Below are 230,686 nucleotides of genomic sequence, written 5' to 3'. Positions count from 1 at the left end.
TTTGCAAGTAAGATTGTTTGGCATCTCTCAATGACGAAAAAATAAAATTTATGGAAAGTAAACGTCAGCAGAAATTTGCAGGAGTACTACAAGAGGAGTTAGCACAGGTTTTTCAGCGTGAGGGTGGAGCATTTTTACCGAATACGCTGGTAACGATTACACGTGTTCGCGTATCGCCAGATTTGGCTGTAGCAAAGGTATATTTGAGTTTTTTTAATACTACCAATACTACTTTATCCATTAATACGGTAAATGCTCATGCTGGTGAAATTCGATATAAACTAGGCGCCAGAATCCGCCATCAGGTTAGAGTGGTGCCAGAGCTTACTTTTTTTGTAGATGATACAAATGAATATGTAGAGCGCATGGATCACTTGTTTGATAAAATTGCTAAAGAACCGAGACAAAAAGAAGAAGGCGAAGAATAGTTATCGTGAGAAAATTAAGAGAACCGGTAAACTTCTTTACACATTTTATACCCGCATTGGTAGCGATACCAGCGGGTTATTTTTTGCTCCAAAAATGCGAAACACCAATTCAATTCACCGCAGCCTGGATTTACAGCATTGCTACATTTATTTTGTTTGGCGTAAGTGCCACTTATCACGGTTTTCCTGCTAGTGATTATGGTATTCGCTTTTGGCAAAAATTTGATCATTGCTGCATTTATTTGATGATTGCAGGATCATATACCCCGACTGCCCTACTAGTTTTTGATGGATGGTTACGCTGGAGTTTATTTGCTATTGTATGGTTAATTGCAATAATTGGTTGCCTTTTAAAAATTTTTAACAAACTCAAAAGCACTGCTATATCCCTCGCCATTTATATTTTAATGGGCTGTTTAATTGTTCCACTGCTACAAAAAATGCTCGGCACATTGCCCTTGGGAGCCATTTTTTGGTTATTATTCGGTGGCATTTTCTACATCGGTGGCACGTATTATTACGCAAAGGATAAACAAATGTTTCGCTGGATGCATAGCCACGAGCTGTGGCATCTCTTTGTTATTGGAGGTGCATTGTCACATTACATTTATAATTACGTTTATATTTTTGATCAGCTTTAATGAAAACCTTTGAACAAATTATTAACGAAAATGCATCTGCCATTCAAAAAATTGTCGACTTTAATCTTAAACAAGATCAACTTTTACCCCTCGATTTTACTGACTCGAATTTAGAATTGACTGATGCAATTTTAAACGATACAGATGTTTTTTCTGAGTGGATTAACCAAAAACTCATCGCCGCTAAAGCTCGCTATGGTATCGGCGGTTACAATGAGCACCGTACGATTTATTCGCGAAGTGCTCATTTTAGTAGTGCAGAAGAACCCCGGCGGTTACATTTGGGGGTAGATATTTGGGGCGAAGCTGGAACTTCAATTTATAATTTTTACGATGCCGAGGTTCATAGTTTTGCCAACAACAATGCTTTTGGTGATTATGGTGCCACAATTATCTTAAGCTACAATATCGAGGGTTTCAAATTCCATGCGCTTTATGGTCACTTGAGTTTAGCATCAATTAACCATTTGAAAGTAGGCAAAATGATTTTAGCCGGAAAAAAAATTGCCGAACTCGGCATTAAAGAAGAAAATGGCAACTGGCCACCTCACCTTCATTTTCAACTGATAAAAAATATCGAAAACTACGAAGGCGACTATCCTGGCGTTTGTAAGTTTAGCGAAAGAAACCAATACCTGGGGAATTGCCCAGACCCGAACGTGATCTTAAAATTTACGTTTAACAGGCAACAATAAAATATTCGAAATAATCTGGCATAACTGATTTAAACATTATTAACCTTCCTGTTGTTATCTTTTTACAATTGTGACGTTTATATTCCACGAAAGCATATCTGCAGTGCGACTAAAACCGTAAATTAGTAATTATGAAAAGGCTAGTTACCATCTTTTTAATATTTTGCTGTTCGGCTGCGATGGCACAGTTGCAATTTAAAACAGGCAAGGATGGTTTTACGAATTTCTTAAGAGAAAAAACCATTTACCCCTCATTTTCAAAAAATAACTGTATCCAGGGTACCGTAAACATCAGTTTTAAATTAGATGAAAAAGGAAATGTTTATTCCTCACGAGTAACCAAAAGCATTTTAAGCGAATTGGACGAAGAAGCATTGCGGTTGGTGAGGCTAAGCAGTGGTAAATGGAAAGTTCCTGTCGGTTATGATACCACAACAGCAGTGATAGTACCCGTTAATTTTAAGCTTTCTGGTTTTAATTGCGAAGGTAAATCGAGTAGAGATATGCAAGATGCCATTCGTAGTTACCAGGCGGAAGAAGGTTTGACAAATTCTGTGATTAATTTTTATAAAAACATTGATCAGGCAAAACCAGGACAAGAAACACAGATTATTGCTATTAAAAACCAGTTGGGTATTGACGACGATTATTTAAATGAGCGAATTGATAACGGCTTAAAAAAAATTAAACAAGGTGATAAACAAGGTGCTTGCGAAGATTTTTTGTTTGTAAAAAATATGGGTAGTAGTTTAGCAGATCAGTATCTTGCCAAATACTGTAACTAAATGAGAACTGCCACTAAGTTTTTTGCCCTGTTAGATGTTATTAGCATTTTACTCCTTGCTAAACAATTTTGGGCAATTATTACCCATATTAATGAAATACCCGATCAACTTTTATCTCAAATTAGAGTTGTTTTAACACTTCCTATGTTTTTGTCGTTATTTCTATCGGCAGTTGGCTTATTTCTTTTCAAAAAATTTGGTTTTATTACCTACTTTATCCAATTCTCATTCAGGTTAATCGTTTGGATATTTTCCATTGGCTTTATAACCTTTTTGCCCGAGATTTTAAATTTAGGCGACCGCTGGTTCGATATACTATTTAAAATATGTTTTATTGCTGAGTTTTTCAGACTCTACTTTACCATTCAAATCTATCGGAATAATAGCCTATCATAAAATATGCTAATATGATGTTTTGAATAAATAAAACTATTAAATTTGATTATGACAGCAGTAGAAATCAAAAAAGAGATAAACAAGGCTTTGGATCAAGTTCCAGAAAAGCTTCTTGTTGATATTTTGGATTTAATTAAAGAAGTTCAACTAGAAAGAACTTCTAATTCAACTTTGACTTCAAACTTTAAAAAAATTCTATCCGAAGATAGTGAGGTACTTCATAAACTTGCTCAATGATTTCAATCAAGGAAACCGAAATTATACACAACATATTAATTGATAAGTTTGGAGGAAGTAAAGGAGTTCGCGATTTTGGTTTACTTGAATCTGCTTTAGCTAGACCCTTCGCTACATTCAACGATGAAGATTTATATCCAACACCAATAGAGAAAGCTTCAGCTATTTTAGAAAGTATTGTGATAAATCATCCTTTTGTAGATGGTAATAAAAGAACTGCATATACTTTGATGCGACTCATCTTATTAGAAAATGGATTAGATATTACAGCTGGTCAGCAGCAAAAATATGATCTGGTAATCTCTGCAAGTATGGGGGAATTTCGTTTTGATGATATCAGGAATTGGATCCAGAATAATTTAAAAAAATAAAAAACCGCAAAAATATTAATAAAATTTCTTAATCTATTTTACACGATAACCGTTATCGCAGCGGGTAAAATATGGGCTTCAACCGTATTTATTTTACCTATATATTCGCCATCAACCTGAAAATGAGCCTTGTGTTTGGAGGAAATTTTAATTGCCGATGTTTGGAAAATTTCTACTTTTTTAGGGTTAAATGGAAGGCGTGTAATCCAAACTTTCAATATCTCCAGGTATGAATAATCTTTAACCAAAACGATTTCAAAAAGTTCATCGTCCAACTTTCCATCAGGATTAATTTTTAAGCCCGAGCCATACATCGTCGCATTTGCAATGGCTACCATGGCTGCTTTCGATTTAATGGTCTCGCCCTTAATATTCAGTTCAACATCCATGCGTTTATGATTCCATAAGGCATGCCATGTCGCTTTAGCATATCCCCACATTCCACGCCCGGGCAAAGTATCAAACTTCTTTACCAAGTAAGCATTAAATCCCAGATCAGATAGATGAATGCATATTTCCTCATTTATTTTAACCACGTGGATCTTTTGGGCTTTCCCATTTTTCAGTAAATCAAGTGCTTCGGTAATTTCCTGAGGTATTCCCAGCTCCTTGGCCATCCCGTTTGCAGATCCTGCGGGGATAATCCCAATTGGAATTTCTTTATTTAACAAACACTCGGCCACCAGTTTCAACGTTCCGTCTCCGCCAACGGCAACCACACGGTCGGGTTGCGACTGTTCGATTTTAGCTTTTATTTTATCTAACGAACAATCATCTGGCAATTCAAAAAGTTCGATGCTCACATCTCCTCCTTTGAAGTGAGTAGAAATTACTTCTTTTAAATTAATATCGTGACTTCCAGAACCTGGATTAATGATAAATAGCAATTTCATGTTTTAGCCTTAAATGCGTTACTTCACAAACAACTTTTAATTCACTCTGTTTTAACTTCGATGAATAAATCTGTAAGCGTAAAAATTTACCATGGCTATGGCCACAAACATAACCTCGTAGTTTACGGCCATGTTTTTAAAAAAAGGGCTAAAACATCTCAAATTTACAGCAACAATATTTTCGTAAATATTATTCATCTACTGAAACTTTTCATCTTAAAACCCTATCCTTTAGTTAACATTAGGTTGCAGTTTTTCGATCAAACCATTTACAATAAAACTGAAAAAGATGGTTTCTTTAAATTTGAATGGGAAGCGCTACACGATGTAGAAGCGGGCTGGCATTTTTTAAAAGTTGAAGCTTTAGATGAAAATAACCAGGTTTTAGCTGCTAACGAGGGCAAAGTTTATGTACCGCACATTACACAGTATGCTTTCATTTCTGATATTGATGATACCGTTATGATTTCACACTCGGCTACTATCGGAAGAAGGTTGAGAGAACTTTTTATCAAAAATCCGCACACCAGAAAAACATTTCCAGATGCCTCCAGTCATTACCAGCAGCTAGCGTTATCCCATACCGAAAAGAACCAGCCTAATCCTTTTTTTTATGTAAGCAGCAGCGAATGGAACCTTTACGATTATTTGGTGGAAACATTTAAGTTTAACAAATTGCCAGATGGTGCTTTTTTACTGAACACTTTAAAACGCTGGAGCGATTTAATTAAAACCGGTAAAACTGGTCATGAAGGTAAATTGCTCCGGGTAATGCGTATTTTGGATGCCTTTCCGAACCAAAAGTTTATTTTTTTTGGCGATAATTCACAGCAGGATCCATTCATATATGCCTCCATTGTTGAAAAATATCCAAAAAATATCGAAGCGGTTTACATTCGAAATATTCGTCCTGAAAAAGAAAATGAAACCCGCGAACTACTTCAGAAAATAGAAGCGAAAAATGTTTGTGCCTGCTTATTTAAAAATAGTAATGAGGCCATTGCGCACTCTAAAAAAATTGGTTTAATACAATAGTTTTTGGAGCGCAATATCTTGTTTTCATTGGGTAATTTGTTCCCGCTTTTCATTTCATGCCTCGCTACGCTTCGGGCATTCCATTACAATCGGGGCTAGTAACCAAAACCTGCAGCCTTTTACGAAATTGACTTACCAAAGGGCGTGAAAGCCAAATTCATCAATTTAAAATGCTGCCTGCCAAAAGGAATCCCGATAATGGTAATGCAGAATAAAATGCCAAATAACAAATGCGTTAGCGCAATCCAAAAACCGCCACAAACCAGCCAAAGGATATTCATGATGGTAGATAGACAACCTGTGTTAGATGAAGTATCGGTGATTTTAACGCCAAACGGAGCTAACCCAACAATGGCAAACTTAAAACACTGGATGCCGAAAGGAATACCTACAATGGTTAAGCATAGGATTAAACCACCAATAATATATTCGAAAAATATAAAAATTCCGCCAAAAATAATCCAGATGATATTGCCTAAGAAGTTCATTCAATTTTTTAGGTTAAGATATATATTGGCCTAAAATGTTACACTGCGAAATTGATTTCTGTTTTTTCATTGATTGATTCTTATTAATTTACACTCACACACAAAAGAAACAAATCATGAAAAAATTATTAATTGCGTCGGCACTTGCCGCCTGCTTCGCAACCAGTATTGCAAAAGCCCAAACTGTAAGTGGACTCAGGTTGAGCGAATTAAAAACGGATTACATTCAGTTTAAACCTATTTCCAGAACATTCTCCGAGAAAGTATTTATCGCTGTAGATTATGGGCAAAATGTACAATATGTAGAAGACAGTTTTATTAAAGATGATGATGGAAAAAGGATGGAATTTAAATCTGCGATGGATTTTTTGAATAAAGTTAAATCTTATGGATACGAGCTTTTTCAAGTCTTTTCCGAACAAACTGGAGCCGACAGTAGCAGGCCCGTGTATGTACTTAAAAGAAAATAGCACACCAAAAATCTGAGGCTTTCTGGTCATTTAAAGTCTCCATAATTTAAGCAAAAAGAGCCAATCCAATTTTAATTAGCTCTTTTTGTTAACATGACCGAAATTTTTGCTGTGCTTATGAATTAGGTTTAAAAATTTCTTCTGAACTTTTTTAAATTTTAAATAAAATCTAAGGTGTTAAACTTCTTATTTAAAATATCTGCATTGTTTACATCCAGCCATTTATCTAAAATGGTGCCGTAAACCTGTCTAAAATCCAGCTGATATTTCAAATCGCCAGTATCTAAATCACTTAAATTCGGAGCGCTGTTAAATATCCCCTGTTTTTTCAATCTTCCGCCAAAAACGAACATATTATTTGCGGTACCGTGATCTGTCCCGTTACTTGCATTCTGCTCTACGCGACGGCCAAATTCCGAAAAAGTAACCACTAAAGTATCTTCCAGTTTATTGTTCGATTTTAAGTCTTTCAAAAACGCAGCCATGCCTTCGCTGTATTGTTTCAGCAAATTTCCCTGCTGGTTTATTTGGTTAACGTGTGTATCGAAACCGCTCAGAGAAACGTAATATACCCTGGTTTTCAATCCAGATGATATAAATTTGGATACCGTTTTCAATTGGTTTGCAAAACCACTTTGAGGATAGGTGGATTTCGATTGGTAAATTTTAGACGTATTTTGAATGTAACTTGCCGATGATTGTGTCTCAATCATAGTCTTGTACAAATAACCTAAATTATCTTCATCCAAATGCTCCTTATCGCTCTTCAGCATGGCCTTAAAAAAAGGATCGTTAGTATTGCGATATAAAGCCGCTGGATCTTTGAGCGCTATTCCTTTCTTGGTGTGTCCTTTCATCGCCAAAGAAAGTGAGTCATCAACCTCTATGGCAGTGTAAGGAAATTTACAGGTTTGGCAATTGCTATCGAGGTATCTTCCTATCCAACCGGTAGATAAAAACTGATTGCTATCACTTCCTGTTTGCCAAATATCCATCGAACGGAAATGTGAACGATCTGGGTTTGGATACCCAACATCGTTGATAATCGTCATCCAGCCTTGATCGTAAATTTCCTGCAGTGCCTGCATATTCGGATTCAAACCTTGCATATCATTCAGCTTAATCACCTCTTCTGGTTTAATAGCAATGCCCTTACGTTTCTGATAATAAATATCGTTTCCAAATGGAACAACGGTATTTAAGCCATCATTCCCACCAGAAAGCTGCACCACCACCAAATTTTTATATAAACTTAGCTCATCAAGCGCCATCGCCTCAAGTGGTTTCATAAATGCAGGCACAAACAACGAACCTGCTGCTACAAAACCTGTATTTCTTAAAAAGTTTCTTCTGTTCATCTTCTTATTTTTTAATTGATGATTTAGCAAAGTTGATATTCGGGCATGCTTGTAATTTCTACAGCTGTGCTTCGTAAACCCTTATTATCGGCAACCATTCTGGTTATTTTATCGTTCAATTTAGGTTGCAACAAGAATTCCGTAAGCTCCACAGGAGTTAATCCTTTGGGTAGAGTATCTAAAAATTTTGGCCAATCGGCCTGGGCATTTACGTACGATTTTGGCTTCTTGGTGTTGTTAGCCATGGTTGTAGCAGTTCTGCTCAATGCAATTACAGCTTCATCTTCCGGATCGGCTTTACCGCTAAAATCGATTTCGCCATCATTTAAAACCAACGAAGGGATCCGCATTCTGAGCATCAGCGATGAGCTATCAATCCAATTTTGCCCACCTGGCCAACCTGCCACGTTTGGTGGATTGAATAGGTATTGCCCCAAACTACTTTGGAGTTGAATGAGTACTTGCGGTTTATTGTAGGTAACAAAAAATTCGCGACTTAAACCAATCAAAAACTCGGCAGGCGATTTAATTTTAGTACCCACATTTTCCGGGCTGTAAAACCAATCGGCGGTAAACAATTTCCGCATCATTTCGGATATATCGTATTTAGCGTTATAAAAATGGTTTGCCAATTCTTTAACGTGTTCTTCATTAGGAGTATCATTTACAAAAAACCTATAAATTTTTCTGCTGATGAAAGTTGCCGTTTCAGGTTTATCCAAAATAATATCGATGATATTTTCGCCTTCAAAATTTCCAATTTTACCGAAAAAGGTTTTGGTACCATCATCATGCTGGTTCTTTCTAAAAAAGAAAGTTCCATCTTTATCGTAGGTCCAACCGGTAAAAGCCCTGGCCGACTCTTTAATATCATTTTCCGTGTAATTACCTCTTCCCAAAGTAAATAACTCCATCAATTCACGGGCAAAATTTTCGTTCGGTTTACCTTTTTTGTTCTGCTGGTTATTGAGATACTGCAACATCGCAGGTGATTTTGAAACTTCAATTAAAAGTGTTCTGAAGCTTCCTAAACCATGTTGACGCTGTATGTTGTTGAGTTGTTGTGCATACATCGGGTTATTGCTCCGGCAGGCAAAATGTCCATGCCAAAACAGTGTCATCTTCTCTCGCAATGGGCTATCAGTATTGATCATCTTACTCACCCAGGCAATATTCAAATCGCGACTGACCTCATTCTGCATCTGAACAATCTCCCTACGCATTTTCTTTTCATCATCAGTTAAATCTTTTTTCGCGTACAAGCCAGCTTGAACCAGCATTTGCCTTCTCGATTCGCCATCGTTTACCAAAGTGATGGCATCGTCTTTTTTAGGTTCTTCAAGTAACCCATCAACTACTTTGTTGATGTTCTTTTTGCTTAGCTTATTTAAATCAGGATATGAAATACCGAAGCCTGCACGGTTGTAAAGATGCTTTACTTTGATGAAATTATCTTTTGCGCTCATAATGGACAATTTAACAGTATGACATAAAATAAACGTAAGGGTTTAATGTTTGTTTTCTTTCTTATTTTCGCACATGTTTTTTCAACTCCTTGAAGATGACTATGGTTTCCCTGATCCTAAGTTAGCTGAACCCGATGGTTTACTGGCAATTGGTGGTGATTTAAGTGTAGATCGATTACTCAACGCGTATTCAAATGGGATATTTCCATGGTTTAGCGAGGGCGATCCTATTTTATGGTATGCCCCGCATGAACGATGTGTAATTTATCCCGATAAAATAAATATCAGTAAAAGCATGAGAAAAGTTTTAGCTGCTGAAACTTTTGCAATTACTGTTGATAAAGCATTTACTGATGTAATTTTAAATTGCGCCAATACACCACGTAAAGGCCAGGATGGCACATGGATTACTGATGAAATGCAAAAAGCTTACATCAATTTACACGAACAAGGTTTTGCCCACAGTATTGAAGTTTGGTTAAAAGATACTTTGGTAGGCGGATTATACGGCCTAAAAATTAATCATGTTTTTTGTGGCGAAAGTATGTTTAGCCATGTCAGTAACGCTTCGAAAGTTGCCTTAATTCATTTAAGCAAATTAAATGTTGAATTAATTGACTGTCAAATCCCTAATGATCATCTTTTGAGTTTGGGTGCAGAAATGATCGATATGGAAGATTATCTCGACATATTGCAGGAAAAAAGAAACCTTCCATCGAAATAGCAATTTTCGGCATGCTGAACTAATCATCCTCAAAACGAAGGCAATAAAAAAACCTGCAAGTTCACATTTGCAGGTTTCAATTTCTAGGTCTATAATTCTCTAACCCAAATATTTCTAAAGCTAATCGGCGGACTAGGATCGCCATGATCTTGCAACTTTATTGATGCTGGACCATGCTCTTTATATTCTGGCGCACCAATGTACCTGGTTTCTCCTTTAAGTACGAAGTTGTTTTGCAATAGTACACCATTTAGTAAAACAGTTACACTTGCAGGTTTTTTAACCGAACCATCTTCATTAAAACGAGGTGCATTCCAGATGATATCGTAGTACTGCCATTCTCCTGGTTTCTTGTTTGCATTGGCTAACGGAGTGCCTTGTTTGTAAACACTTCCAGTTTGGCCGTTTACATAGGTTTTGTTGTTATAAGCATCCATAATCTGAATTTCATAACCGTCATCACCACCTCCAGTCGACGCTAAAAACACTCCGCTATTGCCTCTCGCTTGTCCTTCACCAGTAATATTTGCAGGAATTTTCCATTCCATATGCAATTGATAATCGGTAAACTTTTTATTCGTTTCGATATTCCCCGTACCTTTTTTAACAGTAAAAAAACCATCGTCTATTGTCCAGGCGGCAGGTTTTGTAGGGTCTTTTACCGAATGCCATGCATCCAGGTTTCTACCATCAAATAATATAATGGCATCCGAAGGTGCATTTTGAGGGAGTTGACCTGGTGAAACAACTTTAGGAACGGGTTCCCAAACCTCGGTAGTTTTAGGGTCTTTGGCTGGATCTATCTTCTTTTCCTGTGCAATTGCTGACATGCCTAGTAAAGTTGGGATAATAAATAATGCGTACTTGCTCATAGTTATTGATTAACATTTAAAGTTAACCAGTTTATTAAGAAATGAAAGTTTCGTATTGAATTTATTACTACAACTCTGTAGAAATGATGGTTTCTTTAATCACGATATCATTTGATTCTAAATCCAAATCTTGCTGCTGTTCTGCCAAATCGCGGGCAGGGCAATAACCTGTAATGCCGCGGTATAATAATCCGGCACCAACTGCTGCGCCTGTAGCCCCAATTACCGGATGAGAAAAAATGCTGGTTAAACCTTTAAACAAAAGGTAGGAACCTACCACCCCAGATAATATGCGCTCAGAACGTGAGGTGTTTTGAAATAATTCTGGGTACTTCCAAGCCTCTTTAACATTATTCAAGGCTGTATTTAAATTTTCATTTGTCATGATCGTAGATTTTAAATTCTAGGATATAACAAATTGATTTTGATAGAGTTTTAGGATTACCTTAATAAATCTTTTATATCATCTTTACTAAGCGATTTAAAGAAGCTTTCTTCGGTGGTAATTAATGAATTGGCCAAAGACTTTTTGCGATTTTGCAACGCAAGAATCTTTTCCTCAACAGTATCTTTCGCAATAAATTTATAAATAAAAACCTTTTTATCTTGCCCAATCCGGTGTGTTCTATCAATGGCTTGCTGTTCTACCGCAGGATTCCACCATGGATCCAGGATGAAGACATAATCTGCCTGAGTAAGATTTAAACCTACCCCACCAGCTTTGATAGAAATCAAAAACACTTTTAAATTTTCATTCTGTTGAAATTCCGAAACAATCTCACCGCGATTTCGGGTTGCACCATCTAAATACGCAAAAGGAATGTGTTCTGCTTCGAAGTGCTTTTTAAATATATCCAGATGTTTTACAAACTGAGAAAACACCAACACTTTATGTCCTCCCTTTAACACATTATCAAGCGTATGGATTACGTTTTCGAACTTGCCTGAATCAGAATCGTAGGTTCCATCGATCATTACCGGATGGTTAGCCAGTTGGCGCAGTGCGGTTAAACCTTGCAGAAGCTGAACCTGTTTTTGTGCAAAAGTGCCATTATCCATACTCTCCAGTAAGTCATTGCGGTAGGCAGATTTGGTTTTTTCGTAATACGCAGCCTGATCTTCGCTCATATCGCAATAAATTACCTGCTCGGTTTTTGGAGGTAATTCTGCGGCCACCTGTTCCTTGGTTCTGCGAAGTACAAAAGGTTTTATTAGAGACTGGAGTTTTCGTGCTTTTTCTTCATCCTTCTTTTTTTCGATGGCCTGTACATATTCATCATAAAAAAAGGCTTGCGTACCCAATAAACCAGGGTTTAAAAAGGTAAGCTGCGACCATAAATCGCCTACTGAATTTTCTACTGGGGTACCGCTAAGAATCAGTCGGTGTTTAGATTTCAAGCTTCGAACGGATTTGAATGATTTAGAAGCCGGATTTTTAATATTCTGGCTTTCATCCAAAATAACATAATTGAAGTAAAAGTTTTTTAACTCTTCTATGTCTACCCTGGTCACACCGTAAGTGGTAATAATAATATCGTAGCTAGCAAACTTGGCTACATCTTTATTCCGATTACTACCCGTATGGGCATAAATTTTCAGCTTTGGGGTAAATTTTTTTGCCTCGGTAAGCCAGTTATAAATTAACGAAGTAGGCATAATAATCAAGGAAGTAGATTGTAATCCCGCAGCCTGATCATCTTCTTTTACTTTTTGCAACATAGCCAGCGTTTGGATGGTTTTACCCAAACCCATATCATCAGCCAAACAACCACCAAAGTTATATTCCCTTAAAAAGCTAAACCAATTGTAACCAGCTTTTTGGTAATCGCGTAAACTGCCCTTAAAATTAACTGGCATTTGTGTATCGGCGATATCCTCAAAATCTACCAATCGTTGTAGTTTGCGTTCTAAAGTTACATTCGCCAAACTGTCTTCAGCCAAATCATTTATTAAACCAATATGATGCTTTTTTAACTTTATCCCACCGGTAGTTTCGGCAAGGCTAAACAGGCTTCCGTATTGGGTAAACCATTTTTCTGGGATGATGGCTACCTCTCCATCGGGAAGCAAAAACTCTCTACGTTTGTGTAGAATATGTTGTTTTAATGAAAGGAAAGGAATCTGGTATTTACCGAACCAAACTACGGCGTTGATATCGAACCAATCGTTACCTTCCTTTACCTCTAAATCAATTTTATTGGCTCCGAAAACAAAACGCTTTTGTCCTGTGGCTTGTTCTATTTCGAAGCCTGCGGCAAGCAAAATTTCGATATGCTCGTTCACCCAATTTATGGCTGCATAACTCGGGTTTTCTTCTTCTATAGCAACCTCTAAATTACTAAAAAGCGAGCTTGTTTTTTTTAACCCTAGTGATAAAAGTAAGTTGTATTGTTTCTTCTCCCAATCTGCTGAACGTTTTATACGATGGAAAATATAGTTGTCATCAGTCTTCTCTAAACGAACGGTTACTCGGTGTGCATTTTCGACAGGAAAGGTATATTCGCCATACTTAAAATATAACTGAATTTGCGATAAGCCGCCATCTACATATAAAACCTTTATAATTGGAATTGCCTCAAACTGCTCTGTTCTGATCTCAAAACCCTCGGCGTAAACATGGTGCTTTTCGATAAGTGGAGCAACAAATTTTTCAAAATAAGTTGCCTCGGTAGCTTTCGGAATAGCAATGTATCGTTTTGCTAAAAATGGCTGTAGTTTTTTTCCTTCTATATCCTGATCAAAAAAGTAAAGTACATCATTTAATAATAACCAGGCAGGTTTGTTACTAATAATCTGCGCCTCCTTAAACATGAATTCGATGCGGAGGTTTTGATATTTTATGGTAGGGAAATACCTTGTTTCGGTTTCATTTCTACGGAAGTGAAAAAGGATTGAAGCAGGTTCGGCAGCCAATTCGATTTTACGCTCAACTGGCCACCCGTCTTTATCCATTACGTAAAGCTCATTTTTAACCTTTAATATCTCGAGTGCTTCGGCAAGTTTCTTTTCTATTTTAGGGCGAACACTATCATAGAATTTAACATCGAAGATTTTGGTGAAAAACTCGGTAGGTCTGATTAGCTTTTTATAGTATTTTTTGATTACAGAATCTTGCTCTATATCATCCAAAATCTTAATTAGCTTATAGTCGATTTCAGTTAAGCAAGCTGCAAATTCTTCTGCGGTATGGGTAAAAATTCGTTGATAGGTAAATGAGAAATCACCTTGTGGATTCAATTGAACAATATGAGGCTCAATTAAATAGCCTAAATACTCATGTTTGCACAAAGAGTACACCACTTTACAAGGTTTAGAACTATCGACGCGTAACATTGATGGGGATAAAATTTTTCTAAGCTACCTCGCTTAAAAAACTTTAAACTTACAATATTTTCAGGTTACATCAAAAGAAGTGTAACATTTTAGCGAAGAATTATTTCTTAATTTTTGGAAGCTTTTATTTTTATCTACTGGCTGATTAAAATATCATATTTAGTAAGAAGGCCCGCTAAGCCGGATTGAGAAAATTTAGCTTTTTTTATCCGATTATTATCCGGATCTATAGAATAATTATACGACGTTTTAAAATCGGCTTTTTCTAGAATCGTTTTATCAAAAGTTGCGCTCAATAAATCGCAATTATCGAAAATGGAATTAGATAAATCGCATTCAGAAAAATCAACTTCGTGGAGTTGTGAATTTATAAATTCGGTCTTTTTTATTTTGAGTTTATAAAAGGAAGAATGATCCATTTTACAATTATTAAAGCGGAAAGCTAAACCAAAATCATTGCAACTTTCGAAGCGCAAACCGAGCATTTTACAATCGTTAAAGCTTACTTCATTAAATGTTGTTTTGGTTAAGTTCGCTAAGCTTAGGTTACAAGAAATAAATTCGCAATCGAGGAATTTTACACCACTTAAATCGGAGCTAGAGAAATTACAACCAATGAATTTACAGTTTTCGTATTCTGCTTTTGATAATGAACGTAAAGTAAAATCTTCTTTATTGAAGATTTGTTCGGCGATGTAACTTTCTGACATTTGATTGCAAATTTTCTCAAAACAAAGATAAAAATTATAGCTGCTGGTAGGGAAATCAATGAAAGAAAATGCTCATTAAACTAAGGCAGATATTAGTCAAAAGATGAATATCGGCGTAATGCAGGTAATCATCTGTAACTAATCCTATCTACAATAGTTAAGTTCAATTAAGAAATAGCAATTTTTTTAATCCCCGTTTATCCCAACCTACAATCCATCACCAAACTTATAATTAGGCAAAATGCTTACTGGCAACTTCCCTTTTGGCACCAAACGGTTATTAATTACCGCAGCTGCCGAAACTTGCATATAGTCTTCTTTTTGGTAAGCCACTATTAAACCTTTGCTGTTTTCCAGGCCTGGTAAAGCAGATAAGTTATAGGGATTTGCAAAAAGAGAAAATATGGTATTCTTTGTTGAAAGTTCCTTAATGAAATTTTTTACACCTGCGTTTAATGGAATGTTATTTCCTGGTCTGGCTCTACTGTCGTGAATTCCTACAATTACCTGATCAAAAGCGCCAATTTCTCTAGCTACGTTAGATATTTGAGTTGACGTTGCATCCTTATCCAAAACGTAATAAACAGAGTTGTAAAATCCTTTTGAGATCTCTTTTTGGAATCTGGTAACCGATGGAACACCAATACTGATAATGGCTGTCCTTCTAATTGGCACCATATTTTTAATGTAGTCTTTTCCTTTAAGTAAAGTAACCGACGCATTGGCCAATTCCTGCACCAATGCAGTACTTGTGCCTCTATTTACACCCGCAACAATCCCTTGGGTAACCACCGAATCTCTGCTGCCCAAACCTGCCCAATATTTCGCAGTTAATATTTTCCTCACACTTTCATCAATGGCTTTCATGTCGATTCTACCTTGCCTTACCGCTTTACGTACTAAGGTTATGGCTCTGTCGCTGTTTTCAGAAAGCTCTAGAATGTCATTTCCTGCAATAATGCCCAACAAATCAGCCTCACCATTTTTGAAATATTTCACTACGCCTTTCATATCCATGGCATCAGAAATAATTAAGCCCTTAAAACCTAAACGTTGCTTCAAAATCCCCGTAACGATTGGTTTTGACAGTGTTGATGGTAGATTTGGGGTGTTATCTAAAGACGGAATATTCATGTGAGCAATCATCACACCTGATGCACCTTGCTTAATTAGTTCTCTGAAAGGATACATCTCCAAACTATCCAAGCGAGCCGCTGTAAAGGTAAGTTGAGGAAGATCGTAATGCGAATCTACATCCGTATCGCCATGGCCAGGGAAATGTTTTAAGGTGGTTAGTAAACCGCCATCTTGCATCCCTTTCATGTAAGCGCCGGTTTTAGTTGCTACATTATATTTATTCTCACCGAACGAGCGATAATTGATTACAGGATTTTTTGGATTATTATTGATATCAGCATCAGGAGCTAAGTTCATTTGCATGCCCATTCGCTTAAAATCTTTGGCCACTTCCTGCCCCATTCTATAAATCAAATCCTTGTTCTGGATAGCTCCAAGCGTCATTTGGTAGGGAAACGAAATAGTACTATCCAAACGCATACCCAAACCCCACTCGCCATCATTTGCCACGATTAAAGGAACACGACTTACTTTTTGGTAAGCATTTGTAGCACGGGCTTGCCTTACTGGTCCGCCCTGGAAAAATATTACTCCTCCCAACTGCTCTCTTTTTATTACCAAACCTACCGAATCGGTATATTTCTGACCTAGATTGGTATGCGCCCGAACGAAAAACATTTGGGCAATCTTTTCTCTACGATTAAGTTTTTTAAAAACAGAATCAACCCATTTGGGCTGATTGGCTAACATTTCTAGATAGGTAGGCTTTTGCGCATGAGCTGAATATGCAGCTATACATAATATTACAATTAGGAATATATTCTTTTTCACGTTGTTTTGTTGTGACGGCTAAATTAATAAGTAATAAGCGAATAAAACAAAAACCAAACCAAGTAATTAATTTAATACAATAGGTTGTAGCAAGCTATGCAGATGATTAATGCTTTTGAAATAAAAATTTAGAAGTGAGCATTATGTAACTCTTCTCTAAATGAGCCAGCCGCTAACGGCTATTTATAGAAAGAAGAAGGATTTTCGAAACCTCAAAAAACAAGTCATGTTTAAATTCCTACTATGTCTTTTTTCTTTTTTTGCTTCATTGTTTTTGGGATAATGGCTAAAATCTCTTCTTTCAAGGCATTCAACATTCTCATTTTAATGAAGTTTTTGTGTGTAACCAAACTAATTTCCCTTACAGGTTCTGGAGATTTGAAATGACGGATTTTATTAGTTTGTTTGGCATTTAATTCTGCAATGGCCAATTCGGGTAGCAATGTTGCACCACCGTTTAAATCTACCATCCGCACCAATGTTTCTACACTGCCAGTATTATATTCCAAACCCTGTAATCTATTGTTTTTTGTTGATCGGCAAATGTTCAACACCTGGTTTCTCATACAATGTCCTTCATTTAATAACCAAATGTTTTCATCGTTAAGGTCTTCAGCATCCACAGCTTTCTTTTTGTAAAGCTTACTGTTCTTGCTAATGTAACTTACAAAGTTTTCGTAATACAATGGCGATTCGATAATGTTAGCATCTGTTAAAGGAGTGGCCAAAATCCCACAATCCAGTACACCTGTTTTTAAGTGATGAATAATATCTTCGGTGGTATATTCCCAAATGAGGAGTTTTAGTTCAGGGTATTTTTCCAGCATTGCTGAAATTACCTGAGGCAATAAGTATGGGGCCACGGTAGGTATAACTCCGATTCGCAATTCGCCAAGTACATCTTGTTGCTGGCTATTGATGAGCTCTTTTACCTTTCCACTTTCCTGTAAAATGATTCTGGCTTGTGCAATTATTTGCGCACCGATTTCAGTTGGAGATACTGGCTGTTTGCTTCTATCGAAGATTTTAACGCTTAGCAATTCCTCCAATTTTTGCACTTGCATGCTTAATGTCGGTTGCGTTACAAAACATTTCTCTGCAGCAATAACAAAACTTCTGTAAGTATCTACCGCAACAATGTATTCAAGCTGAACTAAAGTCATTATAGTTAAAATTGATTAATTTCTTCAAATATATCAATTTTAACTATCAAAAAATATAGCTTGATTTAATACCTGCTTTGAAAATCCTGGTAGGCCAATTCAATCCCCTCTCTCAATTCGATTTTATGCTTCCATCCTAAATTGTGCAGTTTAGTTACATCCATTAATTTACGCGGGGTACCATCAGGTTTTGAAGAGTCAAATACAAGCTCACCTTCAAACTGCAACACCTCTTTGATCAGCAGCGCTAAATCTTTTATGGTAAGATCATGGCCTGTGCCAATGTTGATCAGGTTAGGCTCACTATAATTTTGCATCAGATAGAAACAGGCATCAGCTAAATCATCAGCAAATAAAAACTCCCTCATCGGGGTACCCGAACCCCAAACCGAAACGCTTTGATGGTCATTAATTTTCGCCTCATGGATTTTCCTGATTAGCGCAGGCAAAACATGTGAATTTTCAGGGTGGTAGTTGTCGTTATAGCCGTAGAGATTTGTTGGCATTACCGAGATAAAATTACATCCATATTGATCACGATACGCATCGCACATTTTAATCCCTGCAATTTTAGCAATGGCATATGGTTCATTGGTGTGCTCCAATGTGCCGGTTAAAAGGTAATCTTCCTTTAACGGCTGTGGCGCCAATTTTGGATAAATACAGCTTGAGCCTAGAAACATCAATTTCTTAACACCACTTAAATAAGCATTATGAATTACATTATTTTGGATGGCTAAGTTTTCATACAGGAAGTCTGCCCGGTAAGTATTATTGGCTACAATACCGCCTACTTTGGCCGCAGCAAGAAACACATAATCTGGTTTTTCTGCATCAAAAAACTCGGTTACGGCATGTTGATTTCTTAAATCTAATTCAGCAGAAGTTCTGGTGATCAAATTAGTGAAACCTTCTGCTTCCAGCTTACGGAGAATTGCCGAACCAACCATACCACGGTGGCCAGCAATGTATATTTTAGCGCTCTTTTCCAATGTATTGCTTTTAAATAATCTGCAAAAATACGATTGATAAACTGAAAAGGAATCATTATGGCAGGAAAAACAACTCTGGATAAATGTTTTAATTGTAAATTTGCCGAAAAAAAACTTTTGGGTAAAGATAAACTTAGACGTTTTGCAGAGATAGAAACTTTTGCAAACGTATATCAATTAGAGGAAGGGAAAGCGCTTAAAGGCCAATGGGCTGCTGAACATTTCAAAAATGAAAATCCCGTTGTACTGGAGCTGGCTTGTGGCAAAGGCGAATACACGGTAAATTTGGCAACATTATTTCCTGAGAAAAATTTTATCGGTGTAGATTATAAAGGCAACCGTATCTGGCGTGGGGCAAAAACCGCCATTGAAGAAGGAATTGACAACGTTGCGTTTTTAAGAATTCAAATCGAGAATTTGCTGGATTATTTTGCTGAGGGAGAAATCGACGAAATCTGGATTACTTTTCCCGACCCTCAACCACAAGACAGCAGAGAGAAAAAACGCTTAACTTTCCCCGTGTTTTTAAATCGCTACAAAACAGTTTTGAAACCAGGTGGTAAGGTAAATCTAAAAACGGATAACGACCAGCTTTATGCCTACACTTGTGAAAAAGTGGAGGAACTAAACCTGGTTGTACATAAAAATACTGATCATTTGTACACATCTGATTTAGCAGATAACGTGTTATCGATTAAAACTTATTACGAAAAGAAGTATTTGCTTCACGATAAAAATATTAATTACATTCAGTTTTCATTCGAATAATGGATACCAACTTTTACGAAATGGTGTATGAGATTGCCCGCTTAATTCCGAAAGGAAGAGTGACTTCTTATGGCGCTATTGCGAAGAGTTTAGGCGCCGCAAAATCATCTCGAATGGTTGGGCATGCCATGAGTTATGCTGGCACCGCACATCCGAAAGTACCTGCCCACCGGGTGGTAAACAGCAGTGGTTTGCTTACGGGGAAATTTCATTTCGACCCGCCAGAACTGATGGAGGAATTGCTGTTGAAAGAAGGTGTAGAAGTGAAAAATGATAAGGTAGTTAATTTTAAAAAGGTATTCTGGAATCCGATGGATTTGGAGGAATAGCCAGTTTCAGTTTTCAGTTTTCAATTCTCAGTTTCCAATTTGGAATTTCCAATTATCAAAATTTAATCATTCAAAAATTCAATCATTCAAAAATTATTATGGGAAAGTTAGTAGAAGAATTTAACGGCTATCGTGAAAAAATGAACGATAGAATAATGGAAACTGCCAATACAAACATCAAACGTTTCTTCGCTTTGGATACCACTTCTTATGCCGAAGGTGCCCTTGACGTCAAAACAAAAGAAATGTTAGGCCTGGTGGCTTCAATGGTTTTGCGCTGCGATGATTGCATTAAATATCACTTAGGGAAATGTTATGGTGCAGGCGTAAACAGTGATGAAATGAACGAAATCTTCATGATCGCTAATTTGGTAGGTGGCAGTATCGTTATTCCACATTATAGAAGAGCGGTAGAGTATTGGGATGAACTTTTAGGTAGTTGAGAGATGGGTGTTTAGAGTGATATTTCCTAGAACGATCACAATACACAAAGTCGTCATTTCGAGCGGAGTGCAACGCAGCCGAGAAATCTGCTTAGATAGATCTCTCCATTTCGCTGCGCTTCAGTCGAGATGACGATCGGTTTATAAATAAATCATTGGCAAATTATACTTTTATGCAAAACTCCCAACTACAAACTCAAAACTCACAAACACGCTGCTCCTGGGCAACTTCCGACCCACTTTACGTAAAATACCATGATGAAGAATGGGGAAAGCCTGTTTATGATGATAAAATATTATTTGAGTTTTTACTGTTGGAGGGAGCACAGGCCGGCTTAAGTTGGATTACCATTCTAAAAAGAAGAGAAAATTACAAGAATGCGTTCGCGAACTTTGAAGTAGGCAAAGTAGCAGCTTTTGATGATCAAGATGTAGAACGGCTATTGAACGATCCGGGCATCATCAGGAACAAGTTAAAGGTAAGTGGTGCGATTACGAATGCCAGATTATTTATCGAAATACAAAAGGAATTTGGGAGCTTCTCAAGCTACATCTGGGGATTTATTCCTGCTGGAAAACCTATCGAAAATAATATAGAAAAGATGAGTGACGTTCCTGCCAGAACAGAATTATCTGATGCCATTAGCAAAGACATGAAAAAGCGTGGCTTCAAATTTTTTGGAACCACCATATGTTATGCTTTTATGCAAGCCACCGGAATGGTCAATGATCATTTATTAAACTGTTGCGCCAGATAAGAGCAGCTATTTTTTCGTGGAGTTGTACGCTTTGATCAACTCAATTACTTCGCGACTATCAAACGATACACTATTCTCCACTTTAGCTTTTATACTCTCATTATCTCCGATTTTTTGAAGCAAAATTGTTTTCACGCTTGCTTTTTTATCTTCATCGGTAATGGCTTTCATGGGTACTTCCTGTAACGGACCAGCACCTGGCTTTTCAATAAAATAACGCACAGCAGGTGCTCCGGCTGGTCGCTCTGGCGCTGCACTTCTTCCTCCACCAATATTGATTCCTCCACCCATTCCCATGCCTCCAAATCCACCTGTTCCAGTTCCAATACCAACTGAAGGCCTAAACCTTACTTTTTTATCTTTTGTCGGTGGCATCAAAGTTCCTCCTCCGAAAGCATAAAGGTTAACGGCTCCCAATTCAATCACTTTCACAAAACGATATTCAAAATTACGGCCATTAGCAAAGCCCTTACTTAGGTAGCTATCGCCATTCCAGAAAAAATTCTTTACATCCTTCGCTGGAAGTATAACATCAGCTTCGTCATTTGCACTAATTAATACAGAGAAATAATCGGTACCTTTTATAGTACCACGGATCACATCATCATTATTTTTAAGAATGAAATCCTGAGCGAAGGAACCGGTACCAACAGAGAGAAATAAAAGAATACTTAATAAAATTTTCATCGTGACTGTGCTTCTCACAAATAACGCTACAAATTATTGAAATGTATTAATTCAAGTTAATTTTAATGTTACCAGCATTTATATCGCTGTGTTTTTGTTGGAAGTTTAAAAAAGCATCTTTCATTTTACCATAAGCATAACCTTTAGCATTCGATAGATTTTTACCTAGGGCATAAAATTTATTAAGCACGTAAATATTAAAGAGAAAATTTTTCAAATCATTATCTGCCTGCGTATCCGAAAATACTTTAATTAAATTCTCTCGGTCTACAAAAGAAGCAATTCCTACCTTCATATTGAGGTACTGCATTTCTTCATTTATCAACTGCTTGGCATCTACAAAAACATCAGCTGTTTTAGTTATTGCTTCAATTTTAAGTAAATGTGGTGCAATTTCCCGTGCCAACATCTCTTTCGATACCAATACCAATCCTTCAGGAATGTAGTAAAGGGAATCAGTATGGTAAGGATCAACATATAGCACAACCTGCTCTTTGGTAGAAGGATTAGTTAAGGTATAACGGTCTACAATTCCAGACTTACCAGCGGTGCTCGATCTACTTGTAAAATCAATTGCAGTACCGTTTGGCCACCTAAACGAACTTTCCAATTTGGCCATGCGCAATTTCAATAAAGATCTATCTGCAAGATTAGTAAATGCACCAGTGGCGATCGGTCTTTCTACCGACGTTCCATAGCCTTTGCTATAGCCTTTTAAATTTTCAAAAGTGATGTAAGTAATTAGCGAATCGGAAGGAAGCTGAGCCTTTGCAAAGCCAATAATCAGACAAAAAATCAGCGTAGGGAATGTTTTCATAAAGCGTTTTTTATTGATGATGTTGAAAATACATTAATTCAATAAAAGAATTTGTTTTTTGTTGAAAAACCTGTTTACGGTTATGGGGAACTTTGGTTACTTTTATCATATGAATAAAAAACTCTTTCTTTTAGATGGGATGGCGCTGATGTACCGGGCACATTTTGCGTTGAGTAAAAATCCCCGTTTTACCTCCACAGGAATAAATACATCGGCCGTTATGGGCTTTACCAATACTTTGCTGGATGTATTAAAGAAAGAAAAACCTACACATATTGCCGTGGTTTTCGACACCGAAGCCCCTACAGAAAGACACACCTCTTTCGAAGCATATAAGGCTCATCGGCAGGCTATGCCTGAAGATTTAGCAGCCGCCATGCCTTTTGTAATCAAACTAATTACCGGCTTTAATATCCCGGTAATTACTTCCGATGGTTATGAGGCCGATGATATTATCGGAACATTGGCCAAAAAAGCAGAACAAAAAGGTTATCAGGTTTTTTGTATGACGCCTGATAAGGACTTTGCACAACTGGTATCAGAAAATATTTTCATTTACAAACCAGCTCGTATGGGTAATGGAATGGAAATTTTGGGTGTGAAAGAGATTTTAACCAAATGGGAAATAGAAAACGTACTGCAGGTTATCGATATTTTAGGTTTATGGGGAGATGCCGTTGATAACATCCCAGGAATCCCTGGTATTGGTGAAAAAACTGCGAAAGCACTCATCAAGCAGTATGGTTCGATGGAGAATATTATTGCGCATTCACACGAACTCAAAGGTAAGCAGCGAGAAAATGTAGAGAATTTTGCGGAGCAAGGATTAATTTCAAAAAAATTAGCCACAATTCAGCTTGATGTACCTGTCGAGTTAGATGAAGCCAGCTTAGAACTTTGCGACCCTAGTCGCGATTTATTGGAACCATTGTTTACCGAACTGGAGTTTAGAACACTCGGCAGACGGGTTTTTGGAGATGAATTTTCAGTAACTACAGCGAGGTTTCAGGAAGGAACACAAACTGATCTTTTCGGAAATCAATCTGGCGAAGCGATTCAATATACCGATACCATTGAAGAAGAACCGGCGGAAAAACTTCCGGCCAAAACGATTGAAAATACCGAGCATGATTATGTTTTAGTAGAAACGGCAGCGCAAAGAGCAGATTTAATTAAGCTTTTGCTAGCTGAAAAAAGGATTTCTTTTGATACAGAAACGACTGGCACTGACGCTAACATGGCTGAGCTGGTTGGATTATCCTTCTCCATAAAACCAGGGTCTGGCTATTACATTCCCGTTTCGGCAATAAGAGAAGAAGCACAGGCGGTAGTTGATGAGTTTAGGGTGGTGCTTGAAAATGAGCAGATAGAAAAAATCGGACAGAACACAAAATATGACATATTAGTACTGAAATGGTACGGTGTGCAAGTAAAGGGAAAGTTGTTCGATACCATGCTTGCTCACTACCTTATCGATCCGGATACGCGTCATGGGATGGATGTACTTTCTGAGAACTATCTAGGTTATTCGCCAATTTCCATTACCAAATTGATTGGCGCAAAAGGTAAAAATCAATTAACCATGCGTGATGTTCCAGTGATTGATGTGGTAGATTATGCTGCCGAAGACGCCGATGTAACGCTGCAGCTGGCCCATATTTTTGAGCCGAAATTGAAAGAACTTAATGCTGCCAAATTAGCAGAGGAAATTGAAAATCCATTGGTTTATGTTCTTGCTGACATTGAAAAAGAAGGTGTAAGGATTGATATTGACACCCTTATCGCCTACTCAAAAGAGCTGGAAACCGATATCATTAAATTTGAACAAAATGTATATGATAAAGCAGGGATAAAATTCAATTTAGCCTCTCCAAAACAATTGGGAGAAGTTTTATTCGATAAACTTCAATTAGACCCTAAAGCAAAAAAAACTAAAACAGGTCAGTACCAAACCGGCGAAGATGTGCTTACCGCCTTAGCCAGTAAAAGCGACATCGTAAAAGATATCCTGGATTTTCGCCAGTTGCAAAAATTGAAATCGACTTATGTAGACGCTTTGCCTTTAATGGTAAATCCGAAAACGGGACGAGTGCACACATCCTATAATCAGGCTGTTGCCGCCACAGGGAGGTTGAGTTCTAACAATCCGAATTTACAAAACATCCCTATTCGCACTGAACGCGGTCGCGAAGTAAGGAAGGCTTTTATTGCCCGTGATGAAAACCACATTCTGCTTTCTGCGGATTATTCGCAGATTGAGTTGAGGATTATTGCTGAAATTAGCAAAGAGGAGAACATGCTCGATGCATTCAGCAAAAATATCGATATCCACACCGCTACCGCCGCAAAAGTATATGGAATTAGCATTGAAGAGGTTGACAGTACGCAACGCAGAAATGCAAAGGCCGTAAACTTTGGAATAATCTATGGCCAATCTGCATTCGGACTTTCGCAGAACTTAGGTATTCCGCGGAAAGAGGCTGCTGACATTATCGAACAATATTTCACTCAATATCCTGGTATTAAGCGTTACATGAGCGATACGATGAACTTCGCCCGTGAAAATGGCTTTGTAGAAACCATAATGGGCAGAAGGCGGTATTTGCGTGATATTAATTCTGCAAATCAAACCGTACGTGGTTTTGCAGAACGAAATGCCATTAACGCACCAATTCAAGGTTCTGCCGCCGATATGATTAAGATTGCAATGATCAATATTCACAAAGAAATGAAAGCGCAAAACCTACAATCAACGATGACCATGCAAGTACATGATGAGTTGGTGTTTGATGTATTGAAATCTGAAAAAGAGGTGATGAAAGCAATCATTCAAGATAAAATGGCAAATGCGATTAAATTAACGGTTCCAATCGTTGTTGAAATTGGTGAAGGAGATAATTGGCTTGCTGCACATTAAGAAATTTTATTCTTATCTTCATTAAAACTTCATCCCGATTAATCAATTTTATATCAACAAATAAACGAGTAAAAAAAAATTAAAGACATGAAAAAATTATTGAGTTTAATCGCAATCGCAGCATTTGGTTTAACTACAGCATTTGCACAAACACCAGCAGCAACGCCAGCTAAAGCTAAAACAGTTGTTAAAAAAGAAGTAAAAACTACTGTTGCACCTGTAAAAGCAGGTGTAAAATCGGAAGCTAAAAAGGTAGAAACTAAAACGACTACCACCGCTGCAAAAATGAAAGCTGATGGAACACCAGATATGCGCTTTAAAGAAAATAAAACAAAAGCTGTAACGAAAGTTGTTGGTCCAACAAAAAAAGATGGAACAGCTGACATGCGTTACAAAGCAAACAAAGCTGCCGCTAAAAAGAATTAGGTTTAGTTTTATAATTTGAAAGGGTTCCTGATGTAAAATCGGAACCCTTTTTTATTTTATCAGAATTTAAATAAGCCACAAATTTCCAGTTAATAAAAGATCTGCAAATCTGTGGCTTACTATTTTTACAATGCTATTGTTTCTCCAACTTTTGGCAACAATAAGGTTTTGCTTTCTCTCTTGAATTTTGATACAGCCTCATCTTCATCAATGCTGATCGGAGGAAAAGTATTGTAATGAACACCTATGATTTGATCGCAGTTAATGTATTTTGCTGCAATGATCGCATCATCAACGTCCATGGTGTAATGACCGCCAAGAGGCAAAATGGCATAATCTAACTTGTACAAATCAGCCAAGAGTTTCATTTCAATAGTTAATGCTGTATCGCCGGCGAAATAGATCTGTTTTCCGCCTAACTCCAACACGAAGCCAGCAGGGTTGCCACCGTAACTACCATCGGGGTTTGAACTGCTATGCACCGCCCAAACTGTACGCAGCTTACCAAAAGAAAGCTTCTGAACCCCAAAATTGATATCAGTTACCTTTTCGATCCCTTGTTCTTTAATCCATTTGGCTACTTCAACCATTGCAATCACCTCTGCACCGGTTTGGTTGGCCAGCTCAACTAAATCTGCAACGTGATCGCCGTGACCATGACTAACTAAAATATAGTCAGCCTCAATTTTAGAGGTATCAATATCTTTCGCTAAAGGGTTTGATTTTATAAAAGGATCAAAAAGAAATTTTTTTCCATCTGCCTCTAAAAGGAAGCAAGATTGGCCGTAATAAGTAAATGTCATAACGCGTTTATCGAAGGTGAATATAAATTTAGAAGTAGTAAAAAACTTAATTTATTGACCAAACATTCCGCCCAAACCACCTAACATATCTGCGGCTGAGGCTTGCATTTCTGTAGCACTAACCTCTTCGGCATTAGCCAGAGCTTTGTTAATTGCCGTTAATAACAATTCTTCTAACTCTTCTTTATCTGCATTTTCCAAAAATGTTTCATTAATTGAAACGCCTGTTATTGCTTTGTTTGCGGTTGCTGTAATCTTTATGGCGCCGTTCTCCACCTCTCCAAAAACAGAAATAGTATCTAAACGCTTTTTAATTTCTTCCGCTTTTTGTTGCGCTGCTAATAATTTATCGAACATAATTTGTTGTTTTATTAATAAGTTAAATTTACCTAAAATTGTTTTCGAACGCTATTATAAAAAAAACCTCGCAGGTTTTTGAAACCTGCGAGGTTTAGATTATTTAATCTTCATCGCTTCCTGGCAAGCTGCCATTGCCGTGGTAGGCACCTTTTCTGATTATCGGCATGCCCAGGTGTTTGTATAAATCATCAAGATGCATTAAACTTCCGTTGGTCAAATTCCCCAGAAAAATTACAATAATATTTTTGTCAAGATCGCGAACGTAGATATGTCTGAAACCGTGCCACCAGCCTGTATGATAAACTACTTTGTCCATCTTTTCCCCATCAAACATCCGCCATCCATAGCCGTAATTAAAGTGCCCGTTAACAGGCTTGTTGCGACCAACATAAGATGAGTCAGTACTTTTTTTGCTAAGTAACCTTCCATTTTTTAGATACTTATCATAAAGCACCAGATCATGAACAGTGCTGTAAATTCCCTTATCACCAACTGGTCCGTCTAAAAAGTTTTGGGCAACAGAGTATCTAAAGCTATTGCGATCATGCCCGACTACATCAACAGGAATTTTTTCATATTCAGTCGTACTGTAAACGTGAGTATTTTTCATCCCTGCAGGTTTGAAAATATGCTCCATCATATATTGAGAAAAACGTTGACCGGTTACTTTCTCAATAATTGCCCCTAATACCATAAAATTGGAGTTGTTATAGTGAAAGCGATCATCAGGTTTCACATAACGATTTGGCTTGCGTTCTGCAATCACATCCATTACTTCTTGGTTACTCACCCCTTTTTTCATGTTGCGTTTTTCCTTACGCCAAATGTCATCAATGAAATAAACATAATTCATCATTCCACTACGATGTGTCAGCAATAGTTTTACTGTAATTCCATCATAAGGAAAATTTGGGAAGAATTTTTTGACGTTATCATCTAACGAAAGTTTTCCGGCCTCGACCAGTTGCATAATAGCGGTTCCAGTGAACGTTTTGGTAATGGAGGCAAGTTCGAATTCAGAAGAAATTTTCAAACTATCGCGATGCAAGTAATCGGCCCAACCTATCGCTTTCTCGTACAGAATTTTGCCATCTTTAGCAACAAGCATATTCCCATTGAAGCCGTACTTTTTATGTAGGTTTTGTACAAAATCGGCGATCCACTTATCACCTTTGGCAGGGTCGTAGGCGATTAAAAGGCTATCTGCTTTATCATCTTCCTTTACACGGATCTTTGCATCGGCAGCTTTTTTTTCTTCCGATTTTTTGGTGTTGCAGGCAGTAAATAGGGTAACAGAGAGCGCTAAAGCTGAACAGAAATATCTAAAATTCATTAATATTAAGGATAGTGTATTTAAAACCCGAAAATTAAAGAATTTTAGACGGTTAAATAGAAAGAGTTTTAAACATTTGCGCAATTCTGGTTATACCAGCACTCAAATAAATGACCCTTGCTACCATAAACAGGATCGTTATCTGGATTTTTCACTTTTGCAATGTCATCATCTGCCTCTGGTCGTTCTTCAGGCTTACCATATTTTATGTTATATTCAAGCCCGTTTGGGTAGGCACCAACTACTGTAAAATCTTCACTTGAATTCAGTTTCATGTGCGCAACTCCAGCAGGAATAACGACAACATCACCTTTATCCAGTTCGATGCAAACACCATGATCGCCTCCAAACTGTACTTCAGCTTTACCGCAAAAAACACCCATTACCTCGTGGGTATTGCTATGATAATGTTGATAATCGAAAATACCATCAACCCAGGCATTGGTATAGCCATTTTGCGCAAAAACTTTTTTAATTACTTCATCTGTATCATCTGGATGAATTAAAAAAGCACCCTTATATATCATTAGAGGTAATTTGGCATTGTTAGGGAAGTTTCCATTCTCTTCAATTGTATGTGATACGAGATAAGCCTCTTGTATTAATTTTTCTTTGTCCATGATTGAGGGGTTTGGTTAATTAACAAAATAAAGAAGAAAGGGTTTAGGATTTTGTTGGATGGTTATGTGGTTAAATTTTGGTGCTCATGAAATTTACTATTTTTCGAGGAAATCAACTGGAAATTATTAGCGTATATCTATTGATTTCTCCCGCAGATCAAAAAGATTCTCGCAGATTTATTTTTATAAGCAACCAGAGTCAACATTTGGTGCCCTTCAAATCGTTTTCATCTGCGAAATCAACGGAAAATTATTAGCATATATCTATTGATTTCTCCCGCAGATCAAAAAGATTCTCGCAGATTTTTTTTTATAAGCAACCAGAGTCAACATTTGGTGCCCTTCAATCGTTTTCATCTGCGAAATCAGTGTTAATCAGCTGAAACTATTAGCCTATAACCCTTAATTTCCCTATAAATCAGAACAAATTCACGCAGATTTTTAGTTACATTAGAATAATCATCCAAAGGCAACTTAAATAATTTAACTATGGATGAAAATGATCTTTCTTATCAAATTAGAGGAGCAATCTTTACAACATATAACGCTTTGGGGCCTGGCCTTTTAGAGTCTGCATACGAAGCAGTGTTAGCTTATATACTGACTGAAAATGGCCTACAAGTTGAACAACAAGTTCAGTTGCCGATAATTTTCAATGATATCGAACTCGATGCCGGTTATAGAATCGACCTGTTAATAAACAGATTAATTATTGTCGAAATAAAAGCAGTAGAAAATTTAGCTCCAGTTCACCACAAGCAAGTGTTAACTTATTTAAAACTTTCTGGTTTAAAATTGGGATTGCTTGTTAACTTCAATTCGGTCGACATCAAAAATTCCATTTTCCGAAAGGTGAATGGACTATAAATACTAATGTACTTACAAACAAAGATCTGCGTAAATCACCTTAATCTGCGGGAGAATTTATGGCTAAAATGCTGTCAAATCAAAAAGCCACTCCGGTAAAGGAATGGCTTTAATATATTGCTCAGTTCGAAAACTGAAAATGATAAACTGTAAACTGCTTACGCTAACAATCTAATCGGCTCTTCTAATAAACCTTTTAGCGTTTGTAAGAATTGTGCTCCAGTTGCACCATCAACCACACGGTGATCGCAACCTAGAGTCAACTTCATCACGTTACCCGGAACAACAGCACCGTTTTTAACAACAGGAACTTGTTGAATAGCACCAACAGATAAAATTGCACCATCAGGTGAGTTGATGATCGATGTAAACTCATCAATACCAAACATACCTAAATTAGAAACTGTGAAAGTCGATCCTTCCCAGTCCGCAGGTTGTAATTTCTTAGCTTTTGCTTTACCACCAAAGTCTTTTACTTCAGCAGAAATGTGCGATAAAGATTTACCATCAGCAAAACGAACCACAGGCACTAATAAACCATCTTCAACAGCCATAGCAACGCCAATGTTAGTATGTTCGTTGAAACGGATTTTATCACCACCCCATGATGAATTAACTGCTGGATGTTTTTTCAACGCAACAGCAACGGCTTTAATTACGATATCGTTGAAGGAAACTTTAACAGGAGCAACAGCATTGATTGCCGTACGGGCAGCCATTGCGTTATCCATATCAATACTTACGGTTAAGTAAAAATGTGGTGCTGTAAATAAACTTTCTGCTAAACGTTTTGCAATTACTTTACGCATTTGCGAAACAGGCTGTTCTGTATATTTCACCTCGCCAACAAAAGTTGGGATCACTGGCGCAGCAGCAGTAGCTTTTTCAGCAGCAGCCGGAGCTGATTCTGATTTCGCCGGTGCAGCAGCAGGTTTATAGTTTTCGATATCTTTTTTAATGATACGGCCACCTTCTGCACTACCAGCAACTTGTGATAAATCGATTCCTTTATCTTTAGCAATTTTCTTAGCCAATGGCGATGCTTTTACGCGACTATCAGAAGAACTTTCTGCCACTGGAGCAGATGAACCAGCATCAGCAGTTGTTGCTTGTTTTTCTTCTTTCGGAGCTTCTTCTTTGCTTTCAGCTTTTGCAGCCGGAGCAGAACCGCCCGCTAAAATACCACTCACATCAGTTCCTTCCGGACCAACAATGGCGATAATTCCGTTTACTTTAGCCGCCTCACCTTTTTCTACACCAATGTGTAATAAAGTACCAGTTGCATAACCCATCACTTCCATAGTTGCCTTATCGGTTTCTACATCCGCTAAAACATCATCATCCTTAACCTGGTCGCCAACTTTTTTATGCCATTCAGCAATAACGCCTTCAGTCATGGTATCGCTTAGCAAAGGCATACGAATTACGGTAACGCCTTTTGCTGCTAATTCTTCCTCGCTTAAACCACCACCTTGAGCAGGGGCAGCTTCTTCTTTTTTCTCTTCAGCCTTTGGTGCTTCAGCGCTTTCAGCTTTCGGAGCTTCGCCACCTTTTTCAGCATCTAACGCTGCCTGAAAATCTTCACCTTCTTTACCAATAACGGCCATAACAGCATCAACAGGAACAGCCTCACCTTCTTTTACACCAACGTATAAAAGTGTACCATCCCAATAAGATTCCATGTCCATTGTTGCTTTGTCAGTTTCTACTTCTGCCAAAACATCGCCGCTTTTCACTTTATCGCCCACTTTTTTATGCCACTTCGCCAAAACCCCTTCGGTCATGGTGTCGCTCATTTTGGGCATTTTAATTACATCAGCCATTATATCTAATTAATTGAAATCTTTTAAAATTAGTCCATTACGTAAGGGTAGTTCTCCGTCATATACACATCTTTGTATAATTCAGATGCTTCTGGCCAAGGAGATTCTTCAGCAAACTTAACCGCTTGATCTACGGTAGCTTTAACTTTAGCTTCTACTTCTTCAATCCAAGCTTGGTCAGCATATTTTTCTTTCAAAATAGTTTCTCTTGCCAATTCAACCGGATCTTTTGCTTTATAATCTTCTAATTCTTCTTTAGTACGGTATTTTGCCGGATCAGACATTGAGTGACCACGGTAACGGTAAGTTCTCATTTCTAAGAAAGTAGGTCCTTCACCTTTACGGGCACGTTGAATTGCTTCATCCATCGCGTTATGTACCGCAACTGGGTCCATGCCATCAACCGGAGCACATGGCATATCAAAACCTAAACCAATTTTATAAATATCAGTCATGTTGGTGGTACGTTGTACCGAAGTACCCATTGCATAACCATTGTTTTCGCAAACAAAAATTACAGGCAATTTCCACAACATAGCCATGTTAAAAGTTTCGTTTAATGCACCCTGGCGCACAGCACCATCGCCCATATAACAAATATTAACGTTATCTGTTCCTTTATATTTTTCTGCAAAAGCAACACCAGCACCTAGTGGAATCTGACCTCCAACAATGGCATGTCCACCATAAAAATTATGTTCTTTGCTAAACATGTGCATAGAACCACCTTTACCTTTAGAGCATCCAGTAGCTTTACCATACATTTCTGCCATAATGCTGTCGGCACTAACACCTAAAGCCAAAGCATGAGCGTGATCACGGTAAGTAGTAATCATCGAATCGCCTTTTTGCATTGCAGATATGGCGCCTGCAACTACAGCCTCTTGTCCAATGTATAAATGACAAAAGCCACGAATTTTTTGTTGTCCGTATAATTGGCCTGTTTTTTCTTCGAATTTGCGCATAAGCAACATCGATTCGAACCATTTTAACCAAGTATCTTTATTTATTTCTACTGCACTCATTTTAGGATATTTGTTTTTTTGCGACAGCAAATCTAATTTTTTTATTGTAATTTTTGGCACTTTTAAGTGTAAAAACATCATACACTTTAATACAATCGTACATTTAACAGTTGTTTTCTCATCAAAAGTTTTTGATACCGCCTATTTTGCCTAAATCATCGATTTTACGGAAATTAAAATCACAGTTTATCAAGCTATCGCTTTCAAATAATGGTAAAATTTAATTCTGCAAAATCCTATTAAGTCCTAATTTATTAATTTTTATTTGAAAGGCAAATACAGATGCCTTTAAGTAAAAGTAGCCCCGCCATTCGCATTATCTTTTTTGTCATTTTTTATGATCAAAGGAAAGAATCTACCACAAAAAAGGATAATTGCTACTGTCGGGCTTAAGTTGGCATGGCTTTGTGCATTTTATTAAAGATTTTAAACCTACTCCCCTCCTTGAAAATAAAGAGGGGAGTAGGTTTATGCTGAAAATTCTAATCTGCTGCTATAAAATAGGGTTTGATGCACCAACCTAACACCTTCAAACAAAAGACTGTTAATCAATGGCAACTCCCCTCCTAATTTACGAGGAACAAGGGGTGGTTATTTTGGAAAATTGTATTTTACCAAGAACAAATGAACCCACCAAGGTTCAAACCTTATAGAACGAAAATACTTTTATTGCTTAATATGCTGCTACAAAATAGGGTTTGATGCACCAACCTAACATCTTCGAACAAAAGACTGTTAATCAATGGCAACTCCCCTCCTAATTTAGGAGGGGCAGGGGGTGGTTATTTTGGAACATTGTATTTTACCAAGAACAAATGAACCAACCAAGGTTCAAAGCTGACAGAACGAAAATACTTTTTTGCTTTTGAAAGTTACTAACTCTATTATGTTACTGGTTATTTAGAGTGAGTAACTTTGCAATAAAAGCTTGTAAGGATAGCAGGGCTTTCGGAATCGACGAAGAAAAAAACTTGCTTTTCGAAACAATTTTAGGTGTCTTATCTCCGTTTCCTAACAAGCCGGAAACGTTGAAATGTTAATAACTTTCACTTTTTAACAAGTTACATTTGGATAACATTTGTATAATTAATACTTTTGGCAACCAACAATAAGCCCATGTGGTTTACGTTACTGTGTAAGTGAATACCCAAACATAACTGTATAACATGATTAAAAAATTTTTGTTTTCATCCTTAATCGCTATTTGCACGTTCTCAGCCGCATTTGCGCAAACAAAAACAAAAGAATCTGGTAAAGAATTAAACGATCCCGACAACTTAGCATCACAATATTTCTCGCAAGTAATGGGTGTTGCTGTAGATGCGACTTCAAACTTAAAATTATACAAGTTTGTTTACGAATGGATCGGAACGCCATATAGCTATGGTGGAAACACCAAAAGAGGCATCGATTGCTCGGCATTCACGAAAGCGATTTACGACAAAGTTTTCAACACTACCATCAGAAGAAATTCACGCGATATTTTTAGCATGGTAGATCCATTATCTAAAGATGATTTAAAAGAAGGCGATCTAGTTTTCTTTAAAATTAAAAGTAGAAGTATTTCTCACATCGGTATTTATTTGGGAGATAATCGCTTTGCACATGCCTCAAGTTCTCGTGGCGTGGTAATCAGCAACTTAAACGAACCCTATTACAGCCGCTATTTTTACAAAGGCGGACGGATTTTAGAATCGTTTAAAAAGGAATTCACAGTAGAATAAAGCAAATTACAATCTTAAATTTAAGTTTTTAGATTGAATACATACGATCCTCCTGAAGCAATTTTGGAGGATTTTTTTATACCTTATAAATTAATTAATGAAATTCTCGAGCGGCTTAATTTTATCTTTTCTTACCATATTCATTGTTTTAAGTTGTACCAATAACAAAGCGCAGGTGGTTGCAGCTGGTGCGAAACAAGATACCATCATCAGGAAATTAAAAGATACCATTTCAATTACTGCTGTTGGCGATATCATGCTGGGCTCGGCTTTTCCTTCAAAGATTAACCTACCACCAGATGATGCCGTTAATAGTTTTCAGGCCGTTGATAGTTTATTGAAAGGCGACATCGTTTTCGGAAATTTAGAAGGATGTTTCTTAGATTCGGGTAATTCAAATAAGTGTAATGGCGTTAACCCCAATAGCTGTTATGCCTTTAGAATGCCAGAACGTTACGCCGGTATTTATAAAAAGGCCGGCTTTAATGTACTGAGTATTGCCAATAACCATGTTGGTGATTTTGATGCCAGAGGAAGGAAAAATACTGCCAAAGTTTTAGACTCTTTGAAAATACATTATGCCGGACAGGTAAATAAACCTTTCGAAATTTTTGAAAAGGACAGCGTTAAATATGGCTTCTGTGCTTTTGCACCTAATGAAAATACAGTTTCTATTAATAAAATTGACAGCGCTAAAGCTTTGGTTGCCCGTTTGAAAAAGCAGGTAGATATTGTTATCGTGTCTTTTCACGGTGGTGGCGAAGGTGCCAGATTTGAGCATGTCCCTCGCAGAAACGAGATTTTTTATAGAGAAAATCGCGGTAATGTTTACAAGTTTGCACATGCTGTAATTGATGCTGGTGCTGATGTAGTGCTTGGGCATGGGCCACATGTAACCCGAGCAGTAGAAGTTTATAAGAATAAATTTATCGCTTACAGCCTGGGGAATTTTTGCACTTATGGCATGTTTAGCCTAAAAGGCAATAATGGAATCGCACCATTAGTACAACTAAAGATAAATAGTAAAGGTAATTTCCTTTATGCTGATGTAACCTCGATACAGCAGGATAAAGTTAACAGGCTAACTATCGATAATAACCACAGGGCATTTAAGCGAATAAAGGAATTAACTGATATCGATTTTATTGGACATCAATTAAAATTTGAAGACAATAAAATAGTAATGAAAGAAAACTTATCTGTCGACACTCAACCTCAACCTTAGTCTCAACCTCAATCTCCAATCATGAAAAAAGGATTAACTCTTCACTATATTATTGGTATAGCCGCAGCGATTTTAGTTTTAGCTGCAGCCTACTACATCAATCAAAATCCAAAGAATTTATTATCGGCAGGAATTATCATTTTAGCCGGATGCCTGGTTGCTTTTAGCCAGTATCAAATTATAAAAAGCAAGAAGCAGAAATAACTTCTACGCTTCGTCTTTCGTATTCTTCACCAAACCAATTCCGGAAACGAAGAAGATCAATCCAATTATACCGTAAACCAACAATCCTCTGGTTTGCTGACTGTGTTGTACAAATCCATACCCAGCATAAATTAATCCGATGATGCCTAAAATAGTCAATATAGTTCCGAAAGTGCGTTTAATATTCATAGTTTTAAAATTATCAGAGTAAATACAATATAAAGCGGTTTTTGTTTTATTCGTTACTTATGCCAAACGGATAAAAAAAATAAAGCCACAGACTTTCAGCGTTTAAAGCTAATAATCTGTGGCTTAAGATTAATGATCTGGTTGAACTAACCCGTACCTACCAAACGCCTAACCTATTTGCTGGCGCAACATACATTTTTGCAGTTGTAGGAATATTAAAGGCCTTATAAAAAGCTTCCATGTTATAAACTGGTCCGTTTACTCTAAACATTTCCGGACTGTGTGGGTCTGTTTTTAAGCGCACTCGCATGCTTTCATCGCGATTTTTCATTCTCCACACTTGTGCAAATCCCAAAAAGAAACGCTGATCTGGTGTAAACCCATCAATCTTATCTGTACTTTTCCCTTGCTTGGTTAATTTAAAAGCATCATAAGCGATATTTAAACCACCTATATCCGCAAGGTTCTCACCTAATGTAAGCGCACCGTTTACATGTTGGTTATCTAAAAGTGTAAATTTATCATAAAACGCGGCAACCTTATCTGCTTTCGTTTTGAATTTGGCGGCATCCTCCTTTGTCCACCACTCTTTCAAGTTTCCGGCTGCATCATATTGTCTTCCCTGGTCGTCGAAACCATGAGTCATTTCATGCCCAATCACGGCGCCGATAGCTCCGTAATTAATTGCATCATCGGCATTAAAGGCAAAAAATGGAAACTGAAGAATACCTGCAGGGAAAACAATCTCATTAAATGAAGGATTATAATAAGCGTTGACTGTTGGAGGTGTCATTCCCCATTCAGTTTTATCTACTGGCTTACCAAGCTTATCCATCATCTCCTTGTAAGCGTGTTTTTTCGCTGATTGGAGATTTGCAAAAAAGGTAGTTTTAGAGATCTCTACATCATCGTATTTCTTCCATTTATCGGTGTAACCGATTTTTTTTACGAAGGCATTTAACTTCTCCAATGCTTTCTTTTTGGTTTCGGCTGTCATCCAATCTACTTTTTTAATACGTTCTTCATACACCTTTTGAAGATTATCAACCAATTCTACCATTCTCTTTTTAGCTTCTGGTTTAAAATACTCTTCTGTGTATAATTGCCCTAAAAGGTCACCTAGGTTAAGATCGGTGTTATTAACCATTGATTTCCATCTTTCAGTAGGCAACTGACGGCCTGTAAGCGTTTTATCAAAAAACTCAAATCTGGCATCTCTAAATTTTTGTGTTAATGCATAGGCATTTTCATTTAGGGCATCGAACTTTAATTTCTCCTTCCAAATTTGGATTGGCTGTGTTTTAATTAAGTTTGATAGTGTTTGATAGTATTTCGGTTGTCGAACAATAATGGTGTCTACGTTAGCGCCTAATTTGGTTAAAACAGACTTGACATCGAGATTTGGAAGCTGTTTTTGAAAATCGGAAACAGCAAACTTGTTATAATTTTTTTGAGGATCGCGTTGCTCAACAGGTGTAAAATGACTTTGTGCTAAAGCCGTTTCGAGTTTAAGTATATCATTGGCATACTTCACCCCATTTAGTGAATCGCCAGAAAGGGCAAATATTTTAGAAATGTAAGCCAAATATTGTTCTCTTATTTTTTTAGCCTTTTCATCCTGATCAAGGTAATAACTTCGCTCTGGTAAATTGATGCCTGATTGATAGAAAATCAAAGCATTTTTTTGACTGCTTTTATCATCTGGCTCCACTCCGAAAGCCAATAAATCGCCTTCGCCGTTTTTAAACCCCTCGGCAATGAAATTGATTAATTCGTTTGCATTTTTTATATTATCAATTTTTGATAACAAGGGCATTATTGGCGTCGTCCCCAATTTTTCAATGGTTAATGAATCCATTCCACTGGCATAAAAATCACCTACCTTTTGTGCTATACTTCCTTTTGTCGCATTACTTTTGGCAGATTTCTCTAATATTTCTTTAAGATTTTTTATGTTATCATCATATAGCGTATAAAAAGACCCCCAACCTGTTTGCGTTTTCGGGATTTTTACATTTTTCATCCATTTGCCATTGGCATACAGAAAAAAATTATCGCCAGGTTTTACGGTGGTGTCCATCCCCGCAGTGTCAAAAAATACCGTTCGTGTATCTGTGCTGCTGGTGGTTTGATGGCTTTTATCATTTTGACAGGCGGCGAGTAGCAACAATGCTGCGGCTGGCAATAACAATTTCTTTTTCATGTATATATAAATTTAGTTTGCGGATATACTAAAGCTACAAAACAACCCTGTAGTTTCTACGAATTTTTATAACTTCATAAAAAAAACTTATTATGCAATACACGATCTACATTCTCGGTTTCATCGGAATTATTATTTTGTTAAGCTCCTTTGTTACCGTTAAACAAGGAACAATAGCTGTAGTAACGGTTTTCGGAAAATATCGAAGGCAGCTTCGCCCCGGTTTGAACTTCAAAATACCGTTAATTGAACAGATTTACTCTCGTATTTCTATTCAAAACCGTTCGGTAGAATTATCGTTCCAGGCAGTAACGCAAGATCAGGCGAACGTTTACTTCAAAGCCATGCTTCTATATTCTGTAGTTAATCAGGATGAGGAAACAATAAAAAACGTAGCCTTTAAATTTGTTGATGCAACGAATTTAATGCAGGCATTAATCAGAACTATTGAAGGTTCCATTCGTGCTTATGTAGCTACACAAAAACAAGCAAACGTATTGGCTCAGCGTAATGAGATTGTGCTGCATGTAAAGGAACAAATTGACCAGGTATTAGATGGATGGGGTTACCATTTACAAGATCTTCAATTAAATGATATTACTTTTGATGAAGAGATCATGCGTTCAATGAGTCGTGTGGTGGCATCAAATAACTTAAAGGCTGCTGCAGAAAATGAAGGTCAGGCTTTGCTAATTACCAAAACAAAAGGTGCAGAAGCGGATGGTAATGCCATTAAAATTGCCGCAACTGCAGAACGTGAAGCTGCTCAACTCCGTGGGCAAGGTATTGCTTTGTTTAGAGAAGAGGTAGCAAAAGGGATGACCAATGCGGCACATGAAATGCAGCAAGCGAACCTAGACACATCGGTAATTCTCTTCACCATGTGGACGGAAGCCATTAAACAATTTGCAGAGTACGGCGAAGGCAATATCATTTTCTTAGATGGTAGCACCGAAGGCATGAACAAAACAATGAAGGAAATGATGGCTATGCAATTGAGCCAGAATCCGATTAAGCCTTCATAAACATTTGATATTAACGAAAGAAGCCCGATTAGATAATTCTAATCGGGCTTCTTTGTTTTGCATTTGATTTATAGCTTTGGTGCTGTTGCAATCCCCAAATTCATCACATAATTACCAGATTGCTGCATAAAGTCCCCCATCACTTTTAAAGATTCATCTTCAATAAAATCAAACGTATCTTGTTTCGTTACTTTTTCACCCTTTTTAATAGCTGGCAAGCCTCTCAACGCTCTTAATTCATTTTGTCGAGCTAAAGATTTTGCTTCCTGAGCATCACGTTCAGCTTTTAATTTATTTTCATTCAACGTTACCGATACTTCCGCATCACGTTTTTTCAGGTCAGCGATATCTTGTTTAATAAATTTAAAATCTAACGAGTTTGCTATACGCTGTTCGCTGTTTTTTATTAAACCAGCTTTAACTGCTGATAAATTAGCAACCGCCTTGAAGTTCGAGCTCGGAATTACATCCCAAGGTAATGCTGATGGCTCTGTATCTTCTCCAATTTTATCCATTGGATAAAGCGATGGAAACACAACATCAGGTGTTACCCCTTTATGTTGTGTACTGCTACCTGCTACACGGTAAAATTTCGCCATGGTTAAATTAATCTGACCAAGATTAATATCAGCTGGATTTGCTCCGCTTGGAGAAGTACCAATAGTTTTGTCTCTGGTAACTAAACCCGCAATTTTTTGCAGCATACCAGGATTAACCAATTTATTTAAATCAATTGAGGATTGAACGGTACCTTTTCCATAACTCTGGCTCCCCATAATAATTCCTCTTCCATAATCTTGAATAGCTCCTGCAAAAATTTCTGATGCCGATGCACTTAAACGATCAATCATGACTCCGAAAGGACCATCCCATGCTACGCCAGATGTTTCATCTTCATCTACTTCAATTTTACCTCTTAAATCTTTAACCTGAACAACTGGGCCTTTATCGATAAACAAACCTGTTAATGAAATCGCTTCCACAAGAGAACCGCCGCCATTTCCACGCAAATCCATCACAATGGCATCCACTTTATCGATGTTTTTTAGTGAATCAACTAATTTTCTCACATCACGTGTAGTACTTTTATAGTTCTTATCGCCAGAATTTGCGGCTTTAAAATCTGCGTAAAAGGCTGGTAAAGAAATAATACCAATTTTATAGTTTTTGCCGTTTGAATTGATGGTTTTTACTTTCTTCTTAGCTGATTGATCTTCAAGGATAATTTTTTCCCTAACCAATTCGATAATTACCGGCTTAGAAGACATCTCTTTTCCTACAGGAATAACTTTCAAGCGAACTTTTGTGCCTTTTGGACCTTTAATTTTCGTAACAGTAACATCCAATCTCCAACCCACTACATCAACAAATTCGCCATCGCCTTGAGCAACTGCAATAATCCTGTCACCAGCGGTAAGTTGTTTTCCTTTAAATGCAGGTCCTCCTGGAATAATCTCCGAAATTTTAACAACTTCATTTTCGAGCTGTAATCTGGCACCAATACCTTCGAACGAACGAGACATTTCTTCGTTAAATTCAGTCGCTCTAGCGGGTACAAAATAGTTAGTGTGCGGATCAACTGATTCGGTAAATGCATCCATCAAAATTTGGAATACATCTTGATTATTAGTTTTCGAAGTTTGAGATTGAAGGTTTTGATAACGTTTTGTAAGTGTTTCTACGTTTTTCTCCTGTGCAGTACCAGCCAAGTTAAGATTGATTAACTCATATTTCACTCTTTTTTTCCAGGTTTCATTTAACGCAGTTGAAGAAACTGCCCATGGAAGCTTTTCACGGTCGTACACATAAGTATCGTTTTGATTAAAATCGTACTTGGTTTTTATTTGCGCTAAAGAGTATTTGAAATATTCGTTTAAACGTTTTGCATATACATTGTAAATATAAAATGGACCGCTTAAATCACCATTCTTGAAATCGTCGTCTAAAGTAGTTCTGTATTTCTCGAATTCTTTGATATCAGAAGCAAGAAAATAATTTTTCCCCTGATCTAAGGCCTTTATATATCTATCTAAAATTAAGGATGAAATAGAATCGTTAATCTGGATTTTTTTATAATTATAACTCTCGATAAGATTTACAACTTCCTTGATTACGAGCTTCTGTTGCTCATCGGGCATTACATTGGTAACGCCTTCCACAATCGGCTGTGGCTTTGGGTCGGCATGGCAAGCCAGTACCGCCGCAGTAAAAATTACAAAAAATATTCTCTTCAACATCTCTTTAAACGATTTAAAATCCATTTCAATATTATATAGCCAATATGATACCATTTTAACGAAAAAACAAAAAAGAGACAGCATTATTACTGTCTCTTGTTAAAAGGCTATCAAATCTAGCTAAAAGCTTTTTATTTAACAATTATTAAATTTTAACGAAAAATGGAGGTAATTGTTTTGCCATTAGGCCGGTAAGTAATTCTGGAATAGAAATTTACAATTGAACTACCTTGTAACCCAAGTACAAGGTGTATGCAAACCAGTTTTAAGGAAACTACGATTTCTTTTGGGCCGTTTTATTTGCGATAATCTCGCGGGCATCACTAATCTGAACTTTATATTGATTGGTTTTGATTGAGCTAGCTAACCATTCGGCGGTTTTTAGATCTCTTAAGGCGAGGGTAAAATCCTTTTTCTTTATTTTAACCTGCACAATTCCTAAAACCGATTCGATGTAAGAATTATTGCTTTTAAGTTGCTTGGCTAAAATACCTTGCTGGGTATAAAACCACATCGATTGTGTGTATTTACTGTTGGCAAGATAAACTTTCCCTAAAAGCTGATAGGTATTCATTAAACCGCTTCTGCTACCCATTTTAGAATAATTTTTGAGCGCAACATTTAAAAGAATCTGTTCAGCATCGCCGAAACGACCCAACTGGTAGTGCATATTGCTCATCTTGATGATGGCCTGACCATATTTGGAAAAGTTTTTAACGGCATTATATTCGAAAGCAGCTTTACCAAATAGTGTTAACGCTTCATTAAAATCACCTTTTTTTTCTAAATCTTCAGCGTCATCATAAAAAGAATTTCCATCTTCCAAATCGAACTTAGATACTGCAATAGTGATTGCACTTCCTCCATTTGGTTCCTGCATATCAGCCTTATCGATATTTTGAGCTTGTAGTTGAAATGACGCGAACAGGCTAAATAAAGCGAATAAATATTTGGACATGCAACAAAAATAATACTTTATATTCAATATTAGCTAAATACCTGTAAATTAACGTCGAAAGATGCCCAAACCATATAAGGATGTGAATCGCAATGGTAAATTTCCCCTGAAGATGTGATGCCGATTACCCCAGCGAACCCATCATATACTTTCAGTTCCAGAAAAGTTTTGTCACAGGCTTCTTTTAAGCTAAAGCCATCCGTTACCCGGGTAACAATTTTTGAAGCGGTTGCATTGCTTACAATATCCTCACCCACTCCAGTGCAAGAAATACCCGCATATTGATTGGCGTAATTCCCTGCTACTGTAGCCGAATCGCTTACCCGGCAAGGAATTTCAAAGCCTTTGCCACCAGTTGAAGTAGCGACAGCAAGATTGCCATCATCATCGAGCGCTACACAGCCCACCGTGCCTAAGTTATTTTGTTGATTTAGCTTCTCTTCGTATTCTGCTTGGCGTTGTTTGGTAATTGGACTGAAAAACTCATGACCGTTTTTCCGGGCAAAGTTTTGGGCACCACTTCCACTCAAAACACGGTCATCATAACTCAAGAGATCTTTAGCAATGTAAATCGGATTTTTTACATCTTCCACATTGATCACGCCACTAAACTTTTCAGTTTTGCCATCCATTAAAGATGCACTCAACCTCACCTTTCCATCGCTTTGGATCTGCGAACCAATGCCAGCATTAAACAGTTCATTATCTTCCAATAATGCAACAGTATAAACAGCAGTTTCTAAAGCGGTATGGGTTTTTAAATATTGATAACCAAGCGTAACAATTTCTGCTAAGGCGTCTTGCTTTGCTTTCTTTGTTTCTTGATTGGTTGATGACTCACTAAAAAAGCCACCATGTATAATTAGTTTCATTTTATTAGTATCAAGATTTTTTTATTCAGCATCAAGACTGATAACGCTCAACTGAATACTTATTTAAGCTACCGGGATCACTTTTGGATGATGAATCACCAGACTATGGTCGGTTAAGTCGTAAACATCACCATCACACATTACATGTACAACCATATTTTTTATTGATACAGGTTGCCCCATTTCTACATCTGTTAAATTGGTATCGGCCATTTGTCGGCCGTCTACCAAAATTACCATCCCAGATCCGATAGCTTCCATTACATGACCATCCGAAATAAAAAGACCGGTATCTTCGCCCAAACCTATGCCTAAAATACCCGGATTACTGGCTGCAGCGTACAATAAACGTCCAATTCTTCCGCGTTGAACAAAATGCGTATCGACAATTACATCATCAATAAAACCTAAGCCGCCCGTAATTTTAACTTCACCTTTTAATAGCGCATCCTTACTACTTCCCTGGTAAATCATGTTTTTTGAACTTGCTGCCGCTCCTGCAGATGTACCTGCAATTACAACTGCTTCGTTTTTATATTTCTCTAAGAGAATTTGATGAATTTTTGTTCCTCCGAATATTGATGAAAGCCTTAATTGATCGCCACCAGTAAAAATAATAACCTCAGCAGCAGCAATTCTTGCATAATTTTCATCGGAGTTTGCTTCCTCACGATTGGTAATATTTAGAACACCAACGTTATGCACATCTAATTGCGCATAAGCTTTGATATATTCTTCGCCAACTTTTTCAGGCATTAAAGAAGCAGTAGTAATAATTTCGAAGCGTGATTCAATATCTTTAACTGACTCAGTAGTGATTCTTTTTAAAATCCCACGCTCAAAAAAATTCATGTTTTCTGGTAAGCCGAATTGCGTTTCTGCAAAGCTGCCCGTGTTTATTGCTCCACCAATGATGATAAGTTTGCCTTTTGGAACCATTCTTTGTGTATTAGTAATGTATCAAAAAGCCCAAATATATCAGCTTAAGATAAAAAACACGACTTTTTTTGTCAATAATTACTCAATTGTTAACATTCGTTGAAATAAATCTTAAGAAAATTGGCTATTCTTTTCGTTGAAATAAAACAAATAGCGTTTTATTTTGATTTAGCTATTTGTGCTGTCAATTTCCAAAATAAATGTATAATTTACAATCATCAATTTTACTCCTTAAAATTGATTTAAAAAGGCCATCCCAACGCTTGGCTAACTAAAAAAACGACAAAATATTACATGAAGATACCGAACATACAAGTATTAAGAGGGCCAAATATCTGGTCCATCAGCAGGAAAAAACTTATCCAAATGCGCCTGGATTTAGAGGAGCTGGAACAACGGCCAACTAATACAATTGAAGGTTTCAGCGAGCGTATTGAAAAACTATTGCCGAGTATGTTTACACACCGATGCTCTAAAGGTGTGGAAGGTGGCTTTTTCTCCAGAGTAAAAGAGGGTACCTGGATGGGCCATGTTATTGAACATATTGCTTTGGAAATTCAAACCATTGCCGGTATGGAAACAGGATTTGGCCGTACCCGTCAAACTAAAACTGAAGGAATTTACAATGTCGTATTCAGTTATCTGGAAGAGAAAGTCGGCGTTTATGCAGCAGAAGCGGCAGTTAGAATTGCCGAAGCGCTAATTAACAATGAAGAGTATGATCTGGAGCACGACATCAGAAGGATGAAAGAAATCCGTGAGCTCGAAGCTTTAGGGCCAAGTACTGGCTCAATTGTTCAGGAGGCGGTAAGCAGAAATATTCCATGGATCCGTTTAAATAAAAGTTCGCTGGTGCAGTTGGGTTACGGTAAAAATCAGGTTCGTTTTAGAGCTACCATGACCGAAAAAACCAGCAGCATTGCTGTGGATATTGCCAGTAATAAAGAAGAAACTAAACGTTTATTAACCGAGGCAGCCATTCCGGTGGCATCAGGCGTTACAATTGCTAACCCTGATGACCTGGAAGCTTCAGTAAATAAGGTTGGCTTTCCTTTGGTTTTTAAACCGCTCGATGGAAATCATGGCAAAGGCGCAACCATAAATGTAAAAACAATGGAGGCCGCTAAAGCAGCTTTCGAGTATGCCAAAACTTATTCTCGCCGCGTAATTATTGAGAAATTCATCACCGGCTATGATTTTCGTGTTTTGGTAATTGACCATAAAGTAGTTGCCGCAGCACAACGCGATCCTGCCCATGTAAAAGGCAACGGTATTCATACCATTCAAGAATTAATTGATAAGGAAAATGAAGATCCTCGTCGTGGTTATGGCCATGAAAACGTATTAACAGAAATTTCTGTAGATCGTGACACGCTAGATTTACTTGCTAAAAAAGAATACACACTGGAAACCATTCCAGAAAAAGGCGAGGTTGTTTACTTAAAATCGACAGCAAACTTAAGCACAGGTGGAACATCTATTGATGTAACCGATATTGTTCATCCTCAAAATATTTTCATTTGCGAAAGAATTTCGAGGGTGATTGGTTTGGATATTTGTGGAATTGATATCATGGCGCAAAACCTGACGCAACCACTTACGGAAAATGGTGGGGTTGTATTGGAAGTAAACGCGGCACCGGGCTTCCGGATGCACCTGGCTCCAAGTGAAGGATTGCCGCGAAATGTAGCTGCTTCAGTGGTTGATATGCTTTATCCTCAGGGCAGATTATCACAAATTCCGATTATTGCTGTAACCGGCACTAACGGAAAAACAACTACCACTCGTTTAATCGCTCACATTATTAGAAGTAACGGTAAGCGGGTTGGTTTTACCACAAGCGACGGAGTTTATGTTCACAACACGATGTTGATGAAAGGTGACACAACAGGGCCAGTGAGTGCAGAATTTATTTTAAAAGACCCGACTGTTGAATTTGCTGTTTTAGAAACTGCCCGTGGCGGTATCTTGAGAGCAGGATTAGGGTTTAATGCTTGCGACATTGGGGTTGTTACTAATATTCAGGAAGATCATTTGGGTATTTCCGATATTCATAACCTGGATGATTTAACCCGTGTAAAAGCGGTGGTTATCGGAGCCGTTCGCCGAAAAGGTTGGGCAGTTTTAAATGCTGATAATGGTTATTGTGTAAAAATTGCCAGAGATGCCCGTTGTAATGTGGCTTACTTTAGCATGGATGAAAACAATCCTGTTATTAAAGATCATTGCAAAAAAGGTGGAATTGCGGCTATTTACGAAAACGGATTCATCACCATTAAAACGGGTGATTGGAAACTAAGGGTTGATAAAGCAACGCATATTCCTTTAACATTTGGCGGATCTGTTAACTTTATGATCCAAAATGTTTTGGCAGCAACACTTGCCGCTTACTTATGGGGCTACAAACCAGAAGATATTCGTTTATCGTTAGAAACCTTCATTCCTTCGGCTGCACATACCCCTGGAAGAATGAATGTTTTCAGATTCAAAGACTTTAAAGTTTTGGTAGATTTTGCCCACAATCCTGATGGATTTAACGGCGTGAAGGCTTATTTACAAAGTGTAGAATCAACAGAGCATGTTGGTATTATTTCTGGAACTGGCGACAGAAGAGATGAGGACATCATCGAAACAGCTCGTATCTCAGCGCAAATGTTTGATAAAATTTACATCTGTCAGGAGAAATATTTACGAGGAAGGCAGCAGCAGGAATTGATTGATTTGTTAGTAAAAGGAATTCAAGAAGTTGATCCAAATAAAGAGATTATCATCAATAACAAGAGCACAGAGTGTTTACAAATAGCGATTGATAATGCAAAGAAAGGTTCGTACTTGACCATTTTAAGTAACACGATTGATAATACCATTCAACGGGTTACCGAACATTTAGATAGGGAATTGGAAGCATAACCAGATATAAAAAACAAAACCACCTGATAAATATCAGGTGGTTTTTCTCATTTGACTAAAGCTAACTTACGCTTGAGAATCGCGTAATCTTTTGATCTCATCATGTGAAACTCTTAAAGCTGCTTTTTGATCCGAAATCAATTCTCTGATATTTGCCGGAAGGTCTTCTTCTTCCAAGGCCATTTTATACGCATTTTGAGCGGCATCTTCTCCAAACTCACAGTTGTTTAACACTGTTTGGCGATCGTGACCTGTAAATAAGGCTTTAACATCCATCCACGCTCTATAAATTTTTCCAGAATTAGTTGTTCCTGTTTCAATGTCTTCACCAAATGCAGCTACTTCTGTTGCCAAAGCCATTTTATATTTCTGGCTTTCCTCAATCATACTTAAAAATAATGATTTTAAATCTGCATCGCTATCTTTCAGTTCTGTACGGGCTTTTTCATAGCCTTCAATACGGTCGTTATTAATTTCAATGAGGTCGTTCAATACCTCTGCGGTTGCTGTTGTAGTTTTCATGTTCTTATTGATTTGATGTTACTATTTCAACATGAGTCAAAAGAAAAAAGTTTGTCATTTTTCAAAAAACAGCATTAAAACTGTCCTGAAGTTCCAAATGATTAAGGCTTAGTCTCATTTTTTTTACTGAAGCACTAATCACAAAACATAGAAGTATTTGTTTTTATAACTGCAAATTGCATATCAAACTAAAAGACGATGATGGCTATTTTTCAAAATCCCCCTGATGGCGGCACCATCTATACGGAAACCAATTTGAACAACTTATTTCCCGAACCACTTAATGCTCTTACAAGCTGTTTCTTTTTATGCATCGCTATATTTTGGACTTTCAAAGTTTGGGGTAAATTCAAACAAAATACTTTTCTTAGTCTTGCTTTAGTTTTGCTTTACATCGGAGGAATTGGAGGCACCACTTATCATTCTTTTAGGCGGTGGCCAATTTTTATCATGATGGATTGGATGCCGATAATGCTGCTCTGCCTTTCTGCTGGCGTATATTTTTTAGCCAAACTAACTAAATGGTATTTCGCTGTACTTATCATATTGCTATATGCTTTTTTCCAGTTTTATGTACGGAAATTATTTGCTGATGGCGATTTCCAGATTTTTATCAATATTAATTATGCCTTTATGGCTGCCTTAGTATTGTTTCCAGTTTTCGGCTATTTGTTAAAGACAGGCTGGAGAAACGGAAAATGGGTGGGTTTTGCTTTATTGGCATTTATTTTTGCACTTACATTTCGGATAGCCGATAAATGGGAAATATTGCAAATCGGCACTCATTTTCTATGGCATAGCTTTGGAGCAGTAGCCGCTTTTTGTATGCTCAAATACATCTATCTAGTTAACGAAAAAGATGCCCGACCCAATAATAATATTCTTTGAAGGTGTAAAAAGTATATCTTCGCTTTACACTAAACATAATATTATAAATGAAGAAATTACTGATTTTGGCTACGCTGATGTTGAGCCTGAATGTTGCATCCAATGCACAAAGTATATTGAGTAAAGTTGGTTCGGCTGCCGCGGCTTCTGGTTTGGATGTAAACAGTTTAACATCTGGGATATTAGGAAAACTTACTCCAGCGTTAAGCTTAACGCCTGCACAAAAGCCAACAGTTACCTCAATTGTTAAAGATTTTTTAGTGCAGAAAGCAACAGTTTTAGCTACGCAAAAAACCAACCCTACTGCAGCGCAAACAAAAATTGGCAAGCTGGTTTCTGGCTTAAAATCTAATTTAGGAACGATTTTGACGGTAGCACAGTTATCCAAATTTACTGCACTAAAACCTGCAGCACCATCAGCAACAAATGTATTATCGCAGTTGTTTTATTAAGGTTTTACTATCAAAAAATAATCAAGCCGCAGATTCGTAATATAAGTTTAATCAATTTCGAATGTGTGGCTGTATTTATTAATCTATTAGGGTTTTCTACCCATGGCATATAAAATTCCACCGTATAGATGTTTTAAAAACATATCATCTGTCCAGGTTTCTTTGGTATGCCCCATCGAAGTATAAAAAGATTTACCTCCATCGTATTCATGGTACCAACTAAATGGATGAAACTTTCCGTTTTTACCGCCATTATATGAATTTTCATCAATGGTTAACAATACCTTGATATCCGGATTGATGTCTTTAAAGTTGTACAGTTCGTCCTTGTGCATCCAAACTGAATCCTGAAGAAAACGGGTTGCTGGATGTTTACGGTCTTTAACGATAAACCTAGCTTCCTGAACCGCCGGGTGACTAATAAAGTAAGCTCCAGCCAACTTGCCATACCAAGGCCAATCGTATTCTGTATCTGTTGCAGCATGGATTCCTACATAGCCGCCGCCAGCCTGAATATAATGCTCAAATGCTACCTGTTGCTGATCATCCAAAACATCGCCAGTGGTATTTAAGAAAATTACAGCCGCGTATTTTTTAAGATTATTTTCAGTAAACTGTGCTGCATTTTCGGTGGTATCAACTAAAAAATGGTGCTGATTGCCAAGTTTTGCAATTGCAGTTTTCCCATCACTTATGGAGTTGTGCCTAAAGCCTTTTGTTTTTGAGAAAACTAAAACCCTTGCTGTCTTTTTATCGATGGCGAAACTTTGAGTTAGAAATATTAAGGCAACTAATACAAAAAAAGGAATAATCTTCTTCATAGAAATGGGTTTGGTTAGGTTCGTTTCAGTTGTAAAATTAAGAAAGTTGTTTGATAATTTCTTTACATCTTTCTTCAACTTGATTACAAACCGGGCCGAAAAGGTCGTTATCCCAATACGGATCTGTTACCTCATCCTCTGCTAAGAAAAGTTTAACCTTTTGCCGCTCATCATCTGTTCGGGCTAAACGCTTTACATCAGTTAAATTATTGCGATCCATAACCAAGATCAAATCATATTGGCTAAACATATTGTGGTTAAACTGTTGCGCCCTTTGCTGGCTTATATCATAACCCAAAACTTTAGCAGCAGCCACACTTCTTTTATCTGGCGCTTTTCCAATATGCCAATCGCCAGTTCCTGCCGATGCAATTTCCCAATTTAAACCTTGTTGCTTTGCAAGGTGTTTCATAATGCCCTCAGCCAAAGGAGATCGGCAAATATTCCCCAAGCATACCATTAAAACCTTTAAATTATTGGGCTTTGTAGACATAATCAAAAGTATAAACGGTGCCAGCGGCTGATGTGGTAGTTGTAGTTCGGGTTAATTTATTGCCCTTTAATGTGAATGGCGATTGTGGTGAAGAGGAAATAGTAATTTGCTCGCCTTCCCTGGTCCACGTTACTGGTTTACTATTCGGATCGTAAAATAAATCGCATAACGCACCATTTGAACCTGATGTAAATATGCCTTTGTCAGAAAATGTTAGTGTAGTAGTGGCAGCACAACTTTGAGGCCCCATAAGCTCCAAATAGTCTGTGCTGGTTTTGTTTCCAGATGTCATGGCAGGGCTTACCGTAACCGATTCAACACGCCAATTTTTACTGGAAAGTTTCTTATCCAAATCCTTTTTGCAAGAAAGTGTTAAGCAGATGGCGAGCAAGAGTAGTAATTTTTTCATCAGTTTTGTTTCATTGGTAACGGTTGATAGCATCATTACGCTACACCTAAAAGTATGAATTTTTTAAAAAAATAAAGCCTCATATTTTCAATATGAGGCTCAATATTAATAAGTTTCACTATCTGGCGGTATGCCATAATCTATGAATTTCTTTGATTTCTGTTCCTTCTTTTTTCCAAACCAACCTTTAACAGAGTTAAAGATCGCTGATAAGTGCTCAGCATCTAATGATTTTCCTACTTTTCCAGATACCAAACCTACAGCGGCTTTAGTTAAAAAGCCAGCACTTCGGAAAATGGTTTTGTTCATAAACATTGGCAGCAGGAGCGACATTGCTGTGCCACTGATGTTCAATTTTTCATCAGCCTTAAAAAAATTGCTTGGTGTTGCAAACTTCTTAATGAGTGCACCGAATGTAAACTGTTTTAAAAAGATTTTGCCATCGGTTTTGAGCATATTTTGTTTAAGTGTATACTCCACTTTTAACTCCAACTTTGCTGCTTGCAAATCTGCTAAAGTTCTGATGTTATACTTTCTCATCTTCTTCCTCCTTATCTGCAAGTTTGTCGAAATATTTTGTAATGGCTACGTTAATAATAGCTTTTTCAATGTATTTGTCTTTAGTTAAATAAACAATAACCGCCAACAAAAGGTATATCCCCGATACACAACCAAATCCTCGTGTATAGCTTCCCAAAACATCTGATAAGAAAAGAGCCAGAGTTACACTACCAAATAAAAATGCCAATATAAAACATACAATTACAGCAGTATTGGTAACTAAATCGGCAAATATTTTTGATACCTTTTCTACAAGGTAAAGTCTTGTATATTCAACTCTTGCTTCCAAAAAGCCTTTGGCGTCTTCAACAAGGTCTTCAATACTTTTTTCTTTATTTTCTTGCATAGTTTTAGATGGAATTTAAATGGGCGCCCGAAGCGCCCAATTAGTTATTATTTTTATGCGTGTTCAACGTCGTCACTGTACTCGTCTTCAACGCTTCTTAATTTCGTTTTAATTGAACTAACAACTTTATCCTTTAAACTTGATAAGTTATTAATCTCATCCGCAGCCTTATCTTTAATAGAATCTCCAAGATCTTTTAACGATTGGCTTAATTTGTCACGGGTTTCGTCACCTTTATCTGGTGCAAATAAGATACCTAAAGCGGCACCAGCAGCTAATCCTGCTAAAAGAGCAACTACTACTTTTGAGTTATCATTCATAATTAATTATTTTAAGGGTTTAACATTCACAATATAAGAAATACTATATTACATTATTGTTAAGCTATAAATTATAACTCATTAAGCTCATTATTTGTTTTAATTCTTTCCAATCTTTCTGATGCGAGCGTACTGGTTTCGTAAATCTTAACAAGCAAAATAAAATAAGATAATAATAGCGGACCAAAAACGAGTCCTAAAATTCCAAATAATGGGATACCAATAATTACGCCAATTACTGTGATTATGGGGTGAATGTTGCCAACTTTTTTTGCAATGATGAATCGAAGTACATTATCGATGTTAATGATAACAACAAAGCCGAAAATTAGCATCGCCCACCCGGCAAAGTTATTTCCGTTCGCAATTTGCAGGATAGCCGCTGGCACAAAAACCACAGGCGGCCCCAGAATAGGAACGAAAGATATAAAAGTGGTAATTACCCCCCAGAATACCGGGTCTTTATAACCTAAAATGTAAAACGATAAGCTCACCAGTGAACCCTGTACCAGGCAAATTAAACCCTGCCCCAATACGTTTGCATAAGTTGTATTTCTCATTTCATCGCCAAAGCGAAGTGCATTCTGTTCTCTAAGAGGTGCGTATTTAATTAAAGAACGTTCAAAGGTTTTGCGCTCGATGAGCATGAAGTATAGTAAAAAGTACATCACCAAAAGGCTTAGTATAATATTTACAGCACTAGAAATTAAGGAAGGAAATAACTCTGTTGCCCAGTTACCCAGCCGATTTAATCCATCTTGAATCACATCTTGATTGATATTAAAAGGAACTAAATGCTGAAGTTTAACCAATATATTTTTGAAAAATATTTCGTTGTTTTTAAGCTCAGATATTTTACTGATTACCATGCTGCTTAATGTATAAAATGGTAGCACAATCAGCAAAATACTGATCACGATTAGAAAAATAGCTACTAACCTTTTATTCCATCGTTTCACTTCAGCGAGGTGAATATAAGCTGGCCGCATGATGGTGTATAGCACCAAAGTACTGAGAATTGCACTAAAAATTGCTTGTAAAGAATACGCAATTAAAAGCCCGAGCGCTATAATAATAACGAGGTTGATGTTATTGCGTTGCTTAAATGAAAATACCGACATAAAGTGATGTTTGGTATTCTCTTAATAGCAAAAAGTTAGGTTTTGTTTTAGCCTATAAAGATTATTCCTGATCTTCAATCTTTATCGCCTTGATTTTATTGTATAGTGTTTTTCTATCGATGTTTAAGATTTGGGCTGCTTTTGTTTTATTGAAATTTGTTTCTTTTAACACGCCAAGAATCGTGTCATACTCTGCTTCTTGCGCAGCATTTTTCAAGTCTTTAGGCTTATCGCTATGCTTTGATTTTATTTGTTTCAAAACCTGTTCGCGATCGAAATCCTTGGCGTAGTTTGAAAGCTCTAATGGCAATACGTCAACCTGAATTTCATTTCCATCGGTTAACAATGAAACCCTGCGGATTACATTTTTCAGTTCCCTTACATTTCCTGGCCAGCTGTAATTGAGGAAACAATTTTTAACGCCTTCACTAAAACCCTTGATGTTTTTATTGAGTTCTTGATTTGCCACTGCTAAAAACTTATCGGCAAAGATTAAGATATCATTTCCTCGTTTTTTTAAGGAAGGGAGATGGATAGAAAATTCATTAAAGCGATGGAATAAATCCTCTCTAAATGTTCCCTTACCAATATTATCGACCAAATTTTCGTTTGTAGCCACAATAATGCGGACATCTAAATCAATTTCTTTAGTACTGCCAATACGTTTAACTTTTCTTTCCTGTACTGTTCTCAGCAAGGTGGCTTGAATTTCGTAAGATAAGTTACCTATCTCATCTAAAAATAACGTACCTCCATTTGCCTGTTCAAAGTGCCCAATTTTAGTGTAGAGTGCACCGGTAAATGAGCCTTTCTCATGGCCAAAAAATTCACTTCCGGCAAGTTCTTTAGTTAACGAACCGCAATCCATCGCTACAAAGGGCTTATCTCTTCTCAAACTATTTAAATGGATAGTTTTGGCTACACACTCTTTCCCTGTACCGCTTTTACCGGTTAAAATAATGCTATAAGAAGTTGGCGCTATTAACTGAATTTGTTTAAGCAAAGTGGCCGAAACCTCGCTTTGACCATCAATGTACTCGGTATAATTTACATAATCAGATTCTGTTTCATGTTTCTTTCCCGGTCTAGCTTTGTTTTCGTTGAGGGCTCTTTGTGTCTCAAGAGCTTTATTAATGGTATTTAAAATCTCATCAGGATATAGTGGTTTTGTAATATAATCGTAGGCACCTAATTTAATCAGCTCGACCGCTAATTTGATATCTGAGTAACCGGTAATGATAATTACACCAGTTGTGGGATAATTCTCTTTTATTTTAATTAAAATTTCTCTACCATCGGTGTCATCCAGGCGGTAATCGCATAAAACCAAATCAAACGCTTCATTCGTCATTATATCCAACGCGGAAGCACCGGTAATGGCGTTTGCCACCTCAAAACCATTCCTTGTAAGAAACTTAGATAATAATAAACCAATGTTTACTTCATCATCAACAATCAGAATCTTTTTTTTCATGAGCATCATCCGTTTTACACTATCTAAAGCTCTATAATCGGAAGAAAGAATCTATTTAGGGAGCGTAGAATAGTAGTACATAATTACTCAAAATAAATTGATTTGGGAAATATTTTCTACACTTATTTTAGTTCGCTATCGAATTAATCATACAATTTAACTACTTTCCGATAAAATTAGCTTTCCGCTTTTCTATAAAAGCTGATACGCCTTCTTTAAAATCAGAAGTTTCAAAACATTTTCCAAACTCCTCAATTTCAACATCGTAACCATTACTACTGGTAATGGATGCATTTACTGATTTAATTGCCGCAGCAATGGCCAGTGGCGCACGTTGTTTTATCAGGTTCAAAATCTCAGTCGATTTGCTAATGAGATCAGACAAAGGCACAGCATAATTAACAAGCCCAATTTTTTCCGCATCAACAGCGTTGATTAGGTTGGCTGAGGTAATTAATTCAATAGCTTTGCCTTTACCAACCAATTGCGTTAAACGCTGCGTGCCCCCGTAACCAGGAATCAATCCTAAAGTAACTTCTGGTAAGCCTAGTTTGGCTGTATCAGCTGCAACACGCATATGGCAAGCCATTGCCAGTTCCAATCCGCCGCCTAAAGCAAAACCATTAATGGCTGCGATAAACGGTTTTGAAGAATTTTCAATCGCATTAAAAACATTTTGCTGACCTTTTCGTGCCAACTCCTCACCTTGTTTACCGCTATAATCTGAAAACTCTTTAATATCTGCTCCGGCAACGAAAGCTTTTTCGCCAGAGCCAGTTAAGATTACCCCTCTTACCTCATCAGTTTCTCCCGCAAATTTTATCACCTCGGCTAATTCATCCAAAGTATCTTTATTCAATGCATTTAAAGCCTTTTCCCTGTTGATGGTAACGTATAGGATGTTTTCTTTTATTTCTGATATTAGATTCTGATATGCCATAACTTAAAAATTTCTATTTTCTATAACCCAATTTTTAATATACTCTACAATGCTTGCCATAGTTGTTCCAGGAGGAAATAATTCTCCAACACCTAACTCAGCAAGTTTTTTCCGATCACCTTCCGGGATAATTCCTCCTCCAGTTAATAATACATCATCAAGCTGTTTTTCCTTCATAAAATGAATAATTTTTGGAAAAACCGTCATGTGAGCCCCAGATAATATTGAAATTCCAATGGCATCAACATCTTCCTGCAAAGCCGTATTTACCACCATCTCTGGTGTCTGGCGCAGGCCGGTATAAATCACTTCCATACCTGCATCACGAAGTGAAGTAGCGATCACTTTAGCCCCTCTGTCATGACCATCAAGGCCTACTTTGGCAACTAAGACGCGTATCGGTCGGTTTAATACTTTGCTCATAATGAATATTAAGTTGAGGTAAATGTATTGAATTTTCTTTTACGGAAATAGGGTTTAGGGAAATGGATTTGAGGAAATAGGGATTAGGAAATAGATAATGGGAAATGGGAAGTAGGTGAGAGGCATAAGGCTAACAATTTCAACCTCAATCCAATCAAATAAGAAATAGAAACGAGCACCCACCCTATTTCCAATTCCCTATTCCCTAACCTTATTCGAATCAAATAAGAAACAGAAACAAGCGGCCAACCCATTTCCAATTAATTATTCCCCAAGCTACTGCTCAATATAATTCCATATTCTCCAATTCCCCTAATCTATTTTTTAATCATTACCTAATTACGCTCAATCTTTTTACATTTGCATTCCTAATTTACAGGTTTTTATGAGTGAAGAGAAGTCATTGAACTTTATTGAAGAAATTGTTGAGAACGACTTGAATAGTGGCAAGTATAAAACATTGGTTACGCGTTTTCCGCCTGAGCCGAATGGTTACTTACACATTGGCCATGCCAAAGCGATATGCTTAAACTTCGGACTAACACAAAAATACGGCGGTTACACCAACCTTCGTTTTGATGATACCAATCCGGTTACGGAAAAAACGGAATATGTAAATAGTCAGCAGGAAGATATTAAATGGCTGGGTTTTAATTGGAAAAACGAATTATACGCTTCAGATTATTTTGATCAACTATACGCATTTGCAGTTAGGCTTATTGAAAAAGGTTTAGCTTATGTTGATGAAAGTACGGCAGATGAGATTGCAGCTTTGAAAGGCACACCTACAGAACCTGGACAAGATAGCCCTTATCGCAACAGAAGCATAGCCGAAAATCTTGATATCTTCGGAAGAATGAAAAGCGGCGAATTTCCGGATGGTGCTTACACCTTGCGGGCGAAAATCGATATGGCTAGTCCGAATATGTTAATGCGTGACCCAATTGTTTACCGTATTAAACATGCAGAACATCACCGCACGGGCAACAAATGGTGCATTTATCCTATGTATGATTTTGCGCATGGACAAAGCGACAGTATAGAAAATATCACCCATTCCATTTGTACTTTAGAGTATGTTTCTCACCGTGAACTATACGATTGGTTTATAGAACAATTAGAAATATTCCCATCTAAGCAATATGAATTTGCCCGTTTAAACCTTACTTCAACAGTAATGAGTAAACGCAAACTGCTGCAACTGGTTAATGAGAATTTAGTTAGCGGATGGGACGACCCACGCATGCCTACCATTTCCGGTTTACGCAGAAGAGGCTTTACGCCAAAAAGTGTGCGTGAATTTTGCGAACGTATTGGTATTGCGAAACGTGAGAATTTAATTGAACTGAGCTTGTTGGAGTTTTGTATCCGTGAGGATTTAAATAAAACGGCGAACCGAGTGATGGCTGTTTTAGATCCTATTAAGTTAATCATTACCAATTATGAAAAAGGTACTGAAGATTTAATCGGCGAGAACAATCCGGAGGCTGAAGATCACGGCGGTACACGTGTGATTCCGTTTAGCAATGAACTTTGGATTGAGCGTGAAGATTTTATGGAAGTTCCGGCGAAGAAATGGTTCCGTTTGGCACCTGGGGCAATGGTTCGTTTAAAGTTCGCTTACATTGTGAAGTGCGAAGATTTTGTGAAAGATGAAAATGGAAACGTTACAGAAATCCATTGTACTTATATTCCTGAATCGAAAAGTGGAAATGATACCAGCGGAATTAACGTAAAAGGAACCATCCATTGGGTGAGCGCACAACATGCAAAAACAGCAGAAATTCGTTTGTACGACCGTTTGTTCACCTCCGAAACACCAGATGCTGAAGAAGGTGATTTTAAGGATTATTTAAACCCGGAAAGTTTAACGGTGTTGCCGAATGCTTATATCGAACCAGCCCTTGCTGATGCCGATTTAGATAGCCGTTATCAGTTTATTCGTAAAGGATATTTCTGTCTGGATAAAGATTCAACTGCTGATCAATTGGTTTTTAATAGAACGGTGACACTAAAGGATACTTTTAAGAAGCCCAATTAATCAACGCTTTTTTTAACTACACATAAACACGGATGAACACAGATTCATCCGTGTTTTTTTATGCTTATTGCAATCGAAAATTTCAACAGAAACGCAGAAATAAAACGCTATTCAGTTCCTTTGCAAAGTTTAAATGAAATAAAGCTGCCGACACGAACAACTTGTATTTTTGCTAATGTCTTAATACTTTGTATAAACATTGTACAACACCAAAATATCAACTGGTGTTAAAGTTTTAGTGATATCCGTTTGTATGAAATGGATTTTAAAGGCTTCGATTGCAGCGGGTAAGTTTGCCGTATTGTAACCAATGTATTTTAGCGCTTTTTCGGTATCGAAATCTGCCGGTGGATTCTTCAGTACATCATCATACCAAAAGCCAAATCCCTTATCCGCTAGCTTTTTCCATGGAAAATTTCTTGGGTCATTTTTACGGCCAGGTGCAATATCGGCATGGCCGATGAAGTTCGCTGTTGGAATATTATAGGTTTTCTTCAAGGTTGCAAGCAATTTAATCAAGCTGTTAATTTGTGCATCTTGCCAAACATCGCCAATACCGTTATTATCTAATTCAATACCGATTGATGAAGAATTCAAATCCGTATCCTTACCCCATTTACTTACGCCTGCATGGTTTGCACGAAGATAATTATTAACCATGTGCACAACTTTTCCATCTCTACTGATTACATAGTGAGCGCTTGTTCCAGCCCTGGTAGAGTGGAAGGTTTTGATGGTTTGGTTTAAACTATCTTGAGCCGTATGGTGGATAACTACGAAGTTGGGTTTGCGTATGCCAAAGTTTACAGAGCCAACCCAGGTTTGATTTGCTGCACTTAAAGAATCGTAAAGCTGCCCTGCAGGTGGCGTGCTGCTGATAATTTTCGAGAAATCTTTGGCTTTCGTTTTATAAACTTTTTCAGTTGCTGCATATTTATTAGATCCACACGAAGAAAGGAAAACTATAAGTGCCGTAACTAAAACTGGCGAATATTTAGGGAAATTAAATGATGACATGTTTTGATTTGTTGATTGTTGAAGTTACAAAGTTATGCGAAACTATCTCCAATGCATCAAACTTTATACAATGCTTTTAAATTTTACTAATTTAGCACCCATATCTATTAAATATGAACAAATTATACAAATCTACCATATACTTTTCGCTTGCAATTACTGGAACATTGTTCCTGTCGGGTTGCACTGGTGACACCAAAAGCAATACCGATAATGGTACCGTGGTAGAAAGAGATAGCTTAAATGAATATGTAGCGCAAAGACTTCCAATTTACGAACGCGTTAAGCTAACCAGTAACATTAACGATTTAAGCGTTAACGATCGAAAAATTTTGCCTTTGCTTATTCAGGCGGCAGAAATTATGGACGACTTGTACTGGAAGCAAGCCTATCCGGAACGCGACAGTTTGATGGCCACAATTAAGGACGAAAAAACCAGGGAATTTGTAAATATAAATTATGGTCCGTGGGATAGGTTGAACAATGAAAAACCTTTTGTTGCTGGTGTTGGCGCCAAGCCAGAAGGTGCTTCTTTTTATCCTTACGGGATCACGAAAGAAGAAATTGAGAAATCTGACTTGAAAGATAAGTATGGTGCCTATTCGGTGATCCAAAAAGATACTGCAGGTAAACTGACCACTGTTCCTTATCATGTTTTATTTGCTGCCGAATTGCAAAAGGCAAGTTCTCTTTTAAAACAAGCTGCTTTAATTGCCGAAGATGCAGGCTTAAAAAAGTATTTGAATTTACGAGCAGATGCTTTAGTTACTGACAATTTCACCGCCAGCGATTATGCCTGGTTGGATATGAAAACGAATGGCCTTGACATCATTATCGGCCCTATTGAAAATTACGAGGATAAACTTTTTAATGCCCGCACCAGTTATGAAGCTTACGTTTTAATTAAAGACAAAGAATGGAGCAAGCGCTTAGCTAAGTATGTAAAAATGCTTCCTGAACTGCAAAAAAACTTACCGGTTGTAGCCAAATATAAAACGGAAACGCCGGGAACAGACTCAGAATTGAACGCCTACGATGTGGTTTATTATGCAGGAGATTGTAATGCTGGTTCGAAAACCATTGCTGTAAATCTGCCCAACGATGAAAAAATTCAGCAAGAAAAAGGCACACGCAGATCGCAATTGAAAAATGCCATGCAAGCTAAATTTGATAAGATCCTGGTTCCTATTTCTAAAGAATTAATTGATGCTGACCAGCAAAAATATATCAAGTTTGATGCTTTTTTCGCCAACGTCATGTTTCACGAGGTAGCTCATGGTTTAGGTATTAAAAAAACGGTTACTGGAAAAGGTTTTGTTCGTGAAGTGCTGAAAGAACAATATAGCTGGCTTGAAGAAGGCAAAGCCGATGTTTTAGGTTTATATATGGTAACAGGTTTACTAAAAAAAGGTGAGTTATCTGGCGATATTAAAGATTACTACACCACCTTTATGGCTGGAATTTTAAGATCAGTAAGATTTGGCGTATCTGAAGCACATGGAAAAGCCAATATGCAATGTTTCAATTACTTTCAGGAAAAAGGTGCTTTTGAGCGTACCGATAAAGGAACCTATAAAGTTAACTACGAAAAATTTGCCACCGCAATGAATGAATTAAGCGCATTCATTATTACTTTGCAAGGTAATGGAGATAAAGTTGCTGTTGAAAAAGCGCAAAAGGAGAAAGCTGTAATTTCCTCAGAATTGCAAAAAGATTTAGATCGCTTAACCAGAAAAAACATTCCTGTTGATGTTGTTTTTGAACAGGGTGTAGATGTGTTGGGTGTAAAATAAAAACTCATTTTTAAAGTTGAAGCCGCAGATTTGCAGATTTTTCTGTTCGTCTGCGGTTTTTTTATGCACTGCTCTTCGTTCTATTAAGCCTGACAGAAACAAAAATCCTTTTAAATTAATTACACTTTCGTTTACAGTGAACAATCAATTTAAAAGATTGTAGTGGATGGCAGGGCTACATTGGCCACCTAATTCTGCCTTTGACTTTCTAAAATTAAATGGTCAATAAAAATACTTCATTCTTACTTTTTTTCTTCCTCCTGTAACCTTTCTTAAAAACCATCGTCTTACTGATAACTAAACAACGGAAACCGTTCGTTTCCCCAGCTAAACTTTAAATAATAAGGCAAAATAAAAAGGCGTCTAACCAGTCGCATGGAATTTCTTTGTCTTGATTTTTTAAAAACTAATACCATAAAAATGAAACTTTTTTACAAAATATCATTCCTTATTTTCGCCGCGTTTTCAGCGTTATCCGTTAATGCACAAACCGATACGAAATTTAATATTACAGGAAAAATTGTTGATGAAACAAAAAAGCCCGCTGACTTCGTAACTGTTGTACTTTACAAAGCAACTGATTCGAGCATTGTTAAAACTGCCTTGACAGATCAAAATGGCAGTTTCGGTTTCTCGGTTTCAAGCAAAGGAAATTACTTTTACAAAGCCAGTAATATGGGTTACAAAGTTTACAAAAGTAAAGTAGAAACGCTGGGCGATGATCAACAAATTGATTTTGGTACTATTCAACTGGTATCTACCACTCAAAATTTGAAAGAAGTTACCGTTGCCGCAAACGTTCCATTAGTAGAACGCAAAATGGATAGAACGGTAATGAATGTGGCCAGCAGTTCTATCGCGTCTGGTTCTACCGCATTGGAGTTACTACAGAAAGCGCCTGGGGTAAATGTAGATCAGAACGACAACATTTCGATGCAAGGTAAACAAGGCGTACTGATTCAAATAGATGGCAAACAGACTTATATGAGTAGCGGCGACGTAGCTAATTTGTTGAGAGGAATGCAAAGTTCGGAAATAGAAACTATCGAATTGATTACGAATCCATCAGCTAAATATGATGCAGCCGGTAACTCCGGAATTATCAATATTAAAACCAAAAAAAATAAAGGAGGTGGTACAAACGGAAGTTTGACGGGGGCTTTGGGAAGGGGGAAAAAATTTAGATCTAGTGCAGGTGGCAGCTTAAATCATCGTACGAAATCATTGAATCTGTTTGGAAACTATAACTATTACCAGAGAGACCGAGAGACTTTTATGGAAATAGACAGGATTGCAAATGTTTCGCCTAGCAACCGTTATTTCTCTCAACGCAGTGATTTTAGCAAAAAAAATCATGGACAAAATTTTAAAGTAGGCGCAGATTATTTTATCAATAAAAATAATACGCTTGGCATTTTGGTAACGGGTTACGAAGGAAGTAATATTGAAAACTCCGTTAATGCAACCCGAATTGGCGGTTCATTTACCCAACAGGATTCTTCGGTTTTAGCCAATAATGTGATTAGAAATAAGTACAACAACCTATCCTACAATTTAAATTACAAATCTGTTCTTGATACCGCAGGGCAGGAAATTACCATTGATTTGGATTATGGAAGATATAAAGGAAATGATGATGCAGATTATGTAAGCGACTACTTTTTTAATAACGGTAGCCTGATCAGGCCAACGGTGGTTACCAGAAACATCACGCCTTCGGTTATTAATATTAAGGCTTTCAAGGTTGATTACGCACTGCCACTGAAAAAACAGATGAAGTTAGAAGCGGGTTTAAAAAGTAGTTGGGTAACTACCGATAACAATTTAATTGCTGAACAATTTTTGAACAACAATTGGCAAAACAATGCTTTGCTTAGCAACCAATTTGTGTACGATGAAAATGTAAATGCAGCTTACGTTAATTTTAATAAACAATTCAAAAAAACCAGTATTCAACTCGGGTTGAGGGCAGAACAAACCAGTTCGAAAGGCAATTCAATAACGACCAATAAGATTATAGAACGCGAATATCTTGATTTTTTTCCAAGTGTTTTTATTAACCAAACATTGAACAAGAACAATGATATTAGTCTTTCCTACAGTCGCAGAATTGACCGACCAAGCTACGATGCTTTGAATCCTTTTGTTTACTTTTTAGACCAATATACTTACAGCCAGGGTAACCCATTTTTGAATCCGCAGTACACCAATAATTTTGAATTCACTTATTTGCTTAAGAAAAAGTATTCGGCCACATTGAATTATAGTAAAACTACCGATGTGATTACAGAGGTAATTCTTCCGGATAACGAAAAGCAGGCACTGTACCAAACCAACCAAAATATTGCCACTCAAAACGCATATTCATTGGTATTAAATGCTCCTGTAAATTTCACTAAATGGTGGAGTAGCAATAATAATTTAAATACGTTTCACATCAGGTTTAAAACGCCAGATATTGCCGGCCAATCGCTGGATAACAAGAGCACTTCTTTCCAGTTTAAATCGCAACACAGCTTTAAGATTCAGCCAGGTTTATCAGCCGAACTTAATTTCAGCTATGATAGTCCGGTTACTTTTGGTGTGATGGAAATTAGAACACGTTACGGCTTTGATGCAGGGATAAGCAAATCCTTTTTAGCGAAAAAAGCAAGTTTAAAGCTAGCTGCTAACGATATCTTCAATACGCAGATTAATAATATCAGAAGTGCATTTCCTGGACTTTATTACACTCTTTACGGACTGAACGATAGACAATCGGTAAGTTTAACGTTTACCTACCGATTTGGTAAAAACGAGATTAAACCAGCCCGTAACCGAAGTACAGGTTTGGAAGCCGAACAAGGCCGGATGAAAAATTAAATTGAGATGAGTAAGCCACCAACATATTGGTGGCTTTTTTGTGGAATGTCTTTTATGCTTTCATCTTATGTTTGAAAACAGAAAGCAAACCTTTAACTTCATGCCATGGAAACCGATTTAACTATTTCAGCGATTGATGCCTTACATAAAAACGCAGATCAGGCAATGCAGTTAAAAGATGGCGATACTTATTTCCAAGTATTTGATCCTTCTTTTCAATTTACCGGATCGGATAATAAAACTTTAAATCTTCGTGATTATAAGGCTGAGATCCAAGGTTTTTTCAGACGAGCAAAAAGCATAGAAACGAGCCATTACCGCATTAAATCATCTGTAGAAAATGAAATTTTTACGGAGAAAATCGCCAGGAAGTCGGTAATTATTAAACCTAACTTATTGGTTTTTTCAAAAAAGCAAACCATACAAACGGAAGAAATTTACCAATGGAGAAATTTAGGCGGCGAATGGAAGGTGATTGCCGTTGAGATAGTTTTGGAAGAAAAGTATTAAATTATATCCTTTTGCCCCCCCAGTGAATAGCTGCAATGAGATTGCCACAAAACGATGAAGAACGTTTTTCGCAATGACGGGGTGTGTTATAAAAATGACTAGATTTAAAATGAATGCATTTGGGCAGGCATATAAGTTGGATTTGTTTTGTTGAGAATTTTTTGAACTAAATTGATTCCACTTGGCGTCATTGCGAAAATATTCTCCGATTTTTCATTGGTAATATTTGTGACAATCTTCCTAGATGAGTTGCCTGCATAGAGGCCAATGTCAATTGCTTTCAACAGTATCGGTAATTTATGAATGATTTAACCAGTTCGAAAAATCAAGTACATCTTCTTTTAAAAACTTTAAAACAAATTCGGTATTTTTGCCGCTTAATTTAGATTACAATATATGTTAAGAACAGTAACTTGTGGTGCACTTACCCTCAATAACTTAGGAGAAAGTGTTACCCTGTGTGGTTGGGTACAAAAATCGAGAGATTTGGGCGGTATGACTTTTATCGATATCCGCGACCGTTATGGTATTACACAACTGGTTTTTAACATGGATGATAACCGTGAACTCTGCGAAGCAGCACGTTCGCTAGGTCGCGAGTTTGTAATTAAAACTACCGGCACAGTTGTAGAACGCAGCAACAAAAACCCAAAAATGTCAACCGGTGATGTCGAAATTAAAGTTTCTGCTTTAGAAATTTTAAACGCTGCAAAATTGCCTCCATTCATGATTGATGATGAAACTGATGGTGGTGATGAACTGCGCATGAAATACCGTTATTTGGATTTACGTCGTAACCCAGTCCGTAACAATCTGGTTTTACGCCACAAAATGGCACAATCTGTTCGCCGTTATTTAGATGGTTTAGATTTTATTGAAGTAGAAACACCTGTTTTAATTAAATCTACGCCAGAAGGAGCAAGAGATTTCGTAGTGCCAAGCCGCATGAACGAAGGCGAGTTTTATGCTCTGCCTCAATCGCCACAAACATTTAAGCAATTGTTAATGGTTTCTGGTTTTGATAGATATTTTCAGATTGTTAAATGTTTCAGAGATGAAGATTTAAGAGCCGATCGTCAGCCTGAATTTACACAGATTGACTGCGAAATGTCGTTCATCGAACAGGAAGATATTTTAAACACTTTCGAAGGGTTGATTCGTACCTTATTTAAGGAAGTTCGCAATTATGATTTACCTGAAGTACCGCGTATGCAATACGCAGATGCGATGCGTTTGTACGGATCTGATAAACCAGATACGCGTTTCGACATGCGGTTTGTAGAGCTGAACGACTTAGTTAAAGGTAAAGGTTTTCCTGTTTTTGATAACGCTGAATTAGTAGTAGGTATCAATGCTAAAGGTGCTGCAAGTTACACCCGTAAACAGTTAGACGAGTTAACTGACTTTATCAAGCGCCCACAAATTGGTGCTACAGGATTAATTTATGCCCGCCACAATGAAGATGGAACTATAAAATCTTCTGTTGATAAATTCTTCAACGAAGAAGATTTAAAACAGTGGAGCGAAGCTTTCGCGACAGAAAAGGGCGATTTGCTTTTAATTTTAGCAGGTTCGACAGATAAAGTACGCAAACAATTAAACGAACTTCGTTTAGAAATGGGTAATCGTTTAGGCTTACGTGACAAAAACACATTTTCTGCCCTTTGGGTATTGGATTTCCCGTTATTGGAATGGGATGAAGAAACGGAACGTTACCATGCCATGCACCATCCATTTACTTCGCCAAAGCCAGAAGATATTGCTTTGTTAGATACTGATCCGAAAAACGTTCGTGCGAACGCTTACGATATGGTCATCAACGGAACCGAAATTGGTGGTGGTTCTATCCGTATTCATGATAGAGCATTGCAGGCTTTAATGTTTAAACATTTAGGTTTCAGTGCAGAGGAAGCACAAAAACAATTTGGTTTCTTGATGGATGCATTCGAATTTGGCGCACCTCCACACGGTGGTATTGCCTTTGGTTTCGATCGTTTAACTTCGATTTTTGCCGGTTTGGATTCGATCCGTGATGTAATAGCTTTCCCTAAAAACAATTCAGGAAGAGATGTGATGATTGACAGTCCGAGCACTATAGACGATAAACAATTAAAAGAATTGAAAATCAAAACTGATTTGTAAAAGCAATCCTTTGTTCAAAAACACGATAAACAAAAAATGCGCTGATAACTTCAGCGCATTTTTTGTTTATTGGAATTCTTATCCGTAAATATCATTCAGCATTTTTGCCAGGCGAACTCCACCTTTTAGCAGCTGCTGATTTAAGGTTTCTACCCAATCAAAATTGTAGCGGTAACTTAGTTTGGAATCTGGCTTAGTGGTTTCGTAAATTTTATTACAAACCAGGTAAGATTCATAAACATTTTCTTTCAAGCTGGTATTTTGCCAGTTGTACAATTGAACTGCAGAAGGATGGTTGATTGCTTTTGCATATTCGGTATAACTCAGTTGTTGATACTCAATTAACTGCTCATCCCAAACGCGGTGCAAGTTCGATTTTTCGTTAAACCACAAAACAGAAACGCGGTTTCCGCCTAAATCCTCTTTACGGGCAACATGCATGGGTTGACATAAATCCCCGGCCATATGCACCAACATCCGCAATGCTAATTTTTTTTCATCAGCTGTGCTGCCCGGTTTTTTTAAAACTGCAGTTAATTCAATTATTTTGTTGTACAGGTTGGGAGATTTCTCCGTTTCCAAGAAATCGAAAATTCCTTCTTTGGTTTGTCCGCCTGGTAAGTTTACGAAATGCCAGTTGTATAAATAATTATAGGTAGAATCCGACTTAATAAAATCGCCCCAGTTTGCCGACATGGCCAAACTCTCCGATCCTAAAATGGCTTGAATCGCTTTGCGGGTTTTAGCCTTTAAATAACTATCGGCAATTTCACCTACAACTCTATGCCCAATCATTCCCCATGCATTAACTTGCGTAGGTAAATAAGCCAACAATCCAACAGCTGCGGCAATAATTAACTTTCTTTTAATTGATTTGAATTTCATTTTATAATTCTTTTTGTACGCAGGTAACTTTTTCTTTAAGTGATAATAAGATTTCCCGCTGATCGCTCATACTTTCCAGAATCAAGCTATCGGGAGATTTTCTTTTAATCAGGAAGTTTCTTTCGTACCTGCCGATGCGATAACAACCCGATATTTTTTGTTTGTAATTGGCATGAGTGAAGGTTGCTCCAACGATTAGCGTATCGCCTTTAACGGCATAAACTCCCTTAGCGTATTCTTTCCAAATGCCATTATTATAGCAGGAATCTTCGTAAAAGTTAACTTTGCTATGGGTTTCAAAATCGATGTAAACTGAATCGCAGCTAAACTTAAAATGATGTTTGGTGTAGTTACTCAATTTATTGCTGTAGGCAACAGAATCCTGATTCCAAACACCCTGCATAAAATCTTCGCCTTTGCCCTGAATGTTTGGCAAACGAGAACAAGAGCTTAAAATACTCAAAAGGTAGAAGGCAAAAGGAAGAAAATAGAGATGCTTCAATTGAATAACTCCTTTAATTTTTCCCAATGGATTAAACATAATATTAGTGAGCATACTATTTAAACTCATTCGGAGGGAATTGATTTGGAAAGCTTTTTTTCTCGTTAACCGTGTTGCTAATTAATATAAACAAACCGACAGCAAAACACATCCCGGAGAAAAAACTGATTACCCCACCGATGGTATAGTAACTTGTAGTTTGGGTCATCGAAAAACTTCCTGATCGCATAAGGTAAGGCATCAAAAGGCTGTAAAATCCAGTTAACACTAACGATAACCCCGAACCGATAAGCAATAATATAGAATCGGCCTTTACTTGTTTCGAAATATAATAACAACAAGCAATGAAGATTATTAATGGCGAGATAATGGAAACAAAGCCGATTAATGAGGTCAAAATTGATTCACCCATGTTTTTATATTTTGAATTCCAATTTGCACCATGCAAACTGAGTTTTTAATTGCTGTATTTTATTAAATAAACGCCTGCCTACGGCGGGCAAGCGATTGAAGCGGAAACCTTTTGATTAAACCTATGAGGTCTTTAAGACCTCATAGGTTTAAAAAACTTGTAGCAAAAAGCGGGGCTATCGAATCCGAAGAATGAATGGCCCTGCTTTTCTAAAAACCCCAAACCCCTAAAGGGGCTTTACTTTCCATCACCTAAACTATAGAAAGAAGTTCCTCCCCTCTGGGGAGGCTATGTGGGGCTTGTTATTTCAAACTTCCAACCATATCTTCCGGACGAACCCACTCATCAAATTGTTCGTTGGTTAACAAGCCCAGTTCAACTGCTGCCGCTTTCAATGTTTTATTTTCTTTATGTGCTTTCTTTGCAATTTTAGCTGCGTTCTCATAACCTACATGCGGGTTTAAAGCAGTAACCAACATCAATGAGTTTTGTAAATGTTTCTCAATTTCTGGTAGGTTCGCTGTAATTCCTTCTGCACATTTAACAGTAAACGAAACGCAAGCATCGCCAATTAAACGAGCAGATTGTAAAACGTTTGCAGCGATTAAAGGTTTGAAAACATTCAATTCAAAATGACCAGACATGCCACCAACTGAAACGGCCACGTCGTTACCAATCACCTGAGCGCAAACCATAGTCAACGCTTCAGGCTGGGTTGGGTTAACTTTACCTGGCATAATTGAAGAACCCGGCTCGTTATCAGGAATAACAATTTCACCGATGCCGCAACGCGGACCAGAACTTAACATACGCACATCATTAGCTACTTTCATTAAAGCAACAGCGGTACGTTTTAAAGCGCCAGAAAGTTCAACCATTGCATCGTGAGCAGCTAAAGCTTCGAATTTATTTGGTGCCGTAACAAAAGGCAAACCGGTTAGTTCAGCTATTTTTTGAGCCACCAAAACATCGTAACCTTTTGGCGTATTCAATCCTGTACCTACAGCCGTTCCACCCAAAGCCAATTCCGCAACCATAACCAAAGCATTTTTAATGGCTCTGATACTGTTATCGATTTGCTGAACATAACCCGAAAATTCTTGACCTAACGTTAAAGGCGTAGCATCCATAAAGTGCGTACGGCCAGTTTTAACGATGTTGCTAAACTCTTCCACTTTCGTAGCCAAAGCATTGCGCAATTTCTCTAAACCGGGAATGGTATTTTCTACCGTTAATTTATAGGCCGCAATATGCATTGCAGTTGGGTAAGTATCGTTAGATGATTGCGATTTGTTCACATCATCATTAGGGTGAAGCACTTTTTTATCATCGGCCAAGGCACCACCATTAATTACGTGAGCACGGTTTGCAATCACTTCGTTTCCGTTCATGTTACTCTGCGTACCAGAACCAGTTTGCCAAATTACCAATGGAAATTGATCGTCTAAATCACCGGCAATAATTTCATCACAAGCCTTTGCAATTAGTTCGGCTTTCTCTGCAGAAAGTACCCCAAGCTCTGTATTTGCTAAAGCTGCAGCTTTTTTCAAATAGCCAAAAGCGTGAATAATTTCTTTAGGCATTGAACCTTCAGGCCCGATTTTAAAGTTATTGCGTGAGCGTTCGGTTTGTGCACCCCAGTATTTGTCGGCAGGCACTTGCACCTCGCCCATGGTATCGTGTTCTATTCTGAAACTCATTATATTTTGATTTTTGTTGTCGCAAATTTAAGTTTTTTGCCTATAAAGCAAGGTATTATCTTCGATATTTACTGAGGTATTTCCTTCGGACTAATTACAGATGAGGAGATTTCACTAATTAGATTTTGGAAAGATGCTGAAGTGGTTTTTGGGGTAAGTTCGGCCCCGCTGATTCGCTGCAATCTTTTTGTTAAACCTTATAGGTTTATTTTACATTGCGCTATTAAACCTATAAGGTTTGCAAAAGTATTTCCGCTGCCATCGGGTTTAGATAGCTTAGGAAACTACTGCAAATAAAAGGTGCAAAGTGCAGGTTTTGGCTAAAGCCCCAAATGTATATCTTGTGTTCCGTTGGTTGAAACCAACGGCAAGTAATGGAATGCTACACATCGTTTCATCTATGTGAGACTAATCATTTGTTTTAAAAACACTCGCTATTTATTGCGGTTCGGCTTTAGCCAACGGAATCTAAATTCTGCTCCAAACCATTCAAATACTAAGTTGATAGTTTCATTTACTATTTTGGCATTTTGTAAGCCAAGTTTTAAGCAGAGGTTTATGAAAATATTTAATATATGAAAAAGATAATCTTAACATTTCTCAGCTTAATTATCATACTATTTACAGTTAATGCACAAAAGGGCATCAACTTCAATAAAAATTATGCAGCCGGAGGAAAGCTACTTATGTGTGTAGATAGTTCAGCCAAAAACGTTTACTATGCTTTAGGATTTCCTAATCAACCTCATACTTCATTTAATTATTTACCCGAAGTCAATAACTTAAGTATTCAAATTAACTTTCGCAAAAATATAAATATCGAACAATATCGGTATTCAATTATAGTAGATGATACACCCATAGCCGTTAATAAATCAATTGATAAAACGAAACTAAAAGACACTCATGCAGGGGGTGACGAAGAAATTTTTAGCTCAACATCACTTGGCGTTTTCCCTATAAAAGGCAAAATGATTACAATATTAGGTTATAGCATAGATAAACCTCAAGATGTTGATAAAACGATTTTTTACGGAAAACCTTTTTTCAAATCAAAAATCAACCATATTATTAAGCAATTTAAAACAGATAAGGGGTTTGATTATAGTCATATAGCTAATCCTAAAGAAAAAACGGATATTAAATTCGATGAAAAAGATGATTTATTAGATATTGTTAAAGACATATCAGATATTGATAATATGTACTCCTTATCGATAAAAGATAAGCTAACGGATAAAATAGTTTTCGAATCAAAGATGTGGAAATTTGGTGGCTATCAAAGTAAAGATAATGAGCCTTATCCATATGTAAAAATCGATAAAAACGTTTTTAAAAAGTCTGGAGATTATGAAATTATTATTCAACCATCAATTGATTGGACTAATTGTTTAGATTGCGATATTTCATCAAAAGAAGTAGAAAAATATACTTCAAGGTACACGCTATCAATAACATTAGATGAAGAAAGCTATACTAAAAAAGACTTTTTTTTATTCAGCATAATTATTGGCGGGTTGTGTGGAGCCATTTTTGTTGCAATTTTAAACAATCGCAAAAGAAAAGCTAAAAAGAAAATTGATGAAGAAATTAAACAAAAACAAACGGCTCAACTCCAACTCAATTCAGTTCGTTCACAACTCAACCCTCATTTTCTGTTTAACGCACTCGCTGGCATTCAAAACTTAATGAACAAAAACGAGATTGATAACGCCAATCGTTATCTAAGCAAATTTGCCCGCCTTACCAGAAATGTTTTAGATAGCAAAGAACTCATCAGTTTAATTGAAGAAAAAACCTTATTAGATGATTACCTGCAAATGGAACAGTTGCGATTCGGGTTTCGGTATAAGATTAATGCTTCAGCAGATTTAGACACCGAGAATATCGAAATACCAGCAATGTTATTACAACCATTTGTAGAAAACGCAGTTAAACATGGTATTGCCGAGAAGGGAAAAGATGGTGAAATTGCCGTTAGCTTTGAAAAGCAAGTTTCGAATTTAGTCCTTAAAATAACAGACAACGGCAGCGGTTTTGATACCACGCAAACATACGATGGCCTGGGCTTGGCTTTAAGCAAAAATAGAATATCTTTACTGAATACGGTTTACAAAGACACGGCTTTCGTTTTAGATATTCAATCTGATACAAACGGAACAACAGTTACAATTACTTTATCACAATGGTTATAAAATGAGGGCGATTTTAGTAGATGATGAGCTGGCAAATTTAGAAAACCTGCAGGTTTTGTTGGCGAAAAATTGCCCTAAGGTGAAAGTTGTTGCAATTGCCAACAACATTAATGATGCCTTTGAAAAAATAAATCTGCATCGCCCTGATTTACTTTTCCTTGATATTCAGATGGGTAAAACCACTGGTTTTGACCTGTTAAACCAGCTTGTCGATAAATCTTTTGAAGTTATTTTTGTTACCGCTTACGATAATTATGGGATTCAAGCGGTAAAGTTTGCTGCGCTGGATTATCTCCTCAAACCCGTCGATTCCGATGAATTGATGGTTGCTGTTTCAAAAGCGGAAAACCGAATTTCAAATAAAGTGAACGGTGAACAACTCAATTTTTTGCTCAATCAAATTAAACGTAGCGAGCCTGCTGTTCCTAAAATCGCCTTACCACAGCAGCACGAAATCCGTTATGTTTCTGTTGATGATATTGTACGTTGCGTTGCAGATAATACCTACACATTTTTTCATTTATCAAGTAGTGAGAAAATTTTAATCTCAAAACCGCTAAAAGAATATTCTGATTTATTAAAACCGCAAGGTTTTGTGAGGTCGCATCAAAGCCATTTGGTCAACCCCAAGTTTGTAAAAAGCTGGCTGAAAGAAGATGGTGGAACTTTATTGATGAACAACGGCGATAAAATTCCGGTTTCGAAACCGAATAGGGAGATGGTTAAAGCCATTTTGGGGAAATAAGCTAGCAAATTATGTTTCGGCAGGTGAGGACATTAGCCGATAGCAAAATTTTCATTATATTTAAATTATGAAAACGCTAAAATCGCTCTATTTAACTTTCAGTTTAGTTTGCTTAATAAACTTTGCACATGCTGCAATGTTGGGAACTCCAGAAATAATTATACTTCTTGTGGTTTGCATTTTATTAATGGTACCAATAGGATTGATCGTTTGGTTAATCGTTTATCTTGTAAAAAGGAACAACAGTTAAAGGGTCAACCTCATCCACGTTTCCATTTCTTAGGACTTAGGCTATAATGGAAGACAGCCACAACAAAAATAGTATCATCTTTAACATAGAAATGAATTCCGTAAGGGAAGATTGTTAAGGGAACTACTCTCATTTTCTTTAGATATCTGATTTGGAAATTTTCAGGATATCCGGAAAGGTATTTTATTCGACTATTAAAGTCGAATTCAAATCTGTTAGATAATTTCTCAGATATTTCGTCGTAGTAATCCAAGATTTTAAAGACATCTGTCAGCGCATCGTCGCTTATCTCTAAACTGTAAATCAAGATTTTCTTTGCTTGAGTTTGTCTTGAAATTCGGAGGCAGTATAAAACTTAGTATTCCCCTTTTCAATTTTTTCTAATCGCTCTTCTACAATATGCAGCTGCTCTTCCGTTACCGTATAGTTGCTATTAAATAAACTGGATTGCAAAAGATTAATGACAGCTAATTTCTCAGCATCATTTAACTTTAATAATTCTTCCTCTTTAATCATCATAGGTAAATATACAAAAAGCAAGTTTGAAATCCCCTGGTTTTTTAGCATGTTAGCTTTCTATTCATTCTCTGTGATAAAATTAATTATTGAAATAAATAAGTATTATCTAATTTCCCTAGTTTTTGCCTTTAAACACCTTTGATTTCGACCGAAGCGGAGAAATCTCTGTAATAAAAATTAAATCATAGCGAGTGCGTTAAGATTGCTTTCCCGAAAAATCGGGATAAACCGTGCCTCGCAATGACGAATTCTCTAGTTCTTACCAATAAAACATACCAGGAATCAAGTTGCCTTTTAACAAACCTCGCAGGTTTTAAAAACCTGCGAGGTTTACATCTTACATTTTTGTACTTTTGCGGCTATGTCAGTTATTAAACCCTCATTAGCAAAAGGCACTCGCGATTTTACGCCTGTTGAAATGGTGAAACGCAACTTTATTTACGATACCATAAAATCGGTTTTCAGGAAATATGGTTACGCAGAAATTCAAACACCAAGTTTTGAAAACCTATCTACCTTAACCGGAAAATATGGCGATGAAGGTGACAAATTGATCTTTAAAATTCTGAATAGCGGAGAATATTTAAAAGATGCAAAGAAGAAATCATTCGACTTTGCTCAGGATGACAACAGTAATCAATTGATTCCATTAATTTCCGAAAAAGCACTTCGCTACGATTTAACCGTTCCATTCGCTCGTTATGTAGTGATGCATCAACACGAGCTTACTTTACCTTTCAAGCGTTTTCAGGTGCAACCGGTTTGGAGAGCCGACCGGCCACAAAAAGGAAGATACCGCGAATTTTACCAATGTGATGTAGACGTTGTGGGTTCAGAAAGCTTGTTAAACGAAGCAGAATTCATCCTGATTTACAATGAAGCTTTGGCCAAATTAGGATTGAAAGATTTCACCGTAAAAATTAATAATAGAAAAATTCTATCAGGTATCGCCGAGATTATAGGTAAACCTGATTTGATTATTGATATGACTGTCGCCATCGATAAACTAGATAAAATTGGTTTAGATGGTGTAAGTAAAGAGTTGCTAGAACGTGGTTTTACAGAGGATGATTTGGAAAAGCTTCGTCCGGTTATTTTGTTAGAAGGCACTAACGAAGAGAAATTAAGAAGTTTAAAAGAAGTTTTAGCAACATCTGAAACCGGCTTGAAAGGCATTGCAGAAATCGAACAAGTTTTTGATTATGTAGAAAGCTTAATTTCTTATGCTTTACCACTTACCGCAAAACTTGAGTTAGATATCACTTTGGCTCGTGGCTTAAACTATTATACAGGCTGTATTTTTGAAGTTAAAACCAACGAAGTTGCCATGGGCAGCATCGGTGGTGGAGGTAGGTATGATGATTTAACAGGTATGTTTGGGCTGAAAGATTTAACAGGAGTTGGTGTTTCTTTCGGTGCAGACAGAATTTACGATGTTTTGGAAGAACTGAATCTTTTCCCTGCATCAGCAGAGATTGGAACGAAAGTGTTACTTAGTAATTTCGATGCTGAAGCAGAAAAGTTTGCCTTGCCTATTTTACAACAGTTCCGAAATGCAGGAATTGCAACCGAGCTTTATCCTACATCAGCGAAGCTGAAAAAGCAAATGGCCTATGCTGACGCCAAAAATATTCCTTTTGTAGTTTTAATTGGTGGCGATGAAATTGCAAGCGGCGAGTTGACACTAAAGGACATGCAAAGCGGTGAGCAGAAAAAACTGACAGTGCTGAGTATCTTAGATTTACTTAAATAACTAATAATATCTTCGAAACTCAAAAAGTTAAAACAATTTTCTAATCCAGATCATTATCTATTTATAAAACTCAAAAATTATGATAGACCCAGAAGACGAAGATTATTCGAACGATCCGAACGATGCTTTACGCAGAGAGGACGATACAGAAAACATCAATGAATTAGATGGCGACGATTCCAATATAGAACACGATAAAGACTTATTGGAACAAGCAGATGAAGCCTCAAGATCATCATACGAATTAAACGTAGATGACTTAACGGATGAAGATGAATTGGATGACTAAAAAGAAAGCCGCAGATTTTCAGATTTAATTCTGCAAATCTGCGGCTTTTTATTTAAACGTGAGTTCTATCCCCGGCTTACCTTCTACTTTATTTTGCTTTCGGTTTATAGGTTTCTGGATTAACCGCAGCAACCGTCCATCCCTTTAAAAAGGAGGTGATTTTCTTTACATCATGTCCTACTTTTTTCTTTCCATTAGCACCAATTTCGTCGGTTTCAAGATAAGATGAGTTTTCGATATGAAGCACTTTTCCTTTGCCATCCAAAACCACAAAAACTGGATAACCGAAGCGATTAGGAAATCCTAAGTATTTCATCGCCTCATCGTTATGGTGATCTTTATCCCAGTTTACTAAAACATATTCATAATTGTCGTTGATGGTTTGTTTTAAAACCGCAGTTGTATCAACCAGGTTATGAAAAGCAATACACCAACTGCACCAATTTCCACCAACCTGCACCAAAACATGTTTATTTGCTTTTGCAGCTTTTTCAGTGGCAGCTTTTAGGTCGGCCAAAGCATTTGCCTCAGGGTTGTAAATATGAACACCTTCTTTTTTTGCCTGACTAAATGCTGCACTTGAAATAAATACAGCAGTTAATATGATTAGTAATTTTTTCATGATGTCATTATAATAACGCAAAAATAATAAAGTCGACCAGATTAATAGATTACCAGCAGATTCTTTACAGAAGGAATACATTTTTCAATTGCATATCTTTGTTAAAATAATGGATTTTTTAGACTTACATACGCATAAAGCATCGCAGACAAAAGGTGTAACCAGCATTCAAAGTCTTTCACTTACTAGCGATATTTTCCTGGCGATGCCTAAAACCAAGCCAATTTCTATTGGCTTGCACCCATGGTATGCAACGTTAGAAAAGCTCGAAATCCAAATGAAATATTTAAGTGTTTTGGCCAGGCAGAAAAACGTGAAATTGATCGGCGAATGCGGTTTAGATAAACTGAAGGGCGAAAACCTGGCGAATCAATTGATTATTTTAGAAAGTCAGATAGCTATTGCAGAGGCGCTAAATAAACCACTTATTTTGCACTGCGTAAAAGCCTATTCAGAATTGATCGAAATCAAAAATCGTTTGAATGTGAAAGTTCCAATGATTATTCATGGTTTTAACAAGAAGGCCGAGGTGGGGAAACAGCTAATCTCTAAAGGATTTCTGCTCTCTTTTGGCTCAGCCATTTTACAGGAAAATTCGGGTGCGCAAAAGCTGATCCAAGAAACGGACAACTTCTTTTTGGAAACTGATGATGCTGAAACTACAATTGAAGAAATTTATGAAGCAGTAGCAAATTTGAAAAAATGTTCTGTTGATGAATTGAAAGCACGTATTTTTGCGGACTGGAAGAAATTGAATTTATTTTAATAAACCACAGATGGACACAGATAAACACTAGTTATAGTGTTCTTTTTTTAAAGTGTTTAAAAATAATCAGCCACGGAAGCACAAACTCACAGAAAAAAATTCCATGTTAATCAGTGTTTCCGTAGCAATAAAAAAATAAATTAATTGCAGATTTGCAATACAGATTAAAAATTTAATATCTGTGTTCATCCTTTTTATCTGTGGGAAAAAATTAAGCAAAATGTCTGATACAAACTGGCTTTCTCGCTCCGCCCTTTTACTTGGCAATGATGGAATCGATAAATTACAATCGAAACACGTATTAGTGATCGGTTTAGGAGGCGTTGGTTCTTTTGCAGCAGAATTCATTTGCCGCTCTGGTATTGGCGAAATGACGATTGTTGACGGCGATGTGGTTGACCCTACCAATCGCAACCGGCAGTTGCCTGCTCTGGCTACCAACCATGGTGTAAGTAAGGCGGCAATTATGCAAGATCGTTTATTGGCAATCAATCCCGAATTGAAACTACATGTTGTAAATACCTTTCTCACCCCAGAAAAATGTCGTGAAATTTTAGAGTCCAAGTTTGATTACATCATGGATTGCATTGATAGCGTCATGCCAAAAATCACCTTGCTTTCTACTGCGCTGGAAAAAAATATTCCCATTGTAAGTTCGATGGGCGCTGGCGGCAAAATTGACCCCACTAAATTGAGCATTACGATGCTACCCGACACTTACCAATGCGTTTTTGCCAGCTATGTTCGTAAAAGGTTGAATAAATTGGTTGGTGCAGATAAAATTAAGGCCGTTTTTTCTACCGAAGAAATGGACAAAAATTCAATGATTATGACTGATGGAAGTAATTTCAAACGTTCTGCTTATGGCACCGTTTCCTATCTTCCTGCTGCATTTGGCGGTGCTTGTGCATCGGTAGTAATTAGAGATTTACTCGGGCTTTCAATAGAAATGGCGGAGCGGCCAGCAAGGATTAGTCGTAAAGTTCTGGCAAAAAAGAAAAAGAAAATTTCTTAGATCTGTTTTCTAATATAGAACAGACAATAGGTTTTGATGTGATTGTTGATATTCTCATTTCTGGAAAATTTTAAATTGTTGTAAGTTTAAAATTCCGAAACAAGATCACTTCATGCCACAACCCGTAAAAATTCTTCAAGCTGCCGCAGGTTCAGGTAAAACGTTCAGTTTAACCGCACATTATCTTACTTTACTTTTTTCTGGCGACAATAAATACCGCGAAATTTTAGCTGTAACCTTTACCAATAAGGCTACTGAAGAAATGAAAACGCGTATTTTAGAGGTATTGCTGGGTTTTGCCAAAGGCGATGCATCAAGAAAGATCGAAGACTACCGTGTGCTAGTTCTGGCATCGCATCCAGAACTAAACGCGGAAAGCTTAAAGCTCAAAGCCGACGCCATCTATAGAAAAATCCTCCATGATTACAGTCGCTTTTCGGTGAGTACAATTGATGGTTTTGTACAAAAAGTAATTCGTGGTTTTGCTTTTGAATTAGGCTTGGAAAGTGGCTACAGTTTGGAAATGAATACCGAAAAGGTAAAAAAGGAACTGACTGCAAAACTGGAAAAATTGCTTGATGAGAAAGATAACTTATTGCAATGGATAGTAGAATTGGCATTAGACAGGATAAGCAACAATAAATCATGGAATTACAATACAGAGCTTTTAAATCTGGTAAGCGAAGTTTTTAAAGATAAGTTTTCATCTTTTGAAGTGGCTGTAAATAGTTTTGGAACTGAAAACACTGATATCGTTTTTAAAAAATACATCGATTTCTCTAAAAATCTCATTAAAAAATTTGAAACCGATTTAGTCGATCTGGCCGAAACGGCACTCGGAATTATTGAAGTAAGCGGTTTTTCTGCTGATGACTTTAAGGGTAAAAGTCGTTCACCGTTATTAAAGTTTAGAAGCATTATGACGGGCAACTTTGCTGACGTGGAGAAAGTGCTAAAACTTACTGATGATGAAGAAAATTGGTTTCCGAAAGGAAAATCAAACGAACTTTACAGTGAAATCAACCCGATTTTACATCAAATTGCAAACATCTACGGCACAGGAATTGGCGACTATACTTTAGCTAAGGCGTTTATCAGAAATGGATATTTTTTACGCTTAATGCAAGAAATAGCGGTTTTACTTACCCAATATCGGGAAGAAAATGAAACCCTTTTAATCAGCGATGCGCAAAAGTTGCTAAATGGAATAGCCCAGGATGCTGGTGAAAACCCATCCTTTATTTGGGAGAAAATGGGAAACCGGTACAGGAATTTTCTCTTCGACGAGTTTCAGGATACTTCCAGTAACCAATGGGATAGTTTTTTTCCACTGGTTGATAATGCTGTTTCTACCCACAACGGAAAACTCCATGACCATTTAATCGTGGGAGATGCCAAACAATCTATTTATCGCTGGCGAGATGGCGACTATAAATTATTACATCAAAAAGCCAAATCAAATTTGCAAGAACATAACGTTTTCGAAGATAAACTTTTAGAAAACTACCGCAGTACCGAAGAAATTATCAACTTCAATAACCAGCTTTACCAAAAACTGGCGGTGTTCTTACAAGATAAAATCAATAGTGAAATTCCAGCTGAGGATGAATTGTTAAACGGTTTCTGGAACCATCCAACTAATCAATACAACAACATCATCACTAATATTTATAAAGGTGTTGAACAAAATACGCATCCTAAAACTACCAAAGGCGGCATTATCAAAATCAAAAAAATTGAATTCGATAAACCAAAAGCCAACAGTGATGGAATCGTCGAAACCATTGTTACCGATGCAGAACCTGAAAACAAAAAGCAAGCCTCATTGGCAGAAATGCTTAATGAGGTAAGACTTTTAATAAATGAAAAAGCTTATCAGCAACGCGAAATAGGGATTTTGGTGCGTTCTAACGCAGAAGCAACAGAAGTGGTAAACGCACTAATGGAAGCTGGTCTGGACGTAATATCTGGCGAAGCCTTAAAAATCGCAAATAGTACGGCGATCAAACTCATCATTAACTTGCTGAAATTATTAGTCGTTAGTCCAGCCAATTCTGCTTTGTATAAAGCAAATTGTATTGCCTTATATGCCCAACTGCATGAAAACCCCATTAATGGCGATCATTATTTTGGACTGAAGGACACCTCGATGGAAAACCTGCAACATGTTTTGCCTGCAGATTTTTGTCTTAATTATAAAAGCTGGATGGCACTTCCCGTTTCGGAACTAATAGAGAAAATAATTAAGGCTTTCCAATTAGACACCTATCATAAAAACGGAATTAACCCATTTTTACCTTATCTGTTGGCATTTAGAGATTTAACCAATAAAGCATCGCGTCAGGGCGAAAAAGGCATCTCCTCATTTTTAGATTGGTGGGAAGAAGAAGGACATAACAAAAACCTACCGTCGCCCGAAACTGCAAATGCCATCCAGGTGATGACCATCCATAAATCAAAAGGCTTGGCTTTTAGAGCGGTATTTATTCCTTTTTGCGAGTGGCCATTAGGTGGAAAAGCCAACAACGCTTTTTGGGTACCCATGGAAGGGACGCCTTACGCCGATTTGCAGAGTGTTCCGCTTCAATTTACGAGCAGCTTAAAAGGTTCATCCGTAGCAAAATACTATCTGGAAGAACTTTTGATGAATTATATGGATGCTTTAAATAGCCTTTATGTGGCTACTACAAGGGCTAAAGATTATCTATACATTTCTTTTTCAGGCAAGAAGAAACCTTCACTAAGCCACATTGGCGATGCTGTTTTTAGTGCTTATGAACAAGATTTCGAACATACTGATGAAATCGCAATTGGCACCTTTTCAACCAAAGGCGATGGCATGGAGAGTTTAAAGGCATTGAACTTAACAGCCTACCCTACAACTGATCGGTTGGAAGATGTATACGAAGAAAGCGAGAACCGGCCACAACGATACATAGATAATATTACCAAATCTGGCAAGAAAGGGAGTAACCTGCATTTAATTTTGGCTGAAGTAAATAAAGCTGATGAAATTGCAGACATCGTTGAGAAATTGATTTTGGAGGGATTGATACTCGAAGAGGAGAAGGATGATTATATTACACAGGCATCATCGGTTTTGGCCCACCCAGAATTGAGCGCATTACTAAGTCAAAATGCCAATCAAATTAATGAAAAATCGATTGTTGGTATTGACGGTAAAACCTACCGGCCAGACAAGCTGGTGTTAAATGGAGAAAAAGTTTCTATTATCGATTACAAATTCACAGCTGAGGAAAGCCAAAGTCATATTGCTCAAATCACCAATTACAAAAACTTAATAGAGGCTATGGGCTACCAGGATGTTAAACCGTATTTGTTTTACGCCACCTTAGGCAAACTAAAAGCTGTTTAAAATATGAACCCATTTTTACAAGATGTTGCCAAAGATTTAGTAGCTAAGTTTGGTCAGAATTTGCAAGATTGTGCCATTGTGTTTAACAATAAGCGCCCAACTGCGTATTTACAAAAGCACCTTGCCGACATTTATCAGAAACCGTTTTGGAGTCCTTCATTTTACACAGTTTCTGAATTTTTTGCAGAGGCAACACCGCTAAAAATCGCCGATCATTATACCCAGTTTTTCACCCTTTACGACTGCTACATTCAGCTTTTAAAAAACGAAGGCATTGAAAAACTGCCCTCTATTGCAAAATTCCATAACATTGCCCGAATTATTTTAGGCGATTTTAGTCAGATTGATAATGATCTGGTTGACGCTACCAGGCTGTTTACAGAACTGGAAGATATTGCGGTGATTAACCAGCAGTTCGATTTCTTAACGGCAGAGCAAAAAGCCTTTTTATCGCAGTTCTGGCAATCTTATTCCGAAGGAAAATTTAAAAAACAGCAAGAGCTATTTATCCGGATGTGGCATCGAATGCCTCTATTGTACAATGAATTCCATCAACAGTTAAAAACCAAAGATTTTATTACCATGGCCCGCTTGTATAAAAACATCGGCGAGGGTACAAACGAAATCGATTTTACGGCTAAATACACTGGAAAAAAACTAGTGTTTATTGGGTTCAATGCACTAAGCAAAGCAGAAGCCAAGGCATTTAAACGCTGGCAGGATGAGGATAAAGCGATCTTTTATTTCGATACGGATAGTTATTACCTGGAAGATGAGATGCAGGAATCGGGATTGTTTTTAAGACGAAACTTAAAGCAGATAGGCCTGATCAACCAATTATCAAATGAAACCGGCTTCATCAAAACATCACCAAGAGCGGTAAATGTATTTAAAGTGCAAGGGCAAACGGCACAGGCAAAAATTGTAAATGAATTGCTGGCTAAGGAAAAAGAAATGATTTTAAATAATCAAGCCATAACTTCTACAGCGATTATTTTAGCAGATGAAAGTTTGCTAATTCCTTTAATGCAAACCATTCCATCAACTATTGAGGATAAAAAAATAGATGTAAATATTACCATGGGTTTTGGCCTGGCCAATTCTTCATTGTATGGTCTGGCCGATTTATGGTTAACAGTTCAATCTGAATTAAGCGCAAAAAAAACGATTAAATATCAAACTGCTGAAGCTTTTTTATCGCATCCGTTAACCGGAATAAGCGAAATCATGCGTCCGAAAATAATCGATGCATTAATTAAGGAGCAGCTTGCAGAAATTCCATACCAGCGCCTAACGCGACAAGGCGGTTTGTTAGCGAAGTTTTTTGAGCCTATACATTCTACAACTAACACAGTCACTATATTAAATGAGTTACTGGATTATGTTTTACATCGTGAGCTCGCAAGCAAAAGTTTAAAGAAGATTGATGCTGAATTATTTGGCAAAACCATTCAGGAACTTAACCGTTTGCAGGATACTTTACAGCACCATATCGATAAGTACAACAAGGAAATAGAGCTTAGTTTTGTGCTTTCGCTGATCCAAAAATCGCTGGCAGAAATTGCGGTTCCCTTGGAAGGAGATCCCCTGAGTGGAATTCAGATTATGGGCTTGCTGGAAAGTAGAAACCTAAACTTCGATCGGGTGATTATCTTGGGTTTAAATGAGGGGATTGTTCCGCAAGCTTCTACCTCGACTACCTTTATTCCTGATAGCTTAAGGAGGGTTTATGGTTTACCAGTGCTTGAAAATCAAGACGCCATTTCAGCTTACATGTTTTATCGTTTAATTCAACGGGCTCAAAATCTAGATTTTGTTTATAACAGTTTAACTGATGAAAGTAACAGCGGCGAACCCTCCAGATTTATTAAGCAATTAGAATATGAAAGCGGATTTAATTTCAATCATCAGGAGCTTCAGCTTGCTGTTAAAACGGAGCTCAAACGTGAGGAGGTTGTTTTAAAATCGGAAAAGGTTCAGGAAGTTTTAAACAAATACCTTTCGGGACAAAAATACCTTTCTGCTTCGGCCTTAACCACCTATATCTCCAATCCAATCGATTTCTTTTATAAATACATTGCCGGAATTGAAGAGCCAAAAGAAGTGGAAGAGACTGTAGAAGCCTATAAAGTTGGTTTAATTCTGCATTATGCGATGGAGCAATTTTACGAACAGCTGCGCATCGTATCGCCAGAAATTACGGCAGAAAGAATTAAAGAGAAGCGAAAAGATATTCCCGAACTAATTATTGAAGGCTTTGCCGATTCTTTATACGGCGATAAAAAAGAACCAAAAGAGATCCGCCTGACCCATGTAAAACGACTAGCCAAAACAATTAAATTAAATGGGATGGAAAAAATTGTGTTCGCTATTGTAAACGAGTATATCAATATTATTTTAAAACAGGATACCGAAGATGCACCATTTACTTTAATTGGCTTAGAGCAAAAGGGCAATGTCGAATTTAGCTTTGAAGCGAATGGCAAAAACCAACACATTAAGCTTTACGGCATTATCGATCGCGTTGATTTGAAAAGTGGTGGCTATAGAATTGTGGATTATAAAACGGGAAGCGATAAACTCAAGTATTCTTCCATAGAAGAGTGTTTCGATACGGATTGTGGCAACATTAACAAAGCGCTTATTCAAACGCTCTTTTATACTCACGTGTACGAGCAAATATCGAAGAACGAAAATGTGGAACCGAATCTTTATGTAGTCAAAACAATGAGTAAAGATGGGATCCATTTTACTGGCAAAGGCGGCCTGTTACGAAATGAATTTCTCGCATCAGAAAAACACGCCTTTTTAAATGCATTGAGGAGAAAGCTGAAAGAATTATTCGATTATAGTATTCCTTTTAGAGCCAGTCAAAATTCTGGAAATTATGTTTATTCTATTTATACAACACTTTTTGGGAGGTAAAAGAAAAGCTTAAAGACTAAAGAAGAAAGTCTAAACCAAAAATCCATAGCCTCATCGTCATTGCGAGGCACGAAGCAATCTTAAAACGTTCACTAATAAACCTACAGCATTAGGATTGCTTCGTGCCTCGCAATGACGATCATTTTTTTAAATATTTTGCATCCTTTGTGGTTAAACACTTAAATTTAAAAATGCTTACCCTCAACTTCACCAAATTTCCAATACTCGAAACCGAACGATTAATTCTTCGTGAACATTCGCTATCTGACGCGGAAACTTTATTCGCAATGCGTACCAATGAAACGGTAATGAAATACATCGACCGAGAAAGACCTCAAGATTTATTGGACATTCAAACATTTATAACCACATTAAATCAGGGTTTCGAAAATGGTGATAATTTGGCTTGGGTAATCGCATTAAAAGAAAATCCTGATGAAATGATTGGCTCCATTGGATATTGGAGAACTGATTTTGCCAATCACAGGGCAGAAATCGGCTATATGCTACACCCCGACTACTGGAGAAAAGGAATAATATCCGAAGCGCTAAAAAGAACAATTGATTTTGGCTTTGAATACATCAATCTGCATACCATTAAAGCAAATATCAATGTAGAAAACGATGCTTCCAGGCAAATGCTTATCAAACATGGCTTTGTTAAAGAGGCTCACTTTAAACAAGATTTTTATTTCAGAGGCCAGTTTTTAGATAGTGAGATTTATGGATTATTGAATCCGAATCACTAAACTTTATTAATACAACGAAATTACAGACGCAGATAGGGAAGTTTCGAGAAAAACCAAAAACCTGATACAAAAACAAGCTTAGTGGAAGCATTACAAAATATTATTTTAGCTAATGTAAAACAGACGTACAAGCTCGATCCAAAAAGCCTTAAAAATCACCATTATCAACCATAATTATTACAATATAGAGGTTTAATTCCCTTTGGTTTGGTAGCGATTAATAATTATATTTGCCACCGTTATTAAAATTTACAATGAGAGAAATCCAATTTAGAGAAGCACTACGTGAAGCCATGCAAGAAGAAATGCGCAAAGATGACCGCGTTTTTTTATTAGGTGAAGAAGTAGCAGAATATAACGGAGCGTACAAAGTAAGTCAGGGCATGCTTGATGAATTTGGTGCAAAACGTATTATCGATACCCCGATTGCCGAACTTGGTTTCGCAGGTATTGCAACTGGTGCTGCAACAGCAGGCCTTATTCCAATTGTGGAGTTCATGACTTTCAACTTCTCATTAGTAGCTATCGATCAAATTATCAACGGTGCTGCTAAAATTTTATCAATGAGTGGTGGTCAGTTCTCATGCCCAATGGTTTTCCGCGGTCCAACAGGTAACGCCGGTCAATTAGGTGCACAACACTCTCAAAACTTCGAAAACTGGTTTGCAAATACCCCAGGTTTAAAAGTTGTTGTTCCATCAACTCCTTATGATGCAAAAGGTTTATTAAAACAAGCAATCATCGATCCGGATCCAGTTATTTTCATGGAATCGGAAGTAATGTATGGCGATAAAGGTGACGTTCCTGCAGAAGAATATTATATCGAATTCGGTAAAGCAAATGTAACTAAACAAGGTACAGATGTAACTATCGTAACTTTCGGTAAAATGTTAACTCGTGTAGTTAATCCAGCAGTAGAGGAATTAACAAAAGAGGGAATCAATGTAGAAGTAATTGATTTACGTACTGTTCGCCCAATCGATTACGACACGATTATCGAATCTGTTAAGAAAACCAACCGTTTAGTAGTGGTAGAAGAAGCTTGGCCATTGGCATCACTTTCAGGTGAGATTGCTTTTATGGTTCAGAAAAAAGCGTTCGATTATTTAGATGCACCGGTTTTACGTATCACTTGCGCTGATGTTCCACTTCCATACTCGCCAACTTTAATTGCTGCTAGTTTACCAAATGCAGATAGAGTTGTTAAAGCGGTTAAAGAAGTAATGTACGCTACAAAATAATTTAAAAATGTCAGTCTGGGCGTAGCCGAAGACTAAAAATATAAAATCCTCCAAATTACTTTTGGAGGATTTTTTTTTGCAATCGATTTTAGCTTGATGCTCATCTCCCTACCCTCAATAATATTGGGAAATGCACATCTTTGGTGGCATCGTTTCCCCAAGCCTCTTTCAGTTCCGTAAACATATATTCTAAAGGATTTCTATCATTTGCTTTCTTGTAATGTTGAAGAGATGACCAGGTATTCAAATAGCCAATCATCTGATTGAAAGTCCATTTGGTTTTAATTTGAAAATGCGGTGCAATGATTTCTTCAAAAGGAAATGGAATGGTTTTATATCCTTCCTCAATATACCTCCGTTCGCTATCCCAATATTTACCTAAAATATCTTCGTAAAGCTTATGAATGGCTTTATCAACCTTTTTATCTATAAACATGATCCCGTAACCAATTACGGCCAGTAAGCCATTGGGCTTGAGTGTTCGTTTCACTTCAGAATAAAATGCTTCAAAATTAAACCAATGGATTGCCTGCGCTACCGTCACAAGATCAAAACTTTGATCGGGAACATTTATTTTTTCAGCAGGCGCTACGTCGTACACAATATTTGGCATTTTAAGCGCCTGTTTAAGCTGTTGCTCACTAATATCGGTCGCATATACTGACTTAAAATGCTGTGCTAAAACCCTGGCAACCTGTCCATTTCCTGTTGCGCAATCCCATGCGGCATCTTTGTTGTTCACCAAATTGAAAAGGTAATCATATAGCTCTTGAGGATATGTTGGTCGATAGATGGCATACTCAGCAGACTGGGTAGAAAAGTTATCTTTCATGCTTAATTTAATAAGTGGGTGCTAGAAATTGGTGACTTAATTTTTTGAATACTTTCTTGCAAATCAACTATTCTAAAACTATCTTACAAATTAAACAAAACTTACCACTTAGTGTTTAACTCGTTTGTTTAAAAAACAATCATTCTTTCACAGTAAGCATATGAATAAATCCAGAAATGATTTTCCGTCCGAAGACATGAATGACGTTAAACACAGGTTAAAATCTATCTTCGGTGGCTCTGTGGGCAATTTAGTAGAGTGGTACGATTGGTATACTTATTCTGCTTTTGCGTTATATTTTTCTCCCGTTTTTTTCCCTAACAGCAATCCTACTGCTCAACTCCTAAATACAGCCGGAATTTTTGCAGTAGGCTTTTTAATGCGACCAATCGGTGGGTGGTTATTTGGTAGCATTGCCGATAAAAAAGGCCGAAAAACCGCTATGGCATTATCAGTTTTCATCATGGCAATCGGTTCCTTAATTATTGGGTTGACACCGGGTTATAAGCAAATTGGCATTTTAGCACCATTGCTTTTGGTTTTTGCAAGACTAATTCAAGGTTTAAGTACGGGCGGAGAATACGGAACCTCTGCTACTTATTTAAGTGAGATGGCTTCCAAAAAACACCGTGGTTTTTATTCGAGCTTTCAATATGTAACCCTTATTGGCGGTCAGTTACTGGCTTTGGGTATCCAATTAATTTTGCAAAACTGGTTGCTTACTCCAGAACAACTCCATGATTGGGGCTGGCGAATACCATTTTTTATTGGTGCTATACTTTCCTTTATTGCACTTTATTTAAGACGACATATTGCCGAAACCTCAGCTTTCAAAAGCAAAGATAAAGAAGCAAAAAAAGGTGGAATTGCTGTGCTGATGAAATATCCGAAAGAAGTTTTTACGGTTGTTGGTTTAACACTGGGTGGAACAATTGCCTTTTATACTTTCAGTACTTACATGCAAAAATTCTTAGTTAATACTGTTCATTTAAGCAAAGAAACTTCAACAACGTTATCATTTATTTCGCTTTTAGTATTTGCTATTTTGCAACCATTGTTTGGCTTATTATCTGATAAAATTGGCAGGAAACCGTTATTAATTGGTTTTGGCGTCTTAGGTTCTGTTTGTACCGTTCCTATTTTAACTGGTTTAGCCAGCGAAACCAACACAACTATTATTTTCTTATTAATGATTGCTGCTTTAATCATTGTGAGTGGATACACCAGTATAAATGCCGTAGTAAAGGCTGAACTATTTCCGGCAGAGATTAGAGCTTTGGGCGTAGGACTTCCATATGCTTTAACCGTAGCCATTTTTGGCGGTACAGCCGAGTATTTTGCACTTTGGTTTAAAAATATCGGCCACGAAAATTACTTCTATTGGTATGTTACAGGTTGCATTTTAATTTCATTGATTTTGTATACAACCATGAAAGACACCAAACATCATTCAAAAATAGAGGAGTAAGCTAATGGCAGAATTTCGCGATTAAGAAAGAGATATTTTTTGCCCGCAGCCATCTAGATAGTGCATTGCTTATACTCCAAAGATAAAACATGAAGGTTATTTCGCTTTCGGCTAAATGCCAATCAGTTGTTAGTAAGAATCCGTCTCCAAAATAATCAAATTTTATATATTTACAATTATGCAGAATCAAGCCCCTTTAGCCGAAAGAATGCGCCCTCAAAACCTCGATGAATATGTAGGGCAAAAACATTTGGTGGGTACAGGTGCGGTTTTGCGCAAAGCGATTGAAAGTAGTCAATTGCCATCAATGATTTTTTGGGGACCTCCCGGAGTCGGCAAAACCACTTTAGCTTATATCATTTCTCAGGCTTTAGATCGACCGTTTTTTAACCTCAGTGCAATCAATAGCGGAGTTAAAGATATACGAGAAGTGATTGATAAAGCCGCAGCCTTAAAAGACAGTTTTTTGGGTTTGCCTATTTTGTTCATAGATGAAATCCATCGGTTTAGCAAATCGCAACAGGATAGTCTGCTAGGTGCTGTAGAACGTGGATTGGTAACGCTAATCGGCGCCACCACAGAAAACCCTTCATTTGAAGTGATTTCCGCTTTGCTTTCCCGTTGCCAGGTCTATATTTTGAAATCCTTAACTGAAGAAGAGCTCGCAGGTTTGCTACAAACCGCAATAAAGAAGGACGATATTCTTGCGGCAAAAAAAATCACTATTAAAGAGCACGAAGCTTTAATTCGCTTAAGTGGCGGCGACGCCAGAAAGCTTTTAAATGTTTTAGAAATTGCCATTAACGGTATCGGCGGCGATAAAATAACCTTAACAAATGAAAATGTTTTGGCGCATGCACAGCAAAATCTGGCCCTGTACGATAAAGCAGGTGAACAACATTACGATATCATTTCAGCGTTTATAAAATCTATTCGTGGTAGCGATCCAAATGCAGCAGTTTACTGGCTAGCCAGAATGATTGAAGGTGGTGAAGATCCGCTTTTTATTGCCAGAAGATTGTTAATTCTTTCTTCAGAAGATATTGGAAATGCCAATCCAAATGCTTTGCTCCTGGCCAACAATTGTTTTACCGCTGTAAACGTAATCGGCTATCCCGAAGCCAGAATTATCTTATCGCAATGCGTAACCTATTTGGCCAGTTCGGCTAAAAGCAATGCATCTTACGAAGCCATTAATCATGCACAAGCACTAGTAAAGCAAACCGGAAACCTGCCTGTTCCTCTACACATTCGCAATGCGCCAACAAAGTTGATGAAGAACATTGGTTATGGAAAAGACTATAAATATTCGCATGGTTATGAAGGGAATTTTGAGCCACAAGAATATTTTCCGGACGAATTAAGTGGCACAAAACTTTACGACCCAGGGAAAAACCCGGCAGAAGAAAAGCTTCGAGAAAAGCTGAAACAAAATTGGAAAGACAAATACAATTATTAGTGTAACATTTGAAGGAAAACGTTAACTAATAGATAGAAACTAATACTAAACTTATATATGCTGAGTACTTTTTTGAGCCATCAAAGGAAATCCTTTTGGCGATCCAGAAATCGTGGCGGTAGTATCGCTACTCAAATTTTACTGGGATTTTTCATGCTGTATTTCCTGGCTGTTGCCGTTGGAATTGGTTTTGGAATGAATATCTTCCTACCTAAAGTTTTTAAAGGCGTAGATATCCTGACCAGTTTTAATGGAATAATCCTGTATTATTTCGCTTTTGACTTCGTAATGCGTTTGCAGCTACAAGAACTCCCTACCTTAAGCATTATTCCTTACTTGCATTTAAAAGTCCCGAAGTATAAAATCATCGGTTTTTTGAATATTAAAGCACTTTTTTCAGCTTTTAATCTCTGGCCGATTTTTCTATTTTTCCCTTTCATCTTTACAGAAATAATTGATGAATATGGCGCTTTTGCTGCCTTAATGTATGTAGTAGCCATACTTTCCATTACCGTTTTCAATAACTACTTAATTCTCTATATCAAAAGAAAATCAATTACCAATGTGCTTTACACTTTGGGCGGCTTTATATTGATTGCTATTTTCGGTGCTTTAGAGTATTTCAAAATCATTTCATTAATTAGTGTTTCCGATACAGTTTTCAGGGCCATTGGCGAACGCCCATACCTGGGTTTCGCATTCACCATACTCGCTTTCGCGGTTTTTAAAATTAATTCTGACTTCTTATTAAAGAACTTATACGTCGAAGAATTAAGCACCAAGCAAGAGAAAAAAGTGAGTACTGACTATGCCTTCTTAAATCGTTTCGGCAAAGTTGGAGAGTTAGCGGCCCTGGAATTAAAACTTATTTTGCGCCACAAACGCTCCCGTTCATCAGTGATTCTTGGCTTATTTTTTCTGCTATATGGGTTCTTTTTCTATAGACAAAAACTAATCGACACCGATTCGTTTGGTAAGATGATGTTTGCAGGTATTTTCATGACAGGCGTATCTATCATTATTTACGGGCAATTTATGTTTGCCTGGCAAAGTTCACATTTTGATGGATTGTTAAGCAACAAAATAAACTTTAAAAATTTTATAAAAGCAAAGTTTTTGCTATTCACTATCGGCTCTACCATCATCAGCTTACTCTCTACATTTTATGGCTTCATGAGCTGGAAACTGGTCGTGATGCATTTAGTTTGTTACCTGTATAACATCGGTTTTGGTACAGTAATAGTACTTTATTTAGCCACATTCAATTATAAACGAATAGATATTACCAAAGCTGCAAGCTTTAATTATCAAGGTACAGGAGCCACACAATGGTTACTCATGTTTCCCTATGCGCTAACACCCATGTTGATGTATTTACCTTTTAGCTTATTAGATCTTCCCTATTGGGGATTATTTACCATAGGCGCCTTCGGAGTATTGATGCTTTTGATGAGGGGTTTCTGGGTTAACCTGATTACTGCAAAATTTGAAAAACAACGTTATAAAATAGCCGAAGGCTTTAGAGAATAATTATGATACTAGAGGTAAAAAAATTAAAGAAAGTTTATGGCGATAAAACAGTTGTAAACATTGATCATGTACAAATTAGAGCTGGCGAAACCATTGGTTTAGTCGGCAATAACGGCGCTGGTAAAACGACATTCTTCCGAATGATTTTAGATTTAATTCGCCCAACGGAAGGTGAAGTGTTATCGAAAGATAAAAACGTAGCAGACGGTGATGATTGGAAAAATTATACCGCATCATTTTTAGATGAAGGTTTTTTAATAGACTATTTAACCCCTGAAGAATATTTCACCTTTATTGGAAGCTTAAATAACTTAAGTGTAGCAGATGTTGGAGCCTACTTAACCCAATATGCAGATTTTTTCAATGGAGAAATTTTGAATAGTGGAAAGTATATCCGCGATTTTAGTAAAGGAAACCAAAATAAGGTAGGTATAGCAGCGGCATTGATGCAGAAACCTGAACTCCTGATATTGGATGAACCTTTCGCTAACCTCGATCCGACTACTCAGATCAGGTTGAAACAGCTTTTGAAAACTTACCCTGGCAACATGACTACCTTTATTTCTAGTCATGATTTAAACCATGTTACAGATGTTTGCAGTAGAATCATTTTGGTAGAAAAAGGCAAAGTAATCAAAGATTTTAAAACAGATGAAAACACCCTAAAAGAATTGGAGAGTTACTTCTCCGCTTAGATTTTGTACTAAGAATGATACAGATAAGAAGGGCTATGATTAAACATAGCTCTTTTTTTATACATGATAATATTTTAACAGGTGCTAAAACATTAAAATTCAATTAAAATAAGATTGGGTTATTTTTTGGCATCGTGTTTGAATACGAGTTGTAGAATTATAAATCTAGATTATTATGAGTATTTCAAAAGTAAAAATAGCAACATTAAGTATAGGGTTAGCAGTGGGTTCGATGGCATTCCAAAGTTGTGATAGTTTAACTAAAACACAAAAAGGTGCTGGTATAGGTGCTGCTGCAGGTGGTGTAGTAGGTGCGTTAATTGGCAAAAAAGCTGGTAATACAGCTGTTGGTGCGTTAATCGGTGGTGCTATTGGTGGTACAGCTGGGGCTTTTATTGGTCGCAGGATGGACAGACAGGCTGCTGAGATTCAAAAAGCAATTCCAAATGCTGAAGTAATTCGCGAAGGTGAAGGTATTATTGTAAAGTTTGACAGCGGTATTTTATTTGATTTTGATAAAACAGCTTTGAAAGATGCAGCAAAAACAAATGTTCAAAGTTTAGCAGCTTCTTTAAATCAATATCCTGATACTGATATTAAAGTAATTGGCCATACTGATAGCCGTGGTACAGAACAATATAACATGGGTTTATCAGAAAGAAGAGCAGCAGCAGTTAAAGCTTATGCAGTTTCTCAAGGTGTTCCGGCTTCTAGATTAGTAACCATTGGTAAAGGTTTTGCAGAACCAATTGCAGATAACGATACTGATGCTGGTCGTGCAGCTAACCGTCGTGTTGAGATTGTAATTGTTGCAAATGATGCATTGAAAAACACAGCAAAATCTCAAGGATAATATTTGCATATTCCCTCTACCTATGAGGTCATTATATATCCAACCCTGATGCTAAAACATCGGGGTTTTTTGTTTTTAGTTAAGCTTCGATAATTTCAGAATACGAAATTTATTTTATTTTATGAAATTTGCTTATATTTGCAATATGGTAATACTTATTAAGAAAACGCTTTTGTTATTTGCCGAAAAGTATCCATCATCTGTATCAGCATTAAACAATTGGTATTAAGTGGCGAAAAACGCTGATTGGAATAAATTTGCAGATCTTAAAAATGACTTCAATAGCGTAGATTATGTAGGTAATGATAGGTATGTATTTAATATAAAAGGTAATGATTTCAGAATTGTTGCGATGATATTTTTTGATATACGTACCGTTTACATTCGTTTTGTAGGCACCCATACAGAATATGATAAAATTGATTGTTCATTAATTTAAATTAAACAACATGTTAGATAAGATTAGAAATCAGGCACAATATAATTCAGTAATGGAACTGATAGAAAAATTAATTTCTAAAGCAACCACAAACGGTGGATTTCATTCACTTTCTACAGTAGAAAGTACAGAATTAGAAAACCTTAGTCTGTTAGCAGAGCAGTTTGAGGATAATGTTTTGAAAATAATGCCTTTACCATTAACCATAAATGCTGTTGTGCAGCATAAAATCAACGAATTAAATATTAACCAAGTTAAACTAGCCGAGATGTTAGGCTTGGGGGCGCCAAAGCTTTCTCAAATATTGAATGGAAAACGTGAGCCTGATGTTCCATTTTTAAAAGCATTGCATAGCAAATTAGGGATAAGTGGCGATTTCCTTCTTGAAAGTGTTTAAGAATATATATCATCAAAATAACCAATCACCAATGATTTCATGAGCATTTCTTGCTCCAACATCGTATAAGGTGGAATGGCTTTTATCAACTTCCAATGCGGCCAACCGTCTTGGTCAACGCCTTCCAATTCATAAAAATCCATCTCACTTAAAAGGCGGCAAGTAGCAATATGCATCAATTCTTCTTTTTGACGCTTGCTATACTTCTTTGGACCTTTTCCTAACTCCTGCACGCCTATTAAGAAAAGCATCACTTTTAAATCAGGAAAATCTGAATCAAATTCCTGTGCAATCCGCTCTTGTAAAACTTTCCATTTGGCATTAATCTCCGATGGTTTCATAGCTGCAAAGATAGATTTAAAAGAATCAAGCTGAAAGTGAAACTTTGATGATGAAAAGTAAAACTTTAATTCTAACTGCTACAAATACCGCATAAAAACTTATTTTAATTACATTTATAACCTATGAAAACAGATTCTAATAAAATAATTTCTGCAGGTTTATTGGCCTATGGCATGTCGGGCAAGGTATTTCATGCGCCATTTTTAAATGCTCACCACGGATTTAATTTAAAAGCGATTGTAGAGCGAAGCAAAAAAAATGCAATAAACGATTATCCAAATATTATAAGTTACAACAGTGTTGAGGAGTTATTGAACGATGAAGAGATTGAATTGGTTGTGGTAAACACACCAAATAACCTTCACTATGAACATGCTAAAGCAGCACTTCTAAAAGGAAAACACATTTTAGTGGAAAAGCCATTTACAGCTACATCTGCACAAGCTAAGGAGTTATTTCAATTGGCAGATGAAGTTGGTAAACAAATCATTTTTTATCAAAACCGCCGATGGGATAGCGATTTCACCTCGGTAAAAAAAGTGTTAGCGAGTGGTAAACTTGGCAAATTAAACGAAATGCATCTTCGTTACGATCGCTATAGAAATGTGATTGGGCCAAAAGCCTTTAAAGAACAGGCGGTAGAAGCAAGCGGCTTAATTTACGACCTTGGTCCACATCTTTTAGATCAGGTGATTAGCTTATTTGGAAAGCCAATTAGCTACCATAAAATATTAGGTAAAAATAGAGTGGGCACAGCAGTTGATGATTATTTCAGCATTCAACTTAGCTATCCCAACAGCGTTTTTGTATTTGTTACTTCGAGTATGTTGGTTGTAGATCCGCAGGCGGCTTTCGTTTTACATGGCGTAAATGGTAGCTTTATAAAGCAACGAGCCGACATCCAGGAAGAGCAGCTTTTGGCTGGAATGAAACTCACCGATAAAGGTTACGGCATCGAATTAGCGGGAAAAGAAGGATTATTAACTACAATTGACGCTGATGGAAAAAAAACAGAAGAAATTATCCCATCAGAATTAGGAAGTTATTTACCTCTTTTTGAAGCTGCATATCTTGCTTTAACAAACCAGGAAGATTATCCTGTTACCAGAGAGGATGTATTAACTCAGCTCGAGATTTTAGAAAGTTAGTATAATAATCACCACACAAATATTCACTAAATTATCGCCGATTAATAAATATGAATTCATTGCCATTTGCCTACCTCATCCCTATATTTTTAATTGCCATTTACTTGATTCTTAAAAAAAAGAAACTTAAAATTGATCCCCTCACTGATACGGATAAAAAAATACTAGACGATTATGTGGGTTACTATCATCAACTGGATTCGACAGATAAGCTGAGATTTGAGCAGAAGATAGCCGAATTTTTTGCCGCGGTTAAAATTGAACCGGTTGGCTTGGAAATGACCACTCTAGATGAGCTTTTAATTGCATCGAGTGCAGTTATCCCCATTTTCGGCTTTGCAGACTGGCAGTATAAAAACTTAAGTACGGTATTGTTATATCCTGATACGTTTGACAAAGATTTCCAGTTTGAAGGGGGAGAACGGCAAATAATGGGCATGGTTGGCAGTGGTTATATGAATGGTCAAATGATTTTATCTAGGTCGGCACTGCGACAAGGTTTCTCGAAAAGTGCTGGTAAAGAAAATACGGCAATTCATGAGTTTGTGCACCTTTTAGATAAATCAGATGGTGCAACAGATGGTGTACCCGAAAATTTAATTTCGCATGAGTATACCTTGCCGTGGATAAAAATGATGCACGAGGAAATGGCACGAATTGAAGATAATAAATCGGATATTAATCCTTATGCCATTACAAATGAAGCAGAATTTTTCGCTGTGGTATCAGAATATTTTTTCGAAAAGCCTTACTTGTTGAAAGAAAAGCACCCAGATTTATACCAGCAATTGAGCAGAATATTTGCACAACAACCTGCTAACTAGTTATCAACCCTCGCATCTAGCAGAAACAAATCAAGTAACCAATGAAGTTTTTCAAAATATTTTCCATACTTTTCTACCTGACTTTAAGTGCATTCGCACAAAAGACCTACGTACTGAAACAAAATTTTCCGATAGGTAAAAAGTATACCTTTTCAATGGTTTCTGATCAGATCATTAATCAGGAAATTTCAGGGCGAAAAATAAATCTCAATCAAAATATCGGCACCGATTATATTTTCGATATCCGCAATGGAGATAATATGAGTAAGGATATTGACGTGGTATACAGTCGCATCTTTATGAAATCATCGGGAATGGGAAATACGATGATGATGGATTCGAACGATCCAGATACGACAAAAATCAATCCCTTCAGAGGAATTAAAGGCGCATCTTTCAGGATGGAAATTGCGCCAGATGGCAGTATAAAATCACTGACGGGAATCGATGCAATGTTAAACAACATGACTTTCAGAATGTCAAAAGATTCATCGGTGATTCGCAGTTTAAAAACCTCATTGGCCAAACAGTTCAATTCGGAAGGCATGAAACAAACCATGGAATCATCCTTAAAAATTTATCCAGAAAAGCCTGTAAAAATTGGTGAAAGCTGGACGGTTGACACCAAAATGCAAATGACCATGCCTATTGAAACCATCACAAAATACACTTTGAAAGAGGTTAAAAATGGAGTCGCTTATCTGAATATATCTGGCAGTTTAACCTCAAAAGGTGATTTTGAAACGATGGGGAACAAAATGCAAACTGATTTGACCGGCACAAATAATGGCGATGTGGAACTGGATATGGAAACCGGCCTAATCCTGAAGAGCCATTTACGAATAGAATTAGCTGGTACAATGTCTGCAATGGGGCAAAAAATCAATTTTGAGCTTCAGGGAATCAATAAAATGACAGGTAAAGAAATGCAGAAAAATGCTATATCAAACCCGTAAGATCTTCGCTAAAGTTATTCGTTAATCACTTCACATCTATAAACTTCCAGTTAAAGCCACTAAAAATTCAGTAGGTATTTCAATGTGCGGAATATGTCCGCAAGCTTCAAATTCTATCAGTTTTGCTCCAGGAATCTTGGCCGCCGTTTGCTTTCCTAAAAATTTGTACTGACCATGCAAAACCTGTTGATCAGGAGTTAAAAGCCCTTTACCTACGATCGTTTTATCTTCCTTGCCAATAAATAAAACAGTTGGCACTTTTAAATTTTGAAACTCATACACTACTGGCTGCTCGTAAATCATAGTGAAAGTCATGGCTGCAACCTGTGCCCAGCGCGGATAGTCGGCGCTGAAAGTAACTCCCCCGGCAACATTAACCAAATACTCATATTCAGGTTTCCAATAAGTAAAATAAGAACTCTGATAATATTTTCGAACGCTTTCTGCGGTGGTTTTTAGTTCTGTTTGATATTGCTGAGCTGTGTTTACATAAGGCACAAAGGTTTTATAATCCTCTAATCCAATTGGGTTTTCGAGCAATAATTTTTCGGTTCTATCTGGATAAAGCAATGCAAAACGCGTAGCCAACATGCCACCCATACTGTGCCCCAATACCACTGTTTTCTGAACGCCAAGAGTATCCAACAATTTTTTATTCCACGCGGCCATTTGATGGAAACTATAATGAATAAATGGTTTTGATGATTTGCCGAAACCAATCTGATCTGGAACAATAACCCGATAACCAATATCAGTTAAAGCTTTGATTACATTGCCCCAATAGTAACCACCAAAGTTTTTTCCATGAAATAACATCACGGTTTTACCGTTTGCCATCTTGGTAGGCGCTATGTCCATATACGCCATCTTCACATCCTGACCCTCAATTGATATAGGCAAAAATTTAACCGCGTATGGATATTTTACATTCTCTAAAGTGATGGACAGCGTATCAATTTTTTGTGCTTGCGAATACGTGATAGTGGAAAGTGAAAGGGCAAATAAAAGGAGAAACTTCTTCATGTTCATAATTATTTATGGCGATTATCAAAAGCGGATCCGCCTAATTTAATACTTATTTATACTTTTGACCAACCAAATAAATTAAAAACCATGCCTGTTTTTCAAATAAGTGAGAGGCCGTTAAGTCTGGATGTTTTAAGAAATATCACTTCAGAAAAAATGTCGATTGCCTTGAGTGATGATGCAATTTCTCGTATTGATAAGTGCAGAAACTACCTTGACGACAAATTAAAGCAGCATCAAGAGCCAATTTATGGCATTAACACAGGGTTTGGCTATTTGCAAAATGTTAAAGTTGAGGAAGAAAACCTTACCAAATTGCAGTACAACTTATTGCTTTCTCACGCTTGTGGCACAGGAAATGAAGTACCTGCTGAGATTGTAAAGTTAATGTTGCTTTTAAAAATTCAATCTCTAAGCTATGGTTATTCAGCCATTGCCTTATCTACTGTACAACGTTTAGTCGATTTTTACAATCATGATATTCTTCCAGTGGTTTACACTCAGGGTTCTTTGGGTGCATCAGGAGATTTAGCTCCTTTGGCCCATCTGGCTTTGCCTTTAATTGGTGAAGGCGAAGTTTACCATAAAGGTAAAAAGCTAAAAACGAATGATCTTTATCAACAACTGGACTGGCGGCCCTTATCGCTGAAACCAAAAGAAGGGTTGGCATTGATTAATGGAACTCAGTTTATGAGCGCCTATGGTATTCATATTTTATTGAAAACTGAACGCTTAAGCAATTGGGCAGATACAATTGCAGCCATTTCGATAGATGCCTTTGATTGCCGGATAGAGCCTTTTGATCATTTAAGTCATGATATTAGACCTCATAAAGGGCAACAGGAAACCGCAAAGAAAATCAAAGATTTGTTAAATGGGAGTGAGCTTATCGCAAGCGAGGGAAAACAAACGCAAGACCCTTACTCTTTTCGCTGTGTACCACAGGTTCATGGCGCCAGCAAAGATGCAATTGCTTATGTAAAGGCAGTTTTTGAAACGGAAATTAATTCGGTAACCGATAATCCAAATGTTTTTCCAGACGAAGATCGAATTATATCGGCGGGGAATTTCCATGGCCAGCCATTAGCTTTGAGTTTGGATTTCCTTTGTATTGCCCTAGCCGAATTGGGTTCCATTTCTGAAAGACGGGTTTTTCAACTTATTTCTGGTCAGCGGAATTTGCCTCCCTTTTTGATTGAAGATGCTGGATTAAACTCTGGTTTAATGATTGCCCAATATACCGCAGCATCCATTGCAAGCGAAAATAAACAACTTTGCACGCCTTCTTCGGTAGATAGTATTGTGAGCAGCAATGGTCAGGAAGACCACGTAAGCATGGGCGCAAATGGTGCTACAAAATGTTATCGGGTGGTAAAAAACCTTGAAAATATTCTGGCTATTGAATTACTTACAGCCGCCCAGGCGTTGGATTTACGTAAGCCTTTAAAATCATCAAAGGCGATAGAACATATGGTTTCAGCGTACAGGAAAGTGGTTAGCTTTAATAATGCCGACCGGATTCTGTCTGATGATATCAGGAATACAGTTCAATTTTTGAATGAGAATTAGATTTCGGTTGGTGATGACACCAACCGATAGACAAGAAAATATTTTTAGTGATTTAATTTTTCATCAATAGTTTTAGGTTTTTAGCAGAGGCATTTATCGCAGTCGAATCTGAAAAATTTCCATGTGCTTTGTTAACAAGCATGTCGGTTAAAACCACGCTCGATTTACCTTGAGTAGTAATGGAGAGGCTATCAATTTTATACTTATTTCGGTTCGATTTATCACCCTCAATAGCAATATGAGAATTTCCTTTGATTGCAATGGTTAAAACTTTGTATGATGTTCCGCTAGCCCTAAACTCACTATTATCTAAATTCAGATTGAGATCATCGACGTAATTATTACTTTGCGAAAAATTTAGGACATGATTGCCACTTACATTTAGCCTTCCAATTTTTGTGTTGGGATGGAACAACATACTCTGAAGATTATTCACATTCAACTCAAGCTGTTTAGTTTTTGCGTTGATTTCTAGCTGTAAAGCTTTGGTTACTGACAGTTGTTTAATTACTGGAGCAAAAATAACCAGGCTCAAAAAATCCATCTTTTTATCTCCTAAAGCTTTGCTTGAAATTTGGAGTACACCATTTGCATCCACAACAGCTATCAAGTTCTCGCTTTCATTTTCAGAAATCTTCATGCCACTTTCTGGATTTTCGACAAGCGTAATATTTAAGATTGTACTTTCCGAAGCAGTTACATTTACTTTTTCGAATGTTTTATCCAGTTTTCGAAGTTTAAAATAAGGAGTAACAGCATCAAACTTATCTAAACTTTCACTATTCTTAATTATTTTATCTTCTGGCAAATAGTTGAACTTCACATTGATAGCAATAACCAAAATTGGTACAATAATGAGCAACAATGCTAGCGCTATTAATAATTTATTACTTGTTTTCATGTTCTAATCGTTAAAATTTTGCTCAACAAATGTTTCATATTTAGCTTTCAATTCATCAAAGCCAATATTTAATAAATAGATGTTCCTGAATACCACCGGTAATTCATCATCTATAAACTGTACTTTACGATAATTTTTAACCTGATCGATTGCACCTTCATCAACAAAAAAGCCAATACCTCTTTTATTATTGATGATGTTTTTATTTTGAAGCAACTCATAGGTACGCATCACGGTATTTGGGTTTACTTCCATTGCTACTGCAAGCTCTCTTACTGAAGGTACTTTTTCTTCGGCTTTCCATTTCCCTAGCAAAATATGTTCACAAACATAATCTGCTATTTGAAGGTATATCGCCTTATTATCTCTAAATTCCATATCTATACCTATTAAAATTAAACCTCTTTCTCTTTTAAACGAACGTAGGTAATCAGCCAAAAAATTAAAGTAAGCACTAACGTAATTAAGCAAAGGCTAAGCAATATATTTTCCTTGTCACCACCTATCGTTATCTTAGACTTACCTGTGGTTAAAACATCAGCGGCTTTATAAATGAGGTACAAACCAGCTGCCAGGAACAGCATTACTGATACCGCGGTTTTGATATAATGGAAACTCGTAAAATAAGCGGAACCCAATAAAAATATGCTAGTAATCAGAAATGGGAAACCAAAAAAAGCCATGCAGTATTCCCGATATTTTGCATCATTAAAAACTTGCGAAAAAATACTATCTACCGCTGCAACCGACGCTCCTTTATTGTTTAAACTTTTGAATTCGCTCAAATGCATATTTAAGTACTTCACGAAGGATATATCGATCAAATAAAAAATGATAATGTAACTCGCAAAACTGATTAAAGTAGTGTAGAAAACGCCACTCAAAAACTTTTCGAAAGTTGATGCTGGCGTCATTAACTCTAATATAGCTCTGGATTTTTGACCCAAAATAGAGAAGTAACTACTTGCTACAATACTAATGAAAAGGAAACCGAGCATTAAATAAATCCCGTATCTAAAACGCATGTCTAAATTCCCATCGTAGTCGAAATTATTATATTTGCTTGGCGATGGAATGTAATAAAGATAAAAACCAACAATAGCGCCAACCACTACTACCAGGCTAATAAGATAGATTTTTCCAAAATCCAGCCACTGTCTTTTAAGCAATAAGCCAAATCGATTAATATTAAATGTATTGTTCATGGCTTAATTAAATAAAGGTTTAAATTTGATTTTTTCGGCGAGAATAGCATTGAATAGTAGCTCGATATCTAATTTGCTATCTTCCTGATGATAATTTGGCATAACGGCATTGTAGCCAGATAACGATTGCTCAGCATAAATTATACTTGCATCTATTTCCTTAACCTTTTTGAAGGTTAGCTTCTCGGTAATTTCGTCTACAGATGCTTTTAAAGCAATATCATTTTCATCTAACATGATTACCGTGTCAATCAGGTTATCTAAATCCCTAACCTGGTGGGTCGAAATAATAATGCAACGATCGTCGGTTAAAGCTGAAGCCATAATTTTTCTGAATTGTGCTTTCGATGGGATATCTAATCCATTTGTCGGCTCATCCATAATAACCAGTTTGGCCTGCGTAGCCAAACCGAAAGCTATAATTACTTTCTTTTTCTGTCCATAACTCATATCAATTAGCTTTTGCGAAACTGGAATATCGAATTCTTTAAGCAAATCATCGAAGTAAGAATGATCGAAGTTTTTGTAAAACGGCGAATTGGCTTTGATATAAGCATCGATTTTTACGGCGGGGAGATAAAATTCTTCTGGAATGAAACAAATCTGCTCTAAAAGTGCTGGCTGTCTATCTTTAGGATTGTAACCCAAAACATTTAGTGTACCACTTTGGGCATAAACCAGACCTGCCAAATTTTTAAGCAAAGTAGATTTGCCTGCCCCGTTTTTACCAAGCAAACCATAAATATGGCCCGCCGTTAGCTGCAAACTTAAATTCTTAAACAACGGCTTATGCTTGCTATAACTAAAATTAAGACTATCAATTTGAATCATAATACTGTATTAGTTAAATAATACACTAATGTATAGCTTATTATTTAGATTCCAAATTTTTGGGTAGATATTTTTTTTTATAACCCCTTTGTAAAAACTAAGTTTAATATCCGTTGCATTAAAACTTCCTTAACAGTTGGATTGTATGTTTGTGAGAAAGCATTAAAAAATGGATAAAAATTGGGCATACCTACTTAGTCGTTTAGCAATTGGCTTAAGTTTTTTCGGTCACGGGTTGGTTCGGCTACCAAAGCTTACAGGTTTTAGCAATTGGATGGTTGGTCAATTTTCGAAATCATTTTTGCCCAATGCTTTGGTGGTTCCTTTCAGCTACATTTTACCCATTGCCGAATTTATTGCAGGCGTATTAATTATTTTGGGCTTGTTTACCCGACAAGGATTATTACTTGCAGGCTTAATTTCACTAACGCTTATTTTCGGCACTACTCTGATCGAAAACTGGGAAGCCTTACCCTCCCAATTGATACATGTTGCATTTGTGGCGGTGTTACTGGCACATTTACCATACAATACTTACGCAGTAGATAAAATCATAAAAAAATAATTATGGAATACAGAAAAATAGGAAATTCAGACTTAGAACTTTCTGCCATTACATTTGGTGCCTGGGCAGCTGGTGGATGGATGTGGGGAAGTACCGATAGAAATGATGCTATTAGAGCAATAAAAGCGGGTTACGATTTGGGTGTAACCTCAATAGATACCGCACCCATTTACGGACAGGGCGAAAGTGAAGAGATTGTGGGCGAAGCAGTGAAAGAAATCTCAAGAGATAAAATTCAACTGGTTACCAAGTTTGGCATGCGCTGGGACTTGGAAAAAGGCAAGTTAGCCATGCAATCAAAAGATAACGATGGCAAAAATATCGACATTTATAAGTATGCCGGAAAAGAAAGTGTAATTTATGAGTGTGAACAATCTTTGAAAAGGCTGGGAACCGATTACATCGATCTATACCAAATCCATTGGGCCGATGAAACTACTCCTATCAGCGAAACTTTTGAAGCCGTTACCCGATTAATTGAACAGGGAAAAGTGCGTTATGCTGGTGTTTGTAATTACAATGTGGCACAGTTGAAAGAGGCAGATCAAACGTTGGAAATTATTTCCAATCAAATTCCTTTTAGTATGGTAAACCGTGGCGTTGAAGTAGAAACGGTTCCTTATTGTATAGAAAAAAACAAATCTATTTTGGCTTATAGCCCGATGGAGAGAGGTTTGCTCACCGGCAAAATGACTTCTGATTATCAATTTGAAGAAGGTGATCATCGCAAGGGAAACAAATTCTTCACTCCAGAAAGTATTCAAAAAACAAATGCATTTTTGGCAAAAATTAAGCCTTTGGCTGATGAAAAAAACGCAACCTTGTCTCAACTGGTTTTACGTTGGACAATCGAAAGACCTGGGATTACGATTGCCCTGGCTGGTGCTAGAAATGAGAAACAATCTGTTCAAAATGCGGAGGCTATCAATGTAAAACTGAGTACCGAAGAAATTCAATTCATCAATAACGAACTGCAAAACGCAGGTTTTTAAACATAAAACCCACACGCAAAATGTAGTCAAAATACGTTAATTTGCGTGCGGTAAAATATAAATAATCATGTCAAAATTATTCTCTCCTTTCACCTTAAAGGATGTAACCTTAAAAAATAGAATTGTAATATCGCCAATGTGCCAGTACTCTGCTGTGGATGGCTTTGCCAACGATTGGCATTTGGTACATTTAGGGAGCCGTGCTGTTGGTGGTGCGGCTTTAATTATCCAGGAAGCAACTGCTGTGCTTCCAGAAGGCAGAATTACCCATGCCGATTTAGGTATCTGGAAGGATGAACATCTTGAAAAACTGAAGCAAATTGTTTCATTTATCCATGCAAACGGAGCAATTGCTGGTATCCAGCTGGCACATGCAGGCAGAAAAGCAAGTTGCGAATTGCCTTGGAATGGCGGAGAACAAATTGCCGAAGGTGAAAACAGTTGGTTACCAGTTGGGCCATCTCCACTTCCATTCAAAAATGGACAAGTTATACCACATGAATTGAGTATTTCTGAAATTCAGGATATCGTTTTTGCTTTCAGAGCTGCTGCAAAACGAGCTTTAGAAGCCGGGTATAAAGTGGTGGAAATCCATGCAGCACACGGCTATTTGTTACATCAATTTTTTAGTCCGCTGAGCAATAACCGCACCGATGTTTATGGGGGAAGTTTTGAAAACCGCATTCGCCTGGTGATCGACGTAGTAGAAGCTGTGCAATCAGTTTGGCCAGAAAACCTACCAATTTTTGTGCGTATTTCTGCAACAGACTGGACCGAAAATGGTTGGAATGAGCATGACTCGCTTCAATTGTCGGCAGTTTTAAAAGATAGAGGAGTTGATTTAATTGATACCTCATCTGGAGGAAATGTACCTGATGCTTTTATACCTGCAGGGCCAAATTATCAGGTTCCTTTTGCTGATAAAATCAGAAATGAAATTGGGATTTATACCGGTGCAGTTGGTATTATTGTCGACGCACAACAGGCTGAAGATATTCTTCAGGAAGATAAAGCTGATTTAATTTTTATCGCCCGCGAATCACTTCGCGATGCTTATTTCCCAACCCATGCGGCACAGGCTCTAGGTGATGATACGGAATGGCCAAATCAATATGTAAGGGCTAAAAGAGAACCGGTTAAAAAGTAAAGGCGAAGCCATCATTTCGAGCGCAGGCGAGAAATCTTTGATATTAAAAAGTCAAATCACGGCTTATAACTTAATCGGTGATATTTCACCAATTTAAATAATAAAGTGGTCTGTGCGGACACAGACCACGGAATAAAAAAAACTAGCCGCAGCTTCACAAATAATTTGTGAGTCTGGGGCTAGTTTAATCAAAATGAAGTTAAAATTATTTCACCAAACTAAAAGGGACATATAGCCCGAAGGTGACATTTCTACCCACATTATAAATTCCGAAGTTTGGATTTTGGTAATCTAAGCGTCCGGGTTTGTATCTACTTAAAGCATCATAATATTTCTGGTTTAAAATATTATTGGCCGACACAGATAATTTAACTGGTTGTTTCCCTAAATTGAAGGTAGCACCTAAACCGGCATTTAGTAAAGTGTATCCACTAGTTGGAGTTTCGAAAACATCATCAACACGAGTTTGCTTGAAGGCCGAATTAATTCCTACTGATAAATAAGCATCATTAGTACCTTTTATTTTAGGCTCGAAACGCAATTCGTTACGTAACGTTCCGGCAGGAATAAATGCCAATGGCTTACTTAATGAAGTATTCTGGGCATGCACATAACCAAAAGTATTTTCAAAATGAATAAAAGGAACCGGGTGAATGGTTAAAGTTGCCTCTGCACCATAAAGGTTTGCATTCACCTGGCCATAGCGATACACTGGATAATCATCACCTTCAGCATTGATGATCTCGCCATTGTTCGATGCATAAATAAAATTATGCACATAATTATTGTAAACGCTAGCACTTGCACTCACAATTTTCCCTTCATATTCCAAAGCGGCATCTACCTGGTAACTGCGTTCCGGACTTAAAGCTGAGTTACCAATTTCATACCTGAAAGTTCCTTCATGCACACCATTCGAGGCTAATTCTGCAGGGTTTGGAGCACGAAATGCTGAACCTGCGTTTGCTTTAAAATTCCATTCCTCGTTAAATTGATGGGTGAAGCCTAACGCACCACTTACATTAGAGAATTTGTTTTGGAATGGGGCAAAAATTTCTTCGCCATCTTTAAACAACTGCTTACCATTATTTTTACGAAAATCGTAACGGGCACCAATGCTGAAAGTGTTGTTCTCCCAATTCTTCTTCGCAAATGCGAAAACACCTATTCCGTAAGTGTTGTAATCTGGAATTAAAAACTCATCATCAGCTTTATTCAAGCTCCGGCCAGCATCTGCGCTTAGGCCAAAAACTGGTTGCCATCCGTTGGTTTCATGTAAATAATATTTCAAATCGCCGGTAAACGTTTTCAAATCAAAAAACAATGCAGGTTCCGGACCATCTTCCAACTCTCTTCGTTGATTCTGTTGATAACCAAAATCAGCTTTCAAATTGCCATTTCCAAGAATAAAGTTATTGTTTAAAGCAATTTTAAAGTGACGAATATCCTGACGGGGATAATCTAATTCGCGGTTTTTGAAATCGGAATTAATGAAAGCTTCGCCATTTTCTTTAACAAAGTTTCCGTTATCATCTAGCGCAGGCTCGTAAAAGCCAATGTTATTGCGGAAACTCGAAACGTTTAAGTGCGTATAGCCCCAGCTTTTGTTCAATCCAATCATCCCGCTTAAATCCGTCTCATTAAAGCCAGAATTAGGGAAATATCCGGTAGGTGTTTTAAATGAATAGGCATTTTTGTAAGTTCCCCGGGCCCTCCAAACGAAACCATTTTCATTACCATTAAGCATTAATGAGTTGGCTGTTAAACCGTTGTTGGTAGAATAATTGGTAATAAATTCGCCATTGATTTGTCCTTCTGGAGCTGTACTTGGCTCTAAAATATTAATCACGCCGCCTAATGCATCAGACCCATACATTAGCGAAGCCGCACCCCGCAGGATTTCAATTCTGTCGGATTTAAACTGATCAATTTCAATACCGTGCTCATCTCCCCATTGTTGTCCTTGCTGCTTTATTCCATCATCTAAAGTTACAATACGGTTATAACCTAAACCACGAATCACAGGCTTTGAAATCGACGGCCCGGTAGTAATTTGCGAAACTCCAGGCACTCTTGTTAATGCATCAATGAGGTTGGTAGATGGTGCCAAAAGCTGGTCTTTGCCCACCACTGCCGATGAGGCACTATTACGTTTGCTTGTGCTGCTGATGATGCTACCTGTAATCACAATTTCTTTTGTTTCAATCGCAGTAGGTTGCAGAGCGAATTCTAAAATTGGTGCATTGGCAAAATTGACAATTTTCGTTGCCGTTTTGTAACCAATGTAATGTACCTCCACTAAATAACTCCCCTTATTTGGCAGGTTGTTAAGCATAAACTCACCATCATTATTGGTGATAGCAGTAACCTTTAAATCGGGAATGTAAATGGTTGCGCCAGGTAGAGTTTGGTTGTTACTGGCATCAATAACTTTACCTTTAATATCTTTTAAAGCAAGTGCAAAAGCCGTATTGCCCAACAAAGTATATAGAATTACTAAGCCTATAAGCTGTAATCTTTTCATATTTTTTTATAATAAAACAGAATGAGTCAAAAAGGATAAATCAGCACTGATACAGCGCATAACTTACTTTATTTAACGAAAAAACAATTGATTAATCCATTTGATGGATTCAAAATTTTGGAAAGATTATGCAAAAGGAGGCCCACGCAAATCGGTGCGGAGCAGTGCTACATATGAGCTTTTCAAAATTGGCTGAGTAGAACTCAACAATTTTGCCGAAAGAAATATTCTGTAAATGTGGTGTGTTTGAACGTAATCCTTTTCAAAGCTGGCATTACAAATCAAACAGTTATCGCCATGAGATTGAACATGGCTAACGTGGTGACAATTAATTTCCTTTTTGGGAATAGGAATTTCCTGATGGTGGTGTAAAACACTCCAAGGGGTTAGGGCAATAGCAAAAACAATCAGCATAAATGCCGACAAATACTTTCTAACGCTTTGCTTGTGCTTTTTCAATTTGCCAAAAGTAGCAAATGTTGTTCAATTCTATATCTTTGGAAAGTAACATTGCTTTTATCTATGAGCCAGAAACTAACCGATGGTTTAAACTTAAGCCAAAAACAAACTCCAAACGGAATCGAATTAAGTTGTAAGGGATGGATTCAGGAAGCAGCATTACGCATGCTTTTAAATAATCTTGATCCTGATGTTGCAGAGCGACCAGAAGACTTAATCGTTTACGGCGGAAGGGGGAAAGCAGCAAGAAATAAGGAATCGCTTAGCTTGATTATAAAAGCATTGCGTGATTTGGAAAATGATGAGACATTGCTAATCCAATCTGGAAAACCTGTGGCCATTTTACCCACTCATGCCGATGCACCTCGTGTTCTAATTTCCAATTCTCAACTCGTACCCAAATGGGCAACACAAAAGCATTTTGATGAACTGGAAGATAAAGGTTTGATGATGTATGGCCAAATGACTGCAGGTTCGTGGATTTACATTGGCTCGCAAGGCATTGTACAAGGCACTTATGAAACCTACTCTGCTTTGGCAAAAAAACATTTTGGCAACAGTTTAAAAGGAAAATTAAATGTTACCGCTGGCTTAGGTGGCATGGGTGGCGCCCAACCCTTGGCCATTACCATGAATGAAGGTGTTTGTTTAGCCGCCGAAGTTGAAGAATGGCGTATTAAAAAGCGTTTAGAAACCCGTTACATTGATGAAATCAGTTACAATATTGATGACGCAATTGATAAAGCATTAGTTTATAAAAAAGAAAATAAAGCGATTTCCATCGGCGTGGTTTGTAATGCTGTGGAACTATTACAGCGATTAATCGATAGAAATATTGTTCCGGATACCTTGACTGATCAAACATCGGCTCACGATCCTCTAATTGGTTATTTCCCGGAGGGATTAACTGTAAATGAAGCTACTGATTTAAGAAAAAATGATCCTGATGAATATGTAAGGCAATCTTATGCTACCATGGCGAAACATGTTAAACAGATGCTGGAATTGCAAAAACGTGGTGCGATTACTTTCGATTACGGCAATAATTTACGCGGTAGAGCATTGGAAGTTGGCGTAGAAAATGCTTTCGATTTTCCAGGCTTTGTTCCTGCATACATCCGCCCACTTTTCTGCGAAGGTAAAGGCCCGTTTAGGTGGGCTGCTTTAAGCGGCGATCCGCAGGATATTTACGAAACCGATAAATTGATATTAGAATTATTTCCAGAAAATAAAAGTTTACATCGCTGGATTAAAATGGCACAAGAGCGGATTGCTTTCCAAGGATTGCCCGCCCGTATTTGCTGGCTGGGCCAGGGTGAGCGGGAAAAGGCAGGCTTAGCTTTTAACAAACTGGTAGCCGAAGGGAAAGTTAAAGCGCCAATTGTAATCGGTCGCGACCATTTAGATACTGGATCTGTGGCCTCGCCAAACCGGGAAACCGAAGCTATGCTGGATGGCTCTGATGCGGTAGCAGACTGGCCAGTTCTAAATGCTTTGATTAATACCGCTGGTGGCGCAAGCTGGGTTTCACTGCATCATGGTGGTGGCGTTGGCATTGGTTATTCCATTCATGCAGGTATGGTTATCGTAGCCGATGGAACTCCTGAAGCCGAGGCGAGATTAAAAAGAGTCTTGCATAACGATCCTGCAATGGGCGTTATTCGCCACGCTGATGCGGGTTACGATATTGCAAAAGATACCGCCAGAAAATTTAGACTGGGATTGAAGGAATAAATTATGGGAAGAATAAAAAGTTAAATAAAAATGAAATTTATCAAGAAAAATATCGTCAACGGACTTTTCATTGCATTGATATTAGTAATTGTTTTTGTGCCCGATGCGAAAGCTTTGCTGATTAGAGGATTAATGGGAATCGGACTCTATTCTCCCTCTATCACCGAATCTCCAAAAGCGGCGATGGATTTGAGTGGAATTAAGTTCCAGGATGCAAAAGGAAATGCTATTGATTTGGGCCAATTAAAGGGTAAAGTTATTTTCTTGAATTTTTGGGCAACCTGGTGCCCGCCTTGCACAGCAGAAATGCCTTCTATAAATAAACTATACCAGCAATTTAAAGATGATAAAAATGTAGTTTTTATTTTTGCAGATGCTGACGGTGATTTGGAAAAATCGGTAAAGTTTATGACGAACAGAAAATATGAAATGCCAGTATTTAAGGTAACAAGCACTATTCCTGATCAAATTTTTTCTGGCGCTCTTCCCACAACTGTAATTTTCGATAAACAAGGAAGATTATCATTCAGGCATGAGGGAATTGCAAATTACGCCGATAAAAAGATTGTCGATTTTTTAACCAAACTAAAAGTTAGTGAGTAGCTTTTAGTTTATAAAGTTTGAAACTGTAAGTCTTAAGATCGATACCGTAATTCCCAATAATTTTATCGGGCAACATTTCATAATCATCTTTCATCTTGTACAGGATGATATTATCTCGCTTTCTTCTTTTAATTGTCTTATCATTTATGTCTGGAAGAAATACCAGACTTTGCGTGTTTTCTCCTTGAATTTTATTTGGAAGATATTTTACTACCTTTTCTGTTTTGATGTCAGTTTTGATAATCTCACTACCCAAAATGTAGCCATTAGCCAATGATAATTTGATTTCAAAATTTTTGGTTTTGCCATAGTAATATTCAAACTCGAATGCTTTTTGAGCAAAAGTGCTTAAGCTAGCTATTAACAAAATGATGATTACTGCAGCTTTCATGTTTAATAATTTATAATTTAAGTTATACAATTTGCATGGTTTTTCATAGTTGCACCAGCCTAAGTGAATTAAACCTTATTGACGCGGCAGCCTCCGGTTTTTCAATCGGAGCTATAGCAGAAAGCTCCGTAGGAGTACCTTTGGGACAGGACTAATTTAACCTATTGATTCCAGCATCCCCTTTTCAAAAGATATATACATTTAACTATACATCGCTAATTATTTCCTTACTTTTGCCGCCATGATTTCATTTTTCGAGGCAAACTTAAAGCAACTTTCTATCCACCATACCGGCAATAAACTGGTAGAAGAATATTATAAATTATCTGATGCGCCATTAAAGATTGATGATGAAACTTTGAGCAATTTGTTAATGCAATATTTCTTGAAGCCTTTCGAAAAGGTAAATGAAGTCTACCGTTTTTACCATCCGAATGATAACCTAAATCTAAATGAGGTTTATCATTTTGCACACGAGATTTTTGAAAACAATGCGCTTTTTCATGAGGATTCGCAGCAATTGGCCAAGTATCTATATGATGTAGCCAACCATCCGAAAATAAAATCAGGCGAATTGTACGTGGGATACTTTGAAAAAGTACAAATTGAAGGTGAACAAATGGATGTGCTTGGAATTTTCAAATCGGAAACCAAAGACACTTATTTGAAAGTTTTTCCTAAAGATGACGGCTTTAATATGAGCTATGAGCAGGACGCCATTAGCATTAATAAACTGGATAAAGGCTGCTTGATTTTTAATACTGATAAAAGTGAAGGTTACAAAGTAGTGGTGTTGGATCAGGCAAAAAGCAGCAACGAATCTGCTGTTTATTGGAAAGATGAATTTTTGAAATTGAAGATCAGAAATGATAGCTACAACCAAACCAATAACGTTTTAGGTGTTTACAAGAACTTCGTAACTCAAAAACTGGATGATGACTATGAAATTAGCAAAGCAGATAAAATTGATCTCTTAAATCGTTCGATGAAGTATTTTAAAGAGAAGGAAACTTTTGATATTGAAGAATTCGGGAACGAAGTAATAGGCAATGCTGAAGGAATAGAATCGTTTAAAAACTACAAGAAAAACTACGAAGAAGAATACGAAAGCCCGATTGCAGACAACTTTGAGATTGCAGAATCGGCAGTAAAAAAGCAGGCTCGTGCTTACAAAAGTGTTTTAAAATTGGATAAAAATTTCCATATCTACATTCATGGCAACAAGGACATGATTGAGAAAGGTTACGATGATGATAAATCGATGAATTTTTATAAAGTTTATTTCAGAGAAGAAGAATAAGTTTTTTAGTCTGAAGTCGGCAATCCTTAGTCATGAGTCGTCTTTCGAAAACATCAACTCTGGACTAAAGACTCTCGACTGAGGACTTTGAACTATATCCGCTGTTGTGCTTTCAACGCCAAGTAGCGATTAATTACATTTACGGTAAGCTTTTGAGGCGGCGTTAGAATAGATAAAATTCCATGTTTACTTAATTCTTTAACCATCAATTTCTTCTCATAAATAAACTTCTCTGCGATGGTTTTATGGTATATTCCTTCCACATCTTTTGCAGGCTCGGTACTTAGCGATTTAAGCTCTGTATTTTCAAAAAATACAACCACTAACAAATGATATTTCGATATTCTTTTGAGGTAAGGCAGTTGGCGTTGCAAAGCAGAAAGGCTTTCAAAATTGGTAAAGAAAACCAATAAGCCTCGCTGTTTGATCACAACACGTACGCTACTGTACAAGGCTTCTAAATTGCTTTCTAAATAGCGGGTTTTTTCCTTGTAGAGCACATTCATAATGTTGCCCAGCTGGGCAGATTTCCGATCGGCCGGAACAATAGACCCGATCTGCTCTGAAATCGTAATCAAGCCTGCCTTATCTTCTTTAAGCATGGCTACTTTCGAGAGTGCAACTGTTGCGTTAATGGCATAATCAAGCAAACTCAACCCTTCAAAAGGCATACGCATTACCCGCGATTTATCGATAATGCAATATATATTTTGTGACCTTTCATCAGTATAGGTATTTACCATTAAGCCACCTTTTCTAGCAGTTGCTTTCCAATTGATGGTTCTAATATCATCGCCGCCCACATAGTTTTTTATCTGATCAAATTCGCTACTATTTCCGATTTTTCGGATTCTTTTAATGCCTAGCTCTGTTAAATGGCGAGAAACGGCCATCAGTTCATACTGACCAAGATTAATAAACGAAGGATAAACGGGTAGCACCTTTGCTCCATCAAAATTATATCGTCGACTAACCAAACCTAATGGAGAGCTGATGTAAGTCCTGATAAAACCAAACTCATATTCGCCACGCTTTGTTGGCCGTAAATTGTAGTGTATAGACTTTCTTTCTGCAGACTTTAGATTGAGCCTGAAATCTTTATCACGGAGCTGAAATTGAAAGGGTACTTCATCAATCACTCTGGCATTGACACTAAATCCATAACGATTTTTAATTTCAATTTGAACGGGATTTTCGTCGCCATTGCTTAGGCGTTTCGAAGTAAATCGCAGCGCTTCAATCCCCTGCTGAATTCTATAAAGAATAAAAACATCAACGAAAAATAATATAAGTACTACGCCAGTGACAATTTCAGGGATATCGCCAAGCCAAGCGAAGAAAAATTTCAGCAAAAAGAGCACTACACACAAACCTAAAGCCGCAAACAAACGATCATTAAGGAATAGATTGATATAATATTGCTGAAAGAATTTTTTCAATTGTTATGAATTTCTAAACGATTAATTTATTGACTCTAGATCTTAGACTCTTGACTGAAGACTTCGGACTACATCCTACCTCGGTACTTCTATTTTTTTAATAATTTGATTCACGATATCACTCGTAGTTAAACCTTCCATTTCCTTTTCAGGAGATAACAAAATGCGATGCGCCAATACAGGAACAGCAACGGTAATGATATCTTCAGGAGTTACAAAATCGCGGTTATTGATAGCAGCTAGGGCCTTTGCGCTATGCACAATAGCTAATGATGCCCTTGGGGAGGCACCCAAATAAAGTGACGGATTATTGCGGGTTTCATTTACAATCTTGGCAATGAATTCCAAAAGCTTTGGCTCCACAAAAAGGCTTCTAATTACTGCTCTCGCAGCCTGTATTTGCTGAACCGATAAAACAGGCTTCACATCGCTAGCCAAGGTTTTATTTACCAAAGAATGTTGCGCCATTAAAATTGCGGTTTCTTCTTCCAACGAAGGATATTTCACTTCTATTTTGAACAAAAACCGATCAAGTTGCGCCTCTGGCAAACGATAGGTTCCTTCTTGCTCTATGGGATTTTGGGTAGCCAACACCATAAAAGGTTCGTCCATGATGTAAGTTTGCCCATCAATGGTTACCTGGCGTTCTTCCATTACTTCAAACAAGGCAGATTGTGTTTTTGCTGGAGCACGGTTAATTTCATCAACTAAAATAATATTTCCAAAAATAGGACCTTTTCTAAACTCAAAATCACCTGTTTTGGTATTAAAAATTGGAGTTCCTAAAACATCAGAAGGCATTAAATCTGGCGTAAACTGAACTCTTGAAAATTGGGCATCGATTGATTTTGCCAATAATTTAGCACTTAATGTTTTGGCCACCCCCGGAACCCCTTCTATCAATATGTGCCCATCGGCAAGTAAGCCCACAATTAAAAAATCGATAACCTGCTTCTGTCCGACGATAATATTTCCAAGCACCTTTCTAATTTGCGCTACCGCTTCGGTTAAAGTGCTTAAATCTGTACGTTGGTTAAATTGTTCCTGCTCCATGGCTTTGGGTATTTTGATGAAAAAATTCTATGCTTTGATTTAGACTAATAAGTTCCTGATCACTTAAAGTGCTCATTTGTGGTATTTGTATAAAATATCGGGTTAGTGTTTTTGCCGACGGCTCGTTGATGCCTGTTTTTTCCATTAAGAGTGTGGCAAAATCTGCCCCAATCTCATTGGTTTTGAGAAAATACCTGGTTCGCAAATATTCCATAAAGTAATTAATTTTCTTTTTGGCAATATCCAGGTTATTTCGTTCGTGGTAATATACACTGCCTACCACATGCGCATATTCAACAGATGCATTTTTTAGAGGATCGGCAATGGGAATAATGCGCTGACGACGCTTAATTTCATAGAGTACAAAAATAACCAAACTAAAAATGGTGAGATAGTAAGCCCATTTAAGTTCTGGATGTTTAAAAAACACCCTCAAAACGTCCGTTGTTTCGTTCTTTTGCGCCGAAAAGTAATCATCAAAAATAACTTGATCACTTGTTTGGATATAACTTAGAGTTTTCGCAGCATATTCTGCACCGTATTTATCCAACATATTAAAGTTGGTATAAAAACCAGGTTCTGAAATTAAGAAAAGCGCACCTTTGCCATAATTATATTTAACAAAATTGGGTTGCTTATTATTATTTATCCCCAATACGATACCTTTTTTGAAATCGATTTTACTAAAATACTGTGTTCCAATACCTCTTTCGAAACCATAGTTGGCATCGGTTTTTAAATTGGGATTGGTAAAATTAAGCGAAGGCCGATCTGCCGACATCGTAGTAGAAGTTTCAATTTTCAATTCTTTTTCAAGCTTCCCAAAATCGTAACTGGCGATAAATACGGTATTTCCCGCTTGCATAAACTTCTTCATTTGATCGAAATCAGTTTTAGAAACATCGATCTTTTGAGCGATCAAAAAGTAGCTGGCATTATTAAAGTTTTGATCCTTCAAGGTATTGTAAACCGGCCGTTTCGATTCTTGAATTTTTGCCTTTGGAATAATATCCTTAATTCGATCTCTAATGATGAAAGTACCATAAGGAATTTTATCTGTAGCTAAATAGGTTGGTGCCCAGTTTGTGGGTGTGGGTTTATTATATTGGGCTACCAGATACAGCAATATCAATACAATGCCAATACCGAAATAAATTTTATAACTTCTCATTTAATTTTTCCGTTGAACTGGTTAAATGATTGGTTTATGGGCTCAAATTTATTTTCATCGATAGGGAAATCGCCATACCAGATATAATCAAACTGAAGGGTAAGCCTGCTAAAATCTTCCTTTAACTCGGGCTTACTAATTTCCATCAGGTAATTGTAATTCGTTTTATCGGGTTGCCATTGAATAATTTCGGCATCACTTAGTTTTTTTAAGGCTTTTAAATAAAGTAAGCGTACGGCTAATCGATATTTTCTTTCGCCTATTAATCTTTGTAATTCCTGGTCAAAATCAATCTCATGGATGTTTTCGGTAATTACATCGTAAGGCAAAATAGTTTCTTTTGATTTTTTACTGAAAATATTTTCGGTACCAATCGCTTTTATAAGAACGTATACTACTACAGCCACACCTAAACCAATAAAGAAATATCGCGATAGCGGATTTGTTGCAGCACCTGAAAATAATCGGCCAATCATATTCCAAAACCACATCCAGAATCTATCCCATAAGGAAAGTTGCCTCACTTGAAGTTCATCGTACTGAAACTCTTTTTGATCTTTGTAATTGCTAATTGCCTCTTTATCAAATTTTGCAGGCGTAATTTTGCTGCTATCTAATTGCATCACAGGTTTTGCCTGCTTCGGCTTTACAACAATTTGTGCATCACAATTTACAGCGAACAAAAACAGTAAAAACGAAAGAAGATATTTGATAAAGGACTTCGGCATTTTAGTATTCTTCTGGTCGCGTATCGATTGTTTTGTTTGCGCTGCCAAAGTTTGTAATGCGCTCCATTAACCCTGTGTTTTCTTTCTGCTCTAACAAACTAAAGTACGATAGTGAAATGGTAATAATAGGAATAATGGTAAATACCTGGCATAGCGACTGCAAAACGGTTGTGATCATACTCAAAGTCAAAGACATTTGGGGGTTTTTGCTGGTAAACATCCCTATCATATTGAATAATGTAGTGGGTAAAACTACCATGCTCATACATGAGTAAACGATTATCCAAACGATGATTAATGTTCCAAAAGTTACCCAAAAGTTATCTTTAATCATTGTAAAACTCCTGCTAAAAGAATAGCCAAAAGTTCCATTTTCAATCACCATAATGGGAAACATCATGGCTACAAAAGGGAACAAGTAAAAACCTGGTATTAAGCAGAAAATAAATCCAATAAACACCATCAGTATCAATACGATAGAACTACCAAAGATTCGGAAAAAGTAATATTTAAAGTACCCCCAAACTTCTTCCATGGTGGGAATTTGATTCCCTTTTTGAACATATAGGGCGATGTAGGATAAGATGGCCACGGTCATACTCGCATAAGTTGCCAATGAAAAAAGCAGCGACAAGAAATATTCTAAACCGTAGATATTGCCAAAAGAAAAGCCTCCGGTGCTTTTGTCACTACCGACTGTATTAATCATGTTTACCATTTTATATTGATAAACCAGCATTGATGACATGCTTGCCAAAACGAACAATCCACAAAAGGTGAAATAAGTTTTTAATAGTGGCTTAAAATTTTGGCGCATAAATGTGAATGTATCATTTATCACCTGCCCAAAATCTCTCCGTTTTTTGAATTCAATTTTCGCTATCATTACAAACTAAGCTTCTTAATAATTTTTACTGGATATATAAAGACGTACCAAATGATAAATATGGCAGACATTGTTAAAATGAATACACTTAAATAGATCGGCATTTCGGTGTGGCGAGTAACAAAGCTTTCGAAAAAGGCTGCTACTATAAAGATGGGAACTAAGCCCAGCACGATCTTCAAGCCATCTTTTGCGCCTCTAATTACCGATTCCATACGGGTATAGGTTTTCGGGAATAGAAAACTGTTGCCCAATACCAGGCCAGCAGCACCGGCTAAAACAATAGCCGAAATTTCTAGAGTGCCATGAATCCAGATCACCAATACAGATTGCAAGCCCAGGCCTTTACTGAAAAAGAAATATTGGAAGGACCCCAACATCACTCCGTTTCTAAATAGCGAAACGATTGATCCGAAGGAAAATATGATGCCTAAAACGAAGGTATATAAGGCTACATAAATGTTATTAAGCCCAATTTGAGTAAACATTAAAAATTCATTCGATTGTTTATAAACACCGAACGGATCTCCTTTTGCTATATTTTCATTGGTCATGTTTACATAATCATCGCCCATAATCAGGCGCACAAATGTATCATCGTATTTGGCCGATAAAGCTCCGATAGCGCATGAGATTAGAAAAAATATAAGTGCGTAATAGATTTGCTTACGGTGCTCAAAAAATAAAACCGGAAGTTCTGTTTTCCAGAAATGAATAAAGCGGTTCGATTTTTCTTTTTTGTTTTTATAAACTGCCTGATGAAGCTTAGAAGCTAACCCATTTAAATAGGCTGTAGTTTTGGAGTTCGGATAAAAGGTTTTGGCATAAGCCAAATCGTTGGTAATTTCGATAAACTGATTTGCAACTTCATCAAGGTTTGCCTGCCTCACACTTTCATAATGCTGCCACTTTTCCGAATTTTGTTTAACAAATAAAGCTTCTCTCATGTAAGGCGTAACCAAATAGTGGCTTAAAATAGCTAAATTTTTATGGATATAAAAAACGATTAATAATTAACTGGCAGCATGCTCATGTAATCGTTTAAAGGCATGTGGTTGGTTTTGCAAAAAGATTTATCGAGGATATTTAAACTCACAATTCGGGTTACACTAAAATCGCGATATTGGTTTCTAACATGGCACCACGCAATTAAATGCCAGCTAAAGGCATAGAAAATCAAGCCGATCGGCTCTACTTCCCTTTTGCTTTTTTCTTCTTTAGCATTGCTATATTCTAAAGCAACCATTCGTTTTTCAGAAATCGCTGTTTGAATTAGCGAAAGATATTCATAATTAAATTTCATACGCTCGGGCACCTGAAGCTTGATATGCGCATTCATTGCTTCGAGTTTCTCTTTCTGATTGTATTTTAAAACGGCTTTAACCTTTGTTAACGCTGCAGAATAATGCGTACGGATGGAGTTATCTGCAAAACCATTAACCAGGCTTTCTACCAAAAGCAATGCATTGGCTTCATCCATGTTAAAAGAAACCGGAGGTAAAAAGTAACCTTGAACCAGAAAATAACCCTTCGGCTGTTCAAAACCAACCGGAATTCCCTGCTCCTGTAATGCCTTAACATCGCGATAAACCGTACGCACACTAATTCCAAATCGTTCAGAAATCTTATCTGCAGAAATATATTTCTTAGACTGAAGTAAAGTTAAAATCCCGAAAAGACGATCTATGCGGTTCATTGTTTTTGGCCTCGGATAAAAGTAAAAAAATTGTCGCGGATAAAAGATCGGGCAAACAGATTATTTAAAATCTGCCGTTCAACATCAAACTTCCTTGGTATATTATTTGTATTAATAAGTTATGATGTTTTTTAACCAAAATTTTCGTTAAAGTAAAAGATAAAGTTCAAATAATGGCAGCCGTTATACAGAAACGTTTCTTCAGGGCAATTAAAAGTAAAGTGATCATTGGGTTTTTATTCGCCTGTTTTGCACTGCTTTTAGCTTGGGGTATCAGCAAGTTTGCTTTTACGCGAATGCTGAATACCGTTGAAGAAATTTCGGCTCCGAATGATCGCCTGAGGATCGTAAATGATCTATCGCATAAAATCGCCAGACTTGATCAGCTTCAGCGGGATGAGGCTTTTAACAAGCAAGGCAACTATAATTTCTTACGAGAATCTCGAAAACTGAGGTCGAGTTTAGACACATTGCGTAAACTTTATGCCAATGATTCGGCCCAGCTAGCCAGGATAAAATCGATCAAAAACTTACTTGCGCAACGCGATAAACAGTTTGTTTCTTATCTACAAGTTCGCGAAACGCTGGTAAATACCAAGTCCTTCTCAAACGAAGTAAAAAAATTGAATGAGCTTGTCGCCTCACGGGCAATGCAAACAGATAGCGCAGTTTTAACTACCGAAACTACAACTTCTACCACTACAGTTGCACCGCAGGAAGAAGAAAAATCGAGGGGCTTTTTGAGTAAACTTTTCGGGAAAAAAAAATCAGATGTTTATAAAATCATTAATGAAGAATTTAAAGTTCGGCGTGATACATTAAACGCCAAAGCGGAAGATAGTATTATGAAAAGTATGACGGGTTCGCTTAAAAATATTGAGCAAGAACAACGTCAGAAAAGTCAGAAGTTTTTAAAGCGGGAAGCCGAGCTATCAAATGCCAGCAACGCTTTAACCAATCAAATGCTTCAAATTTTAAGGGAGGTTGAAGGCCAGGCAGTGGCTCAAATAGATTTAAACGGAATTCAGGCAAAAGAAGTAGTTAACGACGGGATTACACAAATCACGGCCATCATTATTGCTTTCTTTTTGCTTACGGTAATATTACTTTATCTCATTTTGACTGACATTACCAAAAGCAACAGGTACAGGCGAGCACTCGAACTGGCAAAAGATGAAGCGGAATATCACGGAAAGGCAAAGCAACGCTTTCTATCAAACATGAGCCACGAAATTAGGACGCCTTTGCAATCTATATTAGGTTATGCCGAACTTATTTCCGAGCAAGATCATCCAAAGAAAAAAGATATCGATGCCATCTATCAATCATCCATTCACTTACTGCAAATTGTAAACGAAGTTCTTGACTATAACCGCATTATCTCCGGAGAGTTTACTTTCCAAAATCAGGTTTTTAGCGCCAAACAGATTGTAGATGAGGTGACCTCGGTGGTTCGCCCTCTAGCAGAAAAAAAATCACTCCAATTAATTACAGATTTAGATTTAGGCGATGTTGATTTTGTAAAAGGCGATGCTTTCAGACTCAAACAGATCCTCTTTAACCTATTGGGAAATGCTGTAAAGTTCACCTTGAAGGGAGAAATTAGCCTCCGAATATCATGCAAAAAACAACTCGATAATTTGCATTTTCATTTCACGATTAAAGATACCGGAATTGGATTTGAAGAAAAAGACATCTCGCGAATTTTCAATGAGTTCGAACAAATCGAATCGCCAGAACAATATGTACTGAACCAAACGGGCACAGGTTTAGGATTACCAATTGTAAAATCATTAATCGAAGCTCAGGGAGGTAGAATTCATGTAAAAAGTAAGCCCGGAACAGGCACCACTTTTAATATTTATTTAACTTATCTAGAAACTTCGGAACGTACAGCCCATGTTGATTTAGAAAATTATAAAATTGTGAACCCAGGCACAGTTTGGGTTATCGATGATGATCAACTCATACTGGATCTATGTGGCCTTATTTTTGAAAAAAATGAAATTCCCTTTCAAAGATTTAATCACGTTGCCGATATTTTACAGGAAAATCCCCCCAAGGATTTAAAATATGTGCTGGTTGATATGCGTTTGCCCGAGATGACAGGGATAGAGCTTTGCCATATCTTGAAGAAAAAACTGCCTCATACCGTTAAGTTTTATGCCATTACTGCTCAGGTTTTACCCGAAGAACGGGAAATGGTTTTGAGTGAGGGTTTTGATGGTTTGATTATGAAACCTTTCCGCAGCATTGATTTGCTTTCCATTTTTGATAAAATCAAAATTATAGAGGAGAAAGCTGAATTTGATTTTTCTTCCATCGAAAAAATGACTTTCGGAGATCAGCAGATGCTGGAAAAAATATTAACACGATTTAAAAAAGATTGCATTGAGGATGCAGAATCACTCAAAAATCATATACACGAAAACGATCAGGATAAAAGCAGGCTAATTGTTCATCGCCTTGCGGGTAGAACAGCGCAAATGGGATCAAAAAACTTAGCAAACGCATTTAGAACGCTCGAGTTAGAAATTGCTGAAAAAGGATTGTCTTCCGAAATTATAGCCGGGGTTTTTAATCAGTTGAAGAAATTGGATGGATTAATTAAGGCAATGGATGAAATGGAGTTGGTTGGGGAAGGATAACCTCACCCCTTCATCCCCTCACCTCGAAGAGAGGGGGCAGTGAGCAACACAGACCTATAATTTTTTAAAAGAATAGTAAAAAATAAATTTGTAAATCTGGGTTTAACTTACAATCCCCACAATCCCTTTCCAGAAGAGAGGGGGGTTAGGCAGCTATAAGCATCAGTTCTTCAAAAATCATTTCTCCAGAAAAAAAAAGTTATGGCAAAGGCTAAACAAATGAGGTTCAACTCACTTTCTATTAAATCCCTCTCTTCAAGGAGAGGACCGCACAGAAAAACAAAAACCTTTACCTTTAATAGGATGAGGTCTTCTATTCAATCCCATACCTTTCCATTTTAGCATAAAGCGTTTTCCTATCGATATTGAGCATTTTTGCTGCCTTACTTTTATTATGTTTCGCCTTGATCAAAGTTTCGGAGATAAGCATCTTTTCATTCTGCTCATTTACCGCTTTCAAATCTGATGAGCTGCCAGGCAGGGTTTGTTGGTTAACCGCCAGCATCATTTCATCTGGCAAAGCAGTAACCTGCGCAACATCGCCGGGCGTTAATAAAACCATGCGCTTAATTACATTGCTCAATTCACGCAAGTTTCCTGGCCAATCGTAATTCAGCAATAAAGATTTTGCTTCTGTAGAAACGCTTTTCACATTTCTATCCAAATCTCTATTTGATAAACTTATAAAATGATTGATGAATAGCTCCAAATCACCAGCTCGATCTCTTAAAGCAGGTAGTTGAATCTTAAACTCATTTAAGCGGTGATACAAATCCTCTCTAAATTCACCACCAGAAATGCTGTTTAATAAATCGTCGTTTGTGGCGGTAATTATGCGAACGTCAACTGCAATTTGTTTAGTACTGCCTAAAGGTTGAATAACACGTTCTTGCAAAGCTCGAAGTAACTTAATCTGGACTTCGTAGCTCAAATTCCCAACCTCATCTAAAAATAAAGTGCCTCCATTGGCAGCTTCAAACTGGCCCTTTTTATCGTTTAAGGCACCAGTAAAGGCTCCTTTCACATGGCCAAATAATTCGCTTGCCGCTAAATCTTTTGACAAAGCACCGCAATCAATAGCCACAAAAGGTTTGTCGGCTCTCTTGCTTTGTTGATGCAATGTTCGGGCAGCAAATTCTTTACCTGTTCCGCTTTCACCTTGAATAATTACCGACATATCAGTCGGTGCAACCAACGCAATGTGCTCATATAACCGATCAGCCGTTGCGCTTTTGCCTCTTATAAAATCAGAATCCGTTGACTCAATTTTAGTCTCTTTTAAATCCTTTTTGGTTAAAGAATTTTTGATAACCATTAAAAGTTCATCAGGGTTAACAGGCTTTGTAATATAATCGAAGGCGCCCATCTGCATAGATTTTACAGCGGTTCGCACATCATTAAAACTCGTCATTACCACAATTGGAGTAGATAAGCCCAAATTTCTGGAGTGTGTAATCACTTCAAAACCAATTCCATCGGGCAACCGATAATCAATTAAAAACAAATCAAATGTTTGATTTTCGATCAGTTTAAAAGATTGTTTAATATGGGTTACGAGTGTAACCTCGTGATTGTTTTTCGTTAAAAAACCTTCAAGTAATTGAGCAAATGTAGTATCATCTTCTAAAATCAGGATTTTCGCCATATACAAAAATAAGAAAAGCCAGACAAAGTCTGGCCATTCTTGTACTAGGTAGATGTAATAATTGGGATTTATTGAACCGGTTTACCATCTTTGTCAATTTTCACAGAACCTGTTTCTGCTTCTTTTTTAACATTGATTAGGTAATATTCTTTTGCGCCTTCTTTAACCGACCAAGCTTCAGTTGCGGTCCAACCTTTGTAAGCATCAGACTTTAATGCTGTTGTAACTGGCTCTGGAAGTTCTTCCAATTTAACTGGAGTTTTTACTGCGCTATCTTGAACTGCAACAATTGCAGCATTTTTAATTGTATTTACTTCACTCGCTTGTACTGCTGAGAATCCTGCAAATGCTAAGAACGCAGCTGATAATATTAACTTTTTCATGGTTTTTTAATTTTAATGTGTTGAAACTGCAAAAGCAATTTCATGGTTCTGGTTTAAATATGCGCAACCCAGAGGCTGCGCTTTTTGTTGATTATGCCTTATTTAGGGCAAATATTATTGAACTGGCTTACCGTCTTTGTCGATTTTTACAGAACCAGTTTCTGCTTCTTTTTTAACGTTAATTAAATAGTACTCTTTTGCACCTTCTTTAACCGACCATGCTTCAGTTGCTGTCCAACCTTTATAAGCATCAGATTTTAAAGCGGTTGTTACTGGCTCAGGTAATTCTTCCAATTTTACTGGAGTTTTAACTGCGCTATCTTGAACTGCAACAATTGCAGTGTTTTTGATTGAGTTTACTTCACTTGCTTGTACTGCTGAGAACCCTGCGAACGCTAAGAATGTAGCTGATAAAATGAACTTTTTCATAGTATATGATTTTTAAAATTTAATATGTGTAACAATACTTGCTATTGTTTCATAATGATGCCAAAGCTGGCACAGATATATAAATCACTTATTTTCAGAATATTAGATGTGTGCCGTAAAATAAATGTTGTGGAGTTTCTCCACACATTGGGGGTAATCACTACAACTCCAGTATAAATATCAAGAGAAACTGTATAATTGACGTAGATATTTGATTTGGAAAGCAAGCGCAGAAGCTATTTTTAAAGTTCGCCCCGCTGATGCTTCAAGCACCGAAAAAACCTGTGCGAACATGCAAGCACAAATAAAGTAATCATAAATACAGATGCTTAAATCGCTGGCTTTCCGCGTATATCGGGTTTATTTTACTGCTGTTTGTGCATACTAAATAAAACCACCCCCAGCCCCTCCTTGAAAATAAGGAGGGGAGCGCTGTTCAATAGTTCAAGAAATAGTTTAGAGATACCGACACCAAGATGTGCTGTTTAATAGCTCATGAAATGATGGAAACATACCGCCACTAAGATCTTTGAAGAAACTAAAATAATCACTGTCCAGCTTCCCTCCTAATTTAGGAGGGGCAAGGGGTGGTTAATCTATAAGCAACATTTTTTTTCCAGAAAATTTTTTATCAAAAGAATATTTTTTCTATACTTGCAGCCCGATAAAAAGCCTCCTTAGCTCAGCTGGTAGAGCAACTGACTTGTAATCAGTAGGTCATTGGTTCGATTCCGATAGGAGGCTCTTTTTATTTTCAAATTGTAGGTTACGATATGATACTTTGTCAAAATCCTTACTTTTCACCACAGCATTTTAGTCATCACTAGATCATAAATTCGTAGCGCAAAAATCTTAAATTCGCTGCATGCTAAAATACATTTCAGCCGATTGGATTTTCCCTGTAAATATTCCACCAATAAAAAACGGAGTAGTTGCAGTTAATCATGATGGCGAAATAACGGGAATCTTCACAGCAGCAGCCGTCGAAAATCTTAATGTAGAGATTGAAAAACATAGGGGCACAATCGTTCCAGGGTTCATCAACACCCATTGCCATTTAGAACTTTCGCACATGTTGGGCCTAATTCCAGAGCATACGGGCTTGGTAGAGTTTGTGCAGTGCATTATTAAAAGCAGGCAAGCTAACCCCGAACAGATGAGCACGGCGATGGAAAACGCCGATAAACAAATGCTTGAAAATGGAATTGTTGCCGTTGGCGATATCTCCAACCAAATTTCCTCCAAAGAAATAAAGCAAAACAGCAAAATTTATTACCACACTTTTGTGGAGGCTATGGGCTTTAATCCAGATAGGGCAAACGCCATCATGGATTATACAACAGCAATAAAAAACGAGTTTTCGCCATTACCGGCATCAGTTGTTCCGCATGCACCATATTCCGTTTCACCAGAACTATTTACTTTAATTAATACTGTCGCAGAAAAAGAGAATGCATTGATCAGCATTCACAACCAAGAAACTGTAAATGAAAATTCGTTTTTTCAAGATAAAACAGGTGGCTTTCTGTCACTCTATAAATTTTTAGGTCTAGATATTCAATTTTTCAAAGCAACCGGAAAAACTTCTTTGCAAAGTTGGCTGCCGTACATTAAAAAGCAAAAAACACTTCTCGTACACAATACCGTTTCAAACAAAGCAGATATTGAATTTGCGAAACAAAATCACCCAGATTTATATTGGTGCCTTTGTCCGCAGGCCAATTTATACATCGAAAATTCATTGCCTGATGTTGATCTACTCATCTCAGAAAATGTAAAAATCACCTTGGGTACCGATAGTTTGGCAAGCAACCATCAGTTGAATATTTTAGCGGAAATGAAAACCTTGCAAAAGCATAAAAATATTGCTTTTGATAAACTACTTCTTTGGGCAACGCTCAATGGAGCCGAGTTTTTAAATTTAAACACACACTTGGGAAGCATCGAGATTGGTAAAAAGCCAGGTCTTAATCTGATTCAGTTGTCAAATAATTTTATAATTGAAAGTGATCAAGTAATTAAACTCGTTTAACTAATGAACCCAATCTGCAAACTTTTCAATATAAAATATCCCATTATCCAGGCCGGAATGGTTTGGTGTAGTGGCTGGAAACTGGCATCTGCAGTTTCAAATGCTGGCGGTTTAGGTATTATCGGCGCTGGCTCCATGTATCCTGAAATACTACGGGAGCATATCCGGAAATGCAAACTCGCAACAGACAAACCTTTCGGTGTTAACATTCCTTTATTATACCCAAACATTCAGCAAATTATTGATATTGTAATAGAAGAAGGGGTGAAAATCATTTTTTCTTCGGCTGGTAACCCTGCCACGTGGACAAGCATTTTAAAAGAAAAAGGGATTACCGTTGTACACGTTATTTCAAATACGAAATTTGCCTTGAAAGCCCAGGAGGCTGGTGTAGATGCTATCGTGGCAGAGGGGTTCGAAGCCGGCGGACATAACGGTCGTGAGGAAACCACTACCATGTGTTTAATTCCCATGATTAAGGCTGCCGTAGCTATTCCTGTAATTGCTGCCGGTGGCATTGCAAGTGGAAAATCAATGTTGGCTGCTTTTGCACTTGGCGCCGATGCCGTTCAAATCGGTTCTGCTTTCGCCATTGCAGAAGAGTCATCTGCGCATCCATCATTTAAACAAAGAATAATCTCTGCAGCAGAGGGCGATACCAAACTCGCGATGAAAAAACTCGTTCCGGTAAGGCTATTAAAAAATGAATTTGCTGAAGCCGTTTCACAGGCTGAGGCTGAGGGTGCAGATAAAAATTTTTTGGTAGAGTTGCTAGGAAAAGCCAGAGCCAAACTTGGGATGTTTGAGGGCGATATGGAAAAAGGAGAGCTCGAAATCGGACAAATATCAGCGATGCTCAATGAAATCAAAGCCGCCAAACAGATTTTGGAGGAGATTTGGGAGGAATTTCTAGTTGGATTAAAGCAATTAAATGATTTGCATAATCAAATAAAGCATTAAAAAGCTTTGTTAACTTTGCAGCTCGAACACTTACATCAAATGAAACACATCAATATAAAGGTAACTGGAAAAGTGCAAGGCGTATTTTTTAGGGCAAGCACCAAAGCAGTCGCCGACCAAATGGGAATAAAGGGTTTTGTTAAGAATGAGAAAGACGGCTCGGTTTATATTGAGGCAGAAGCGGAGCAGTTTATCCTCGAACCCTTTATAGATTGGTGTAAGGAAGGTCCTGATAAATCTCTTGTGGATGATGTTCAAGTAAGTGAAGGAGAACTTAAAAATTTTAAGAACTTCGAAGTGGTTAAAAAGAATTTGCTTTGGTAAGGAGATTGACGATTTCGGATTGACGAATTACGATTTCAAACCTAAATCAGCTAAATTTACGCATAGTTATTAATCGATTTTTCTTTTAGAAAACCAAACGTTTCAATCTAAAACCTAAAATCCAAAATCTGAAAGCAATTGTCAGTATATAAAAAGTTTCTTGGGCAAACCATGGTTTATGGTATTAGTACCATTCTCTCGCGTTTGTTTAACTTCATTTTAACGCCAATTTACACAACGGTTTTTGCTCCTGGCGTGTATGGTGTTTTTACCAAAATGTTCAGTTATGTATCAATCATTAATCCAATTTTGGCTTTTGGAATGGAAACTACCTTTTTTAGGTATTTGAACAAACATGAGGACAAAAAAGAAGAGGTTTATAACAATAGCTTTATCGTCATCGCCTTCCTATCTACGCTGTTTTTAATCACAGCACTTGTTTTCTCTGATTTTTTGGCCAAGTATACGCTAAATGGAAATATCTCAGGCTTTGCAGATCAAAAATCATATATACACTTATTCGCATGGATCTTATTCGTTGATGCTATAAGTGTAATTCCTTTTGCAAAACTGAGAGCTGATGGAAAGCCATTTAGATATAGCGTGATTAAATTTACCAATATTGGTACTTTTATCGGTCTTAACTTGGTATTTATTTTTGTTATTCCGTTTTTGATAAAAAATGGAATACTCGATGAATGGCTGAACAGCTGGTATAAAGGAAGATGGGTTGGTTATGTTTTTGTGGCCAATCTAATTGCGAGCCTGGTTACGTTGCTTATGCTCTTACCACAATTCGCAGCCCTTCGGTTAAAATTTAACAAACAACTTTTCTACAATATGTTTGGCTATAGCTGGCCAGTTTTGGTGGCTAATTTATCTTTCATCATTAATGAAAATCTCGATAAGATTTTACTTGGTAAATATTTGCCCAACAACATTGCTAATCATGATGTAGGTATTTATGGTGCAGTATGTAAACTAGCTGTTTTCATTAGCATCTTTAATACAGCTTTCAGGTTGGGTGCAGAACCGTTTTTCTTTAGTCACGCTAAAAATGAAAATGCCAAACAAACGTATGCTACCATTTTATATTATTTTGTATTGGCATTATCAATCTTGTTTCTGGGGCTCACAGCTAATATCGAAATCATAAAACACTTCATCAATTCAAGGTATTGGTCTGGTTTAGATGCGGTTCCTGTTTTGCTATTTGGTTATGTATGTTTAGGCATATACATGAACTTATCGGTTTGGTATAGGCTATCCGATCAAACGCGATATGGTTTATATATATCATTAGTAGGAGCTGTTTTCACCATTGTGATGAATATCATTCTCATTCCGAAATATAGCTATATGGGATCTGCATGGGTATCTATGTTCGCCTATTTTATTATCATGGTTATTTCATACTGGCTGGGCCAAAAACATTACCCCATCCCGTATAAATTAAAGTCGATGGCAATCTATATACTGGTCTCCATTGTATCAGTGGGCTTATCGTTTTGGGTATTCAATCGTAACATCTATATTGGTAACACCATCCTATTGCTATTTCTTCTTGGAATATTCTATTTTGAAAAGGACAATGTAAAAAAGCTTTTAAGAAAGACAGCTTAAGTTATTACATCAAGAATGATATGCTAGTGGTATAGTTTTAACCTATAAATATGAACATAAAAATCATCAATAAATCCGAACATCCGCTGCCGCAATACGAAACAGCTCATGCTGCGGGAATGGATATGAGAGCATCAATTACAGAAGATATTATACTTAAACCTTTACAACGCCAGCTTATTTCGACAGGTTTGTATATCGAATTGCCAGTTGGTTACGAAGCCCAGATTCGTCCGAGAAGTGGCTTGGCATATAAACATGGAATCAGCATTGTCAATTCACCAGGAACAATTGATGCTGATTATCGTGGAGAGCTAAAAGTTTTATTGGTTAATTTATCAGATACTGAATTCAAAATCGTTAATGGAGATAGAATAGCACAAATGGTTATTGCGAAGCATGAAACAATTGAGTGGCAAGCGGTTAATGAATTAGGCGAAACCTTGAGAGGCGAAGGTGGTTACGGCCATACTGGCAAAGGCTAATGATAGAATTAGAGGATGATACATTGAGTGAATCAGGAGTTTAGTTGAACATTCATTCACTCAAAATTCAATTTTATGAATAAAACATATCTTTTTCTTGCGGCAATTATTTTAAACTTAAATGCTTTTGGGCAGATGCCTGTTGTATCTAATGCGGCAAGAGATAGCAATGCTGTAAAGCAATTGTTTTTTGCCGGTTTACGAGAAAAAATGTCGGATAATTATTTGCTCGCTGCCACTAATTTCAACAAGCTTGTTGGTTTAGATGCGAACAACCATGCTGCCTATTTTGAATTGGCCAATGCCAATATTCGTTTGGATAAATTAGCCGAGGCAGAACAGAATATTAAACAAGCCATCAAGTTAAATGGCAATAACCCATGGTATTACCGCACCTTAGGCGAGGTTTATAAACGCAGCAACAAAATGCCCGAATTGGTCGAGGTATTTTCACAATTAATTCGCCTCGACCCTGAAAATGACGCCTATTATTTCGATAAAGCAAATGCACTTTATTTATCCAATAAAACAGAGGACGCTAAAAAAGTTTACGATCAAATTGAAACAAAATTTGGAGAATCAAGAGATCTGATCACCGCCAGAAGAAGAGTACAATCAAACGGAAATACCTCAGAAAGTGATATTGTTAAACTGTTGGAAGGTAACCAAGCCGATGTAAAAAACTACCTCTATGCTGCGGGCCTCTTACTGCAAAAAGGCAATGATCCGGAAGCATTGAAAGTTTTGTTGAAAGCACATCAATTAGCGCCTGAAAATTTCGAAGTTAATTTAGCCCTTGCTGATATTTATCGTAAGCAAAAGAATGATGAAGCTGCTTTTTCATCTCTTAAACTGGCCTTCGGCAGTTCAGATATGCCTTTAACAGAAAAAGTAAAAATTGTATCGGCACTTTTTCAAAAAATAAATGAGCCGATCGTAGCGAAAAGCCTGACTGATTTAACCAAAATTGTTGCCGAACAAAATCCAAAAGATGCCAAAGCATTAGCTTTATATGGCGATGTACTGTATCAACAAAATAAGTTAAGAGAAGCACTGGTTCAATACCAGGAAGCGTTAAAGCTGAATGAACAAATTTATGCTGTTTGGGAACAGGTGATCAACATTCAATCCTTAATTGGGCACTATGCCGAAGCGGTAAAAGTGGGTGATGAAGCATTAACAATTTATCCAAACCAGGCCAGTTTATATTACTACATCGCTTATGCCTTGTGTAAAACAGGGAAGTTCGAAGCTGCTTTGAACAATCTTAAAACAGCATTACAGCTTGACACAGATAACAAGAGTTTACAAGCACAATCTTATGCGCTTCAGGGTGATATCCACATCAGCCAAAACAATTTTAATCAGGCAAAAATAGCTTTTGAAAAAGCAATTGCTACAGAGCCTGATAATTATCTCATCATGAATAATTATGCCTATTATCTGGCATTAAAAAATGATGATCTATCAAAAGCGGCGCAGTATGCAGAAACTGCCGCTAATGCAATGCCAACAAATTCATCGGTTGCAGATACTTATGCCTTTATCTTATTTAAGCAGCAAAAGTATGAACTGGCAAAAACCTGGATCGAAAAAGCCCTGCAAAACAATACAGATAAGAATAGTGTTTACTTGGAGCATTACGGAGATATCTTGTTTATGAAGGGCGAAAAAGATGCGGCTTTAGTACAATGGCAAAAGGCAAAAGATGCCGGAAATGCAAGTGAAGTTCTAATAAAAAAAATTAATGAAAAGAAATATTTTAAATAGCGCACTTATAATAAGTACAATTTGTTTTGCAACGGCTTGTAAGCCTAAAAAAGAAATTATTACAGCACCCACAAAGCCAGTAGAAACTCCTGCTGACAACACCAAAGCGGAAGCTTTATCGGCCATCAGCGATAAACAGTTGAAATTTAATACCCTTTCATTAAAAGCAAAGGCAACATTAAACATCTCTGGCGATGCAAATGATGTGACCATGAACTTTAAAATGAAAGACAAGGAGACTATTTGGGTAAGCATTACGGCTTTAGGTGGATTAGCAGAAGTTGCAAGGGCATTAATTACACCAGATAGCATCAAAATTATGAACAGGCTAAAGAGTGAGTATATTAAAAAGCCTTTCAGCTATATTTACACTTTTACCAACAAACAAGTTAATTTTAATACGCTTCAAAGCATTTTAACAGGAAATGCCATGGGCGAGTTTTTGACGCCGCAATCGGATGTTAAACAGGAAAATGGCGTTTGGGTAGTTTCAGGCAGGAAACAAGAACTTGATTATCGGTTGCTTTTTAATACGCTTTTGAAGGTTTCTGAAACGAATTTAAATGATTCGAAAAATGGACAGGCACTAAAAGTTAACTATACCGACTACCAAAAGTTGAACGAATCTCTTTTCCCAAGTGCACTTCAAATCAATACCTTATCTGGTGCGAAAAAAATCAACATCGATTTACAATATGTGAAAATTGATGGCAATGTTCCAGTTGATTTTCCGTTTAGTGTTCCAAAGAGGTACACAGTTATTAAATAGGATTTGGAGTGATCCAAAATTCCATGAAGAATAAGTGAAGATCGTTAAATGCGCCATTTTAATGGTTTAAGTATCTCAATTTTAATGTATTTTCCTATAAAATTTTTATACTTTTGGCTCAATGAAGCTACACAAACTCGTATTTATTCTGTTATTAAGCGGTTTTGCCTTTTCTGCGCTTGCGCAAACTGAAAGTCAATTAAGAAGGAAAAAAGAAGCTATACAGCGTGAAATTGAACAGCTCCAAAAAAATCTAAACAAAACTGCAAGCGGTAAAAAGCTTACGCTGCAGCAGATAAACGGCATTAATGCGCAAATCCGGTTGCGTCAGGAGAAAATAGGTACTATTAATTCTGAAATTAAAAACCTCGATAATCAAATCTCTCAGAACACAAATACCGTACATACTTTACAAGGTCAATTAGGCGATCTTAAAAAAGAGTATGCAGGCATGATTCGTTTTGCGCAAAGGAATAGAAATTCGTATGATAAAATGATGTTCATTTTTGCTTCAAAAGATTTCAATCAAGCTTACAAACGCATTAAATATTTACAACAATTCAGTCAATACCGTAAAAAACAGGCTGGATATATCGAAAATACGCAACAAGATCTTAACGGAAAGATCAGAGTTTTGGATAAAACTTTAAGAGAGAAAAGTGAGCTCCTGAAAGAACAGGAAAGAGAGAGAGAACGTTTAGGCAAAGATAAAAGCCAACAATCTGCCGTCCTTGGGAAATTAAGTAAACAAGAAAAGCAATTTGCGCAGGACATTGCTTCGAGACGAAGACAGCAAAAACAAATTGATGCCGCCATTAGTGCAGCCATTCAACGGGCAATTGAAGCTGCCAAGAGAAAGGCAGCAGAAGAAGCGAGAGTAGCTGCTGCTAAACGTGCTGCAGAAGAAAAAGCAGCTGCGGATAAGGCACGGGCGGAAAACAGACCTGCACCAGCCGCAACTAAAGCACCTGCAGTGAAAGAAAAAACCACCAGCGAGGCCTTAACGGCAACGCCAGAAGCTGCTCGTTTATCAGCAGGTTTTGAAGGAAATAGAGGGCGACTGCCATGGCCTGTTGCAACAGGTACAGTTACAGAACGTTTTGGTTTGCATAAGGTGGATCAGGCATCGTACACTAATGATGGTATTGATATTACCACTGCCGATGGCGCTGCAGTAAGGGCAGTTTTCGCGGGAAAAGTTTTGTTGGTTCAGTACATTCAAGGTCGAGGAGTTGTTATTATCATGCACGGTGAATATATTACTGTTTACCAAAATTTGAGAAATGTATCCGTTAGTACCGGAAATAACGTTGAGACCAAGCAAACGATTGGAGTGGTGGCCAATACCGGTGATGACGCAATTTTGAAATTCCAGGTTAGACGAGGCAACAGTGTATTAAATCCAGAGGCCTGGATTAGTAAATAAAGAAGACAGTTATAAATTGTATATATTTGTATAAAATAGATTAGTGATGTATCAAGGCACGTTATTAGAGTTTTTAAACATGGGTGGATCAGAGATCATACTCATTTTAGTGGTGGTTCTTTTGTTATTTGGAGGTAAAAAATTACCCGAACTGGCAAGAGGATTGGGAAAAGGAATCAGAGAGTTTAAAGATGCATCTGATGGTGTTAAGCGTGAAATTCATAGAAATATAAATGCCATGGACCTGGATAAAGAGGAAGCGGAAGAAACCGTTGCCAACAATAATAACGAACGCCATCACCCAACAGATGAAACTCCTGAAGAGGAAAAAGCGGGTCCGAATTTGACGAAAAATCATCCTTCAGTTAATCCCATTGATGAAACAGTAACTGACAATCAAAAAGCTTAAACAAAAAAGTTATGTTAAATACAACAATAGCAGCAATGCTTGGAACACCAGAAATTATCATTATCGCGGTAGTGGTTTTGTTATTGTTTGGTGGTAAAAAAATTCCTGAACTGATGAGAGGGTTAGGAAAAGGTGTTAAAGAATTTAAAGATGGTAAAGATGGCGTTGATGGAGAACAAGTAGATCCGTCTAACCGTGATAAAACTATTTAATTGAAAAGAAGTTAAGTTTTGAAGAAATACAGCTCTCTTAAAGAGATCCAAACGCTCATTTCGCAGAAGCAATTAACTTTAACCGATTTATTGGCTTATTATTTTAAGCAAATTAATGAAAATGAACACCTCAATGCATTCAACGAGGTGTTTTTTTATTCGGCAGAAGTTCAGGCAAAAGCGGTACAACAGAAGATAGAAAATGGAACAGCAGGAAAACTTGCTGGAATGGTAATTGGAATAAAAGATAATATCTGTTATAAAGACCACGTCGTTACTGCATCTTCAAAAATGCTCGATGGTTTCGTATCTCCCTATTCGGCCACTGTTGTTCAAAGATTATTACAAGAAGACGCCGTAATTATAGGGCGTTTAAATTGCGATGAATTTGCCATGGGTGGATCTAATGAGACTTCCTATTTCGGACCTGCGAAAAACGCTGCCAATCCCGAATTGGTTCCAGGAGGTTCATCTGGCGGTTCGGCTGTTGCTGTTCAGGCCGATATGTGTTTAGCGGCATTGGGTACCGATACCGGTGGTTCTGTACGTCAGCCCGCAGCCTTTTGTGGCCAAATTGGCTTGAAACCTACCTACGGTAGAATTTCCAGATATGGTGTTATTGCTTATGCATCCTCTTTCGATCAGGTTGGACCAATTACTTCTTCTGTTGAAGATACAGCGTTATTATTAGAAGTATTAGCGGGTGCAGATGATTACGATTCAACTGTTTCTCCGCTTGAAGTACCAAATTATCCCGCTCATTTATCGGATAGTAGAAAACAAAAAATTGCTGTTTTAAAAGAAACCATTGAGAGCGATGCGCTTGATCTGGAAATTAAATCGGCAATATTAAGTTCAATTGAAGATTTAAAATCGCAAGGCCATACGGTGGATTATGTTTCATTTGATCTTCTAGATTATCTTGTTCCTGCGTATTACATTTTAACCACGGCAGAAGCCTCATCCAACCTTTCTCGTTATGATGGTGTTCATTATGGTCATCGCAATACCGAAGCAAAATCGTTAACAGAACTTTATAAATTGTCTAGGGCTGAGGGTTTTGGCGATGAAGTTAAGAAACGAATTTTGTTAGGGACATTCGTTTTAAGTGCTGGCTATTATGATGCTTATTATCAAAAAGCGCAGCAAGTCCGCAGGTTAATTAGAGAAAAATTGGATCTTTTGTTTGAAGAATATGATTTAATTCTATCGCCAGTTGCCCCAACCGTAGCCTTCGAAATCGGAGACAATGTACAAGATGCGTTGGTGATGTATATGGCCGATATTTTCACCGTTTTGCCTTCGTTAAGTGGCAACCCTGCAATTGCTCTACCGTTAGGCAATAATAAAGCAGGTTTGCCGTTAAGTATTCAATTTATAGCCAAACATTTTGATGAAGCTAAACTTCTGGCTTTCTCTAAGGCATTTTTATCCAATTAATCTGACATTGAATATTCGATTTCAGAATTGATCATTGCAATTACAGTTTAGGTAAAAGGCTTGTAATTAAATTTAAGCAATGGTATTGTTAACTTCTGGCGGGCAGTATCACATCGCTAGAACAGGCATTGGTTTTTAACTATTATCAATGCTGAATAAACCAATAGCCCATGATTAAAAAATTACTTTTTGCATCTCTTCTTTGTCTTCCAGCATTTATCTTCCCAACATTTGCGCAGCAAATATTAAAATTAGATAGCATCCCTAAGAAGCAAAACAATATCTTCATCAATACAGATACCGTAGCTGTTCCCTCCATATACGAAAACCCATTGTTGATGGGGCAAAACTATATTTACAAGCTCAGGTTAGATTCTATTGTTAAAACCGTACCACTTCCTTATAACGAATACGTACAGCAATACATCGATATTTATGCTAAACGTAAAGATATGTTTGGCAAAATGATGGGACTATCCAACTACTATTTTCCAATTTTTGAAAAGGCCTTAAAGGATTTTGAAATTCCGCAGGAAATAAAATACCTCACCATTGTAGAATCACAGATGAATCCACATGCCATTTCAAGAGTGGGCGCCACTGGCATTTGGCAATTTATGTTCGGTACCGGAAAAGCTTACGGTTTAAAAATGGATAATTTTGTCGATGAGCGAAAAGATCCTATCCAAGCCAGCTATGCTGCAGCACAGTATTTTAGAGATGCATACGAAGAACTAGGAGACTGGCTTTTAGCCATTGCGGCTTACAATTGCGGCAAGGGGAATGTAACCCGGGCCATGATTAAAGCAAACTCAAGAGATTTTTGGGAAATCAGACAATTCCTGCCAAAAGAAACCAGAAATTATGTACCAGCATTTATAGCTGCAGTTTACGTGATGAATTACGCGAAGCATCACCAAATTAATGCTCAGGCTTGTAATATGTTTCTGAAAACCGATACCGTTCAAACGAGTCGTTTTGTCTCCTTAAGCAGCTTGGCACAAGCTCTGAATGTTGATGAAACCTCACTTTTTGCCTTAAACCCATCGTACAAAAAGAAAATTGTAAATGGTACGGAAGAGGAGCCCAAGCGCATAATAATGCCTAAGCTTAGGGATATTGATTATGCCAATGTTTATGAGGTATTGTACAACACCGATTTAGATGTCAACATGCAAGTGGTACAAGCCAGTACGGATGATGCAAGAGATTTGCGTAAAAAGGCCGTTAAACCATTTTCATCAAATACGGTGGTATACCACAAAGTTTCCGCAGGTCAAACGCTTACAGCAGTTGCCAATAAATATGGCGTAGAAGTGCAGGACTTAAGAGTATGGAACGGTTTGAAAAGTAGAACTATCGTTCCTGGTCAAAGGCTCAAAGTGTTCGCCAAAAATCGTGTTCAGCTTAAAGCACCTGTTTCTTATTCGAGTTACAAGGTGAAAACCGGTGATACCTTATCAGAGATTGCAGAAAAGTTTAATGGAGCAACGGTGCAAAGCATTAGGCGTGATAATAAACTCAGCAAAGCTGGTTTACAGGCTGGTATGATTTTGAAGATCAGCAAGGGCTAGTTAAATTATAAACGAAACATCTCTGTAACATTATCATCGATTCACATATAATTAACTTTCTCTTTATTTACATAATGTTAAAATAACTTTAATTTGCTTAAAATTATTTTAACATATCATGGATACCAGAAGAGAATTTCTCCGTAAATCTTTACTGCTTTCAGGCGCAACAGGATTAGCATCCGTTATGCCTTCATCAATTCAAAAAGCATTTGCAATCGATCCGGCTCCGGGAAGTACTTTTCTAGATGCCGAGCATGTGGTGATCCTGATGCAGGAAAATAGATCTTTCGACCATACATTTGGAAGTTTACAAGGCGTTCGCGGTTTTAATGATCCGAGAGCGGTTACATTACCCAACCAAAAGCCAGTTTGGTTTCAAACTGATGCTGTGGGCAACACTTATGCCCCATTTCGTTTAAATATTAAAGATACCAAGGTAACCTGGATGGGCTCATTGCCACATTCAAGAGCCAGTCAGGTTGACGCCTATAATGAAGGCAAATACGATAAATGGTTAATTGCTAAAAAGCCAGGCAATAAAAACTATGCACACATGCCGCTCACTTTAGGGCACTATGTACGCGAAGATTTGCCTTTCAATTACGCTTTGGCAGATGCCTTTACCATTTGTGATCAAAACTTCTGCTCGGGCATGACGAGCACTACGCCAAACAGGTCTTTCTTCTGGACGGGAAAAATCACCCATGAGGAAAATGGCATTTTAAAAGCAAACATCAGAAACGATGATTTCGCCTACGGAAAACATGTTTGGAAAACCTTTCCTGAATTATTGGAAGAGAACAAAATTGCCTGGAAGTTTTATCAAAATGAAACCAGTTGCGGCGGCGGTTTTAAAGGTGAGGAACGGGCTTGGCTGGCCAATTTCGGCTGTAACTTATTGGAGTTTTTCAAAGCTTATAATGTTAAGTTTAAAGATAAATATGTAGAAAACCTGCAAAAACTTGTTGATACGCTACCTGCGGAGATTAATAAACTGCAAGAAGAAAGCCCCTCAAGTGATGCGGCAGCGAAAAAAATCCAGAGTGATTTAAAAAATAAAATGAAAGCATTGGATGATGCCACTGCGGATTTAAAAACATGGAATGAAAAGAACTTTGCCAAATTAACAGATGAGGAGAAAAGTCTCTTTTATCGGGCTTTTGTGGTAAACAAGAACGACCCTAATTATAGAAGTATTTCTTCAATTAAATATGACGACAACGGCAAAGAAAGAGAAGTAACTGTTCCAAAAGGAGATGTTTTACATCAATTTAGAGCTGATGTAAACAGCGGCAAATTACCTACTGTTTCCTGGCTCGCCGGACCGCAAAATTTCTCCGATCACCCGAGTGCGCCTTGGTATGGTGCCTGGTTGGTATCGGAAGTGATGGACATCTTAACCAAAAACCCCGAAGTTTGGAAGAAAACCGTATTCATTGTAACTTATGATGAAAATGATGGCTACTACGATCATGTGGTTCCGTTTTCCATTCCCGACAATAATAAACCAGAAACCGGAAAAGTTTCTAAAGGCATTGATACCGAAGTGGAGCATGTGCGTTTGGCAAATGAGCTTAAACAAGGAGTACCAGAAAAGGGAGCCAGAGAAGCCCCGATTGGTTTGGGCTTTAGAGTGCCGATGCTGATTGCTTCGCCTTGGAGTAGAGGCGGCAAAGTAAATTCGCAGGTTTTTGACCATACTTCTACGCTACAATTTTTAGAAGAATTCGTTAACCGAAAATACAACAAGAACATCCGCATTGAAAATATTAGTGAATGGAGAAGAACGATTTGTGGAAACCTGACTTCTGCATTTACACCCTTCGATGCGGCTTCAGAGAAATTACCGTTTTTACAACGCGATGCTTTTGTTGAAACCATATTTAACGCAAAATTTAAGGAGGAACCTAAAATTTCAAAAGCTGTAACAGATGCCGACTTAAAAAATGTAGAATTGAACACGAATTTTGCCAATATAATGTCGCAGCAAGAAAAAGGTATCCGCAAGGCTTGTGCTTTACCTTATCAATTGGCCAGTGAGGGTGCACTTCTTGCGGATAAAAAAAGTTTCCAAATTAAAATGTCGGCCAGTACAAAGCTATTTGGTAAAGGTGCTGTTGGTGCACCCTTTACGGTGTATTCGCCAGCAAAATTTAAAGCTGGTGAGCAAGAACAAATTTGCAGAAATTGGAATTTCGCGGTCAAAGCCGATGATGAACTCACTTACAATTGGCCATTGGAAGCCTATGAGGATGAAAAATACCACTTGCGTTTAAACGGACCCAATGGATTTTTCCGTGAGTTTATGGGTACAGCAAACGATCCACTTTTAAGCATTTCGGCAGACCATGAGCTGAATCGCCTTACCAAAGTGCCAACAGGAAATATTAAGCTTCTAATAAAAAATGAGGGTTTGAAGGCGATAAGTTTCCAGGTGAACGACCTTGCTTATAAAAAAGGTACGATTAAGAAAACTATTGCAGCCAATGGTGAAGAAACAATAGTGTTGGATTTAAAGTCGAGTTTCGGCTGGTACGACTTTGAAATGACTGCTAACACATTTGATTCATTTGCGCAACGATTTGCAGGAAGAATAGAGACTGGCAAAGAAACCTATACCGATCCGCTGATGGGAAGAGTTTAGCTCATTTTAAACCTCGCAGGTTTTAAACCTGCGAGCTTGCTACTCGTAAACCAGAGTTTTATAGCACCATCTGTTGTTTTTAAACCTTATTGCAGCGATATCCTTTTTGTTGCATCAACATTCAAATTCAGCAGAGAAATGAACAAAAAGATTAAGCGAAAAGAAGGACTGACTATTTATTATTGCTTGTAACGTTGCTTTACAAATTATCTGTTTGTTATTATGTTCCAAATTGTTAGAAAATTTTAGCCTAATTCGAATTAATTATTTGCTTGGATATTATTTTCTGCCTAGTAAAAGAATTGTACCTTTGCGGCGTCACTAATAAGTTACGTAATGAGTAAAACCACTAGAAAGCAAGATGCGCTTGATTACCACTCGCAAGGCCGTCCGGGAAAGATACAAGTAGTACCTACAAAACCTACAAATTCGCAAAGAGACTTAACTCTTGCCTATTCTCCAGGCGTTGCAGAGCCATGTTTAAAAATTGCTGAGAATACAGAAGATGTTTATAAATATACCGCAAAAGGAAATCTTGTTGCGGTAATTAGTAATGGTACAGCCGTTTTAGGCTTAGGCGATATCGGTCCGGAAGCTGGCAAACCAGTAATGGAAGGCAAAGGTTTGCTATTTAAAATTTTTGCTGATATTGATGTGTTTGATTTAGAGTTAGATACCAAAAATGTTGATGATTTTGTTAAAATCGTTAAAGCTTTAGAGCCAACATTTGGTGGCGTTAACTTAGAAGATATTAAAGCGCCAGAATGTTTCGAAATCGAGCGTCGCTTGAAAGAGGAAATGAACATTCCGGTGATGCATGATGACCAACACGGTACAGCAATTATTTCTGCTGCAGCATTGTTAAACGCCTGCGAAATCATCAAGAAAAAAATGGACAAGATTAAAATTGTGGTTAACGGTGCTGGCGCCGCTGCAATTTCTTGTACTAAATTATATGTTTCTTTAGGTGCTAAAAAAGAGAATATCGTGATGTGCGATCGTTCTGGCGTAATCCGTAAAGACCGTGAAAAGCTCGATGCGATTAAAGCTGAGTTTGCTACTGACAGAAAAATCGATACTTTGGCCGAAGCCATGAAAGATTCTGATGTTTTCATCGGATTATCATCTGCTGATTGCGTAACTGTTGAGATGTTAAACTCGATGGCAAAAAACCCAATCGTGTTTGCAATGGCAAATCCGAATCCGGAAATTGCTTACGAATTGGCAATTAAAACGCGTAAAGATATTATTATGGCTACTGGCCGTTCTGATTATCCTAATCAGGTAAACAACGTTTTAGGTTTTCCATATATTTTCCGCGGTGCGCTTGATGTTCGTGCAACAAGCATTAACGAACCAATGAAAATTGCTGCCGTTAAAGCAATTGCCGAATTGGCGAAAAAATCGGTTCCTGAGGCGGTAAACTTAGCTTACAATGCCCGTAACCTTAAATTTGGTAAGGAATACATTATCCCAAAACCCGTAGATTTTAGGTTGATTACTGAAGTTTCTACTGCTGTAGCGAAAGCAGCAATTGAAAGTGGCGTAGCCCGTAAAATCATTACCGATTGGGATGCTTATAACGAAGAATTAAGAAAACGCTTAGGATTGGACGATGCCATTATGCGCTCGATTACAACCAAAGCTAAAATGGACCCTAAACGGGTAGTATTTGCTGAGGCAGACAACTATAAAATTTTAAAAGCTGCTCAAATTGTAAAGGATGATAATATTGCTATTCCGATCCTGTTAGGAAATAGAGAAAAAATTCAGGCCATTATTGATGAACATGCTTTAGAATTGGAAGGTGTAGAAATCATCGACCAAATGCAGAATCCTGAAAAAACGAAACTATACGCGGAATCACTATACAAAAAGCGTCAACGTAAAGGGATTTCATTAAACGATGCTACAAAATTATTGAGAGACCGTAATTATTACGGTGCATCGATGGTAGAATTTGGCGAAGCTGATGCCATGATTTCTGGTTTAACAAAAGATTACGGATCGACCATTAAACCTGCTTTACGAGTTATTGGTGTAGATCCAAGTGTAAAACGTGTGGCAGGAATGTACATGATGATGACTAAAAAAGGCCCGATCTTTTTTGGTGATACCACCGTTAACGTAGATCCGACTGCAGAAGAATTGGTAGATATTACGCTATTGCTTGATAAATCGGTAAAACAATTCAACATTAAACCTCGTATTGCATTATTATCGTATTCTAACTTTGGTTCGAATGATGGTGTAACGCCAAACAAGGTTAGAGAAACGGCCAGATTACTTCACAAAAACCATCCAGATGTGGTAGTTGATGGAGAAATGCAAGGAAACTTTGCTATCAATAACGATTTATTAAAAGAAAATTTCCCATTTAGTACACTTGCTAAAGAGCCTGCAAATACTTTGGTTTTCCCTAATTTAGAATCGGGTAACATTGCTTATAAACTGTTACAGGAACTTGGAGGTGCAGAAGCTGTTGGTCCTATTTTACTTGGATTAAACAAGCCTGTTCATATTGTTCAGTTAGGAAGTTCGGTGCGAGAAATCGTAAATATGGTTACTATTGCAGTAGTAGATGTTCAGGCTAAAGAAGAAATTGCCGATTCATCAAAACGAAAAGGTATATTTACAAAAACAAACAAAAAATAAACAGATTTCGGATGCTCACGGGTTTGGTCTAAAACTACAAGATCATGCTATTAAATCTAAAATCGTAAACTGTAAATCGAAATGTACGCCTATATTGATGGTAAATTGACGTTCAAAAACCCGGCATTTGTTGTGGTTGAAGCCGGAGGTATAGGCTATCATATTAACATTTCTTTAAACACATATAGCGCTTTGGGCGATGCAGAAAGGTGCAAATTGTACACCTGGCTACATGTAAAAGAAGATGCACATACATTATACGGCTTCGCCGATGAGGGCGAACGCCGTTTATTTTTACACCTCATATCCGTATCAGGAATTGGACCCAATACAGGAAGAATGATCTTATCTTCCATTACTCCAATTGAAATTCAAACAGCAATTGTTAAAGCAGATTACCCTCTAATACAGCGTATTAAGGGTTTAGGCGCAAAAACAGCGCAACGTTTGGTGTTGGAATTACAAGACAAGCTTAAAAAAGAAGGCGCAGATTCATTAATTTCTATGCCTCAACACAATACAGTGAAAGATGAAGCGTTATCTGCATTGGTAATGCTCGGATTCGCCAAACAAACAGCCGAAAAAACTATTGATCAGATTTTAAAAGGGACAGAAGGAACACTTTCGGTAGAGCAACTAATTAAACAAGCTTTAAAAAATTTATAGATCTAACGGCCTTTGAAGAGAATTTCTACACTCCTATTTCTCATCCCACTTTTCTTATTTGCTACTAAAAACGCCTTCTCTCAAGCTGTTCCGAGCAAAGCTGATACAGCTACGCTTAAAAATAACTTTGGCTTACGCGAAAAACAACTCCTTGGTTTAGGTTCATCAACCAATCCTTTTTATCCATTACCCAATAATGTTAAAAGGCTTGTAGAGTACGATGCAAAAAACAAAAGATACATTGTTAAAGAGCTAATTGGCGACAAATACGTTACGCAAACGCAGTACTTAACGATTGATGAATACTCACGTTTAGTAAATAGCGAAATTAAAAGGGGTAACTGGAGAAGTATTTCCAATGCAGAGGTTAGCGATTACCGCAATACAGGCATCATTCCGAAAATTCAGGTGAATAGTAAAGCCTTCGAAAAACTTTTCGGTGGAACTACAATTGATATTCAACCTCGTGGTGAAGCAGAATTAACTTTCCTCGGTCGGATAAATAAAAACGAAAATCCGCTTTTTAACGAACGTCAGCGGGTACAAACCAATTTTGATTTTAACCAAAGAATTCAAATGGATTTGGTTGGAAACATTGGTACTAAACTTAAAATAAGAAGCAATTACAATACTGAGGCCCAATTCGATTTCGAAAACCAGATTAAACTGGATTATACGGGCGGTGCCGATGATATCATCAAAAAAATCGAAGCTGGTAATGTGAGTTTGCCATTAAATACCTCATTAATTACAGGTACGCAAGCACTTTTTGGTCTAAAAACGCAATTACAATTTGGTAAACTCAGCGTAACAAGTGTTTACACACAACAAAAATCAGAATCAAGGGAGCTTCGCATTACAAATGGTGCGCAACAAAATGAATTTCGGGTAAGTGCAGATAGTTACGAAGCGAATAAACACTTCTTTTTAGCGCAGTATTTCCGCAATAATTACAACAAACATTTAGCAAACGCACCCATTATCACTTCTCCTATTCAAATTACTAAAATAGAGGTTTGGATTACTAATAAAGCGGGATCAACAACCGATTCGAGAGATGTTTTGGGTTTATTGGATTTGGGCGAAAACCAACCTTATAACAATACTTTGCTTACCGGTGGAACTTCCGGTTTACCTGCCGGGTCTACCGCAACAGGTTTCCCACAGCAATCAAACAACTTAGTTGCTCAATTAAATACTTTTCAGGGTGGGGCGGCCAGATTTACAAATTCTAATGCCGTTATTTCATTCTTTCAATCTACCGGTGTTACTGATAACTTTGCTAAACTTACTTACGCCAGAAAATTAACTGAACGGGAGTTTACTTTCCAGCCTCAATTGGGTTACATCTCGCTAAATAACCCCCTAAACGGAGATGAAGTTTTAGCGGTTGCCTATCGTTATACCTACAATGGTGTTGAATATCAAGTGGGTGAATTTTCTACCGATGTAAGTTTCGATGCAGCGAATCCTAAGGTGCTTTACGCAAAATTGCTAAAGAACGATATCAACAAAATCAATTTGCCAACCTGGGATTTGATGATGAAAAACATCTATTCCATTGGTGGATACCAGATTAGTCCGGTTAATTTTAAACTGGATATTTTTAGGATTGATAACGAAACTGGTGTAGAAAAACCCATCATGACTGAAGGGCAAAATACTGCTAATAAACAGTGGATTGCCTTAACAGAGTTCGATAGATTAAATCAACAGAACGAACGAAAACCTGATGGGATTTTCGATTTCGTGGCCTCCAATAATGCATTTGGCTCGTACTTTTCATCAAGCAGCCAAAACCTAAACAGTCCTTTTGGATCAAACCTTTCGAGCACAGGTTTAGCCGTTTTAGCCAACAACACCAATACCGGTTATATTACTATCGATCCGGCAAATGGTAGAATTATTTTCCCTTTAATAGAACCTTTTGGAAAGGATTTAGCTTCGAAGTTTCTGCCAAGCGAGCAAGCGTTAATTGATAAATATACGTTTACGGCACTTTACGACTCAACGCAAACCATAGCCAAGCAGCTTTTTCAAAATCAAAATCGTTATGTTTTAAAAGGTAATTACCAATCAGAAATTTCATCGGAGTTTAGCTTAAATGCAATCAATGTTCCCGAAGGTTCGGTAAAGGTTTTTGCTGGTACAATGCCTTTAACTGAAGGGGTAGATTTTACTGTTGATTATCAGGGTGGAAGAGTAAGTATCATTAATCAAGCTTTGCTTACTTCTGGCCAGCCAATAAGAATTACAACCGAAAACAACGAATTATTTGGGCTTCAACAACGGTCGCTTTTTGGAACGCGTTTAGATTATCGTGTAAATAACAAGCTGAATTTGGGTGGTACGATCATGAACCTGACCGAAAAGCCACTTACGCAAAAAGTAAATTTAGGCGAAGAACCTATTTCCAACACCATTTGGGGTGCAGATATTAATTACAGTTCACCATCAAGATTTTTGACCAAGCTCGTAGACAAACTGCCGTTTTTATCTACTAAAGCACCATCAAGTGTTAATTTTTATGGGGAGTATGCTCAACTTATTCCTGGCCACCCAAGGGCCTTAAACTTTGCTGGTAGTAGAAATGGGGTAAGTTACCTGGACGATTTCGAAGCATCACGATCAATTATAGATTTGAAAAGCGCTATCTCCTGGCAGCTTTCAGGAACGCCACAAGATTTCGCTGAATCGCAATTGGTTGATAATTTGGAATATGGATACAACAGAGCGAGAATCGCTTTTTATAATATCGATCCTACGTTTTATAATTCTGCAGCATCTACCACGCCAGCAAACATTCGGAATAACAGAAACGAACTTTCTAATCACTACGTAAGGGAAGTAATTGAGCAGGAAGTGTTCCCATTCAAAGAAACCGCAACCGGGCAGGCTTTGAACATCACTACTTTGGATGTGGCTTATTATCCAACCGTTCGTGGTCCTTACAACTATGTTACTACCGGCTTTCAGCCCGACGGAAGGTTTATTGCTCCAAGAACCAAATGGGGTGGTTTCCAACGTAAAATCGAAACCAATGATTTTGAAGCCTTAAACGTAGGTTTTATCGAATTTTGGGTGCTTGATCCATTCATTTATAACAAATCAAATACCGCAGGTGGCGATCTTTTTTTCAATCTTGGTAATATTTCAGAAGATATTTTAAAAGACGGACGGAAATCATTGGAAAATGGTTTGCCCGCAGGCGAAGACCCATCTAAATATGATGTAACCAATTGGGGAAGAGTACCCAAATTACAACCGGTAATCCAGGCTTTCGATAACGATCCAGATGCCAGAAGGGCGCAAGATGTGGGTTTAGATGGTTTATCAGATGCGAATGAAAAAACAAAGTTTGCCACAGCCATCAATCAAATCAAAGCACAATTAAATGGCACCGCAGCAGCACTTATCGATGCCGATCCATCATCAGATAACTATACCTATTTCAGAGGTCCGCAATTGGACGCCATTAATGCTGGCATTTTGAAGCGTTACGAGAAATATAATGGTCCAGAAGGAAACTCAAAAACTTCACAACAATCTCAGGAAGAACTCGGCATCGAAAATTCTGCATCAACAGCATTGCCTGATGGTGAAGATATCAATCGCGACAACAACATGACGCAGAGCGATGAGTACTTTCAATACAAAGTTTCTATGCGCCAGAACGATTTAGTGGTAGGCCAGAATTTTGTTACGGATAAAGTGACCTCGCAGGTTAAGCTGGCAAACGGAAATACGCAGGCTGCAACCTGGTACCAATTCCGTGTGCCAATCTCCCAATATCAAAAGAAAGTAGGTAACATTCAGGATTTCAAATCCATTCGTTTTTTCAGAATGTTTATGACCAACTTTGCTGATACGACCATTTTACGTTTCGCCAAATTGCAGCTAATTCGTGGTGAATGGAGAGAATTCAATGCCAAAAATGAAGCCGACGAAGTGATTGTTGATCCATCGCTACCGGCTTTAACTCCAGATAATTCTACCATCGAGGTTTCTACGGTAAACATTGAAGAAAACGGTAAACGTTCTCCAATCCCTTATGTTACTCCTCCAGGCATTTTGCGTGAGCGTGATTACTCTAACTACAGGGGCGATACCCGTTTAAATGAACAATCGCTTTCTGTAACGGTAAAAAACCTACGTGATGGTTACGGGCGCTCGGCCTTTAAAACTGCTTACAGCGACTTCAGATCGTATAAGCGTTTAGAAATGTTTGTCCATGCTGAGGCGGTAAATAATCAGATATTAAATGATAGAGATGTTGCGGCGTTTTTAAGAATCGGTACCGACAATCAGGATAACTACTACGAATATGTGATGCCATTGAAGATTACGCAGCCAGGCACAAGCGATCCAGATGCGATATGGCCAGAAGCCAACCGGATGGATATTGATTTAACCTTATTCCAAAATGCCAAACTTGCCCGTAACGTGGCAAAACAAAGCAGCGGACAGCCATGGCCAATTAACGTTCCCTTCACTTACACTGATGGCGACAGAACCATTGTAGTTAAGGGCCAGCCAGATATGAGTAAAGTAAGGGTTTACATGTTGGGTGTTAAAAATCCGTTACGTGGTTTAGCCAATGCAGAAGCTGATGACGGTTTGGATAAAAATGCTTTGATTTGGTTTAATGAGATGCGTTTAACGGAATTTGATGAACGCGGTGGTTGGGCAGCAACGGCAAGGTTGAACCTAAAACTCGCAGATTTTGCCGATGTTAATATTTCTGGAAGTAAATCGACCATTGGTTTCGGAACCATTGATTCGAAAGTGAGCGAACGTAACCGGGCAGATAATGTGCTGTTGGATGTATCATCGGCGGTTGAATTAGGTAAATTTTTGCCGCAAAAATCAGGCGTCAAAATTCCGATGTTTGTAAACTATTCGAAACAGGTTTCTACGCCGCAGTTTAATCCGCGTACACCAGATATCGAATTAAAAAATGCACTCGATCAATCTACAAAAGCGCAAAAAGATTCTATTTTAAACTTCTCGCAGGATTATACCATTCGTAGAGGAATTAACTTTACCAATGTGCGTAAAGAACGCACTAACAATAGTAAACCGGTTCGCCTTTGGGATATTGAAAACTTTGCAGTGAGTTATGCTTTCACTGAATATAATCACCGCGATTTTATCAATCAAAGTAGTATTCAGAATACCTACAGAGGCTCGCTTCAATATAGCTATGCCAAAGAAGCGAAAACTTATGCTCCTTTCGAAAAGATTATTAAATCGAATATGTTGGCGCTGGTTCGCGATTTTAATTTCAGCATTTTCCCTAGTGCCATTAATTTTAGAATAGATGTTGACCGTTTATATTCAGAAAATACCTTAAGGAATAACGACCCTAACAATTCCATCCCTATTTACCAGAATGGGTTTGGAACTACTTTCAACAAGAACTTTAGAATGAGCAGAATTTATGGCATTGCCTGGAATTTAACCCGCTCATTACAGCTTGATTTTAATGCCACCAACTACTCCATCATCGATGAACCAGATGGAAGGTTAGAAGGTTTAAAACGCGATACCGTTTGGCAAAACTTAAAACGATTAGGCCGTACAACTGATTATAATCACAACTTAAATGTAACTTACAACCTGCCAATTGATAAAATTCCAGGCATGAATTGGGTAACGGTTAAAACACGTTACGGAACCAACTTTAACTGGCAAACCGAACCTTTATCTACCCTTTTAGATCCAAATATCAATTTAGGAAACACTATCCAAAACAGCAGAAATCTTCAGGTTAACCCAAGCTTGAATTTGGTTACGCTTTACAACAAATTTGGGTTCATCAGAAATGCAGGGAATAATCAAGATGGCGCAAAAGTTAAAAACTTCTTCATTAATTTATTAACCAGTGTTAAAAATTTAAATGCCAATTACGTTCAAACCAAAGGAATATTTTTGCCAGGTTACTTACCAACTACAAAGTATTTTGGAATTGACAACGCAACGGGCGCTCCTGGTTTAGGATTTGCTTTTGGTAGTCAACGCGATATTCGTGATATGGCCTTAAACAACGGGTGGTTAACAACCGATACTTTGCAGACGCAATTATATGTAAATACATTAAGAGAAGATTTGCAGTTTACTGGCCAGATAGAACCTTTTAAAGATTTGCGCATTACATTAAGAGCAAATAAAGCACAAACCCGAAATTTTTCTACCAATTTTAGGTACGAGGCCAGCGTAGGTTCATTTGAGAATTTGAGTGCCATCACCACCGGTGATTATAGCATTTCATACATCGCCTTGGGAACAGCGTTTAAAGAAAAAAACTCGAGTATCATCTCTACTTTGTTTAACCAGTTTATGGCAAACCGAATTATTGTTTCGAGGAGGCTGGGTGCACAAAATCCAAATTCTGGAGGACAAACGGCTGGTTATGCAGACGGTTATAGTAAGGAAAGTCAGGATGTAATTATTTCGGCTTTTATGGCAGCATATACCGGAAAAGATCCTGGTAAAATGAAGCTCAATGCTTTCCCTCGTATTCCGCTGCCAAACTGGACCTTAACTTATAATGGTTTAACCAGGATCCCTTTCATTGCCGATAAATTTTCTTCTGTAGATATTCGTCATGGTTATCGTTCAGCCTATAATATCAATGGTTTTAATTCCTTGTTGAGGTATGAAGAAAGTAATGGTTTCTCTGTAAATAGAGATGCAAATAATAATTTCTTGCCAGAATATCAGTTTGCTCAAGTTACCATTTCTGAATATTTTTCTCCATTGATTGGTGTAGATACAAGATTTAAAAATAACCTAACCGCAACTTTCGAGTTGAACAGATCGAGGTTGTTAGGCTTAAGTTTGGCTAATAGTCAATTGGCTCAGCTTTCTGAAAACAATATGGTTTTAGGTTTGGGTTACCGGACCAACAAATTCCGTTTTCCATTTGGATGGTTTAAAAGCCTAAAACTGGATAACAATATGGATTTTAAATTGGACGTAGCCATTCGTGATAATAAAACGGTTATTTATCGTGCCGATGTAACTGAGGCTGAAATTTCATCTGGAGCGAAGAACATTACTTTAAGACCTAGTGTTGATTACGTTTTGAATCAAAAATTCAACATCAAATTATTTTACGATTCAAACATTACAAAACCTTATACTTCGCAAACGTTTAATACTGCTTTTAGCAATTTCGGTTTCAGTTTGAGATTTACATTGAATTAGAAGAAATCATTCTAGTGATTAGGGATGAAATTTCAAAAATAAATAGCAGTACCTATTGAAAAAATCTTCGATATAAAGGAATGGAGCTATATAACTTTATGGCTACCATTACTTTTCAAAATGCCTTCAGACTCTGTACCAGCTAATTAATCTGTTATACGCAACAATCATAAATCTTAGAATTTGTAGTTGTAATTAGTCGAAACAAAACAATCTGGCTAAATTCTTGTTCATTTCATTCAAATGGAAAACAATAATATAGCTATCCCTAAAATTATGGGACTGGATGAGCAGGAAATTAAAGCACTTGAATTGATAGCAGAAGGTTTGACCTATAGTGAAATTAGCCAAAAACTCAACTTAAATGAGAATAAAATTGAATCTATAAGGAAAAACCTGATGGTTAAAACCAAAACAAAGAACAGCGCTTCATTAGTGTCGTTTGCTTATAAGTACGGCTTGCTTAAGATATAATAAAAGCCTCTCAACTTTTTGAAAAGGCTTTTAAAATATTTGGTTAGAAAAAACGCTCTGCTATAAGCATAGCAAAGCGTTACTATTTAATCTATCGTCCCGAATAAATTAACATTACAAACTTATCGAGTTTCGTTTATTCGCTAAATAGCCTTTTTGGGCCATTAACATTTTATTTTTTATCCATATGCCAGGCACATCTTTCCCTAGCAAGCTATAAGTCCAACCTTAGGCGATGCTAACTGATAACCTGGTAAAATTCTTTACCACAATAACATTTCAACATTCCAACATATTAGCTAACTTTGGCAAAACTAATTTATAAGAAATGAATTTTCCATCAGAATTAAAATACACTAAAGACCACGAGTGGGTTAAGGTTGAAGGCAATGAAGCATTTATCGGCATTACTGATTTCGCACAACGCGAATTAGGCGATATCGTTTATGTTGACATCAACAGCGTAGGCTCTGAAGTAACTAAAGAAGAAGTTTTCGGTACAGTTGAAGCAGTAAAAACAGTTTCAGATTTATATATGCCGGTAACAGGTACTGTTTTAGAGATCAATTCAGAATTAAATGATAATCCAGAGTTGGTTAATAGCGACCCTTATGGTAAAGGTTGGATGGTTAAAGTTTCATTATCTGATTTAGCTGAAGTAGAAGAATTATTAACTGCAGAAGCTTATCAAGCTTTAGTAGGCGCTTAATTTATCATATTTTGTACGAAGCACTGAAACGACAAAAATGGGCCATCTTCTGGACAATTGTTGTCTTGGTGCTTTGTAATATTAAATTACCCGATTCGGAAGGAAATGGATTTTTCTTCAAAGGTTTTGATAAAATGGCCCACCTGGGCTTTTTCTTTATACTTTCTGTTTTATTATTCTATGGGAAGATAAAATATCAAAATAATTATGGTTTTAGAACGTTAACCATTTTTAAAATCATTTTGATTAATGCCATTATCGGCGGTACCATCGAAATATTACAGTGGAAAGTATTCACCTATCGCTCGGCAGAATGGTGGGATTTTGGCTGCGATATGTTGGGCGCTTTGATGGCCGTATTCAGTTACATATTACTTCACAAATTAAATCTTAATGAAAAAAATACTTAGTTTACTCATCGTTGGTGCATGCTTAAGCTTAAGTGGCTGCAGTATTTTTAAAAAAGGTTGTAACTGTCCAAAAGTTTATTATAAACCTTATCCTTCTCAAATTAGATAAATTCTATCGCTCGATTATCTCTTACGGCTACATCCCACCTGCTGTATTTAAAATGTTACCAAGCATTTAACACATCTTAACCAAACCTTTTAAACTTCGCTTAGTCTGATAGCTTAGTTTTGTATTAATATCTAATTTTTTCTAATGAAAAAGAACGTTCAAAGAGCAGTTTTTATTGTTCTTATTTTTTGCGGTTACTTCGCTCAAGCTCAAAATACCGGCGCTATTACTGGCAAAGTAGTCAGTGCTAAAGATAAAAAACCAGTTGATTACGCAACCATTGCGGTAAGAAGTTTAAAAGATTCGGCAGTTGTGGCTTCTGGCCAAAGCGATCCTGATGGAACGTTTAGCTTTAAAGCTATAGCCCCAGGAAAATACCGCATTTACGCAGCCTTTTTAGGGTTAAAAACGGCCACCAAAGATATTGAAGTGGCCAAGACCACTGTTAATGCCGGCGAAATTGCCATGACCGATGATGGACTTGACTTAAAGGATGTAAATGTTACGGCAAGTATTCCTGTGGTTGTTAAAACCGACACATTAGAATTTGATGCCAAATCAATTAAAGTGAGAGAAAATGCCGTGGTGGAAGATGTTTTAAAGAAACTCCCTGGTGTAGAAGTGGCAAAAGATGGAAGTATTAAAGCACAAGGTGAAACCGTTACGAAGGTTAAAGTAGATGGCAAGGAATTTTTCGGAAGTGATCCGCTTTTGGCTACAAAAAACCTTCCTGCAGATATGGTTGATAAAATTCAAGTGATTGATGAAATGTCTGAACAGTCGCAATTTTCTGGCGTTGATGATGGTACCCGAAGCAAGATCTTGAACATTACTACCAAAGCTGGAATGAAAAAAGGCTATTTTGGCAATAGCAGCATCGGTTATGGAACCAACGAAAGATATGATGCCAATATTAACGTAAACAAATTTGATAACGACCAACAATTCAGCGTAATTGGACAATTTAACAATGTAAACAAACAAAGCTTTGGCCAGGGTAACGGTGTTGGAAATGGTTTTGGCGGCGGTGGCCGTGGCAACTTTGGTGGTGGCGGTAGTGGCGCCGGTAGCGGAGGTATTACCAATACCAATGCTGGCGGTTTAAACTTTGCCGATACCTATAAAGACGGAACTCAAATTCAAGGTAGTTACTTTTTTAACCGATCGGATGTATCCAACCAGCAAACCAGTTTTACCCAAAACTTATTGGGAAACTCGATTACCACCGTTAACAATACCGCAGATAACAATACAGATCGAATCAATCATAGGTTTAATTTTATGATTGATACCAAGCTGGATTCATCAACAACAATTAAGATTCAGCCAAATGTTTCATTTACAGAATCTGATGCAACGAACTTAAGTACTTACAACAGAAATTTAATCGCTACTTCAACTACTGGAGATCAGCGCTATATTAGCAATTCAACCACGCCAAACATTGCTAATAATTTATTGATTCGTAAGAAGTTCAAAAGACGTGGCAGAACGATATCATTAAACGTAAATACCAGCATCAATAACAATGATGCAGATACTTACAATTATATCTCTGAAAGTAACACGGTGAATAATGTTACTACTCCATCACTTATTGATCAGTTGAATAAAGTAAATAGCAATTCGATTAATAACACGGCAAGAGTAGTTTACACCGAACCGCTTTCTAAAACAACAAGCCTGGAGCTAAATTACCAAAATGGCTATGCTCATGATAATCAAGGCAGACAAGTTCTGGATTTTAACTCAGCAAGCGGGCAGTATGATTTAGTTAATTTAGATTATACCAACATTTACGAAAACCAGACTTTAACAAATGCTGCAGGTGTAAGTTACACCACGAACGAGAAAAAATACAATTGGAATATCGGCTTAGCTGCTCAAAAAACCAACCGGGTAAATACCAATGTGACCACTGGTATGGTTAGAACTCAAAACTTTATCAATTTAACTCCTTCAGCTAACTTCAGATACAACTTTAGTAATGCCAGAAGATTAAATATACGATACAGAGGAAACACACAACAGCCAAGCATTAATCAAATTCAACCAATTCCTGATAATACCAATACGCAAAGTGTATTTGTGGGTAACCCTTTATTGAAACCAGCTTTTAATAATAATTTAACCATTAATTACAATAATTTCGACTTTGCAAAGAGCAGGATGTTTTTCGCGTTCATCAATTTAAGCCAAACATTCAACGCTATTGGAAACAGTAGTCAATTGGTTACAGACCAAAGTGATGTGGACTTTGGTAAAATCAGAACTACCTATGTAAATGTTGATGGTGTTTACTCTGGTACTGGAAGCGTAAATGTGGGTTTACCACTTCTCCCTGAACGTAAATTAAATTTAAATGCATCGTTAAATGCAAATTACAACCGAAACGTAAACTTTACTACAGCCAATAACAACCCTGCAGATTTAGTAAGAAATATTACCAATACTTACGCATTAACAAATCGCTACAGTTTGGTAACCAATTTTGATAAGTTCGATTTAACCGGAGGTATTTCTGGAACATACAACAGGGCCACGTATTCCGCTAATCCTGGTCAAACCACAAACTTTTATACGCTAAACCCAAGTTTCGATATTAGTTATGTATTCCCTGGAAATATCCGTTTAGCCATTGATTTGGATTATATTAAAAACACTGGCCGTGGCGAAGGTTATAACACCGAATTTACTTTGGTAAACTCTTACATCAGCCGTCAGTTCTTTAAAAATAGAGGGACATTTAAAGTTGCAGTAAATGATGCTTTTAACCAGAATCAAGGGATTAGCAGAACAGCTACCAACAATACCATTACCGATTTAAATTATAATGTTTTAAAGAGATACTTTATGTTCTCGTTTACTTACTCATTAACCCGCATCGGCGGAAGAAATATGAGTGGCGATATGCAGATGCCAAATCAAGGCGGAGGCGGCGGTCAGCGAATGAGAATGTAAGCTCAAAAAATTATTTAAAGTCTCGGTTTAGTAGCCGAGACTTTTTTTTAGTTCCAATTTATAACTGTTAAATCAACAGTTATGTATTTCAATTGTTACTTAAATCAAATAAACCTTTAATATCGTTGTTAGTCTCTATTTTTAAACCAGGAAACTAACCGAATGAAACAACTCTTTACCCTAATTTGTATTTTATTTTCATGCTATGCCTTTGCCCAAAACAATGGTTCTGTAAGTGGGCGTGTACTTCAATCAAAAGATAAAAAACCTATAGATTATGCATCTTTAGCCGTTAAAAATCTGTCAGACTCGAGCATGGTTGGTGCGGTGAGTACTACTGAAGATGGAAAATTTATTTTGAAGGGCCTTAAACCCGGCGACTACCGGATATATGCAGCCTTTCTGGGCTTGAAAAACACGACAAAAGATTTCGCGATTACAGCTGACAAACCGAATGCTGATGTTGGAGATATTATACTAGAAGGCGGGGCGATTGATCTTCAAACCGTTGAGATTAAGGCGGAGGTTCCACCGATTGTGGTAAAAAAGGATACGCTGGAATTTAATGCAAGCTCATTTAAAGTAGTGGAAAATGCAGTGGTAGAAGATTTACTAAAAAAGCTTCCAGGTGTTGAAGTAGACAAGGCAGGAACCGTAAAAGCTCAAGGTGAAACCATTACTAAAGTACGGGTAGATGGAAAAGAATTTTTTGGCAACGATCCACTATTGGCCACTAAAAACTTACCCGCCGATATGATTGATAAAATTCAGATTATCGATGAACTTTCTGATCAGGCTCAATTTACAGGAATTGACGATGGCACACGAACCAAGATCATTAACATCACCACTCGAAAAGACAAGAAAAACGGTTACTTCGGAAATACCACAGCTGGTTATGGCTCAGACGATCGATATGATATCAATGCCAATATCAACCATTTTGATCAGGATAGAAAGCTAAGCGTAATTGCTCAATTCAATAACGTAAATAAACAAAACTTCGGTGGCGGCTTAGGCGGTGGAAATGGCGGGAATAATGGAGGCAGAGGTGACATAACCGATACAAAAGCTGCAGGTTTTAATTATAATGATACTTATTCCGATCAAACAGAAGTAAGCGTTAACTACTTCGTTAATAAATCTGAAAATCTAATCCTGAGGAATAGTGTTACCCAAAACTTTCTAGGTGATGTGACCACAATATTTAATAACAATCAAACGAATAATTCAGAGCGATTGAACCACCGTTTGGGTTTCATGGTTGATACCAAAATCGACTCACTTACTTCATTAAGGATCCAACCTAACATCAGTTATACCAATAACGAATCCCTAAATTTTAGTGAATATACCCGGGATTACAATACTTACCGCATTAATGGGTCGCAAACATTAACCAACCACGGTACATCTCCTTCCATTAGTAATAACATTTTGCTAAGAAAAAAATTCATGCGTCGCGGCAGAACATTATCATTGAATTTAAATACCAACATTAACAACAACGACAGTGAAAATTACAATGATAATCCTGAGACGAGAATTGAAGGGACGGTAGCCACTCAAAAACGCACCAACCAGTTAAACGATCAGGAAAGTGAATCCATCAACCAAAATACGCGTTTGGTATATACCGAGCCATTGAGCAATACATTAAGTTTCGAGCTGAATTATCAAAACGGATATAACCACAACACATCCGATCGGTTTACATACAATTTCAATCCTGCAACACTACAATACGATTTGCTCGATCAAACTTTTAGTAATTCTTATGAGAACACTATTTTAACCAACACCGCGGGTTTCAGTATTAATAAATCAGCAAAAAAATACAATTGGAATGCGGGTATGGCAGTTCAAAATACCGATCGAACGAACAACAACATTACCCGTGGATTTATCCTAAAGCAGAATGTATTTAACTATACGCCATCGGCCATGTTTAGGTATAACTTTAGTAATAGCAAAAGATTGGTTTTCAATTATCGGGGCAGAACCAATCAGCCCACTATACAGCAATTGCAACCTATTCCCAACAATACCAACACTCAAAATATTCCAGTCGGTAACCCCGATTTAAGGCCTGAATTTGATAATACATTGAGAATTGCCTACAACACTTTCACCGTGGGCAAAAATAGATCGCTTTTTGTAAACATCAACCTTATCCAAACCTCAAATAAAATAGCCAACAGCAGTAGTTTAATTCAAAGTGGACCAGATCAAGGCAAGCTAGCCATTACGCCAGTAAACGTAAACGGCGTGTATGCAGGTAGCGTGTCTTCATCATTAAGCCTCCCTTTAATGAGCGAGAATAAACTTAACTTTCACATTAACGTTTCAGGTAACTACGATCGCGATGTAAACTTCACCAATTCATTAAGAAACATCACCAACAGCTGGTCTATCACCAACGGTTACCGCCTGGTTTCTAATTTGGATAAGCTTGATTTAACGGCTGGTGTTAATGGTTCAATCAATCGTGCTACCTATTCTGTTCAACCAAATTCGAACACCCGTTTCTATACCTTCAGTCCAAATGTAAGTGTAAGTTATCTTTTCCCTGGCGATATCCGCTGGTCTGTAGATGCCCATTATAATCAGAATACCGGTCGCGGAGAAGCCTTTGACACTCATTTCACTTTGGTAAATTCTTACATTAGCAAACAGTTTTTTAAAAACCGCGGTACTTTCAAGGCTGCTGTAAACGATTTGTTAAATGAAAATCAGGGGATAAGCAGAACGGCAAACAACAACACCATACAAGATGTAAGCTTTAATGTGCTTAAACGTTATTTCATGTTTTCATTTACTTACTCGCTTAATAGAATGGGTGGCAAAAATCGAATCAGAGGAAATGAAGGTGGCGAAGGACGCCGACGTGGAGGTGAAGGAGGTTTTGGCGGCGGCCGACAACGCAATTAATCATTATTTAGTAAAACAAGATTTTTAACAGCAATGTTAACAGTCGTTATTTGGAATAAATCTAAAGAAAGGGTAACTTGCGCCTCAATTCAGCACATGAATAACCTAAGAGTAAAGGGATGATAAAGATCAAGAACTCGAAGGCTACGAAATACGAGTAAACAAGATCATATAATGAAACTTTCCAATCTAAAAGTAGGCGAAAAGGGCACTATCATTTCATTTACAGATCTCGATTTATCTGTTAAATTAATGGAAATGGGTTGCTTGCCTGGCGAGGTGGTAGAAGTAGAACGTTTTGCTCCGCTCGGCGATCCGATGGCTATTCGAGTTGCTGGATATCAGTTATGTTTGCGCAAAAGCGAAGCTGATGTTATTATCATTCAATAAATAAGCTGGTTTGGATATTAAAGTTGCATTAGTTGGTAATCCCAATACAGGTAAATCTACACTCTTTAACCGTTTAACGGGGTTAAATCAAAAAATCGGAAACTTTCCAGGCATTACTGTTGATAAAAAAACAGGATTTATGAAAATGCTTGATGGTAAACAGGCCGAAATTATAGATTTGCCTGGAACCTATAGCTTATATCCGAAAAGCAGCGATGAAAGTATCGTATTTCAGGTACTAGCCGACAAAGAAAACAGTAGTCATCCAGATGTTATTGTACTTATCGCTGACTCCTCAAACCTAAAACGCAACATGCTGTTGTACTCGCAGGTAGCCGATTTGGGTATTCCAATAATCTTAGCTTTAAACATGATTGATCTTGCCGAAAAACAAGGCATCAGTATTGATTTAAACAAGCTTTCAGAAAAATTAGGCATCCAGGTAGTATCCATTTCTGCAAGGAATAATATTGGTATCGACCGGTTGAAACAAGCCATCGCCAATACCACTAAGATTGCCACACAATTTCAAGATGTTGATGTGAACAGTTTAGCGCCTGCCGCAATCAACGCCATAAAATCGAAATTGAATTCTGATAATGATTACTTTGCCTTGCAGGTGTTGCATCAACACGAATATTTAACTTTCTTCAGCCCTCAAGAACAAGAAGAAATTGAACATATAGAACAATCGCACCATTTCGAATCGTCGAAAATTCAGGCAGCAGAAACCGTTGTTCGCTACCAACATTTGAGTAAAATTCTATCAGATGTAGTAACGGATAGCGGCAGGGCGCAAAAATTCTCTTTTAGCGATAAACTCGATGCAGTTTTAACCCACAAAGTTTGGGGTTTTGCCATTTTTCTACTGATTCTCTTTGTAATCTTTAACGCCATATTTGCATGGTCGGCCTACCCGATGGATTGGATTGAAAGTGGTTTTGGTTTCATCACTGAACTTGGTCACAAATATCTACCAGCAGGCATGCTTACCGATTTAGTACTCGATGGAATTATTGCTGGTTTAGGTGGAATATTCGTATTCATACCTCAAATTGCTATTCTATTTGCCTTTATTTCCATTTTAGAAGATACAGGCTATATGGCTCGTGTTACTTTCATGATGGATAAAATCATGAGTAAAGTGGGTTTAAACGGTAAATCTGTTGTACCCATGATTGGTGGTTTGGCCTGCGCAGTGCCTTCCATTATGGCCGCCCGAAATATCGAAAACTGGAAAGACAGAATGATTACCATTATGGTTACGCCATTGGTAAGTTGCTCCGCAAGGTTACCAGTTTACATTCTAATTATCTCATTAATTATCCCTTCAGAGAATGTATTAGGCATCTTCAACATGCAGGGTTTAGCGCTAATGATCATGTATTTGGTGGGTATCATTGCAGCGGTATTGGTTGCCTGGGTAATGAAAATCATTATTAAAACGAAAGAGCGGTCTTACTTCATCATGGAACTGCCCATTTACCGAATGCCAAGGTGGAAAAACGTTTTCTATACCATGTATGAGAAGTCGAAAACCTTTGTAATCGAAGCCGGGAAAGTGATTATTGCTATTTCTATTATCCTTTGGGTAATGGCGACATTTGGCCCCGGAGATCGCTTCGAAAACATTGATAAAAAATACGAATCAGCATTAGCAGATACGACTAAAAACACAACCCATATTGAAACATTAATCGCAACAGAAAAGCTCGAAAATTCTTATGTGGGCATTCTTGGGCATTGGATCGAACCTGCCATTCGTCCACTCGGTTACGATTGGAAAATCGGTATTGGGCTAATCACATCGTTTGCCGCCCGCGAAGCTTTTGTAGGTACAATGGCTACCATTTATAGCGTTGACGGTGGAGATGAAGATACCTCTACTATCCGTGAGCGCATGGCCGCATCAAAAAACACACGAACCAACTTGCCTGTTTATACTTTTGCAACTGGCGTATCGCTGATGTTGTTTTACGCTTTCGCAATGCAATGCATGAGTACCGTGGCTATTGTTTACCGCGAAACAAAGGGCTGGAAATGGCCTATCATTCAGTTGGTTTACATGACAGCCATGGCCTACTTTGCTGCACTCCTTGCTTATCAGTTGTTAAAGTAGCTTAATTTTTTCTCGACTGTCACCCTGAGCGAAGCCGAAAGGCCTTCTTATAAATATGATCATTAAGATTTGGAGAGCAAATTCCTCCATCTATTTATGTTTGTTCCCGCTTTCCGTTTTACTTTTCCCGAAGAAATTCGGGATTCGTGTTCACTGCAATCGGATCTAACTAACATGCAATTGTACTTCAATTGCCCATTTAATCGCAATTAATATAGGATTTCGAATCCTGCGCATGAGACTTCAGACTAAAGACTCCCAACTCCACATTAGCCCAACTCGATCTGCCTTTTAATGCTTTCTTCCAAAGAAATTAGCGTTTCTGTCCGTTGAATTCCATTAACCGCCTGAATTTCTTCGTTAAGCACATGGCGTAAATGATTCGTATCCCTACAAATAATTTTCGCGAACATACTATAAGATCCAGTGGTATAATGTAATTCTACCACCTCTTTGATTTTACATAATTGAGCAACAGCATCTTTATATTGTATTCCCTTCTCCAGGTAAATTCCTAAAAAAGCACAAATATCGTAACCCGCTTTCTGCGGATCGATAATCAGATGAGACCCTTTTATAATGCCCATCTCCTGCAATTTCTTCATTCTAACGTGGATTGTACCCCCAGATACGATTAAATCCTTGGCAATTTCCGTATAAGGTTTCGTTGCATCTTGCATTAACTGTTTCAATATATCGATATCGAGGTTGTCAATTTCTAAATTGGAATTGTCTTTTTTAAGCATATTTTTGAATTATGATAAGCGAATTTACAAATATTTATCAATATTATAAAAATAAAATTAAATGTTTAAAATATTTGCAAGGTATTGAGAGTTCTTTTACATTTGTATCAAGCAATTAACAAAAAGGGAACGTTCTTTCACAATTGCTGAACATAATGTAGGGTGGTGAAACAGGCAGACACACCTCCTTGTCTCGGTGGCGGAGAATAATGGGAAAACCAGCAATGGCTAACCACTCCTTGAAGGTTCGATTCCTTCCCCTACAGCGACTTAGTCCAGTCCTTAGTCAGTAGTCTTTAGACTCAGTACTTTCGACTCCAGACTGATGACTAAAATGTTGGGTGGTGAAATTGGCAGACACGCCTCCTTGTCTCGGTGGTGGGGAATAATGGGACAAACGCAGTTTATTGGGTTGACCACAATTAATTTTTTGAACTGTAGCTAACTACCCCTTGAAGGTTCGACTCCTTCCCCAACAGCATTTTTTATGAATAATAAGTTAGTTAATCGAGCAATCCTGGATAGGTTGCTCTTTTTCTTTTTTAGACTGTTTAGGTCGAAGTCGTCTTTATACTTATCCGGTGCCGATATTAAAATTGAGTTAATATTCAAATATTTCCTATATTTCGATCTATTGAAAGTGTTATACCACATTGATGAAAAAGAAAATCCAAATAAAAGATATAGCAAACGAATTAAATATATCCATCACTACCGTTTCTTTCGTGATCAATGGCAAAGCTCAAGAAAAAAATATAAGTAAAGCTGTTACTAAAAAGGTCCTTGATTTAGTCGAAAAATGGGGCTACCAGCCCAATACCCTTGCAAAGAGCTTGCGTACCGGAAAAACAAATGTAATTGGTTTTCTTGTCGACGATATTTCTGAACCTTTCTTTTCCCGTATAGCGCATCATTTAGATCAGAAAGCCTCTGAAAACGGATACAAGATTCTTTTCAGCAGTACGCACAACAGTTATGAAAAGGCTATCGAATTACTCCAGATATTTCGCGACCGGCATGTAGATGGATATATTATGGCCTTGCCAGAGGGATTTGAAGCGGAAACTAAAAAACTAATAGAAACCAATACTCCTGTTGTACTTTTTGATCGCTATGTGCCAGAACTGCAAACCGATTATGTGGTGATAGATAATGCAGGGGCAACCTTTAACGCTACACAACACCTGATTAATAACGGCTACCAAAATATTGGCTTTGTAACACTCGAAACAGATTTACAACAAATGGTTGATCGGTTAGCGGGTTATGAAAAAGCCATGGAGGAACATAAGCTTCCTGCTATTATCAAAAAGGTGAAATATCAACGTTCCGAATTAACTTCGATCGAACAAATGACAGCATTTTTTTCTTCGGAAAAGCAGCTTGATGCAGTAATTTTCTCTGCTAATTACATTTGCCTTGATGGCTTGCGAACGCTGAAACAAATGGAAATCTCACCTGCTTTAAAACCTGCTTTGCTATCTTTTGATGATTTTGAGCTACTCGAATTTTATACGCCACCTATAACTGCAGTTGCCCAGCCTGTACAGGAAATTGCAGAAAACCTGATGAAAATATTGCTTTCAAAACTGGAGTCGAAAGAACAGGAATTAGCTTTTAAGCAGATTGTGTTATCCACCAAATTAATCGAACGGGAATCTACCCTTCCAAAAAACCAGCATAAAAAAAGGGAATAAGATAGAACTTATTCCCTTTTTATTATTCTAATGATTGACAACCTAAACGGTCATTACATCTTTTTCCTTTGCTTCTGCATGCTTATCAACTTTAATGATATAAGCATCAGTTAATTTTTGCACTTCGGCTTCACCTGTCTTTATCTCATCGTCAGATACACCTTCTCCTTTTAACTTTTGTATTTTGGTATTTGCATCTTTGCGAATGTTACGAACGGTTATGCGTCCACGTTCTGCCTCTTCCTTTACTTTTTTAACCAGGTCTTTTCTACGTTCCTCAGTTAATGGTGGTACAACTAAACGAATTACAATACCATCATTTTGGGGGTTGATACCGATGTTTGCTACCTGAATAGCTTTTTCTATTGGCACTAATAACGATTTTTCCCAAGGCTGAATCACAATCGTTCTGGCATCAGGAGTGTTAATGCTAGATACTTGAGACAAGGCTGTTGAAGCACCATAATAATCTACAAAAATACCATCAAGCATTCCTGCAGAAGCCTTACCAGCTCTAATTTTAGTTAATTCTGATTCGCAATGATCGATAGCCTTATCCATAGAAGACTGGGCATCCATTAATTGCAATTGTATGAGTTCGTTCATAATATGTGTATTTCTACAAAAATAATAATTTAAGCTTTATTTCACCAAAGTACCAATGGGTTCTCCATTAGCAATTTTCATGAAATTACCGTGTTTATTCATATCAAACACAATAATAGGAACCTGGTTTTCTTCACATAGAGTAAAGGCAGTCATATCCATTACATTTAACCCTTTTGCATATACTTCTTTAAACGATATTTCATCGTATTTAGTCGCTAAAGGATCTTTTTCAGGATCTGCAGTGTAAATTCCGTCAACTCGTGTTCCTTTTAGAACTGCGTCTGCTTTAATTTCAATTGCCCTTAACGCAGCAGCAGAATCAGTAGTGAAGTATGGATTTCCTGTTCCGGCTCCAAAAATAACCACCCTACCTTTTTCCAAGTGGCGCACCGCTCTACGGCGAATAAATGGCTCACAAATTTGTTCCATTTTAATTGCAGTAAGCAAACGCGTTTTGATGCCCACTTTCTCTAACGCATCTTGCAATGCCATAGAGTTAATTACTGTAGCCAGCATGCCCATATAATCTGCTTGGGCTCTGTCCATTCCGCTTTTTTCAGCACTTAAACCTCTAAAAATATTCCCACCTCCAATTACGATTGCAATTTCTAAACCTTTATCGTGTACTGCTTTTATGTCTTCAGCATATTGTTTAACACGCTCATTGTCAATACCGTATTGTTTTTCGCCCATTAGCGATTCGCCGCTGAGCTTTAGTAGGATGCGTTTGTACTTCATGACCTCAAAAATAGGTAAATGTTTTAATGTTGGAAAGTATTAATGTTGAAACGTGAAATTAACTTTCTCTCCTTGAAATAAAATTTCCTTAACCTGAAGCAACTCATCTAAAATGATAAGATTTGCCGTGTAACCGACTTCAATTTTGCCAATATAATTCTGTAAACCCATAACTCTCGCAGGATATAGACTTGCCATCCTCAAGGCTTCGGGCAATTTAATATCGCAATGGTTTACGCAATTCTGTACCGCTTGTAACAACGTAATGTTTGAGCCCGATAATGTACCATCAGGCGTGATAAATTTATCGCCCTGCAACTGGTGTTGGTACGGACCAATATTGCAAGCTGTAACTGCATCGGTGATTAGAAACAAACGATTTTGCATTATTTTATGGCTCATTTTAATCACCTCAAAATCTACATGGCTACCATCTGCAATGATACTTGCCATTGCTGTGGGGTGATTAAATAAAGCAGTTGGCAAATTTGGCGCTCTATGATGAATTGATGGCATTGCATTAAACAAGTGAGTGGTAGTAGTTATGCCTTTATTATAAGCCTCAGTTGCTTGTTCAAAATTTGCATCGCTATGGCCCATAGATAGTACCACATGATGATCTAGTAATAGCTGAATCACATCATCATCTTGTAATTCTGGTGCGATAGTTGTCATTTTTACAACACCATCTGCATGCTCAAGTAATGCCTTAACCTCTTCAAAAGTTGCTTTTTTTATGAATTCGGCAATATGTGCGCCTCTTCGTTTCGCATTTAAATATGGGCCCTCTAAATGCAACCCCATAAAGCCTTTTGCCATTGGGCGATACGCCTTTGCAGCCTCAATTGCTTGATGAACAATTTCTGGAGAATTGGTGGCCACGCAAGCTAAAAAATTTGTAGTTCCCTTGCTGATTAAATCAGCATCCATTTGTGCTAAAGTTTCTGCTGTAGGAAATGCTGAAAACAAATTACCTCCACTTCCATAAATTTGTAATTCGATAAAGGCAGGAACAACATAGGCTCCATTTGCATCCAATATCTGGCATCCATTTGGAACTCCACTGGTGGAAATTTCTAAAATCTTTCCATCCTCTATAAATATAGTTTCACCTGAAACCTTATTATCGCTATCGAAATAACAACTATTAGTTACTGCTATCATACTTTGAATTAAAAATCATATGGTAAAAACCAGAATTTGAGTTTTGTTAAGAGTTTATTCTTAGATTTCGTAAATTTCTAAATTAATTATCAAAACATGAGTAAAAGGGAAAAGAAAAAAGCCTTAAATCCAACAAGAGTAGTAGATGATCAAACACCAGATGCTACAAACCTGGTTATCACTATTATCATCTCCCTTTATTTGTTGGTAGAATGTACCCCCAAGCTGCAAATTCAAGATCAAATGGGTATTCATTGGTTACTTCTTTCCATTCTAAACGGGGTTTCTCTTCTCTATATTTTTAGTAATAAATCTTTAATCGACACCATATCTCTAGCTACTTATTTGCGCAACGGCATATCCATCCTATACCTGATTTTTTTTGCTATTGCAGGAATTTCGTTGTTTGTTGCCATCAACCCAGTAGAAGGAATTGTTGTTTACAGTAGATTATTCACTTCCATTTTATGCTTTTTAGTTATTGGCATATTGCTAATGAAGCGATTACAAATACTTAAAAACATTGCATTAATCATTACCCTTATTGCAGCTTTTCAAGCATTTGAAACGGTAACTCAGTTTTATAGGGAAGTTGGAAAAATACCTATCGACACCCTTATTTATAATTTGCAAGGCACCAGTGGGAATAAAAATATATTCGCCGCAGCATTTGTAATTAAAATCCCCTTTATAATTTATTGCATTTTTACCAGGGAAGGATTTCTAAAATTCTTCTCGATTATTGGGCTAAGCCTATGTTTTTTCTCTCTATTTTTAATTAATGCCAGAAGCGCTTTTCTAGGTATATTTTTGAGCCTAATCATTTTAATAAGCACACTTGCTTATCTATACTGGAAAGAAAAGCAATTAAAGCAGTTTCTAGTTCGCTTTGCATTTATTGTTGTGGCATTTGTACTTCCATTTTTTATCAGCCAAAAAAGTTTGATGAATGCTACAAAAAACAAGTCTAATACTTATGGTACAGTAGCTTCAAGATTAAGCGGTATTGCTGATCAAACTTCAGAAAACTCAAACATTAGGTTAGCCTATTGGAAAGGAAGTTTGGAACTGATCAAAAAAAGCCCAATTCTTGGTGTAGGTTATGGCAATTGGAAAATTTACGCTCCTCTGTACACTAGCACCTTACTTAACGACAACATATTTTCCAAACATCCGCATAACGATTTCATTGAGATTGCTGGAGAAACGGGGATACCGAACTCCTTATTGTTTATCTCAATTTTTGCCTTGGCGCTATTGTTAACTATTAAAACTATTCGAAATAGTAATTCTAGTTTAAATACAAAAATAGTTGCCTCGATCGCTTTTGCTGCCTTAACAGGATATTTTGTAGATGCCTTTTTCAACTTCCCAGGAGAAAGACCTAATATCCAACTCCTTTTTGCCTTAGCATTAGCTATTCTTTTAACAAACTGGATGAGTTTAAAGCCAGCGAAAGATCTTCCCGCCAGCTTCGGATGGGTGAAAGGCTTTTCAATTATAATGTTGACGGTTTGTGCTGGGGCTGTTTATGTTAATGCCATGGTGTATACATCCTCCAAAGCTCAATACATAACAGACAATGATTTTGCCGCAATAGATAATATTCCAACTGCATTACCTAAGCTTAAGTTTGAGGAAGTAAAAAACATGTTTCCATCTATACCAAACATTGGTGAAAATTCTGAAACGATTGGATATAAAAAAGCCAGGTATCTGCACAAAGAAAAACGTTATGCAGAAGCTATCAAATTGTTAGATAGCGTACACAAACAAAGTCCGCACATTATTTATGACGACTATTTAAAATGCAATATCTATCTAGAAGAGAAAAAACTAGATAGTGCGTACAAATATGGAAAAAAGGCTTTTTATGCTAAACCTAGGCAATATTATTATTTTCGAATGGCTGCCTACTTAGCTATGGTACATAAAGATAATAGAGAGGTTGAGAAATTATTTAAAACCTACGATAGTTATAGACAAGATCAACAATCTTATTCTTATTACACTCAAGCACTCTACTACAGCGATTTCGACAAAGCAAAGCTATCAAAAATAGTAGGTGATGGACTTAAGAAATATCCGGCAGATACGACCATGGTCGAGTTAAAACGTTTCTTACCTTAATTTTAAATAGCTAAAATTAAAGCCAAAAAAAAGTCCCGATTTTCATCGGGACTTTTTAAATATTTGAAAAGCTTAAATTAAGCTCCTAATTGTACTCTTTTGAAAGCTGTTACAGTTAATCCTTTAGCCGTATTGTCTAAGAATTTACGAACATCCATTGAACCGTCTTTAACAAACTCTTGGTTTAATAAAGTACTGTCTTTGTAGAATTTGTTCAATTTACCAGCAGCGATTTTCTCAACCATTTCTTCTGGTTTACCTTCTTGACGAATTACGTCTTTAGCAATTTCGATTTCACGCTCAATAGTAGCAGGATCAACACCGTCTTTATCAACTGCAACCGGACTCATTGCAGCAATTTGCATTGCAACATCTTTACCAGCGTCAGTGATGTCAACACCATTAGCACCTTGGAATACTACCAAAACACCCATTTTACCGTTAGAGTGAATATAAGAAACGATTTTCTCGCCTGTTACATTTGCATACTCTTGGATAACGATTTTCTCGCCAATTTTACCAGTAAGTTCGGTTATAGTTTCTGCAACTGTACGTCCGTCTTCTAATTTAATTGCTTCTAACTCTTCTGCAGTAGCAGGATTGTTATCAACTGCAGCAGCTAAAACAGCCTGAGCAAGATTACGGAAATCCTCAACTTTAGAAACTGGTTCAGTTTCGCAAGCCAAAGCAACTAATTTACCATTTGTACCATCTGCTGAAACAGCGATTGATACCAAACCTTCAGATGTAGCATTACCAGAACGAGCGGCAGATACTTTTTGACCTTTTTTACGCAATAAATCAACAGCTGCTTCGAAATCGCCATTAGCTTCTACTAAAGCTTTTTTGCAATCCATCATACCAGCGCCAGTTTGTTGGCGTAGTTTATTTACATCAGCGGCAGTAATTTGTACTGTAGACATGTTTAAAAATTTTATAAGTTCCTTAAAATGTTAAAAGTTACAGGTTACAGGTTGCGGGATATACCTACAACTTATAACCTATAACTTATAACTTAATTATTCTTCTGTTTTAGTTTCTTCTGATGAAGGCGCTTCAGTTTCTGCTTCAGCAGTTACCTTTTTAGTAGTTGGTCTTTTTTCACCAGCTGCTCTAGGCTCTTTTGCTTCAGGAGCATCAGCTGCAACTTTCGCTGCTACTGCTTCTTTTTCAGCTTCATCATCTTTTTCGCGTTTGCGCTCATCTAAACCTTCTTCAATAGCTTTGATAATTACATCAGTAATTAAAGAGATTGATTTCGTAGCATCATCATTCGCTGGAATAGGGAAATCGATGTTAGAAGGATCAGAGTTTGTATCAACCATCGCAAAAGTTGGGATGTTTAATTTCAATGCTTCAGTTACTGCAATGTGTTCTTTCTTAACATCAATTAAGAATAAAGCTGCAGGTAAACGGTTTAAATCAGCAATACCACCTAAAAGTGATTCTAATTTAATACGCTCACGTTGAATCATCAAACGCTCTTTTTTAGAAAGTATCGAATAAGTACCATCTTTAGTCATTTTATCGATGGTAACCATCTTTTTAATTGACTTACGCACGGTAGCGAAGTTAGTTAACATACCACCTAACCAACGCTCGGTTACGAAAGGCATGTTTACTTTTTTAGCTTGCTCAGCTACGATTCCCTTTGCTTGTTTTTTTGTTGAAACAAATAATACTTTACGTCCTGATTTTACGATTTGTTTAATTGCAGCCGCAGCTTCTTCAGTTTTAGTTAAAGTTTTATTTAAATCTATAATGTGAATTCCATTACGCTCCATGAAAATGTAAGGAGCCATTTTTGGATTCCATTTACGGGTAAGGTGACCAAAGTGTACACCTGCATCCAATAAGTCTTGATAAGTTGTTCTTGCCATTGTTCTTGCCTCCTGTGATTAACGTTTACTGAATTGGAATTTCTTACGAGCTTTAGCACGTCCTGGTTTTTTACGCTCAACCATACGCATATCACGCGTCATTAGGCCTTTAGCACGTAATGCAGGTTTTTTCTCCGCATCTAGTTCAACAATCGCTTTAGCAATAGCTAAACGAACAGCTTCTGCTTGTCCTTTTACTCCACCACCTTGAACATTTACAGTGATATCGTAACGGCCAGTAAGCTCAGAAACTTCTAAACTTTGGTTTACGATATATTGCAAAGGTAAAGTTGGGAAATAAACTTTGTGATCTTTACCGTTAACGGTAATTGCTCCAGCACCATCTTTTAAGTAGATGCGTGCAACAGCTGTTTTTCTTCTTCCTGAAGTGTTAGTAACTGACATTTCTTAAAGTTTAATGGTTTTTGGAGATTGAGCTGCATGAGGGTGAGTTTCACCAGCATACACAAAAAGATTGGTGTAAAGTTTTTTACCCAATTTAGTTTTCGGTAACATACCACGTACCGCTTTCTCGATTACACGTTGAGGGTGTTTCGCCATTAACTCCTTAGGAGAAATAAAACGCTGACCACCTGGATAACCAGTATAAGAAACATATTGCTTTTCGCTGAATTTGTTTCCTGTCAATTTAACCTTGTCTGCATTGATAACAATAACATTATCTCCGCAGTCTACGTGTGGGGTGTACTCAGGCTTGTTTTTACCACGGATGATCATAGCGATCTTCGATGACAAGCGCCCCAAAATCTCGCCTTGTGCATCAACAACAATCCACTGTTTGTTAACAGTTTTCGCATTGGCAGAGACAGTTTTGTAACTTAACGTATTCACTTGCTTGTATTTAATTTATTAAACAATTTATTATTCCCATTAAATTTGGGACTGCAAAGATAGATAGAAAACTTTTATTATCAAATAGTTGAAGAGAAAAAAGTTGAATGTTATAAGTTAAAGGTTGAAAGTCTAAACGCCACAAGGGATAATTCCCCTATTTTAGAGGGGTACCTGAAAGGCGGGGTGTTTTTTAGTGATTTGGAAAGCAATAACAGTAGCTCTTTTGTTCGCTTCGTCCCGCCTTTTGTTGCAATCTTTTTTGTTAATTCGATAGCCTTTCAAATTTCCGTCATTGCGAGGAGGAACGATGAAGCAATCTCATTTGTTCAGTTCAACAAAAAAGGATTTACACTGCAATCGGGTTTGTAGAACTTTGGCTTGCAATCCTATTAATGTGAACTTGCCAATATCTACAAAATCATCAGGCTTATCACCAGTTTATTTTATAAGCTGTTCTTTCTTTTTGATTAGTTCAAGTAAAAACATTTGGCAAATAGGTTCTTCCCCCTCTTCCAATCTTTGAGGTCACAAATTGTGACCTCAAAGATTGCCATTCGCTTTCGGTAAGTTGAAACATAAAATTTTCAGGAAATCGTTCTATATTTCTACGAATACTTTGATTTAAGACTTTCGTTTCAACTCCATAGAGTTCTGCCAAATCACTATCGAGCATCAATTTATGCCTACGTATTTCATAAATTTTGTTTAGTAAAATATCTTCAGGGATGATAGAAAGCATTTGTTTAACTGTCATATCAATATTGGAATTAAATTGAATATACAAATCGATTTGGTTTTAAGAGAGCAATGTGCAGCCGTAAAAAAACTAAAATTATCTATGCTCTTACTTTGCTTGAAAATCCTAATGGAAAACAAAAAATTAGAAATTCTTCTTTACATTGGTGCATCTAAAAAACATCTTACACTATAACTTATGTTCAACATCGAATTTCTATCTTCATTAAGCAAGAAAACTGAACTGCTAAACCGTAGTAGTTTTGATGTACAAAATTTTTGCAAAAACATTGATTGGCTACAAGAATGGAAGAGTTATTATCACGCCTACCGCAGCGATGAGCATATCAATTATGAAGATTATTGGTATTTGGATATATCCGATGAGGTTAATATGCGAAACCTTAATGTTTCTTCCAATTATATAGACGAAAGGAAACTGCATGAGGAAAATTTAAACCTGCTCGTAACCTTTTCTTGGTATCATCTTGAGAAAAACGGTTGGTTTACTAAATTAATTACCGGCAAAACAGAGAAGAAAGTTTGGGAAGCTAGACATGCAGATGTCGTGCTTGTGAAGGATCTACCGCAAATTGTGAAATATTTTGTAGAAGGAAACTTAGTGCAGCTTAATTTAATATTACCGAATGAAGGTGAGTATCAATTCGATAAACACTAAAACCTTGAACTCTTTTTAATCCTTCCGCACATGATCGGCTAATTTATAGCCAGCGCTATTCGGATTCTTATCCTCTAAACAAATCAGGATAATCAATGAAATAATCGGGATTAAAAATGATATCGAAAACCAAAACCAGAAATTCCTGCCAGTTCGTTTGGCTAAAAAACCGGCTAGCAATTGTGGCGACAACAATAACCCAAGTACAATTGTGCCTACTATAATTTCAGGCATGGTTTTGTTTATTGCTTTTGTGGATCAAGCGGGGGTGCAGAAAGTAATCCTTTGATATCGCTTTCAACCTCTTCTTCTTCGCCTTTTTTCTTTTTCTTCTTTTTATCTTTATTCGCTTTACCGCTCAAGCGCTCTTCGATAACTTTATCGTATTCAGTTTGCTGTTCGCCTTTTAACACGTTTCGGATATTTTTCGAAGTTTCGTTCTGTAGTTTATAAAATTTATCTACATCCTCATCTCTGGAGTTGCCCGCTTGTTGTCTTTTAATTAAATCGGCTTGTTCCTTAGCCTGATTATAGGTAAAGCGATAAATTACACTCTTTTGAGTATCATTCAGCTTCAATCTTTTATCCAAATCCTCCACATTTTTCTTCGCAATTTCATCTGGTGTTGGCATCTTATTCTGCTGTGCATTTGCCAAAACTACCACCCCAATCACTAAAAAAAATAAAAATATAATCTTCTTCATTTTGAATATTTTACAGTGGCGAAGTTACTTATTTATCTTAAAACAAGAAAGTCTCGATTTCCATCGAGACTTTCAAAATTTATCATAAGTGAAAACCTATAAAGCTTTTTTATAAAGTTCAGCAACAGCATCCCAGTTAACAGCATTCCAAATAGCCGCTAAATAATCAGGACGTTTGTTTTGATATTTTAAATAATAAGCATGCTCCCAAACATCGATGCCGAAAATTGGCGTACCTTTCACTTCAGCAACATCCATTAAAGGGTTATCTTGATTTGGAGTAGAAGAAACTTGAAGTTTTTTATCAGCACCAACTGATAACCAAGCCCAACCAGAACCGAAACGAGTTGCACCAGCATCTTGCAATTTAGTTTTTAGTTCAGCAAATGAACCAAATGTATCATTGATTGCTTTAGCTAAATCGCCAGTTGGCTCCCCACCTTTATTCGGACCTAAAACTTTCCAAAACAATGAGTGATTATAATGACCACCGCCATTGTTTCTTACTGCTGCAGGATATTTTGAAATGTTTTTAACAATTTCATCAATACTTAAACTTGCCTCAGGTTTACCTTCAACAGCTTTATTTAAGTTGGTAACATAAGCTTGATGATGTTTATCATGGTGAATTTCCATGGTAGTTTTATCAATATGCGGTTCTAATGCGTCGGTTGCGTACGGTAACGCAGGTAATTCAAAAGCCATAGTATTATGTTTTTAGATTTTAAAATGTTTCTGTAGCAAATATAACATTAGTAGGTTAAGATTTGTTCATGTAAATATCATCAAATCGTTTCCTTTCGATTCGTGATCAAAGAAATTGGAAGGATTTAAGCTTTGCAAAAGTTATCTGATTATCAAATTTACTAAACTCTAAATTTTAACTATCGCTTTTTAACAAAGAAATCCTTCATTAGATTTGCGGCTTCATCTGCCAAAACGCCACCTTTAAGTTCAGTTTTAGGATGCAGTAAATTTGCATTCTTTGAAATGAAACCACGCTTTTCTTCCCGGGCTCCGTATACAATTCTGCTGATTTGGGTCCAATAACTTGCGCCAGCGCACATTACACAAGGCTCGATGGTAACGTATAAAGTACAATCTCGAAGGTATTTGCCACCCAGGGTTTGAGCCGCCGAAGTAAAAGCTTGCATTTCCGCATGCGCAGTTACATCGTTAAACTTTTCGGTTAAATTATAACCTCGCCCAACGATTCGGTTCTTGCTCACCACAATCGCACCAATAGGGATTTCATCTTCGGCCAACGCCTTTTTAGCTTCCTCCAAAGCCAGTTTCATGTAGTGAATATCTTCTGCTTCTGGGTTGGTTTCTTCGAAATTATAAAAACTCATACGGCAAATATAGTTTAATGTTTAGCTGATCTAAGGCCAACTCCCCAGCAGATTTCACAGAAAAGAATCGCAGATCTGGTTAAACCTCAATATGCATTAACTATCTGCGAAAATCAGCGTTGTTTATCATCTTAAATCTGCGGGCAAATAATTGCAGCATTAAATCAGTTTACTACCATTCGGAACCTTTTTATCAACAGCTGTTAAAACAATATCCCCATTTTCATCAGCGAAACCCGTTACTAAAAATTCAGACATAAACTTGCCAATCTGTTTCTTTGGAAAATTTATGACTCCTACAATTTGCCTTCCCGGTAATTCATCTAAGGTATAATGTTTAGTAATCTGTGCACTACTGGTTTTTATACCGAGTTCTCCAAAATCTACTCTCAATTTATAGGCTGGCCTGCGTGCTTCTGGAAACTCAAGGGCTTCCAGTACCGTTCCAACTCTCAAATCGACCTTTTCAAAATCATCCCAAGTAATTTGTTGCATAAGTTTGGTTTTTTTGCTTTAGTCTGCTAAGTTAATAAATACTGTATAATGTAGTTTCGGTTAAAAAATACAGCAAGATTCAAACGGTTGCATCGACCGTGGATAACCTTTTCACGGAACTTTAGAGTTGTTTTGGGTAGATTTTTGGAAATAATTTGCGAATTATAATTTAACAACTATCTTTATGCAACCGTTTGCATAACCAGATATTAATTTAATCAAAACAAATGTATTTATTAGGTATTGATCTTGGCACTTCGTCTATAAAAGTTGCAGTTGTAGAAGTGGCTAGTCAAAAATGTGTGGCAACAGCACAATATCCTGAACAAGAAACAGAGATAAAATCGGTTAAACCCGGGTGGGCTGAACAATCTCCATTAGATTGGTGGCACAATACGCAGCAAGCGATTTTAAAACTAAATGCGACCAAGTTATTCGATCCTAAAAATATTGCAGCCATTGGCATTGCCTATCAAATGCATGGTTTAGTGGTGGTAGACCGGGATCAAAATGTTTTGCGTGATAGTATTATCTGGTGTGATAGCAGGGCAGTTGAAATTGGCGAAAAAGCTTTTGACAAAATCGGACATGAAAAGGCTTTGAGTAGTTTGCTAAATTCGCCCGGAAATTTTACCGCATCAAAACTTGCCTGGGTAAAAGAAAACGAACCTGATATTTATCAAAAAATTGATAAAATAATGTTGCCAGGAGATTTCATTGCGATGAAATTAACTGGAGATATAACCACTAGCATATCAGCTTTATCAGAGGGGATTTTTTGGGATTTTCAGAAACACGAAATTTCCAAAGATGTGATCGATTGTTATGGATTAGATGACAGCATTATTCCAGAAGTAAATCAACTTTTTTCTTCTCACGGCCTTTTAAAGGAAGGCATTGCAAGGTTACTAGGACTAACACCCGGAATTCCTGTAGCTTATAAAGCTGGAGATCAGCCAAACAATGCGCTTTCGCTAAATGTGCTAAAACCTGGAGAAGTAGCAGCAACAGCCGGAACATCAGGCGTAATTTATGGTGTGAGCGAGAGCTTAACCTATGATAAACAATCCCGTGTAAATACGTTCGCCCATGTAACTTATTCTTTATCGGAAAAAAATACAGGTGTTTTGCTTTGTATTAATGGAACAGGAAGCATGTACCGCTGGGCGAAACACACTTTTGCGCCAAAATCAACTTATCAGGAATTAAACAATCTGGCCAGTCAGGCACCAATCGGGAGTAAGGGTTTGAAAGTTTTACCCTTCGGAAACGGGGCTGAACGTATGTTAAACAACAAATATACTGGCGCCCAACTCTTAGGTATCGATTTGAATACTCACAATCTATCAGATATTTTTCGGGCAGTTCAAGAAGGTATCGCTTTTTCTTTCAGGTATGGTCTGGATATCATGCGAGAGAACGGCATGACTCCAAAAGTAATTAGAGCAGGGCGGGCAAACCTTTTTTTAAGCGATGTTTTTGCACAAACCTTTGTTGATGTTACCGGAGTAGCCGTAGAACTTTATGAAAACGACGGTAGTGTTGGGGCGGCATTGGGAGCCGGCATTGGTGCGGGGATTTTCAAAACTGCAGAAGAAGCCTTCACCCAACATGAAGTGATTAAAACCTTAACTCCAAAAAATTCGGAAAAATATGAACCCATTTATCAGGAGTGGAAAGAAATATTAATTAAAGCATTAAAGTAGAATCACATAAAAAGATCACAATGACAAAAGTAGTAACAGGATCAAAAGAATTTTTCAAAGGCATCGATCAAATTCAGTTCGAAGGATTAGAAAGCGATAATCCATTAGCCTTTAGATGGTATGACGCAAATAAAATTGTGGCTGGCAAAACCATGAACGAGCACTTCAAATTTGCCTGTGCCTACTGGCATTCGTTCAACGGAAATGGAGCTGACCCATTCGGTGGTGCAACACATGTTTTCCCTTGGGATGAAAAAAGTGACGCTGTAGAAAGGGCTAAAGACAAAATGGATGCAGCGTTCGAGTTTATCACTAAAATGCAATTGCCTTACTATTGTTTTCACGATGTGGATGTGGTTGATTATGGTGACAACGTTGCGGAAAATGAACGTAGACTGCAAGCTTTAGTTGAATATGCAAAACAAAAGCAAGCAGATAGCGGCGTAAAATTATTATGGGGAACAGCAAATTTGTTTAGCCACAAACGCTACATGAACGGCGCTTCAACCAATCCAGATTTTCATGTTTTGGCGCATGGCGCTGCACAAGTTAAAGCAGCTTTAGATGCTACAATTGCACTCGGCGGCGAAAACTATGTTTTCTGGGGTGGAAGAGAAGGCTACATGAGCTTGCTTAACACCAACATGAAACGCGAGCAGGAACATTTGGCTAAGTTTTTACACACTGCAAAAGATTATGCCCGCAAACAAGGTTTTAAAGGAACTTTCTTCATCGAGCCTAAGCCATGTGAGCCATCTAAACACCAATATGATTATGACGCTGCAACCGTTAAAGGCTTTTTGCAGGAATATGATTTGTTAAAAGATTTTAAATTAAACCTGGAGGTAAACCATGCTACTTTGGCTGGACATACTTTCCAGCATGAGTTACAGGTTGCAGTAGATAATGGGTTATTGGGTTCTATTGATGCCAATCGAGGCGATTACCAAAATGGATGGGATACGGATCAATTCCCGAATGACATTAATGAATTAACTGAATCGATGCTGGTTATTTTAGAAGGTGGCGGTTTACAAGGTGGCGGGGTTAATTTCGATGCGAAAATCCGTCGTAACTCTACTGATGCAAAAGATTTGTTTTATGCACATGTTGGTGGAATGGATATTTTTGCCAGAGCCTTAATTACGGCAGATGCCATTCTTCAAAAATCGGATTACAAAAAGGTAAGAGCAGATCGTTATGCTTCATTCGATAGTGGAAAAGGTGCAGAATTTGAACAAGGGAAGTTAAGTTTAGAAGATTTAAGAAACTACGCTGCCGAAAATGGAGAGCCTGAAGTACGCAGTGGTAAACAAGAATATCTAGAAAATTTAATCAACAGATATATCTAAAATCCTGCGAATAGAAATAATAAATGTCTTAATAACATTTTTAAATCAAATAAATTGAAATTTAATTTATGATTTTATTACATTTAGCCTTCTAAACCAAATAACTTATCTTAAATGAAAGTAACAGATTACATTATTTTTCTAGCCTATTTTGCGCTTGTAGCAATTTATGGTTTCTGGATTTACCACCGTAAAAAGCAAGCTCAAATGAGCAGTAAGGATTATTTCCTTGCGGAAGGATCGCTTACGTGGTGGGCAATTGGAACGTCGTTAATTGCCTCTAACATTAGTGCAGAGCAATTTGTGGCCATGAGTGGAGATGGATTTAAAATGGGATTGGCCATTTCTACCTACGAGTGGATGGCTGCTGCAACACTGGTTATTGTAGCAACATTTTTTATCCCGGTATATCTTAAAAACAAGATCTACACCATGCCGCAATTCTTAAGTCAGCGATACAACGGTACCGTTGCCATGATTATGGCGGTGTTTTGGTTGTTATTATATGTGGTAGTAAACTTAACGTCTATCCTCTATCTTGGTGCATTGGCAGTAAGTAGTATATCTGGAATAGGTTTCTGGTATTGTATGACAGGTTTAGCTGTCTTCGCTGTTATTATCGCTTTAGGTGGGATGAAGGTAATCGGTTATACCGATGTTATTCAGGTGGCATTTTTGATTTTTGGTGGTTTAGCTACAACTTATTTAGCATTAAACCTGGTGAGTGATCACTTCGGTGGCGATGGTGTGTTAGATGGTTTAGCATTTTTGAGAGAAAAAGCTCCAGATCACTTCCACATGATTTTCAAAAAGGATAGTGCCAATTATGCTTCTTTACCAGGTATGACCGTTTTGTTGGGTGGTATGTGGATTGTAAACTTAAACTATTGGGGTTGTAATCAGTACATTACTCAACGTGCTTTAGGCGCCGATTTAAAAACAGCCAGAGCTGGTATATTATTTGCCGCATTTTTAAAGCTGTTGATGCCTTTAATCGTTGTTTTACCAGGTATTGCGGTGTATATGTTGTATCAAGAAAAAACAGGTATCGATGTAAATTCGATGATGCCTGGTGGCGAACTTCGCCCGGATAGAGCCTATCCAACACTGCTTAACATTTTACCTACAGGCTTAAAAGGATTGTCATTTGCGGCTTTAACCGCAGCAATTGTAGCTTCATTGGCTGGTAAAATTAATAGTATATCGACCATTTATACATTAGATATTTTCAAGAAACACATTCAAAAAGAAGCTTCTGAAAAGACTTTGGTAAGAACAGGAAGAATGGTTGTAATTATTGCAATGGCTATTGCAGTTGCTATATCTCCTTTCCTGGGTATTGATAAAAAAGGTGGATTTGAGTTTATTCAGGAATATACAGGATTTGTAAGTCCTGGTATTTTCGCCATGTTTATTCTTGGTTTCTTCTGGAAAAAAACGACCTCGAATGCAGCATTGTTCGCTACTATTGGCGGTTTCGGTTTATCAGTATTATTAAAATTCTTACCAGGAATGATGGATTTATCGTTCTTGCATGACTTTGGTTTCTCTGTAGCAAATGCAGAAGGCGTTTACGAAATTCCTTTCTTAGATAGAATGGGCTTTGTATTTGTAATCTGTATTGTAGTGATGTTTACCATCAGTATGATTGAAAACAAAAAAGGCGATAAATCAAATGGTTTAGAGATAGATAGCAGCATGTTTAAGGTTGATCCAGGATTTGCGGTTGGATCATTACTGGTTTGCGGAATATTAGTAGCACTTTACTCTATCTTCTGGTAGATGTGAAGTATTGATTTGAGAACGGCCTTCTGGATAAACCAGAAGGCCGTTTTTGTTTAATTGAAAATTGATAACTTTATGTTGGCTTGTAAACGATTAACGCTTTGGGTTTCGCGTTAACGATTGCAGCGGCATCCCCCGATTTTTCATCGGGGATATAGCGGAAAGCGTGTTAAAACGCCCTAATAAAATTAACACCATGAAAGCACCAGATTATTATCAGCCAATTATGCCTTACCTTGTGGTAAAGGATGCAGAAAAATTTATTGAATTTTTGAAGGTTGTATTTGATGCAGACATCAGGTTGATTGTACCAAGAGAAGATGGAACGGTGATGCATGCTGAGGCAGTAATAGATAAGGGAACAATCATGTTCGCAAATGCGAATGAAAATTATCCATCATTCCCTGCCGGCATGTTTATTTTTTCTCCATGGGCAATTGCATTTTATGAGCAGGCGATCGCTTATGGAGCAAAATCAGTACAAGAACCCGACAGAAGAGAATATGGCTTAAGTGCAGGCTTTGAAGATAAATGGGGAAATGTATGGTGGGTTACTGTTCCTGATTAGGATAAATTATTGTCCACAAGGGCCATCAGGAATTTCCTTACTAATTTTAATCACCTTCGTAACTACCAAAGTAGAATCGAAATCTGCGGAAACTGTTGAAGTATCAGATTTTGCAATATATCCCTCCAGCTCCACATATACCGGCTCGTAAGGTTTTTCGAAACCTAAGTTGCTGTAAGAGAGCTCTAAATTTTTAACACTATCTGTCACCCAATATTCTCTCCCATCTTCACAAAGGGTAAAGGATTTCATTTCAGGCCCAAAACTATAGAGCCCTTTAACAATCTTCAATTTACTTTTTCCTCCCTCAGCCTTTTCCGTTCTATTACAAGCGGTAACCGCCACGCCAAGGAGCACAACAAATACAAATGCTTGTTTAAATAATCTCATCCTAAATATTTTGATTAATCTGATCTATCCTTTTAACACTAAGATTTGATGACAAAGCAGATGCCAAAAATGAAAAAGTGCCTACTGTGATAAATACTAAAATAAAGTCTTTCCACTTCAGTGCGATAGGATAGGAATTCACCAAAGTTCCTTCGCCCATTTTGATTAGACCAAATGTATGTTGAACATAATAAAAACCGATACCAATTAAAAGGCCAAATACACAGCCTGACATGGTGATCATCATTCCTTCCAGTAAAAAGATCCGTTTTATAAGTTTTTTGCTTGCGCCTAAACTACTTAAAATAGCAATATCTTTTACTTTATCTATAACCAACATGGTTAGGGAGCCAACAATATTAAATATAGCAATTATTAAAATAAATGTTAAGATAATGTATACCATACTTTTTTCTGAATTGAAAATATGATGCAGAGAGCTATTTTGTTCTGCCCTATTTTTTACCACAAAAGCAGTTCCAAGCTTCTCAGCGATCTGATCTTTATAACTATCTACATCAACATCCGGATTGAAATCAATTTCGATGGCAGAAACATTTTTACTTTCATCCAGTAGTTCTCTAGCAAAAGCTAGGGGAACGATAATGCCATTATCGAACTCTTGCTGTACCTCAAATACGCCACTTACGCGAATACTTTTAGCAATAAAATCATCTGTAGGATTTAACGAGTTTACAGAAATATCTTTCTTGGGCGAATAAATTTCCAATTCCGTAAAGGGATCCAAAGTATTTACTGCCAAATAACTTTGTAATGCAGAACCCATCACACCATTAAAACCACTTTTATTTTGTAGGACAAACCTACCTTCTTTGATGGTACTATCTAATTTTGTGTTTTTCAAGTAATCGGCACTTACACCTTTAACCAAGCCCACAGCCTGTTTATCATTATATTTTAAAAGCGCTTTCTCTTGCAAAACCTCTGAGAAAGCATAAACATCTTTGCTTTTCTTTAGTGCATTAAAATAGGTCGTATTCGGATCGAAGGTTTTTCCCTTGGCCGGTGTAATGGCTATTTGAGGTGTAATGGTATCAAACATACCCAGCACTACCGTTTCTAAACCATTAAAAACCGAAAGGATAATAATTAAAGCGGCGCTACCCACCATAACACCAACCATTGATATGCCCGATATCAGGTTAATGGCATTGGTAGATTTTTTCGCAAACAAGTAACGTTTGGCAATATATAGCGCTGTATTCACCGGGTAAAGATAGTTATTAAAAGATTGAAGGCTTAGAGAGTAAAGGAGACTATAAATCTATTTTGCATTTTAAAAAAAAGGATTGTGTTGTTTTTCGAAACCAATAGTTGTGGCAGGACCATGCCCTGGGTAAACCTTAGTTTCATCGGGTAAAACGAAAATTTTTGATGAAATGTTTTGAATTAGTTGCTGATGATTTCCACCGGGCAAATCTGTTCTTCCTATGCTTCCATAAAATAATACATCGCCACCTATCAAAACCGCATCAGCTTTGCTATAAAAACATAAATGTGCAGGCGAGTGCCCTGGAGCAAAAATTAATGCTAAGGTGCTATCTCCGAAAGCGACTGTGCCGGTTTCAGGCAAAAACTCATCTGGTAAGGGCGAAACTTCATATTTACCAAAACCCATAGATGGCGCATAACTTGGCACCGCTTCCAACACCTGCAGTTCACCTTTGTGAAATTTTGGCTTTAAACCATAGGTGTCAAATACAAACTTGTTCCCGAATACATGATCAAGATGGCAATGTGTATTTAACAACAAAACTGGTTTAAGATTTTCTTGCTTAATAAAAGCTGTTAATTCATTCTGCTCATAACCTTCGTACATGCCTGGATCGATGATCACACATTCTTTGGTTTCATCATAAAGAACATAGGTGTTTTCACTGTAAGCGTTGAATGTGAATGTTTTTACGGTAATCATATATAGGAATCCTTTTTAAAGAATGATTTTAATTTTTCCATCTAAACGTAGAGATCAAGGTGTCGATATCCGTCTTAATGAATTTAACTACCGGTGCAATCGAATCAAATTGCGGTCGCTCGTTAAAATATAAAGCGCCTCTGAAATAATGTTTAGCGCTATCAGTTAAAAAAAACTGAACAGATGAAGCGGTATTACCTTCTATGGCATAATAAATACCGTAAACCTTTTGTTTTGGATAATTGATGATTCGCTGATCGATGGCGCTCGCTTTAATGGTATGTTTAAAAGCTAGTTTCCTGGCATCTTCAACCATCTGGTCATATTCTCCTTTACCCGAAATGTCGTAATAGGTGAGGTGCAGGTAGCCGTTAAATTGCTTAAAATGTAAGTTGTACCAATTCTCCCTAGCATCTCTACTTTGATCCTTTTCCAAGTTTGCGTAGACAGGATATTTAAATTGATAGGGAACAGGCTTGTTAAATTCTGTGTAGGCTTTCTTTTGAAATTCAATTCGGAAGTAGCCCTTTGGTTTCGGACTATAATCATTGTTTTGACAAGCAAAACAAGCCAAGGCTACAATGAATGCAATAAATATTAAGGGTTTGAATTTCATAACATTCTGGAATATTTTGCTTCCCTAGAGAAAAGCAATTGACAACAGCGATAAGTTAAACTATTTATTCCAAATAGCCCAGGCTTTTTCTGCCTGTTTGTAAAGCATTTCCAGTCCGTTCTTTATTTGAGCGCCCTGTGCCGCAGCTTTTGCCAAAAACGCAGTTTCTAAAGGATTATAAACCAGATCATAAGCCAAATGATCAGCTCCAAGTTGAGTATAATCGATATCAGGAAAGCTATCTGTATTTGGCGACATGCCCAAGGGAGTGGTATTGATGAGCAATTTATGCGACTTTAAAATCTCTGACGTAATTTCTGAATATAAAATTGTGCTTTCAACAGCTTTACGAACAACTACTTTGTATTCAATACCTAATTTCTCCAAAACATACTTAACGGCCTTCGCGGCACCACCATCGCCAAAAATTAATGCTTTACGATGATGGTCGGTTAAAAGTGGTTCTAGCGATTTCTGAAAACCATAGGCATCTGTGTTGAAGCCCTTTAAATAGGTTTCGCCTTCAAATCTTTTAATACAGATACAATTTACGGCTCCTATTTTTTCTGCAGCCTCTTCAATCTCATTTAAAAACGGTAATACACTAACTTTGTGAGGTATAGTAACGTTTAATCCGCGAAGCGACTGATTTTCAGAGAGCAGATCAGCTAAAGATTTTATATCCTCTATGGGAAAAAGTTCGTACTGATGATTGGCAATTTTTTCATTGGCAAACTTTTCGGTAAAGTACTTTTTTGAAAAGGAATGGGATAATGGAAATCCAATTAAGCCGTAGGTTTTCATAAGCAATGATGCATTATGCGAATCAAAAAGCAATCTATTAATCGTTCAATAAGATTGCTTCTTGATTTATAGTAACGTTATAGTTTATTTAGTTTGGTTAAGGAAGTAATCAAAAGTATCTCCACGCAAGCCTAAACGAATAGTTTCCAAAGGAATAACTTCTGCCGGAGCGATATTGCCCAAGTTTACGTTTGTTCCGATTAATTTGATAAACCAAACCTGCTGTTCTTTTTGTGGTGCTTCCCAAATGATGGTTTCTTCTGGAATTTGAGTTAATATTTCATCGACCAAACCTTCCCTAACTTCACCACTTCCGCGATAAATACCAACATTACCACCTTCGCGAGCCTCTGCAATTACTTTCCAAGATCCCGCCTGAATTTCTGCCTGCATTAATTTAATCCATTTGTATGGAGCGAAAATTTTTGCTGCATCTTTACTTCCGACTTCAGAAATTACAGTTACCTGTTTTGCCAATTCGCTGATGTACCCGCACTTCAAATCATGTTCAATTTCGATTGATCCATCAGAAACCTCTGCATATTCCATTCCGTATTGGTCTAAAATGCGCTGATAATCTTCAAATTGATTACGAATAATAAAGGCTTCGAAAAGCGTTCCACCAAAATAAGTTGGAATGCCTGCACTTTTATATAAAGCTAATTTCTCTTTAAGGTTTGGTGTAACGTGTGATGTAGCCCAACCTAATTTTACAATGTCTGTATAAACGCCGGCAACTTCTATAAAATCTTCTACCTGGCGAAGGCTTAATCCCTTATCCATAACCATTGTATAGCCGCTTTGGCGAGGTTTAGATGGACGTTCAGGAACGTTTAATAATGGGTAATTCATATGCGTACAAAAGTGAAAAAAATTTTCAGATTTATTTGTTAAATTTTTCTCACAAGACTGTTACCTGATATATCGGTTTATCACGTTGATAATGGCACTGTTATCCTGTAACTGTGGCAAATATTCAAACAAAATATAATGCTTATCCGGATCGGTTGTTAAAGCAGTTTCCAGATAACCGAGTGCATCAGCATAATTTCCCATGGCAAAAAGATAGGCCACCATTCGGTAATACAATTCTGCAGCTTCGGGATTATTTTTTATTGCTTCGGCCATTGTTTCCGATGCCTCAAGCAATTTTCCCTGCTCATAAAGCACCGTACTAAAATCCAGCCACGCCTCAATATCAAGTGGATTATATTCTAATACCTTTTCGTAAGCTACTATCGATTCCTCAATTTGCCCAAGTTTGTAATAGGCATCAGCCATTGCAAACCAGAAATCAGCATTCTCAGCTTCCAAATCGATTGCTTTTTTATAAAAATGCAGCGACTCAAAATAACGTTCTTCATGGTTTAAAGTAACCCCGATTCCGAACCAGGCATCAGCCATTTTCGGATCCATTTTTACCGATTTTTTGTAATAAGAACGGGCCTCATCCATCTTCTCGAGCTTTTCATAGCACTCTCCAATGGCACAATAAGTATCTGCATTGGGTTGCTCATACTCAAAGGTTTGCTTGTACACTTCAATAGCCTCATCGTATTTATCCAACTGCACTAATGCGTTTCCTTTGTTAAAATAAGCCGAACTAAAATCTTCTTTAATTAAGATCGCATAATCATAAGCATCAATTGCTTTTTCAAAAAGATTTAGTTTATGAAAGCTGTTACCCAAATTATACCAGGCGGCATAAGAGTAAGGATCGGTATCAATGTACTGTTGATAAAACTTAATGCTCTCTTCTTGTTTATCAAGCACATCATAACAGAAAGCCAGCTCGTACAAGCCATCCTGGTTTTCCATATTTTGCTCCAAGCTTAACTTAATGTAGGTGATTGCACTTTCATAATCGCCCATGCTCTGATGTACATAAGCAATTTGCAACAGAATTTCGTCTGTACTTTCAGCAAGGAGTAATGCTTTTTCGTAGTTTTCCAAAGCCTCGCTAAAACGCTCCGTATTTTGAAAAATATTACCACGAAGCAAATAAATATCAGGTTCTGATGGTTCTAATAATTCGGCTTTCTGCAAAGAGATAAATGCCTGCTCATTATTATTGGTTAAAATATATAAATGTGCTTGTTTAATCAAAAAAACGGTTGCATAAGGATGTTGGCTAATTGCAAACTCAACTACCTGCAAGGCCTTAACCGGATCGTTTTTTTCGATGTAAAAATCTACAATATATTCGAAAGCACCGGCATCGAAGAAATACTGATCCTGGTTGCGGAGCATTTCTTCATAACGTTCTACAGAGCGTTGTGCGTCTTCGTTGGATTCAAAAAAGAATTCTTCTTCCATATTTAATAACTATTAAAGAACCGTGCCAATTCGCAGAAAAACACATTATAATTTTACTGATTTTAATTATCGATTTAATAAATAATTATTAACATCAAATGTTAAAACAAGCGTAAATAGCTGAAAATAAAGCTTATTAAGTGTGATTAAGATGTGTGGATAATGAATTCCTTTCATCAACATCGCGGTTCCTTTTCCCTTCCTTCACAAAAATAATATAAATTTATGGGAGTAACGTAATTGAGAAGTCATGAAAAGATACGCCTTTTTAGCAGTTTTATTGAGTTTTATAGGCACAAGTGTATTTGCTCAAAGCGAAGAGAATGAGATTAAGCAAACTGTAAATAATTTGTTTACCGGAATGAAAATTGGTGACAGCACTCTGGCGAGATCGGCTTTTGCCAAAGATTGTATTATGCAAACCATTGTGAATAAAAACGGCAGTACTGCTGTACGCACAGAGAAATTAGATGGCTTTATCAAATTTATTGGCTCCCCTCACAAAGAAAAATTCGATGAGCGAATTGTGTTTACCAAAATATTAATAGATGGACCACTGGCTTCTGTTTGGACCGATTATGGTTTTTATGTTGATGAAAAGCTTAGCCATTGCGGAGTTAATTCGTTTCAGTTGGTAAAAGGCGATAAAGGCTGGCAAATTGTTTATCTGATTGATACAAGGAGGAAAGATGCCTGCAAAACCTGAGTGATTTCCTAATCATGATCATAAAAAAGAAGCTCTGCAGATTTTTGCAGAGCTTCAGTTTAAAGCTATTCCTTTCCTAAATCTGCCGCAGCTTTTTTAAAGATTTCGGCTTGTTTATTTAAATTTGATTTAGCTTCGCCACTAGCTGATGCGGCCTGTTGCGATTTGCCTTGTACTGTTGCCGCGTAAGCGCCAGAAAGTTGTTTGTTTAAATAATTTTGCAGCTTCAATCGCTCAATAGCGTTGCTTATGCTTTTAACCCCTTTTTCGGTTACCGCTGGATTGGTATTCGCCCTCAAATACTGAAAATACTGACCAATGACTCCAAAAATCTTGTTCTTATCGCCAGTTTCCATAATATTATCATAAAATGCTTGATGCTCATCCTTTGGATCGCTGATGTATAAAGAAGCTATTGATGATGCAATGTGGTCTTTCGTATCTTGATCTAAAGAGGAAAGTGCTGTTAATCCTTCTTGTGGCGCAAGTTTAGTTAAACCCGCTACCGAGGCTGCAATCACGCGGTAAGATCTGTCTTTAACACCATCAACCAATAAGGCTTTGTAGGTTTGATCGCCTGTTTCTGCTAACTTATTAATTGCCGCCGCTCTTGCTTCAGTATTTTTATCACTTTTTGCCATTTCCAGTACTAAAGGTAATGCTGCAGCTTTAACTTCTGCATCATCCAAGTTCAGCCCTTCAATACTCAAAGCCCTTAAATCTCCTGATTTATCTTTCAAAGCATCCAACAAAATTTTCTGTCCGCTTTTAGCTTTACTCTGCATGATAAACTGCAAAGCTTCAATCCTATTGGCATAAGTTGGTGCATTTTTATATTGGAAATAATAGTTCTCGGCAACTTTGTTGTCGTTAATTTCCCCTACTACAATTTTATCGGCATCGAAATCAATTAAATCCGGCTTGGCGCTTACCTCAAAAGAGAAAGTTTGTTCGCGGCTGTTGATCAATATTTCTTTAGAAATTTTTTGTCCTCCTGCATAAATATTTACTCTCACAGGTAAAGTAAAAGTTTGCACAGCAGCATCTTGTGTCTGCTTTACTTTAATCGTTGCTTTTCCGTTTTCATATCCAAAATCGACAGCTAAAATCGGGTGGCCGCCGGCATAATACCATTGGTTAAAATATGGACTCCAGTCTTTCCCTGTAATATCTTCCATGGCCAGGCGCAATTGATGTGTTTCGCCATTTTTGAACGCATTTGTGGTTAAATATTTGTTCAAGCCTTTATAAAAAGCCGCATCACCCATTTGATTTTTCATCGCATATAAAATCACAGAGCCTTTGGCATAGCTGATATTATCAAACATATCTTCCTTGTCTTTATAATAAAAACGAGCTAAAATCGGGCTTTCACCATTTTTTGTAGAGCTGATGTATGATTGCAATTTTTCGTATCGCGATTTATCTTCCGCATCTTTTCCTTCATCATATCCATGCCAGATAATTTCGCCAAAGGTGGCAAAAGATTCGTTCATGGTTAAATTAGACCACGATTCTGCCGTCACGTAATCGCCAAACCATTGGTGAAAAAGTTCGTGAGCAATAGTACCTTCTTCGTTTCCATCCAACAACTCGCGATCTGTTTTTTGAATATGTTCGCCATGTAAAGTAGCGGTTGTATTTTCCATAGCACCCGATACATAATCTCTGGCCACCACTTGGGCATATTTATTCCATGGATAATCTACACCTAAAATGTCACTATAGAATTTCATCATCGTAGGCGTTTTACCGAAAATTTGCTTTGCAAATGGCGCATATTTGGGCTCTAGATAATAATTTACTTCTTTGCCTTTGTAAGTATCTTTAGTGATTTTAAAATCGCCCACTGCCATCATAAACAGGTAAGGTGAGTGTGGCAAATCCATTTTCCAGGTATCTGTTCTGGTTCCATTGATATTGGCTTTCTGGCTGATCAATTTTCCATTGGATAAGGTAGTATATTTCGATTGAACCGTCATCGAAATTTCCTGAGTGGTTTTTTGATCTGGCTTATCAATTGTTGGAAACCAGGCTGAAGAAGATTCCGTTTCACCTTGCGTCCAAATTTGGATAGGTTTGGCTTTATCTGCACCATCAGGATTGATAAAATACAGTCCTTTTGCATCAGTTATCGCAGCGCTGCCTTGCACTTTTAATTCATCCGGCTTTGCCGTATAAGCGATGTAAACAGTATATTTTTCTGCGTTTGTATATTTTTTGTTTAAGGTGATATAGAGTTTATTGTTTTCGTAAACATATTTTAGCGGGGTATTTCCTTTCGCACTTACCAATGCAACCGTTTTGATATCCATCCCTTGAGCATCTAAGGTTAATGAATCAGTTGCATAGAAATGAGGCTTTAATGTTATCCATTCTTTACCGTACAGATATCGCTTTGCGTAATCAAAAGATACATCGAGTTTGGTATGTACCAGATCATTCACTTTGATGGGTGTTACGCGATAAACAGATAAATTTGCCGATTGATTTACAGTTTTTTCTTGAGCTGAAAGCGTGTTTGCTGCCAAAATAGAAACCAGTATGGCGCTATAGACGAAAATTTTTTTATTCATATTTTATATTTTAATAAGTCAGTTGTGTTTAAAGCGATGAATTAAGAATTATGACAAAGTAAACAGCCAAATGTAACTTGCTTTATGTTAATTTTTTGTTTTTTTGTGTAAATCGTTAGATATATGAATACAGATATTCAATCCATTTTAAACAAACTGGGTGTTACCGAAAGCAATGCTGCTTTCAGCACCGGAAGCAATTGGGGAGGCGAATTGAACGCTGAAAAACTAGAAAGCTTCTCGCCGGTTGATGGTAAACTTATTGCAGAAACAAAAATTGCAAGCGCAACAGATTACGAGGCAATTATTGCAAAAGCTCAAATTGCTTTTAATGATTGGAAAACTATTCCAGCTCCAAAAAGAGGTGAAATTGTTCGCCAGTTTGGCGATGCATTGAGAGAAAATAAAGATGCGTTGGGCTCCCTGGTTTCTTACGAAATGGGAAAAAGTTTACAGGAAGGGTTTGGCGAAGTACAGGAAATGATTGATATCTGCGATTTTGCTGTGGGCTTATCGCGTCAGCTTTATGGCTTAACCATGCACAGTGAGCGCCCAAGCCATCGAATGTACGAGCAATGGCATCCGCTAGGGATTGTAGGAATTATTTCTGCTTTTAATTTCCCGGTAGCGGTTTGGGCATGGAATGCTGCTTTGGCATTGGTTTGCGGGAATGTTTGCATCTGGAAACCATCAGAAAAAACGCCTTTAACGGCTATCGCCTGTCAACATATCATTGCAAAGGTTTTTAAAGCGAATGATGTTGCTGAGGGTGTTTGCAATTTAATTATTGGAGATAAAGCTGTTGGAGAACTCATGACACACGATGGTCGGGTACCATTAATTTCGGCAACCGGATCTACCCGAATGGGGAAACAGGTTGGTGCAGCCGTGGGAGCCCGTTTAGGTAAAAGTTTATTGGAACTGGGTGGAAACAATGCCATCATCATCTCCGAACATGCCGACTTAGACATGAGCTTAATCGGTGCGGTTTTTGGAGCCGTGGGTACCGCAGGTCAGCGTTGCACATCAACAAGAAGATTAATTATCCATGAAAGTGTTTATGATGCCTTTAAAGAAAAACTAGTGAAAGCATACGATCAGCTGCGCATTGGCGATCCGTTGGATCAAAACAACCACGTTGGTCCGCTGATTGATAAAGATGCGGTTGCGGCTTACCTCGATTCCATCCAAAAATGTAAGGCAGAAGGCGGAAAATTTGTGGTTGAAGGCGGTGTTTTAACAGGCGAACATTACAGTAGCGGATGTTACGTGAAACCTTGCATTGCCGAGGTTCAAAATGATTTTAAAATTGTGCAACATGAAACTTTTGCTCCAATTTTATATTTGATTAAATACAAAACTTTAGAAGAAGCTATTACTTTGCAAAATGGCGTTCCACAGGGATTATCATCTGCAATCATGACTTTGAATTTACGGGAAGCGGAGCAATTCTTATCGGCTATAGGATCTGATTGTGGTATTGCAAATGTGAATATTGGCACTTCTGGAGCCGAAATTGGTGGCGCATTCGGTGGTGAAAAGGAAACTGGTGGGGGCAGAGAAAGTGGTTCTGATGCATGGAGAGCTTACATGAGAAGACAAACCAATACCATTAATTATTCGAATACGTTGCCGTTGGCGCAAGGGATAAAGTTTGATTTGTAAGTAAGAGGTTTGTTGTTGTGAAGCAATCTTACACCTATCAACGCGTTCTCAGACGAAATGCATTAGGATTGCTTCGTACCTCGCAATGACGACAAATTAAAGCTGCTAGATTAAACCTAGCAGCTCCTTTTCAGAAATAATATGGCTCATTTAGCATAATTTTTCTGATATGGCTTGCAAAACCAAGTTTAGTACTGATTTGATATTACCTTCCTGAGCAGTAAAATCGTCCAATTTAATTGAGAATCGCTTCCTAAAATTGCATTATATATTTCAATAGAGATGATGTACCCAAAACGATTGGCTTCTGGAAAGCAAGCCGTAATGTAATGATTTCGAGATAATTGTTAAAAAAGGTTAAAGCATATATTTTAACTAAAATATTAGTTTTATATTCGGCAAACAAAAACTAATCAAATCTATGAAACGCCTTCTCCTCTTGCTGTGCGGCTTTGTGCTCATTAATTTTAGCGCAAATGCACAAGGTTTACATTCCATTAAAGGAAGAACTATCGACACGGCATCTACCACGCTTCTAGCGGGTTCAACAATCGCCATTTTGAATTCAAAAGATTCTACCCTTGTAAAATTTACCCGATCAGCTGAAAATGGATCATTCGAACTCAACGGAATTAAAAACGGAAAATTTATTCTCCTGGTTTCTTATCCAAAGTACGCCGATTTTGTTGATCATTTTACCCTCGATTCTACTACGCAGGTTAAAGATTATGGAAAAATCAATTTAACCGGAATGGCAAAAATTCTTGCTGATGTAATTATCAAAGGAAACAGGAATGCCATTAAAATTAAAGGTGATACCACTGAGTTTGATCCCAAAGCTTTTAACATTGAACCAAATTCGAAGGTTGAAGACCTGATTAAACAGTTTCCAGGTATTCAGGTAGATAAGGATGGAAAAATAACCGCACAAGGTAAAACCGTTCAAAAGGTACTCGTTGACGGTGAGGAGTTCTTCGGTGATGACCCCACATTAGTGACAAAAAACCTTCGTGCTGACATGGTAGAATCGGTTCAATTGTATGATAAAGCAAGTGATCAGGCAAGTTTTACCGGAATTGATGATGGCGAAAAAACCAAAACCCTCAATGTTAAACTGAAAGAAGATAAAAAGAATGGCTATTTCGGGAAAGTGCAGGGCGGATACGGAACCGACGATTTTTATAATGGCCAGTTCATGTTCAACAAGTTTTGGGGCAAGAAAAAATTCTCTGCTTATGGCATTTTAGGGAACAATGGAACCGTAGGTTTAGGTTGGGATGATCGGGATAAATATGGTGGTTCTAGTGGAATGACGATGACAGACGATGGTGGAATGTATTTCAGTTCTGGTGGTTCGGATGATTTTGACAGCTACGACGGACAATATAACGGCCAGGGAATTCCAGTGGCCCGCACCGGCGGTTTACATTTCGATAGCAAATGGAATAAAGACAAAGAATCGCTAAATACCAATTATAAAATCGGATCCATTAGAGTTAAAGGCGATAGAAATACCATCAGCCAAAACAACTTAAGTTCTGGCGTAATTAACAACGTTTCTGATCAATACACAGATAATGATATGTTCAGACAGAAGCTGGACGCAACTTATGAAGTAAAACTCGATTCGACACTTACATTAAAAGTAAATGTAGATGGCACATTGAAACAAAGTAATACGTTTAACGATTACAATACTTCGAGTAGAGATGGAAATAATGACCTACTCAATACCACAAAAAGAACCTTAAAGAATAAGGTGGATGAGCAGATGTTCAACATCAATGGCTTGCTTACTAAACGGTTTCAGAAAAAAGGACGTACACTTTCATTAAACTTGAACCAGTCTATTACCAAGAGTAATAGCGATGGCTATTTAAACTCAGAAAACAGTTTTTATGAAGTTACAGGGAGAAGAGACAGCTTGATTAATCAATATAAAGTTAACGATATTACTAATAGTGCCTTCAAATCAAATTTGGCCTATACCGAACCTTTATCAAAAACCATGACGGTTATTGTAAATTACGGTTTGAGCTTAATGAATGGCAAATCAGATCGTAAATCATTCAACCAATCTGCCAGTGGTAACTACGATATTTTGGATACTGAATTTAGTAACGATTATGAATTGGATCAAATTATCAATCAAGGAGGTGCTATTTTCAACTACAAAAAAGGCAAAACGGTAATCAACTTTGGCTCTAAGTTTAGTGGTGTAGATTTTAAGCAAACCGACCTTTACAACAATGTGACCTACAACCGAAAGTTTGTAAATTACATGCCGCAAGCCTCGTATCAGTATAGGTTCTCTCAACAGAAATCGATCAGAATCAGTTACAATGGTAATACCAATCAACCCTCTCTAGATCAGATTCAGCCTATTCGTGTAAATACTGATCCCTTGAATATCTCGTTGGGTAATCCAGATTTAAGGCCATCTTTCAGAAGTAATATCAATGCAAACTATAATTCATATAAGGTACTTACTAATCAAAACGTTTACTTATACGGATCTTACTCATTTACTACAAATCCAATTGTGAGCGATGTAACCACAGATGCAAATACGGGTAGAAGCAGTTATAGAGCTGTAAATATCAACGATAAAATGTCATCCAATTTTTATGTTTATGCGCAAACGAGTAGAAAAATAAATGGCCTCGATATGAACGCTGGTATTGGATTAAATGGCAATGGTAACTCTTCGTATAATTACATCACTACTGTTAATAATGGTGTGGCTACAACAGCACTCAATAACACCAAAAATTATAGTTATGGGCTTGATATAAACCTGAATAAATATGTAGAGAAAAAATACAGCTTCTATTCACGTTTTGGCCCAACGTACAATATCTCACGGGCAAGTGTAGGTAATTTTGGTAACAGCGATGGTTGGGGCTGGACCGGATATGCTTCTGGAAATGTTCAACTGCCGGGTAAGTTCGAAATTAATACTGATGCCCAGTACCAGTTTAGGGGAAAAACACAAACGTTTAACGAAACCTTCTCTCGTTTACTCTGGAATGCATCATTAACCAAAAAGTTTTTCAAATCAGACAACCTTAAATTAATGATGACGGTTAATGATATTCTAAATCAGAATGTTGGTTTCGATAGAACGGCCTACAACGGAAACATTACCCAAAGCAGCTACACCACCATCATGCGCTATTTTATGTTCTCTGTAATTTGGGATTTTAATAAAATGGGCGGCGGATTAAAAACTTCAAAATAATCATCATGAAAACTACACTTAAATATATCATTCTATTTGCTGTTATTTTCATCAGCAAAACTTTACAAGCACAGAACATCCACTTTATTCAAAACGGTGTAATTGAGTTTGAAAAGAGATCGAACATGTACGCATTGATAAAGAAAAAAATCAATAAGGACAATGAAACCTATATGAATCAGGCGTTTGAGCAATACAAGAAAAACAATCCGCAATTTAAAGTTGCCAAAAGCACTTTAAGTTTTAACCGGGATAAAAGCTTATACAAATGGCCAACCGTTGAAGAAACAATGAATAATAACTGGTTAAATACAGATGTATTAGGGGATTTGAAAAACACCATCGCTACTAATTTCGATACGCAAAGTAGTATTACTCAAAAGAATGTTTACGAGGATACTTATTTAGTTAAAGATAGTGTTCGTAAAATCAACTGGAAAATAACAGATGAAACACGAGAAATTGCAGGTTACGAATGTCGCCGGGCAAATGCCGTGATTATGGATTCGGTTTATGTAGTGGCTTATTACTCGAATCAAATTGCGGTTTCTGGTGGCCCTGAGTCGTTTACGGGTTTGCCTGGGATGATTTTAGGCTTAGCTTTACCCCACGAAAATATAACCTGGTTTGCTACAAAAGTAACCGAAACTACAGTGCCGGAAAAAGACTTAACCGCACCAGTAAAAGGGAAACCAACAGATAATAAAGGTTTGAAAACTATTTTATTAGGCGCAATGAAGAATTGGGGAGAGTATGCTCATCCCATCTACAAAGCCTTTTCGTTATAAGTATCGGTGATATAATTATGCCTAAATTAGCATCATTATATCACCGAGAATGTACCAGGCACTATTTACTCATATTAATAAATTTATAGATTTGAGTAGCGAAGAACAAGATATTCTTACTTCGCTGCTCAAATCTTTTTCGTTTAAAAAGAAAGCTTATCTCCTAGAAGCTGGAGAAACCTGCCGGGCGAATTATTTTGTGGTAAAAGGTTGCTTAAGACTTTATTTTATAGACATTAAAGGAGCCGAACAAACCACTCAATTTGCAATCGAAAATTGGTGGATATCTGATTTAACCAGCTTTATCTTTCAAAAGCAATCAGATTTTTTCATCCAGGCGGCCGAGCAAACGGAAGTAATCGCTATCGAACATCATCACTATCAGGAAATGTTTGAAAAGCTCCCGAAATTGGAAAAATATTTTAGGCTAATTTATCAGAAACTGCATCAAGCCTCACAAATCAGAATCAAATATTTGTATAGCCAAACCGCTGAAGAGAGATATACCAACTTTAACAAACTTTTTCCTGAATTTGTACAGCGGGTGCCGCAATATATGCTGGCTTCTTACCTGGGCTTTACGCCAGAATTTTTAAGTAAAATCAGAGCCAAACGGTAGGCCTAAAAAACACCCTTTTCATTTCTTAATCTACATTAAGTTTTTTCATTTTTTAGATGATGACCTTTACATCGTAATCAAAAAACAAAAGAAATGGAAAATAGAATTAACATCCAAAAAGTAGAACCAGCAGCTTACCAAGCTATGTTTGGTTTAGAAAAATATTTATCAACAAGCACCGTAGATCCTATCCTTTTGGAGCTTATTAAAATGCGTGCTTCGCAAATTAATGGCTGTGCATTTTGCTTGAACATGCACTCGGCTGATGCCCGGAAAATGGGTGAAACAGAACAGCGGCTGTACCTTTTAAATGCCTGGAGAGAAACTACTTTATTTACAAAAGAAGAGGAAGCGGTTTTAGCGCTAACAGAGGAAATTACCTTGATTAGCAACCACGTTTCAGACGAAACTTACAACAAAGCAGCAGGCTTTTTTGATGAAAAAACATTGTCTCAAATTATTATAGCCATTGTGACTATTAATGCCTGGAATAGAATTGCCATTAGCACCAAATTAACAGTTAGTTAACGCTAAAGTAAAGGCACTAAAGCATATTAGTGCCTTTTAATTTGATTTCATTTTTTTAAGCTCTTCATAAACCAACTTGGCTACTGCTCTTGCACCCTCTGGCTGAAAGTGGGTATTGTCTTTTTGTCCCTTTGGATAAGCCTCGTATTTACCTGAATCCAAATTCATGAAATAGTTTTTCGTTACAAACTCATTTTCTTTTGAGGTAAAGAAGTTGGCCGAAAGTTCATTCAGATCAATCAATTTTACTTTTAATTCTGTCGCCACGTCTTTAACCGCCTGGGGATATTCGCCATGAGCGCTACCCAACTTTCCATCTTTCCAGGGATAATTTCTGGCTACGGGCGTAATGAGTATGGGCACCGCCCCTTTGGCTTTGGTTTCCCGCACATACATCCGAAGAAAATTTTTATAGCCTGGGATGTCGACATAACGCTCTGGTTTATCTTTAGCAGCATCGTTATGCCCAAACTGGATTAAAACCAGATCATTTTTCTTTAGAGAATCTGTAACTTCCTTCCACCGACCTTCGCTAAAAAAGGTTCGGGTGCTTCTCCCACCTTTGGCTTTATCCACTACCAATGCACTGTCGCTTGGTATTAAATTGCCCAGGTTTTTAAGGCTGTCCTTTCTTAAAAACTGTTGAAAAACCTGACCCCAACCCATCAAAGGAAAACGCTTTTGTTGGTAATTATTTTCCAAAGAATAATCGGCAACGGTAGAATCGCCAATAAGGTAAACTCTTACAGGATTTGGCTTGGGGCTAAACGAGATTAACGTTATTGCAATGGCCATTGCGGCGATTATAAATCTATATCTTTTCATGCTTTCATAAGATCTGTGTGGATGCAAAATTGGTTATTTGCAGCCTTTATTAAACTCTATTCCGTCGTCTGTATCCACACAGATCACTTTACTATATCAGTTGGCGAGACAATAAAAACTGCGTCAAGCTCATGATTTGCTCTTGAAATTACAAAGATTTCTCGGCTGCGCTCGAAATGACTACGAATCTACTCCGTGGTCTGTGTCCATACAGATCACTTTACTATTTTAGTTGGTGAGACAAAAAAACTACGTCAAGCCCGCGATTTGCCTCTTGAAATATAAAGATTTCTCGGCTGCGCTCGAAATGACGACGAGTCTGTTCCTATTCCGTGGTCTGTGTCCACACAGATCACTTCACTATTTCAGTTGGTGAGACAAAAAAACTGCGTCAAGCCGCGATTTGCCTCTTGAATTACAAAGATTTCTCGGCTGCGCTCGAAATGACGACGAGTCTATTCCTATTCCGTGGTCTGTGTCCACACAGATCACTTCACTATTTCAGTTGGCGAGACAAAAAAAAATAGCGTCAAGCCCGCGATTTGCCTCTGGAAATACAAAGATTTCTCGGCTGCGCTCGAAATGACGACGAGTCTATTCCATTCCATGGTCTGTTTTTACACAGATTATCTTTGCTATTTCTCTACTCTAAACCAATCGTATTCAGCAATTCCCGAATCATTAATCTGCGTGTCTCTTATGGCAAACAAACCTACTTTTGCGCCAATCCATTGCCCTGCAGTTGCCTGAAATTCATCGCCAACATTGCTGTAATTATTTCCATCTTCACTATAACTAAACTGGCATTTGGCACCGTTTGAAACCTTAACTCTAAAATGAACAACACCAGATTTAAGCTTTGCAATTTCCTTTTCGTTCTCAGTTTTTCCTTTGTCGGCACTTTGGCAAACGCCATAAACCAAATAAATACCATCTCTTTTACTTTTGATGCTCAATTTAGCATAGCTTCTACCCATTACAACTAAACCTGTTTGCTCGTTTTCTAACTTCGGGTTTGGCTTAAAGTTTACTTTAGTGGTAACAGTAAATATATCAGCTGGAAACTTCTGCATCAACAAGTTCGGCACATCCCATAAGTTTCTAGCTTCGTCTGGAATTTTTGCCGTGTATAACTTTAGAACACTTTTATTGGCATCTGTGAAAAGCCAGGTAGGTTGTGGGTTTGCCTGCCATTGCCATTGCAAGCCCAATTGCCAGGAATTAAATTCATCGCTCTCGGCAGGTGTTTCTATCGGATAAACCTTGCCCACGTTCGGCTTTTTGTAGGTGAGTACAGGTTCGCCAATCTCATCACCATCTTTGTCTGCACCAATAACCGGCCAGTTGTTTATCCATTTCATGGGTTGCAAATGAACCACCCTTCCATAAGCGTCCTTATCCTGAAAATGCAAAAACCAATCTTCGCCATTTTGGGTATTCACCCAGGCGCCTTGATGTGGCCCATTTACCGTAGATTTTCCTTCGTCCATCGCCAACTTTCTTTCGTAAGGACCATAAATATTTTTGCTCCTCAATATCAATTGCCAACCTGTAGAAACTCCTCCTGCCGGTGCAAATAAATAATAATACCCATTGCGCTTATAAACCTTAGGCCCTTCAATGGTTGGATCTAATTCATGGCCATCGTAAACAATTCTTCCCGATTCCGTAGCTTTTAAACCATCGGGAGTTAGGGGCATTACAGCCAAAACACTTTTAATACCAGCTCTGCTTCCCGCATAGGCATAAGCTAAATAAGCTTTCCCATCTTCATCCCAAAACGGACAAGGGTCGATCAATCCTTTGCCAGTTGCAACGAGTTTTGGTGCAGACCATTCTCCTGTTATCGTTTTAGATTTAGTTACATAAATTCCGAAATCGGGATCAGGATAGTAGATATAAAATTCTCCATTCCGGTACCGGATGGAAGGTGCCCAAACACCATTTCCATGTTGGGTTTTTTCGAAATGTTCAAAAGGTGGCTGGCGTTTTAGCGCATGACCAATAATTTTCCAGTTCACCAAATCTTTTGAATGTAAGATGGGAAGACCTGGAACAGCATCAAAGCTGGAAGCAATCATATAAAAATCATCACCAACCCTGATGGCATCCGGATCAGAATAATCGGCATTGATCACCGGATTTTTATAGGTTCCGTTTCCCAGATCAGAAACCCAAACTTTAGAAACATAAGTTGCTTTCGGAGCCTGCGAGAAACAATTCAGGCAAAAGTAAGAAGTAAAAATAAGGGTAAATAAGAATTTCATGATCAATTATATTTTGGTTAGGAAAGCCATCACGTATTTGGAAAGTACTAAATATTTGCCTTTAAATAACGACTGCTCAAGCGCTAAGAACAAGATTAAACCTTTTTTTACTTTATCGCAACCCTTTACTGTGCAATCGTTCCCGACATCGTTTGCGGCATTTATAGTTCCAATAAGTTCGTTCAGAAAGCGATATAATGTTTAAACTTGTTCATCACATGATTTAAAAAACGGCAACTTGGAATTTTATCCCTGCGGTGGCCCATTATAATTTTAGCTAACCAAATTTTTATGAAAGTATTCATCTTGTTTTTATTCACTCTGGTTTCTTTAACAGCAGTAGCCGCCGAGGTTAAGCCCGATTTCACTGTAGCGACTGATGGGAGCGGAAATTTCAAAACCGTGCAGGAAGCCATTAACGCGGTGCCTGACTTTAGAAATAAGCTTACTGTGATTTTTATCAAAAAAGGAATTTATAAAGAAAAATTAATCCTCGCAGCTTCGAAGAAAAATGTAAAGTTTATTGGTGAAAGTTTAAACGAAACCATTTTGACTTACGATGATTATGCTCAAAAGAAAAATGCCTTTGGCGAAGATAAAGGAACATCAGGTTCATCGAGCTTTTACATTTACGGTGAAGGATTTTCGGCGGAGAATATCACATTTGAAAATTCATCTGGTCCGGTTGGACAAGCTGTAGCGGTTTGGGCTGGTGGAGATAAATCGACCTTTACGAATTGCAGGTTTTTGGGATTTCAGGATACGCTCTATACTTATGGTGCAAACAACCGTCAGTATTACAAAAATTGTTACATCGAAGGAACGGTTGATTATATTTTCGGTGCCGCCACTGCCTGGTTTGAAAACTGCACCCTTTATTGCAAAAAACAAGGTTATATTACCGCGGCATCTACAGCCGATACCACAAAATATGGTTATGTTTTTAATAAATGTAAAATTACTGGCGATGCCGTAGCCAATAGCTTTTATCTTGGTCGCCCGTGGAGGCCTTACGCTAAAGTTGTTTTTTTAGGATGTGAACTTCCAGAAATTATCCGCCCCGAAGGTTGGAATAATTGGGGCAAAGAAAGCAATGAGCAAACGGCTTACTACGCTGAATACAAAAGTATAGGAAAAGGTGCAAACGCTAAAAAGCGGGTAAATTGGTCGCACCAACTCACCGAAGTTGAGTATAAAAGTTACATTTTGGAAAACGTTTTCCGAGGATGGGATCCGGAAGGGAAATAGCTAACATAAGCAGCTGATTTACAGCCTATAAATCACATTTTAAATATTCAATCTTGCTTTATTCTCCGGCAACGTTTGCATAGATTTCTCTTCGCTTTTAGCGGCAAACAACGTACACTTGTTATTACGATAACCAAGTATAATTTAACAGCACAAATAATGAAACATATTTCTGGTAGTTTATACCGTTCTAAAATCGCCCTCGCATGTATTTGTTTGTTTTCAGTAAGCGCATCAATGGCGCAACAGAAACGCAGCATACCCGTTATCCAACAGGTAAATATTAAAGCTGATACCACTAGTATTGTAAGTTTTGGTGCCAAAGGCGATGGTGTTTCGTTAAATACAGAAAGCATTAACAAGGCCATTGCGGCAGTTAGCCAAAAAGGTGGCGGTGTGGTTTTAATCCCTGGTGGTTTATGGTTAACCGGTCCTATCGAACTTAAAAGCAACGTAAATTTACACCTCAAACGCGATGCTTTACTTCAGTTTACTGATGATTTTAATCAATATAAATTAGTAGAAGGCAACTGGGAAGGACAGCCGGCATGGCGCAACCAAAGCCCTATTTCAGGTTTTGATTTAGAAAACATAGCCATTACAGGCTCTGGGATTATTGATGGAAACGGCGGTGCCTGGCGTATGGTTAAACGCGATAAACTTACCGAATCACAGTGGAAAAAATTAGTGGCTTCTGGTGGCCTGGTTAGCGAAGACGGAAAAATGTGGTATCCTTCAGAAAAAACACTAAAAGGATCGAAAACCAAAAATGCAGGTGTAGTTGCCGCAGGACAAAGCACTGCCGATTTGCAAAGTATAAAAGATTTTCTTCGCCCTAATTTGCTGGTACTAACCAATTGCAAAAAAATTCTTTTAGAAGGCGTTACTTTTCAAAACTCTCCGGCGTGGAACTTACACCCTTTGCTTTGCGAAGATTTAACCTTAAGAAATTTGCAGGTTAAAAACCCATGGTTTGCACAAAATGGCGATGGGGTAGATATTGAATCTTGTAAAAATGTATTAATAGAAGGCAGCACTTTTGACGTTGGTGATGATGGGATCTGCATTAAATCGGGTAGAGATGAAGCTGGCCGGAAACGTGGCAAACCGACTGAAAACGTAATTATCAGAAACAACGTGGTTTATCACGCACATGGCGGTTTCGTTGTGGGAAGCGAGATGAGCGGTGGCGCTAAAAATATTTGGGTTTATGATTGTTCATTTATCGGTACTGATATTGGCATTCGCTTTAAAACTACCCGCGGTAGAGGTGGTGTTGTAGAAAATATTTATATCAATAACATCAACATGATTGATATCCCTGGCGAAGCAATTTTGTTCGACATGTATTATGCTGCCGTTGATCCAATTGTTTTGGCTGGCGAAAAACGTGAAGCCATTAAAACAGTTGTGGTGCCGGTAACGGAAGCCACTCCTCAGTTTAAAAATATTTATATTAAAGATGTAGTAGCCAATGGCGCTGAAAAAGCCATTTTCGTTCGGGGTTTACCTGAGATGAACATTAAAGATATTTACATGGAAAATGTAACCATCCAGGCAAAAAAAGGCGTGGAAATTATTGAAGGTACTGGCATTTATTTAAAAAATGTAAACGTGATTACAGAGGATACCAATCCGGTGGTGAAAATTCAGAACGGCAACAACATCAACTTTGATGGTTTTAAATATAAAGAAGGTTCGGCCTTACTGTTCGATATTTCCGGTGAAAAAACCAAGGGTGTTAAAGTTTCTGGAACAAATGTTTCGCAAGCAAAAAAACAATCAAATATTGGAGTTGAAGTAGCTAAAAAAGCATTGGAAATCTCAAAATAACAAACATGAAGAAATCACTTTTATATATCGCTATTGCATTTTTAGGGTTTTCAATTCTATCTCAAAGTGTATTTGCTCAAAAGAAACTTTCTGAGCAGCTAACCTTAACCGCAATGGAACAATTGTGGCAGGATACTACCATTTTAAAAGGCAAAAAAGGGCCAAAATGGTCGTATGATATGGGTGTTGTTTTGGAAGGTGCTGCTGCCGTTTGGCGCAATACCGGCGATGGAAAGTATTTCAAATACATCCAAAGTTCGATGGATGCCTATTTGGATAAAGAAGGAAACATCACAACCTACAAAGCAGAAGATTTTAATATCGATAACATTAAAAATGGCCGTGCTTTATTACTGTTGTACAAAGTTACTGGGCAGCAAAAGTATTTGCTAGCGGTTAATAAGTTATACGATCAAGTTAAAAAACAGCCGAGAACGAAAGAAGGCGGTTTCTGGCATAAAAAGATTTATCCTAACCAAATGTGGCTGGATGGACTTTACATGGCTCAACCTTTTTATGCAGAATACGCAAAGCTGATGAAAAAAGATGCTGATTTCGACGATATCGCAAATCAGTTTATCTGGATGGAGAAAAATGCCCGGGATGCAAAAACAGGCCTGCTTTACCATGGTTACGATGAAAGCAGAGAAGAAAAGTGGGCAGATAAAAAAACAGGTCTGTCGCCAAACTTCTGGGGCAGGGCAATGGGTTGGTATATTATGGCACTGGTTGATGTGTTAGATAATTTCCCTAAAGATCACCCAAAATACAAAGAGTTATTAGCCATTTTAAACCGCACAGCAACGGCAACCGTAAAATATCAGGATGCAAAATCGGGCGTTTGGTGGGACATTTTAGATATGCCAACGCGAAAAGGCAATTACCTGGAAAGTTCAGCCTCAAGTATGTTTGTGTATGGTTTAGCCAAAGGAGTGCGAAACGGATGGTTGCCACAATCGTTTATGACTGCCGCAAACAAAGGTTACACTGGTTTAAAGAAAGAATTTGTTGAGAAAGCTGGCGAAGAACGCATTAATCTCACCAAAACCGTTTCTGTTTCTGGTTTGGGAGGAAAACCACGTTATCGCGACGGAAGTTTTGAATATTACATCAGTGAAAAGGTAATTACAAATGACCCGAAAGGGATGGGTGCTTTTATTTGTGCTGCTGCAGAGATGGAAGTTGCTGCTTTGTCAAAACCTGGAAAAGGTTTAACGGTTACGGTAGATAATTTCTTCAACAACGAGTACATGACTGGCCCGACGGGCGATAAAATTCCGTTCCATTATTTATTGGAAGAGGATGATAACAATGGCTTCTCATTATTTGGCAAAGTACTTAATGATGCAGGTGTAAAAACGTCAACATTGAAAACTGCCCCGACCATAACAAATTTAAAAGGTAGCAACATCTATATCATTGTCGATCCGGATACGCAAAAGGAAACTGCCAATCCTAACTTTATGAATGCTGAGCATGCCAAACAAGTAGCAGAATGGGTAAAAGCGGGAGGCGTTTTAGTATTGCTTTTAAATGATGTGGGTAACTGTGAAATTACCAAATTCAACGTGTTGCCAGAGCTGTTCGGAATCAAGTTTAATGAAGATAGCCGTAACAAGGTTCAAGGTTCAAACTTTGAGCAGGGTGCAGTTAAAATCCCTTCAGGAAACTCGATTTTTAAAACAGCAAAGAAAGTTTACATTAAAGAGATTTCGACAATTGCGGCTAAAAGTCCTGCAGTTTCCGCTTTAACGGACAATGGAGATGTACTGATCGCGACAGCAAAATATGGTAAAGGAACTGTTTTCGCAGTTGGCGATCCCTGGTTTTACAACGAATATATCGATGGAAGAAAATTGCCGGAGGATTTAGAAAACTATAAAGCCACTAACGATTTAGTGAACTGGCTAATCAAGCAAGTGCCTGGGAAAAAGTAACTAAACAACAGATAAACAAGATGAACATAGATAAAATAGGACTAAGATACCCTGGTTTCAATTTGTGTTGATCTATGTAAATGTGTTGTTGAATAACCAAACAAAAATGATAAAAATCAAAACATTATTCACCATTGCTTGCAGCATTCTATTGGCTTCTTGTTATGCGCAAATGCCCACAGATTCTACTGCAGAAAAAATGCTGGTTTACCAGCTCGGTAATGGAGGTTGGCCGAAACAGTTGGAAGATAAAAGTGTGGTTAATTATGGCGCTACTTTAACACCAGAACTATTAGCAAAAGTAAAAGCGACTACTGATAAACATGCTACATTTGATAACAAAGCAACAAGCAGAGAAGTCGTTTATTTAATCGGCGCTTATAAGAAAACGCAGAATAAAGCCTACTTAAAGGCGGCAGAAAAAGGCCTCGATTATATTTTGGCAGCACAGTACCCAAATGGAGGCTGGCCACAATATTATCCCGACCAATCTTTATATCGATCGCAAATTACTTTTAACGATGATGCGATGATCAATGTTTTGAACATTTTGCGAGATGTGGCAGAGAAAAAAAATGATTTTGATTTAGTGGACCAAAGGTATGTTGGCAGAGCTGAAAAGGCGATTGTAAAAGGTATCGATTGTATTCTAAAAACTCAGGTTAAACAAAAAGGAGAGTTGAGCATTTGGGCCGCTCAATATGATAAGGATACCATGCTGCCTGCAAAAGCCAGAAACTTCGAACCGGCTTCATTGGCTACAAGCGAATCAGTTGGCATTATCCGCTTTTTAATGGGTATTAAAAGTCCATCAGCAGAAGTTAAAAAATCTATTGCAGCTGCAGTAAAGTGGTTTGATACCTACAAAATATCGGGTTACCGTTTCGACAGAGAAAAAGGCAAAACTGCAGCATTGGTTCAAGATAATAGCAGCATGGCCTGGGCCCGGTTTTACGATCTGGATAAAAATGTTCCCATCTTCGGCGATCGCGATAACTCAATCAAGTTAAAGTTAGAAGAGTTGATTCCAGAGCGAAGAAATGGCTACGCCTGGTACGGTAGCTGGGGCCAGAAATTAATTGAAAAGGAATACCCAAAGTGGTTAGCCACTAAGGGACAATAATAATTAAAATCACACTTCGTGCCTCGGCGCTTGGTGATTAAACAATAAAACATGCTTTTAAACAAAGAAAATCTAAAAAACATCAGCGGAGAAAAGGTCATCAAACCAACTGCTGAAATGTTGGAGTTACCAGAGAAGGTAATTCAGTTTGGCACTGGCGTTTTGCTACGCGGTTTACCTGATTATTTTATCGATAAAGCCAACCATCAGGGCATTTTCAATGGAAGAATTGTTGTGGTTAAAACTACTTCGAAAGCTGGAGTTGATGATTTTGCTGATCAGGATAATTTGTATACGCTAAGTGTTAAAGGTATTGAGGATGGCGTTGAGGTTGAGGAAAACATGATCAATTCATCAATCAGTCGTGTTTTATCTGCAACATCAGAGTGGGCAGAGATTTTAAAAACGGCACATCAGCCAGAATTGAAAGTGGTAATTTCGAATACCACAGAAGTTGGAATTGTGAAAAGCGAAGATAAAATTACTGATACCCCACCACAATCTTTTCCGGGGAAGTTATTGGCCTTTTTGCATGAAAGATATAAAGCCTTCAACGGATCGGAAGAAAGTGGAATGGTGATCGTACCAACTGAATTGATCAGCGATAACGCAGATAAGCTGAAAGAAATTGTGCTAGACTTAGCCATTCAAAACAAGTTGGGTTGGGATTTCGAAAACTGGTTAAGAACTGCCAATCATTTTTGCAAAACATTAGTAGATAGAATTGTTCCGGGAAGACTTCCAGAAGCATCGCAAAAAGCATTGGAAGCAGAGTTAGGTTACACTGATGGCTTAATGATTATGGCAGAGCCTTTCAGACTTTGGGCCATCGAATCGGCGAGCGAAAAAGTGAAAGAAGTATTATCATTTGCTTCGGCTGATAAAGGTGTTTTCATCGTTCCTTCCATCGATAAATTTAAAGAACTTAAACTTCGTTTACTTAACGGCACACATACCATTAGTTGCGGATTAGCCATTTTAGCTGGTTTTCATACCGTTAAAGAAGCCATGGCTGATAAAGCATTCGCTAATCATGTTTTAAAACTGATGAAAGAGGAAATTGTTCCTGTGGTAGAAAGCGGCGACATTACCAAAGAGGAAGCATTAGCTTTTGCCGAAAGCGTAATTGATCGTTTCAGCAATCCATCTTTAGCACACCAATGGCATGCCATTACCTTAAATTACACGCAAAAGCTGCAGATGCGTAATATGCCTTTAATTAGAAGATATTATGCGTTGAAAAATGAAGTACCTCAATTAACGGCACTCGGCGTTGCTGCTTACATTATCTATATGAATGCAGCCAAAGATGGCGATACTTATACGTCGACAGTAAACGGAAAATCATTCCCGATTCAAGATGAATTTGCAGAGGTATTACACAATTACTGGAAAAACCCTGAAACTGTAGTAGACAGTACATTGGGCGATAGAAGACTTTGGGATAAAAACCTAAACAACTATCCTGGGTTTAATGCTGCGGTAAAATCTTATGTAGATTTATTACAAAATAAAGGTGCAAAAGAAACTTTGAGTAACTTGCACTAAGAAAGAACAAATTAAAATGGTTACTAGAATTTTAAAAATCCATCCTAACGATAATGTACTTGTTGCCTTGCAAGATCTTGCAAAAGGCGAAACCATTATACACGATGGGCAAGAATATACTTTACAGGATGATATTAAGGCCAAGCATAAATTTTTTATGCAGGATATGAATGTCGGAGATCACATTATTATGTATGGTGTTCTGGTTGGGAAGGCGCAACATTTTATCCTTAAAGGCGGCTTAATGGATACTGAAAACACTAAACATGCTTCAGATCCTTACGAGTTTAGACCTTACCACTATGAATGGCATGCACCAGATGTATCTAAATTTGAAGGCAGAACTTTCAATGGTTATATCCGCAATGATGGCCGCGTAGGAACAGCCAACTACTGGTTATTTATTCCTACTGTTTTTTGCGAAAACCGCAACCTTGATGTCATTCGCGAAGCCTTACATAATGAATTGGGTTATGCCGTAACCGATAAGTACAAAACTTATGCGCATCACCTGGTAGAAGCTTATAAAAATGGTGAAATCCTGGAAGAAGCAGATTCGAGCTCAATCGGACAAGCGAATCCTGCGGCTAACCGTATTTTCAAAAATGTTGATGGGATAAAGTTTTTGAACCATCAGGGTGGTTGTGGTGGTACACGTCAGGATGCTGCTGTGTTGAGCAAACTTTTAGCCGCTTATGCTGATCATCCAAATGTTGCCGGCGTTACCGTTTTAAGCTTGGGCTGCCAGAATTTACAGGTAAAAGATTTTGTTGATGATTTGAAATTGCGTTCACCAAATTTTGATAAACCCTTATTCATTTTCGAACAACAACAATCGCAAAGCGAAGAACAATTAGTTAAAGAAGCAATCAGAAAAACCTTTATCGGTTTAACTGAAATTAATAAAATTGAGCGTCAGCCAGCGCCATTAAGCAAACTGGTTTTGGGTGTGAAATGTGGTGGTAGCGATGGTTTTAGTGGCATTAGCGCTAACCCAGCAGTTGGTTATACTTCTGATTTATTGGTCGGCCTGGGCGGAACTGTTCTTCTAGCCGAGTTTCCAGAACTTTGTGGCGCCGAACAACAATTGATCGATCGGACAAAGGATGAAACTGCAGCACGTAAATTTATTCAGTTAATGACGGCTTACAATCAAGCAGCAGAAAACGTTGGCTCTGGATTTTTTATGAATCCCTCTCCCGGTAATATTAAAGATGGTTTGATTACCGATGCCATTAAAAGTACTGGTGCCGCTAAAAAAGGCGGAACATCACCAGTGGAAGATGTGTTGGATTATACCGAACCTGCTACAAAACCTGGTTTAAATTTGGTTTGTACACCTGGTAATGACGTGGAAGCGACTACGGGTAAAGCGGCATCAGGCGCTACTTTAATTTTATTTACCACAGGCTTAGGCACACCAACAGGTAATCCGGTTTGCCCAACCATAAAAGTTTCTACCAATAATGCTTTAACTAAACGCATGGGCGATATTATCGATATCAACTGCGGGCCGGTAATTGAAGGTGAGAAAACCATTGAGCAAATGGGTGAAGACATTTTAGAATATTGCATTAAAGCAGCCAGTGGCGAAGTAATTCCGAAAGCTGTACTCTTAAATCAAGACGACTTCATTCCTTGGAAAAGAGGCGTTAGTCTTTAGTTGGGAGTTGGGGGTTTGGAGTCTTCAGTCTAAAGTCCAACTTTCACAAGCCGTCGTTGCGATAACGGAGAGTATAAAAACAAAATCCGTGGTCTGTGTCCTCACAGACCACATTAAAAAATACGATATAAAAGATCGGCGTTTTGAAAATCTCAAACCTCGTATCTAATGTCTCAAATCTCAAAAGAATGAAACCTTTTTTAGACGAAAATTTCCTTTTGCAAAATGAAACAGCTGTAAAGCTTTACCATGATTTCGCAAAATCGTTACCCATTATTGATTATCACAATCACTTAATTCCGGAGCAAATTGCCAACGATAAGCAGTTTGAAAATATAACACAGGTTTGGTTAGCAGGCGATCACTACAAATGGAGAGCCATGAGAGCCAATGGCGTTGATGAAAAATACATTACCGGTGACGCATCTGACTTTGAGAAATTTGAGAAATGGGCTGAAACGGTACCTTACACTTTGCGCAATCCTTTATACCATTGGACTCATTTAGAGCTGCAAAGGTATTTTGGAATTACCGATATTTTATCAGGCAAAACCGCTCGTAAAATTTACGATGAATGTTCTGCAAAGTTGCAAACACCAGAATATTCTGTTCGTGGATTGTTGGCTAAAATGAATGTGGAAGCAGTTTGTACAACTGATGATCCGCTGGATAGCTTAAACTTCCACCAGCAACTGGCAGCCGAAGGTGTAGCTTTAAAAATGTTGCCTGCTTTCCGCCCGGATAAGGCGATGAACAGTGATGATATTGCCGGCTTAAACGATTATGTTAACAAACTGGAAGGCGTTGTGGGTAAATCCATCTCCAGCTTGCAAGAATATATCGACGCTTTAAAAAGCCGCCACGATTATTTTGCCGAAAACGGTTGCTCGGTTTCAGATCACGGCCTAGAGCAAATTTATGCCGAAGATTATACCACAGAGGAAATCAGCTCAATTTTTGATAAAATCCGTAGCAATCAGGAGATATCTTACGAAGAAAACTTGAAATTCAAATCAGCTATGCTGATCTATTTTGCAGAATGGGATCATGAAAAAGGTTGGGTTCAGCAATATCACTTAGGCGCTTTGCGGAATAACAATGCTCGTATGTTACGCCAGTTAGGTCCTGATACAGGATGGGATTCCATTGGCGATTTTAGTCAGGCTAGAATGCTTTCAAAATTTTTAAACCGTTTAGATAACCAGGATAAACTGGCGAAAACCATTATCTACAACTTAAACCCTGCAGATAATGAACTTATTGCTACAATGATTGGAAACTTTAATGATGGTTCTGTTGCGGGCAAAGTTCAGTTTGGTTCTGCCTGGTGGTTTTTAGATCAAAAAGATGGCATGATTAAACAATTAAATGCACTATCAAATATGGGGCTTCTAAGCCGCTTGGTGGGGATGTTGACAGATTCACGTAGTTTCTTGTCATTCCCACGCCATGAATATTTCCGCCGGATTGTTTGTAATTTGTTTGGCGAAGATGTGGAGAATGGGGAATTGCCAAATGATATTGAGTGGGTAGGCAAGATAGTGCAGGATATTTCTTATTTTAACGCAAAAAATTACTTTACGTTTTAAATATAAATGGTCTGTGAGGACACAGACCATGGAAAGAGGTTTTAGTCCAGCCCCCTCGGTCTGTGTCCCCACAGACCGAAACTGGATTTAATTAATGGCCTGTGAGGACACAGATCATGGAGAAGAGAAGAGATTTTAGTTCAGCCCCCTCGGTTTGTGTCCCCACAGATCGAAACTGAATTTAATTAATGGCCTGTGAGGACACAGACCCTGGAAAAGAAAAGAGATTTTAGTCCAGCCCACTCGGTCTGTGTCCTCACAGACCGAAACTGGATTTAATTAATGGCCTGAGACGACACAGGCCATGGCGAGAAAACCGATCAAACATATAATGAGTGACCAGATATCATCCTTGGTAAAAAAAGGAGAAAAAGTTTTAAGTTTCGGAGAAATCCTTTTGCGCATTTGCCCTGATATGGATGGGCAATGGTTAAAAGAAAGTAAGTTGCCTTTTTACGTTGGTGGCGCTGAACTAAATGCGGCCACTGCATTGGCATTGTGGAATGTTCCATCTGCTTATTTATCGGCTATGCCAGATAATTCTGTTACCCGAGAGATTGAGGAATATTTAAAAGTTAGAAATATTGATACCTCGCCAATGGTTTTTGGCGGCGATAGATTGGGGTTATACTATCTTCCAAAAGGGAAAGATTTAAAAAATGCCGGAGTAATCTACGATAGGGCAAATTCTTCTTATGCAGAATTGAAAGTTGGTCAGATTGATTGGGATAAAGTTTTCCAGGGCATTACCTGGTTCCATTTCAGCGCTATCTGTCCTGCAATAAACCAATCGATAGCTGATGTTTGCCTTGAAGCCCTAAAAGCTGCAAGTGAAAGAAATATTATTATTTCGTTAGACTTAAATTACAGAGCTAAGCTTTGGAAATATGGTAAAGATCCGATAGATGTTCTACCTGAGCTGGCAAAATATTGCACTTTAATCATGGGCAATGTTTGGGCAGCAAACAAGATGTTAGGTACCGCTCTTCACGAAGATTTAAAGCCAACAGAAGGTTATGCAAAGGAAACGTTACTACAACAAGCAACGGATACCTCTAAAGAAATATTAAGTTTGTTTCCAGCTTGTAAGGCTGTAGCCAATACCTTCCGTTTCGATAACGGAAAAGGAATAAAATACTATACCGCGATATACACAGCAGAGAAACTAACGGTATCTGAAGAATATGTTTCAGATGAAATTTTAGATAAAGTAGGCAGTGGTGATTGTTTTATGGCAGGATTAATTTATGGTTTTTATAACCAGTTACCTGTGGAAGAAACTTTAAATTTTGCAACCGCTGCAGCCTACGATAAATTATACATTCCAAGCGATGCCACGACTAGTACCGTAGCAGACATTGAAAAAAGAATAATACGCCATGATTAGTAACAAACACAAAATTTTAGATGCCATTTTAGAACAAGGTATGCTTCCGCTTTTCTATCAAGATAGCGAAACCGGAAGTGTAGAAATTTTACGCACTTTGTATAATGCAGGTGTCCGCGTTTTTGAATATACCAATCGTGGTAAATCGGCTTTGCCTAACTTTAAAAAGTTAAAAGAAGTACGTGATGCTGAAATGCCTGATCTTTATTTGGGTATTGGTACCATCAAAACAGCTGCTGATGCAAATGCTTTTATTGATGCCGGAACCGACTTTATCGTGGCGCCAATCGTAAACCCTGAGGTAGCTGAAATAGCGAATAAAATCGGGATGCTTTGGATTCCTGGATGTATGACGCCGACGGAAATCAGTGTCGCACAACAGCATAAAGCAATGTTAATCAAGATTTTCCCTGCCAACATTTTAGGGCCAGAGTTCGTATCATCAATAAAAGATCTATTCGCAGGGCAATTATTTATGCCTACAGGTGGCGTTGAAATTGATGCTGACAATTTAAAAACCTGGTTTAAGGCTGGCGTTTGTGCAGTAGGCATGGGCAGCAAATTAATTAGCAAAGATGTAATGGCAAAAGGCCTTTATGAAGAACTGGCAGACAATACCAAACTCGCACTCGACTTAATTAAGCAAAGCAAGTAAAATTTAAATACCACTAACCAAATGAATCAACCAAAAATAGGCAAATACCGATGGACGATATGTTTACTCCTGTTTCTTGCCACCACCATAAATTACTTAGATAGACAGGTACTTTCGTTAACATGGACAGATTTTATTAAACCAGAGTTTCACTGGGATAATAATGATTATGGAAATATTACTGCATTGTTCTCGATATTTTATGCCATTTCAATGCTTTTTGCTGGTCGTTTGGTTGATAAACTGGATACCAAAAAAGGCTTTTTATGGGCAATTGGTGTATGGTCGGTTGGTGCCTGTTTACACGCTTACTGCGGTATCGCTACTGCCGGAATCATCGAAGGCAATTGGTTTGTAGGCTTTGAAGGGGCAAAAGAAATTATTGGTAGAGTTAACGATACTGGAATGGTTGTTTCGGTAAGTGTTACTTTGTTCATCTTTGCAAGGTTTGTTTTGGCAGTAGGTGAAGCCGGGAATTTTCCTGCAGCAATTAAAGCCACTGCAGAATATTTCCCTAAAAAAGACCGTGCTTTTGCAACCAGTATCTTTAACGCAGGTGCTACTGTGGGTGCTTTGGCTGCTCCAATTACCATTCCTTTTATTGCAAAAGCTTATGGCTGGGAGATGTCTTTTATCATCATCGGTGCTTTAGGTTTTGTATGGATGGGCCTTTGGGTTTTCGTTTACAATAAACCAGAATTGCATAAAAGAGTAAGCGCAGAAGAGTTGGCTTACATTCAACAAGATTTAATTGCCGATAGAAAATTGGCCGATTATGTAGAAGAAACCAAAGAAAAAGTATCGTTTATCGATTGCTTCAAATACAAACAAACCTGGGCTTTTGCCTTTGGTAAATTTATGACAGACGGTGTATGGTGGTTCTTTTTGTTCTGGACACCAGCCTACCTTAAATCGGTTTACGGAATGGACTCTACCCAAAGTGCTTTACCTTTATTTGTACTTTATATGATTACGCTGCTATCCATTATCGGTGGTTGGTTGCCTACTTATTTTGTTGATAAAAAAGGCATGAACCCTTACGAAGGCAGAATGAGAGCCATGTTAATCTTCGCTTTCTTCCCGCTTTTAGCTTTGGCCGCACAACCTTTAGGTCATATTACTTATTGGATTCCGGTAATTATTATCGGTATTGCAGGGGCAGCACACCAGGCTTGGTCAGCAAATATTTTCTCTACCGTGGGCGATATGTTTCCTAAAAAAGCCATTGCAACTATTACCGGTATCGGTGGTATGGCAGGTGGTATCGGCTCTTTCATTATCAATAAAGGATCGGGTTTACTGTTTGATTATACAGGTAAAAATGAAATCATTTTTATGGGTTTCAAAGGCGAAGAAGCCGGTTATTTCATTATCTTCTCTATCTGTGCGGTTTGTTACTTAATCGGCTGGACAGTGATGAAAACATTGGTACCGAAGTATAAAGTTATCGAATTAGCATAATTATCAGGCTGAAGGATTTGCGAACCAACTAGGCAAAACCTTCAGCCTTAAAAATAAAATTAATCTATACTTAAACTATAGATTAACACAATTATAAACCCTAACAACCAAACCAACATTGAGCACCACGCTAAACCTCGAAAGTATTTTCGTTGAAGAGAGCCAAATTCCAGATGAATTTAGGCTCAAAGAAGAAATCAATCAAAAAGAGTTTCTATCTAATGGAGAAATGAAACCCTGGAACGGACCTTTTAACGAGGTTTTTTCTCCTGTTTGCATCAAAACTCCCGAAGGATACAAAAGAAAGCGCATCGGAAGTTTTCCAGTATGTACGGAAAAAGAATCTACTGAGGCTTTAGATGCAGCCGTAGCAGCTTACGATAATGGTCGCGGGCAATGGCCAACCATGAGCGTAGCTGATCGCATTAGCTGTGTAGAAAACTTTACGCACAAAATGCTGGAGCAAAAGGAAATTGTAGCTAAGCTGATTATGTGGGAAATCGGTAAGTCTTACGCCGATTCTATCAAAGAATTCGATCGCACGGTTGAATATATTTACGCAACCATCGATGCCTTGAAAGATATCGACAGGCAGTCTTCACGTTTCGAAATTGAGCAGGGAATTGTAGCGCAGGTACGTCGTTCGCCGCTGGGCGTTGTATTGTGTATGGGGCCATTTAATTATCCTTTAAATGAAACTTTTACCACTTTAATTCCGGCCCTGATTATGGGCAATACGCTTTTATTCAAACCACCTAAACACGGAACATTATTGCATTATCCATTGCTTGAAGCTTTCCGTTCAAGCTTTCCAAAAGGAGTTGTAAATACCATTTACGGTCGCGGAAATACCATTGTACCAGGTTTAATGAAATCAGGGAAAATCAATGTATTAACTTTGATCGGTTCGAGCAAGGTGGCAAACGAGCTTAAGAAGTTGCACCCCAAAGTAAATCGTTTAAGGGCTATTTTAGGCTTAGATGCTAAAAATGCAGCCATCATTACTAAAGATGCTGATCTGGATCTGGCGGTTTCTGAAACCGTTTTAGGATCGCTTTCCTTCAACGGCCAGCGTTGTACGGCTTTGAAAATTATCTACGTTCACCGCAGTCTTGCACAAGAATTTTTAAAACGCCTTTCTGCTGAAGTAGAAAAACTAAAGTTCGGAATGCCTTGGGAAAAGGGCGTAAACTTAACACCGCTACCTGAATTAAATAAACCTGAATATTTAAAAGACTGCATTGATGATGCCATTGCCCATGGCGCTAAAGTGGTAAACAAAAATGGCGGTCAAACTTTTGAAACGTTCGTTTATCCTGCCATTGTGTATCCGGTAAATAGCAACATGAAACTGTATCGAGAAGAGCAGTTTGGACCAATTGTTCCTGTTGTTCCTTTTGATGATTTGGAAGAACCTATTGAATATTTAATCGGCTCGCCTCACGGACAGCAAGTAAGTATTTTTAGCAGCAATGCAAATGTTATTTCTTCACTAATTGATCCTTTAGTTAATCAGGTAAGCCGGGTAAACATCAACTGCCAATGCCAACGTGGGCCAGATGTATTTCCTTTTACAGGTCGAAAAGATAGTGCCGAAGGAACACTTTCTGTTGTGGATGCTTTACGTTCTTTTTCTATCCGCTCATTGGTGGCCACCAAATTTACCGATGACAACAAAAAACTACTAAATGAAATTGTGAATGGAAATGATTCTAACTTCTTAAGTACGAAGTATATTTTTTAGCAGATAATTAATAAAAAGTTAGCCGCAGATTCACAGATTAGTCTTGGAATTTGCGGCTTTTTTGGCGTAAATAATAAATGATCAACTTGATATGAATAGTCATCATGCTGAATTTATTTCAACACCTTTCATGATATTAACACTAAAAAAACCTCATTCGTCCCGTAGGGACGTATCCTCGGTAGAAAAAAAAATAATAATTTCAATTTCGTTCCGTAGGAACGTTTCATGATCTTCTTTTTGAATTAATTAACACCCGTTAATCGCCCTATTTGTGACGTTGTTTTCTTCATGATACGTTCCTACGGAACGATGACATAACGTTTATCATGTTCTACCGATGAATCGTTCCTACGGAACGAAATTTATACGGGCGGCGATTGGGTGTTTGGTATCTGAAAAGAATATTAAACATGTTAATAAGGCCCTGAAATAAATTCTGGGTGACGATTGGTTATAGAATGTGCTCTTAAGCCTTAAAAGGTATATTCTACATCTAAGCTAATAACCTAACAATATCTTTCGTTGGAAATTTACTTCAACACCTTTCATGATATCTTAACACTAGAAAAACCTTCATTCGTTCCGTAGGAACGTATCCTCGGTAGAAAAAATAATAATTTCAATTTCGCTCCGTAGGAACGTTTTATGATCTTCTTTTTGAATTAATTAACACCCATTAATCGCCCTATTCGTTACATCGTTTTCTTCATGAAACGTTCCTACGGAACGATGGCATAACGTTTATCATGTTCTACCAATGAAACGTTCCTACGGAACGAAATTTATACGGGTGGCAATCAGAGGTTTGGTATCTGAAAAGAATATTAAACATGTTAATAAGGTCCTGAAATAAATTCTGGGTAACGACTGGGTTAAAGATATTAGCAAAGTAATCTCACTCGCAAATGGCTACAGCAACCCTTTATTTCAATTTCTTCACCAAACTCAATTTGTTTTCTTTAATTCCCTGCACTACCAGACCAGCTATTTGTTGTGCACCATCTGGACTTAAATGTGTATCATCTTTTTTCCCTTTGGGGTAATTTACATATCCGGAATCAACATGCAGAAACAATTTTATAGATGCCTGATCACCTAATTTGTTCAATAACTTTTCTGTTTTAGCCAGCATATCAATCAGCGGAACCTTTAAAGAATCCGCAACCAATCTTGTAATTTTTGGATAATCGCCATGCGAATCTACGAGAACGCCATCCTTAAAACTTCTCCTCGAAATTGGTGTAAGCAATACGGGAATGGCCTTTTTACTTCTAGTTTCATTAACATAATTAACAAGGTTGATTTTGAAATCAGCTAAGGAAACACCAACCGTTGGCTTATCAATTTTTTCATCATTGTGCCCAAACTCAATAAATACATAATCGCCCGCTTTCAAATTATCCAAAACCGGTTGCCAACGCTTTTCAGCACGGAAAGATTTAGTACTTCTACCATTTGAAGCCCTGTTGTCTACTTTTACTTCCTCCTTAAAGAAAGGCTGCAATTCCATGCCCCAACCCGTTTCCGGGAACTTATCTGCTGCTTTATTTGCCGCAGTAGAATCGCCAATAATATATAGAACTATTTGTTTCTGTTGAGATTTGAAAGCAAATAATAGCACAAGAAGGGCCATGCCAAAGCCGGCATAAAATTTTGGTTTATTCATTATAAATTCGTTAAAGGATTCCAGTGATCAAATCCGCTGAGGATATTTTTAAGAGTGTATTTTTTAGCTTCTTTATCTGATAATTGTTTAGTCCATGGAAGTCGGGTTGATGGCGAAGCGCCCAAACCTACGCTTTGATATTCTGCATAAAGTGTGGTTTGTTCCTTATCGGGAAACATTTTGTCACCTTTCCAGGGATTCCATCCGGCAGGTAAAATATGTTTTCCTAATTCGCAGTGAATGAAAACCGTTTTGGCATATGGCCGCCATGGGCGTCCTAAATAAGCTTTGGAGACGGAAGAATCAGCAATGATTTTGCAATTCAAAAACACAAAACCGAAAGTTTGATTTCGTGAGGTTGAGGCCGCTGTAATGTAAGAATCGCTTAAATTTTTGATGGTACAATTCTGAAAAACTACGGTCGATTTCCCGAAAATAAAATCAGTTGTTCCTTCGATAAAGCAATCCTGGTAAAACTGGCGACTACTTTCTGTTGCCGCATACAACATATCCTGATTGCCTGAAATGTTACAGTTCTTCGCTATAAAACGGTCGCCTTCTACATGTAATGCCACCGCCTGCCCAACACGACCAGCAGCGTTTACAATGCTTAGGTTTTCCAACGAAACATCATTGCCCTGAACTAAAATCGTGTAAGAAGTATAAGTAGACATTTTCTCCAAACCAAATGCATCTTTGCCTACAGAAACCGGTTTCCCTGAGTAATCACTGTTGGTGATGATGGTATGTTCTTTACTTTCTCCTATCAGTTTCAGGTTTATCTTCCAGGAAGGAATAACGATTTTTTCCTGATAGGTACCATCTTTAATTTTGATGATTAGCTGTTTTTCTCCTAAATCACGAATGGAATTGATGGCTTCCTGAATGGTTTTGTAGTTTCCAGTTCCATTTTGAGCAACCGTAATTTCTGCAGGGTATTTAGGATCCTGAGCATTTGCCTGAATGAAAGTAAATGCTAGAAAAAGAATAATGCAGTATTTAAAAAATGTGGGCTGACTCATGCTATAAATTTAAACGCTAGAATTTAAATTCCAATAAAAAAGGGCAGATAAAATCTGCCCTTGAATATAAATAGGGATATTAATTTCTCCACCTCGGATCTCCGACCCCATTAGTTCTCAAATCTGATTGGCTAATGGTAAAGTTACCTGCAGCTGCATTGGTAAATCCAGGATTTAAGGTAGTAAAGGTTCCTGTATCGTACTTCGCACCCGATGTTGCACTACCAGCCATATAGGTTGGTGCGTTGAAATAATTGTTTGCAATAAAGTTTGCTGGCACAATAATAGTTGAAGCCTGGTTGGTTAAAATACCTCCAGAATTGGCTATAATATTTTTAGAAGAATAAATTTCATGCTTAGCCAAACGAACATAAAATAATCTATTTGCAGCACCGTTGCAAACTCCATTTAATGTGTTTGTGGCCACAGTAATAATTGAGGCAAATGCTGGGAAGTTCGTAGAACCTGTTGGATCCATCCTGAAGAAATCTCTAGCGAGAACAGAATTATAAACCGTATTATTTGAGAAGTTTAGTGTTTTGGCCAAGCCAGTTCTAAAATCGATAAAATCACCTCCATTACATTCAATATTGCTGATTAAATTTCCTTTGATCGTTACTGATTCAATTAGCGCTTTAACATTTACATAAATAAATCCTTTCACGTAGTTTTTGATATTACTATTTTCAATCGAGAGGTTTCCGTAAGCAGCATCAGATGCATCGGTATAAACAATGGTTTGATTACCATCCAATGCACCTGTTCCATCAATATCCAGGTCTTTTAACGATAAGCCTGCGTTAGCCTTCATTCTAAATACAGCTCCTTTTATAATTGGCTTATCTGAAGGTTTTGCCCCTTTTATCGAGATCGTTTTTGTGATCAACAAATCTGCATTGATATTGTAAGTACCTGGAAAAAGGGCAAAAACATCACCAGCATTTGCGTTAGCAATTAAGGTAGTCAAGTTATCTGTAGGTGTTACGGCAATTGCTCCACCTAAATCAAGAGGAGTTGCAAAAGTAATGGTTCCACGAACTTTCGCACCGTTAAGCAGTTTTGCCGTGTATAAAGTTTCGCCTGTTAAACCGGTAACTACGGCTTCGCCTGCAGCAACTTCGGCGGCAGTAATGGTGCGGGTAATGTTGCCTGGAGTTAAGGTAATGGTAGTAGCTGCTTGCCCGGCGGGCCAGTTTAGCGCTACAGAAGTGGCCGTTAATTTAGCCGTATTTACATTCTGAAAAATTTGTTCTGCATCGGTTTTAGCAGTAGCCGTAACATATTTTGAATCTGTTACCCCTTCGCCAACCGCCTTTACACGGATGGAATATTGCGTATCGCCAGCCAAACCTGTCAAGGTATACGGCACTTGCAGAAATGTAATGTTATCAACTGTTTTTGTTGGCGTTCCTGAGAAATCAGCAGTTTCAAAAACTTCAATTGTATAAGTTTTTGCATTATTAACTGCCTTCCAGGTTAATCTAACGCCAGTTTTATCTACAATGGTAGCAGTTAAGCCTGTTGGCGAAAATGCCCTGTCTACTTGCAGTTTTGTAATTTCTTCTGTTACATCATCTTTACAACCCAATAAACTAATTGAGGTCAATACACAGAAAACGATGGTATATAGTTTATTTCTATTCATAACCTTGTTCATTATAAGTTCAAGTTTTTGTTGTTCAACAATCCGTTAGATGAGTCTAAGAAAACCTGCCATATCGGCCAAACCTGTTGTGCGTTTGGATCTTTAACAGCTAGCGCATCCCAATAAGTAGAAGCATCGCCTGTAGCCACCATCGTCCAGGCTTTATTAGCAGTATAACCTAAAGCCACACCCTGAGCATCGGTATCGCCAAAATTTAAACCATAAATCTCGACAGTTTCTCCATTGGCAGCTGTTTTATAATATATTTTTAACGGAAGTGCTGCATATTTACCTTGTCTGTTTTCTAATTGTTGCAACTTCGTTTTTGCTTCAGCGATTTTTGTGTTCAGCAAATTCCAGCGAATCAAATCACCTTTCCTCAACATTTCGCCTGTAAATTCCAATGCTCTTTCGTTTACAATGGCATCAAAAAATGTTTGCTTAGATGCCGTTGCAGACGCCATAAATGAAGTTACTTTTGCTGCATTGCCAGGGAAAGCACGATCGCGGATCATTTTTAGATATGGAGCTGCAGCAGCTGGCCCGTCCAACTCATTGATGGATTCAGCGGCCATTAAAACTACATCGGCATAACGCATATACATCCAATTCAAGCCGTCATCGTTGGTTGAGGTCACGCGTCTTTTCATCCATTCGTAACGGTACTTACCAAAATATAAACGGCCTAAACTCGAGGGAACCTGATATCCGCCTGTATCACCAGTGCCACCATCCCATTCGTAAGGTACAACGGTAACATCTCTTCTAACATCACCTGTTTCATACTCGTAAAGCATAATTGGGTTAGGTCCGTTGGTGCCACCTTTATTCTGACCGGTGTATTTATCTGTTTTTAAATGCTTCACTCCCAAATCAAAAATCACGCGGCCTCTACCTTCACTAAAAGGAATCTCCCAAATAGATTCTAATCCTGCTGCACCGGCCTCTTCATTAAGTTTTCTAAAAACTTCCTCGAAACCCAATAAGCGAAGTTTGCCACTATTAATAATATCTACACATTCTTTTTTAGCAATGGCATACATTTTATCTTTCGATAAATCGGCATCGGTACTTAAACGAACTGTACCATCCAAGCGTTGTGCATAACCACCTGCAGCCAAGGCCAAACGTGCTCTTAAACCTTTTGCAAAAGCCTTGCTTACACGCTCTACTTTAGCAGTTGTAGCATTTTCATTTGGCCATGGCAGATAACCTGCTGCTTCATCCAAATCTTTCAAAAGTTGTTTATAAATCACATCTCTATCATTTCTGGCCAGATAAGTTGTAGCTGTTGTAATCGGTTCGAAACGGGCAGGAACATCGCCCCAACCTTTAATTAAATCATTATATAAAACGGCACGAAGCGTTAATATCTCGCCTAGGATTTGTGCCATTTGAGGACTACTTGAAATGTTACCATAAGTTCGGATACCTCTAATTGCTAAGTTTGCTCGTTCAATGCCTTCATAAAACTTCGCCCAGGCATTGTTATCCGTATTCATCTGCCCGTTATTTACGTTCGCATTGTAATTTGAAAGCCGCGACTTATCATCAGCCGTTGCTTTTAAACCATTATTTACTTCAGTATCATTGTTGATGCCATAGAACACTAAAAAACGACCGCGATAAGAATTGGTTTCGCCAAAAGATTGGATAATTCCAGCAACCGCTCCTTCTGCTAAACCTGGCGTAGAAAAAATTACTGATTCATCCAAAGATGATTTAGTTGGTGCTTCCAGCGTCTTTTTACAACTATTTAAGGTAGTTATCCCTGCAATGAAAAACAGGATATATATAATCTTTTTCATATTCTTAAAAATTAGAAATTAACATTTAAACCAAATACAAACGACTGGCTTTTAGGGTAAGCCGAGTAATCTACTCCCGGCGTAAGGTTGGTTCTACGGCGGGTAGAAACCTCTGGATCGAAACCTGTGTAATTTGTTAACAACCAAAGGTTATAGGCCGAAGCATAAACCCTTAATTTTTTCATTTTCAGCTTTTCAGATATTCTTGATGGCAAAGTATAACCCAATGTTAATGTAGATAAACGCAAGAAAGATCCATCTTCTACAGCCCAATCACTTAAAACGAAAGTTTTCATATATGGCGACCATAAAGTAGTATTTGCATTCATCGCTGTAAGTTCAGCAGGATCGTTACTGATGGTTCCATCAGCACGAAGATTATTCCAGCGGCTACCGCTTTCCATAATGGAAATCATATTTCTGGAACTGTATTTACTGGTTGATGTATACTCAATTTTATTGGCATTGTAAATATCATTACCATAGCTCCAATTGAAGTAAGCACCAATATCAAAGCCATAAATTCTGGAATTAACTGAAAAACCTCCGGTATTTAACGGGTTTGCATTTCCAATAACCGTTCTGTCTGAAAGATCTATTTTGCCATCGCCGGAAAGGTCTTCAATTTTCATTGTACCCGGACGAATCGTTCCTAAAAATTCCTTGCCATCAACTACGCCTGGTTTTAAGGTCCAGGCACCAGTGGTTGCATTGTATCCAGAGAAATCAGAAACTTCATATCTTCCTGCATTGCGATAGCCATAAATTCTTCCAACTGATGATCCTTCTTCTACTAAATAATCGACATTAATTTCTGTTGATGCCCAATTGGATGTACCGTTGATGTTTTTAATTGCCCCCAATGAGATGATTTTGTTTCTGTTGAAGTTGATGTTGGCACTGAAACTCAAATCAAAATTTGTTTTTTTAATGGCATTCCAGTTCAATGAAAACTCCAGTCCTTTGTTTTGTGTTTCGCCAATATTGCGATATTGAAAATCGTAACCAGTACCGGCAACCGGAAATTGAAGTAATAAATCTTTCGTACGGTTTAAGTAGGCATCAATGGTACCGGTAAGTTGATAATTGAATAATGAAAAATCCAATCCGATATTTTTAGTTACCGTAGTTTCCCATTTCAAATCGGGGTTAGCCATGGTTTTTGATGCTGCCCAGTAGTTATTAAAGCCATTAACCCATGTGGTTACAGAGTTTTGGAAAGTCTGGTTCATTTGGCCGGGAGGAATATTATTGTTACCAGCCGTACCATAACTTGCTCTTAGTTTCAAATCTGTTAACCATGCTTTGGTTCCTTTCATAAAGTCTTCTTGCGAAACTCTCCAGGCACCAGAAACTGAAGGAAAATATCCCCATTGATTTTCTGGCGAAAATTTAGATGAACCATCTGCTCTGAACGTAGCGCTTAACAAGTATTTACCTTGAAAATCATAGTTTGCCCTTCCAAAAAATGAAAGTAACTTATCATCTGGAGAAAAGTTATTGTCAATTGAGTTGGCTTTTCCTTGCGTTGATAATACTCTTGCTTCCTGGAAACCAAAAGATTTTGGAAATCCATGCACCACATTGGTTAAAACACCCAATTCTGTTTTAATAAATTCCTGGCCCAATAACATATTCAGGTTATGATCTTTACCTAATATTTTACTGAAATTATAATTTAAGGTATTGGTGTTTCTGATGCTGTTTCTATTGGTATTGGTAAATATAATTGCCGGAAGATTCTGGTTCTCCGCGGACGGCACATTTCTAACGTAATAAGTTGTGGTGCCATAAAAGCGATCCATATCGTTTCTAAAACCATCATAACCTACTTCAGACCTCAATCTTAAATTTTCGATGATATCATAACTAATCGCCCCATTAATGTTGTAGGTTTTACGATGTACATACTGATCATTATCAGAAATAGAAATCAATGGATTGTAGAGATTAAATTCATCGTCCGTTTCGGTAGTAGTGGTTAATCCCGGTACTGGAAATGATGGATAAAGCATGGCATTTTTTAAACGGGAATCGGCAGAAGAAACCTCATTTTGTTCATTTGCACCACCACCTTTCGTTTTAGCATCTGCGTATCTCAAACCGAAATCAAGCGTTAAGCCTTTGTATAATTTGTGATTTAATTTGAAGTTGATGTTCTGTCTTTCGAAATCTGAAAGTTGCATAATGGCTTTGTCTTTCACAAAGCTATGACTTAAGCTGTACTTCGTTTTTTCACCACCGCCGCTAATGTTTAGGTTTTGGTTAAACGTAGTTCCAGTACGACCGAAAATGATTTCCTGCCAATCGTTAGCGGGTACATTTCTATACAAATCAATATCTTGATAGTTGCCAAAATATTGCGTGTAATCATTTGGTGTCTTGTCTAAAAGCGCCCTTTCATATTGCCAAGTAACATAGTCAATTGGTGGTAACACATCCAGTTTATTGGCCAACTGCTTAACGCCGGTAAAAACGTTGTAGCTTACCGATGTTTTGCCATCTTTACTATTTTTCGTAGTAACCAAAATTACCCCGTTTGCACCTCTCGATCCATAAATGGCGGTAGATGATGCGTCTTTTAATACGTCAATAGTCTCGATATCTTGCGGCGCTATATCAGCGATCGAAGCTACCGGGAAACCATCAACAATATAAAGTGGAGAATTATCACCAGTGATTGAACCGCCACCGCGAACACGAACCACTAAATCTGCATCGGGCGAACCTTCAGTAGTGGCAATGTTAATGCCGGCTACCCTACCTTGGATGGCTTCTAATGCAGAAGAAACGGGCGCCGCAGCAATCACATCTGCACCAACAGAAGAAACCGCTCCGGTTAAATCTTTCTTCCTAACCACACCATAACCAATATTAACGGTTACTTCTTGCAGTGTATTGGCATCTTCTTCTAAAGTGATATCCAATTTGCTTTGTTCAGCAAGTGTGATGGTTCGGGTTTTATACCCAATGTAAGTAAACGTAAGCACACCGCCCTTTTGAGGCACGGTAACTTTAAATACGCCATTTGCATCGGTACTGCCACCGGTTTTCGAATCTTTTACAGTTACACTAACGCCCACTAATGGTTGTCCGTCTGCCTTGTCTTTAACCGTTCCCGTAAACTGCTTGGTTTGTGCCCTGGCTACAGAAAACGCAAAAATAGATAGAAATGATAAAACGAGTAGAAATTTGCTCATAATTATTAAATTTTATTGAATATTTAATTGCTAAAGAATTGGGTAATTCATTGCAGAAAGAATATAATTCTATTGCAGCATGTTTTTGTTGGTTAATATTTGGTTAGATTGATGTAACAATTTTACAAACTTAAAATGGTTAGAAATCAGATTTAACCAAAAAAGTGTGCAAACGTTCCCAAAAACGTCTTTTTAACGCTTATTAATATAGCTTTCAAGAATGCCATAAAATATATTTTTTGTAACTTGTACGCATTGCCATAAAATGAGATTTGAAACTTCAACCATAAAAGACATTGCCAAGGCGCTCGGACTATCAACCTCGACGGTTTCCAGAGCTTTGCGAGATCGTTATGAGATTAGTGAAGAAACCAAAAAGCTTGTTTTAGCTTATGCGGAAAAGGTAAATTATCGGGCCAATCCGATAGCCCTAAGTTTAAAGGAAAGGCGAAGTTATTCCATCGGCATTATTGTGAGTGAGATTGCCAACAACTTCTTTTCACAGGTAATAAACGGTATAGAATCCATCGCCTATGATCGCGGCTACCACGTAATTATTTCTCAAAGTCACGAGTCGCACAAGCAGGAAAAACTTAACGTGGAGCATCTTGCATCAAGATCGATTGATGGTTTGCTCATCGCACTTTCTTCCGAAACACAAGACATCACGTATCTCCGGAATTTATATTCAAAAGGACTGCCGATCGTTTTTTTCGATCGCGTACCGGAAGATTTTGACACACACAAAGTGATTGCCAACAACTTCAAAGGTTCTTTTGACGCTACTGAACACCTGATTTTATCGGGGAAGAGAACGATTGCACATTTAACGAATTCTGAGAATTTATCCATCACCAAAGAGCGTTTAAAAGGCTATCAGGCGGCTTTGGCAAAATATCATATCGAATTTAAACCTGAATTAGTAAAATATTGCCAGCACGGAGGAATGCATTCTGCAGAACTGGAGCAAGCAGTAAAAGAACTTTTGCCTTATAAACCTGATGGTATTTTTATTTCCAGCGATAGACTAACCACCGGTTGTATCATGGCTTTGAAAAAAACCAATCCAGAGGTTGCCCATAAAATTGCCATTGCCGGTTTTACCAACTCCAACCTGGTCGAATTATTTTCTCCATCCCTAACATCGGTAAAACAGCCCGCTTTTGAAATGGGGCAAGTAGCTACAGAACTTTTAATTTCGATGATTGAGGCCAAGAGGGAAATTACTGAATTTGAGACTAAAATTCTTGACACTGAACTGGTAAGAATGCAGAAAAACATCGGAAACAGATTTTTGTAAAGCGGATTGCGTTGGGCGTCTTGCGGTAAGCGATTCCAAAGTTCAATTTTTCCGGCCACACAACTTAGAGGCTTGAGTAATTCACGAATCGAGACTTATGACTCACGACACCGAACTCCCAACTCCAAACTAATTATTACCTTTGCTGCATGGTAGAAATCGTATTAAAAAAGGGGAAAGAAAAAGCTGCACTACAAAGACATCCATGGGTATTTTCGGGCGCACTTGAAAAAGTAAAAGGAAAGCCTGAAAATGGAGAAGTGGTTAAAGTTTCCGCCTTTGATCATGAATTTCTAGCCTATGGCTATTTCAACAGTAATTCTAGAGTTGCCGTTCGTTTATTAGAATGGGATGAAACACAAATCATCGACAAAAAATGGTACGAAAAACGTTTAAAGCAGGCCATTGCTTCCCGTCAATCTATCCTTAACGAGGAAACCAATACCTGCCGTTTAGTATTCAGCGAAGCTGATTTCCTACCGGGTTTGATTGTCGATAAATATGCTGATTTTCTCTCTCTACAAATTTTAAGTTCCGGAATCGAGAGCGTTAAAAATGATATAGTAGAAATTTTAAAAGCGGAACTTCAACCCAAAGGAATTTTTGATAAAAGCGATGCTACTGCCCGTACTCATGAGGGTCTACCAGTTGAAAACGGCTTGCTTTGGGGTGAAAATCCGCCAGAGTTTTTAGAAGTTAAAGAGAACGGTATTGCTTATCATATCAACATCGCCGAAGGTCAAAAATCTGGCTTTTATTGCGATCAACGCGATAACAGAAAAATACTAGCCAGTTATACCAAGGGCAAAAAAGTATTGGATTGTTTTAGTTATAGTGGCGGTTTCAGTTTAAATAGTTTAGCAAATGAGGCAGCCAGTATTACCAGTGTAGACAGTTCTGGCTTAGCCATAGAAACCCTTAAACAAAATGTAGCGCTTAACAAATTTGATCCGGCTAAAGTTACAGCCATCCAATCTGATGTAAATAAACAGTTGAGAGTTTTTAAAGAGTCGGGCGAATTATTCGATGTAATTGTACTCGATCCACCAAAATATGCACCATCTCGTTCAGCCTTGGATAGAGCGGCAAGAGCCTACAAAGATTTGAATAGATTAGGTATGCTTTTGCTGGAGAAGGGCGGTTTACTGGCGACTTTCTCTTGTTCTGGCGCCGTAGATATCGAAACTTTCAAACAAATTATTGCCTGGGCAGCGCTTGATGCAGGTAAAGAAGTTCAAATCATTAAACAGTTTTGTCAACCTGAAGATCACCCGGTTAGAATTTCTTTTTCTGAAGGAGAATATTTGAAAGGTTTGTTGTTACGGGTTTTATAAACAATTATTAGCCACTGAAACACAGAAATGACGGAGCTTGAATGTTACTTTTCCGTGTTAATCCGTGTTTCCGTGGCAAAATTTATGCCTGCGCTCGTTTTTAATGAACGCAAAATAGTATAGCGATTGCATCGCGTAAAATTCTTAAAAACAGCTATTAATACGCTCGTTAGAAACGAGCGTGGGACTGAACTTTAAAAAAGTTATTAGCCACTGAAACACAGAAATCACGGAGCTTGAACGTTATTTACGCCTGCGCTCGTTTCTAACGAGCGCAAAATAGTTTAGCGATTCTATCGCGTAAAGTCCAAGAATAAAACAGCTATTAACACACTCGTTAGAAACGAGCGTGGGGATGATTATTAAAACAGCAAAATGCTAAATATCTTCCGAACTTTCCGGCAAACGATCGTATTCGCCCTTCCATGCATAAAACCCGAAAATCATCAAACCCAAACTAATCGGCAGGAAGATAAAAAGAATAATTCCCCATTGCAACATGGTATTTGTTCGTTCAATATCAGTATGGGTTAAGCCCACTTTTTCTACCGCCTGAATAAACAAAAAAGTCATCGCAACCGGCCCTAAAATCATCCATACTAAACCTAAAAATTTCTTTAACGCATTCATTTGTAAAATATTTAATCGTTAATACTTTCGTCCTTTTTGTTTGATAGATAAATGGTTCCTATGATCAAGCTTAATGTCGCAATTCCGATGGGATACCATAAACCAGATAATGGCGTTGAACCCGCAAAACTGGCAATTAAAGTAGCAATAAAAGGTACTAATCCGCCGAAAACACCATTGCCAATGTGGTATGGAAGCGACATAGAGGTGTAGCGGATTTTTGTTGGGAAAAGCTCCACTAAAAATGCAGCAATTGGACCATAAACCATGGTTACCAGTAAAATCTGAAAGAAAATCAGGCCTACAAATTTCCAAAAAACGGGTGTTGGCAGCACTTTATCTTTTACCATTTCGCCTCCCGAAATGATGCCTCGCTGACTCGATACCGTATCCGTTTTTACCACGTTAAAGCTGGCACCATTTTTCAACCTTACCTGAGTAGCCGAAGTTCTTAAGCTATCAGTGCTGTTGCCAATTAACAAGGCGCTTGAAGGGAGCGCTTTTGAGGTTAAAATATCGCTTTGTTCTACCTTGCTAAAATCAGTATCATCTAAAAATGTTTGATAAATTGGGCGATAGAAGATGATGCCCAAAAGCATTCCACTCAACATAATCCACTTCCTGCCAACTTTATCGCTCCATGCTCCGAATATTACAAAAAAAGGTGTCGCAAAAGCAATTCCCCAAAGTAAAATATAGCGTGAATCGTTGAAATCGAGCTTACAGGTATTTTCTAAAAAAGATTGTGCATAAAACTGACCTGTATACCAAATTACACCTTGCCCCATAGTGGCACCAAAAAGGGCAAGCAGCACCATTTTAAAATTGGCTTTGTTATTAAAGCTTTCTTTCAAAGGATTTTTAGAGATGTTGCCTTCCGCCTTCAGCTTAGAGAACATCGGCGATTCGTGCATCTTCATCCGGATATAGATAGACACTACAACCAATAAAATAGAAAGCAGGAATGGGATTCTCCAGCCCCAGTCGCCAAAAGTTTCGGCGCCCAAAATGTTCTTGGTAATCACAATAACGCCGAGCGACAAAAACAGCCCTAATGTAGCAGTAGTTTGAATCCAGCTGGTAAAAAATCCGCGTTTATCTTTTGGTGCATGTTCTGCCACATAGGTTGCTGCACCACCATATTCGCCACCGAGCGCTAAACCTTGAATTAAGCGTAAAATCAGCACTAAAATAGGCGCTGCATAGCCGATGCTTTTGTAAGACGGTATTAAACCAATAAAAAAAGTAGATCCGCCCATTAATACAAGGGTTAACAGGAACGTATATTTTCGGCCAATTAAATCGCCCAGGCGACCAAAAACCAATGCCCCAAATGGGCGAACGATAAAACCAGCCGCAAAAATGGCAAGAGTATTAATCAAGGCTGAAGCGCCTGCATCTTCTGGAAAAAGTTGATGACCAATAATAACAGCTAAGCTGCCGAAAATATAAAAGTCGTACCATTCGATTAGTGTGCCGAGTGATGAGGCACCGATTACTTTAAAGATATTGTTCTTTGGTAAAGTTTCGCTCATGAGATGTTGGGAATATTTGGTTTCCCAATATAAACATTTGCATGACAATCGGCAACCTGCGCTCTTTGTAACTATATTTGTTACACAAGCAAACATTTCAGCATTTGTTTTGTATTTTCAATCTCCATTAAACATGATATGCTTTTAATACAAAACATTAGACTAAGTAGAATTTTAAGAAACACCTGGCATGTTGATCTGATCATGATCGCTTCCTGCACCGCAGCATACTTCGTTAGAGAATATTTGATTGCCCACCATTTTGTCATCCCCACCATTATCCCAACTGTTTTGGGTACAGCGATAGCATTTTTTATCGGTTTTAATAATAACCAGGCTTACGACAGGTGGTGGGAAGCCCGCAAAATTTGGGGTGCCTTGGTAAATGATTCACGATCTTTTACAAGGGCTTTGCTTAATTATGTTGATGAAGACCCGGCTACCGCAAAGCGGATGATTTGTAGGCATATTGCATTTTTATATGCTTTAAAGGCTAGCCTGAGAGGCACCGTTGATGAGATATACATCAAGTATCTACCCGAAGAAGATCTGAAGGAAATTGAAAAGCATAACAATACGCACAATGCAATTCTAAATATTCAATCACGAGACCTGCAAAAGTTATCGAAAGGAAACCATATTGATGGGTTTAGATTTATTGAGATTAATGAAATGTTAGTGCGTTTCTCGGATTCGATGGGCATGAGCGAAAGGATAAAAAATACCATTTTCCCAACTACCTATTCCTATTTAACAAAGGTTTTTATTTGGTTATTCGTGGTTACTTTTACTTTGGTGATCAGTC

At 37.6% G+C, this 230,686-nt stretch carries 201 protein-coding genes and 3 tRNA genes (1 of these 204 running past the window's edge); 110 read left to right on the top strand and 94 right to left on the bottom strand.

What is annotated here, in order from left to right; genetic code table 11:
* Positions 1–50: 50 nt before the first annotated feature.
* From rbfA to ACZZZK_RS15440, 7 genes are all read left to right on the top strand, one after another.
* The gene (gene rbfA, locus ACZZZK_RS15470) at positions 51–428 is read left to right on the top strand and encodes a 30S ribosome-binding factor RbfA (protein ID WP_056848286.1); all 378 of its coding nucleotides are present in this window, start codon (positions 51–53) and stop codon (positions 426–428) included.
* A gap of 5 nt (positions 429–433) precedes the next feature.
* Positions 434–1,069 (top strand): PAQR family membrane homeostasis protein TrhA, encoded by a 636-nt coding sequence (gene trhA / locus ACZZZK_RS15465; protein ID WP_463484925.1) that lies wholly within the window; start codon positions 434–436, stop codon positions 1,067–1,069.
* Positions 1,069–1,764: a peptidoglycan DD-metalloendopeptidase family protein gene (locus ACZZZK_RS15460; RefSeq protein ID WP_463484924.1), complete on the top strand. Its 696-nt coding sequence runs from the start codon at positions 1,069–1,071 to the stop codon at positions 1,762–1,764. Before trhA ends, ACZZZK_RS15460 begins: the two co-directional genes overlap by 1 nt.
* Positions 1,765–1,895: 131 nt before the next feature.
* Complete coding sequence (locus ACZZZK_RS15455; RefSeq protein WP_463484923.1) at positions 1,896–2,549, top strand: energy transducer TonB; 654 nt, start codon at positions 1,896–1,898, stop codon at positions 2,547–2,549.
* Positions 2,550–2,945 (top strand): hypothetical protein, encoded by a 396-nt coding sequence (locus tag ACZZZK_RS15450; RefSeq protein WP_463484922.1) that lies wholly within the window; start codon positions 2,550–2,552, stop codon positions 2,943–2,945.
* 48 nt (positions 2,946–2,993) lie between these two features.
* Positions 2,994–3,182 (top strand): hypothetical protein, encoded by a 189-nt coding sequence (locus ACZZZK_RS15445; RefSeq protein ID WP_463484921.1) that lies wholly within the window; start codon positions 2,994–2,996, stop codon positions 3,180–3,182.
* Positions 3,179–3,553, top strand: coding sequence for a type II toxin-antitoxin system death-on-curing family toxin (locus ACZZZK_RS15440; RefSeq protein ID WP_463484920.1), 375 nt, complete (start codon positions 3,179–3,181; stop codon positions 3,551–3,553). The genes ACZZZK_RS15445 and ACZZZK_RS15440 overlap by 4 nt, the downstream gene beginning before the upstream one ends.
* Before the next feature lie 38 nt (positions 3,554–3,591).
* Here the strand turns inward: ACZZZK_RS15440 and ACZZZK_RS15435 are convergent, their stop codons facing one another.
* The gene (locus tag ACZZZK_RS15435) at positions 3,592–4,446 is read right to left on the bottom strand and encodes a diacylglycerol/lipid kinase family protein (protein WP_463484919.1); all 855 of its coding nucleotides are present in this window, start codon (positions 4,444–4,446) and stop codon (positions 3,592–3,594) included.
* A 60-nt stretch (positions 4,447–4,506) separates the two neighbouring features.
* On the opposite strand from ACZZZK_RS15435, the gene ACZZZK_RS15430 reads away from it, so the two are divergent.
* A complete protein-coding gene (locus ACZZZK_RS15430) occupies positions 4,507–5,481 on the top strand; it encodes an App1 family protein (RefSeq protein ID WP_463484918.1) in 975 nt (324 codons plus the stop codon).
* 119 nt (positions 5,482–5,600) lie between these two features.
* Here the strand turns inward: ACZZZK_RS15430 and ACZZZK_RS15425 are convergent, their stop codons facing one another.
* A complete protein-coding gene (locus ACZZZK_RS15425) occupies positions 5,601–5,969 on the bottom strand; it encodes a YccF domain-containing protein (RefSeq protein ID WP_265798565.1) in 369 nt (122 codons plus the stop codon).
* A gap of 116 nt (positions 5,970–6,085) precedes the next feature.
* Here ACZZZK_RS15425 and ACZZZK_RS15420 point away from each other — a divergent pair, with 116 nt between their 5' ends.
* On the top strand, positions 6,086–6,439 hold the full coding sequence (locus ACZZZK_RS15420) for a hypothetical protein (RefSeq protein ID WP_463484917.1): 354 nt from the start codon (positions 6,086–6,088) through the stop codon (positions 6,437–6,439).
* 158 nt (positions 6,440–6,597) lie between these two features.
* On the opposite strand, the gene ACZZZK_RS15415 is transcribed toward ACZZZK_RS15420, so the two are convergent.
* Entirely contained in the window at positions 6,598–7,797 is a 1,200-nt protein-coding gene (locus ACZZZK_RS15415; protein WP_463484916.1) for a DUF1501 domain-containing protein, read from the bottom strand.
* A gap of 23 nt (positions 7,798–7,820) precedes the next feature.
* Positions 7,821–9,263 carry a DUF1800 domain-containing protein gene (locus tag ACZZZK_RS15410; RefSeq protein ID WP_463484915.1) on the bottom strand — a complete coding sequence of 481 codons (1,443 nt, stop codon included), beginning with the start codon at positions 9,261–9,263 and terminating at the stop codon, positions 7,821–7,823.
* Between the two features lie 73 nt (positions 9,264–9,336).
* Between ACZZZK_RS15410 and aat the strand changes: the two genes are divergently transcribed.
* A complete protein-coding gene (gene aat, locus ACZZZK_RS15405) occupies positions 9,337–9,987 on the top strand; it encodes a leucyl/phenylalanyl-tRNA--protein transferase (RefSeq protein ID WP_463484914.1) in 651 nt (216 codons plus the stop codon).
* A gap of 89 nt (positions 9,988–10,076) precedes the next feature.
* Here the strand turns inward: aat and ACZZZK_RS15400 are convergent, their stop codons facing one another.
* The 7 genes from ACZZZK_RS15400 to fcl form a co-directional block, all read right to left on the bottom strand.
* Complete coding sequence (locus ACZZZK_RS15400; RefSeq protein WP_463484913.1) at positions 10,077–10,859, bottom strand: 3-keto-disaccharide hydrolase; 783 nt, start codon at positions 10,857–10,859, stop codon at positions 10,077–10,079.
* Positions 10,860–10,926: 67 nt separating this feature from the next.
* Positions 10,927–11,244, bottom strand: coding sequence for a YgaP family membrane protein (locus ACZZZK_RS15395; protein WP_463484912.1), 318 nt, complete (start codon positions 11,242–11,244; stop codon positions 10,927–10,929).
* Positions 11,245–11,300: 56 nt separating this feature from the next.
* The gene (locus ACZZZK_RS15390) at positions 11,301–14,192 is read right to left on the bottom strand and encodes a DEAD/DEAH box helicase (RefSeq protein WP_463484911.1); all 2,892 of its coding nucleotides are present in this window, start codon (positions 14,190–14,192) and stop codon (positions 11,301–11,303) included.
* A 134-nt stretch (positions 14,193–14,326) separates the two neighbouring features.
* On the bottom strand, positions 14,327–14,902 hold the full coding sequence (locus ACZZZK_RS15385; RefSeq protein WP_463484910.1) for a pentapeptide repeat-containing protein: 576 nt from the start codon (positions 14,900–14,902) through the stop codon (positions 14,327–14,329).
* A 207-nt stretch (positions 14,903–15,109) separates the two neighbouring features.
* Positions 15,110–16,810, bottom strand: coding sequence for a glycoside hydrolase family 3 protein (locus ACZZZK_RS15380; protein ID WP_463484909.1), 1,701 nt, complete (start codon positions 16,808–16,810; stop codon positions 15,110–15,112).
* A 230-nt stretch (positions 16,811–17,040) separates the two neighbouring features.
* Positions 17,041–17,973 (bottom strand): LysR substrate-binding domain-containing protein, encoded by a 933-nt coding sequence (locus ACZZZK_RS15375; RefSeq protein ID WP_463484908.1) that lies wholly within the window; start codon positions 17,971–17,973, stop codon positions 17,041–17,043.
* Between the two features lie 65 nt (positions 17,974–18,038).
* Entirely contained in the window at positions 18,039–18,965 is a 927-nt protein-coding gene (gene fcl, locus ACZZZK_RS15370; RefSeq protein ID WP_463484907.1) for a GDP-L-fucose synthase, read from the bottom strand.
* 117 nt (positions 18,966–19,082) lie between these two features.
* Between fcl and trmB the strand changes: the two genes are divergently transcribed.
* The 4 genes from trmB (at position 19,083) to ACZZZK_RS15350 (ending at position 21,263) form a co-directional block, all read left to right on the top strand.
* Positions 19,083–19,733, top strand: coding sequence for a tRNA (guanosine(46)-N7)-methyltransferase TrmB (gene trmB / locus ACZZZK_RS15365; RefSeq protein ID WP_463486297.1), 651 nt, complete (start codon positions 19,083–19,085; stop codon positions 19,731–19,733).
* Positions 19,733–20,062, top strand: coding sequence for an MGMT family protein (locus ACZZZK_RS15360; RefSeq protein WP_463484906.1), 330 nt, complete (start codon positions 19,733–19,735; stop codon positions 20,060–20,062). Before trmB ends, ACZZZK_RS15360 begins: the two co-directional genes overlap by 1 nt.
* Positions 20,063–20,160: 98 nt before the next feature.
* Entirely contained in the window at positions 20,161–20,505 is a 345-nt protein-coding gene (locus tag ACZZZK_RS15355) for a carboxymuconolactone decarboxylase family protein (RefSeq protein ID WP_463484905.1), read from the top strand.
* Between the two features lie 173 nt (positions 20,506–20,678).
* Positions 20,679–21,263 carry a DNA-3-methyladenine glycosylase I gene (locus tag ACZZZK_RS15350; RefSeq protein WP_463484904.1) on the top strand — a complete coding sequence of 195 codons (585 nt, stop codon included), beginning with the start codon at positions 20,679–20,681 and terminating at the stop codon, positions 21,261–21,263.
* Positions 21,264–21,269: 6 nt separating this feature from the next.
* Here ACZZZK_RS15350 and ACZZZK_RS15345 read toward each other — a convergent pair whose 3' ends face one another.
* Together ACZZZK_RS15345 and ACZZZK_RS15340 are read right to left on the bottom strand one after the other, a co-directional pair.
* A complete protein-coding gene (locus tag ACZZZK_RS15345) occupies positions 21,270–21,950 on the bottom strand; it encodes a hypothetical protein (RefSeq protein ID WP_463484903.1) in 681 nt (226 codons plus the stop codon).
* A gap of 46 nt (positions 21,951–21,996) precedes the next feature.
* Entirely contained in the window at positions 21,997–22,767 is a 771-nt protein-coding gene (locus ACZZZK_RS15340) for a hypothetical protein (RefSeq protein WP_463484902.1), read from the bottom strand.
* Between the two features lie 109 nt (positions 22,768–22,876).
* Between ACZZZK_RS15340 and polA the strand changes: the two genes are divergently transcribed.
* Both polA and ACZZZK_RS15330 read left to right on the top strand, forming a co-directional pair.
* A complete protein-coding gene (polA, locus tag ACZZZK_RS15335) occupies positions 22,877–25,684 on the top strand; it encodes a DNA polymerase I (protein ID WP_463484901.1) in 2,808 nt (935 codons plus the stop codon).
* 87 nt (positions 25,685–25,771) lie between these two features.
* Positions 25,772–26,110, top strand: coding sequence for a hypothetical protein (locus ACZZZK_RS15330; RefSeq protein ID WP_463484900.1), 339 nt, complete (start codon positions 25,772–25,774; stop codon positions 26,108–26,110).
* A gap of 125 nt (positions 26,111–26,235) precedes the next feature.
* Here the strand turns inward: ACZZZK_RS15330 and ACZZZK_RS15325 are convergent, their stop codons facing one another.
* The 4 genes from ACZZZK_RS15325 to ACZZZK_RS15310 form a co-directional block, all read right to left on the bottom strand.
* Positions 26,236–26,913 (bottom strand): metal-dependent hydrolase, encoded by a 678-nt coding sequence (locus ACZZZK_RS15325; RefSeq protein WP_463484899.1) that lies wholly within the window; start codon positions 26,911–26,913, stop codon positions 26,236–26,238.
* A 51-nt stretch (positions 26,914–26,964) separates the two neighbouring features.
* Positions 26,965–27,270 (bottom strand): YbaB/EbfC family nucleoid-associated protein, encoded by a 306-nt coding sequence (locus ACZZZK_RS15320; protein WP_056848259.1) that lies wholly within the window; start codon positions 27,268–27,270, stop codon positions 26,965–26,967.
* Between the two features lie 103 nt (positions 27,271–27,373).
* Positions 27,374–28,606, bottom strand: a complete 1,233-nt coding sequence (locus ACZZZK_RS15315) for a serine hydrolase domain-containing protein (protein ID WP_463484898.1) — start codon at positions 28,604–28,606, stop codon at positions 27,374–27,376.
* 68 nt (positions 28,607–28,674) lie between these two features.
* Positions 28,675–29,226 (bottom strand): cupin domain-containing protein, encoded by a 552-nt coding sequence (locus tag ACZZZK_RS15310; protein ID WP_463484897.1) that lies wholly within the window; start codon positions 29,224–29,226, stop codon positions 28,675–28,677.
* Between the two features lie 489 nt (positions 29,227–29,715).
* Between ACZZZK_RS15310 and ACZZZK_RS15305 the strand changes: the two genes are divergently transcribed.
* Positions 29,716–30,093 carry a GxxExxY protein gene (locus ACZZZK_RS15305; protein WP_463484896.1) on the top strand — a complete coding sequence of 126 codons (378 nt, stop codon included), beginning with the start codon at positions 29,716–29,718 and terminating at the stop codon, positions 30,091–30,093.
* Between the two features lie 158 nt (positions 30,094–30,251).
* Here the strand turns inward: ACZZZK_RS15305 and ACZZZK_RS15300 are convergent, their stop codons facing one another.
* Positions 30,252–31,916 (bottom strand): 2-oxo acid dehydrogenase subunit E2, encoded by a 1,665-nt coding sequence (locus ACZZZK_RS15300; RefSeq protein ID WP_463484895.1) that lies wholly within the window; start codon positions 31,914–31,916, stop codon positions 30,252–30,254.
* Positions 31,917–31,945: 29 nt separating this feature from the next.
* Complete coding sequence (pdhA, locus tag ACZZZK_RS15295) at positions 31,946–32,941, bottom strand: pyruvate dehydrogenase (acetyl-transferring) E1 component subunit alpha (protein ID WP_056849234.1); 996 nt, start codon at positions 32,939–32,941, stop codon at positions 31,946–31,948.
* Positions 32,942–34,107: 1,166 nt separating this feature from the next.
* Between pdhA and ACZZZK_RS15290 the strand changes: the two genes are divergently transcribed.
* The 3 genes from ACZZZK_RS15290 (at position 34,108) to ACZZZK_RS15280 (ending at position 36,094) form a co-directional block, all read left to right on the top strand.
* Positions 34,108–34,665 (top strand): C40 family peptidase, encoded by a 558-nt coding sequence (locus tag ACZZZK_RS15290; RefSeq protein WP_056848253.1) that lies wholly within the window; start codon positions 34,108–34,110, stop codon positions 34,663–34,665.
* A 97-nt stretch (positions 34,666–34,762) separates the two neighbouring features.
* Positions 34,763–35,890, top strand: a complete 1,128-nt coding sequence (locus ACZZZK_RS15285; RefSeq protein WP_463484894.1) for a CapA family protein — start codon at positions 34,763–34,765, stop codon at positions 35,888–35,890.
* Positions 35,891–35,911: 21 nt separating this feature from the next.
* Entirely contained in the window at positions 35,912–36,094 is a 183-nt protein-coding gene (locus ACZZZK_RS15280) for a hypothetical protein (RefSeq protein ID WP_463484893.1), read from the top strand.
* A gap of 3 nt (positions 36,095–36,097) precedes the next feature.
* Here the strand turns inward: ACZZZK_RS15280 and ACZZZK_RS15275 are convergent, their stop codons facing one another.
* Complete coding sequence (locus tag ACZZZK_RS15275; protein ID WP_265798593.1) at positions 36,098–36,283, bottom strand: hypothetical protein; 186 nt, start codon at positions 36,281–36,283, stop codon at positions 36,098–36,100.
* Between the two features lie 157 nt (positions 36,284–36,440).
* Positions 36,441–38,486 carry a M13 family metallopeptidase gene (locus tag ACZZZK_RS15270; protein ID WP_463484892.1) on the bottom strand — a complete coding sequence of 682 codons (2,046 nt, stop codon included), beginning with the start codon at positions 38,484–38,486 and terminating at the stop codon, positions 36,441–36,443.
* 92 nt (positions 38,487–38,578) lie between these two features.
* On the opposite strand from ACZZZK_RS15270, the gene ACZZZK_RS15265 reads away from it, so the two are divergent.
* Entirely contained in the window at positions 38,579–39,511 is a 933-nt protein-coding gene (locus tag ACZZZK_RS15265) for an SPFH domain-containing protein (RefSeq protein WP_463484891.1), read from the top strand.
* Positions 39,512–39,579: 68 nt separating this feature from the next.
* Here the strand turns inward: ACZZZK_RS15265 and ACZZZK_RS15260 are convergent, their stop codons facing one another.
* From ACZZZK_RS15260 to ACZZZK_RS15245, 4 genes are all read right to left on the bottom strand, one after another.
* On the bottom strand, positions 39,580–41,748 hold the full coding sequence (locus ACZZZK_RS15260) for a carboxy terminal-processing peptidase (protein ID WP_463484890.1): 2,169 nt from the start codon (positions 41,746–41,748) through the stop codon (positions 39,580–39,582).
* 274 nt (positions 41,749–42,022) lie between these two features.
* Positions 42,023–42,706 (bottom strand): hypothetical protein, encoded by a 684-nt coding sequence (locus ACZZZK_RS15255; protein WP_463484889.1) that lies wholly within the window; start codon positions 42,704–42,706, stop codon positions 42,023–42,025.
* Positions 42,707–42,735: 29 nt separating this feature from the next.
* Positions 42,736–43,578 carry an isoaspartyl peptidase/L-asparaginase gene (locus ACZZZK_RS15250; RefSeq protein WP_463484888.1) on the bottom strand — a complete coding sequence of 281 codons (843 nt, stop codon included), beginning with the start codon at positions 43,576–43,578 and terminating at the stop codon, positions 42,736–42,738.
* Positions 43,579–43,641: 63 nt separating this feature from the next.
* Entirely contained in the window at positions 43,642–44,517 is an 876-nt protein-coding gene (locus ACZZZK_RS15245) for a cyanophycinase (protein ID WP_056848238.1), read from the bottom strand.
* A 294-nt stretch (positions 44,518–44,811) separates the two neighbouring features.
* On the opposite strand from ACZZZK_RS15245, the gene cphA reads away from it, so the two are divergent.
* On the top strand, positions 44,812–47,427 hold the full coding sequence (gene cphA, locus ACZZZK_RS15240) for a cyanophycin synthetase (RefSeq protein ID WP_463484887.1): 2,616 nt from the start codon (positions 44,812–44,814) through the stop codon (positions 47,425–47,427).
* 66 nt (positions 47,428–47,493) lie between these two features.
* On the opposite strand, the gene ACZZZK_RS15235 is transcribed toward cphA, so the two are convergent.
* Positions 47,494–47,949: a PA2169 family four-helix-bundle protein gene (locus ACZZZK_RS15235; RefSeq protein WP_056848236.1), complete on the bottom strand. Its 456-nt coding sequence runs from the start codon at positions 47,947–47,949 to the stop codon at positions 47,494–47,496.
* A gap of 198 nt (positions 47,950–48,147) precedes the next feature.
* Here ACZZZK_RS15235 and ACZZZK_RS15230 point away from each other — a divergent pair, with 198 nt between their 5' ends.
* Positions 48,148–48,837, top strand: a complete 690-nt coding sequence (locus ACZZZK_RS15230; RefSeq protein ID WP_463484886.1) for a hypothetical protein — start codon at positions 48,148–48,150, stop codon at positions 48,835–48,837.
* Between the two features lie 47 nt (positions 48,838–48,884).
* The gene (locus tag ACZZZK_RS15225) at positions 48,885–49,289 is read left to right on the top strand and encodes a hypothetical protein (protein WP_463484885.1); all 405 of its coding nucleotides are present in this window, start codon (positions 48,885–48,887) and stop codon (positions 49,287–49,289) included.
* 86 nt (positions 49,290–49,375) lie between these two features.
* Here the strand turns inward: ACZZZK_RS15225 and ACZZZK_RS15220 are convergent, their stop codons facing one another.
* From ACZZZK_RS15220 to ACZZZK_RS15175, 10 genes are all read right to left on the bottom strand, one after another.
* Positions 49,376–50,110, bottom strand: coding sequence for a ThuA domain-containing protein (locus ACZZZK_RS15220; protein WP_463484884.1), 735 nt, complete (start codon positions 50,108–50,110; stop codon positions 49,376–49,378).
* 37 nt (positions 50,111–50,147) lie between these two features.
* On the bottom strand, positions 50,148–50,570 hold the full coding sequence (locus ACZZZK_RS15215) for a low molecular weight protein-tyrosine-phosphatase (RefSeq protein ID WP_463486296.1): 423 nt from the start codon (positions 50,568–50,570) through the stop codon (positions 50,148–50,150).
* A 13-nt stretch (positions 50,571–50,583) separates the two neighbouring features.
* Positions 50,584–51,012 carry a hypothetical protein gene (locus tag ACZZZK_RS15210; protein ID WP_463484883.1) on the bottom strand — a complete coding sequence of 143 codons (429 nt, stop codon included), beginning with the start codon at positions 51,010–51,012 and terminating at the stop codon, positions 50,584–50,586.
* Positions 51,013–51,117: 105 nt separating this feature from the next.
* Positions 51,118–51,552 carry a hypothetical protein gene (locus ACZZZK_RS15205; protein WP_463484882.1) on the bottom strand — a complete coding sequence of 145 codons (435 nt, stop codon included), beginning with the start codon at positions 51,550–51,552 and terminating at the stop codon, positions 51,118–51,120.
* Complete coding sequence (locus ACZZZK_RS15200; RefSeq protein WP_056848232.1) at positions 51,539–51,919, bottom strand: phage holin family protein; 381 nt, start codon at positions 51,917–51,919, stop codon at positions 51,539–51,541. Before ACZZZK_RS15200 ends, ACZZZK_RS15205 begins: the two co-directional genes overlap by 14 nt.
* 53 nt (positions 51,920–51,972) lie before the next feature.
* A complete protein-coding gene (locus ACZZZK_RS15195; protein ID WP_056848231.1) occupies positions 51,973–52,239 on the bottom strand; it encodes a YtxH domain-containing protein in 267 nt (88 codons plus the stop codon).
* A gap of 71 nt (positions 52,240–52,310) precedes the next feature.
* Entirely contained in the window at positions 52,311–53,360 is a 1,050-nt protein-coding gene (locus ACZZZK_RS15190) for an AI-2E family transporter (protein WP_463484881.1), read from the bottom strand.
* Positions 53,361–53,421: 61 nt separating this feature from the next.
* Complete coding sequence (locus ACZZZK_RS15185; protein ID WP_463484880.1) at positions 53,422–54,834, bottom strand: sigma-54-dependent transcriptional regulator; 1,413 nt, start codon at positions 54,832–54,834, stop codon at positions 53,422–53,424.
* A 160-nt stretch (positions 54,835–54,994) separates the two neighbouring features.
* Entirely contained in the window at positions 54,995–55,774 is a 780-nt protein-coding gene (locus tag ACZZZK_RS15180) for an enoyl-CoA hydratase/isomerase family protein (protein WP_463484879.1), read from the bottom strand.
* Between the two features lie 3 nt (positions 55,775–55,777).
* Positions 55,778–56,197 carry a cobalamin B12-binding domain-containing protein gene (locus ACZZZK_RS15175; RefSeq protein WP_463484878.1) on the bottom strand — a complete coding sequence of 140 codons (420 nt, stop codon included), beginning with the start codon at positions 56,195–56,197 and terminating at the stop codon, positions 55,778–55,780.
* A 385-nt stretch (positions 56,198–56,582) separates the two neighbouring features.
* Here ACZZZK_RS15175 and ACZZZK_RS15170 point away from each other — a divergent pair, with 385 nt between their 5' ends.
* Positions 56,583–58,238 (top strand): glutamine--tRNA ligase/YqeY domain fusion protein, encoded by a 1,656-nt coding sequence (locus ACZZZK_RS15170; protein ID WP_463484877.1) that lies wholly within the window; start codon positions 56,583–56,585, stop codon positions 58,236–58,238.
* A 180-nt stretch (positions 58,239–58,418) separates the two neighbouring features.
* Here the strand turns inward: ACZZZK_RS15170 and ACZZZK_RS15165 are convergent, their stop codons facing one another.
* Positions 58,419–59,255, bottom strand: coding sequence for an N-acetylmuramoyl-L-alanine amidase (locus ACZZZK_RS15165; RefSeq protein WP_463484876.1), 837 nt, complete (start codon positions 59,253–59,255; stop codon positions 58,419–58,421).
* A gap of 113 nt (positions 59,256–59,368) precedes the next feature.
* Between ACZZZK_RS15165 and ACZZZK_RS15160 the strand changes: the two genes are divergently transcribed.
* The 4 genes from ACZZZK_RS15160 (at position 59,369) to aspS (ending at position 66,562) form a co-directional block, all read left to right on the top strand.
* Positions 59,369–61,048, top strand: coding sequence for a dipeptidyl-peptidase 3 family protein (locus ACZZZK_RS15160; protein ID WP_463484875.1), 1,680 nt, complete (start codon positions 59,369–59,371; stop codon positions 61,046–61,048).
* Positions 61,049–61,468: 420 nt separating this feature from the next.
* Positions 61,469–63,910, top strand: a complete 2,442-nt coding sequence (locus ACZZZK_RS15155) for a TonB-dependent receptor (RefSeq protein ID WP_463484874.1) — start codon at positions 61,469–61,471, stop codon at positions 63,908–63,910.
* Between the two features lie 105 nt (positions 63,911–64,015).
* Positions 64,016–64,420: a hypothetical protein gene (locus ACZZZK_RS15150; RefSeq protein ID WP_463484873.1), complete on the top strand. Its 405-nt coding sequence runs from the start codon at positions 64,016–64,018 to the stop codon at positions 64,418–64,420.
* Between the two features lie 396 nt (positions 64,421–64,816).
* The gene (aspS, locus tag ACZZZK_RS15145; RefSeq protein ID WP_463484872.1) at positions 64,817–66,562 is read left to right on the top strand and encodes an aspartate--tRNA ligase; all 1,746 of its coding nucleotides are present in this window, start codon (positions 64,817–64,819) and stop codon (positions 66,560–66,562) included.
* A 78-nt stretch (positions 66,563–66,640) separates the two neighbouring features.
* Here the strand turns inward: aspS and ACZZZK_RS15140 are convergent, their stop codons facing one another.
* The 4 genes from ACZZZK_RS15140 to fumC all read right to left on the bottom strand — a co-directional run bounded on the left by ACZZZK_RS15140 (position 66,641) and on the right by fumC (position 70,061).
* Positions 66,641–67,447 (bottom strand): S1/P1 nuclease, encoded by an 807-nt coding sequence (locus ACZZZK_RS15140; RefSeq protein ID WP_463484871.1) that lies wholly within the window; start codon positions 67,445–67,447, stop codon positions 66,641–66,643.
* 1 nt (position 67,448) lies between these two features.
* Positions 67,449–68,018, bottom strand: a complete 570-nt coding sequence (locus ACZZZK_RS15135; RefSeq protein WP_463484870.1) for a fumarate hydratase — start codon at positions 68,016–68,018, stop codon at positions 67,449–67,451.
* Positions 68,005–68,361 carry a hypothetical protein gene (locus ACZZZK_RS15130; RefSeq protein WP_463484869.1) on the bottom strand — a complete coding sequence of 119 codons (357 nt, stop codon included), beginning with the start codon at positions 68,359–68,361 and terminating at the stop codon, positions 68,005–68,007. The genes ACZZZK_RS15135 and ACZZZK_RS15130 overlap by 14 nt, the downstream gene beginning before the upstream one ends.
* 302 nt (positions 68,362–68,663) lie before the next feature.
* Entirely contained in the window at positions 68,664–70,061 is a 1,398-nt protein-coding gene (gene fumC, locus ACZZZK_RS15125; RefSeq protein ID WP_265798624.1) for a class II fumarate hydratase, read from the bottom strand.
* A gap of 575 nt (positions 70,062–70,636) precedes the next feature.
* Between fumC and ACZZZK_RS15120 the strand changes: the two genes are divergently transcribed.
* On the top strand, positions 70,637–72,256 hold the full coding sequence (locus ACZZZK_RS15120; RefSeq protein WP_463484868.1) for a sensor histidine kinase: 1,620 nt from the start codon (positions 70,637–70,639) through the stop codon (positions 72,254–72,256).
* A 1-nt stretch (position 72,257) separates the two neighbouring features.
* Positions 72,258–73,001, top strand: a complete 744-nt coding sequence (locus ACZZZK_RS15115; protein WP_463484867.1) for a LytR/AlgR family response regulator transcription factor — start codon at positions 72,258–72,260, stop codon at positions 72,999–73,001.
* A 553-nt stretch (positions 73,002–73,554) separates the two neighbouring features.
* Here ACZZZK_RS15115 and ACZZZK_RS15110 read toward each other — a convergent pair.
* Positions 73,555–73,770 (bottom strand): addiction module protein, encoded by a 216-nt coding sequence (locus ACZZZK_RS15110; protein ID WP_463484866.1) that lies wholly within the window; start codon positions 73,768–73,770, stop codon positions 73,555–73,557.
* A gap of 361 nt (positions 73,771–74,131) precedes the next feature.
* On the opposite strand from ACZZZK_RS15110, the gene hisS reads away from it, so the two are divergent.
* On the top strand, positions 74,132–75,523 hold the full coding sequence (gene hisS, locus ACZZZK_RS15105; RefSeq protein ID WP_463484865.1) for a histidine--tRNA ligase: 1,392 nt from the start codon (positions 74,132–74,134) through the stop codon (positions 75,521–75,523).
* 79 nt (positions 75,524–75,602) lie between these two features.
* The gene (locus ACZZZK_RS15100) at positions 75,603–75,812 is read left to right on the top strand and encodes a hypothetical protein (protein WP_463484864.1); all 210 of its coding nucleotides are present in this window, start codon (positions 75,603–75,605) and stop codon (positions 75,810–75,812) included.
* An 88-nt stretch (positions 75,813–75,900) separates the two neighbouring features.
* Here the strand turns inward: ACZZZK_RS15100 and ACZZZK_RS15095 are convergent, their stop codons facing one another.
* Positions 75,901–76,434, bottom strand: a complete 534-nt coding sequence (locus ACZZZK_RS15095) for a thioredoxin family protein (RefSeq protein WP_463484863.1) — start codon at positions 76,432–76,434, stop codon at positions 75,901–75,903.
* Positions 76,435–76,543: 109 nt separating this feature from the next.
* On the opposite strand from ACZZZK_RS15095, the gene ACZZZK_RS15090 reads away from it, so the two are divergent.
* The 6 genes from ACZZZK_RS15090 to ACZZZK_RS15065 all read left to right on the top strand — a co-directional run bounded on the left by ACZZZK_RS15090 (position 76,544) and on the right by ACZZZK_RS15065 (position 86,506).
* A complete protein-coding gene (locus tag ACZZZK_RS15090) occupies positions 76,544–77,200 on the top strand; it encodes a TatD family hydrolase (protein WP_463484862.1) in 657 nt (218 codons plus the stop codon).
* A 220-nt stretch (positions 77,201–77,420) separates the two neighbouring features.
* Positions 77,421–78,215, top strand: a complete 795-nt coding sequence (locus ACZZZK_RS15085; protein ID WP_463484861.1) for a tRNA threonylcarbamoyladenosine dehydratase — start codon at positions 77,421–77,423, stop codon at positions 78,213–78,215.
* 112 nt (positions 78,216–78,327) lie between these two features.
* Positions 78,328–81,591, top strand: coding sequence for a UvrD-helicase domain-containing protein (locus ACZZZK_RS15080; RefSeq protein WP_463484860.1), 3,264 nt, complete (start codon positions 78,328–78,330; stop codon positions 81,589–81,591).
* Positions 81,592–81,594: 3 nt separating this feature from the next.
* A complete protein-coding gene (locus tag ACZZZK_RS15075) occupies positions 81,595–84,516 on the top strand; it encodes a PD-(D/E)XK nuclease family protein (protein WP_463484859.1) in 2,922 nt (973 codons plus the stop codon).
* Positions 84,517–84,707: 191 nt separating this feature from the next.
* On the top strand, positions 84,708–85,265 hold the full coding sequence (locus ACZZZK_RS15070) for a GNAT family N-acetyltransferase (protein WP_463484858.1): 558 nt from the start codon (positions 84,708–84,710) through the stop codon (positions 85,263–85,265).
* Between the two features lie 254 nt (positions 85,266–85,519).
* Positions 85,520–86,506: a pyruvate dehydrogenase complex E1 component subunit beta gene (locus ACZZZK_RS15065; protein WP_056848203.1), complete on the top strand. Its 987-nt coding sequence runs from the start codon at positions 85,520–85,522 to the stop codon at positions 86,504–86,506.
* A 100-nt stretch (positions 86,507–86,606) separates the two neighbouring features.
* Here ACZZZK_RS15065 and ACZZZK_RS15060 read toward each other — a convergent pair whose 3' ends face one another.
* The gene (locus tag ACZZZK_RS15060; RefSeq protein ID WP_463484857.1) at positions 86,607–87,338 is read right to left on the bottom strand and encodes a class I SAM-dependent methyltransferase; all 732 of its coding nucleotides are present in this window, start codon (positions 87,336–87,338) and stop codon (positions 86,607–86,609) included.
* A gap of 160 nt (positions 87,339–87,498) precedes the next feature.
* Between ACZZZK_RS15060 and ACZZZK_RS15055 the strand changes: the two genes are divergently transcribed.
* The 7 genes from ACZZZK_RS15055 to ACZZZK_RS15025 all read left to right on the top strand — a co-directional run bounded on the left by ACZZZK_RS15055 (position 87,499) and on the right by ACZZZK_RS15025 (position 94,179).
* Entirely contained in the window at positions 87,499–88,806 is a 1,308-nt protein-coding gene (locus ACZZZK_RS15055; protein WP_463484856.1) for an MFS transporter, read from the top strand.
* A gap of 178 nt (positions 88,807–88,984) precedes the next feature.
* Positions 88,985–90,265 carry a replication-associated recombination protein A gene (locus ACZZZK_RS15050; protein ID WP_463484855.1) on the top strand — a complete coding sequence of 427 codons (1,281 nt, stop codon included), beginning with the start codon at positions 88,985–88,987 and terminating at the stop codon, positions 90,263–90,265.
* A 57-nt stretch (positions 90,266–90,322) separates the two neighbouring features.
* Entirely contained in the window at positions 90,323–91,795 is a 1,473-nt protein-coding gene (locus ACZZZK_RS15045; RefSeq protein WP_463484854.1) for a DUF5687 family protein, read from the top strand.
* Positions 91,796–91,797: 2 nt separating this feature from the next.
* Positions 91,798–92,490 (top strand): ABC transporter ATP-binding protein, encoded by a 693-nt coding sequence (locus ACZZZK_RS15040; RefSeq protein ID WP_056848199.1) that lies wholly within the window; start codon positions 91,798–91,800, stop codon positions 92,488–92,490.
* 175 nt (positions 92,491–92,665) lie between these two features.
* Positions 92,666–93,343 carry an OmpA family protein gene (locus tag ACZZZK_RS15035; RefSeq protein ID WP_463484853.1) on the top strand — a complete coding sequence of 226 codons (678 nt, stop codon included), beginning with the start codon at positions 92,666–92,668 and terminating at the stop codon, positions 93,341–93,343.
* 229 nt (positions 93,344–93,572) lie between these two features.
* Entirely contained in the window at positions 93,573–93,782 is a 210-nt protein-coding gene (locus tag ACZZZK_RS15030; protein ID WP_463484852.1) for a type II toxin-antitoxin system HigB family toxin, read from the top strand.
* Between the two features lie 10 nt (positions 93,783–93,792).
* Positions 93,793–94,179 carry a helix-turn-helix domain-containing protein gene (locus tag ACZZZK_RS15025; protein WP_463484851.1) on the top strand — a complete coding sequence of 129 codons (387 nt, stop codon included), beginning with the start codon at positions 93,793–93,795 and terminating at the stop codon, positions 94,177–94,179.
* On the opposite strand, the gene ACZZZK_RS15020 is transcribed toward ACZZZK_RS15025, so the two are convergent.
* On the bottom strand, positions 94,176–94,520 hold the full coding sequence (locus tag ACZZZK_RS15020) for a hypothetical protein (protein WP_463484850.1): 345 nt from the start codon (positions 94,518–94,520) through the stop codon (positions 94,176–94,178). The two genes, ACZZZK_RS15025 and ACZZZK_RS15020, sit on opposite strands and share 4 nt — an antisense overlap.
* 123 nt (positions 94,521–94,643) lie before the next feature.
* On the opposite strand from ACZZZK_RS15020, the gene ACZZZK_RS15015 reads away from it, so the two are divergent.
* The 3 genes from ACZZZK_RS15015 to ACZZZK_RS15005 are packed head-to-tail and all read left to right on the top strand — an operon-like array spanning position 94,644 to position 97,449.
* Entirely contained in the window at positions 94,644–95,669 is a 1,026-nt protein-coding gene (locus ACZZZK_RS15015) for a Gfo/Idh/MocA family oxidoreductase (protein ID WP_463484849.1), read from the top strand.
* A 50-nt stretch (positions 95,670–95,719) separates the two neighbouring features.
* The gene (locus ACZZZK_RS15010; protein ID WP_463484848.1) at positions 95,720–96,493 is read left to right on the top strand and encodes a M90 family metallopeptidase; all 774 of its coding nucleotides are present in this window, start codon (positions 95,720–95,722) and stop codon (positions 96,491–96,493) included.
* Positions 96,494–96,534: 41 nt separating this feature from the next.
* Positions 96,535–97,449: a DUF6263 family protein gene (locus tag ACZZZK_RS15005; protein ID WP_463484847.1), complete on the top strand. Its 915-nt coding sequence runs from the start codon at positions 96,535–96,537 to the stop codon at positions 97,447–97,449.
* Positions 97,450–97,485: 36 nt separating this feature from the next.
* Here the strand turns inward: ACZZZK_RS15005 and ACZZZK_RS15000 are convergent, their stop codons facing one another.
* Positions 97,486–98,472 carry an alpha/beta fold hydrolase gene (locus tag ACZZZK_RS15000; protein ID WP_463484846.1) on the bottom strand — a complete coding sequence of 329 codons (987 nt, stop codon included), beginning with the start codon at positions 98,470–98,472 and terminating at the stop codon, positions 97,486–97,488.
* Between the two features lie 90 nt (positions 98,473–98,562).
* Here ACZZZK_RS15000 and hutH point away from each other — a divergent pair, with 90 nt between their 5' ends.
* Positions 98,563–100,044 carry a histidine ammonia-lyase gene (gene hutH / locus ACZZZK_RS14995; protein ID WP_463484845.1) on the top strand — a complete coding sequence of 494 codons (1,482 nt, stop codon included), beginning with the start codon at positions 98,563–98,565 and terminating at the stop codon, positions 100,042–100,044.
* A 52-nt stretch (positions 100,045–100,096) separates the two neighbouring features.
* Here the strand turns inward: hutH and ACZZZK_RS14990 are convergent, their stop codons facing one another.
* Genes ACZZZK_RS14990 through ACZZZK_RS14975 form a run of 4 tightly spaced genes read right to left on the bottom strand, consistent with a single transcriptional unit; the run spans position 100,097 to position 102,981 of the window.
* A complete protein-coding gene (locus ACZZZK_RS14990) occupies positions 100,097–100,945 on the bottom strand; it encodes a hypothetical protein (protein ID WP_463484844.1) in 849 nt (282 codons plus the stop codon).
* A 3-nt stretch (positions 100,946–100,948) separates the two neighbouring features.
* A complete protein-coding gene (locus ACZZZK_RS14985; protein ID WP_463484843.1) occupies positions 100,949–101,323 on the bottom strand; it encodes a GntR family transcriptional regulator in 375 nt (124 codons plus the stop codon).
* A 17-nt stretch (positions 101,324–101,340) separates the two neighbouring features.
* On the bottom strand, positions 101,341–102,150 hold the full coding sequence (locus tag ACZZZK_RS14980; RefSeq protein ID WP_463484842.1) for a hypothetical protein: 810 nt from the start codon (positions 102,148–102,150) through the stop codon (positions 101,341–101,343).
* A gap of 3 nt (positions 102,151–102,153) precedes the next feature.
* Positions 102,154–102,981: an ABC transporter ATP-binding protein gene (locus ACZZZK_RS14975; RefSeq protein WP_463484841.1), complete on the bottom strand. Its 828-nt coding sequence runs from the start codon at positions 102,979–102,981 to the stop codon at positions 102,154–102,156.
* A 169-nt stretch (positions 102,982–103,150) separates the two neighbouring features.
* Between ACZZZK_RS14975 and ACZZZK_RS14970 the strand changes: the two genes are divergently transcribed.
* The 3 genes from ACZZZK_RS14970 (at position 103,151) to ACZZZK_RS14960 (ending at position 105,685) form a co-directional block, all read left to right on the top strand.
* On the top strand, positions 103,151–103,546 hold the full coding sequence (locus tag ACZZZK_RS14970; protein WP_463484840.1) for a DoxX family protein: 396 nt from the start codon (positions 103,151–103,153) through the stop codon (positions 103,544–103,546).
* 2 nt (positions 103,547–103,548) lie between these two features.
* Positions 103,549–104,538, top strand: a complete 990-nt coding sequence (locus ACZZZK_RS14965; RefSeq protein WP_463484839.1) for an aldo/keto reductase — start codon at positions 103,549–103,551, stop codon at positions 104,536–104,538.
* Positions 104,539–104,605: 67 nt separating this feature from the next.
* On the top strand, positions 104,606–105,685 hold the full coding sequence (locus ACZZZK_RS14960; protein WP_463484838.1) for an NADH:flavin oxidoreductase/NADH oxidase: 1,080 nt from the start codon (positions 104,606–104,608) through the stop codon (positions 105,683–105,685).
* A 205-nt stretch (positions 105,686–105,890) separates the two neighbouring features.
* Here ACZZZK_RS14960 and ACZZZK_RS14955 read toward each other — a convergent pair whose 3' ends face one another.
* Together ACZZZK_RS14955 and ACZZZK_RS14950 are read right to left on the bottom strand one after the other, a co-directional pair.
* Positions 105,891–108,209, bottom strand: coding sequence for a TonB-dependent receptor (locus ACZZZK_RS14955; protein WP_463484837.1), 2,319 nt, complete (start codon positions 108,207–108,209; stop codon positions 105,891–105,893).
* A gap of 126 nt (positions 108,210–108,335) precedes the next feature.
* Positions 108,336–108,668: a hypothetical protein gene (locus ACZZZK_RS14950; RefSeq protein WP_463484836.1), complete on the bottom strand. Its 333-nt coding sequence runs from the start codon at positions 108,666–108,668 to the stop codon at positions 108,336–108,338.
* Positions 108,669–108,731: 63 nt separating this feature from the next.
* Between ACZZZK_RS14950 and hutU the strand changes: the two genes are divergently transcribed.
* Both hutU and ACZZZK_RS14940 read left to right on the top strand, forming a co-directional pair.
* Positions 108,732–110,402, top strand: a complete 1,671-nt coding sequence (gene hutU, locus ACZZZK_RS14945; RefSeq protein WP_463484835.1) for a urocanate hydratase — start codon at positions 108,732–108,734, stop codon at positions 110,400–110,402.
* A gap of 30 nt (positions 110,403–110,432) precedes the next feature.
* Positions 110,433–111,005, top strand: a complete 573-nt coding sequence (locus tag ACZZZK_RS14940) for a TlpA family protein disulfide reductase (RefSeq protein WP_463484834.1) — start codon at positions 110,433–110,435, stop codon at positions 111,003–111,005.
* Here ACZZZK_RS14940 and ACZZZK_RS14935 read toward each other — a convergent pair.
* Entirely contained in the window at positions 110,995–111,396 is a 402-nt protein-coding gene (locus ACZZZK_RS14935) for a hypothetical protein (RefSeq protein WP_463484833.1), read from the bottom strand. The genes ACZZZK_RS14940 and ACZZZK_RS14935 overlap by 11 nt on opposite strands.
* A gap of 241 nt (positions 111,397–111,637) precedes the next feature.
* Between ACZZZK_RS14935 and ACZZZK_RS14930 the strand changes: the two genes are divergently transcribed.
* Positions 111,638–112,696, top strand: a complete 1,059-nt coding sequence (locus ACZZZK_RS14930) for a nucleoid-associated protein (RefSeq protein WP_463484832.1) — start codon at positions 111,638–111,640, stop codon at positions 112,694–112,696.
* A gap of 92 nt (positions 112,697–112,788) precedes the next feature.
* Here ACZZZK_RS14930 and ACZZZK_RS14925 read toward each other — a convergent pair whose 3' ends face one another.
* The 7 genes from ACZZZK_RS14925 to ACZZZK_RS14895 form a co-directional block, all read right to left on the bottom strand.
* Positions 112,789–114,135, bottom strand: a complete 1,347-nt coding sequence (locus tag ACZZZK_RS14925; protein WP_463484831.1) for a DUF58 domain-containing protein — start codon at positions 114,133–114,135, stop codon at positions 112,789–112,791.
* Between the two features lie 75 nt (positions 114,136–114,210).
* Positions 114,211–115,188 carry an AAA family ATPase gene (locus ACZZZK_RS14920; RefSeq protein WP_463484830.1) on the bottom strand — a complete coding sequence of 326 codons (978 nt, stop codon included), beginning with the start codon at positions 115,186–115,188 and terminating at the stop codon, positions 114,211–114,213.
* Positions 115,169–116,359, bottom strand: coding sequence for a DUF4350 domain-containing protein (locus tag ACZZZK_RS14915; RefSeq protein ID WP_463484829.1), 1,191 nt, complete (start codon positions 116,357–116,359; stop codon positions 115,169–115,171). Before ACZZZK_RS14915 ends, ACZZZK_RS14920 begins: the two co-directional genes overlap by 20 nt.
* Positions 116,356–117,087 (bottom strand): DUF4129 domain-containing protein, encoded by a 732-nt coding sequence (locus ACZZZK_RS14910; protein WP_463484828.1) that lies wholly within the window; start codon positions 117,085–117,087, stop codon positions 116,356–116,358. Before ACZZZK_RS14910 ends, ACZZZK_RS14915 begins: the two co-directional genes overlap by 4 nt.
* Position 117,088: 1 nt before the next feature.
* Complete coding sequence (locus ACZZZK_RS14905; protein WP_463484827.1) at positions 117,089–117,973, bottom strand: hypothetical protein; 885 nt, start codon at positions 117,971–117,973, stop codon at positions 117,089–117,091.
* Complete coding sequence (locus ACZZZK_RS14900) at positions 117,973–118,920, bottom strand: stage II sporulation protein M (RefSeq protein ID WP_463484826.1); 948 nt, start codon at positions 118,918–118,920, stop codon at positions 117,973–117,975. Before ACZZZK_RS14900 ends, ACZZZK_RS14905 begins: the two co-directional genes overlap by 1 nt.
* Positions 118,921–118,979: 59 nt before the next feature.
* Positions 118,980–119,669 (bottom strand): helix-turn-helix transcriptional regulator, encoded by a 690-nt coding sequence (locus ACZZZK_RS14895; protein ID WP_265799707.1) that lies wholly within the window; start codon positions 119,667–119,669, stop codon positions 118,980–118,982.
* 173 nt (positions 119,670–119,842) lie between these two features.
* Here ACZZZK_RS14895 and ACZZZK_RS14890 point away from each other — a divergent pair, with 173 nt between their 5' ends.
* On the top strand, positions 119,843–122,317 hold the full coding sequence (locus tag ACZZZK_RS14890) for a hybrid sensor histidine kinase/response regulator (RefSeq protein ID WP_463484825.1): 2,475 nt from the start codon (positions 119,843–119,845) through the stop codon (positions 122,315–122,317).
* A gap of 313 nt (positions 122,318–122,630) precedes the next feature.
* On the opposite strand, the gene ACZZZK_RS14885 is transcribed toward ACZZZK_RS14890, so the two are convergent.
* The 3 genes from ACZZZK_RS14885 to ACZZZK_RS14875 form a co-directional block, all read right to left on the bottom strand.
* Positions 122,631–123,962, bottom strand: a complete 1,332-nt coding sequence (locus ACZZZK_RS14885; protein WP_463484824.1) for a sigma-54-dependent transcriptional regulator — start codon at positions 123,960–123,962, stop codon at positions 122,631–122,633.
* 68 nt (positions 123,963–124,030) lie between these two features.
* Positions 124,031–124,345: a hypothetical protein gene (locus tag ACZZZK_RS14880; protein ID WP_265799702.1), complete on the bottom strand. Its 315-nt coding sequence runs from the start codon at positions 124,343–124,345 to the stop codon at positions 124,031–124,033.
* Positions 124,346–124,459: 114 nt separating this feature from the next.
* Entirely contained in the window at positions 124,460–124,774 is a 315-nt protein-coding gene (locus ACZZZK_RS14875) for a hypothetical protein (RefSeq protein ID WP_056087216.1), read from the bottom strand.
* A 671-nt stretch (positions 124,775–125,445) separates the two neighbouring features.
* Between ACZZZK_RS14875 and ACZZZK_RS14870 the strand changes: the two genes are divergently transcribed.
* From ACZZZK_RS14870 to feoB, 24 genes are all read left to right on the top strand, one after another.
* Positions 125,446–125,518: transfer RNA gene (locus ACZZZK_RS14870), tRNA-Thr, on the top strand.
* Between the two features lie 121 nt (positions 125,519–125,639).
* On the top strand, positions 125,640–126,806 hold the full coding sequence (locus ACZZZK_RS14865; RefSeq protein ID WP_463484823.1) for an amidohydrolase family protein: 1,167 nt from the start codon (positions 125,640–125,642) through the stop codon (positions 126,804–126,806).
* Between the two features lie 3 nt (positions 126,807–126,809).
* The gene (locus ACZZZK_RS14860) at positions 126,810–127,766 is read left to right on the top strand and encodes an NAD(P)H-dependent flavin oxidoreductase (RefSeq protein ID WP_463484822.1); all 957 of its coding nucleotides are present in this window, start codon (positions 126,810–126,812) and stop codon (positions 127,764–127,766) included.
* A 39-nt stretch (positions 127,767–127,805) separates the two neighbouring features.
* Complete coding sequence (locus ACZZZK_RS14855; protein WP_463484821.1) at positions 127,806–128,090, top strand: acylphosphatase; 285 nt, start codon at positions 127,806–127,808, stop codon at positions 128,088–128,090.
* Between the two features lie 138 nt (positions 128,091–128,228).
* Positions 128,229–129,713: a lipopolysaccharide biosynthesis protein gene (locus ACZZZK_RS14850; RefSeq protein WP_265799696.1), complete on the top strand. Its 1,485-nt coding sequence runs from the start codon at positions 128,229–128,231 to the stop codon at positions 129,711–129,713.
* A 50-nt stretch (positions 129,714–129,763) separates the two neighbouring features.
* Entirely contained in the window at positions 129,764–130,198 is a 435-nt protein-coding gene (dut, locus tag ACZZZK_RS14845) for a dUTP diphosphatase (protein WP_463484820.1), read from the top strand.
* 75 nt (positions 130,199–130,273) lie between these two features.
* Positions 130,274–131,968 carry a tetratricopeptide repeat protein gene (locus ACZZZK_RS14840; RefSeq protein ID WP_463484819.1) on the top strand — a complete coding sequence of 565 codons (1,695 nt, stop codon included), beginning with the start codon at positions 130,274–130,276 and terminating at the stop codon, positions 131,966–131,968.
* Entirely contained in the window at positions 131,946–132,737 is a 792-nt protein-coding gene (gene lolB1, locus ACZZZK_RS14835; RefSeq protein ID WP_463484818.1) for a lipoprotein insertase outer membrane protein LolB1, read from the top strand. Before ACZZZK_RS14840 ends, lolB1 begins: the two co-directional genes overlap by 23 nt.
* Positions 132,738–132,858: 121 nt before the next feature.
* A complete protein-coding gene (locus ACZZZK_RS14830) occupies positions 132,859–134,163 on the top strand; it encodes a murein hydrolase activator EnvC family protein (protein ID WP_463484817.1) in 1,305 nt (434 codons plus the stop codon).
* A gap of 46 nt (positions 134,164–134,209) precedes the next feature.
* Positions 134,210–134,572: a Sec-independent protein translocase subunit TatA/TatB gene (locus ACZZZK_RS14825; RefSeq protein WP_463484816.1), complete on the top strand. Its 363-nt coding sequence runs from the start codon at positions 134,210–134,212 to the stop codon at positions 134,570–134,572.
* An 11-nt stretch (positions 134,573–134,583) separates the two neighbouring features.
* Positions 134,584–134,784, top strand: coding sequence for a Sec-independent protein translocase subunit TatA/TatB (locus ACZZZK_RS14820; RefSeq protein ID WP_200926302.1), 201 nt, complete (start codon positions 134,584–134,586; stop codon positions 134,782–134,784).
* 18 nt (positions 134,785–134,802) lie between these two features.
* Positions 134,803–136,224 (top strand): Asp-tRNA(Asn)/Glu-tRNA(Gln) amidotransferase subunit GatA, encoded by a 1,422-nt coding sequence (gatA, locus tag ACZZZK_RS14815; protein WP_463484815.1) that lies wholly within the window; start codon positions 134,803–134,805, stop codon positions 136,222–136,224.
* A 170-nt stretch (positions 136,225–136,394) separates the two neighbouring features.
* On the top strand, positions 136,395–137,798 hold the full coding sequence (locus ACZZZK_RS14810) for a lytic transglycosylase domain-containing protein (protein ID WP_463484814.1): 1,404 nt from the start codon (positions 136,395–136,397) through the stop codon (positions 137,796–137,798).
* Positions 137,799–137,916: 118 nt separating this feature from the next.
* A complete protein-coding gene (locus ACZZZK_RS14805; protein WP_463484813.1) occupies positions 137,917–140,445 on the top strand; it encodes a phosphocholine-specific phospholipase C in 2,529 nt (842 codons plus the stop codon).
* A 336-nt stretch (positions 140,446–140,781) separates the two neighbouring features.
* Positions 140,782–143,100, top strand: a complete 2,319-nt coding sequence (locus ACZZZK_RS14800; RefSeq protein WP_463484812.1) for an NADP-dependent malic enzyme — start codon at positions 140,782–140,784, stop codon at positions 143,098–143,100.
* A gap of 81 nt (positions 143,101–143,181) precedes the next feature.
* Positions 143,182–143,766 carry a Holliday junction branch migration protein RuvA gene (ruvA, locus tag ACZZZK_RS14795; protein WP_463484811.1) on the top strand — a complete coding sequence of 195 codons (585 nt, stop codon included), beginning with the start codon at positions 143,182–143,184 and terminating at the stop codon, positions 143,764–143,766.
* A gap of 12 nt (positions 143,767–143,778) precedes the next feature.
* Positions 143,779–150,975 (top strand): T9SS outer membrane translocon Sov/SprA, encoded by a 7,197-nt coding sequence (sov, locus tag ACZZZK_RS14790; protein ID WP_463484810.1) that lies wholly within the window; start codon positions 143,779–143,781, stop codon positions 150,973–150,975.
* A gap of 243 nt (positions 150,976–151,218) precedes the next feature.
* Positions 151,219–151,449: a response regulator transcription factor gene (locus ACZZZK_RS14785; protein ID WP_463484809.1), complete on the top strand. Its 231-nt coding sequence runs from the start codon at positions 151,219–151,221 to the stop codon at positions 151,447–151,449.
* Between the two features lie 328 nt (positions 151,450–151,777).
* Positions 151,778–152,158, top strand: a complete 381-nt coding sequence (gcvH, locus tag ACZZZK_RS14780) for a glycine cleavage system protein GcvH (protein ID WP_463484808.1) — start codon at positions 151,778–151,780, stop codon at positions 152,156–152,158.
* Positions 152,159–152,169: 11 nt separating this feature from the next.
* Positions 152,170–152,568 (top strand): VanZ family protein, encoded by a 399-nt coding sequence (locus tag ACZZZK_RS14775; protein WP_463484807.1) that lies wholly within the window; start codon positions 152,170–152,172, stop codon positions 152,566–152,568.
* 253 nt (positions 152,569–152,821) lie between these two features.
* Positions 152,822–155,638 carry an outer membrane beta-barrel family protein gene (locus ACZZZK_RS14770; RefSeq protein WP_463484806.1) on the top strand — a complete coding sequence of 939 codons (2,817 nt, stop codon included), beginning with the start codon at positions 152,822–152,824 and terminating at the stop codon, positions 155,636–155,638.
* A 162-nt stretch (positions 155,639–155,800) separates the two neighbouring features.
* Positions 155,801–158,569 carry an outer membrane beta-barrel protein gene (locus ACZZZK_RS14765; RefSeq protein WP_463484805.1) on the top strand — a complete coding sequence of 923 codons (2,769 nt, stop codon included), beginning with the start codon at positions 155,801–155,803 and terminating at the stop codon, positions 158,567–158,569.
* A 174-nt stretch (positions 158,570–158,743) separates the two neighbouring features.
* On the top strand, positions 158,744–158,959 hold the full coding sequence (locus ACZZZK_RS14760) for a FeoA family protein (RefSeq protein WP_010600239.1): 216 nt from the start codon (positions 158,744–158,746) through the stop codon (positions 158,957–158,959).
* A 10-nt stretch (positions 158,960–158,969) separates the two neighbouring features.
* On the top strand, positions 158,970–161,078 hold the full coding sequence (gene feoB, locus ACZZZK_RS14755) for a ferrous iron transport protein B (RefSeq protein ID WP_463484804.1): 2,109 nt from the start codon (positions 158,970–158,972) through the stop codon (positions 161,076–161,078).
* Positions 161,079–161,347: 269 nt separating this feature from the next.
* On the opposite strand, the gene ACZZZK_RS14750 is transcribed toward feoB, so the two are convergent.
* Positions 161,348–161,824, bottom strand: coding sequence for an Lrp/AsnC ligand binding domain-containing protein (locus ACZZZK_RS14750; protein WP_463484803.1), 477 nt, complete (start codon positions 161,822–161,824; stop codon positions 161,348–161,350).
* Between the two features lie 156 nt (positions 161,825–161,980).
* On the opposite strand from ACZZZK_RS14750, the gene ACZZZK_RS14745 reads away from it, so the two are divergent.
* The 3 genes from ACZZZK_RS14745 to ACZZZK_RS14735 all read left to right on the top strand — a co-directional run bounded on the left by ACZZZK_RS14745 (position 161,981) and on the right by ACZZZK_RS14735 (position 163,521).
* Positions 161,981–162,090: transfer RNA gene (locus ACZZZK_RS14745), tRNA-Asp, on the top strand.
* Between the two features lie 69 nt (positions 162,091–162,159).
* Positions 162,160–162,303: transfer RNA gene (locus ACZZZK_RS14740), tRNA-Asp, on the top strand.
* A 177-nt stretch (positions 162,304–162,480) separates the two neighbouring features.
* Entirely contained in the window at positions 162,481–163,521 is a 1,041-nt protein-coding gene (locus ACZZZK_RS14735; RefSeq protein WP_463484802.1) for a LacI family DNA-binding transcriptional regulator, read from the top strand.
* Between the two features lie 42 nt (positions 163,522–163,563).
* On the opposite strand, the gene frr is transcribed toward ACZZZK_RS14735, so the two are convergent.
* From frr to nagA, 3 genes are read right to left on the bottom strand one after another with little or no spacing between them, the layout of a single operon-like run.
* Entirely contained in the window at positions 163,564–164,127 is a 564-nt protein-coding gene (frr, locus tag ACZZZK_RS14730; protein ID WP_463484801.1) for a ribosome recycling factor, read from the bottom strand.
* 36 nt (positions 164,128–164,163) lie between these two features.
* Positions 164,164–164,868: a UMP kinase gene (pyrH, locus tag ACZZZK_RS14725; protein ID WP_265799678.1), complete on the bottom strand. Its 705-nt coding sequence runs from the start codon at positions 164,866–164,868 to the stop codon at positions 164,164–164,166.
* 39 nt (positions 164,869–164,907) lie between these two features.
* Positions 164,908–166,032 (bottom strand): N-acetylglucosamine-6-phosphate deacetylase, encoded by a 1,125-nt coding sequence (nagA, locus tag ACZZZK_RS14720; protein WP_463484800.1) that lies wholly within the window; start codon positions 166,030–166,032, stop codon positions 164,908–164,910.
* A gap of 96 nt (positions 166,033–166,128) precedes the next feature.
* Between nagA and ACZZZK_RS14715 the strand changes: the two genes are divergently transcribed.
* Positions 166,129–168,162 carry an O-antigen ligase family protein gene (locus ACZZZK_RS14715; protein ID WP_463484799.1) on the top strand — a complete coding sequence of 678 codons (2,034 nt, stop codon included), beginning with the start codon at positions 166,129–166,131 and terminating at the stop codon, positions 168,160–168,162.
* A gap of 77 nt (positions 168,163–168,239) precedes the next feature.
* Here ACZZZK_RS14715 and tsf read toward each other — a convergent pair whose 3' ends face one another.
* The 5 genes from tsf to ACZZZK_RS14690 all read right to left on the bottom strand — a co-directional run bounded on the left by tsf (position 168,240) and on the right by ACZZZK_RS14690 (position 171,651).
* Positions 168,240–169,085, bottom strand: a complete 846-nt coding sequence (tsf, locus tag ACZZZK_RS14710; protein WP_463484798.1) for a translation elongation factor Ts — start codon at positions 169,083–169,085, stop codon at positions 168,240–168,242.
* A 96-nt stretch (positions 169,086–169,181) separates the two neighbouring features.
* Positions 169,182–170,042 carry a 30S ribosomal protein S2 gene (gene rpsB, locus ACZZZK_RS14705; RefSeq protein WP_056848141.1) on the bottom strand — a complete coding sequence of 287 codons (861 nt, stop codon included), beginning with the start codon at positions 170,040–170,042 and terminating at the stop codon, positions 169,182–169,184.
* A gap of 18 nt (positions 170,043–170,060) precedes the next feature.
* On the bottom strand, positions 170,061–170,447 hold the full coding sequence (gene rpsI, locus ACZZZK_RS14700; protein WP_055913282.1) for a 30S ribosomal protein S9: 387 nt from the start codon (positions 170,445–170,447) through the stop codon (positions 170,061–170,063).
* Between the two features lie 3 nt (positions 170,448–170,450).
* Positions 170,451–170,894: a 50S ribosomal protein L13 gene (gene rplM, locus ACZZZK_RS14695; RefSeq protein WP_010602007.1), complete on the bottom strand. Its 444-nt coding sequence runs from the start codon at positions 170,892–170,894 to the stop codon at positions 170,451–170,453.
* Between the two features lie 475 nt (positions 170,895–171,369).
* Complete coding sequence (locus ACZZZK_RS14690) at positions 171,370–171,651, bottom strand: ORF6N domain-containing protein (protein ID WP_463484797.1); 282 nt, start codon at positions 171,649–171,651, stop codon at positions 171,370–171,372.
* 180 nt (positions 171,652–171,831) lie between these two features.
* Between ACZZZK_RS14690 and ACZZZK_RS14685 the strand changes: the two genes are divergently transcribed.
* The gene (locus tag ACZZZK_RS14685) at positions 171,832–172,311 is read left to right on the top strand and encodes a hypothetical protein (protein WP_463484796.1); all 480 of its coding nucleotides are present in this window, start codon (positions 171,832–171,834) and stop codon (positions 172,309–172,311) included.
* 15 nt (positions 172,312–172,326) lie between these two features.
* On the opposite strand, the gene ACZZZK_RS14680 is transcribed toward ACZZZK_RS14685, so the two are convergent.
* From ACZZZK_RS14680 to ACZZZK_RS14660, 5 genes are all read right to left on the bottom strand, one after another.
* On the bottom strand, positions 172,327–172,545 hold the full coding sequence (locus tag ACZZZK_RS14680; RefSeq protein WP_463484795.1) for a hypothetical protein: 219 nt from the start codon (positions 172,543–172,545) through the stop codon (positions 172,327–172,329).
* An 8-nt stretch (positions 172,546–172,553) separates the two neighbouring features.
* Positions 172,554–173,015, bottom strand: a complete 462-nt coding sequence (locus tag ACZZZK_RS14675; RefSeq protein WP_463484794.1) for a hypothetical protein — start codon at positions 173,013–173,015, stop codon at positions 172,554–172,556.
* 96 nt (positions 173,016–173,111) lie between these two features.
* Complete coding sequence (locus ACZZZK_RS14670) at positions 173,112–173,720, bottom strand: superoxide dismutase (protein ID WP_463484793.1); 609 nt, start codon at positions 173,718–173,720, stop codon at positions 173,112–173,114.
* 179 nt (positions 173,721–173,899) lie between these two features.
* Entirely contained in the window at positions 173,900–174,367 is a 468-nt protein-coding gene (locus ACZZZK_RS14665) for a nucleoside deaminase (protein ID WP_463484792.1), read from the bottom strand.
* 159 nt (positions 174,368–174,526) lie between these two features.
* A complete protein-coding gene (locus tag ACZZZK_RS14660) occupies positions 174,527–174,862 on the bottom strand; it encodes a tRNA-binding protein (RefSeq protein WP_463484791.1) in 336 nt (111 codons plus the stop codon).
* Positions 174,863–175,089: 227 nt separating this feature from the next.
* Here ACZZZK_RS14660 and ACZZZK_RS14655 point away from each other — a divergent pair, with 227 nt between their 5' ends.
* The 4 genes from ACZZZK_RS14655 to ACZZZK_RS14640 all read left to right on the top strand — a co-directional run bounded on the left by ACZZZK_RS14655 (position 175,090) and on the right by ACZZZK_RS14640 (position 180,273).
* Entirely contained in the window at positions 175,090–176,568 is a 1,479-nt protein-coding gene (locus ACZZZK_RS14655; RefSeq protein WP_463484790.1) for a xylulokinase, read from the top strand.
* A gap of 20 nt (positions 176,569–176,588) precedes the next feature.
* Entirely contained in the window at positions 176,589–177,920 is a 1,332-nt protein-coding gene (xylA, locus tag ACZZZK_RS14650; protein ID WP_463484789.1) for a xylose isomerase, read from the top strand.
* Between the two features lie 114 nt (positions 177,921–178,034).
* Positions 178,035–179,702, top strand: coding sequence for a sodium/sugar symporter (locus tag ACZZZK_RS14645; protein ID WP_463484788.1), 1,668 nt, complete (start codon positions 178,035–178,037; stop codon positions 179,700–179,702).
* Between the two features lie 199 nt (positions 179,703–179,901).
* Positions 179,902–180,273 carry a VOC family protein gene (locus ACZZZK_RS14640; RefSeq protein ID WP_463484787.1) on the top strand — a complete coding sequence of 124 codons (372 nt, stop codon included), beginning with the start codon at positions 179,902–179,904 and terminating at the stop codon, positions 180,271–180,273.
* 6 nt (positions 180,274–180,279) lie between these two features.
* Here ACZZZK_RS14640 and ACZZZK_RS14635 read toward each other — a convergent pair whose 3' ends face one another.
* The 7 genes from ACZZZK_RS14635 to ACZZZK_RS14605 form a co-directional block, all read right to left on the bottom strand.
* Positions 180,280–180,663: a hypothetical protein gene (locus ACZZZK_RS14635; RefSeq protein ID WP_463484786.1), complete on the bottom strand. Its 384-nt coding sequence runs from the start codon at positions 180,661–180,663 to the stop codon at positions 180,280–180,282.
* 1 nt (position 180,664) lies between these two features.
* On the bottom strand, positions 180,665–181,891 hold the full coding sequence (locus tag ACZZZK_RS14630; RefSeq protein WP_463484785.1) for an ABC transporter permease: 1,227 nt from the start codon (positions 181,889–181,891) through the stop codon (positions 180,665–180,667).
* 69 nt (positions 181,892–181,960) lie between these two features.
* Entirely contained in the window at positions 181,961–182,599 is a 639-nt protein-coding gene (locus ACZZZK_RS14625; RefSeq protein WP_463484784.1) for an MBL fold metallo-hydrolase, read from the bottom strand.
* A gap of 28 nt (positions 182,600–182,627) precedes the next feature.
* Positions 182,628–183,215, bottom strand: a complete 588-nt coding sequence (gldD, locus tag ACZZZK_RS14620; protein WP_463484783.1) for a gliding motility lipoprotein GldD — start codon at positions 183,213–183,215, stop codon at positions 182,628–182,630.
* Positions 183,216–183,275: 60 nt separating this feature from the next.
* Entirely contained in the window at positions 183,276–184,019 is a 744-nt protein-coding gene (locus ACZZZK_RS14615) for a shikimate dehydrogenase family protein (RefSeq protein ID WP_463484782.1), read from the bottom strand.
* An 84-nt stretch (positions 184,020–184,103) separates the two neighbouring features.
* Entirely contained in the window at positions 184,104–184,871 is a 768-nt protein-coding gene (locus tag ACZZZK_RS14610) for a phosphosulfolactate synthase (protein ID WP_463484781.1), read from the bottom strand.
* A gap of 60 nt (positions 184,872–184,931) precedes the next feature.
* Positions 184,932–186,335 carry a tetratricopeptide repeat protein gene (locus ACZZZK_RS14605; RefSeq protein ID WP_463484780.1) on the bottom strand — a complete coding sequence of 468 codons (1,404 nt, stop codon included), beginning with the start codon at positions 186,333–186,335 and terminating at the stop codon, positions 184,932–184,934.
* Positions 186,336–186,585: 250 nt separating this feature from the next.
* Between ACZZZK_RS14605 and ACZZZK_RS14600 the strand changes: the two genes are divergently transcribed.
* Positions 186,586–187,041 carry a nuclear transport factor 2 family protein gene (locus ACZZZK_RS14600; RefSeq protein WP_463484779.1) on the top strand — a complete coding sequence of 152 codons (456 nt, stop codon included), beginning with the start codon at positions 186,586–186,588 and terminating at the stop codon, positions 187,039–187,041.
* A gap of 65 nt (positions 187,042–187,106) precedes the next feature.
* Here the strand turns inward: ACZZZK_RS14600 and ACZZZK_RS14595 are convergent, their stop codons facing one another.
* Complete coding sequence (locus ACZZZK_RS14595) at positions 187,107–189,617, bottom strand: M1 family aminopeptidase (RefSeq protein WP_463484778.1); 2,511 nt, start codon at positions 189,615–189,617, stop codon at positions 187,107–187,109.
* Positions 189,618–189,740: 123 nt separating this feature from the next.
* Here ACZZZK_RS14595 and amaB point away from each other — a divergent pair, with 123 nt between their 5' ends.
* The 5 genes from amaB to ACZZZK_RS14570 all read left to right on the top strand — a co-directional run bounded on the left by amaB (position 189,741) and on the right by ACZZZK_RS14570 (position 196,458).
* Entirely contained in the window at positions 189,741–191,282 is a 1,542-nt protein-coding gene (gene amaB / locus ACZZZK_RS14590; RefSeq protein ID WP_463484777.1) for an L-piperidine-6-carboxylate dehydrogenase, read from the top strand.
* Between the two features lie 421 nt (positions 191,283–191,703).
* Entirely contained in the window at positions 191,704–194,523 is a 2,820-nt protein-coding gene (locus ACZZZK_RS14585; RefSeq protein ID WP_463484776.1) for an outer membrane beta-barrel family protein, read from the top strand.
* Between the two features lie 5 nt (positions 194,524–194,528).
* On the top strand, positions 194,529–195,311 hold the full coding sequence (locus tag ACZZZK_RS14580; RefSeq protein WP_463484775.1) for a GLPGLI family protein: 783 nt from the start codon (positions 194,529–194,531) through the stop codon (positions 195,309–195,311).
* Between the two features lie 49 nt (positions 195,312–195,360).
* Complete coding sequence (locus ACZZZK_RS14575) at positions 195,361–195,930, top strand: Crp/Fnr family transcriptional regulator (protein WP_463484774.1); 570 nt, start codon at positions 195,361–195,363, stop codon at positions 195,928–195,930.
* Between the two features lie 93 nt (positions 195,931–196,023).
* Positions 196,024–196,458: a carboxymuconolactone decarboxylase family protein gene (locus ACZZZK_RS14570; RefSeq protein ID WP_463484773.1), complete on the top strand. Its 435-nt coding sequence runs from the start codon at positions 196,024–196,026 to the stop codon at positions 196,456–196,458.
* Positions 196,459–196,494: 36 nt separating this feature from the next.
* On the opposite strand, the gene ACZZZK_RS14565 is transcribed toward ACZZZK_RS14570, so the two are convergent.
* A complete protein-coding gene (locus ACZZZK_RS14565; RefSeq protein WP_463484772.1) occupies positions 196,495–197,283 on the bottom strand; it encodes a rhamnogalacturonan acetylesterase in 789 nt (262 codons plus the stop codon).
* A 635-nt stretch (positions 197,284–197,918) separates the two neighbouring features.
* Positions 197,919–199,550 carry a glycoside hydrolase family 43 protein gene (locus tag ACZZZK_RS14560; protein WP_463484771.1) on the bottom strand — a complete coding sequence of 544 codons (1,632 nt, stop codon included), beginning with the start codon at positions 199,548–199,550 and terminating at the stop codon, positions 197,919–197,921.
* Between the two features lie 291 nt (positions 199,551–199,841).
* Between ACZZZK_RS14560 and ACZZZK_RS14555 the strand changes: the two genes are divergently transcribed.
* The 11 genes from ACZZZK_RS14555 to ACZZZK_RS14505 all read left to right on the top strand — a co-directional run bounded on the left by ACZZZK_RS14555 (position 199,842) and on the right by ACZZZK_RS14505 (position 215,738).
* Complete coding sequence (locus tag ACZZZK_RS14555; protein ID WP_463484770.1) at positions 199,842–200,798, top strand: pectinesterase family protein; 957 nt, start codon at positions 199,842–199,844, stop codon at positions 200,796–200,798.
* 159 nt (positions 200,799–200,957) lie between these two features.
* Positions 200,958–202,631, top strand: coding sequence for a glycoside hydrolase family 28 protein (locus tag ACZZZK_RS14550; protein ID WP_463484769.1), 1,674 nt, complete (start codon positions 200,958–200,960; stop codon positions 202,629–202,631).
* A gap of 5 nt (positions 202,632–202,636) precedes the next feature.
* Positions 202,637–204,568 carry a glycoside hydrolase family 88 protein gene (locus ACZZZK_RS14545; protein ID WP_463484768.1) on the top strand — a complete coding sequence of 644 codons (1,932 nt, stop codon included), beginning with the start codon at positions 202,637–202,639 and terminating at the stop codon, positions 204,566–204,568.
* Between the two features lie 106 nt (positions 204,569–204,674).
* Entirely contained in the window at positions 204,675–205,691 is a 1,017-nt protein-coding gene (gene pelA, locus ACZZZK_RS14540) for a pectate lyase (protein WP_463484767.1), read from the top strand.
* 51 nt (positions 205,692–205,742) lie between these two features.
* Complete coding sequence (locus tag ACZZZK_RS14535; protein ID WP_463484766.1) at positions 205,743–207,239, top strand: tagaturonate reductase; 1,497 nt, start codon at positions 205,743–205,745, stop codon at positions 207,237–207,239.
* A gap of 16 nt (positions 207,240–207,255) precedes the next feature.
* A complete protein-coding gene (locus ACZZZK_RS14530; RefSeq protein WP_463484765.1) occupies positions 207,256–208,902 on the top strand; it encodes a UxaA family hydrolase in 1,647 nt (548 codons plus the stop codon).
* A gap of 188 nt (positions 208,903–209,090) precedes the next feature.
* A complete protein-coding gene (gene uxaC, locus ACZZZK_RS14525; protein WP_463484764.1) occupies positions 209,091–210,491 on the top strand; it encodes a glucuronate isomerase in 1,401 nt (466 codons plus the stop codon).
* A gap of 331 nt (positions 210,492–210,822) precedes the next feature.
* Positions 210,823–211,878: a PfkB family carbohydrate kinase gene (locus tag ACZZZK_RS14520; RefSeq protein WP_463484763.1), complete on the top strand. Its 1,056-nt coding sequence runs from the start codon at positions 210,823–210,825 to the stop codon at positions 211,876–211,878.
* Complete coding sequence (locus ACZZZK_RS14515) at positions 211,871–212,533, top strand: beta/alpha barrel domain-containing protein (RefSeq protein WP_200926300.1); 663 nt, start codon at positions 211,871–211,873, stop codon at positions 212,531–212,533. The genes ACZZZK_RS14520 and ACZZZK_RS14515 overlap by 8 nt, the downstream gene beginning before the upstream one ends.
* A 21-nt stretch (positions 212,534–212,554) precedes the next feature.
* Positions 212,555–213,994, top strand: coding sequence for an MFS transporter (locus ACZZZK_RS14510; protein ID WP_463484762.1), 1,440 nt, complete (start codon positions 212,555–212,557; stop codon positions 213,992–213,994).
* 118 nt (positions 213,995–214,112) lie between these two features.
* Positions 214,113–215,738 carry an NADP-dependent glyceraldehyde-3-phosphate dehydrogenase gene (locus ACZZZK_RS14505; protein ID WP_463484761.1) on the top strand — a complete coding sequence of 542 codons (1,626 nt, stop codon included), beginning with the start codon at positions 214,113–214,115 and terminating at the stop codon, positions 215,736–215,738.
* 925 nt (positions 215,739–216,663) lie between these two features.
* Here the strand turns inward: ACZZZK_RS14505 and ACZZZK_RS14500 are convergent.
* The 5 genes from ACZZZK_RS14500 to ACZZZK_RS14480 form a co-directional block, all read right to left on the bottom strand.
* A complete protein-coding gene (locus tag ACZZZK_RS14500) occupies positions 216,664–217,407 on the bottom strand; it encodes a rhamnogalacturonan acetylesterase (RefSeq protein WP_463484760.1) in 744 nt (247 codons plus the stop codon).
* Positions 217,407–218,429, bottom strand: a complete 1,023-nt coding sequence (locus ACZZZK_RS14495; protein WP_463484759.1) for a pectinesterase family protein — start codon at positions 218,427–218,429, stop codon at positions 217,407–217,409. Before ACZZZK_RS14495 ends, ACZZZK_RS14500 begins: the two co-directional genes overlap by 1 nt.
* Positions 218,430–218,508: 79 nt before the next feature.
* Entirely contained in the window at positions 218,509–220,074 is a 1,566-nt protein-coding gene (locus ACZZZK_RS14490; RefSeq protein WP_463484758.1) for a DUF4957 domain-containing protein, read from the bottom strand.
* Positions 220,075–220,085: 11 nt separating this feature from the next.
* Positions 220,086–221,882: a RagB/SusD family nutrient uptake outer membrane protein gene (locus ACZZZK_RS14485; protein ID WP_463484757.1), complete on the bottom strand. Its 1,797-nt coding sequence runs from the start codon at positions 221,880–221,882 to the stop codon at positions 220,086–220,088.
* 11 nt (positions 221,883–221,893) lie between these two features.
* Positions 221,894–225,082, bottom strand: coding sequence for a SusC/RagA family TonB-linked outer membrane protein (locus ACZZZK_RS14480; protein WP_463484756.1), 3,189 nt, complete (start codon positions 225,080–225,082; stop codon positions 221,894–221,896).
* A gap of 265 nt (positions 225,083–225,347) precedes the next feature.
* On the opposite strand from ACZZZK_RS14480, the gene ACZZZK_RS14475 reads away from it, so the two are divergent.
* Positions 225,348–226,382 carry a LacI family DNA-binding transcriptional regulator gene (locus ACZZZK_RS14475; protein ID WP_056848099.1) on the top strand — a complete coding sequence of 345 codons (1,035 nt, stop codon included), beginning with the start codon at positions 225,348–225,350 and terminating at the stop codon, positions 226,380–226,382.
* 149 nt (positions 226,383–226,531) lie between these two features.
* The gene (locus ACZZZK_RS14470) at positions 226,532–227,716 is read left to right on the top strand and encodes a class I SAM-dependent rRNA methyltransferase (protein WP_463484755.1); all 1,185 of its coding nucleotides are present in this window, start codon (positions 226,532–226,534) and stop codon (positions 227,714–227,716) included.
* A 378-nt stretch (positions 227,717–228,094) separates the two neighbouring features.
* On the opposite strand, the gene ACZZZK_RS14465 is transcribed toward ACZZZK_RS14470, so the two are convergent.
* On the bottom strand, positions 228,095–228,346 hold the full coding sequence (locus ACZZZK_RS14465; RefSeq protein ID WP_463484754.1) for a DUF6814 family protein: 252 nt from the start codon (positions 228,344–228,346) through the stop codon (positions 228,095–228,097).
* An 11-nt stretch (positions 228,347–228,357) separates the two neighbouring features.
* Positions 228,358–229,881, bottom strand: a complete 1,524-nt coding sequence (locus ACZZZK_RS14460) for an MFS transporter (protein WP_463484753.1) — start codon at positions 229,879–229,881, stop codon at positions 228,358–228,360.
* 138 nt (positions 229,882–230,019) lie between these two features.
* Here ACZZZK_RS14460 and ACZZZK_RS14455 point away from each other — a divergent pair, with 138 nt between their 5' ends.
* Positions 230,020–230,686 carry the 5' portion of a bestrophin family protein gene (locus ACZZZK_RS14455; protein ID WP_463484752.1) on the top strand. Its footprint extends 224 nt past the window's final position, so the window shows 667 of its 891 coding nt (coding positions 1–667); the start codon lies at positions 230,020–230,022; the stop codon falls past the right edge of the window.

This window comes from Pedobacter sp. AC163 (genome assembly GCF_979258665.1).
Note: the sequence above shows the minus strand (reverse complement) of the source record. Positions and strands in the feature narration are given on the sequence as shown.

Excerpts from the sequence above, each read along its gene's own strand:
- rbfA (WP_056848286.1), top strand. The coding sequence starts at position 51 with ATGGAAAGTAAACGTCAGCAGAAATTTGCAGGAGTACTACAAGAGGAG.
- ACZZZK_RS15460 (WP_463484924.1), top strand. The coding sequence starts at position 1,069 with ATGAAAACCTTTGAACAAATTATTAACGAAAATGCATCTGCCATTCAA.
- ACZZZK_RS15455 (WP_463484923.1), top strand. The coding sequence starts at position 1,896 with ATGAAAAGGCTAGTTACCATCTTTTTAATATTTTGCTGTTCGGCTGCG.
- ACZZZK_RS15450 (WP_463484922.1), top strand. The coding sequence starts at position 2,550 with ATGAGAACTGCCACTAAGTTTTTTGCCCTGTTAGATGTTATTAGCATT.
- ACZZZK_RS15445 (WP_463484921.1), top strand. The coding sequence starts at position 2,994 with ATGACAGCAGTAGAAATCAAAAAAGAGATAAACAAGGCTTTGGATCAA.
- ACZZZK_RS15440 (WP_463484920.1), top strand. The coding sequence starts at position 3,179 with ATGATTTCAATCAAGGAAACCGAAATTATACACAACATATTAATTGAT.
- ACZZZK_RS15435 (WP_463484919.1), bottom strand. The coding sequence starts at position 4,446 with ATGAAATTGCTATTTATCATTAATCCAGGTTCTGGAAGTCACGATATT.
- ACZZZK_RS15430 (WP_463484918.1), top strand. The coding sequence starts at position 4,507 with ATGAATAAATCTGTAAGCGTAAAAATTTACCATGGCTATGGCCACAAA.
- ACZZZK_RS15425 (WP_265798565.1), bottom strand. The coding sequence starts at position 5,969 with ATGAACTTCTTAGGCAATATCATCTGGATTATTTTTGGCGGAATTTTT.
- ACZZZK_RS15420 (WP_463484917.1), top strand. The coding sequence starts at position 6,086 with ATGAAAAAATTATTAATTGCGTCGGCACTTGCCGCCTGCTTCGCAACC.
- ACZZZK_RS15415 (WP_463484916.1), bottom strand. The coding sequence starts at position 7,797 with ATGAACAGAAGAAACTTTTTAAGAAATACAGGTTTTGTAGCAGCAGGT.
- ACZZZK_RS15410 (WP_463484915.1), bottom strand. The coding sequence starts at position 9,263 with ATGAGCGCAAAAGATAATTTCATCAAAGTAAAGCATCTTTACAACCGT.
- aat (WP_463484914.1), top strand. The coding sequence starts at position 9,337 with ATGTTTTTTCAACTCCTTGAAGATGACTATGGTTTCCCTGATCCTAAG.
- ACZZZK_RS15400 (WP_463484913.1), bottom strand. The coding sequence starts at position 10,859 with ATGAGCAAGTACGCATTATTTATTATCCCAACTTTACTAGGCATGTCA.
- ACZZZK_RS15395 (WP_463484912.1), bottom strand. The coding sequence starts at position 11,244 with ATGACAAATGAAAATTTAAATACAGCCTTGAATAATGTTAAAGAGGCT.
- ACZZZK_RS15390 (WP_463484911.1), bottom strand. The coding sequence starts at position 14,192 with ATGTTACGCGTCGATAGTTCTAAACCTTGTAAAGTGGTGTACTCTTTG.
- ACZZZK_RS15385 (WP_463484910.1), bottom strand. The coding sequence starts at position 14,902 with ATGTCAGAAAGTTACATCGCCGAACAAATCTTCAATAAAGAAGATTTT.
- ACZZZK_RS15375 (WP_463484908.1), bottom strand. The coding sequence starts at position 17,973 with ATGACTTTAGTTCAGCTTGAATACATTGTTGCGGTAGATACTTACAGA.
- ACZZZK_RS15360 (WP_463484906.1), top strand. The coding sequence starts at position 19,733 with ATGGATACCAACTTTTACGAAATGGTGTATGAGATTGCCCGCTTAATT.
- ACZZZK_RS15355 (WP_463484905.1), top strand. The coding sequence starts at position 20,161 with ATGGGAAAGTTAGTAGAAGAATTTAACGGCTATCGTGAAAAAATGAAC.
- ACZZZK_RS15350 (WP_463484904.1), top strand. The coding sequence starts at position 20,679 with ATGCAAAACTCCCAACTACAAACTCAAAACTCACAAACACGCTGCTCC.
- ACZZZK_RS15345 (WP_463484903.1), bottom strand. The coding sequence starts at position 21,950 with ATGAAAATTTTATTAAGTATTCTTTTATTTCTCTCTGTTGGTACCGGT.
- ACZZZK_RS15340 (WP_463484902.1), bottom strand. The coding sequence starts at position 22,767 with ATGAAAACATTCCCTACGCTGATTTTTTGTCTGATTATTGGCTTTGCA.
- polA (WP_463484901.1), top strand. The coding sequence starts at position 22,877 with ATGAATAAAAAACTCTTTCTTTTAGATGGGATGGCGCTGATGTACCGG.
- ACZZZK_RS15330 (WP_463484900.1), top strand. The coding sequence starts at position 25,772 with ATGAAAAAATTATTGAGTTTAATCGCAATCGCAGCATTTGGTTTAACT.
- ACZZZK_RS15325 (WP_463484899.1), bottom strand. The coding sequence starts at position 26,913 with ATGACATTTACTTATTACGGCCAATCTTGCTTCCTTTTAGAGGCAGAT.
- ACZZZK_RS15320 (WP_056848259.1), bottom strand. The coding sequence starts at position 27,270 with ATGTTCGATAAATTATTAGCAGCGCAACAAAAAGCGGAAGAAATTAAA.
- ACZZZK_RS15315 (WP_463484898.1), bottom strand. The coding sequence starts at position 28,606 with ATGAATTTTAGATATTTCTGTTCAGCTTTAGCGCTCTCTGTTACCCTA.
- ACZZZK_RS15310 (WP_463484897.1), bottom strand. The coding sequence starts at position 29,226 with ATGGACAAAGAAAAATTAATACAAGAGGCTTATCTCGTATCACATACA.
- ACZZZK_RS15305 (WP_463484896.1), top strand. The coding sequence starts at position 29,716 with ATGGATGAAAATGATCTTTCTTATCAAATTAGAGGAGCAATCTTTACA.
- ACZZZK_RS15300 (WP_463484895.1), bottom strand. The coding sequence starts at position 31,916 with ATGGCTGATGTAATTAAAATGCCCAAAATGAGCGACACCATGACCGAA.
- pdhA (WP_056849234.1), bottom strand. The coding sequence starts at position 32,941 with ATGAGTGCAGTAGAAATAAATAAAGATACTTGGTTAAAATGGTTCGAA.
- ACZZZK_RS15290 (WP_056848253.1), top strand. The coding sequence starts at position 34,108 with ATGATTAAAAAATTTTTGTTTTCATCCTTAATCGCTATTTGCACGTTC.
- ACZZZK_RS15285 (WP_463484894.1), top strand. The coding sequence starts at position 34,763 with ATGAAATTCTCGAGCGGCTTAATTTTATCTTTTCTTACCATATTCATT.
- ACZZZK_RS15280 (WP_463484893.1), top strand. The coding sequence starts at position 35,912 with ATGAAAAAAGGATTAACTCTTCACTATATTATTGGTATAGCCGCAGCG.
- ACZZZK_RS15275 (WP_265798593.1), bottom strand. The coding sequence starts at position 36,283 with ATGAATATTAAACGCACTTTCGGAACTATATTGACTATTTTAGGCATC.
- ACZZZK_RS15270 (WP_463484892.1), bottom strand. The coding sequence starts at position 38,486 with ATGAAAAAGAAATTGTTATTGCCAGCCGCAGCATTGTTGCTACTCGCC.
- ACZZZK_RS15265 (WP_463484891.1), top strand. The coding sequence starts at position 38,579 with ATGCAATACACGATCTACATTCTCGGTTTCATCGGAATTATTATTTTG.
- ACZZZK_RS15260 (WP_463484890.1), bottom strand. The coding sequence starts at position 41,748 with ATGTTGAAGAGAATATTTTTTGTAATTTTTACTGCGGCGGTACTGGCT.
- ACZZZK_RS15255 (WP_463484889.1), bottom strand. The coding sequence starts at position 42,706 with ATGTCCAAATATTTATTCGCTTTATTTAGCCTGTTCGCGTCATTTCAA.
- ACZZZK_RS15250 (WP_463484888.1), bottom strand. The coding sequence starts at position 43,578 with ATGAAACTAATTATACATGGTGGCTTTTTTAGTGAGTCATCAACCAAT.
- ACZZZK_RS15245 (WP_056848238.1), bottom strand. The coding sequence starts at position 44,517 with ATGGTTCCAAAAGGCAAACTTATCATCATTGGTGGAGCAATAAACACG.
- cphA (WP_463484887.1), top strand. The coding sequence starts at position 44,812 with ATGAAGATACCGAACATACAAGTATTAAGAGGGCCAAATATCTGGTCC.
- ACZZZK_RS15235 (WP_056848236.1), bottom strand. The coding sequence starts at position 47,949 with ATGAAAACTACAACAGCAACCGCAGAGGTATTGAACGACCTCATTGAA.
- ACZZZK_RS15230 (WP_463484886.1), top strand. The coding sequence starts at position 48,148 with ATGATGGCTATTTTTCAAAATCCCCCTGATGGCGGCACCATCTATACG.
- ACZZZK_RS15225 (WP_463484885.1), top strand. The coding sequence starts at position 48,885 with ATGAAGAAATTACTGATTTTGGCTACGCTGATGTTGAGCCTGAATGTT.
- ACZZZK_RS15220 (WP_463484884.1), bottom strand. The coding sequence starts at position 50,110 with ATGAAGAAGATTATTCCTTTTTTTGTATTAGTTGCCTTAATATTTCTA.
- ACZZZK_RS15215 (WP_463486296.1), bottom strand. The coding sequence starts at position 50,570 with ATGGTATGCTTGGGGAATATTTGCCGATCTCCTTTGGCTGAGGGCATT.
- ACZZZK_RS15210 (WP_463484883.1), bottom strand. The coding sequence starts at position 51,012 with ATGAAAAAATTACTACTCTTGCTCGCCATCTGCTTAACACTTTCTTGC.
- ACZZZK_RS15205 (WP_463484882.1), bottom strand. The coding sequence starts at position 51,552 with ATGAGAAAGTATAACATCAGAACTTTAGCAGATTTGCAAGCAGCAAAG.
- ACZZZK_RS15200 (WP_056848232.1), bottom strand. The coding sequence starts at position 51,919 with ATGCAAGAAAATAAAGAAAAAAGTATTGAAGACCTTGTTGAAGACGCC.
- ACZZZK_RS15195 (WP_056848231.1), bottom strand. The coding sequence starts at position 52,239 with ATGAATGATAACTCAAAAGTAGTAGTTGCTCTTTTAGCAGGATTAGCT.
- ACZZZK_RS15190 (WP_463484881.1), bottom strand. The coding sequence starts at position 53,360 with ATGTCGGTATTTTCATTTAAGCAACGCAATAACATCAACCTCGTTATT.
- ACZZZK_RS15185 (WP_463484880.1), bottom strand. The coding sequence starts at position 54,834 with ATGAAAAAAAAGATTCTGATTGTTGATGATGAAGTAAACATTGGTTTA.
- ACZZZK_RS15180 (WP_463484879.1), bottom strand. The coding sequence starts at position 55,774 with ATGGCATATCAGAATCTAATATCAGAAATAAAAGAAAACATCCTATAC.
- ACZZZK_RS15175 (WP_463484878.1), bottom strand. The coding sequence starts at position 56,197 with ATGAGCAAAGTATTAAACCGACCGATACGCGTCTTAGTTGCCAAAGTA.
- ACZZZK_RS15170 (WP_463484877.1), top strand. The coding sequence starts at position 56,583 with ATGAGTGAAGAGAAGTCATTGAACTTTATTGAAGAAATTGTTGAGAAC.
- ACZZZK_RS15165 (WP_463484876.1), bottom strand. The coding sequence starts at position 59,255 with ATGTCATCATTTAATTTCCCTAAATATTCGCCAGTTTTAGTTACGGCA.
- ACZZZK_RS15160 (WP_463484875.1), top strand. The coding sequence starts at position 59,369 with ATGAACAAATTATACAAATCTACCATATACTTTTCGCTTGCAATTACT.
- ACZZZK_RS15155 (WP_463484874.1), top strand. The coding sequence starts at position 61,469 with ATGAAACTTTTTTACAAAATATCATTCCTTATTTTCGCCGCGTTTTCA.
- ACZZZK_RS15150 (WP_463484873.1), top strand. The coding sequence starts at position 64,016 with ATGGAAACCGATTTAACTATTTCAGCGATTGATGCCTTACATAAAAAC.
- aspS (WP_463484872.1), top strand. The coding sequence starts at position 64,817 with ATGTTAAGAACAGTAACTTGTGGTGCACTTACCCTCAATAACTTAGGA.
- ACZZZK_RS15140 (WP_463484871.1), bottom strand. The coding sequence starts at position 67,447 with ATGAAATTCAAATCAATTAAAAGAAAGTTAATTATTGCCGCAGCTGTT.
- ACZZZK_RS15135 (WP_463484870.1), bottom strand. The coding sequence starts at position 68,018 with ATGAGTTTAAATAGTATGCTCACTAATATTATGTTTAATCCATTGGGA.
- ACZZZK_RS15130 (WP_463484869.1), bottom strand. The coding sequence starts at position 68,361 with ATGGGTGAATCAATTTTGACCTCATTAATCGGCTTTGTTTCCATTATC.
- fumC (WP_265798624.1), bottom strand. The coding sequence starts at position 70,061 with ATGAGTTTCAGAATAGAACACGATACCATGGGCGAGGTGCAAGTGCCT.
- ACZZZK_RS15120 (WP_463484868.1), top strand. The coding sequence starts at position 70,637 with ATGAAAAAGATAATCTTAACATTTCTCAGCTTAATTATCATACTATTT.
- ACZZZK_RS15115 (WP_463484867.1), top strand. The coding sequence starts at position 72,258 with ATGAGGGCGATTTTAGTAGATGATGAGCTGGCAAATTTAGAAAACCTG.
- ACZZZK_RS15110 (WP_463484866.1), bottom strand. The coding sequence starts at position 73,770 with ATGATGATTAAAGAGGAAGAATTATTAAAGTTAAATGATGCTGAGAAA.
- hisS (WP_463484865.1), top strand. The coding sequence starts at position 74,132 with ATGTCAGTTATTAAACCCTCATTAGCAAAAGGCACTCGCGATTTTACG.
- ACZZZK_RS15100 (WP_463484864.1), top strand. The coding sequence starts at position 75,603 with ATGATAGACCCAGAAGACGAAGATTATTCGAACGATCCGAACGATGCT.
- ACZZZK_RS15095 (WP_463484863.1), bottom strand. The coding sequence starts at position 76,434 with ATGAAAAAATTACTAATCATATTAACTGCTGTATTTATTTCAAGTGCA.
- ACZZZK_RS15090 (WP_463484862.1), top strand. The coding sequence starts at position 76,544 with ATGGATTTTTTAGACTTACATACGCATAAAGCATCGCAGACAAAAGGT.
- ACZZZK_RS15085 (WP_463484861.1), top strand. The coding sequence starts at position 77,421 with ATGTCTGATACAAACTGGCTTTCTCGCTCCGCCCTTTTACTTGGCAAT.
- ACZZZK_RS15080 (WP_463484860.1), top strand. The coding sequence starts at position 78,328 with ATGCCACAACCCGTAAAAATTCTTCAAGCTGCCGCAGGTTCAGGTAAA.
- ACZZZK_RS15075 (WP_463484859.1), top strand. The coding sequence starts at position 81,595 with ATGAACCCATTTTTACAAGATGTTGCCAAAGATTTAGTAGCTAAGTTT.
- ACZZZK_RS15070 (WP_463484858.1), top strand. The coding sequence starts at position 84,708 with ATGCTTACCCTCAACTTCACCAAATTTCCAATACTCGAAACCGAACGA.
- ACZZZK_RS15065 (WP_056848203.1), top strand. The coding sequence starts at position 85,520 with ATGAGAGAAATCCAATTTAGAGAAGCACTACGTGAAGCCATGCAAGAA.
- ACZZZK_RS15060 (WP_463484857.1), bottom strand. The coding sequence starts at position 87,338 with ATGAAAGATAACTTTTCTACCCAGTCTGCTGAGTATGCCATCTATCGA.
- ACZZZK_RS15055 (WP_463484856.1), top strand. The coding sequence starts at position 87,499 with ATGAATAAATCCAGAAATGATTTTCCGTCCGAAGACATGAATGACGTT.
- ACZZZK_RS15050 (WP_463484855.1), top strand. The coding sequence starts at position 88,985 with ATGCAGAATCAAGCCCCTTTAGCCGAAAGAATGCGCCCTCAAAACCTC.
- ACZZZK_RS15045 (WP_463484854.1), top strand. The coding sequence starts at position 90,323 with ATGCTGAGTACTTTTTTGAGCCATCAAAGGAAATCCTTTTGGCGATCC.
- ACZZZK_RS15040 (WP_056848199.1), top strand. The coding sequence starts at position 91,798 with ATGATACTAGAGGTAAAAAAATTAAAGAAAGTTTATGGCGATAAAACA.
- ACZZZK_RS15035 (WP_463484853.1), top strand. The coding sequence starts at position 92,666 with ATGAGTATTTCAAAAGTAAAAATAGCAACATTAAGTATAGGGTTAGCA.
- ACZZZK_RS15025 (WP_463484851.1), top strand. The coding sequence starts at position 93,793 with ATGTTAGATAAGATTAGAAATCAGGCACAATATAATTCAGTAATGGAA.
- ACZZZK_RS15020 (WP_463484850.1), bottom strand. The coding sequence starts at position 94,520 with ATGAAACCATCGGAGATTAATGCCAAATGGAAAGTTTTACAAGAGCGG.
- ACZZZK_RS15015 (WP_463484849.1), top strand. The coding sequence starts at position 94,644 with ATGAAAACAGATTCTAATAAAATAATTTCTGCAGGTTTATTGGCCTAT.
- ACZZZK_RS15010 (WP_463484848.1), top strand. The coding sequence starts at position 95,720 with ATGAATTCATTGCCATTTGCCTACCTCATCCCTATATTTTTAATTGCC.
- ACZZZK_RS15005 (WP_463484847.1), top strand. The coding sequence starts at position 96,535 with ATGAAGTTTTTCAAAATATTTTCCATACTTTTCTACCTGACTTTAAGT.
- ACZZZK_RS15000 (WP_463484846.1), bottom strand. The coding sequence starts at position 98,472 with ATGAAGAAGTTTCTCCTTTTATTTGCCCTTTCACTTTCCACTATCACG.
- hutH (WP_463484845.1), top strand. The coding sequence starts at position 98,563 with ATGCCTGTTTTTCAAATAAGTGAGAGGCCGTTAAGTCTGGATGTTTTA.
- ACZZZK_RS14990 (WP_463484844.1), bottom strand. The coding sequence starts at position 100,945 with ATGAAAACAAGTAATAAATTATTAATAGCGCTAGCATTGTTGCTCATT.
- ACZZZK_RS14985 (WP_463484843.1), bottom strand. The coding sequence starts at position 101,323 with ATGGAATTTAGAGATAATAAGGCGATATACCTTCAAATAGCAGATTAT.
- ACZZZK_RS14980 (WP_463484842.1), bottom strand. The coding sequence starts at position 102,150 with ATGAACAATACATTTAATATTAATCGATTTGGCTTATTGCTTAAAAGA.
- ACZZZK_RS14975 (WP_463484841.1), bottom strand. The coding sequence starts at position 102,981 with ATGATTCAAATTGATAGTCTTAATTTTAGTTATAGCAAGCATAAGCCG.
- ACZZZK_RS14970 (WP_463484840.1), top strand. The coding sequence starts at position 103,151 with ATGGATAAAAATTGGGCATACCTACTTAGTCGTTTAGCAATTGGCTTA.
- ACZZZK_RS14965 (WP_463484839.1), top strand. The coding sequence starts at position 103,549 with ATGGAATACAGAAAAATAGGAAATTCAGACTTAGAACTTTCTGCCATT.
- ACZZZK_RS14960 (WP_463484838.1), top strand. The coding sequence starts at position 104,606 with ATGTCAAAATTATTCTCTCCTTTCACCTTAAAGGATGTAACCTTAAAA.
- ACZZZK_RS14955 (WP_463484837.1), bottom strand. The coding sequence starts at position 108,209 with ATGAAAAGATTACAGCTTATAGGCTTAGTAATTCTATATACTTTGTTG.
- hutU (WP_463484835.1), top strand. The coding sequence starts at position 108,732 with ATGAGCCAGAAACTAACCGATGGTTTAAACTTAAGCCAAAAACAAACT.
- ACZZZK_RS14940 (WP_463484834.1), top strand. The coding sequence starts at position 110,433 with ATGAAATTTATCAAGAAAAATATCGTCAACGGACTTTTCATTGCATTG.
- ACZZZK_RS14935 (WP_463484833.1), bottom strand. The coding sequence starts at position 111,396 with ATGAAAGCTGCAGTAATCATCATTTTGTTAATAGCTAGCTTAAGCACT.
- ACZZZK_RS14930 (WP_463484832.1), top strand. The coding sequence starts at position 111,638 with ATGATTTCATTTTTCGAGGCAAACTTAAAGCAACTTTCTATCCACCAT.
- ACZZZK_RS14920 (WP_463484830.1), bottom strand. The coding sequence starts at position 115,188 with ATGGAGCAGGAACAATTTAACCAACGTACAGATTTAAGCACTTTAACC.
- ACZZZK_RS14915 (WP_463484829.1), bottom strand. The coding sequence starts at position 116,359 with ATGAGAAGTTATAAAATTTATTTCGGTATTGGCATTGTATTGATATTG.
- ACZZZK_RS14910 (WP_463484828.1), bottom strand. The coding sequence starts at position 117,087 with ATGCCGAAGTCCTTTATCAAATATCTTCTTTCGTTTTTACTGTTTTTG.
- ACZZZK_RS14905 (WP_463484827.1), bottom strand. The coding sequence starts at position 117,973 with ATGATAGCGAAAATTGAATTCAAAAAACGGAGAGATTTTGGGCAGGTG.
- ACZZZK_RS14900 (WP_463484826.1), bottom strand. The coding sequence starts at position 118,920 with ATGAGAGAAGCTTTATTTGTTAAACAAAATTCGGAAAAGTGGCAGCAT.
- ACZZZK_RS14895 (WP_265799707.1), bottom strand. The coding sequence starts at position 119,669 with ATGAACCGCATAGATCGTCTTTTCGGGATTTTAACTTTACTTCAGTCT.
- ACZZZK_RS14890 (WP_463484825.1), top strand. The coding sequence starts at position 119,843 with ATGGCAGCCGTTATACAGAAACGTTTCTTCAGGGCAATTAAAAGTAAA.
- ACZZZK_RS14885 (WP_463484824.1), bottom strand. The coding sequence starts at position 123,962 with ATGGCGAAAATCCTGATTTTAGAAGATGATACTACATTTGCTCAATTA.
- ACZZZK_RS14880 (WP_265799702.1), bottom strand. The coding sequence starts at position 124,345 with ATGAAAAAGTTAATATTATCAGCTGCGTTCTTAGCATTTGCAGGATTC.
- ACZZZK_RS14875 (WP_056087216.1), bottom strand. The coding sequence starts at position 124,774 with ATGAAAAAGTTCATTTTATCAGCTACATTCTTAGCGTTCGCAGGGTTC.
- ACZZZK_RS14865 (WP_463484823.1), top strand. The coding sequence starts at position 125,640 with ATGCTAAAATACATTTCAGCCGATTGGATTTTCCCTGTAAATATTCCA.
- ACZZZK_RS14860 (WP_463484822.1), top strand. The coding sequence starts at position 126,810 with ATGAACCCAATCTGCAAACTTTTCAATATAAAATATCCCATTATCCAG.
- ACZZZK_RS14855 (WP_463484821.1), top strand. The coding sequence starts at position 127,806 with ATGAAACACATCAATATAAAGGTAACTGGAAAAGTGCAAGGCGTATTT.
- dut (WP_463484820.1), top strand. The coding sequence starts at position 129,764 with ATGAACATAAAAATCATCAATAAATCCGAACATCCGCTGCCGCAATAC.
- ACZZZK_RS14840 (WP_463484819.1), top strand. The coding sequence starts at position 130,274 with ATGAATAAAACATATCTTTTTCTTGCGGCAATTATTTTAAACTTAAAT.
- lolB1 (WP_463484818.1), top strand. The coding sequence starts at position 131,946 with ATGAAAAGAAATATTTTAAATAGCGCACTTATAATAAGTACAATTTGT.
- ACZZZK_RS14830 (WP_463484817.1), top strand. The coding sequence starts at position 132,859 with ATGAAGCTACACAAACTCGTATTTATTCTGTTATTAAGCGGTTTTGCC.
- ACZZZK_RS14825 (WP_463484816.1), top strand. The coding sequence starts at position 134,210 with ATGTATCAAGGCACGTTATTAGAGTTTTTAAACATGGGTGGATCAGAG.
- ACZZZK_RS14820 (WP_200926302.1), top strand. The coding sequence starts at position 134,584 with ATGTTAAATACAACAATAGCAGCAATGCTTGGAACACCAGAAATTATC.
- ACZZZK_RS14810 (WP_463484814.1), top strand. The coding sequence starts at position 136,395 with ATGATTAAAAAATTACTTTTTGCATCTCTTCTTTGTCTTCCAGCATTT.
- ACZZZK_RS14805 (WP_463484813.1), top strand. The coding sequence starts at position 137,917 with ATGGATACCAGAAGAGAATTTCTCCGTAAATCTTTACTGCTTTCAGGC.
- ACZZZK_RS14800 (WP_463484812.1), top strand. The coding sequence starts at position 140,782 with ATGAGTAAAACCACTAGAAAGCAAGATGCGCTTGATTACCACTCGCAA.
- ruvA (WP_463484811.1), top strand. The coding sequence starts at position 143,182 with ATGTACGCCTATATTGATGGTAAATTGACGTTCAAAAACCCGGCATTT.
- ACZZZK_RS14785 (WP_463484809.1), top strand. The coding sequence starts at position 151,219 with ATGGAAAACAATAATATAGCTATCCCTAAAATTATGGGACTGGATGAG.
- gcvH (WP_463484808.1), top strand. The coding sequence starts at position 151,778 with ATGAATTTTCCATCAGAATTAAAATACACTAAAGACCACGAGTGGGTT.
- ACZZZK_RS14770 (WP_463484806.1), top strand. The coding sequence starts at position 152,822 with ATGAAAAAGAACGTTCAAAGAGCAGTTTTTATTGTTCTTATTTTTTGC.
- ACZZZK_RS14765 (WP_463484805.1), top strand. The coding sequence starts at position 155,801 with ATGAAACAACTCTTTACCCTAATTTGTATTTTATTTTCATGCTATGCC.
- ACZZZK_RS14760 (WP_010600239.1), top strand. The coding sequence starts at position 158,744 with ATGAAACTTTCCAATCTAAAAGTAGGCGAAAAGGGCACTATCATTTCA.
- ACZZZK_RS14750 (WP_463484803.1), bottom strand. The coding sequence starts at position 161,824 with ATGCTTAAAAAAGACAATTCCAATTTAGAAATTGACAACCTCGATATC.
- ACZZZK_RS14735 (WP_463484802.1), top strand. The coding sequence starts at position 162,481 with ATGAAAAAGAAAATCCAAATAAAAGATATAGCAAACGAATTAAATATA.
- frr (WP_463484801.1), bottom strand. The coding sequence starts at position 164,127 with ATGAACGAACTCATACAATTGCAATTAATGGATGCCCAGTCTTCTATG.
- pyrH (WP_265799678.1), bottom strand. The coding sequence starts at position 164,868 with ATGAAGTACAAACGCATCCTACTAAAGCTCAGCGGCGAATCGCTAATG.
- nagA (WP_463484800.1), bottom strand. The coding sequence starts at position 166,032 with ATGATAGCAGTAACTAATAGTTGTTATTTCGATAGCGATAATAAGGTT.
- ACZZZK_RS14715 (WP_463484799.1), top strand. The coding sequence starts at position 166,129 with ATGAGTAAAAGGGAAAAGAAAAAAGCCTTAAATCCAACAAGAGTAGTA.
- tsf (WP_463484798.1), bottom strand. The coding sequence starts at position 169,085 with ATGTCTACAGTACAAATTACTGCCGCTGATGTAAATAAACTACGCCAA.
- rpsB (WP_056848141.1), bottom strand. The coding sequence starts at position 170,042 with ATGGCAAGAACAACTTATCAAGACTTATTGGATGCAGGTGTACACTTT.
- rpsI (WP_055913282.1), bottom strand. The coding sequence starts at position 170,447 with ATGTCAGTTACTAACACTTCAGGAAGAAGAAAAACAGCTGTTGCACGC.
- ACZZZK_RS14690 (WP_463484797.1), bottom strand. The coding sequence starts at position 171,651 with ATGACAGTTAAACAAATGCTTTCTATCATCCCTGAAGATATTTTACTA.
- ACZZZK_RS14685 (WP_463484796.1), top strand. The coding sequence starts at position 171,832 with ATGTTCAACATCGAATTTCTATCTTCATTAAGCAAGAAAACTGAACTG.
- ACZZZK_RS14680 (WP_463484795.1), bottom strand. The coding sequence starts at position 172,545 with ATGCCTGAAATTATAGTAGGCACAATTGTACTTGGGTTATTGTTGTCG.
- ACZZZK_RS14675 (WP_463484794.1), bottom strand. The coding sequence starts at position 173,015 with ATGAAGAAGATTATATTTTTATTTTTTTTAGTGATTGGGGTGGTAGTT.
- ACZZZK_RS14670 (WP_463484793.1), bottom strand. The coding sequence starts at position 173,720 with ATGGCTTTTGAATTACCTGCGTTACCGTACGCAACCGACGCATTAGAA.
- ACZZZK_RS14665 (WP_463484792.1), bottom strand. The coding sequence starts at position 174,367 with ATGAGTTTTTATAATTTCGAAGAAACCAACCCAGAAGCAGAAGATATT.
- ACZZZK_RS14660 (WP_463484791.1), bottom strand. The coding sequence starts at position 174,862 with ATGCAACAAATTACTTGGGATGATTTTGAAAAGGTCGATTTGAGAGTT.
- ACZZZK_RS14655 (WP_463484790.1), top strand. The coding sequence starts at position 175,090 with ATGTATTTATTAGGTATTGATCTTGGCACTTCGTCTATAAAAGTTGCA.
- xylA (WP_463484789.1), top strand. The coding sequence starts at position 176,589 with ATGACAAAAGTAGTAACAGGATCAAAAGAATTTTTCAAAGGCATCGAT.
- ACZZZK_RS14645 (WP_463484788.1), top strand. The coding sequence starts at position 178,035 with ATGAAAGTAACAGATTACATTATTTTTCTAGCCTATTTTGCGCTTGTA.
- ACZZZK_RS14640 (WP_463484787.1), top strand. The coding sequence starts at position 179,902 with ATGAAAGCACCAGATTATTATCAGCCAATTATGCCTTACCTTGTGGTA.
- ACZZZK_RS14635 (WP_463484786.1), bottom strand. The coding sequence starts at position 180,663 with ATGAGATTATTTAAACAAGCATTTGTATTTGTTGTGCTCCTTGGCGTG.
- ACZZZK_RS14625 (WP_463484784.1), bottom strand. The coding sequence starts at position 182,599 with ATGATTACCGTAAAAACATTCACATTCAACGCTTACAGTGAAAACACC.
- gldD (WP_463484783.1), bottom strand. The coding sequence starts at position 183,215 with ATGAAATTCAAACCCTTAATATTTATTGCATTCATTGTAGCCTTGGCT.
- ACZZZK_RS14615 (WP_463484782.1), bottom strand. The coding sequence starts at position 184,019 with ATGAAAACCTACGGCTTAATTGGATTTCCATTATCCCATTCCTTTTCA.
- ACZZZK_RS14610 (WP_463484781.1), bottom strand. The coding sequence starts at position 184,871 with ATGAATTACCCATTATTAAACGTTCCTGAACGTCCATCTAAACCTCGC.
- ACZZZK_RS14605 (WP_463484780.1), bottom strand. The coding sequence starts at position 186,335 with ATGGAAGAAGAATTCTTTTTTGAATCCAACGAAGACGCACAACGCTCT.
- ACZZZK_RS14600 (WP_463484779.1), top strand. The coding sequence starts at position 186,586 with ATGAAAAGATACGCCTTTTTAGCAGTTTTATTGAGTTTTATAGGCACA.
- ACZZZK_RS14595 (WP_463484778.1), bottom strand. The coding sequence starts at position 189,617 with ATGAATAAAAAAATTTTCGTCTATAGCGCCATACTGGTTTCTATTTTG.
- amaB (WP_463484777.1), top strand. The coding sequence starts at position 189,741 with ATGAATACAGATATTCAATCCATTTTAAACAAACTGGGTGTTACCGAA.
- ACZZZK_RS14585 (WP_463484776.1), top strand. The coding sequence starts at position 191,704 with ATGAAACGCCTTCTCCTCTTGCTGTGCGGCTTTGTGCTCATTAATTTT.
- ACZZZK_RS14580 (WP_463484775.1), top strand. The coding sequence starts at position 194,529 with ATGAAAACTACACTTAAATATATCATTCTATTTGCTGTTATTTTCATC.
- ACZZZK_RS14575 (WP_463484774.1), top strand. The coding sequence starts at position 195,361 with ATGTACCAGGCACTATTTACTCATATTAATAAATTTATAGATTTGAGT.
- ACZZZK_RS14570 (WP_463484773.1), top strand. The coding sequence starts at position 196,024 with ATGGAAAATAGAATTAACATCCAAAAAGTAGAACCAGCAGCTTACCAA.
- ACZZZK_RS14565 (WP_463484772.1), bottom strand. The coding sequence starts at position 197,283 with ATGAAAAGATATAGATTTATAATCGCCGCAATGGCCATTGCAATAACG.
- ACZZZK_RS14560 (WP_463484771.1), bottom strand. The coding sequence starts at position 199,550 with ATGAAATTCTTATTTACCCTTATTTTTACTTCTTACTTTTGCCTGAAT.
- ACZZZK_RS14555 (WP_463484770.1), top strand. The coding sequence starts at position 199,842 with ATGAAAGTATTCATCTTGTTTTTATTCACTCTGGTTTCTTTAACAGCA.
- ACZZZK_RS14550 (WP_463484769.1), top strand. The coding sequence starts at position 200,958 with ATGAAACATATTTCTGGTAGTTTATACCGTTCTAAAATCGCCCTCGCA.
- ACZZZK_RS14545 (WP_463484768.1), top strand. The coding sequence starts at position 202,637 with ATGAAGAAATCACTTTTATATATCGCTATTGCATTTTTAGGGTTTTCA.
- pelA (WP_463484767.1), top strand. The coding sequence starts at position 204,675 with ATGATAAAAATCAAAACATTATTCACCATTGCTTGCAGCATTCTATTG.
- ACZZZK_RS14535 (WP_463484766.1), top strand. The coding sequence starts at position 205,743 with ATGCTTTTAAACAAAGAAAATCTAAAAAACATCAGCGGAGAAAAGGTC.
- ACZZZK_RS14530 (WP_463484765.1), top strand. The coding sequence starts at position 207,256 with ATGGTTACTAGAATTTTAAAAATCCATCCTAACGATAATGTACTTGTT.
- uxaC (WP_463484764.1), top strand. The coding sequence starts at position 209,091 with ATGAAACCTTTTTTAGACGAAAATTTCCTTTTGCAAAATGAAACAGCT.
- ACZZZK_RS14520 (WP_463484763.1), top strand. The coding sequence starts at position 210,823 with ATGAGTGACCAGATATCATCCTTGGTAAAAAAAGGAGAAAAAGTTTTA.
- ACZZZK_RS14515 (WP_200926300.1), top strand. The coding sequence starts at position 211,871 with ATGATTAGTAACAAACACAAAATTTTAGATGCCATTTTAGAACAAGGT.
- ACZZZK_RS14510 (WP_463484762.1), top strand. The coding sequence starts at position 212,555 with ATGAATCAACCAAAAATAGGCAAATACCGATGGACGATATGTTTACTC.
- ACZZZK_RS14500 (WP_463484760.1), bottom strand. The coding sequence starts at position 217,407 with ATGAATAAACCAAAATTTTATGCCGGCTTTGGCATGGCCCTTCTTGTG.
- ACZZZK_RS14495 (WP_463484759.1), bottom strand. The coding sequence starts at position 218,429 with ATGAGTCAGCCCACATTTTTTAAATACTGCATTATTCTTTTTCTAGCA.
- ACZZZK_RS14490 (WP_463484758.1), bottom strand. The coding sequence starts at position 220,074 with ATGAATAGAAATAAACTATATACCATCGTTTTCTGTGTATTGACCTCA.
- ACZZZK_RS14485 (WP_463484757.1), bottom strand. The coding sequence starts at position 221,882 with ATGAAAAAGATTATATATATCCTGTTTTTCATTGCAGGGATAACTACC.
- ACZZZK_RS14480 (WP_463484756.1), bottom strand. The coding sequence starts at position 225,082 with ATGAGCAAATTTCTACTCGTTTTATCATTTCTATCTATTTTTGCGTTT.
- ACZZZK_RS14475 (WP_056848099.1), top strand. The coding sequence starts at position 225,348 with ATGAGATTTGAAACTTCAACCATAAAAGACATTGCCAAGGCGCTCGGA.
- ACZZZK_RS14470 (WP_463484755.1), top strand. The coding sequence starts at position 226,532 with ATGGTAGAAATCGTATTAAAAAAGGGGAAAGAAAAAGCTGCACTACAA.
- ACZZZK_RS14465 (WP_463484754.1), bottom strand. The coding sequence starts at position 228,346 with ATGAATGCGTTAAAGAAATTTTTAGGTTTAGTATGGATGATTTTAGGG.
- ACZZZK_RS14460 (WP_463484753.1), bottom strand. The coding sequence starts at position 229,881 with ATGAGCGAAACTTTACCAAAGAACAATATCTTTAAAGTAATCGGTGCC.